Consider the following 225070-nt stretch of genomic DNA (forward strand, 5'->3'; position numbering starts at 1 on the left):
CGGCAGGTTCAGCCGGTTCGCTCCGCCCCGTCCGGGGCTTCGCGAACCCGCTGAACCTGCCGCAACCCAAAATCTGTCGACAATCATCCCGGTCCAAAATGTCGACCATCAACCCGGTTGAACAGCACCGCCGCCGCGCCTCGCCGGCGTTGAAGTCAAGCTTCGATGAATTCGAGCAGGTCGGCGTTGAAGCGGTCCTGATAGGTCTGCGTCAGGCCATGATCGGCACCCTCGTAGACCTTCAGCACGGCATGTTTGACGATTTTGACGGTCGAAAGCGCCGAGGCGCCGATCGGCACGATCTGGTCGTCGTCGCCGTGGAGGACCAGGGTCGGCTTGTCGAACTTCGCCAGGTCGGCATTGAAGTCGCTTTCCGAGAAGGCGCGGATGCTGTCAAGCTGGCCCTTGAGGCCGCCCATCATGCCCTGCAGCCAGAAGCTCTCGCGGATTCCCTCCGAGATGGCGGCACCCTCGCGGTTGTAGCCGTAAAAGGGGATCGTCAGATCCCTGAAGAATTGCGAGCGGTCGTCGTAGGTGCCCCTGCGAATGCCATCGAAGACGTCGATCGGCAGGCCGCCGGGGTTGGCCTCGGTTTTCAGCATGAGCGGCGGCACCGCGCCGATCAGCGCCACCTTCGCCACGCGCCCGGTGCCGTGCCGGCCGACGTAGCGGGTAACCTCGCCACCGCCTGTCGAATGCCCGACAAGGATCACGTTCCGCAAGTCCAGCGCCTCGATCAGTTCGGCAAGGTCGTCGGCGTACTGGTCCATTGTGTTGTTGTCCCACACCTGGTCCGAACGGCCGTGGCTGCGGCGGTCGTGGGCGATGACGCGATAGCCCTTGTTTGCAAAGAAGACCATCTGCGCATCCCATACGTCGGCCGTGAGCGGCCAGCCATGGGAGAAGAGGACGGGTTGAGCATTGCGCGAGCCCCAGTCCTTGTAGAAGATGCGGGTGCCGTCCCTGGTGGTGATCGTAGCCATTTTCTTCATCCTTTCAGCGGGTTGGAAGACTGCCGGGTGGGGTGCCGTACTTGCCGCGCCCCGTGCTTGAAGATTTAGGCCGATTGCGAAATGATCGGGATTGGCGGATCGGACATTAGGCGGGCCGAAACCGACAAAGAGGGGCGACATGGCGAAGGGACGAGCACTGCCAGCGAGAGCCGAGATCGGCCTCATGCTTTATCCGGGTTGCCAGATGGCGATGGTCCACGGCATGACGGATCTCATCGGCATAGCCGGTCAATTCTCCGCCGAGCGCGGCGGACCGGTGGCGCGAGTCAGTCACTGGCGGCTTCAGGACGACGGCTGTCTTGCACGATGTTTCGACACCCATCCCGAACTCGGGTCCCGGCAGGCGCCGGAGATCCTGCTTGTCCCCGGCCGGCTGACGGGACCGATGGAAGCAGAGGAGGCAGCGCCCTATGCGCGCTGGCTGCTCGACCGGCATGCCCAGGGGGCGACGCTGGCATCGACTTGCGGCGGGACTTTCGTGCTTGCGGCGACGGGCCTGCTCAAGGGTCGCCCGGCGACGACGCACTGGCTGTTCGCCAATGCCTTCCGCGATCGTTTCCCCGACGTCCGGCTCGATCCGGACAAGATCGTCATCGAGGACGGGGACCTCATCACAGCCGGCGGCCTCATGGCGTGGACGGACCTCGGCATGCGCCTCGTGGACCGCCTGTTCGGTCCGACGGTGACGGTCGAGACCGGGCGCTTCCTGCTCATCGATCCGGCCGGACGCGAGCAGCGGCACTATTCCAGCTTTTCGCCGCGTCTCAATCACGGTGACGAGGCGATCCTCAAGGTGCAGCATTGGCTGCAGGCGCGCGAGGCCCGCGCCGTCAGCGTCGCGGAGATGGCCAAAGTGGTGGCGATGGAGGAGCGCACGTTCCTGCGCCGTTTCAAGGCGGCGACCGGTATGAAGCCGATCGAATATGCGCAGCATCTGCGCGTCGGCAAGGCGCGTGAGCTCCTGGAGTTCACCAAACGCTCGGTCGAACAGATCGCCTGGACCGTCGGCTATGAGGATGCTGCGGCTTTCCGCAAGCTGTTCCATCGCATCGTCGGGCTGTCGCCGGGCGACTACCGGCACCGTTTCGCCGTAGCGGCTGCCGGATAAACGGCGCGGAGAACGGCGTCGCTTCTTTCGCGCCCGCGGCTGCGGAACAAATTTTCGTCTGAAGAATTAACAGGTGTCGCTTCTGTCCCCCAGCGACATTCAGGACCCCAACCTGTTGCAGTGCCCGCGTCATCCCCTGCGCGGGCACTCGCATGTCTGCGATACGATTCCCGCCCGCCCTCGGTTGACGACGCAAGCGGGACCCCGCAAAGCGGCGAGGCCCCGCCTCAAGTGTCGCTGAAAAGATCTAGGTCCTTGTATAGGTGGGAAGCCAGGAAGCTAGAGTGCCATCCGCGCCCATCTATAGGACCTTGGTCCGACCCCCTAAGGGCAAAGGTCCTAGGCCCGTTGCCAGCTGAGTCTCAGGGTACATATTGCAGCATTCGCGCCGCGGGAGCCCGGAGCGGAACAGTTCGCGGTCTGCCGCCGGCATTTCTGCTCTGGCTCCTTGCACGATCACGTTCCATGATTTTGGGTCGACGGGGCCTAAAGTCATCGTGATCTCGGCAGGGGAACAACTCAACGATGGATCTCTCCCATGGCATTGTCGAACTACGGACGGAACAACACTGTCTCTGAAACCTGTTTCAGGACGCTCACCCACCCGTTGACGAACCTGATCTGCATTATCGTGGCCGTGTCGATCGCCGTTTTCGCGAGCGTACCGACAGGCATTCCCCCATACGTGCTCGCGCCGATCGGCTTCATGCTGGTGATCCTGATCGACCCTGCAGAAATTGCATCTAGATTGAAGGCGCGCTCCGCAAGACGGGACGCCACGGTTGGCCGCTCGGAATCGGCCGCCGGAGGCTGGCAGGCCAAGGGAGACGGTTGGAGCCTGACATTCCAACGCAAACACGGCCTGACGAGAGGAGCGGCTCGGTCGAATATCGCCGCCGCTGCAAGGGGACGCGCGGCCGACAGCTGCCGCCGCTGAAATCCTACCTAACGCCAAGCGCCGCGCGTCGCCGGACGCGCGGCGCTTGCGCAGGAATTTTGTCCGGAGCCAGCGGAAGGCGGATTGTCGCGGATTGCTGCGGGGCACCGGGCAAGATCCGCCCGCATCGGCGAAGTTGTCGATTGCGCTTCCACAAAATCAATCATTTAGAGTTAGCCGATCTCTTGCTAGTGTAACGCCGCGGCCCCTTTCCAGAGGAACGGTCTTCCGCGCCAGATTTGAATGATTGGGAGGAATCTCTGTGAATCGAACATTGAAACGCGCCGCCATCGCGGCGATCGCAAGTGCGTCCATCGCCGTTTCCGCGGCTTCGACAGGCGCAGCCGAGTTCATCAACGTCCTGACTGGCGGCACTTCCGGGGTGTACTACCCGCTCGGCGTCGCGCTTTCGAAGATCTATGGCGATAAGATCGAGGGCGTACGCACGCAGGTGCAGGCGACCAAGGCTTCGGTCGAGAACCTCAACCTCTTGCAGCAGGGGCGCGGCGAGATCGCCTTTTCGCTCGGCGATTCGGTCAAGCTTGCCTGGGAAGGCAATACGGATGCCGGTTTCAAGGCACCGCTCGACAAGCTGCGCGGTATCGCCGCCATCTATCCGAACTATATCCAGATCATGGCGTCGAAGGAGTCGGGCATCAAGACCGTCGCCGATCTCAAGGGCAAGAGCCTTTCCGTCGGCGCACCGAAGTCGGGCACGGAATTGAATGCCCGGGCGTCCTCGGCGCCGCAGGGATGAGTTATGACGACCTCGGCAAGACCGAATACCTGCCCTTCGCCGAATCGGTGGAGCTGATGAAGAACCGGCAGCTCGATGCGACGCTGCAGTCGGCCGGCCTCGGCGTCTCTTCGTTCAAGGATCTGGCGACGTCGCTCGATGTACAGATGGTCGCAGTCCCCGAAGAGATCGCCACCAAGCTCGGCGCGCCCTACATCGCCGCGACCGTCCCCGCTGGCACCTACCAGGGGCAGGACAGCGATGTGCAGACGGTCGCCGTCGTCAACTTTCTCGTCACCCATTCGGAGGTTTCCGACGAAACCGCCTATCAGATGACGAAGCAGCTCTTCGAGAACATCCCCGCCCTGACGGCGGCTCACAAGGCGGCGGAGAATATCCGCATCGAGGATGCGCTCAAGGGAATGCCTATTCCTCTGCATCCGGGGGCGGAGCGCTACTATAAGGAAAAGGGTCTGCTCTGACCCATGTCGCCCGAAACCGTAAAGCGGTTTTAAAGCGACAGGCAGACACCCTGAAGCGCGTCGCGGAATTCGGTTGAATGCGACGGGCTTCAGGAATTCAGGGGAGGAATCATGATCCACAATACCAATGAACAAAGCGCAACTGCGTCGGCCGAACTGCACCGGCACGACGCGTTGACCCGGGCGTTTCCGGCGACATGGGACGGCCGGATCCTGTTTGCCATCGCGCTTGCCTTTTCAGTGTTCCAGATCGCCACCGCGGCGCATCTCGTCGATTTCGCGAGCCAGATCGTGCGCGTGGTGCATGTCGGCTTTGTCACGGTTCTCGTCTTTCCCCTGCTGGCGACGCTCGCAGGCCGCGGCACGGTTGCAAAAATCATCGCCTGGAGTCTTGCTTTCCTTGGCGCGGCGGTCGCCTTCTACCAGTGTTACGAATATGCGGAACTCTTGGTGCGTGCCGGCGATCCACTGCCGCGCGACATCGTCTTCGGGGTCGTCGCGCTCGCCGTCGTCTTTGCCGCAGCCTGGGCGCTGATGGGGCCGGCTCTGCCGATCATTTCCGGCGTGTTCCTGGCCTATTGCCTTTTGGGTGAGTATCTGCCGCCGCCGTTCGATCACCGCGGCTACGACTTTTCGCAGGTGATCGATCATATGGCCTATGGCACGGAAGGCATCTACGGCATCCCGACCTTCGTCTCCTCGACCTATATTTTCCTTTTCATCCTGTTTGGCGCCTTCCTCGAAAAAGCCGGCATGATCCGGCTCTTCAACGATGTCTCGTTGAGTTTCGTCGGCGACAGGCGCGGCGGACCCGCGAAGGTGGCGATCATTTCTTCGGGCCTGATGGGCACCATTTCGGGTTCCGGCGTCGCGAATGTGGTCACGACCGGGCAGTTCACCATCCCGCTGATGAAAAAGTTCGGCTATCGGGCGGCCTTTGCAGGCGGCGTCGAGGCAACGGCCTCGATGGGCGGGCAGATCATGCCGCCTGTCATGGGCGCGGTCGCCTTCATCATGGCCGAGACGCTCGGCGTCGAATATTACGAGATCGTCAAGGCGGCGGTCATACCGGCGATCCTCTATTTCGCGTCCGCCTTCTGGATGGTCCATCTCGAAGCCGGCAAGTACGGGCTGCTCGGCCTGCCCAGGGACCAGCTGCCTTCGGCCAAGGCGGCAATCCTCGAACAATGGCATCTGATCCTGCCGCTCGCCGCGCTCGTCTGGCTGCTGTTCTCCGGCTATACGCCGCTTTTCGCCGGTACGGTCGGCCTGGCCTTCACCGGCCTTCTGATCCTGGGCAGTTCGCTCGCGCTCGGCCTTCCCGCCGGTGTCATACGCATCATCTTCTGGGTCGGCCTCGGCCTCGTGGCGGCCGCCTTCTTCCAGTTCGGCATCGGCGTGATCGTCGCAGCGCTGGCGCTGCTGATTGCCGGCAACGCCTTCCTGAAGGGCGGCCGGGAGACCTTGGTGATATGTCGCGACGCCCTTGCCGAAGGGGCCAAGACGGCCCTTCCGGTGGCGATCGCCTGCGCGCTCGTCGGCGTGATCATCGGTACGATGACGCTGACCGGAGCGGCCAATACCTTCGGCCAGTTCATCGTCTCGGTCGGAGGCAAAAGCCTGTTTCTGTCGCTGCTTCTGACCATGGTCACCTGCCTCGTGCTCGGCATGGGCATACCGACGATCCCGAACTACATCATCACCTCGTCGATCGCCGGGCCCGCGCTTCTGGAACTCGGGGTACCGCTTATCGTCAGCCACATGTTCGTCTTCTATTTCGGGATTCTTGCCGATCTGACGCCACCGGTGGCGCTTGCCGCTTCGCGGCAGCACCGATCGCGCGGGAAAGCGGGCTGAAGATCTCGATCCAGGCGATCAAGGTGGCGGCGGCCGGTTTCGTCATCCCGTTCATGGCCGTTTATTCGCCGGCGCTGATGCTGCAGGATGGCGGCGCGATGGCCGCATCGGTGGGCTATCCGGCTGCCGTCGCCTATATCGTCGTCAAGACCGGTCTGGCGATCGCGCTCTGGGGTGCCGCCGTGGTGGGCTTCGCCGCAGTCCGGCTCGGGGTTTTCGAGCGGGTGCTCGCGGCCGCGGCCGCCTTCACGTTGCTGGCGGCGCTGCCGATCACCGATGAAGTCGGCTTTGCACTCTCCGCGCTCTTCGCCTTCGTGATCTGGCGGCGCGCCCGCCAGGCTGGCCGGCAGACGGCGAAACCGGCATGAGCGCGCTTGCCTGCATCATCGGCGGCAAGGCTGTCGCCGTTGCTGCGGGTGTCTTCACCCTCGGCTGGACCCATTCGGTCGAGAAGACCGAATGGCAGGAGCGTTGGGCCGTCACGGCCGATGGTCTCGTTCTCGAGGAGGCGCGCGTGCAGGGTTCGGGTGCGGGAATGGAGCCGGGAGACAATGCCCGTCGCCAGGGCCGCTGGTGGGTCTGGACGCCCGACCTGCCGCCGCTTCCCGAGCTGGTCCTGGCCGCCTCCGGAGCGACCGTCTCCGGCTGGACGCTTTGCGACGCCGGCGGCTGCCGCGAGCTCGCGGCGCAAAGCCGGGAACCAATCGTCCTGCGGCCATGCGATGGCCCAAAGCCATAATGGCCGATGCCGATCTGGCGGCACCGGTTGAAGGAACAGTACGGGGCCCTTGTGAAATGTTATTACGTAACTTTCTGTTGACGAGTGTAATAACATAACATATTGAACCCCTACGCCGCGGCGTCGCGTTTCACCTTGACCGGCGGCTGCATTCTAAATTAACTGAGCCTGACGGTTCCCCTACCCGTGAGGTGGAGGGGATTAATAGGGAACACGGTGCGGACGACCCAAGAGGGACCAAAACCGTGGCTGCCCCCGCAACTGTAAGCGGATCGTCGTTCATCGTGGCGCCCAGGCGCCAGCCACTGCGCGCGTTGCGCGGGAAGGCAGATGAGCGATTTCTGTCCGCGAGCCAGGAGACCTGCCGTCAAATCAGATCCAACGTCACGGGCGGGGATGCCCGGAACAGGAGCAAGCCATGACCATCTTTCGCGCCTTGCGGCGCACGCTTTCATCAGTTTCCCCGAGGTCGAGCCGTCACTCGTCCGATCAAACCCGATCGGCAGGCTGACGATCACGGCCGTATAGCGGCCTCACATTCGGGGACTATTCATGAACAGCTTTTGGAAACGACCGCTCATTGCGGGTCTCATCACCTTTTCCGCAGGCGTAGCGGCTCTTGACCGTCCCGCCTTCGCTGCCGAGACGACCTATCCGCTGACACTCGAAAACTGCGGTCGGCAGATCACCTTCGACAAGACGCCGACGCGCACCGTCTCGATCGGCCAGAGCAGCACCGAAATCCTCTATCTGCTCGGCCTTGCGGACAAGGTCGCCGGCACCGCCCTCTGGGTCGGCCCCGTCCTTGAAGGTTACGAGGAGGTCAACGCCAAGGTCGAGCGCCTGGCAGACAACGATCCGAGCTTCGAAAGCGTGGTTGCCAAGAAACCGGACATGGTGGCGGTGCAATTTCAATGGCAGGTCGGCCCGGAAGGCGTGGTCGCGCGGCCGGAGCAGTTCGAGGAGCTCGGCATTCCGGTCTACACATCGCCTTCGGATTGCACCGGCAAGGAGAATTCGGCGGCGAGCGACGGCGTGCGCCGGCAGGTCTTCACCATGGATCTCGTCTATCGGGAAATTCGCGAGCTGGCGCAGATTTACGATGTTCAGGACAAGGGCGAGAAGGTCGTAGCCGAGCTGAAAAGCCGAGAAGAGGCGGCGCGCGCCAAGGTCGCCTCGGCCGGGGGCAAACTCTCGGCGGTCTTCTGGTTCTCCAGCGCTGCCGATGCCGACCCCTATGTCGCCGGCAGGAACGGCGCACCCGGCTACATAATGGCGGCGCTCGGAATCGAAAACATCATCGACACTGAAGACGAATGGCCGACGGTCGGCTGGGAAACCATCGCCAAGGCCGAGCCGACCATGATCGTTGCCGGCTCCATGGAGCGTCGACGCTACCCGCTGGACAGCCTCGACGCCAAACTCGAATTCCTGAAGACCGATCCCGTGGCGAGCCTCATGCCGGCAGTCGCCAAAGGCTATGTGTTCGACATGGATGCGCAGGCGATGAACCCGACGATCCGCACGATCGAAGGAATCGAAGCGCTGGCGGATGCCATCGCCGAGGCCGGACTTGCGCCCAAGGCTGGGCCGGCTTCCAAGGGTGGGTTGGGCAAGTGAGCCGCGTGCTGACCCTGGCCGGGCGAACGGGGACGGGGCGCGTCGGCGCGGCTATCGCCGCGCTCGTGATCCTGTTCGCGGCACTCTGGATGGGCGCTGCGATCGGCGAAACGGCGATCCCGTTCAAGACCGTTGCGCAGACGGTCGCGAATCGGCTGTGGAACGCCGGCTATCCGCTGGCCCCGATCGACGAGGGCATCATCTGGAGCTACCGACTGAGCCGGGCGGTCGTGGCCGCTTCCTGCGGGGCGGCGCTCGCGCTCTCCGGCGCCGTGCTGCAATCGCTGCTGCGCAATCCGCTCGCCGATCCCTATATACTCGGCATCTCCGCCGGCGCCTCGACAGGGGCGGTCAGCGTCGCCATCCTCGGTGTGGGTGCCGGGATGCTGACGCTGCCGCTCGGCGCCTTCATCGGCGCGCTGGTCGCTTTCGTCCTGGTGAGCCTGCTGGCGGTGAAGGCCGGCCGCGGCACCGCGGCGATCATCCTGGCAGGCGTGGCGGGGTCACAGCTCTTCAACGCACTGACCTCCTTCATCGTCACCAAGGCGGCCACGGCCGAGCAGGCGCGCGGCATCATGTTCTGGCTGCTCGGCAACCTTTCGGGCGTGCGCTGGCCGGATGCCTGGCTCGCCGTGCCGGCGACGCTTCTTGGTCTCGTCGTCTGTCTCTGGCATGCCCGTCCCCTCGACGCGTTTACCTTCGGGTCGGAATCGGCTGCCTCGCTCGGCATCTCGGTCAGGCGAACCTATTTCGCGCTCGTCGGCGTCTCGGCGATGATGACGGCGGTGATGGTATCCATCGTCGGGTCGATCGGTTTCGTCGGCCTCGTCATCCCCCATGCGGCCCGCATGCTCGTCGGCGTCCGCCACGGTGTCCTGCTGCCGGCAGCAGCGCTCATCGGCGCCGTGTTCATGATCCTCGCCGACATACTGTCGCGCGTTCTCATTCCCGGCCAGGTCCTGCCGATCGGCGTGATCACGGCGCTCGTCGGCGCTCCGGCCTTCGCGTTGATACTCGGACAAAGGAGGGACCGCGCATGACGCTTTCGGCGCGCGGGGTTTCATGGTCGGCCGGCGGGGTGGACATCCTGAAGGAGGTCTCCCTCACGGTCGAGACGGGAGAGTTCCTCGGCATCATCGGCCCGAACGGTTCCGGCAAGACGAGCCTGATGTCGCTCATATCGGGCATCCGCAAGCCGAAGAAGGGGGAGGTGCTTCTGGACGGTTCTCCGATCGGGACGCTCGGCCGCCGCACGGTCGCGCAAAGGCTCGCTCTAGTTGAGCAGCAGGCCGAGACCGGCGAGAGGATCACCGCGCGCCAGGCGGTAGAGCTCGGCCGCACGCCCTATCTCGGGCCGCTTTCGCCCTGGTCGCCGGAGGACGATGCGATCGTCGAGGCGGCGCTCGAAAACGTGGATATGGCGCATCTTGCCGACCGCCTGTGGCACACGCTCTCCGGCGGCGAGCGGCAAAGGCTGCATATTGCCCGGGCGCTGGCGCAGCAATCGAAGATCCTGCTTCTCGACGAGCCGACCAACCATCTCGACATCGGCCATCAGATCAGCCTGCTCGACCTCGTTCGCCGCCAGGACCTGACGGTGGTCGCAGCGCTCCACGACCTCAACCACGCCGCTATGTTCTGCGACCGGATCGCGGTGATGCAGGCCGGCCGGCTGGTGGCGCTCGGGCCCCCGCGGGAGGTACTGACGGTCGAGCGCATCCGCGCGGTGTTCGGGATCGAGGTCGAGGTCGAGCACGACTTCGACGGAAGCTGCTCCATCCGCTATCGCGCCAGACGCCCGCGTCCGCTTGCCGCAATCTCCGCCGTCGGAACCTGACCCATGGACATGCGCAACCACCACCTGAAGGAAGATATCCGCGAATACTGGTCGAAGCGGTCGGAAACGTTCGACCTCGCCTTCGGCCACCGCATCCCGCCGGGACCGGAGCTCGACGCCTGGGCGGCATCGATGCGCAGCGCACTCGGGGCGAGGCCGCTGAAGGTTCTCGAACTCGCCTGCGGGACGGGGGAGGTGACCAACGTGCTCCTTTCGCTCGGCCACGAAGTGACGGCGCTCGATTTCTCCGAGGCCATGCTCGCGGTGGCGCGGCGCAAGCACGCAGGGAACGAAAGGGTTCGATTCATTCTGGCCGATGCCGAGCACACGATGGAGCCGGACGAGACCTATGATGCCGTGGTCTGCCGGCATCTCGTCTGGACGCTGACGGAGCCGGAGCAGGCTTTCGCCGAATGGTTCCGCCTGCTGAAGCCGGGCGGAAGGCTGCTCGTCTTCGACGGAGACTGGTCGAAGCCGACGCCGCTCGGCCGTCTGGCGTCTTTCGCGGTGGCTGCCCTCGAGCGGATCATCGGCCATGACCCGCATTACGACGGCGCCATGAGCGAACGCCACGCAAAGATCATGGAGCGTCTGCCCTTTGGCGATGGCCTCACCGTCGAAAGACTTCTTCCCTTGATCGAAGAGGCGGGATTCCAGAACATAGAGTTGCCGTCCCGCCGCCCGATCGCGGCGGCCCAGCGCAGGAATGCCGATCTCAGAAACAGGCTGAGGACATTCTTCTACCGCAGGTTCCTCCTCGTCTGCTCGCGGCCTTCGGGAGATTCACTTTGAGTTTATGACGGCTGCCGCGGGATGGACAATGGCGTTGAAGCTCTGGCCGGTTTTGTCGGCACGCATGGCGATGGGTTTGAGTTCCATGAGTAAGTGCTACAGCGACCCTTGCGCGTCTCATAAGACGCGCGGCGCTGTAGGAGGCCTATCGGAGGACTGCAATCTCTCCTTTTTCCTCATGCCTGTGCTCGTCACAGGGATGAGATCAGCGCCGCGTCCGCGGCGCGGGAAGCGTTCTTTCAGCCCAAGGACTTGGTCTGGCTGAATTCCTGTGACATGCACGGGAATGAGGGGGCCGGGGATATGCGGCCAATTTCACCCTCAAAAGGAACTCCCGGCCCCCGGCCGCCGTTTCCGGGTTGCTGTCTCTGACAAGTTGGGACCCAGACACGGAGGATGAGCATATGGCACAGGAAAAGCGACTCGGATCCACCATACCGCGCGGCGTGGTCGATACGAAGAACGGATCGGTAGGCGTTCCGGACCAGGCAAGCATGGAAGAGGAAGTCAGATCGTTGCGCGAGCAGGTCAATGCGCTGACCGAAAAGCTCTCCGATCTCGGCATCTATTCCGGCAGGGCCATCGCGGATACGGGACGCAGGGCCGGCGAGATGGCAAGGGAACATCCCGCCTGGACGGCGCTCGCCGTAGTCGGTCTTCTGGGGCTGCTCATTGCAGGAACCAGCCGGCCCTATTGGCATTCGCGAAGCTCCTCGCGCATCGAGGACCTGATCGCCGATATCGAGGATCGGCTGAGCGATCTGAAGGGCCGTTATTGGTCAAGCGGCTGGCGGCCCTGGTGAAAATTGGACCCGTCCTGCCGGAGACAATGTGCGGTCCATGGAAGGGCGCGCTGCCGCCATCGGGAGATCGGCGGCATGCTTTGCGAGGAACCGGTCGGTTTCTCGCTCCTTCGGTCGCCGTGAGGTCGCCGGCGCGTGCCGGCCAGAAACAAGCGCAACCCGAGTTCGAGCGCGAAAAGCTGAACCTCATTCGGCGTCGAGGTCGATGAGCGCTATCCCGAGTTCCGGTCGCTTGCGCCGGCGCAATCCAGTCGGGCTTTCGCGAATGATGACCTCCAGGGTCGGACGGACGCGACCCTCCAGAAGGTGCCCGCCACGGGTCGACCCGTCTTCCAACCCCAGAACCGCATGCAAATGCAGGCTCGGGCGGCCGGCTTCGTCGCGGGCAATGTCGCCGATCGCGCTCAGAACTTCCGATTGCTCGGCTACGGGGATCTTCCTGTAATTTCTGCTTTCGACACGGAAGAAGCCCACCGTCGCGCTGCTGAAGGCGCCGATCGCCGTCACCGATGCGCCGGCGATGCCCGCCTGCGCTGCGAAGGCCGAAATGGCCGAGAATGCTTCGTCGCCCTCCTCGAGTACGAGAATGAAGGTGCGTTCGCTCGCGTCTTGCGCCAAAAGTTTCTGCTTCATCAATTCGTCCTCGTCTCAGCCCGAACCTGTACGACGGCGATCTGTTCCGGATTCAGCGAAGCGCCGGATCGTTCATCCCGTGCCGGTCACCTCCGCGAGCGCGTCAGGCTACAAAATCGAAACGCCCGAACTTGCCGTCCTCCGTGTCGCGAATGTCAAGCTGCAGCGACGGCGTATAAAGGTGATCACGGTCGTTCTGAGGTTCGTTCGGGAAGAAGAGCTGCGTTGTCAGGACCGCGGCGCCGGGAGGGCGCACCCGAAAATGATAGTGGCGGGTGCGGCCGGGATAGAGTGCCGGGACGATGGTGCTGAACCACCATCGCCCGCGTTCGTCGGTCATGTGGTAACCCCGCAGCCTGTAGCCGCGTGTATCGTAGGCGCCGGTTTCGTCCGCATGCCAGATTTCGACGAGACTGCCGGCAATCGGCCGGCAATTGCCGTCGAGCACGTAGCCGGCAATGGTGATGCGTTCGCCGTTCGGGGCGTCGCCGGAAAGTTCGTGCCTGAGCGGCGCATCGGGCTTGTAGAAAGGGCCCGCCGTCAGCGCGGGCGTCAGGTCGTCATCGTCGTCGCAGGCGGGTGTGAGCGGCAATGCGGGTCGCTGCGCCGCGGCGCGATCGGCGACGGGCAGGGCGGGTAAGGCCAGAAACGCCCTCAGCAAGGAACGTCGGGTCGGCAGCATGGTCGCCTCCTTCGTGGAGCGTTCGCGCGGCCTTGGCGGGGCGTCGCGTTCGGACATGGCCAGTGGCACGAGCATAGAGCATTTTTAATCCCCAGGGCAGCCGGCCGCCTGGCGCGGCACAGGCCGATTTTCCCCGAACGCTGGCGGTTCGCGCCGAACCGGGGCATGATTGTCCCTGGCGGCGATCGCGCTGCCGTCCCTTGCCGCTCCCACAAGGAGACCCGGCGAGCCTGGAATCAACCTAGAAGCTTCAGGAGGAAACCGTGAGCGAGCACGTCTACAAGAAGATCGAGCTGATCGGCAGTTCGCCGAACTCGATAGACGAGGCCATCGAAGGCGCGATTTCGCGTGCTTCGAAAACCACCCGGAATCTCGACTGGTTCGAGGTGGACCAGATTCGCGGCCAGATCGTGAATGGCAAGGTCGCCCATTACCAGGTGGTGATGAAGGTGGGCTTCCGCATCGACGATTGAAGCGCGCGCGGCGCCGAGAGCGGGATTCGACATTCCGCCCTGACTTGTTCTGCGGGTTTCAACTGCCCGCGATTGGAGAAGAGACGCCGGCACCGATGAGGAAGCCGGCGATGCCGGGTGGTGGCCCGTTGCGAAGGCCGGATGGGCATGGATGTTTGCGCGCCGAGTCCTGACAACTTCGAGCCGGCCGCGCGGCTTTCCCATGCCGATCTGCCGGCCATCATCAATTTCATAAATAGAAGCATTCGAACTATGAAATTCACCAACCTCGACTTCTATGTATGATCGCGGCTCCCGAGGGGGCCCGCATGTACCTATCGCGCCTGACGAACCGCCTCCACGGGTACCGCCTGCTTGTTCGCAGACGGGGGACACCCAGGCGTCCTCGATCGAAATGAATCAAGGTGCCTGTGGCCCATGAACAAGACGGGCTTGCAATATTCGCCGGTGAAGTTAGTCAGGCCGCAGGCGTGCGCAGGCTCGCGGAAAGACAGGCACCAGGGAGGAGAGCAGTCTCGTGGAAGCACTCAACCAATTCTTTAACTGGCTCAACGGCATCGTTTGGGGCGTGCCCATGATCGTGCTGATCATTGGCACCGGTCTGTATCTTCAGCTTCGTCTGGGCTTCATGCCGATCCGCAAAGTGGGCTACGGCTTCCGCATGATCTTGAAAAGCCGCAGGCCGGGGAGGGCCGCCGAAGGCGAGATTACGCCGTACGCCGCGCTGATGACGGCGCTCTCGGCCACCATCGGCACGGGCAACATCGCCGGCGTCGCTACCGCTATCGCGGTGGGTGGACCCGGTGCGCTGTTCTGGATGTGGATTACCGCCTTCGTCGGAATGGCGACGAAATACGCCGAGGTCGTCGTAGCGGTGAAATACCGCGAGGTCGACGACAAAGGCGAACACGCCGGCGGACCGATGTTCGCCATCAAGAATGGGCTCGGGAAGCACTGGCAGTGGCTGGGCACCGCCTTTGCCATCTTCGGCGGACTGGCGGGTTTCGGTATCGGAAACATGGTTCAGGCCAACGGTATCGCCAGTGCGGTCGAGAACGCCTTCGGCATCGAGACCTGGATCAGCGGCATCGTGATGACCGTCTTGACGGGTGCGGTGATTCTCGGCGGCATCAAGCGAATCGGCGCCGTGGCCGAGAAGGTCGTGCCCTTTATGGCGATCTTCTATCTCACCTGTGTGGTCGTCGTCCTGATCGTCTTTGCCGGCAACATCCCCGAGGCGATCGCCACCATCTTCACCCAGGCATTCAGTCCGACGGCAGCCACCGGCGGCTTCCTCGGCTCCACTGTACTGATGGCGATCCGCATGGGTGTGGCGCGCGGGATCTTCTCGAACGAGGCGGGCCTCGGTACCGCCGGTATCGCACAGGCTGCCGGCTCGACCGCCAATCCCGTTTTCTCCGGCGTCATCGGCATGATGGGGACGTTCATCGACACGATCATCGTCTGCACCCTGACCGGTCTGGCGATCATGGTGTCGGGCGTCTGGGCCTCGGGCGAAACCGGAGCGGTTCTGAGTTCTGCGGCCTTCGAAGCGGCGCTGCCCGGCTATGGGAATTATCTCGTGACCATCTCGCTGGCATTGTTCGCCTTCACGACGATCCTCGGCTGGGCCTATTATGCCGAGAAGTGCTGGGAATACCTGATCGGAACCGTGAGCGCGATACCGTTTCGCATCGTGTGGACCGTCGCGGTGTTCTTCGGCGCCACCCTCAGCCTCGACTTTGCCTGGCTGGTGGCCGACACGCTGAACGCACTGATGGCTATCCCCAACCTTATCTCGTTGCTGCTCCTGTCCCCGGTCATCGCCCAACTGACGCGCGACTACTTTGCCGAAGAACGCGCCGTCACCGGAGTGCCGTCGCGCAGCCGGAGCTAGCTGGCCAAGCGTGCGTGCGGGAAGGTTCGCAGAGCGTTCCTGCACGCGCGCTGGTTTGCGATCTTAGGCGCTGAATCGCTCTAAAGCTCCATCACCTCCGCATCGCCGAAGGCCGCGGTCACCATGATTTCTACCCGCATGTCCGGGTCGCCGAGCTCGACGGCGCAGCAGCATCGAGTTGGCGGGTTCTGCGGTGCCACCCATTCCTTCCAGACCGCATCCATCGCGGCAAAATCGGCCATGCTGGTAATCCAGACTTCGGCGGTCAGCAGGCGTGACTTGTCCGTGCCTGCGCGTGCAAGCAACTCGTCGATTTTCGCCAGCGTTTCCCGCGTCTGGGTGGCGACGTCACCGGCATTGTCGGAAAACTGGCCGGAGAGGTAACAGACGCCGTTGTATTTCACGAGGCGGCTTCTGCGTGCGTTCACGTCAAAGCGTTCCACTTTCATGATCGGTTCTTCCCTTAGAGTACTTCCAGGAAAAGTGCGTATCGGCTTTCCGTCCGGAAGTGCGTCGTTCAAACTCTCTAGGCTTCCAGGCCCGCTTTGCGGCTCTCGATTGCCGAGACGATCTGGAAGCCGATACTGCGGAAGGGTTCGGGGGCGATCAGGCTGGCCGTTCCCATCGCGCCGCTGACCCTTGCCGGATCGCCGGTGCCGAGCATCAGCTCGGCGAGGTGCCGGCCGAGCATCGTGCCCTTTGCTATCCCGCTGCCATTACAGCCGCCGGACGCGAAAAGGCCGTCATCGAGCTTGCCCCACCACGGCGCGCCATTCATGGTGAACGCCGTCGCGCCGCCCCAGACATATTCCAGGTCCACATGGCCCAAACCCGGCCACCGCCGAACAAAGCGGTCGCGCAACTTCGCGGACGCCTCCTCCACGGGCACTTCGTGCTCGTGGGCATAAAGGGAGCGCACCATGAGACGGTCGCGCCCGATGCGCCGCAAAGTCGTCCCAAGCCGATGAGAGGGCAGGAGACCCCATGCCGGCGACTGGCCGAGATGGCCGAGGTCTGCCTCGGGGACCGGGCACGTCACCGCGGCATAGGTAAAGATCGTGGTCATGCGGAGCTTGAGATAGCCGAAACGCCGGATGAACCCGTTGTTTGCGAGAGCGACGCTTCGCGCGCGCACGACGCCGCCGTCGGTCAGGAGCTCCCAGCTCCCGCCGTTCCGCTTCAATCGTTGGACCGCCGTATTTTCGTAAAGGTCGATGTCGTCCGGCAGGGAGTCGGCAAGGCCGCGAATGAGGGCTGCCGGTTGCAGCAAATAGGTGTCGTTCAGATAAATGCCGAAGCGGTAATAATCCGATCCGATGCGCTCGGCTATTTCGTTCCGCCCCAGCACCGTGTGGCTTATTGCGTTGGCCTTCGCGACTTCGACGACCTGCCTCAGCGAGGCCTCCCCGGCTTCCGTCGCCGCAGCACGGATGGATCCGACTTTCTGCAGCTCGCATTCGATGCCGGCATCTGCAATCATGCCTTTGAGCCAGTCGAAGGATTCCCTCATCAGAGCCGTTTGACGCCGCGCTTTCTCGGCGCCGGCAAGGGTGGCGGTGCGAGGCAGCACTTCGGACCCGGTGAAACCGGAATTGCGGGCCGAAGATCCTTCTCCGACGGATGATGCCTCGAACACGGCGATGCTTGCCTGCGGATCGAGTTCACGGAGCCGGCGCGCGATCGCCAGGCCGGTGTAGCCGGCACCCACGATGGCATAATCGACGGTAAGGTCGCTCTGCAACGGCGAGCGGGGTGTACGCTTCGGGAGCATTGCGTTCCAGCCGCATGGGCTGGAATAGATCGGAAAAATCTCTTTGGACATAATGGGTTCATCACACAATGAATTGGGCTGCGGTTTCCCGCAGCCCGTGGATTGTTATTCCGTGAAATGAGTGAGTTCGGTCACCTGCGGCCCGAGCGACATCGAGCCCTTGAAATCGAAGCCCCAGTCGAGGTTCTTGCGCCGCGCCCACACACCTGCTGTCTCGGTTATCGGAACCCCGCAGACCGCCTCGATGATCAGCCGCTGTGCTTCGTGCCACAGCTCCAGCTGCTTTTCCGGATCGGTTTCGACACGGGCTGCCTCGATCTGCTTGTCCGCCACGTCGCAATGGCTGAAGTTCGTCACCGCAGCGGGCGATCCGATGGCGCTGTTCGAATGGAAGAACTGGCTGAGATAGACATCCGCTACCGGGAAGCGGGCTGCACCGTAGGTCACGAGCGGGCTCAGGTCCTGGCGGATCATCTGGTGCCAGGTGGCGTGCTCGACCGGCTGCAGCTCGAGATTGAAGCCTGCCTCTCGAAGCTGAGCCTGAAGGATCTGGTTCGAGGATTCATAGCTCGGCAGCTGGCTCGAGACCATCTTGACCGTGATGCCGTCCGGATGGCCTGCCTCGGCAAGCAGTGCCTTGGCCTTTTCCGCATCGAAGGCCACCAGGCCGTTGTCCTCGGTGTAGCCGAGATTGTTCGAGGGAATGACCGACTTTCCCACGCGGGTGAATTCGGTTCCGCGATAGGCGGCGACACGGCTCGGATCCACGGCGTAGGCCAAGGCACGACGGACCCGGATGTCGTCGAACGGCGCTTTCTTGGTGTTGATGTGCAGCACGGTCAATTCGGCTGGATCGAAGATGTCCACGGTGGTGCCGTCGACCGCCAGGGTGCGTTTCAGCCAATTCGGGTCGGCAAGCCCTGTGGCCGCGTCGACCTCACCGGCGAGGAACGCCAGATCGCGTGCAGCCGCAGCATTGAGGAAGCGATATGTCACCTTCGTCAATTTCGGCGCGCCGCGGAAATAATCCTTGTGGGCACTGAAATGCACGGCCACGCCGGGCTCGATCGAGTCGAGCTGGAACGGACCGAAACCGACCGGACGGCGCGAGAAGTTCTCCGCCCGTTCTTCGTAGGCCTTCTTGCTGACGATGAAGCCGCCGGCATAGTTCGCCAACGGACCCAGCACGCTCGGAATGGCGTTCTTCAGGGTGATGCGCACGGTATAGGGATCGACTGCCTCGATCTTGTCGAAGGAGGCGTAGTCGGTGGCGAAGGCCGAACGCTCGGGATCCGCTGCCTTCTGCAGGCTGAAGACGACGTCCTCGGCGGTCACTTCACCATAGTTGTGGTGGAACTGGACACCCTTGCGCAGTTTGAAGGTCCAGACCAGCTTGTCGGGGCTGGATTCCCAGCTTTCGGCAAGGTCCGGTTCGATCGAGGCGGGGTCGGTCGTGCCGGGAGCGAAGCGGACCAGGCCGCCGAATATCCAGGCGACCAGGGTGCGGTCAGTGGTGCTCGCCGAATAATGAGGATCGAGATTGCCGATGTCGGCTGCTGCCGCGCCGAGAGTGAGCTCCGTCTTTGCGGCCATTGCCGGCAAGGGAGCGAGCGCGCTGCCAGCCATAATCGCCGCCAGGACCAGAGCCCTCGGGAACTTGAATTGCATCATTGCGCTACCTCCTTGATTAGCATGATGTTGCGTTTGTTCAGATTGTATTGGCGAGGGTTCAGCACGGAGAAAAGCGGCCCAAAGCCATGGTCCAGAACCCCGTCGAGTGCCGGGAGAATGTCGTTCAGCCAGCCGGATTCGACGCTTGCCGCGCCGATCCTGCGGAATTTCTCCTTCACCTGTTCGCGCGACATCGGATTGGCGACGTCGCCGAGCGGGTGGAGGACGGTGGCGGTCTGCGGACCTTCGCCTTGATCGATGATCACGCGGCAGGGCGTGCCCCCGGGGAACGAGCCGGCAAAGTCCTCATGCGCGACCAGCTCGATGCGGCCGGCGAGATCGAGCACGTCCGGATCCTGCAACCGGTCCGGATCGACGGGTTGCAGGGCCGATGGTCCGTACAAGGCTGCCAGAGCGCAGCTGAAGTAGAAGCTGTATTGCCCCGCCTCGAGCGATTTCGGCGTGCGGGCGTTCGAAAGCCTCAGTCCCTGCGGGAACGTCTCGATCCGAAGGCTGCGGATCGCCTTGCCGGGCTGGCGCAATTGGAGAACCGCGTCGATTGCAGCGTGCATGTACCGGCAGCAGGCATAGGGTTTGAGATAACACTGCTGCAGCCACCAGCTTTGCCCGAGGCCGCCGGTGAGGATTTCGCGGTTGAAATGCGAGGGCCTGTCCAGAAGGTCGAGGGGGCCGGTCGCTCCGGCGCGTGCGCGATAGGCGCCGGTCAGCCCCGCCGTCACCGCCGGCGGGATCGCCTCCTTCACGGTAGTTCCCTGATATTTCGAGCTGCCGGTCGGAAAGCTTATGGGCCCCTCGGCGCCGGCAATGGCCATTGCATTTGCAAGCTGTCCGGCGGTCAAGCCGAGCAGTCGTCCGGCAGCAGCGGCAGCTCCGTAGCCAACCCAGCGGCCACTGCTGTAGGTGTCGATGGTCGAGGTGGGACGAGACGACGCCACGCGCAGCGCGACGTCGTAACCGAGTACGATCGCGCTCATGATCTGCTCGTCGCTCGAGCCCGACGCCTGCCCCACGGCCAAGGCCGCGGGGATGACGCCTGCTCCGGCGTGACCGGCGGCACCGCGGTGGCCGTCGTCGATGTCGAGGGCGCTGGCGGCCGCGGCATTGGCCATGGCCGCACCGGCAGGCGAAAGGTTGATGTCGGTCAGCCAGACTGCCGCCGGTCCGGCTCCGTACAGATCGACGGCGGCTTCGCGGGCGGCCGTCGCAAGAGGCGAGTGCAGGCCGGCGGCCGTCGCAGCCATCAGGTCGGCCAAGAGAAGCGACGCGGCTTCACGCGCCTGTCCGCCTATGTCTGCCGCCGGGCAACCGGCGACAAAGGCTGCAAGCTCTTCGATCGTGTGCAAGTCGGTAGTCCTTCTGCGTTGGAGGTCAGGTCGCACTGCGGATGAAGTGCCCTTCGGAGGCCATGGACCAGCGGGGGGCCGGGGCCTGGTATGCGAGAGGCTTGATGGGACTGCGCGGCTGGGTGACGGCCACGCCCTGGGGCGGGCGCCGGCCGCGCTGGTCGGGATGGGTGATCGGGATGGCCGAAAGCAGGCGCCTGGTATATTCGTGGCCCGGCCGGCCGATAACGTCCTCGGTCTTGCCGATCTCGACGATCTCGCCGAAATACATGACCGCCACGCGATCGCAGATCCGTTCTACCGCGGCCATATCGTGGCTGATGAACAGATAGGAGACGCCGAATTCCTTCTGCAGATCGATCATCAGGTCGATGATCTGGCCTTTGATCGCCACATCGAGCGCGGAGACCGCTTCGTCGGCGATGATGAGCTTCGGCGACATCGCCAGTGCGCGCGCGATGCAGATGCGCTGCCGTTGGCCGCCCGAGAATTCGTGCGGCAGGCTCGAGGCGCGCGCAGGGTCGAGGCCGACCCGCTCCATCAGCCATTGCATCTTCTCGAAGGCTTCGGCGCCCCTGGCGAGCCCATGGACCTGCATGGGCTCCATGATCGCAGAGCCGATCGTCTGCCGGGCATCGAGCGACCCGTAGGGATCCTGGAATATCATCTGCACGTCGCGCCGCATACGGGCGAGGCTCTGCGGGTCGTCATAGTCCACGCGCTGCCCGCACACCCGCACATCGCCGGAACCGATCGGTGCGAGGTTTATGACGGCCTTGCCGATCGTCGACTTGCCGGAGCCGGACTCCCCCACCAGACCGAGCGTTTCGCCTTTCGTTATGGCAAGCGATGCACGTTCGACCGCGTGAACCATTCCCGTCAGGCGACCGAAGAATCCACTGCGTACGGGAAAGCGCATGGTGAGGTCGGTAACGTCGAGTACAGGCGTTTCGCCGGTGATCGAGGCCGGCACGCCTTGCACCGGCTGAGCAGGAACGCTGATCTCGCTGAGTTTTCCCACGAGGCTGGGAGCGGCTTCTATCAGGCTGCGGGTATAGGCGTCCTTCGGATTGGAGAAGACCTCATGGACGGTGCCGCTCTCGATTTCGCGTCCCCGGCGCATGACCAGCACATTGTCGGCCAGCTCGGCGACGACGCCCATGTCGTGCGTGATGAACAGAACCGCAGCGCCGGTCTCACGCTGAAGGTCTTTCAGCAGGGCCAGCGTCTGAGCCTGAACCGTCACGTCGAGTGCGGTCGTCGGTTCGTCGGCGATGATCAGCGCGGGATCGCAGGCGAGAGCCATGGCGATCATCACGCGCTGCCGCATTCCGCCGGAGAAGGTGTGCGGGTACTGGTGCATGCGCGCTTCCGGGTCGGGGATACGCACCTTCCGCAGCATCTCCAGTACGGCTTCCCTCAGCGCCGCACCTTTGAGCCCCCTATGGATGCGGATCACCTCGGCGAGCTGGTCGCCCACGCGCTGGACTGGGTTCAGCGACGTCATCGGCTCCTGGAAGATCATGCTGATCCGTCCGCCGCGCACCTGCCGCATTTCCGGTTCGGCCAGTGTCAGGAGGTCACGATCATCAAGCGTGATCGAGCCTCCGGCTCGTGCGACGCGCTCGGGCAGGAGCCGCATGATGGCAAGCGAGGTAACCGATTTTCCGGAGCCGGATTCTCCGACCAGCGCGAGAGTGCTCCCCGCAGCGATGTCGAAGCTGAGATCATGAACAACCGTGGTGCGACCGAAGGAGACGCTGAGATTGCGGACCGAGATGACAGGCTTCTTCTCCATCACGAGGCATCCTTAAGGCGGGGGTCGATGGCATCGCGCAGGCCATCGCCGATCAGGTTGAAGGCAAGGACCAGAAGCAGGATCGCCAAGCTGGGGACGAGTGCGAGATGGAAAGAGCTCAGTATGTTGTCGAACCCGTCGCGCACCATGCCGCCCCAGGTCGGCGTCGGCGGCGCCAGCCCCAGACCGATGAACGCCAAAGACGCTTCGGTGCGCACGGCAGTGGCCATCCACAGCGAGGCCATGACCATCACCTCGGGAAGGATCGCCGGCATGATGTGCCTGAAGAGAATTCTCGGGCCCGAGAACCCCATTGCCTGGCACGCCTGCACATATTCGCGGTCGCGCTGTGTGATGACGCCGGCACGGGCGATGCGTGCGAAAGCGGGCGTTGCCGTGAATGCGATCGCGATGATGATGTTGGTCAGCGTGGCGCCCATCAACGCCACGAGCGCGAGGCCGAGAATGAGCGAGGGAAAAGCCAGCACCACATCCATGATCTGCATGAAGACGATGTCTATGCGGCCGCCGACATAGCCGGCGATCATGCCGATCAACGTGCCGACGATCAGCGCCGTCAGGATGGCGAAGAACCCGATGGTCAGCGAGTATCGTGCTCCGTAGAGGATCCGCGACCAGATGTCTCGACCGAACTGGTCAGCGCCCAGCCAGAAGTTTGCGCCGGGCTCGGCCAGCTGGTCCATGATGTTCTGACTTGCAGGATCGTGCGTCGCCAGCTGCGGCGCGAAGATCGCGGCCAGGACCAGCGCCAGAACGATGAGCATGCCGATCCAGGTCGATGCGTTCAATTGTGCGGCAAAATCACGAAAGGCGCTTCTGCGGCTGATCGGCCGTGAGGGTGTGATGCTGGCGTCGGTCATTTGTACTGCACCCTCGGATCGAGAAAGCCATAGGTCAGGTCGGTCAGCAGGTTCACGACGACGACCATCAGCGTGTAGATGACGATCATGCCTTGAAGCAGTGTGTAGTCCCGCTGCGTGAGTGCCGTGAGGATCAGCTTGCCCAGGCCGGGGCGCGAAAACACGATCTCAGTCAGAACCGAATTGCCGATCAGAATGCCAAGGTAGAGCCCGACGACCGTGGTGATCGGGATCATGCAGTTTCCGAGAGCATGCCTCCAGATCACGGCGGCGGGGGTGGCACCCTTTGCGCGTGCCGTGCGCACGAAATCCTGATTGAGCACCTCCAGCATCGCCGAGCGGGTCACGCGGGTGATGTAGGCCATCATGATCAGTGCAAGCGCCAGTGTAGGCAGCGCCATTTGCCGAAGCCGGTCGGCTATCGTTTCACCGCTGCCTGCGCTGATGACGGGAAACCAGCGGAACTGGATCGCAAAAACCATCAGCAGTACGATTGCCGCGACAAAGGCCGGAAGCGAAAGGCCGAGCAGTGAAATGAACCGCAGAAGGTAGTCCGGGAGGCGATTGCGCCTTACGGCAGCCCAGACGCCGGCGGGAACGCCCAGCACCACGCCTAAGGCGAGTGCCGCGATAGTCAGCTCCATCGTATAGGGCAGAACTGCGAGGATTTCTTCCGAAACCGGCCGGCCGGTCACCATCGACTTGCCGAGGTCGCCCTGCACCGCTTGCAGGAGAAACTGGCCGTATTGCACGAGGACGGGCTGGTCGAGGCCGAGCCGGGCATGCAGGGCAGCGATGCTGGCCGGACTCGCCTGGTCTCCGAGAATGACGAGAGCCGGGTCCCCCGGCAGAACCCTGACGATCAGAAAAACCAGGGTAAGCACGCTGAACAGGGTCAGGATCGCGAACCCCAGGCGCTTGATCAGAAATGGCAGCATACACTCGCCCTTTGTCAGACCCCGGGCAGGATGGAGGCGCCTGACAAAGCATACCCGGCCGACGCCTGCGCCGACGATCGGGCGCAGGAAACCGGTGAGCGACAGCCTCCTCTCCTGTCCGGAAAACTCCGTTTCCTTGGTGGTCACGATGCTGGCAATCGTCCATCATGTCAAACAAATTCCTTTAATCGAGACGAAAACGCCTGTATCGTTCCGATTATAGGAATATAATGAAAGTAACATCATGTCTGGAAGCGTCGCCTCCTCCCTCAACGCCGAGAGGGCACTGGAGATACTGATCGTCCTCGGGGATGCAGGGCCGGACGGCTTGAGTCTGGCCGAAATTGCCCGAAGGACGGGGAGCGCGAAGTCGGCCGCCCACCGCAGTGTCGCCGCGCTGCTGCAGAAAGGCTTTGCCGAGGCGGCGGGGCGCTACGGGCACTACCGGCTGGGCCCGGCCATCCATATGCTCGCCAAACGGCAGGAGCGGTTGGAGTCCCAGATCCAACTGATCCGGCCCGGCATGACCGAATTCGCGCGGCGCACCGGGTTCACTGTCTACCTGATGGTGCAGGCAGGCGTGGATGCCGTTTGCGCCGAAATGGTCAGCCGATCCACGCGCAGGCAGTTCACGATGGGCGTGGGCGCGCGCGTGCCCATGGGCGTTGCCGCGGGAAGCGTGGCCTTGCTTTCGATGCTGCCCGAGGACAATGCGGCACAGATCATCGAAGCGAATTCCGAGCGCTATGCAACGCACCCGGCGCTGCGACACGTCGATGCCGGTGTCGTGACGAAACTGGTAAGCGAGGCGCGCGGTCGCGGCTATGCGGTCAATATGGGCTATTATTTGCCCGGCGAGGGCGGCATCGGCCTACCGGTCCCGCGACGTGGCCAATACGAAGTGAATGTTGCGGTTTCATTCAATGCGCCGCTGGAGCTGATGAACGATGTCTGGATCGCGGAGATAGTAGAGAACCTGCGGGAGTGTCTCGGCGGTACGCTGCTGTAGTCGTGAGCCGCAGGGTACTTTTTCGGTATAGTTCCATCTTACTTTAAATGAAAAGCCGCAGGCGGCCGTGCTCGCCGGAAGGGCAACCCGTGTCCTTGTGGACGAGCCCCCGGGCTGATCCTGTCCGACCCGGGGTCTCGTGAATTCAATGTGTTGCGGTGAGCGCCGCGCCTTCGCTCTTGTCGTGGACGGCGAAGCGGTCGAGCATATGAGCGCTGGCCTCGTTGAGGCCGATCACCTCGACGGTTACGCCGTGGCGGCGATATTTAAGCACCACCTTGTCCAGTGCGCCGACTGCGGTGATGTCCCACAGATGCGCCTCGCCGACGTCGATGACGACCTTTTCCAACGGCTCGGCGAAGTCGAAGGCGCCGATGAAACCCTCGGTCGAGGCGAAGAAGATCTGGCCGTCGACATGGTAGGTGCGTACCGTGCCGCTCTCGTCGAGCATCGAGCGGACATGGAAGAGGCGGGCGACCTTTCCGGCGAAGAACACCCCCGACAGAAGCACCCCGACCAGAACGCCCTTTGCGAGATCATGGGTGCCGACCGTGGTGACGACGGTTGCCAGCATCACGACGGAGGAGGGCAGGGGATTGCGGCGCAGGTCGAGGATGGAGCGCCACGAGAAGGTGCCGACCGAGACCATGATCATGACAGCCACGAGTGCGGCCATCGGAATGATGCGGACGAGGTCGTCGAGGACGAGGATAAGGAAGAGAAGGAAGGCGCCGGCGACAAAGGTCGAGAGCCGCCCGCGCCCGCCGGAGGTGACGTTGATCACCGACTGGCCGATCATGGCGCAGCCGCCCATCCCGCCTATGAGACCGGAGGCGATGTTGCTGGCGCCCTGGCCGATGCATTCCTGGCTCTTGTTGCTCGTCGTGTCCGTCATGTCGTCGACGATCTGAGCGGTCAGAAGGGATTCGAGCAGCCCGACGGCGGCAAGCGCCACGGAATAGGGGAAGATGATCTGCAGCGTTTCGAAGGTGAGCGGCACCTGCGGCAGCGCGAAGATCGGCAGGGTCGACGGCAGTTCGCCGAGATCGCCGACCGTGCGGATGTCCATGCCGGTCCATAGGGCCACCGCGGTCAGAACGGCAATGGCGACGAGCGGCGAGGGAACCGCCCTGGTGACGTAAGGAAACAGGTAAATGATCGCGAGCCCCGCCGCGATCATCGCATAGGTCACGTGCGGCACGCCGATGAGTTCCGGAAGCTGCGCCATGAAGATCAGAATCGCAAGCGCATTGACGAAGCCGGTGATAACCGAACGGGAGACGAAGCGCATCACCCGGCCGAGCTTCAGGAAGCCGGCTGCGATCTGGATGAGCCCCATCAGCAGGGTGGCGGCAAAGAGATATTGGAGGCCGTGATCCCTGACGAGCGTCACCATCAGGACGGCGGTGGCGGCCGTTGCCGCCGAGATCATCCCCGGCCGGCCGCCGGTAAAGGCGGAGACGCAGGCGATGGCGAAGGAGGCGAAGAGGCCGACCTTCGGATCGACGCCGGCGATGACCGAGAAGCCGATGGCCTCCGGGATCAGTGCAAGCGCCACGACGATGCCCGATAGGACGTCGGCGCGGATATTGGAGAACCATTCGCGTTTATAGCTGGCAAGTGTCAGTTTCATGATTTTCTTCGCAAGAGTAGCACACCAGGCCGGCGGGAGGCCGGCTCGTCATGGTTTGATGCTGTTGCGTTGTCTGGCGGATCGGCGGCCAGAAGAGCCACCCGGGGTTTCACCGGGTCCGGGGTGAGTACCGGCTTTATACGGACCGGCTGCTGCCGATGCAATGATGAATTGTGCGCTGCCGCAATTCCGGCGGCAGCGCGATGTTTCGCAATCTCAGCCGCTGACGGTGGCGGGCTCGCCGCACACCGTTTCGCGGCGGTCGAGAACGCCGCTCCAAAGCGTGAGCAGGAGCGCGCCCGAAACGAGAATGGCACCGACCCATGGCGTGGCAGCGAGGCCGAGCGGAGAGGCGACCACCAAGCCGCCGAGCCACGCGCCGAGCGCGATACCCAGATTGAAGGCGGCGATGTTCAGCGCCGAGGCGACGTCGACGGCACCGGGCCGGTGCTCCTTGGCAAGCTGAACCACGTAGAGCTGCAGACCCGGTACGTTTGCGAAGGACAGGAAGCCGAGCGCGGCGAGCGTCACGAGCGTCAGCACCGGCGAGATGGCGGTGAACGAGAAGATCACCAGCACCAGCGCCTGGAGCAGGAAGAGCCCGACGAGCGCCTTGACCGGATTGGTGTTGGCGATCCGCCCGCCGGCGATGTTGCCGATGGCAATGGCGACGCCGTAGAGCACGAGGATCAGGCTGACGCTCTGTTCGGAAAAGCCGGTGACCTCTTGCAGGATCGGCGCCAGGAAGGTGAAGGCGACGAAGGTGCCGCCATAGCCGAGCGCCGTCATGGCGAAGACGATGAGCAGACGGCCGGAACCGAGCACCCGCACTTGATCGAGAAGGCTCGCCGGCGCGGCTTTGGTGAGCGTGCCCGGAAGGAGGGCGGCGATGCCGGCAAAGGCGACGACACCGAGCGCCGCAACGCCCCAGAACGTCGCCCGCCACCCGAAGATTTGGCCGATATAGGTGCCGATAGGAACGCCGGTGACGATCGCGACCGTCAATCCCATGAACATCATGGCTATCGCGGAAGCGCGGCGGTTCTCCGGTACGAGATCGGCGGCGATCGTCGAGCCGACCGAGAAGAAGACGCCGTGGGCGAAGGCCGAAAGCACCCGTGCGACGAGCAGCACTTCATAGTTCGGTGCGAGCGCCGCGGCCGTGTTCCCGGCAATGAAGAGCGCCATCAGCCCGAGAAGCAGCGGCTTGCGTTCGATCCGCCCGGTCAGCGCCGTCAGGACCGGCGCGCCGAAGGTGACGCCAAGCGCGTAGACGCTGACGATGAGGCCGGCAAGCGGCAGCGTAATTGCGAGGTCGGTCGCGACCGTCGGCAGCAGACCGACGATCACGAATTCGGTGGTTCCAATCGCATAGGCCGCGATCGTCAATGCAAAGATGGCCAAAGGCATGGCAAATCCTTTCCGCCCGCCATTCGCGGTCGCGAAGCGGGACTCGAAGACGTTGGCGATGGTTGACGTTTCGCAGTGCAATATGCTGCAGCCGCCCGGCCGCGAGAAGCACCTCGCCAGTCGCAATGCCTGTGAATGAAATTCACGAATGGTTGCCGGTTTTCCCCGAAGTGACTCTCGTCGCTGTCAAACGGTGCGACGAGGCCGGGCGAAACAGTCGTCCGACCTGCCGGCCGCTTTCCCTGCAGGCGGTGCGAGGGGAAAAGCGGCCGGCGGACGAGAACTGGATGAGGTCCCGGGAACCAGGGCCTACTGGTTGGCCGTGGCGTAGTCCTGCATGTTCTGCGGCGTCACCAGTTCGAAGGGAACCCAGATCTGCCGTTCGGTCTTCTGGCCGCGCGAAAGGGCGACGGCGGCGTCCATGGCGGCAGCCCCTTGGGCGATCGCATTCTGAAAGACGGTGACGTCCAGATCGCCGGCAGCCATGGCGGCCAGGCCGTCCGGCGTTGCGTCAATGCCCCCTACGACGACCTTGGACATGTCGACGCCCGCCGCCTTCATGGCCTGGATAGCGCCGATGGCCATCTCGTCGTTATTGGCGATCACGGCGTCGAACTCCCGTCCGGTCGAAAGCCAGTTGGTCATGATGTTGGCGGCTTCGAGACGATCCCAATTGGCGCTCTGCTCCTCGATGACGCTCATGCCCTTGCACTCGTCCGTGGCGATCACGTCATGGATGTCCTTCGTTCGGACGAGCGAGGAGTGATTGTTGAGCGGTCCCATGAGGACATAGGCCGCGCCCTTGCCACCGAGCAGCCGGCACACTTCCTTCGTTTCCAGCGTGCCGGAATCGACCTCGTTGGAGCCGACGAAAGCAGCCGTTTCGGGTAGCTTGTCGACAGCGGCCGGCGGGTGGTTCGCGTAGACGATCGGGATGCCCGCGTCGCTCGCCATCTTGGTCAGCGCAGGTGTGCTGTCCCCATCGACGGCGATGACGATGATCGCGTCGACGCCGGAGGAGACGAAGTTCTGCACCTGATCGAGCTGCCGGCTCGGATCGTTCTGCGCATCCTCGACCTGGACGGTGATGCCGTCGAGCTTGGCGGCCTGGTCCTGCATGCCGTCGCGCAGGATGGTCAGGAATGCGCTGTCGGAGCGGGCGATGGTGATGCCGATGTTTTCGGCGTTGGCCGCGCTGGCGAAGAGAGCCAGTGCGGCAGCGGACAATATGCGTTTCATGAAAAGTACCTCCCTCGGGCGACTGCGAAGCCGGGAGGAAATGGAATACGAATTCTGAAGAAAATCAAGATGAAATGTACATTTCATTCGGGTGCAATCGACGAGCCGTTCGCCGACCGCCGGCCGCTCTAGAGGAACGGCTTGCCGCCGGTCACGGCGATCGTCGCACCGGACACGTAGCTCGACATGGGGTCTGCGAGCATGACATAGGCCGAGGCGAGCTCCACGGGCTGCCCCGGACGCTTCATCGGCACCTGCTTGCCGAAATTCGTGACCGTATCCTCGGGCATGGTGGAGGGAATAAGCGGCGTCCAGATCGGTCCCGGAGCCACGACGTTCACCCTTATTCCCCGCTCGGCCAGCATCTGAGCGAGACCGGCACTGAAATTGTGAATCGCGCCCTTGGTGGTCGCATAGGCAAGCAGGATCGGATTGGGAGCATCGGCATTGATGGAGGCGGTGTTGATGATGGCGCTGCCCTTCTTCATGTGCGGCACCGCTGCCTTGGTCAGGTAGAACATCGCGTGCATGTTGACTCGGAACGTCAGCTCCCATTCCTCGTCGCTGATGTCTTCGATGTTCTTGAAGGTCGCCTGTTGGGCCGCATTGTTGACGAGGATGTCGATGCCGCCGAGCTCCCGAACGGCCGTTTCGACAATCCTGCGGCACTGGTCGGACGACTGGATGTCGCCGGCGGCAAGCACGGCCTTGCGGCCTGCTTCCTCCACCAAAGCCTTGGTGGCCATCGCGTCGTCATGCTCGTTCAGATAGCTGATGAGAACGTCCGCTCCCTCGCGCGCATAAGCGACCGCCACGGCCCTGCCGATGCCGCTGTCCCCGCCGGTGATGATGGCTCTCTTGTCCTTCAGGCGTCCGGAACCCTGGTAGGAGTTTTCCCCGTGATCGGGCAGCGGCTGCATCCGATCGGTGGTGCCGGGCATTTCCTGGGTTTGGCGGGGAAAGGGAGGGTGCGGAAATTTTTCCATGGTCACGAACTCCTTCGCAAGGCTCCTTCTGGATTGGCGATCGGCATCGCTGCGCTGCCTCCGGCGAGTACGCGACCCTAACTCGGGCAGATTGGCTTTGTTCCGGGCCATGGCGGCCTTGAGAGGACCGCCGATGGAACTTCGCCTACGGCTTCACGTTGCCCTCCTGACCCAATGAAACAGCAGGAGAGTAAGATGGAGAGAGCCAAGCGCCCATCCGCGGCCCCCCTTGATGTGAAGACCGTGCAACCGCCTGTCGAGAATGACAGCGACCTGCGCCCGGAGGCCGACAAACCCCCGATCGAACCGGACGAGATCCCGAACGCCAAGGCCGCGCGGGAGGCGGCGCGTTTGAAGAGGGATGAATACATCGTCAAGTCCGACCTGGAGGATGCCGACCAGCGCAATCCCCTGCCCGACATGAAAGACCAGGAATGAGTGCGATCCGGATGCATAGTGGTCGGTTCGCCTTGCAGCTTGATGGAGAATGACGATGAAAACGCCAAAGGAAGGTGCGCCCGGCACCACCGAGCAGTCGCCGCGGTGGGAAGGACCGAAGGAGACGCGCCCGAGAGGATATCTCCCCGCCAAGGATGATCCGGAACGCGATCGGGACGCCGTCGGCGAGAACCTGAAGGATCCGCATCGCGGCAAGGTTTCGGACGCCGGCAAGACGAAGCGTTAAAGGGCCGGCGCTGCCGGAACATCTTCGCTCCCTCGCGGTTCCACAGGCGGCGGGGGCATGCTTGTAATGTGGTTGCGGCCGGCGTGCGGACGGCAGATGGAGGAGCGATATGTTGAATTCTCTCGAAGATGCAGTGGTCGTCATCACCGGGGCGTCGTCGGGGGTTGGACAGGCCACCGCCGAGGCCTTTGCCCGGCGCGGGTCGAAGCTGGTGCTTGCGGCGCGCGATGCGGCCGCGCTTCACGAGGTCGCCAGAACCTGCCGTAAACTCGGAGCGGAGGTTCTCGTGGCCCCCACCGACGTGACGGACGCCGATGCGGTCAAGGACCTGGCCAGGAAGGCGATCAGCTTCGGCAAGATAGACGTCTGGTTCAGCAATGTCGGCGTCGGCGCCGTCGGCCGCTTCGAGGAAACGCCGATCGAAGCGCATGAACAGGTCATCCGCACCAACCTGATCGGCCATCTCAACGACGCGCACGCGGCGATCCCGATCTTCCGCAAACAGGGGCATGGTATTTTCATCAATATGATCTCGCTCGGCGGCTTCGCCTCTGCACCCTTTGCCGCGGCCTACAGCGCCAGCAAATTCGGCCTGAGGGGCTTTTCGGAAGCTCTGCGGGCGGAGCTTGCGGACGAGCGCGACATTCACATCTGCGACGTCTATCCGACCTTCATGGACACACCCGGGGTCAAGCACGGCGCCAATTACACCGGTCGCAGGCTGAGCGTTCCTCCGCCGGTCTACAATGCGCGCCGCGCTGCCCGGGCGATCGTGCGCCTGGCGGAGCGCCCCCGCAATTCGCTGACCGTCGGCCTCGTCGCCGACCTGACGCGGTTCGCGCATTTCGTCGCGCCGAACATGACCCCGCGGCTCATGGCGAAGCTGACATCGCGTTATCTGAGCCGCGCGCCGCGCGTGGCGAGGAGCCATGGCAATCTGTTCAGGGCACCGGCCGAGCCAGGGGGCATCGACGGCGGGCTGCGCTCCTCCCGCCGCGTCCCGGTCGCAACGACGGCGGCTGTCTGCGTGCTGGGCATTGCCGTCGCCGCGCTTGTCCTCGGCAAGCCGCGCGCGACGGTCGGCCGAAGCCGCTCCGGCGTCGCGCGTCTCTTCAGGCGCGCTTAGGCGGCACAGGATCGTTGACTTTCGCGCCATTCGCAGTGAAGATCGCGACATACTAATATAAATTTTCACTTCCGCGATCGCGCGAAGGCAGAGTTGCGCATGGCGATCACGCAGCCGACCCGGAATGACGCGCCTGTGCGCGCTCACCGCCCCGCTAAGGAATTTGCGGGGGGCGCGCGCGAGTGGCTGTTGCGCACCGATCCGGAACGCCTGATCTGCCTCGGTCGCGTGATCACGGCCGCTTTCGCAATTCTGGCGATCTATCTCGATCCCACTCGGCCGAACTCGCTTCTATACGAGTCTCGCGTCGTTCTTTGCCTCTACCTTCTCCTCGCAACTGCGCTGGTGATCTTTCCGCTGCGGTACTCGTTCGTCAGTCCGGTGCACCTCTTGATCCATGGTATCGACGCGGCGGTCGTCGGCTGGCTGACGTTCCTGACGAACGAACTGGTGAGCCCGTTCTTTTCGATTCTTCCGTTCGTCATCCTGGCGATGACGATGCGCTGGGGTTTGAAGGGTGCAGCGCTCGGAGCACTGATCGCCCTTCTCGTCCAGCTCGTGGTCGGCCTTCCCGACCTTCTCGACGGCGACGCGGAACTCAACGTCTTCATCATGCGGTCCACCTATTTCGTGCTCATCGCGGCGACGCTCGGCTATTTCGGAGCCTATCGCGAACGAAGCCGGCAGCGCCTGGCGCAACTCGCGCAGTGGCCGCCGGGCGCAATCGGCGAGGACCGGGTGTCCTGGCTGAGTATCCTGTTGGAACATGCTTCCGGCGTTCTCGGCGATGCGCATCTGCTCGTCATCTGGCGTGAGCAGGAATTCGAATCGGGATGCGTCGCATACTGGGCTAACGGCACGCTCCAATTGGCCGATCTCAGGGACACCGACTTCTGGCGTCGTCACGATCCCGATCACTACGACGGACGCGATCGCAAGAGCGGCGAGGCGCTGAATGGCCTGTTCGCCGATCTGCCCCAGATCCGCGCAAACACCGACCAATCGGACCGCAAGGTATTTTCCGCCGCCTTCTCCAGTGTTCGATATCGCGGCTGCGTTTTCGTGGTCAGCTTCGCCAACGCCGCCGACGACACGAAAGATCTGTCCCAGATCATCGCCACCCGCGTCGGGACGGAGCTCGAGCGTGTCGCTCTTATCCAGGCCGCCCGTTCCGAGGGGCGCATGCGCCTTGCCCGCGATCTGCATGACAGCGTGCTTCAGAACCTCACTGCGGCGCGTCTCAAACTGAAACTGATCGGAGAAGGAATTCCGGATGGTGCAAAGACGCAGCTGACGGAGGTGGGCTCGCTCATCCTCGAACAGCAGCAATGCGTCCGCAAATTCGTGGATGAGAACCGACCGGGAGAGGAAGGTAATCTCGCCAGGCTCGAGCAGGCACTTCCGGAATTTCTCGACCTGTTGAGAACGCAGTGGAATTGCGCAATCGACGTGTCACACGGCCCCGCGCCGCTCGTGGTGCCCAAATGGATGCTTTACGAGATAATGCAGTTGATCTCCGAAGCCGCGAGCAATGCGGTGCGCCACGGACGAGCGACGCTGTTGCGGATAGCTTTCGTCAGGAGCGCGGAGCTCCTGAACCTGGAGATCATCGATAACGGCACGGGAATATCGGGTGAACTCGAGATGAAGCCCCTCTCGCTGTCGCAGCGGGTGGCGGAGCTTGGCGGAAAGCTCGCGGTCTGCCGGAATTCTCCTGGCCTAGGGCTCAAGATCGCGCTGCCGCTGAAGCTGGAGGTCAGGTGATGCATTCGGTGCTGCTCGTCGACGATCACCCGTTGCTCCTGCGGGGATTGCAGGACATCATCGCCGCAGCGCCGGACTTCGACGTCGTCGGCGCAACGGCAAGCGGCGTCGAAGCGATTTCGCTCATATCCCGCCTCCAGCCGGACATTGCCGTCCTCGACGTGGCCATGCCCGGCATGGGCGGATTGGAAATTCTGAGGGCGATCCGCGGCACGCGGCGTCTGACGAGGGTGATCTTCCTGACTGCGACAATCAGCGGCCCGCAGGTCGCGGAAGCGCTGAAGATGGGGCTTTCCGGCCTTCTCCTGAAGGAATATGCCCCCGAAGCGCTGCTCGACTGCATGCGGCAGGTCGCCATGGGCGGGAAGTGGCTGCCGGCCGATCTGCTGGCAAATGCGTCTCAGGTCGGTAACGACGCGACGCTGGAGAGGTTCAGTCTGCTTACGCCACGCGAACGCGAGATCGCAGCGCTGATCTGCGGTGGTCTCTCCAACCGCATGATCGCGGCGAGACTCGGAACCTCCGAAGGTACGGTGGGGATCCACCTGCACAACATCTTCCGCAAATTGGACATCAGCAATCGCGCCACGCTTGCTGCGCTTCATGTGCAGTATACCAATCCCTTGAGATCTTGAGCCGCTCGACGTCGAAAAAAAACGGAGGCATTTGAGCCTCCGAGCTGGCATGGAGCTTGTTACGCGTCGGTGTAGGTCAACCGCCGCTATCCTGTTTTCCTTTGTCGCCCTTCTTGTGGCCGATATCGCGGCTGTCTGCAAAGGCCTTGTCGGAAGATCCGTCAAATACAGTGATCGAGACAAGCGGGAGCACCAGCAGGATGGATACTCCCAGCGCGCATACGGAAACAATTCTCCTACGTGTAAGCATAGGTAGCCCCTGCCTCTAAAAGGTAAAGATTTCTTGTTGCGATGCTCTTGGCGTGTAGTCGACACGACTCCACCGAACGCATGATCGCATCAGATCATCGGAGATGAAATATAGGGAACGCTATAGCGCCGGTTCGCGCGCCGTGCGCCCCGCTTCTACTATAGGGTTTCCTATATATTCAGCTCCGATCGGTGGTGGCAGTATTCCTGAGGACAAGCGCGCGAGCGGACGAAGGAAAATTGAACGATGAATTTCAAGGAACCGAGCAACCCCGCCGCAACCAGCGAAGGGGATCGCCGCGAATTTCTAAAAAGCTGCGGCCGCTTCGCGGTTTCGACGCCGCCGCTGGTAACGATGCTTCTGTCTACGAGCCTCACCTCCAACGCCATCGCCAAGTCGGGAGCGGGCGGCGGCAGGATCAGAGACCGCAACCGGGCCGCACCCCGGGAGGACGGGATGAAGCCGCGACGAGTGCGTGACGGGCACAAGCTATAGTGGCCCGCTTCGTTCGGCACCGCGGTGAGAGAGATCCGAACGTCTTGTAACCACGAGGGGTCCCCTGGCCGCCCGGCCGGGGGGTATTTCACACGCGCGCGTTGACCTTAGCTGGGTCTCGTCGGGAGCCTTCAGGGGGAATTTCCATGGCAGTCATCAACGGCACATCCGGAAACAATATTCTCATAGGCACGGACTTGGACGACACGATCAGCGGCCTTGCCGGTGACGATGTCATTCAGGGGCTGGGAGGCGCGGACATCATCAACGGAGGCGGGGGGATCGACACGGCCGACTATCGTGAGAAGACCGCAGGGATCACCGTCACGCTCAACGGAACCAACAATGCCGTCGTGACGGTCGGCGGCACTGCCGAGGACATCCTGCGGGCGATCGAAAACGTCTATGGCGGTTCGGGTGACGACGTCATCACCGGCGACGGGCAGAACAACCTGTTCCGAGGCGGCGGCGGCAACGACGTCCTCGACGGAGGCGCCGGGAACGATACGGCCGACTATACCGACAAGACCCAGTCCGTTGTCGTCACCTTGATGGGGGCGACACCCGCCACCGTCTTCGTGAACGGTATCGCCGAGGACACGATCAGCAACTTCGAAAACGTCTATGGCGGCTCGGGCAACGACATCCTCACCGGCGACGACCGAAGCAATATCCTGCGCGGCGAAGCAGGCGACGACATTCTCAACGGCGGTGCCGACGACGACTCGCTGTCCGGCGGTGCCGGCAACGACACGGCCGACGGTGGCACCGGGATCGATACCTTCGATCTCCGCGAAAAGACCTCTTCAGTCGTCGTACAGCTCAGCGGCGCGAGCGCGGCTACAGTCTTCGTCGGCGGCGTCGCCGAGGACACGATCCGCAATGTCGAGAACATCGTCGGAGGGACGGCGGACGACACGCTCACCGGCGATGCGGCGGCAAACAAGCTCTCGGGTGCGCGCGGCAACGACTGGCTCAAGGGAGGAGGCGGCGCAGACACCCTTGACGGCGGCGAAGACAGCGACACCGCCGACTACAGCGACAAGGCGGCGGCGATCGCCGTGTCGCTGAACGGCGGCAACCCTGTTACCGTAACGGTTGGAGGTGTTGCCGAGGATCTGATCGCGAAGATCGAGAACATCGTCGGCGGCTCGGGTGGCGACACGATCATCGGCGATGCAGCCGCCAATACGTTTCGCGGAGGCCTCGGTGCCGACGTGCTGGACGGCGGAGCCGGCAGCGACACCGCAGACTTCAGCGATAAGGCGCAATCGGTCGTGCTGGCCCTCAACGGGGCGGCCGATGCCGTTGCAACCGTCGGCGGGACGGCCGAGGATACGGTTCGCAACATCGAGAACATCAACGGCGGATCCGGCAACGACCAGCTCACCGGTGACGCCGCCGCGAATACGTTCCGCGGCGGCATTGGCGCCGATCTTCTGGACGGAGGTGCCGGCAGCGACACGGCCGACTACAGTGACAAGACGGCATCGCTGGTCGTAGCACTGGCCGGGTCGAACCCGGCGACGGTCTTCGTCGGCGGCGTCGCGGAGGACACTCTGCGCGACATCGAGAACGTCATCGGCGGCTCGGGCAATGACGTGTTCGCAGGCGACGGGCTCCAGAACTTCTTCGACGGCGGGGCGGGCAACGACACGGTCGACTACTCGGCTTCAGCCAAGGGGATCGCGGTGACGCTCAACGGCGCCAACGATGCGAAGGTGATCGTTGGCAGCGCTTCCGAAGATACGCTGCGTAACATCGAAAATGTCACCGGCAGCGCCTTTGCGGATGTGATCACCGGCGACGCACAGGCGAACACTCTCCTGGGCGGCAGCGGCGGCGACCTTCTCAAGGGCGCGGGCGGGCAGGACGTCATCGACGGGGGTGCCGGATCCGATACCGCCGACTTCAGCGACAAGACGGCAGGTGTCGTTCTGGCGCTGGCGGGCGCGTCGAACGCGATTGCGACGGTCGGCGGGCTGGCCGAGGATACGGTCCGCAACATCGAAAGCATCTTCGGCGGCGCCGGCGCTGACGTGCTGACCGGCGACGGCAACAGCAATACGATCCGCGGCGGTGCGGGCGCCGACCGTCTGGACGGTGGCACCGGTGTGGACACGGTCGATTATCGCGACAAAACCAAGTCGGTTGCCGTTACTCTCGATGGGGCCAACCCCGTGACCGTCAAGGTGGGCGGCGTGATCGAGGATACGATCAGCAATTTCGAGAACATCTCCGGCGGTTCCGCCGGCGACACGCTCACCGGAGACAGCCTGGCCAACGTGCTGGTCGGCAATGACGGCGCCGACACGCTGAGAGGGGGTCTCGGCAAAGACGTGCTGGACGGCGGCAATGGCGTCGACACCGCGGATTACCTGGAGAAAACCGATGCGATTTCCGTCACGCTGAACGGTGCGGCGAGTGCGGCCGTTCTCGTCGGCGGCACAGCCGAAGACACCATCCGCGGTGTGGAGAACATTCTCTCGGGTTCCGGTGACGACACGCTTGTCGGCGACGCCGCGAGCAATATGTTCCGGGGAGCTCTCGGCGCCGATCTCATAGACGGCGGCGCGGGCGTGGATACTGCCGATTACCGTGAGAAGACGGCGTCTGTCGAGGTGGCGCTTTTGGGAGCCGGCGACAGCTTCGTCTTCGTCGGCGGCGTCGCCGAAGACACGATCCGCAATATCGAGAATGTGTTCGGGGGCAGGGGCAACGATACGCTCACGGGCGATGGCTTCGCCAACACCCTCAACGGCAATGACGGCAAGGACGTCCTTACGGGCGGAGGCGGAGCGGACATTCTCGACGGCGGGGCGGCTTCCGATACGGCGAGCTACCGCGACAAGAGCGCATCCGTCTCCGTCGCACTCGACGGCGCCAGCTATACGACCGTCACGGTCGGGGGCGTGGCCGAGGACACGATCCGCAACATCGATAACATCTGGGGCGGGACCGGCAATGACAGCCTGAGCGGCGACGCGAACGCGAACCTTCTTTCGGGCGGCGGCGGAAGCGACACCCTCTTCGGTGGTGCGGGCGCGGACATTTTCCAGTTCGACTTCGCTCTCGGGGCCGGGAATGTCGACACGGTCGTGGATTTCACCGCCGGAGACAGGCTCTTCCTCTCGAAGAGTGTCTTCACCACGCTGAGTGGCGGGACGCTGGCGGCGACGCAGTTTTACGCTGCGGCCGGTGCAACCGATGCCCAGAACGTGAACCAGAAAATCATCTACGACACGACGAGCGGTGCGCTCTACTACGACGCCGATGGCAGCCTTTCCGGCCATGCGGCCGTGCAGTTCGCCGTGCTTTCGACGCAACCGGGTCTGAAGGCGGGCGATTTCGTGCTCGTCGTGTGATCTGCCGGCTCCAGGGAACACCCGCCTAGGCTCCGTGTTTGGAAGAATGTGAAAGGACGATCAGCGCCCGTCCTTTTCTTTTTCTACCAGCGAAAAGGAGCTCCGACGTGAAAGCCCTGACATGGCACGGCAAAGGCGATATCCGGTGCGAGAGCGTGCCCGATCCGAAGATCGAGGATGACCGCGACGCCGTCATCAAGGTCACCGCCTGTGCGATTTGCGGATCGGACGTTCATATTTTTCACGGCCTCATTCCATCCATGGAGAATGGCGACATCCTCGGCCATGAAACCATGGGCGAGGTCGTGGAGCTCGGCAAGGGCGCGGCCGGCCTGCAGGTCGGCGACCGGGTGGTCGTTCCGTTCACCATCGCCTGCGGCGAGTGCTTCTTCTGCCGGAAGGGCTTCTATTCCGCCTGCGAGCGAACCAATCCCGACCGGGAAAAGGCGGCGAAGCTCTGGGGCAATTCGCCCGCGGGCCTCTTTGGTTACTCCCATCTTCTCGGTGGCTATAGCGGCGGACAAGCGGAGTATCTGCGCGTGCCGCACGCCGATGTCGGGCCGATCAAGGTTCCCGACGAACTCACGGACGAGCAGGCGCTCTTCCTCTCCGATATTTTCCCCACCGGGTACATGGCGGCGGAGTTCTGCAACATCGAGCCCGGGCAGACGATTGCGATCTGGGGCTGCGGCCCAGTCGGGCAGATGGCGATCCGGTCGGCCTTTCTGCTCGGCGCCGAACGGGTCATCGCCATCGATACGATCGCGGAGCGCCTGAGGCTTGCGGAGTCCGCCGGCGCCATGACCCTCGACTACATGGCGGAGGATATCTATGACCGAATCATGGAGATCACCCACGGCCGGGGCGCCGATGCCTGCATCGACGCCGTGGGAACGGAGGCGGACAGCCGCGCAAGCCTGGATTCGCTCGTCGACCGCGTGAAGGTGGCGACCTTCATGGGAACGGACCGGCCGCATGTATTGCGGCAGGCGATCCATTGCTGCAGGAATTTCGGCACGGTCTCCGTCGTCGGCGTTTATGGCGGCTATCTCGACAAGGTACCGCTCGGTTCGGCGATCAACCGCGGCCTGACGCTTCGGATGGCCCAGACCCCCGTTCAGCGTTATCTGCCTTTGCTCCTGGACCGCATCCGGAAGGGCGAGATCGATCCGTCCTTCGTGGTGACCCACCGCGGCGCGCTCGACGACGGCCCCGAACTCTACAAGACCTTCGCCGAAAGAAAGGATGGCTGCATCAAAGTCGTCCTGAGGCCGTGACAGGACTCCTTGAAGCTGCGCGCTTCCGGACGAAAACCGCTACACGTTTATCCTGAAAATGTCCGAAAGGCCTCAGAGTTCGAGCATGGCGTAAGGCCTGCCCGTCGGTTTCTCCACATGGGCGGCGACGTTGAAGACGGGGGCGCCGCCTGGCGTCTGCCCCTGATAGGCGCCCTTGTGCGCATGGCCGTGAACGACGGCGCTCACCTTGAAGCGGTCGATCGTCTCCGCGAGCCGCGACGACCCGAGAAACGGATAGATTTCCTTTGGTTCTCCGGCAACGGTTTCAGGGATCGGCGCGTAATGCAGAACGACGAGCGCGCGCTCCGCCCTGGTAGCCCTCAAGGCGTTCTCCAGCCGAATGGCTTCGTCGACGCTGGTTCCGACCATGGTCTTTATCGCCGCTTCGCCAAACGCGCCCAGCATATACCGGCCGAAGCCGCCGATGAAACCCTTGGTTCCGCAGAAGCCGACGCCTGAAATTTCGACGCTCTGACCGTCGAGAAGATGCACACCCGCCCTGACGAGGATCGACGAAACCTCCTCCACGGCATCGCATTGATGATCATGGTTTCCGAGCACGGCGACGACCGGGATCGTGCAGGACTTCAGATCGGCGGCGAGAAGCTCCGCCTCCGCAGGCTTGCCGAGATCCGTCAGATCGCCGGCAATCACGAGCACGTCCGCCGCGCGCGAGATTTCCGCAAAGAGGTCGGTATAGGAGACCGATCGGTCCTCCTTCACATGCAGGTCCGCCACGGCGGCCACCTTCAACTTGCTCATGACTCCGTATCCTCAGTTTCTGCGCTGACGTCGGCGTCGCCTCCGACATCGGCGAAACCCCATTCCTTCACATCGATTTCGTAGTCGGGGCGCGAGTACATCCGGCCGCGACAGATCTTCGTCAGGGGCAGTGGGAGGTCTCTTTGCGTCGCCAGCCTGCTCAACAACTCGTCCATCAGCCAGAGCGGGACCTTGTCGCGTTCGGAGGGATAGATCCACCGGAAGTTCAGGAGGTGGATGAGCAGGACCTCCCAGTGCGCTTCCATGTATCCGAGCAATCTTGCCCAATCGATTCGATCATGTGCCTTCAGGATCAGGTGCGCGACGTCGGCGCCGTCGTAGCGGTGGCGAAGCTGGATGAAGGCCTTTGACCAGACGAGTTCCGTCGGCGCGACGATCGCACAGGTGGAGGCACCGATCTCTGTCAACAGAGCATTGGCGAACCAGGCGTCGGTGACCATCATGGTTCCGTTCGGCGAGGAGAAGATGACGTCGAAGAAGGATTTCCCCTTGAAGACCTTGCCTAGCCATCGATCGTCCTCGATTTCGACGGCGTATCCGAGCGACTTGAAATGATTGAGGATGCGGGTGTAATCGCCGGGCTTGCAGAAGACGTCGAGATCCTTGGTCGGCCTCGAAATCCCGGTATGGGCGCTGACGGCGAAGGTGCCCGCGATCAGGAACGGAATTTGCGACCGGCCCAGCTCGGCAATCGCCTCGGCAACGAATGCTTCGGCCTCCTCGTCGACGAGACGCGGCAGCGCGAGCGGCTCGGACGGGTGTTCCGATGGGGAGCGCGGGGGCATTGACGTCATGCTGGTCATCCAAGTGAACGAGACTTCCCTGACAACACGCCAGTCTTTCGGAAGTTCCGCTTGCCCTAAGGTGTGGGATTGCGTCCCCTGGCGCCCCCGCGCTTTGGGTCCGCCATTTAGCCGGGGAGCACCAAGGCGCGAACGTGATGGAACCGCCGGCCACGTCATGGCGTTTGTCTGGCAGCTACCGCATGAGCGCCCGGAGCCGAAGCAAAGGGCGGAAACATTAGGTAAAACAAAGCGCTACAGCGACTGCGCGCGTCTATTGACGCGCCGCTGAGGGAGGAGCATATGCCTGTGATCAGCCCCAACATCCATACCCAGCAAAACAGCCGGGAGCTTGAGTGTCAGCGCGCAATGGAGGACGAGTTCCTGGTCTTTACCGCGCTGGCCGAGGAAGCGGGCTGGTCATGGCAGGAAATCGCGCTCGCCATGTTGGAGTTGACCGAACAATATGTTGCAGCCATGCGGCCGAGTTCGGCGATGGAGGCAAGATCAATGTTGCGCAGTCACTCCAAGAGCTTGCACTGACCGCAGCAGTATTGTGTTCGCCGAGGCGTTTCGCTGTTTCATCGAAGCAGTGAAACGCCTTTTAATTGAGACTGCGCATTCCGGACGGCTGTGAGACGGAGTGCTACAGCGACCTCCGAAGACGCGCGGCGCTGCAGGAACTTTCCGGAGGACTGCAGCCTCCTCATGTGCTTGTCACGGAGATGAAAGCAGCGCCGCGTCTGCGGCGCGGGAAGAGCTCTTTCAGCCCAAGGACTTGGTCTGGCTGGATTCCTGTGACAAGCACAGGAATGAGGAAATCAAACAAGCCGCCGCGGGTGGCCCGAATTTCAACAGGGCCTCAGGAAGGTATCGGAGGACTGCAATCTCTCCTCCGTCCTCATCCCTTGTGCTCGTCACAGGGATCCAGCAGCGCCGCGTCTGCGGCGCGGAAGAGTCTTTCCAGCCCAAGGACTTGGTCTGGCTGCACCCCTGTGACGAGCACACGGACGCGGCGATCAAATAAGCCGCCGCCGCGAACGCCCCGAATCCCAACGGGACTTAGGTCACGGCACCTCCGACGGCCAGTGCCAGTACGAGGAATACGAGGAAGATTATAACCGCAATGTAGAAGAGTATCTTCGCGATCCCCGCCGTCGCGGCCGAGACGCCGGAAAATCCGAGGAACCCGGCTATCAGTGAAATGACGAAGAAAATCAGTGCCCACTTCAGCATAATCGCTCCTTCCGTTCAGTTCCTGCCTCTCGGTCGTCGTCGCCCAGCCGTTCAACGGCTGTCCCGGTTCGGATCCTTGCCGGCCGCCTGGCTGCTTTTCTTGACGTCGGCCTTCTTCGCCTGATCGCCTGCACGATTCCCGCCATGCGTCCCTTTCGAGTTCTTGGCGGTCTTGCCGTCCTTTGCGTTCGTAGCCATTTCGCATCCTCCAGCGCTATACCGAAACCGGCAGCAGAGCGGATGCAACCGGGGAAGGGCGATAAAGTTCCTTCCGGGCCTTCAAAGCCGGGGCGCCGACCCGCTTTCCTTCCCATCGTGCCGGCGACTGCCGGCGGAACCAAATCCGGCCCGGACGGTTTGGTTGGCCGATTGAGGATCGAGAGAGGAAAGGCCATGAAGAACATCGTCTTCGGCATTGCGGTACTGTTGAGCGCTGCCGCAGGAACGGCCTTCGCGCAGACGGCCGGCAACACCCCGGCCATTGCCACTCCCGACACGCAGAACCCGACGGCACCTGTCCCCGGCAAGAACAGCTTCACCGAAGCCCAGGCACGGGAACGGATGCAGGAGGCGGGGTACACCGACGTCAAGGAGCTGAAGCTCGACGACAAGGGTATCTGGCGGGCAACCGCGATGAAGGACGGCAAATCCGTTTCCATCGCTCTCGATTTTCAGGGCAACGTAGTCGCGCTTTAGAGATCAAGGAAGAAGACGATGAGAACCGTGGCAGGGCTGTTTGACGATTACGGGGAAGCCCGAGGGGCCGTGAGCGATCTGGAGGCGGCAGGGTTTCCTTCCGAAGATATAAGCATCGTCGCCAACAATGCGGGAGACCGCTATTCGGGCGACGGTTCCGGTGCGGCGAGCGGTGCCGGAGCAGGTGCCGGTCTGGGCGCCGTGGGCGGCGGCACGCTGGGGCTTTTGACCGGCCTGGGCCTGATGGCCATACCTGGGGTCGGACCCGTGGTCGCGGCTGGGTGGCTGGCGTCGACCGCCGCAGGCGCGGCGGCCGGCGCTCTCGCCGGAGGTGCGGCCGGCGGCATCATCGGCTCGCTCACCGATTCCGGGATCGAGGAGGAGGATGCGCATCTTTACGCCGAGGGAGTGCGCCGAGGCGGTGCGTTGGTGGTGGTCAGGACCGAGGAGCCTCTGGTCGCACAGGCGGACGGGATTTTAAGAAATCGCGATGCCGTCGACATATCGGTCCGGCGCCGCGCCTATACGGAGGATGGCTGGACCCGGTTCGACACCGCCTCCGGTCCCTATAGCCTCGACGAGATCGAGCGCGAACGTGAACGCCTCAGCCGCCCGGCGCTGTAGCGACAGGCAGGTACCGCTGCCGCGGCATGGCTGACACCGCCGTCAGGGTCCGCAAAAGCAACCCGGCCGCCCGAAAGGAGCCAGGTCACCACGCCCCTTGGCGAAACAATGACACGATCTGGCGCGGCGGGTTGCGATGAAACGCAAGGAAGGCTTCCGCCATGATTGATTTTTCGCGCGCCCGCGAACGGATGATCACGTCGCATCTCTCGCGACGGGGGATAAGGGACAGATATGTCGTGGAGGCGATGGGCGTCGTCCCGCGGGAGGCATTCGTCGATCCAGGCTTCGAGGAATTCGCCTATGAGGATTCGGCCCTCTCGATCAGCCATGGCCAGACCATCTCGCAGCCCTATATCGTGGCGCTGATGATCGAACGCGCCGAAGTCCAGCCGGGCGATACGGTGCTCGAAATCGGGACCGGATCCGGTTATGCGGCGGCGGTGCTGAGCCGGATCGCGGCACATGTCTATACGATCGAGCGCCATGCCGGCCTCGCCGAGGTCGCCCGGAGACGATTTGCCGAGCTCGGTTACGGCAATATCGATGTGCGTGTCGGCGACGGCACGGCCGGCTGGCCCGAGGCTGGACCGTTCACCGCCATACTGGTCGCTGCCGGAGGTCCCGAGATACCGCATGCGCTCAAGGAGCAGCTCGACCTCGGCGGCCATCTCGTCATACCCGTCGGCCCCCCGGAGGAGCAGCGCCTGCTGAAGGTCACGCGCGCCAGCGCCACGACATTCGAGGAGCAGGACCTCGGCGGGGTCAGATTCGTGCCTCTCGTCGGCGAATACGGCTGGCATGAGGAGCGGGTTCAATCCCGGGCCGGGCTCAGACCGGCGCCCACGCTGCCCGAGATGGTTGCAGAGTCGGCCGAGCCGCTGCCCGATTTCGACGATCCTGCCTTCGGGCGGCTTTTCGATCGCTTTGCCGGGCGGCGGGTCGTGCTGCTCGGAGAGGCGAGCCACGGCACGTCGGAATTCTACCGCGCCCGCGCAGCCATCACGCGTCGCCTGATCGAGGAACATGGGTTCACGATCGTGGCGGTCGAAGCGGATTGGCCGGATGCGGCGGCGGTCGACCGCTATGTCCGACATCGAACACAAGGCATGCGTCTCGATGCGCCTTTCCAGCGGTTCCCGACCTGGATGTGGCGCAACCGCGAAGTCATGGATTTCGTCGAATGGATGCGCGAACATAACGGCCGCAGGGGCTTGTCCGGCCGGGCCGGCTTCTACGGCCTGGACATCTACAATATGCGCGGCTCCATTGCCGCGGTTCTCCGGTATCTCGATGAGACCGATCCCGAGGCCGCTAAGGTTGCCCGCGAGCGCTACGGGTGCCTGACCCCCTGGCAGAACGAGCCGGCGACCTATGGCCGTGCGGCCATGACCGCGGGCTTCCGCAAATGCGAAGAGGCCGTCGTCAAGCAATGCCGCGAACTCCTGGAGAGGCAGCTCGAAGCCGGGCGCGACAGCGGCGACGAGCTTCTCGACGCGGTGCAGAACGCGCGCCTCGTCGCCTCGGCCGAGCGGTATTACCGCATCATGTATTATGCCGGGGCCGACTCCTGGAACATGCGCGACACCCATATGTTCGCGACGCTCGAGCATCTGTTGAATGCACGCGGCGCCCGCTCGAAGGCGGTGGTGTGGGCGCACAATTCCCATATCGGCGATGCTCGCCATACCGACATGGGCACGGCCCGCGAGGAGTTGAACATCGGTCAGCTCTGCCGCGAGCGGTTTGGCGATCAGGCAGCGCTGATCGGCTTCGGCACGCATGGCGGTCATGTGGCTGCCGCAAGCGATTGGGACGGCGAAATGGAGGTGAAGCCGATCCGGCCGTCGCTCGAAGGAAGCTACGAGCGCGTGATGCACGACTCAGGGGTCGAGTGCTTCCTCATCGACTTCGCACGCCACGCGCGTCTGCGCGACGGTCTCCTCAAGCCGATGCTCGAGCGCTTTATCGGCGTGATCTACCGGCCGGACACGGAACGCTTCAGCCACTATGCCCACGCCTCGCTGCCCCGGCAGTTCGACGCCTTCGTCTGGTTCGATCAGACGACGCCGGTCGAACCGCTCGGCGCGGAACACATAAAAGCGGGCGTGCCGGATACGTTCCCGTTCGGCCTGTGAGGCTCGTGAATCGGTGCGTTAAAGCTGCGTCGAGATGATGTTGTCGACGCTCACCTCCCCGCGGAGCACGCCGCGTTGCGCGCCGTCGGGGGCCGGCCCCTCCTCGACCACGGTGTAGAGCTTCTCGCTGCGAAACGCGCTGGCCATGTCGGTCGTCACCCCTTCCGCCGGCTTGGCGTCGATTTCGAGGAAATCGAGCTCCGCCTCGCTTGCGACGATGCGGGCATCGCCGCTCGATCTTGCCGCCACCACCACCTCGCCCTGGTAGCTGGCATTCTGCCAGTTCGGATCGTCGGGCTCGGCGAGCGGCGACAGACGGTATATTTTGAGCTCTTCGTTCATGTGCTACTCCGACTGGTCGATCGCATGCGGCGGCGGTTGCCCCGATTCGGCCGACTGGTCGAGAGGGAACATCATCCAGAGCGCCGCAATCACCACCAGGACGACGATCACTGCTGCAGCCAGGATCTTGGACATGTGAACCTTCCGACGATTGTCGAGACCGAACCGCGAAACCTGCGGTCTTCCGGCCTCCAATCACCAAGGCGTCGAATTGTTCCGAAGCCGCAGGGTGACGCGATCACGCGCCGTTCTGCAGGAACATTTCGGGAAACCGCCGGTTGGAGGGCGCGCGAAAAGAAGGGGATATCCGATGGCTACTGCGAACGAACACCTTGTGGCTTGGCTCAGGGATGCACATGCGATGGAAGAGCAGGCGATCACGATGCTCACCAGCCAATCGAGCCGGCTGGAAAACTATCCAGAACTCAAGACCAGGATCGACCGCCACCTGCAGGAGACGAAAGACCAGGCGGCCATGCTCGAGCGCTGCCTCGAACGGCTCGACGGCGGAACCTCGAGCATCAAGGATATCAGCGGCAAGATCGTTGCCTTCGGGCAAGGCCTGAGCGGCCTCTTCGTCAGTGACGAAGTCGTCAAGGGCACGCTGGCCAGCTATACATTCGAGCATATGGAAATCGCCAGCTACAGGATTCTCATCGCCGCAGCCGAACAGGCGGGCGATCAGGAGACGAAGCGTGTCTGCGAGAGCATCCTGCAGCAGGAAATCGCGATGGCCGAGTGGCTGGCTGAGAACGCCGGTGAGATCACGCGCAGATTCCTGGAGCGAGACCAGCGGGACGTGACGGCCAAACACTGAAACCGCTTCAGACCAGAATCCTGCGGGACCTGCGGGCAGCGCCGCGCCTCCGACATGATGCGCGGCGCTGTCGTTTTCAGGCCTCCTGCTTTTCGTCTCGCTTGACGACATCCAGTTCGGCAAGCAGCGGAAGATGATCCGAAGCGCTTCGCGCCAGCGTGCTGCCGTGCACTCTGCAGGAAGCCACTTCTATGCCTTTGCCGACCAGCACGTGATCGATGCGCAGCAGCGGCAATCGCGATGGAAAGGTCGGCCGCGGCTTGGCGCTGGTCAGCAGCTGCGCGTCGCTGAGCTGTCGGGCCAGGAGCCTGTAGGCGGTCGAGCGCCCCGTGGCGTTGAGATCGCCTGCCAGGACCACGTGAGCGTCCCCCTTGGCCATTCCTCCGAGCCAGCCGGGACCTAGAAGGGCGGTCGCCTGGCGCAGGCGCTCGGCGCCGCGCAATCCGAGATGCGTCACGATCACCTGAAGCTTGACTTCGGCGACGTCGATCTCCACCCAGAGCGCGCCTCGCGGCTCGCCGGACGAGGGGAGGGGTGCTGCCTTGATCAGCCGCATAGGCAAGGCCGTCAGAACGGCGTCTCCGTATTTCTCGTCCTCCAGGTGGAGAGCCGGATGGAACTCGGCTTCCATGTTGAGATGCGTGGCGATCATATGGGCCTGGTCTATTCCGCCGGTACGGGCGCGGCCGACGTCGACCTCCTGCAATGCGATGACGTCGGGCTGGCACTCGGCGATGACGGCGGCGATGCGCGCGGGATCGAGCCTGCGGTCGGTGCCGAAGCAGCTGTGAACGTTGTAGGTGAGGAAACGTATCCGCTGTCGCATCGCCTTCGGAACACGCAGCACCTGCTTTTCGTTCCGGTGGGTGCGCAAGGGAGGGCCGATGTCCAGAAAAATTCTAGCGAGGTTGTTCATCGCTGCCGGTATCTGCGTGGCGGGCTGGTTGATCTATCGGACCCTCAGCCAACACAGCTTTCATGAAATCGTCGATTCGATCATGCGGATTCCGGCCAGGAATCTCTTGCTGGGCATCGGTTTCGTCTTTCTTTCCTATTTCTGCCTGACTCTCTTCGACACCCTCGCCATCCGCTATGTCGGGCGGAAGCTCGCCTATCCGCAAATCGCCATCGCCTCCTTCACCAGCCTTTCGATCGGCCACAATGTCGGCGGTGCGGCCTTGAGCAGCGGTGCCGTCCGCTACCGCTTCTACTCGCGCTGGGGGCTGAGCGCCGAAGAGGTGGCGAAGGTCATTCTCTTCTGCGGTGTCACCGTCGGCCTCGGCCTTGTCACATTGGCCGGGCTTTGTTTTCTGATCGTGCCGGCGGGTGCCGCGCGCCTTACCGGATTTTCCCCGACCGGCGCTTTTCTGTTAGGCACTGCCTGCATTGCGGCCGCGGCCGGTTACGTGCTGCTCGCTTATTTTCTGCGGGGCTCGGTTCGCATCTTTCGCTGGACTTTCGAAATGCCCTCGGTGGGGATTGCGGCCTTGCAGGTCGTCGTCGGAGTCGCCAACTTCCTCTGCGTCAGCGCAGCGTTGCATCAGTTGCTGAGCGCCTTCCAGGAGGTGAGTTTCATCGATACGGCCATGGCCTATGTCGGGGCCGGCGTGACCGCGATCGTCAGCCATGTCCCCGGCGGCATCGGCGTACTCGAGGCGACGATCGCATTTCTGCTTGGCAGTTCGGCGAGCCTGGGCGCTCTGATCGCCTTTCGGGCGATCTATTTCTTCCTGCCGCTGCCGCTCGGCTTGATCTTGCTTTCGGTCACGGAGTTCGTCGCCCGTCGAGATGAGGAAAAAAGCCTGGCGAGCAAGGCGAAAAGCTGACCGATCCAGCGCCTCACGAGCTTGTGCGTGCGGTAAAAGGGTCGGATCGGCCTCTGCGGATCGACGATCTCCGTGCCCCAGATGAGACTGGTCGCGCCGTCGTCATCGATTCCGTCGAAGGCGCGTATGCCGCGCCGGCGCGTGTTCAACATGTCCAGGGTGGCGACGAGAGAGTTCGTTTCCCTCAGTGCCTTCTCAACGGCGTCCGCTTCAACGTCGAGATGTTCTGCGATCAGGCCGTTGCGCACTTTGGCAATGGCGGCGCGCTGCCCTTCGTTGGCGGCTTCCACGGCGACGTCGCATTCGGTGTCGAGGCTTGCCGAGCGGTGGTTGAAGTTCGACGAGCCGACGCGGAAAAAACGATCGTCGATCGCGACCACTTTGGAATGGATAATCACCTCCTGCTCGGATCCGTCGGCGGCGGGAACGACCGGATAGGCGACCCTGAGCCTGCCGTAGCGGTCGGCCCGCTTGAGCCGCCGAACGAGGCGGTCGCGGTTTCCTCCCATGACGATGCGTTCCAAAAGCCCATGCGAGCTGCGGGTGGTGATGACCACCACTTCCGGGCCATCAGGCTCCTGCAGCCGGTCGCAGAGCAACTGTCCGATTCTTCCCGATGCGAAATACTGGTTTTCGATGTAAATGTGACTTCGCGCACTGCGCAAAGCATCGAGCGTCAGCCGCAGCGCCTCCTGACGGCCGCGTCGTTTGCCGGAGCCCGGTTCCGTGCGGGCGATTGCGACCGGGCAATCCTCGAGCACCGGCACCGTGCCGTTCGGCCATGCAAGCGCCCGCGCGGGCGGCGCCTCGATTTCGTCGCCCGTAGAGGCTTTCCAGCGAGATCTGCAGAGATCGCCGATTGCACGGCTCGCCCCGCCTTCGAGCACCACCTGTATGTCATGCACCGGATCATAGGGTTTTCCGTCCGGATCGCGCCGCAACTCGTTCTCGGCCGCGTGCTCCGGCGTGTCCCAGCGGCGCGCCGTCAGGTCGATGCCCCCGGCAAAAGCGATGCTGTCGTCTATGCAGACGAGCTTCTGATGATGCGATCCGCGCAGTGCCCGATGGCTCGCGAAACGAAGTTCGATCTGCGGATGGGCCGCCCATTGCTGCTTGCGAAACAGCCTGAGCGACTTTCCCGAATAGATCGGTCCCATCGCCCAGACGAGAATGCGAACCTTCAGTTTCGGCTTTTGTGCAGCGAGGCGCTCGAGCCTGCTGCCGAGCGATTCCGCTTGGGGGTCGTCCGGTCTGAGCTTGATTCGCGGATCGAAGTCCCATCCGGTGATCCAGATCTGCTCTTCCGCCTGATCGAACGTGCTGTCGAGACAAGCATAGTAGGCGGCTGCGTCCACCAGGAAGGACAAATGCCGTGCGGGCGCGCTGCGCCAGACATTCTCCGCCTCCTTTATTATCGGCCGGCTTGTCCGACGCCGTCGGCCGGCCGGATTTCCGGTGAACGCGTTTTTCCAGTCCAAGCTTCCTATCCCGTGCGTGGCGACTGGAAATGAATCCCTTTCAACCGTGATTTGTTCCAGGAGCAGCATTGTTGTGGCGTGCGCCTCTGTCGGGGCGGTTCGTGATCGTATGGCTCCCACCTGGCTCCAGGCACCGTGCTTCCCCGATGCCTGCAAGAACGCTATGCATGGCAAAGGACGCATAACATGTACGAGCCGGGAAGGTTGCGAGTTTGTACGACTATTGCATCATCGGGGGCGGCATCGTCGGCCTTGCTGCGGCCATGGCGCTGCAGGAACGGGTGCCGGGCGCCAGCATCGTGCTTCTGGAAAAGGAGCGGGAGCTTGCGCGCCACCAGACGGGCCACAACAGCGGCGTGATCCACGCCGGAATTTACTATGCACCGGGATCCCTGAAAGCGAAGCTGTGCCGCGAGGGAGCGGAGGCGACCAAGGAATTCTGCACCGGGAACGGCATCCCCTTCGAGACCTGCGGCAAATTGCTGGTGGCGACCACCGAGGCCGAGGTCGAGCGCATGGAGAGCCTGGAGGAAAGAGCGCAGCAGAATGGGATCGAATACTCTCGCCTGTCGACGTCGCAACTTCGATCGGAGGAGCCTAACATCGCCGGCCTAGGTGCGCTTCTCGTCCATACGACGGGGATTGTCGATTATTCGGCAGTTTGCCGGGCGATGGCCGAGCGCATCGGAGCCCGAGGCGGCGAAATCCGCTGCGGGGTCGAGGCCACTGCCATTGCCGAAGAGGATGGCGGCGTGCGGATCGCAAGTGCATCCGGCCGCATCGAGGCGCGCAAGCTGATCGCCTGCGCCGGCCTGCAGTCCGACCGCATCGCCTTGATGGCCGGGCTTAATGTTGACCACCGCATCGTGCCGTTCCGGGGCGAATATTACGTGTTGCCGCCGTCGAAGGTCGGCGTGACCCGGCGCCTCATCTACCCCATTCCCGACCCGGACCTGCCTTTCCTCGGAATTCACCTGACCCGAACGATTGACGGAGGCATGACCGTCGGCCCTAATGCGGTGCTGGGCTTTGCCCGCGAGGGCTACCCGAAGGGCAGCTTCAAAGCGGCCGATGTGGCGAACATGGCGGCGTTTCCCGGCTTCTGGAAAATGGCGGCGAAGAACTGGCGGTCGGCGATCACGGAATTCGCCAATTCGGCATCGCGGTTCCGCTATCTGCGGGAGTGCCGGAAATACTGCCCGTCGCTCACGATAGACGACCTCGCGGTCCCGCAGACGGGCATCCGGGCGCAGGCGGTCATGGCCGATGGCAGCCTCGTCCACGACTTCCTCTTCAAACAGACCGAAAGGATGCTTCACGTCTGCAACGCGCCGTCGCCGGCTGCGACCTCTGCCATTCCGATCGGCCGCATGATCGTGGACCGCCTGCTCGAGGGGGCTCCTCCCAAGACGGAACGGTGACAATCGCTTCATGGGGCTCATCCGCAACTTTATCGGTAGTGCATCGAGCCGCCGCTTCCTTTACTTTCGCCCCTGCCATGCGCAAACTCTGCCGAAGGAGCAAGCGCGGTCGTTGGGAGGCGGCGATGGTTTCACATTCCGAGCATATCCGCGAAATCGAACGCGTCAGCCGTGGTCTTCCCGTGCGCCGCGACGAGACCGTCGTGAAATCGTGGCTGCGCTGCCTGGAGCATCACCGGCTCGATCCGGCGCAGAGTTGTGAAGCCTATATCGTCCCGGAAACGCGACTTAGGGAACACCGCCAGCAGTCGGAGGATCTGATCGCCATCGCCCGTTCGGGGCTCGAAAACCTGTTCCGCCAGGTGGCGGGGCAGAACTACGTGCTGCTGCTTTCCGACCGCGAAGGCGTGACGGTCGAGTTCCTCGGCGATCCCCTCTTCGGCAACAGCCTGCGCAAGGCGGGGCTCTATTTGGGTTCGGAGTGGTCCGAATGGCGCGCCGGGACCTGTGCGGTGGGCGCGTGCCTGGAAACGGGAGAGGCGCTGACGATTCACCAGACCGACCATTTCGACAACACCCACACGCCGCTCTCCTGCACGGCCGCGCCGATCTACGACATCCAGGGCGAACTCTCCGCCGTCCTCGACATCTCGCTTCTGAGTTCGCCGATCCTAAAGGCGAGCCAGAATCTTGCACTGCATCTGGTGACGGCGACCGTAAGGCGCATCGAGCTTGCCAATCTCATGGCGCAAGCGCGCAACCAATGGGTCCTGCGATTCTCGCGCTCTCCCGAATTCCTCGACGTCGATCCGGAGGCGGCGATCTCGATCGACAGTCTTGGCCGGATCGCCGGCATGACCCATGCTGGGGCGAAAATCCTAGCGCGCTCGACGGGCCTCGACTGGCGCGATCCACGGCAACTGATCGGCGAGCCGGTGTCGCGCTTCTTGGACATCGAGATCGATGATCTGTCCGACCTTACCCGCCGGCGTCCGACCCAGGAGCGGCTCGTCTTTGCCCGGGACGGAAATGCGCTCTTCGCCCATGCGATCGAGCCGCACTCGAAGGTCCGCGCACCGCTCGCTTCGCACGAACAGATTCCACCGGCCTTGCGGCGGCTCGGCGGCGAAGCGCCCGTGATCGCGGCGCTCCAGGCAAAGGCGGCAAAGCTTGCACGGACGCGATTGCCGATCCTCATTCAGGGCGAGACCGGGACGGGCAAGGAACATCTCGCGCGCGCCATCCACGAGGGCAGCAGTCTCAAGGGCCAGTTCGTCGCCATCAATTGTGCCGCGATTCCGGAGCAGCTGATCGAAAGCGAGCTTTTCGGCTACTTGCCGGGAGCTTTCACCGGTGCTTCGGCCAAGGGCCGCAAGGGCCTGATCGAGCAGGCGGACGGCGGAACGCTCTTCCTCGACGAAATCGGCGATATGCCGCTTTCCCTGCAAAGCCGGCTGTTGCGCGTGCTTGCCGAAGGCGAGGTGCTGCCGGTGGGCGGGACGGCGCCGCGGAAGGTGCGTATCCGGGTCGTCTCGGCGTCGCATCGGCCGCTGCAGACGCTGGTCTCGCAAGGAGCATTCCGCGAGGATCTGTATTACCGGCTCAATGCCGCTACCCTCTCGCTCCCGGCCCTCAGGGACAGGCCGGACTTCGACTGGGTGCTGGAGCGGCTCCTGAAGCGGCACAGTGACGGCGAATTGATATTATCCGCGGCGGCCCTGGCTGCGCTCAAGGCTCATGATTGGCCGGGAAACATCCGCGAACTCGACAACGTCATCGCCGTCGCCGCGGCACTTGCCGAGAACGGCGTCGTGGAGCCCGGCGACCTGCCGGACCACCTCCTGGCGAATGCGGGCACTGTCGGCGGAAGCGAGGCGAGCGCTGCCTTGAGCCTGACGCTCGCCGCTTGCGACTGGAACATTTCCGAGGCTGCCCGCCGGCTGGGGCTCGATCGCTCGACGGTGCACCGGCAGATCAAGCGCTACCGCCTCAAGCCGCACCGCCATTGAGGCGCGGCGCCCCCTGCAGCCGGGATACCCCCTGGCCTGCCGGCCAGAGGCGGTTACACCTCACCGCAGTCCTCGACGCGTATATCCGTTGGGACGCGTAATCCCGGTGGCTGCCGTGCAACAGGCGCGGCGCCACACATGTTGCAGCCGCGTCGCTTCATGCGACACCTCCACGCTCTCTGCTCCTTGAAAATACGTGGTTTTCTGCCCTGGCACGGTCATTGCAGAAGGTGGTTCGACGATTGGCGTCTGCGGGCGGTTGAGGAGCCGCCCGTGTGCTATCCAAGCGAAGAGGAGGATACCCATGCTTGAAGAAAGTCCCGGCACCCGCATCGATACCGCGCTTGCCAAACTCGGAAAAGCCCTTGAGCAGGGCGACATCGATACGGCCGTCAATCTGTTTCAAGCCGACTGCTATTGGCGCGACCTCGTTGCCTTCACCTGGAATCTCAAAACGATGGAGGGGCAGGACCAGATCCGCGACATGCTGACGACGCAGCTCGCGGCGATCAAGCCGGCGCGCCTGCGCCAGGACGAGAACGAACCGGCAAGCGCCGGCGACGGCGTCACCGAAGGGTGGTTCGAGTTCGAGACCGAGGTGGCGCGCGGCCACGGCCACATCCGCCTGAAGAACGGACTGATCTGGACGCTCCTGACGACGATGACGGAGCTCAAGGGGCACGAGGAGCCGAAGGGGCTCAGGCGGCGCTCGGCGCCGAACACGGTCATGACCCGAACCGCAGGACCTGGAAGGAAAAGCGCGAAGCGGAAGCAGCCGAACTCGGCTACACGACGCAGCCCTATGCCGTCATCATCGGCGGCGGCCAGGGCGGGATCGCGCTCGGCGCGCGCTTGCGGCAGCTCGGCGTGCCGACTATCATCATCGAGAAGAACGAACGACCGGGCGACAGCTGGCGCAAGCGCTACAAGTCGCTCTGCCTGCACGATCCGGTCTGGTACGACCATCTGCCCTATATCCCCTTCCCCGAAAACTGGCCGGTCTTTGCGCCGAAGGACAAGATCGGCGACTGGCTGGAGATGTATACCAGGGTGATGGAACTCAATTATTGGAGTTCCACAACCTGCAAGTCGGCCCGATACGACGAAGCGACCAGGGAATGGACGGTGGTCGTCGAGCGCAATGGCGAGGAGGTCGTCCTCAGGCCGAAGCAGCTCGTTCTCGCAACCGGCATGTCCGGCAAGCCAAACGTGCCGAAGCTCGAAGGCCAGGACATATTCAAGGGCGAGCAGCAACATTCGTCGCAGCATCCCGGTCCGGACGCCTATCGCGGCAAGAAGGTGGTGGTCATCGGCTCCAACAATTCCGCGCATGATATCTGCGCCGCACTTTGGGAGGGCGGCGCCGATGTGACTATGGTGCAGCGATCGTCGACCCACATCGTCAGATCGGACACGCTGATGGAGATCGGGCTCGGCGATCTTTATTCCGAGCGGGCGCTTGCCGCGGGCGTGACGACGCGCAAGGCCGACCTGATCTTCGCCTCGCTGCCCTACCGAATCATGCACGAGTTCCAGATTCCGCTTTACGAGAAAATGCGCGAGCGGGACGCCAGGTTCTATGCCGATCTCGAAAAGGCCGGCTTCATGCTCGACTGGGGCGCTGACGGCTCCGGTCTGTTCATGAAATATCTGCGCCGAGGCTCCGGCTATTATATCGACGTCGGCGCCTGCGACCTCGTCATCGACGGCAGCATCAAACTGAAGTCCGGTTCCGACGTCAGCCACCTGACCGAGGATGCCGTGGTGCTGAAGGACGGCACCGTGCTTCCGGCCGAACTCGTCGTCTACGCCACAGGCTACGGTTCGATGAACGGCTGGGCAGCGGACCTCATCTCGAAGGAGGTCGCCGACAAGGTCGGCAAGGTCTGGGGCCTGGGCTCCGATACGCCGAAAGACCCGGGTCCATGGGAGGGCGAGCAGCGCAACATGTGGAAGCCGACGCAGCAGGAGGCGCTCTGGTTCCACGGCGGCAACCTGCATCAGTCGCGGCATTATTCGCAATATCTTTCGCTGCAGTTGAAAGCGCGCTGCGAAGGCATATCGACGCCGGTCTATGGCCTTCAGGAACGCCACCATCTATCCTGATCGGCAGTGCCAGCCGGAGAAGTCCGGCTGGCACCCGGCGGCCCGGTAGGCGGGCCGGATCCTGAGTGGAACCCGAGCGCACTCGATCGGCGGATCAAGTGCTCCCCGGCAAAATCCGCAGGAGCGTCTCTCTTTGCTCCCAGATCATCAACGCTCCGCTCAGCGCCATGAAGCCGATCACGATTGCGCGGAAATTCAGCTCGCTCATGTTCGTCAGCACGCGCTTGGCGAGCCAGTTGGAGACAAGCGCACCCAGCCCGGCTGCGATGCCGAACAGCAGCAGCTTGCCTGTCAATGCTCCGAACGCCGTATAGGTGCCGATCTTGGCGAGATGCATGGGTAGGGAGATTGCTGTCTTGGTCCCCACCATCTTTTCCTTGGTGATGCCGGCATTGAGATAGAGCGTGTTGAGGATCGGCCCCATGGCTCCGATGAGGCCGGAAAGAAAGCCGACGATGAATTGTGCCGGGAAAAACCACCAGGTTGCAACCGCGAAGGTCCTTTCCCGCCGGCCGAAGCCGTACTGGAATATTGTCGAGATCAGGAACAGACCGACGACGATCTGAAGCCATTCCGCCGAGGTGTTGGAGAAGGCGGCGGCGCCGAGGACGCCGCCGAGGGCCGCGCCGGGGAGACCCCAGGCGACGACGCGCCATTCGATATCCCGGAAAAACACCAGGATGCGCCCGCCTCCCGCAATGACGGTGGCGACCGCGGCCACGGGAGCGACGGCCTGGGCACCGGCGATGAAGCCGATGAGCGGCACGAGAAGCATGGCTCCGCCTCCGCCGCCGATCGTCGAAACGATCCAGGCGATGAAACCCGAGGCGGCGAGGAGCAGATAATCCATCATGTCGAACTTGCCCTCAGGCGAGCCGGATCAGACAAGGAGATCCGCGGGACCACCGTCCGCGAACCTATCGATGAGGTGGCCGCGCGTGGCTCCCGGCATGTTAGCCGAGTTCTATGTAGTCCGGATAACGCGCCGCGATGTCGTCGATCATCGACAACGTGCCGGAGAGGTGGGTCTTCATCGCCTGCGCTGCCTCGACCGGCGCACCCTTTTCAATGCTTTCGATGATCATGTCGTGGGTGTCCACCACACGTTTGGTGCCGACATTAACGAGATTGAGACGCCGCAGACGATCGATATGGCCGCTGTGGCGGCGGATGATCGGCCAGATATGCTCCAGCCCCGCTTCCTCGAAGATGATGAAGTGGAACGCACGGTCGGCCGCCAGAAACTCCGCATGTTCCTTGGAGGCGAGGGCTTTCAGCCTGGTGTTCGCCGCTCGCAGCCGGTCTGCGATCTGCCGCCTGCCGGGCTTTTCCGCCAGATTGAAGACGGCTTCCTGCTCGACGGCGCGGCGCATGAGGTGGGTCTGGCGTGCCAGATTGATATCGATTTTCGACACCAGCGTCGCATATTGCGGATAGACGGTGACGAGGCCTTCCTCCTCCAGGCGCATCAGCGCGTCACGCACCGGCGTCTGGCTGAGACCGAACTGTTTCTGCAACTCGACGCGCGAGAGCGCCGTACCGGGGGCAAGGTCGAGTGCGAGGATCCTCTCGCGCAGATATTCCACGATTTGCGGCGCGATCTGCCGGGTGCGGTCAAGGCCGCTGCGGTGTTTGGCAGCCGGAGCTTCCGATATCAAAAATCCAATCCTCCAGGACGGTTCCAGATCCTGTAATAATGCATTAATGTGTTAGTGTGAAGTGGATGTCGCCGGCCGGCCCGGCAGGACAGGAAGGATCGCCGTGCCCGCGAAGTCGCCCATCCTCGAAAGCCTAGCCGAAACCCGCCCGTCGAGCTATGCCGATCAGGTCTACGGGCGCATCCTGCACGACATATTGAACGGCATCTTTCAACCGGGCGCGCGGCTGCCGACGGAGAACGAACTTGCCGAACGCTTCGGCGTCTCGCGCCCGGTCGTCCGCGAGGCGCTTGCGCGCCTGCGGGTCGACGGCCTCGTGGAAGCGCGGCGCGGCAGCGGCACCTATGTCTTGAGCAGGCCCTCGCAAGATCTGCCGAACCTGGCCGACCTGGAGGACATTTCGCGCTTCCTGCGCTATCAGGAGCTTCGCTTCTACGTGGAAGGCCAGGCGGCAGCACTGGCAGCGGAGCGGCGTACGGAAAAGCAGCTTGCCGCCATCCTCGAAGCCCATGAGGCCTTCGCCCATGAGGTGGGCCGCGGGGCTTTCCTTCCCGAAAGCGACCGGCGTTTCCATCTTGCGATCTGCGAGGGAACAGGAAACGAGTTTTTCGCCAAGGCGCTGGAAGGGTCGGAGGTTTCGCTGACCAGCTTCATGAATATCTCGCTTGCTCTCACCCGGTCCGGATCGCAGGCACGCGCCCGTCGGGTCATTGCCGAACATGCCGAGATCGTCGAAGCAATCCGCACGAAAGATGCCGTATGGGCGCGGGTGGCGATGGAAACGCACATCATCAAGGCGCGCCGAAGGATGACGGACGGAACGATCGACTCCTGATAGGTAAATATATTTTACAAATCCTCGGGTATGTTGTAATGAAAACCGACTTATGGAGGAGGTTCTCATGCAAACTCGACTTGATGCCCGTGATTACGCAGCTTCCGTGGTGGCGGTCCCGCCCATCGCGTTGAATGCGGACCTGACGGTGAACGCCGACGCCAACGTGGCGATCATTCGCCATATCGAAGCAGGCGGGGTGCGTATTCTCCTCTATGGCGGAAATGCCAACCTTTATCATTTCGGCCTGGACGACTATCGCGCGGGGATGGAGGCGGTGATTGCGGGCGCTGCACCGCAGACCGCTCTCGTCACGTCGATCGGTCCGGACTTCGGCAAGGCCCTGGCGCAGGTGCCGATCGCCCGCGATCTGGGTTTCAAGAACGTGATGCTCCTCCCGACGCAGTTTCCAGCAGATTCCGCCGGTGTCGCCAATGGCGTGCGCCGACTCGCGGGGGTCCTCGGCCATGGCCTGGTGCTCTATCTGAAGCGGGAGAATTATGTCGATCCGGACGAGCTTACCCGCCTCGTCTCCGAAGGCGCGGTCGATTTCGTCAAATATGCGGTGGAGCGGGCCGATCCGGCCCAGGACGCCTATCTCGACGCCGTCATGGCGGCGATCGGGAAAGACCGGATGGCGAGCGGCATGGGCGAAACGCCGATCCACGACCATCTCGGCCGCCGCGCAATGACGACCTATACTTCGGGCGCGGTCTGCATTGCCCCTTCGGCCGCGATGGAACTCCTTACGCTCTACAAGGCCGGGCGCGGAGCCGAGGCATTGGAGCTCAGCCGGCCGTTTCTGGAGTTCGAGAGAGTTCGCACAGAACTTGGCGGTTTGCAGGTGCTTCATGACGGCATGCGGCTGGCAGGGATCGCCGACACGGGCCCGCTGATGCCGATGATCTCCAATCTGAGCGCTGCGAAGCTTGGCCCCGTCGGCGTAGCGGTGGAGAGCTTGAAGCAGGCTGAAGCCGCCTGCCTGAGGCGCTCCGGAAAGGCAGCCGCGACCGCTTCAGCCTGAGTTGACACTTTCGTGTGGACACACTAATACATTAGTGCGCTAGTGCGGATGCGGTGCCGGAGGACTACGAGGCCGAAAACGGCCCGCCGCAACGTCCTGGTCTTTATCGAGGAGGAGAAAGAAATGACCATCCGCTATTGTACCCGCGCCGCGGCGCTTTTGACCGCGACGCTCTTTTCGGGCGTCGCGATGGCGGCCGAAGGCGAGGTGAAGATCGTATTGCCGGAGCAGCCGGCCAATCTCGATCCCTGTCGCTCCATCAGGTCGGATATCGGCCGCATCATCAATTCAAACATTACCGAGACTCTGACTGTCATCGACACGGAGAAGGGCACCGTCGGCCCCTGGCTAGCGGAAAAATGGGAGCAGGTGGACGATCTGACCTGGCGTGTGCACCTCAAGAGCGGCGTCAAGTTTCAGGACGGCGCGGCATTCGACGCCGAAGCGGTGGTCAAGTCCATCAATCGCCTGATGAACCCCGACCTCACCTGCGACAGCCGCTCGAAATTCGGCGACGTCAAACTGACGCCGAAGGCGATCGATGCGCAGACGGTGGAGATCTCCTCCGACAGCCCGGTGCCGATCATGCCGACGCTGCTCGGCACTGTGCAGATCGTCTCCCCCAACATGCCGTTCGACAAGGAAAGCAACGATCCCGTGGGCACGGGACCCTATGTCGTCGAAAGCAAGTCCAACGAGCAGATCGTCCTGAAGCGTCACGACGCCTACTGGGGCGCCAAGCCGGACGTCACGCGCGCGACCTATGTCTGGCGCAGCGAGTCGGCCATCCGGGCGGCCATGGTCGAATCCGGCGAAGCGGACATGACCCCATCCATCGCCGTGCAGGACGCGACCAATGCCGAGTCGGACTTTGCCTATCTGAACTCAGAGACGACGCGCATGCGCATCGATGCGCAGATTCCGCCGCTCGACGATGTCCGCATCCGCAAGGCGCTCAACATGGCCATCGACTGGGACGGCATGGGCGAAGCGCTGTTCGGCAAGGACGTTCTGCGGGCTTCGCAAATGGTCGTCCCGGGCGTTCGCGGTCATAACCCCGATATCAAGCCATGGACCTACAATCCCGAAGAGGCGATGAAGCTGGTCGAGCAAGCCAAGGCCGAGGGTGCTCCGGTCGACAAGGAGATCGTGCTGATCGGGCGCAACGGTTTCTTCCCGAACTCGGCCGAAAGCCTCGAAGCGATGCGGTCCATGTGGCAGGAAATCGGGCTCAACGTCTCCATACGCCAGCTCGAAGCGGCCGACTGGGTGCGCTATCTCGACAAGCCCTTCCCGGAGGGACGGGGACCGACGCTCTTCCAGCAGCAGCACGACAACAATACGGGCGACGCCGGGTTTACCGCTCCAGTCATGTATCTGAGCGAGGGACAATATTCGACGATCGCCGATCCCGACCTCGACGTCGTGCTGAAAAAGGCGATGGCCGCGACCGGCGACGAGCGTGAAAAGCTGTTTCAAGAGGTCTTCGCGAAGGTACACGACGAGATCGTCGCAGACGTGCCGATGTACCACATGATCGGCTATGTCCGCGTCGGCTCGCGCCTCGACTGGAAGCCGGACCTCAAGACGAACAGCGAAATCGCGCTCTCCGAGATCCATTTCAAGGACTGACCAACCCGACCTGCCGCCGCGGCGTGTCTCACGTCGCGGCGCCCTCCTTGATTACGGTGGAAAGGAAACGCCGTGTTCGCTTTCATTCTCAGACGCGCCGGCCAGAGCCTGATCGCGGTGATCGGACTTCTGGTGCTCGTCTTCTTCCTCTCGAGGCTTACCGGCGATCCGGCCTATCTCTATCTGCCGCTCGATTCTTCCGAAGCGCAGCGTCAGGCCTTCTCGGAAGCGCACGGCTTCAACGATCCCCTGGTCGTGCAATTCGGCCGTTACCTGGTCGATCTCGCGCGCTTCGATTTCGGGGACGCGCTGAGCCGCAACCGGCCAGCCATGGAAGTAGCGCTCGAGGCCTTTCCGCAAACGCTGAAGCTCGCCGTGATCGCGATCGTTCTTTCTCTCTGTCTCGCCGTCATCGTCGGGTCGCTTGCCGCGGCACGCCCGAACAGCCTGTTCGACAAGATCGCGAGCACCGCCTCGCTGGCGGGCGCCAGCGCCCCGGATTTCTGGGTTGCGATCGTGGCGATCCTTGTCTTCTCCGTCGGACTGGGCCTGCTTCCGACCTCCGGGACGGGAACAGCGCTGCATTGGATCATGCCGATCTTCGTGCTGACCCTCAGACCCTTCGGCCTGCTGGTCCAGGTCGTTCGCGGCACGATGATGGGTGCGCTTGCCTCGCCCTATGTGAAGACCGCGCGGGCCAAGGGCGTGAACCGGTCCCGGATCGTCTTCCGGCACGCCCTGCGCAACTCGCTCCTCCCGGTCATCACCGTCGCCGGCGACCTCGCCGCAAGCCTCGTCAACGGCGCCGTCGTCGTGGAAACCATCTTCGGCTGGCCGGGGATCGGCAAGCTCATGATCGACGCGATCGTACGGCGCGACTTCGCGCTCATCCAGGCGACGGTGCTGGTGACGGCGATTGCCATCTTCGTCCTGAACATCGCGATAGACCTCGTCTATGCGCGGCTCGATCCACGCATAAGGTTTGAAACGAGATGAGTGCGACGACCATGACGACTTCCGCCGATACCCCCGAGACGAAAGTCTCGCGTTTTCAGATACTGCGTCTCGTCAGCCGGGACTGGCTTGCGCTCGCCGCCGTGATCTTCCTGCTGGTCGTGGTCGCATGCGCCGTTTTCGGTCCGTGGCTGATGGGCGACCTCATCGACAAACCGAATTTCCGCGCACGAAACATGGCGCCGTTCAGCCTGTCTCAGGGTTGGACCTATGTGCTCGGCGCCGACACGCTCGGCCGCAGCCTGCTCGCGCGCCTCGTGGTGGGTGCGCAGAACACGATCGGCATTGCGTTTTTTGCGGTGCTCTGCTCGGTCGTCATCGGCGGGATGCTCGGCTTGATTGCCGGCTATTCGCGAGGCGCCGCCGGCACGATGATCATGCGCGGTGCTGACATCGTGATGAGCTTTCCTTCGCTGCTGCTGGCGCTGATCGTCCTCTTCAGCCTGGGCCCTTCCGTCACCAACCTCATTCTGGTGCTGGCGATCACCCGCGTGCCGATCTATCTGCGCACCACGCGTGCGGAAGTGCTCGAGGTGAGAGAGCGGATGTTCGTCAGCGCCGCCGTCGCGCTCGGCGCCAACCACACACGCATCCTTTTCCGTCACATCGCCCCGATCGTGCTGCCGACGCTGGTCACGATCGGAGCCATCGACTTCGCGACCGTCGTTCTCGCCGAGTCGTCGCTGAGCTTCCTCGGCCTCGGCATCCAAGCGCCTGAATTCACCTGGGGAGCCATGGTCGCGACCGGCCGCGGCTATCTCTCGACCGCCTGGTGGATCGCCTTCTGGCCGGGCCTGGCGATCCTTTTGACGACGCTTTCGCTCAATATCCTGTCGAGCTGGTGGCGCACCTATGCCGATCCGCAGCAGCGGTGGCGGATCGAACTCGCCCGCTCGAAGAAGGGCATTCCGGAGAAACGCAAATGACCGGCCCACACCTCCTCGAGGTCAAGGATCTGACCGTGGATTTCCTGTCGCTCGGAGGTGCCTTCCGTGCGACGAGCGGGGTCAGCTTTCATGTCGACGCCGGCGAGACGCTCGTGATCCTGGGCGAGTCCGGCTCCGGCAAGTCGGTCAGCGCGAGTGCGATCATGGGGCTCATCGACACGCCTCCGGGCGATATCTGCGCGGGTTCGGTCGCCTATCGCGGGCGCGATCTCTCCTCGTTTTCGGAGGGTGAGCGGCGGGACCTCAACGGCCGGAGGATCGCGATGATCTTCCAGGACCCGCTCTCCCATCTGAACCCCGTCTATACGATCGGCTGGCAGCTGGAGGAGGTGTTCAGTGTCCACGGCGTTGCGACCGGTGCCGAGGCTCGGCAAAGGGCGGTCGACATATTGAGGCGCGTGGGCATCCCGGAGCCGGAGAAGCGCATCGACCAGTATCCGCACCAGTTTTCCGGCGGCCAGCGCCAGCGCATCATGATCGGCATGGCGATCGCGCTCAAGCCGGAAATCCTGATTGCCGACGAGCCGACGACGGCACTCGACGTGAGCGTGCAGGCGCAGATCCTCGAGCTTCTGAAGAAGCTGCAGGCCGAAGAGGGCCTTGCCATCATCATGATCACCCATGACCTCGAGGTCGCCGCCAATATGGCCGACCGGGTGATCGTCATGAAGGCCGGCCGCATCGTGGAGGAGGGCGAAGCCCGCGCGGTCTTCGAAAATCCCGCCCACAGCTACACGCGGACGCTGATCAATGCCCTCCCGCATGCCGACGATGGAGCGCCGGCGAGGCCGCCGCGGCCGGCCGGGAAACCGATCCTGGAAGTGAAGAACATCGACAAGTTCTACACGCTCTCGTCCGGGTTTTTTGCGAAGCCGGCGCGCTTGCATGCAGTCAAGAACCTGAGCTTCGACGTCGCAGCCGGCGAGACGATCGGGATCGTCGGCGAGAGCGGCTCCGGCAAATCGACCGTCGCGCGCGTGCTTCTGGGCCTGAACGAGGCTTCCGGCGGCCAGGCGCTGTTTCACGGACGCGACGTGCTGAAGATGGACCGCAAGCAACTGCTGGCCTTCCGCCGGAAGGTGCAGATGGTGTTCCAGGACCCCTACAGTTCGATGAACCCGCGCATGACGGTGTTCGACATCGTCTCGGAGCCGTGGCGCATCCACAAGGACATTCTGGAGAAGGCGCGCTGGCGCGACCGGGTCACCGAATTGCTGGGGCTCGTCGGCTTAAATCCAGAGCACGCCAAACGCTATCCGCACCAGTTCTCAGGGGGCCAGCGGCAGCGCATCGCCATTGCCCGAGCGCTTGCCTGCGATCCGGAGCTCGTCGTCTGCGACGAAGCCGTCTCGGCGCTCGACGTCTCGGTGCAGGTGCAGGTCATCGACCTTCTGGCGGAATTGCGTGACCGGCTGGGCCTTGCCTACATCTTCATAACCCATGATCTGCCGATCGTTCGTCACTTTGCCGATCGCATCATCGTCATGAAGAGCGGCGAGATCGTCGAGCACGCGACGACGGAAGAGATCTTCCGCAACCCGCAACATGCCTATACGCGCCAGCTCATCAATGCGACTCCGAAGCCGAAGTGGCAGACAGCCGTCGACGCGGCATGAAGAAGAGCGCCCTGCCTGCGGCCGTCGCCGGAGCCCTGCTGATGGGGGCAAATTCCCTGGTCGCGGCGATGGACGGCGTCATCGTGCGCTTCGTGGCCGGGGAGGTCCACCCGATCGGCATCGTCTTCTTCCGTAACCTTGCCAGCCTGATCGCGCTCTATCTGATGCTGTGCCGCCGCGGATTTCCGCTCGGCATCGCGCAATCCAGCGGCCGGGCCATCCATTTCTCCGTCCATGCGATCAGGGCCGTCATCAAGCTTCTGGCGCTCGTCGCGGCCTTCATTGCCGTCACCGAGATACCTTTGGCCTCCGCGACCGCGATCGCCTTCACCATGCCTCTCTTCGTCGCGCTCGGGTCGGTACTTTTCCTCGGGGAGCGGTTTGCCTTCGCCCGGGTCCTCAGCCTCATTGCCGGCTTCGCCGGCATTCTGATCGTCGTCAGGCCGGGCGCCGCAACCTTCCAGTCAGGCGCGGCCTGGGCGCTGGCGTCAGCGGTCGGTCTCGCCATCGTCGCGCTGTTGATGAAGGTTTCGGCCGAGCGCGAGGACCCGCTCAGCATCGCCTGGCTGAACCTGCTCGTGACGGTGCCCGTGGCTTTCGTCATGGCTCTGCCCTACTGGCAGACGCCTTCGCTGTTCAGCCTCGCCCTCATGGCGCTGCAGGGTATCGGCGGCCTTTTCGCCCAGCTCTCCTTCGCGAGGGCAATGAAGCTCGCCGACGCTTCGCTGCTGGTTATCGTGGACTTCATCCGGCTGCCGATCGCCCTCGTTCTTGGCCTGGTGCTTTTCGGCGAGCCGATCCGGCTGGAGGTCGTGATCGGCGGAGCGATCATCCTTGGGGCGATCGCGTTGCTCTTTCACCGCGAGGGGAGGAGGCGAGGATAGAGACGGGGCCGCGAGCGTGCAATGCAAGGAACGAACCCCTCCCCAACCCCATTCACAGGTGGGGCGTGGGTGGGGAGGGGTTCTTGCGAACGATCACGCGTGGCGGCTCTCGAAATGCTCCACCAATGCGGCAACCATGCTGTCGCCCATCTGCTGCCGCGTCTCGCGCGTACCGCTGCCCATGTGCGGCGAGAGGACGACGCGCGGATCGGCGCGGAGCGCTTCCGGGACGAAGGGCTCCTTTTCGAAGACGTCGAGTGCCGCTCCGGCGATCCCGTTTCCGGCGAGCGCCGTGATGAGCGCCTGCTCATCGACGATCGTGCCGCGCGAGACGTTTACCAGATAGCCTTCCGGGCCGAGGCTCGCGAGCACGGCGCCGTTGACGAGGCCGATCGTCTCGGGAGTGGCGGGACAGGTGACGATCAGAAGATCGGCCCAGGCCGCGAGAGCCTCGATGCCGTCGAAATAGGGAAGGTCGACAGGCTTTCGTCTCGGGCCGTAATAGGCGGTCGGCGCTCCCATCACGCTCAGCCGGGCGGCGACCGCCGAGCCGATATGTCCAAGCCCGACGATCCCCGTCTTCATCGATCTCAGCGAGCGGCCGAGCGGGAAGGCGCTCTCGCCCCACTTGCCCTCGCGCACGAAATCGTGGCCGCGCATGAGGCCGCGCGTGGCCGAAATGCTTATTGCAAGCGCAAGATCGGCGACATCCTCGGCAAGGATCTTCGAGGTATTGCGGACGACGACGCCACGGGCATGCGCGGTCTCGACATCAATGCCGTCGAGACCGGCACTGTAGCTGGAGATGATCTCCAGCGCCGGCAGGCGGTCGAGCATGGCCGCATCGATATGGGCGTGCCTGACGGCGATGCCGCGAACCCGCGCTCCGTATTCGGAAAGAAACGGCCCTATCGCCGAGGCATCCTTCGGCAGCCGGACGGTATTGAAGGTTTCCTTCAGTTCCAGATCGGTCTTTTCCGGCAGTTCGGCGGCCTGAAGGATGGTGATGTCCCGGAGCATCGTCATGCCTAGCGTCCCTTGGCCCGGCGCCAGGCGGCAAATTCCGTCTTCGTCTCATCCTTGGTTGCGGGATAGAGGCCGATGATGGAGCGGCCCTTCAGGACCTCCTCGGTGACGAAGTCTTCGAAGGCCGTCATCTCGACGGCTTCGGCGGCGATCTCATCGGCGAGATGGGCGGGGACGATGACCACGCCTTCGCGATCCCCGACGACGACGTCTCCCGGCCAGACGGCGACGTCGCCGCAGCCGATCGGAACGTTGATGTCGAGCGCCTGGTGCAGCGTCAGGTTCGTCGGCGCGGAAGGACGGCTGTGATAGGCGGGGATGTCGAGTTCGCCGATTTCCGGGCTGTCCCGGAAGCCGCCGTCGGTGACGACACCCGCGACGCCGCGCACCATCAGCCGCGAAACCAGGATCGAGCCCGCGGAAGCCGCCCGCGGATCCTTCCGGCTATCCATCACCATGACGAAACCGGGTGGGCACTTCTCCACGGCCGCGCGTTGCGGGTGTTCGGGATTTTGAAAGACGGAAAGCTGGTTCAGGTCCTCGCGGGCCGGGATGTATCGAAGGGTAAAGGCCTGGCCGACCATGTTCTTCGCCTTCGGCGAGACCGGACGAACGTCCTGGATGAACTGGTTGCGCAGGCAGCGCTTGAAGAGGGCGGTGCATAAGGTGGCGCAGCTTACGCCTTCGAATTTCCTGCGTGTCTCGTCGGACAGAACATAGGTGGTCATGTTTCCTCCCTGGAATTTCGTGAAATCAGAAAATGTCGGGCTCGCCCACGGGGGCGCCGAAGGCGGTTTCGAGAAAGTCGAAATCGCAGCCCTCATTGGCCTGCTTGATGTGCTTCGAAAACATCCAGCCATAGCCGCGCTCGTATCTGTCGGCGGGCCGCGTCCACTCGGCGCGGCGTTTCGCCAAGGTCACTTCGTCGACCAGCATGTCGATCGTCCGGTTGGGGACGTCGACGCGGATGATGTCTCCGGTCCTGACGAGCGAAAGGGGGCCGCCGACATGGGACTCCGGCGCCACGTGCAGGATGCAGGCGCCGTAGCTCGTCCCGCTCATGCGGGCGTCGGAGATGCGCAGCATATCGCGGTAGCCCTGCTTCAGGATTTTTTTCGGGATCGGCAGCATGCCCCATTCGGGCATGCCGGGCCCGCCCTTGGGCCCCGCATTTCTGAGGATGAGCACGTGGTCGGGCGTGACGTCGAGATCCTCGTCGTCGATGGCGGCCTTCATCTCCGGATAGCTGTCGAAGACGAGCGCCGGCCCCTCATGGACCCGCAGCCGCTCCTCGCAGGCGGACGGCTTCACGACGCAGCCATCCGGCGCCAGATTGCCCTTCAGGACGGCGAGCGAGCCTTCATGGTAGATCGGGTTCGAAAGTGGCCGGATGACGTCGGAATTGTACACCTCCGCCCCTTCCAGCGTCGCCCCCAGGGGAAATCCGCTCACCGTCATCGCGTCGAGATGCAGGAGCTCCTTCATTTCGGCCATCAGTGCACGAAGCCCGCCGGCATAGTAGAAGTCCTCCATCAGGTACTGCTTGCCGGAGGGCCTGATATTGGCGATCACCGGCGTCGTACGGCTGACCCGGTCTAGATCTTCGAGCGTCAGCGGCACCCCGGCGCGTCGCGCCATGGCGATGAGATGCACCACGGCATTGGTCGAACAGCCCGTCGCCATCGCCACTGCACTCGCATTTGCGACCGATTTTTCAGTGATGATCTGCTCAGGTCCCAGCTTCTCGTGCACCATCTCGACGATCCGCCTGCCGCATCGCGTGCTCATGCGGATGTGGTTGGTGTCGGCGGCGGGGATGGAGCTTGCGCCGGGAAGCGTCAAACCGAGCGACTCGGCGATCGCCGTCATCGTGCTTGCCGTTCCGAAGGTCATGCAGTGGCCGTAGGAGCGGGCGATCCCCTCCTCCACGCCGACCCATTGCTCATCCGTTATCGTTCCCGCACGGCGCTCGTCCCAGTACTTCCACGCATCCGAGCCGGAGCCGAGATGCTCGCCCTTGTAGTGCCCGCGCAGCATCGGGCCGGCCGGCAGGAAGATCATCGGGAGGCCGGCACTGATGGCCCCCATGACGAGGGCAGGCGTGGTCTTGTCGCACCCGCCCATCAGCACGGCGCCGTCGATCGGATGGCCGCGCAGCAATTCCTCGGCCTCCATGGCGAGGAAATTCCGATAGAGCATCGTCGTTGGCTTGAGCGAGCTTTCCGAGAGCGACTGCACCGGCAGTTCGACGGGAAAGCCGCCGGCCTGCAGCACGCCGCGTTTCACGTCCTCGATCCGGTGCTTGAAATGAGCGTGGCACGGATTGAGATCCGACCATGTGTTCAGGATGGCTATGATCGGCTTCTCGCCCCAGTCCTTGGCGTCATAGCCCATCTGCATCAGGCGGGAGCGGTGACCGGAAGAGCGCAGATCATCGGGGGCAAACCACCGTGCGCTTCGAAGTGTGTATGTCATTGGCTTGGATATTCCCGACAGGTGGATCTTCCACGCCGATGTAGCATGCCGGGAAACATGGCGCAATACACTAATGCATTAGTGTAGATCGGGCGAGCCGGGAGCAGCCTGCGGTGCTCCCGCAACGTTCCAACTCAATGCGTCGTCAGCACCTTCACTCCGCCTCTCCGGTCCAGGACGTCGACCACGACCTGGGATCTCGACCGCCTCAGGGCTATGTCAACCATCCCCGAACCGACCCGCAGCCGTTTCAGCACGACCTCGTCCAGGAAGGGCGGGAGCGTCGGTTCGTGCAAGGTCACATGCATCCTCCCGGCATCGAAGCCGAGGCCGATCATCGACTGGAGCAGATAGAGGGGCGCCGCCGCCGCCCAGGCCTGCGGCACGCAGGAAACCGGATAGAAGGTGGGCCCGCGGGCGCGCTGGCGCGCGAAGCCGCAAAATAGCTCCGGCAGACGTCTGAGGTCGGTGTAGGTGGAGGCCGCGAACAGCCCTTCGAAGATGCTCGCCGCCTCTGCTTGAAAGCCGTAGCGCACGAAGCCTGCCGCGATCAGCGCATTGTCGTGTGGCCAGACGGAGCCGTTGTGGTAGCTCATCGGATTGTAGCGCGCTTCCGAGGCGGCGATCGTGCGCACGCCCCAGCCGCAGAAGGAGGATTGCGCCATCAGCGTCGACACCACCCTGCCGGCGCGCTCCGGCAGGGCGATGCCGGTGAAGAGGGCATGGCCCGCATTGGAAGAGCGGACGCGGCAGGGATTCTTGTCCCCGTCGAGGGCCAGCGAATAGGTTCCGAGCTCATCGTCGTAGAAGGCCGTGTCGAACCGGATGCGCAGGTCTTCGGCCCGTCGTTCGAGCCTCAGCGCATCCTCGGCATGGCCGAGCTTGCGCGACAATCGGGCGGCCGCCTGCCAGGCGCCGAAGACATAGGCCTGTACTTCGGCGGCCGCGATCGGCCCCGAGGCCAGATTGCCCCCGGCATGGAAGATCGAATCGTGGCTGTCCTTCCAGCACTGGTTCACCAGGCCCTTTGCGGTGCGGCTTCCATATTCGACGAAGCCGTCGCCGTCGCGGTCGCCGAAACGGTCGATCCAGTCAAGTGCCGCCACCACGTTCGGCCAGAGGCTCCGCACGGTATCGAGATCGCCGGTGCGATCGAGATAGGCGCCGGCAAGCATGATGAAGAGAGGGGTCGAGTCGATGCTGCCGTAATAGCGCCGGAAGGGCACCTCGCCGAGTTCCGCCATTTCGCCGTAGCGCATCTCATGCAGGATCTTGCCCGGCTCCGCATCGGCGGCGGGGTCGAAATCGGTCGCCTGGTTGGCGGCCAGATGCCTGAGCACGCCTTTCGCGATTGCCGGGTCGAGCCACAGTGTTTCGAGCGCGGTGATGAGCGCGTCGCGGCCGAAGACGGTGCTGAACCAGGGAATTCCGGCGTAAGGGTAGGGACCTTCGGGGGTTTCCGTGAGCAGCATGTAGAGATCGGCGACGCTGCGCCTGACGGCTTCGTTGAAGACGGCGTTGGAGGTGACCACCGCAGCGGCGCGCGAGGCCGAGTAGCGCAGCGCCCTCCTGGCATCCCGCAACGCCAGAAAGAAGTTGAAGGACGGCGGGTGCGGGTTGTCCCGGACACTGTTGCAGACGATCTCGATGAAGATCGATTGCGCCTGGTGCGGCGCGAGCTCGACGACAAAGCTCGCCTCCTGTCCGGTGAGCCTCTCCGGTTCCGGATCGAAGCGGAGCGTCGTGCTGCGGGTCTGGCCGTCGAGGCCGTCATAGGCCAGAACGACCCGGGCGTTGCCGACCAGCGCGCTGTGATGGGTGCCGCGGCGCCGCCTGGGGGTGCCCCGCACCTCGAAAAGGTCGGCGAAGTCGGCGGCGAAGGACAATTCGACCTGCAGCCTTCTCGGCACTTCATCGAAGTTTCGGAAGACCAGGCGCTCGTAGCAGGCCTCCTGCCAGAGGAACCGGGTACGGCGCACGTGAATGAGGTCATGCTTCAACACCTCGCCACCGGGATCGAGCACGAGAGCCGGATTGGTGAGATCGCAGTCGAGCGTGGCATTGTCGTCCCTGAGCGTGGAACTCAGCAACAGCGACCGGGCGCCGTTCAACGTCAGCACGAACTGCGACAGATGGCGGGTGTCGCGGTGGAAGATCCCCTCCGGATTGGAAGGAGAGGAAAATGCGTCGCCGTTGTGATCGAACACGGCGAAGGTATCGCCGTGCTTCAGGGATCTGGAGCTTCGCTCGTAACGCGAAACCGCTGCAGGCCCCAGGTCGTCCGCAGATGTCACGTCGGGAGCGGCTTGGGCCGGCCCCCCGGAGAGATTGCTTCCCATCGGATCGGTCTCCGTTGCGTGCGAGCAGAATGAGGGAGGTGCGTGCCGTTTTCCACGCGCATCCCGCTTCGCTCCTCGAGTAGATCACGATGCGTTCAGGTCGATCAGAACTCATCCGTGATCCGGTATCAGGCGACCCTGGTAGAGCCGGGGCCCGCCCCGCTTTCGTTCGCCGCATGGATCGGCAGGACCCTTTGAGCGCCGCCTGCCAGGGCGCGATAGAGATCCAGATAGTCATCTGCCATGCGTCGGGCGGTGAAGCGTCTGTCGAAGGTCGCCCGGACCGTGTGGCGATCGAGCCAGTCGAGATCGTGGACCGCCTTCACGGCCTCCTCCATGCTGTCGACGATGAAGCCCGACACGCCGTGGTCGATGACCTCCGGCACCGAGCCGCAGCGGAAGGCGACCACCGGCGTGCCGCAGGCCATCGCCTCGATCATCACCAGCCCGAACGGTTCGGGCCAGTCGATCGGGAAGAGAAGGGCACGTGCATTGCCAAGGAATTCGCCCTTCTGACCTTCGTCTATTTCGCCGATGAATTCGACGTTCGGATAGCGCCGGACAAGCGGCTCGATCTCGTTCAGCCAATAGGCCGCGTCCGCTTTGTCGACCTTGGCGGCGATCTTCAGCGGCATGCCGACCCGGGCAGCGATTTCGATCGCGCGGTCGGGCCGCTTTTCGGGCGAGATGCGGCCAAGGAAGGCGAGATAGTCGCCCCTCGGCTGGCCGGTGAAGGGAAGGACGTCCGGAGCCAGACCGTGATGGACCGTGGCGACCCAATTGACCGGCGGCATCGGCTTTCGCTGGTCGTCGGAGATCGAAATCAGGGGAACATCCGGGAATGCGGCATAGAAGGGCTGGAGGTCGGGCAGATCGAGGCGGCCGTGCAGCGTCGTCACCGTCTTTCCGGCGAGGCTGCGAACGAGGGGAAAATGCAGGAGATCGATGTGGAAGTGCAGGACGTCGAAGCCATTCGCCTGCCGGCGCACTTCCTCCAGCATCAGCATGTGATAGGGAATCGGGTCCAGAACCGCAGGGTTCAGTCTCAGCGCCATATCCGAGCAGGGAACGAGCTTTGCCGAGGTCATCGAGTCGCCGCTCGCAAAGAGGGTGACCTCATGGCCCTGCCGGACGAGCTCTTCCGTCAGGTGGTGAACGACGCGCTCGGTCCCGCCGTAGAGCTTCGGCGGTACACGTTCGAACAGCGGTGCGATCTGGGCTATCTTCATGAGCGACGCTCCTTGGATCGGGAAGTCATGAAGCGTTGTGAGCCTCCGTTGGGAACCTCCGGGGCGGACAACATCTATGATCTAGTCGATGCGCCGGGCGCTTCAAGAGCAACGGCGAACCGACGCGGCCGGATGACGCCGATCTGTTCTTTATGGACGTGGGGCTCAGGCCGGCGCCCGGCCGGGCTCGTCATGCCGACCTTCGACGAGGTCTTCGCCCCGCACCGGTCGGCAGTTGACCTCACACACGCACGTCCGGTCGGAAGGTCGCTCAGCACTTTTCCTGGAAGTGGCCTGCATCACGAGAGTTTGCGGCTCGCTCCCATGAGAAATTCCTTCATTTTCGCCGCCGCCGGCGAGAGCATCGGTTGGCGGTATTGCAGAATGGAGATGTTGCGGCTGATGACCGGATCCACCAGCTCGACGATCCGGACGTCGACATTGGTCGTGAGCTGGCGGGAGTTTTCCGGAAGGATCGCTATACCCAGGCCTTCCGCCACCATGCTGATCGCCGTCGTCGAGAACCGCACCTCGTATCTCGTCTTGACCTCGACACCGGAGGCGATCAGCGCGCGATCGACGAGCCCGCGCAGGGGGTTGTCCTTTGCCAGTCCGATCAGGCCTTCGCCTGCGAGGCTTGCCCAGCTCACCTGCCGCGCCTTCGCGAACCTGTGGTCGGAGCGGCAGATCAAGGTGAGCTGGTCACGCATCAGCACGCTGGCCTGAATCTCCGGATCGTCGGCGGAAACGGTGCCGATGCCGAGATCCGCCTCGTTCCGCTTCAATGCGGAGCGGATCTCCTCCTCCGGCATGTCCCGCACCTGTACCGATATGTCGGGATAACGCTTGACGAAGCGCGCGATGACCGGCGGCAGCAAGGTCGCGGCCAGCACGATTGCCGCCGCGATCGTGACCCGGCCGCGCTGCAGGCTTGCCAGTTCGTGCACATTCGCAACCGCGATCTCGAGATCCGACATGACCTTGCGGGCCTGGGGTAAAAATTCCGCTCCGGCCGTCGTAAGGCTGACCATGCGTGTGTGCCGGTCGAACAGCCGGTGCTTGAGGGCAACCTCCAGATCCTTGATCAGGATGCTGATCGCCGACTGCGTCAGTCCCAGGTGGTCGGCCGCCAGATGGAAACGCCCGAGTTCGGCCACGGCAATGAACGCCTGCAACTGGCGAAGTGTCACATTCATCGGTACTTCTCTGTCTCGCGCCAGGCAGCAGCGCTGCCTGTTCCCGTTCCGCTTGAGCCAAGTTCCCCTTTTTCTGGCGCAAAAACAATGGATGTACCCGCGATCGCCTTGGACCGGGTCGTCAAGCTGCCGACAGCGGAGATTTGCCGGCCATCAGCAACCCGATCTCTTCCAGACGGCTGCGGTCGGGCGGAATTTCGCCGACGAGGCGGCCTTCATACATGACGAGGATGCGGTCTGAGAGCGTGAACAGTTCCTCGAGCTCCGTGGATATCAGCAGAATGGCCTTGCCGGCGCTGCGCTGCTCGAGAATCTTGTGCATCACCAGCTCGGTCGCGCCGATGTCGATGCCGCGCGTAAGCTGATTGATCAGCAGGAAATCGAACCGGCGGTCCAGCTCCCGCCCGACGACGAGCTTCTGCTGATTGCCGCCCGACAAATTCCGGATGCGGTCCCCCGGTCCAGACGCCTTGACCTTGAAGCGCCGCATGAGATCACGGGTCTGCTTCGTGATCTCGTTCAGGTCGAGCAATCCACGAGAGGAGAAGGGCGGCTTGTCGAACCGCTGGAGAATCAGGTTCTCCGTCAGTGGCAGCGGCAACACGATGCCCATCCTGTGGCGGTCCTCGGGGATATGCGCCATGGGCAATTGATTGATCTCCTGGGACGACCGGCCCGCCAGTTGAGTCCCGTCGAGCGTGACGCTGCCGGACGCCACCGGAAGGAGCCCCGTCAGGGCCAGCGCCAGCTCGCTCTGGCCATTGCCGGAGACGCCTGCGATCCCGACGATTTCATTGGCTCTGACCTCGAAAGATACGTCTCGCAGTGTCGGAAGCCCGGCTTCGCCGTCGCAGCTGAGATGCTCGACCGACAGCACGACACGACCGGGCTCGAGAGGTGCGCGCGGCAAATCCATCAGGACGTCTCTGCCGACCATCATGCGCGCCAGTTCGCGCGCGCTCGTCTCGGACGTTTTCACGGTACGTACCACCTTGGCATCGCGCATGACGCTGACGCGATCGCTGACGCGCATCACCTCGTCCAGCTTGTGCGAAATGAAGATGACCGTCTTACCGTCCGCGACGAGTTGGCGAAGCAGATGCAGCAGACGGTCCGTTTCCTGAGGCGTCAGGACCGCGGTCGGCTCGTCCAGGATCAACAGTTCGATGCCGTGGTAGAGCACCTTGAGGATCTCGACCCGCTGCTGTTCGCCAACCGACAGGCTGGAGACGAGCGCGTCGGGCGCGACGTCGAGACCGTAGCGGTCGCTGAGCTCCAGAATACGCGCATGGACCGCCTTCATGTCGCGGATCACCCTGAAAGGCGAGCCCTGGCCCAGCACGTAGTTTTCCGCGACCGTAAGGTTGGGGACCAGCATGAAGTGCTGGTGCACCATGCCGATACGATGTTTGATCGCTTCGCGGGGAGAGCCCAGCTTGAGCGGCCGGCCCTTGAAGACGATCCGCCCTTCATTCGGTGAGAGAACGCCGCAAAGAATGCTCATCAGAACGGTCTTGCCGGCGCCGTTTTCGCCGAGCAGCGCGTGAATCTCGTTCTCTTCGACGTCGAGGGTCACGCCGGCGCTGACGATGAGCGGTCCGAACCGTTTATGGATGCCATCCATCAAAAGCAGTTGCTTGCCCGTCATTTCTCCCCCTCAGCTTTTCTTGTAGGCGACGCCGAGCATGCTCGGTGTGTCGACCCGGTTTCGGACGAATATCAGCGCCGCGATCGTCATGACGTAGGGCAGCGCCTGGAAGAGCTGATAGGGGAGGAAGAGCACCGGCTGCGCCTGCAATTGCAGCTGCAACGCATAGAACACCCCGAAGAGCAGCGAGACGATGAAGGCGCCGATCGGCGACCATCTCGCAAAGACCACCACCGCAAGGGCGATGAAGCCGCGGCCCGAGGAAATGCCTTCGACGAACTGGTTGGAGTGAGCGAGCGTCAGAAAGGCGCCGCCGAGCGCCGCGAGCGCCGAGCAGATGAGCACCGCGCCATAGCGGTAGAGCGCTACGCTGCGGCCCGAAACGTCGACAGCCCTGGGATGCTCGCCGACGGCGCGAAGCGTCAGGCCGAACGAAGTCCTGTAGAGCACGAAGACGGCAAGCGCGGCCACCGGAAGCGTGCTGTAGACAAAGGCGTTCTGCCGGAAGAAGGCTTCGCCGAAGAACGGCAGATCGCTCAGCCACGGCAGATTGATTGGCTTGGCGATCTCGATGCCCTTGCCGGCCGAGGAAAAATAGGCGCGGAACAGAAAAGCCGTCAGGCCGAGGCCGAGCAGGTTGATGGCAGCGCCCACCACGATCTGGTCCGCCTTGATCGTGATGGTGAAGAACGCAAACAACAGGCCGACGAGAACACCCGCGGCGATCGCCGCGGCGACTCCGAGCAGGATGCTTCCGCTGGTGAAGGCGGCGGCGAAACCGGCAAAGGCACCCGCCAGCATCACGCCTTCGAGGCCGATATTGAGGACGCCGGCGCGCTCGGAAAACACTTCGCCGATTGATGCGAACATCAGCGGCGCTGCCAGCCGCCATGAGGCTGCGATGGTCGCGGCGAGAAAGCTCAGGCTTGCTACATCTTCCATGGGTCCACCTATTCGGAAGGGCGCATCGACGGGATCCGCAACACGGCAAATCCCACGACCGAGAGAATGACGATGCCCTGAATCACGAGCACGAGAACCTGAGGCACCTGCGCCGTGATCTGCATGAGCTCGGAGCCGCTTCGCAGGATTGCAAACAAGAGGCCCGAGAAGACCGCTCCAATCGGATTGTTGTTTGCGAGAAGAGCGACGGCGATCCCTTCGAAGCCGTAGCCCGGAGAGATCGACTGAAAGAGCCGCCGGGTGACGCCGGCGATCTCGAAGGCACCTGCGAGCCCGGCCATGCTGCCGCTCAGGCAGATCGACAGCATGATGTTCCTGGGAACGCTGATCCCGGCATAGCGCGCGGCGTCCGGGCTGATGCCGACCACCCTCAGCGCATAGCCCCGGGTGCTGCGAAACAGGAAAACATACATCACGACGGCAAGCGCCAGGGCGACGAGGATGCCGATGTGGAGGCGGGTCGGCGGCAGGATGCGCGGCATCCACGCCTCCTGGACCAGCCGGGCGGATTGCGGATAGGCCGCAGCCGCATCCCGCAATGGGCCGGTCACGAGATAGCTCGTCATGATGATGGCGATGTAATTCAGCATGATCGTCGTCACGATCTCGCTCGCCCGGAAATAGACCTTCAGAAGTCCGGCGATCGCCGCCCATGCCGCACCGGCAAGAGCGCCTGCGAGCATGACGAGCGGCACATAGACCCATGCGCTCAATCCGTCGAAGGAAACGCCCACGGCGGTTGCGGCGATGGCGCCGGCATAGAATTGCCCCTCGGCGCCAATGTTCCAGATGCTGCAGCGGAAGGCGACGCAAAGGCCGACGCCTATCAGGATCAGCGGCGTCGCCTTCAGGAGAATTTCGGCGATCGAGCGGGTGTCCTGGAAGACGCCAAGTACCATCACGTCGATCACGGCGCGTGCTTCGTAGCCGTTGAAGGCAAGAAGCGCCGCCCCGCATGCGAGAGCCACAACGACAGCGGCGACCGGCTGGATGATCGTGCGTAAAGGACCGAGCAGGCCTCGCCAGAGGGCGCCATAGGCCTGGGGGACAACCGCCAGCGGCTGTCCGCTTTCACTGTTTGCCATGAGTTTGCTGCCTTCGGATTAGGAAAAGCCTGAAGCTTTCCATCGAACAATCGATCGAAGCGGTTATCGTGGCCGGATGGGGCGCATGCGAATGGCCGGGCCGGCCCGATCCTTCGGGCAGTGCCCCATCCTTCTTGTACCTGCGGGCGTTATTTCTGCCGGGTCTTGATTTCACCGGCTGCGATCTTGCCCTTCACCTCATCGACGTATTTGCGTACGTCCTCCGTCACCGGATTTGCAGCCTGCTCATTATAGGTGAACCTCATGACGTCGGCATCTTTCAGGCCGAATTCGACATTGGTCGTCGGCTTTTTGCCGTTCTTGATGTCCCCGACGATGCGGATGACGCCCCGGGCATAGTCGGCGACGTAAAGCCCGAGGATGTTCTTGGGAGCGACCGAGGTGTAGTCGCTGAAGATGCTGAACGTCTTGACGTCGGCACCGGATTCCGCGGCTGCCTGGAATCCCCCCACCGTCGCCCCTGAAGCATTCGGCAGCACGAAGTCGGCCCCTTGCGAAATCAGGCTGAGGCTTGCCTCCTTGGTCGCGGTCGCGTCGGTGAAGTTGCCGATATAGACTTCACTGACGGGGAAGTCCGGCGCGACGCTTCGCACGCCGTTGGTGAAACCCTCGAAGGCCTCCTTTATCGGTGGGATCTCCATCCCTCCGACGAGACCCGCCTTCTTCCCCGTCTTGGCCGCGATCACGCCCATCAGGTAGAAAGGTTGGCTCGTATCCGTGTTGAGGCCGATGACATTTCCCTCGGATATGTAGCTCGAGGAAATAAGAAAGACCGTATCGGGATATTCCGGCGCGACCTCGAGAGCGGCATCCTGAAACTCGAAGCCGTGCCCGAGAATGACGTTGTAGCCCTGGCTGGCGAAGTCGCGGAAGGCTTTCTCGAAGGATGCAGGGTTCTGCTGCAGCTCGACATAGCTGACCTCGGCACCAAGTTCCTTCTCCACGCCCTTGAGCGCGTTGAAGCCTATCCTGTTCCATCCTTCTTCCGAAATGCTGCCGGGAACCAGCAGTCCCATCTTGAACGATGCGCCCCCGGCGAAAGCCGGCCCGGCGGCAATGAGCGCGGCCATTGCGATCGCAGACGCCAAACAGCCTCTTCTGGTAATCATCATGATGCTCCTCCCTTCCTCTCCTCATCATGCCCGTCCGACGGCTTGTTGCCGTTCAGGGGACATCTTCCAATGCGCGTATGGCCTCCATGGCAGGCGATGCGGGTGCTGCAACCGGCCGGCCTTTCGCGAGGACCTGCATGCAGTCGGGACCTCCGCTGACGAGCGCGCTGACATCCTCGCAATCGGTGACGACGAGGTCCGCCCAGGCGCCCTCGCGGATGCCGTAATCGGTGCCGAGATTCATCATGCGTGCCGGTATTGCGGTGATCATGTCATAGGCGGTGGCAAGCTCGTCGCCCCGCAGATGCCCGGCAAGCAGCGTCCAGCGCGCGATCTCGAGCATGTCGCCCGAGCCGGTCGGCACGAACGGATCCTGGATATTGTCGGATGCGGTCGCGATGGCGACCCCCGAACGGATCAGTTCGGCGACGCGCGTCAGACCGCGGGGCGGCAACATGTCGTGGCTGCGGCCCTGCAGGTAGAGATTGGCCGCAGGCAGTGTCACGACGGCGATGTCGAGATCGACCATCTGGTCGCGTATGCGCTCGAATTCCTTCCTCGGCAGCGCGCTCAGGACGGATGCGTGCCCGAGGAGAGTGCGACCCTGCAGGCCAAATCTCCGGACCCGCTCGAACACGGCGTCGAAAAGCGGCCGTTCGGGGTTCAGGTGTTCGTCAAGGTGTAGATCGATGGGCCGGCCATGCCGCTCGGCCGCGGCGAAGAGGATGTCGAGATACCGCATCGGGTCCTCGGCGACCGCCGGGGTGCCCCCGACCGCGTCGGCCTGTTCGACTGCGGCATCGATGTTCTTCTCCAGCCATTCGATATCCTGGTTGGGATGCGGCGTCATGAACGCGACGAGTTGCAGCGTCAGCCGGTCCGCCCATTCCGATCTCAGCCGTGCCAAGGCATTGATGCCGTTGAAGCCGGCATCCTTGTCGACATTGATGTGGCTGCGGATCGCCGTGGTGCCGCGGGCAAGGCAGCGTTCCATGGTCCGTGCCGCACGTCGCGTCACGTCTTCTTCCGGCGCCTGGCGGGCATATCTGGCGAATGCCTCCCGCGCTCCCTGCAAGGTTCCCGAGGGATTGGGCGTGAATTTGAGGACGCCAGTCTTGTCCAGATGCTGGTGGACGTCGACGAAGCCCGGCGAGACGAGCGCGCCGCGGAGATCGACGCCGATCACATCCGGGCCTGCTTCCAGGCGATGGCCGATGCTGGCGATGCGCCCGTCTTCCCCTATGAGAATGTCGCGTTCAGCGCCTGCCGCGGCTTCACCGGCGATGCGGCAGCCACGCAGGAGAAGTGCACGGCCGGCGCCGCCATAACGGGTTCCGAGAACCGTATGCATCGAGTGACTCCATTCCATTCCGTCTGGCCCATTCCGTCTGGCCCATTCGATCTGTATGGAGACTAAGAAGCGGCGATTATTGAGGCAATTTCATAGTAGATATATATTGTTTCGATTTGCTTATGAATTATCCGGCAGCGCCGCATCGCTCAGTGCAGCGTGCGGCTTCGCAAGAAGTAAAATAAGATAACGGCGTGTAATTCTCCATTACATCCCCCGAAAATCAGTTACAAGCGGATAAAAACAGGTTTTTCTCCGGAGAGGGAACCGGTAAAATTCCGAGATTTATTTCATTAGTCCAAGTTTATGCATGATAAGCCGATGGAAATAGCGATCAACCTGCAAGATGCACGCCATCAATACACTGAGTAGTGAATATAAGCATCGATATTTCCGAATAACACATAACGTTGACATCCGATCACCTAAGTATAGATTGTTGACAATCTAATCTGGAGTGTTTCGAATGGCAGCGTCGCCCTTTCTCAGGAGTGCAAGGTACCGTCCCCCGGCTGGGGCCGCGATGAGCGGGCCGGAGGCTGAGCAGCGTGTCGTCCAGGTCATCGTCGAGGCGATCATGCATCATCGGGTGGCCCCCGGCGCCAGGCTGATCGAGCGCGAGCTGGCCATCGCCTCGGGCGCCAACAGGTCGGCCATACGCAACGGGCTCATGCGCCTGGCGCATGCCGGGCTGGTGGAACTCAGTCCCAACAAGGGAGCGTCCATCGCCATGTGCTCGCCCGACGAAGCGCGGCAGATATTCGATGCGCGCATCGTGATCGAGACAGCGACGGTCGAGAAGCTCGCCGGCACGATCGGCGAGGCGGAGCGTGCGCGCCTGCGGTCGTTCGTGGAGGACGAACGCAACGCCTATGAAGAGGGCCGCATGGAAGAAGCCCGGCATCTGTCCCGGCGGTTCCATCTGCTTCTGGCGGAAATGGCCGGCAACGACGTGCTGACCGGGGTGATACGTGACCTCATCAACCGCCAGCCGCTGCTCTCCTGGTCAAGGCCGGACACCGAGCCGCGCTTCTGCGGCAATCACGCGCATTCCGAGATCGTCGAAGCGATAGCAAGCGGAGATGGCGAAAGGGCCGCCCGCCTCAACACGGAGCACCTGCGGGCCCTGGAACGTGAACTGGTGGCCGATCGAGCAGTGGCCATGCAGGCGTTTCGCTCCGTTCAGGCTAACGCGGGGTCCGGCGAAACCGAACGAGGGGAGGATGGCGACCCCGGTTTCGATTGAATCAGTGCGGCACGCGGCGGCGACCGCTGTTTTTTGGGAGGAGGAATGCATGAAACCGTTCGAATATTACGAGCCGGCAAGCCTGGCGGAGGCCAGCGATCTGCTGAGGCGGCTGGGCAAGGATGCCAGCATCATCGCGGGCGGCACCGATCTGCTGGTCGAGATGAAGGAGGAGCTTCGCAGCGTCCTTCACGTCGTCAACATCAAGAAGATCCAGAACCTGAGGGATTTTACCTATGATCCGGCCGCCGGGCTTCGCTTTGGCGCGCTGGTGACGGTCCGGGAGATAGAGACCTCGCCGCATGTCATCGGCAACTATCCGAACCTCGCCAAGGCGGTAAGCCTCCTCGGCTCGGTGCAGGTGCGCAACCGGGCGACCGTGGTCGGCAACATCTGTCGCGCCTCGCCCTCGGCGGATACGATCCCGCCCCTGATCGCCGACGGCGCCAGCCTGACCGTCTATAATGGAGGCACCGAGCGGACCGTTCTGCTGGAGGACTTCTTCACCGGTCCCGGCCGGACTGTTCTTTCGCCCGGAGATATCGTCACCGGCATATCCCTGCCGGCGCCCCGCCCGACGAGCGGCCGCGCCTACATCAAGCACGGCCGCCGCAAGGCGATGGAACTCGCGACCGTCGGCGTTGCCGTCAGTATCGAACACGCGGCCGGGCACTGCTCGGACATCCGCATCGCGCTCGGCGCCGTGGCGCCGACCGTGATCCGCGCCCGCAGGACCGAGGACCTTCTCAGGGGACGGACGATCGACGCGGCGCTGCTGGCCGAGGCTGCGGAAAGCGCAATGCAGGAAGCCACTCCCATCGGCAATGTGCGCGCAAGCGCGGCCTACCGCCGCGACATGGTCGGCGTGCTTACGCGCCGGGCGATCGGCTACGCCATGGGAGGTGCACAATGAACCGGCTCGTTTCGATGAAGGTCAACGGCGAGGCCCGTGAACTCGCGGTTGCTCCCAACCGTACGCTGCTCGATGCGCTGCGCAACGAGGGCAGTCTCACCGGAACCAAGAAAGGCTGCGACGTCGGAGACTGCGGCGCCTGCACGGTCATCATGGACGGAAGGCCGGTCAATGCCTGTCTGGTGCTCGCCGTCGAGGCCGAAGGCGCGACGATCGAGACCATCGAAGGCCTGCAGCCGGCTTACGACCGGCCGCACCTGCTGCAGCAGAAATTCATGGAGCACGGCGGTGCCCAGTGCGGCTTCTGCACACCGGGCATCATCATGATGGCCAAGGCGCTGCTCGACGAAAACCCGGACCCGATCGAGGACGAAATCCGCTTCGCTCTAGCCGGCAATATCTGCCGATGCACCGGCTACACCAAGATCATCGACGCTGTTCGGGCCACGGCCGAGGAACTGAGAAAGGCGGAGACACTATGAACACCTATGAAAGGATCGACAGAGACCTGTCCGACCGGGACTTCACCGTCGTGGGCAAGAGCGTCAAGCGGTCCGATACGCTGGAGAAGGTCACGGGTACGGCCAGATATGCAGGCGACGTCGCCTTGCCCGGCATGCTCCATGCCAAGATGAAGCGCAGCAATGTCGCGCATGCGCGCATCAGGAGCATCGACACGAGCAAGGCGCTGGCGCTCGAGGGGGTCAAGGCGGTGCTGACGCACCGGGACGTCCCACGCGTCCTGCATGCGGGCTCGCCGCATCCGCGCTCGGCATCCGTTACCAAGGACCAGTACATTCTCGATGACAGGGTGCGATACTGGGGCGAGGGCGTCGCCGCCGTCGCTGCCGTCAGCGAGGAAATCGCCGAGCGCGCGGTCGCGCTCATCGACGTCGAATACGAGCCCTTGCCCGGTCTTTTCACCATCGAAGCCGCATCGGAGCCCGGCGCCGCGCCGATCCATGAGAACGGTCTCGACCGGAACCATGTGCTGCCGCCGGTCTTCGTCACCCGCGGCGACGTCGACAAGGGTTTCGCCGAGGCGGATCTGATCCTCGAGCGCGAATACGATCTCGGCCGCCCGACACCGGCCTATATGGAGCCCAATGTCTGTGTGAGCCAGTGGGACGGCAACGGCAAACTCACCATGTGGACCTCGACCCAGAGCGCATTCATGGTCCGCGGCACGCTTGCCGAAGTGCTCGGCGTACCGCTGAACAAGGTACGCGTTATCGTCGATCACATGGGCGGCGGCTTCGGCGCGAAGCAGGATCTTTTTCAGAACGAATTCCTCTGCGCCCTGCTTGCGCGGCAGACGGGGCGTCCGGTCAAGATGGAGTTCAGCCGCAAGGAAACCTTCCTCGGCGGCCGCTCGCGCCACCCCGGCAAGATATGGCTGAAGCAGGGCTTCACCAAAGACGGCCGGATCGTCGCACGCGAAGCCAGGATCACCTTCAACTCCGGCGCCTACGGCTCGCACGGTCCAGGCGTCACCAATGTCGGCACTGCAGCGCTGACCTCGCTCTACCGCTGCGAGAATGTGCGGCTGGAAGGCCGCTGCATCTATACCAATTCGCCGATTGCCGGCGCCTTTCGCGGCTACGGCGTCGTTCAGACATATTATGCGCTCGACCTCATGATGGACGAGGCGGCCGAGAAGCTCGGCTTCGATCCGGCCGAGTTCAAGCTGATGAACGCCGTACGCGAGGGCGACATGGCACCCTCCGGGCACCCGATCGTCGGACATGGCCTCGGGGATTGCATCCGCCGCGTCATGCAGGAGACGAACTGGCACGACTTGCGCATGCGAGAGAAGCCGGAAAGCGTCAGGCGCCGCGGGATCGGGATCGGCTGCGAAATGCATGGATCCAGTGCCTATCCGGGTATCAAGGAACAGGGCAACGCAATCGTGAAGATGAACGAGGACGGAACGGTGACGCTGATCACCGGCACCGCCGGCCTCGGCACCGGCGCGCACACGGCGTTGTCGCAGATCGTCGCCGAGGAACTCGGCGTGCCCTTCGAAGCCGTCTCGGTCGTTCAAGGGGATACCGATATCGTCCCCTGGGATATCGGCGCCTTCGCCAGCCACACGACCTATCTCGGCGGACGGGCGGCTCAGCTCGCGGCCGCCGACGTGCGCAGACAAGTGCTCGAACACGCCGCGCCCCTGCTCAAGGCCGAGCCCGAGGATCTCGCGATCCGGGACGGTTTCGTGGTCGTCACCAACGGCTCGAACCGCAGCATCCGGCTTTGCGAGGCCGTCGGGCCGCAACGGGGAATGCCGGCGGTGCAACTGGTCGGCGTAGGCACCTACATGCCGACCAAGTCCTACTCCTTCGCCGCCCATTTCGCCGAAGTCGAGGTGGATACCGAAACCGGCGAGGTCGCCGTTATCGAGGTCGTGCCGGTACACGAGATCGGCAGGGTCATCCATCCGATCGCCGCGGCCGGACAGATCGAGGGCGGCATTCAGCAGGGCATCGGCCACACCCTCAGCGAGGATTATGTCATCGACCTTACCGATGGCCGTTCCCTCAATCCCAGCTTCGTCGATTACAAGATGCCCTTGTCGATGGACATGCCGTCGATCCGCACCATCATCCTCGAAACGGCGCCGGATCCCGGCGGTCCCTACGGTGCCAAGGGCGTCGGGGAGGATCCGATCATCGCGATCGGACCGGCTATCGCCAACGCCATCCACGACGCCATCGGCGTCCGCTTCCACCACTACCCGATAACGCCGGAGCAAGTGTTGAACGCCCTCAAGTCCAAAGCCAACGAAACGAGGCAGTGATGCAGACCAACCATCTTCAGGACAGCAAAATTCCCGTCACGATCCTGACCGGCTTCCTCGGTGCCGGAAAGACAACGCTTTTGAACCACATATTGACGGAACGACACGGTCACCGCATCGCGGTGATCGAAAACGAATTCGGCGAGGTGGATGTGGACTCGGATCTCGTGCTCGCCTCCGAGGAAGAGATCTACCAGATGAAGAACGGCTGCATTTGCTGCTTCGTCGATGTGCGCAACGATTTGATAGAGGTGCTGCAGAAGCTGCTTGCCCGAAAGGACAAGTTCGACCACATCCTGGTCGAGACCAGCGGGCTTGCCGATCCGACCCCCGTCGCGACGGCTTTCTTCATCGATGATGAAATCGGCAAGCACGTAACGCTGGACGGCATCGTGACGCTGGTCGATGCCAAGCACATAGGGCAGCATATCGACGATCCCGTCCTGGACGGACGCGACAACCAGGCCGTCGACCAGATCGTCGCCGCCGACCGCATCATCATCAACAAGATCGACCTCGTATCGGAAGGAGAGATCGCTCCGCTCGAGCGCGGCATGCGCAAGCTCAACCAGACCGCCGAAATCGTACGCTCGAGCTACGGCAAGGTGGAGCTGTCGAGCATTCTCGGCATTTCAGGCTTCGCGCCGTCCTACGTCGCCGAACGTGCCAAGCTGCTCGACCTCGATCACCATCACCACCACGATCATCACCACCATAACCATCATCTGCATGACGCGACGGTCAGCTCGGAATCCTTCGTCTTCGACCGGCCTTTCGACCAGCGCCGCCTGACGGACTATCTCTCGGGCCTGCTTCGGGAGGAAGGCGACGACATCTTCCGGACCAAAGGCATCATAGCGATTGCCGACGATCCTCGCTTCTTCGTGCTGCAGGCGGTGCACAAGCTGATGGACTTCCGTCCGGACCATGTCTGGGGGAAGGACATGCCTTACACGAAGCTGGTCTTCATCGGCCGCAACCTCGACCGGGCGGCGCTGGAAAAAGGACTGGAGCTTTGCCTTGCCTCGGCGGGCAGTACGGATAATTGATCCGGGGGAATGACGCCAATCCGCCGAGGCCGGGAGGCTTCGGCGGATTTGTCATGTTTGAGCGGGAACAGCGGATCCCACTTGCCGCAGCCCGGCCGGAAAAGGCGAGGGCGGAAGGGGGCATCCTCACCCGCCGTTGATTGCATAAAACCGCACCGCCCCCGGAGATGGCCGGGGGCGGTGCATGCCGTGCATTCGCTTGCGGGTGCGCCTAGCCGGGATGCCGCATGGCGCCCTCACCGAGCAAATCCGGCTGCACCTCCTCGCGCGGAGGAACGCCGTTAAAGAGCAGGTTGAGCAGCACCGCCGAGAAGGTTCCGACGAGAACGCCGCTGTGGAAGAACCGGTCGATGAACTCCGGCAGCTGGGCGAAGATCTTGTCGGCGACCACCGGGATCATCGCGAGGCCGACGCTGACGGCGACGATGTAGAGGTTGCGGCGGTTGTCCACGAAGTTGACCCGGGCGAGAATCTTGACGCCCGTCGCCGAGACCATGCCGAACATCACGATCGCGGCGCCCCCGACGACATAGCTCGGTATCGACGCGGTGATGAATGCGATCTTCGGCAGGCAGCCGAGAAGGATCAGGACCACGCCGCCCGCTGCAACCGCCCAGCGGCTCATCACACCGGTGATCTGGAGCAGGCCCACATTCTGGGCATATGTGGTGTATGTGAAGGTGTTGAATATCCCACCGATAATGTTGCCGAGACCATCCGTGCGCAGCCCGCGCGCCAGGTCGGCTTCGCTGATCGTGCGGCCTGCCATGTCGCCGACGGCCAGGATCTGGCCGGTCGCTTCGATCATCATGACGATCATGACCGTGCAGAGCGCAACCGTCGCCCACAGGTCGAATATCGGCATGCCGAAGGCGAACGGCGTCACGACCGTGATCCAGCTCGCATCGGCGACCCCTTGGAAGTCCACCTTTCCGAAAGCGACAGCGATGGCAAATCCGATCCCTATGCCGAACAGGACGGCCAGGTTCGCGAGAAATCCCTTGAGAAAGCGGGTCATCAGGAGAATGGAAACCAGCACGATGGCAGCGACCGCAAGAGCGAAGGGCTGACCGTAGGCCGGATTGGGAATGAGCCCGTCCGGGCCTTTTATCATGGGTTGTCCACCCGCCGCCCAGTTTACTCCGACCCGCATCAGGGACAGGCCGATGACCAGCATCACCGTGCCGGTGACCACCGCCGGGAAGAAGCGAACCCAGCGGCTGAAATAGGGGGCGGCCAGAAGCGTGAACACGCCGGATGCGATGACCGCACCGAGAACGCCGGGCATTCCGAGGTCCGGATCCGTGCCCGTGGCGATGATCGGGGGAACCGCGGTAAAGCCGATGCCCATCATGATCGGCAGACGCGCGCCGACGTTCCAGATGCCGAGACACTGGATGAGGGTGACGATGCCGCAGCAGAAAAGATCCGCGCTGATCAGCATGGCGATCTGATCCTTGGAGAGATTCAGCGCGCTGCCGATGATTAGGGGAACCGCGATGGCACCGGCATACATCACCAGGACATGCTGCAGGCCGAGCGCCGCCAGTTTCGGCGCGGGAAACATTTCTTCGATAGCATCGCACTTCGAGTCCGTATTCATTTCGCTCCTCCCATAATTTTTCCAAGAGCCTGACGCCGAACCCCGACCCTCCTCCGGCCGGCGAACGGGCGGTATTCCTCACCTCATCTTCACCTCGATATCTTCACGTGGGCGGGAAGGGACGGCAGCGCGCCGCCCGCTCCAGCGATGTGCGAGCCCGGTATCGATATCGAACAGATCAAGGACGCGTGCCACGGTATGATTGACCATCTCGTCCAGCGTCTGCGGACGGGCATAGAAGGCCGGGACGGGGGGACAGATGATCGCCCCCGCCTCCGTCGCCTGGGCCATCGAACGAATATGGCCGATGTGCAATGGCGTTTCACGCAGCATGAGAACCAGCCGGCGGCGTTCCTTCAGCGTTACATCGGCCGCCCGGGACAGTAAGCCGGAAGTTACGCCGGTTGCGATTTCCGACAGGGTCTTGATCGAGCAGGGTGCAACGATCATCCCGAGCGTGCGGAAAGAACCGCTGGAGCACGAGGCGCCGATGTCCTTGTTGGAATGGACGCAGCAGGCGAGGGCTTCGACGTCGGCGACCTTGAAGTCCGTTTCCATCGCCAGCGTGATCTGGGCGGCTCGGCTCATCACGAGGTGCGTCTCGATGTCCAGATCCCGCAGGATCTCCAGGAGGCGGATGCCGTATATCACGCCGGAGGCGCCGCTGATGCCGACGATGATCCGCTTTCTCTGTTCCCGGTCCGCCTTCATCGCTTTCACCTCCAAGCGTCGCCATTGTCTCTAAGGACGGCCGAATTTCGCGAGAATCGCCGAAGCGCGGTCGAAGGCAGCCTCGTCGATCCTGGCGAGCACGCCGTGAAAATCAGGCCCGCGGGTCGCGTCGAGGCCCATGCGGGACGTCGTACCGATACCGGATGCCGAAGGGTCGAGCGCGTTGCCGGGCAGCCCTTCGATGATGACGACATCCTTGTGCGGCTGGAAATGGGCGGACATGGCCCAAAGCACGTCGGAATCCCGCGTTATGTCCACGTCGGCATCGACGGCGATCACGGTCTTCAGATAAGCGTCCCAGCCGAGCAGTCCGAGCATGATCTGTCGGGCCTCGCCGGGTCTCGTCTGGTTGAGGGCGACATAGGCGTGAAAATGCGTGCCGGATGCCGGATAGTGGACTGCCGTCACGCTCGGGAAGCGCTGCTTCAGCTTTTCCACCATCTCCGCCTCGCGCGGAACACGGCCGAGGTTGAGATGTTCGGACGAGTTGCCGCCGGCGACGCTGACAAGGATGGCGTCCTTGCGGCGCAGCAACGTCTCGACGCGAAACAGATTGTTCGTCGATCGGTCGGACGAGTAGCCCGTGAACTCTCCGAAGGGCCCTTCGGCAACCTGCGTTTCGGGCTCGATCACCCCTTCCAGTACGATTTCGGCATAGGCCGGAACCCGGATGCCGTATTTCGGCGTCCGAACCACCTCGAGCGGCTCGCCGATGAGGCCGCCGGCGACGTCGCGCTCGTCCTCACCGAACGCCAGGCGCGCCGAGGCTGCGATCATGAAGAGAGGATGCGCGCCGATGACCATGGCGACCTTCAGGTTCTCGCCGCGGTCCTTGGCCATGTTGAGCAGCCGCCACAGATGTCCGCGCGAATGCAGGCTCGTCGCCAGCTCGTTCTTCGAATGGATCATGGCGCGGTGATAGCTGAGATTGCCGGCGCCGGTGTCGGGATGCTCGGCGATGATTATGCCGCTGGTGATGTATTTCGCCCTGTCAGTCGCGAAGTGCTTCAGCATCGGCAGCGTGCCTAGATCGATGTCGTGCTCTTCCACGCATTCGGTCACCGGTCCGCTGTCGACCAGCCGCGGCGGCAGGGCTTGCCGCGAGCGTGCCTGATAGGCTTCGTGCAGCCGGTCCTGGGAGGTCCCGAACATCCGGGCGATCCGCTCGCGCGATCCGAAGGTGTTGGCGATCACTTCGCCGCCGACGCCCTCGACGTTGCGGAAATGCAGGAGCGGCGCCCGGCCTTGCTGGTTGAGCTTCCAGATGAACGCCGATGCGTCCTGGTCGTCCGTGATACGGTCTTCGATGGTGAGTACGTCTTCGGGATACGCCTTCTGGTATTCCCGGAGAAAGTAGCGGACGTCCTGGCTGCCGAACTCCATAATACTGCCCTTCGCGGTGTCGTTACTTCACATGAGCGGGCAGCGGCCTTGGAGGGAGCCGCTGCCCTGGAGCGGGATGAGGAAAATGCGAGCGATGTTCCGCCCGAATCCCGCTCTGACTGGGGATCGACCGGGGCCGATCAGGCAGGAGTAGGCTGGCGCTCCTCTCGCCTCAGACCCGCATATGTATCGGTCAGGCGCGCCTGAGCTTCCTCGAGATTGCGTGGCGGAGGGGTCGGGTCGATGCCGACGAGCTTGGCGATGTTGTTGCCGAGATAGCCCTCGAGATCGTCTTCGGAAAGCCCGAGGCCGTGGGGCGGTTCGTGGCAGAGAACCTCGAGCTCGCGCAGCCACATGCCGGGTTCGTTTGGCGGCGAGTCCGTACCGAAGACGATCTTGTGTTTCGGCAGCTCTTTCGCGAATTCGACGATGCGGGATTGGAAGCACCAACCGGACTCGCAGTAGACGTTGGGTGTATCCATCGCCATCCAGAAAGACTCGAACGAGTAGTTGCCCCCGGTCTGGATCCCGAAATGCCCGATGATGAAATTGACCATCGGGAACTCGCGAATGATCGGATAGAACATCGTCGGAATGGTGTAGGGCCCGTCACCGGTGTGGATGAGCACGGCCACTCCGAGTTCCGCGCACTTCTTCATCGCCGGGCGAAGCCAGTCGAGGGCCCGGTCGGGCCGGTAACCATGCATGTTGGCATGCAGCTTCAGCATCTTGAAGCCGTATTCCTTGACATGGAATTCGAGCTCGGCCGCGCCGTTCTCTGGCCCCCAGCGGGGATTGTAGTTGAAGTTGCCGATGAAGCGGTCCGGGTATTTTTGGCAAAGTTCGGCGATATACGCCATGTAATCGCGGATGCCTTCGCGGCCCATGCGGTTGCCGTCGCGATAGCCTGTATTGCCGGGCGGCGGCTGGATGAAGCCCATGTCGATCCGGCGAGGCTTGCCGTTGATCATATAGGGTCCGTCCATCAGTTTCAGCATGCGCTCGCCGTTGAAGGGCGTGCCGGTGTGGCGCCATGCCTCGTCGACCAGATTGGTCGGGTGGAGGTGGGTATCGATGATCATGCTATTTCTCCGATTTCATGAAACGCGCGTGCGGAAGGCTCATGCCGGCTGAAGGCTGGCATGGGTGCCCTTGAGGCGGGCCTGTGCCTCCTCCAGGCTGCGCGGCGGCGGTGTCGGATCGAGACCGATCATCCGGGCGATGTTGTTGCCGAGGTAGTCCTCGAGCGTATCCTCGTCGAGGTTCAGCCCCTGGGGCGGCTCGTGGCACAGCACCTCGAGAAGGCGCAGCCACATTCCCGGCTCGTTCGGGGGCGTGTCGGTGCCGAACAGGATCTTGTGCTTCGGCAGCTCCTTGGCGAATTCGACGATGCGCGACTGCAGGCACCAGCCGGATTCGACATAGATGTTCGGCGCATCCATCGCCATCTGGAACGGCTCGAAGACATAGACGCCACCCGTCTGCACGCCGAAGTGCCCGAGGACGAAATTGACCGACGGAAACTCTCGAATGATCGGATAGAATTCGGTCGGGATGCTGTAGGGGCCGTCGCCGGTATGCACCTTTACGATGAGGCCGAGATCGGCGCATTTCCGCATCGCGGGTCGCAGCCAGTCGAGCGCCCGGTCGGGGCGGTAGGCGTGCATGTTCGCCTGAAGCTGCACCATCTTGAAGCCGTATTCCTTGGCGTGGTGCTCGATTTCTTCGGCGCCGTTCTGGGTGCCGTAGCGCGGATTGTAGACGAAACAGCCGAGGAAGCGGTCCGGATATTTCTGAACGAGCTCGACGGTGTAGGACATGTAGTCCCGGATCGCCGCCTTGCCGGTCAGATCGCCGTAGCCGTCGGTGTAAATCGTGTTGCCCTGCGGGGGCTGGATGAAAGCTTTGTCGATGCGGCGCGGCTTCCCGTTCACATAATAAGGGCCGTCCATCATCTTGAGGAGGCGCTCACCTGTAAAAGGCTCGCCATCGTGCCGCCAGGCCAGATCCACAATCTTGGTCGGGTAGCAGCTAATGTCGATAATCATCAGTCTCTCCAAAGTTGCCGTCAATCCAATTCACGGATTGTCCGTGAGCGAAGCGCCCCGGAGTTCGACGTCAACTTTGCTGAAGGCGAGGTCAGAAAGATCCGGCGGGCTGCGGTCTGCGCGATCGCATGCCAGCAATTCCCGACCGGATGTTGTATCGTGAGATACTAACGCGGCTGACCGCTTCTACTGACGTGGAGAATACTAAGACAGCTTAGGTGGAATGAAAAGTACATTTCATCAAACTGATCAATTAATAAATATTTCGAAAGAATGCATTCTGTGAGTGGTTGCTGAGCGGAGTACAAATATTGGACGACACCGCAAAAGAAAACGGAGAATTTCCCGCTGCGGCCGGGATCCTCCTCGGCCTGGGGCTCGGGGGCTTCTTCGACGGCATCGTTCTGCATCAGGTGCTGCAGTGGCATCACATGCTGAGCAGCGCAGGCTTTCCCCCCGACAGCCTCGAAAATCTGAGATTGAATACGTTCTTCGACGGCCTCTTCCATGTGGCCACATACGTCTTCGTCGTGCTGGGCCTGATCGTTCTGTGGCGCCGGGGGCGGCGGACGCCCCTGCTTTGGTCGGCAAGGCTTATTGCCGGTACCTTCCTCATCGGCTTCGGTGCCTTCAACCTGATCGAAGGCACCGTCAACCACCAGATCCTCGGCCTGCATCACGTCAACGAGACCGTGCCGCACGACCAGTGGGTCTACTGGGACACAGGCTTTCTGCTCTGGGGAGCCTCGATGCTGATTGCCGGATGGGTCCTGTACCGGTCCGGTAAACGAGAGCGTTCGAGATGACGGCTAGGGGGAACCGCCTCACAGCAGCCGGTGCCGCACCAGAATCTCCCGAATGCTTGCGTCCTGCTCCTCGCTCGGGAGCAGCGCCGGCTGGCGGGAGGCCCCGACGGAGGGATCCTGCAGGTAAAGTGAGCGCTTGACCAAGGCCGGCGGGAAGCCGAGAGCGTAAAGTTCGGTGCGGAAGGCGGTGTAGAGTGCCTGCTGGCGTTCCGCCTCGGCAATGTTCCCGTTGTTGAACGCGCTGAGAATGCCGGCGAGGACCTCCGGCATTGCATTGCCGAGGCCGGAAATGCAGCCGGCCGCACCGTTCTGCAGCGACCAGAGAACCAGATGGTCGGGCCCGGAATAGACTTCGAAGCCCGGCACGTCGCGCGCCACCTGCAGATAGGCCTCGAGCGTATCCTGCGCACCGCCGGAATCCTTGATCCCGGCGATATTGCCGTGCGAGGCAAGCTTCAGAGCCGTCTCCGGCTCGATATGGTTCTGGGTGCGGGAGGGAATGTCATAGAGATAGACGGGGGTCTCTACGGCATTGGCGACCGTCGAGAAGTGCCGGATCAGGCCGTCCTGCGTACAGGCGATGAAGAAGGGCGTGATGACGGCGATGCCGCTGACGCCGATGCGGTCGAAGGCGCGCGCGAGCTGCAGCGTCTCGAAGGTCGCGGGCATGCCGGCATTGACGATGACATCGACGCGGCCGCCGACCTCGTCGACCACTTCCTCGGTGAGCCGGATTTTCTCCTCGTGCGTGAGCGCAGTGAAATCGCCATTGGTGCCGGCGCACATGATATTGTTGCCGGCGGCGACCTGACGGCGCACCTGGGCGCGGGTCGCCTCGTAGTTGATGGTCTCGTCCTCGTTGAAGCAGGTGACGAGGGCGACGAAGGCTTTCTTGGACATCAGTGACTCCGCTTTGGGATGGGAATGTCGGCAGCCCCGGCCGGCACCGATGCGAGGTGGCCGGCCTTTGCATCCGGATCGGGATCGAGGCTGGCCGCGAGAAGGGCGCGGGTATAGGCCTGCCGCGGGGTATCGAAGACCTCGCGGACGGTGCCGAGCTCGACGACCTCTCCCTGCTGCATGACCATGACGTAATCGGCGAAATCGCGAACGACCGGCAGGTCATGGGCGATGAAGATGAAGGCGATCCCCATCTCGCGGCGCAGCCTGTCGAGAAGCTCGATCACCTGCGCCTGGACGGAGACGTCGAGCGCGGAAACGGCCTCGTCGCAGATGATCAGCTGCGGCTCGAGCGCAAGCGCCCGGGCAATGGCGATTCGCTGGCGCTGGCCGCCTGAAAACTGGTGCGGATAGCGGCTCATGTGTTCGGCCGAAAGGCCGACCTGCACCAGGAGCTCCGCCACGCGTTCACGCCATTTCGCCTTGGGCAGGATGTCCGGATGGATGACCCAGGCCTCGGAGATCAGCTGGTAGACCGTCATGCGCGGGTTGAGCGATTGGGTCGGGTCCTGGAACACCATCTGGAGGTCGCGCCTGAGCTTGTAGAGCTCAGCCGGCGAAAGCGCGAACAGGTCGCGGCCCTTCCAGAGCGCCGTGCCGCCATCCGGCTCGTCGAGACGCAAAAGGGCCCGGGCAAGCGTCGATTTGCCGGAGCCGCTTTCTCCGACGACAGCCATTGTCTCGCCGGGCATGAGATCGAAGGAGATGCCCTTCAGCGCTTCGAAGGAGCCGTAGGTCTTGCGCACGTCGCGCACGCTGAGCAGGGGTTCGGCGCGCGCGCCGGGTTCGTGCATCGCGCCCTTGCCGGGGGCGGCGGCGATGAGCTTCTGCGTGTAGGGATGCTGCGGGTTCTTGTAGATCTCGCGCACGGTTCCCGCTTCGACGATGGCGCCCTTTTCCATCACGACGACCCGGTCGGCGATCTCGGAGACGACGCCGAGATCGTGGGTGATGATGAGCACCGCCATGCCCGTTTCGCGCTGAAGCTCCTTCAGAAGCTTCAGCACTTCCGCCTGCACGGTCACGTCGAGCGCGGTGGTCGGTTCGTCGGCGATCAGGAGGTCCGGCCGGAGCGCCAGCGCCATGGCGATCATGACGCGCTGGCGCTGACCGCCGGAGAATTCGTGCGGATATTTGCGCATTGCCCGCTCGGGCTCGGGAATCCCGACGCGGCGAAGGAGCCGCAGCGCCTCTTCGCGCGCCTTGCTGCCGGCGAGCCCGTGCGTGGTCATGGCTTCCGAGATCTGCCAGCCGACGCTGTAGACCGGATTGAGATGGCTGAGCGGATCCTGAAAGATCATGGCGACCCGGCGGCCGTTGACCTCGCGCCGTTCCTCGGCAGGCATTGTCAGCAGGTCCCTGCCGTCGAGCAGGATTTCGCCGGCGCTGATGCGGCCAGGCGGCATGTCGATGAGGTTCATGATCGCCGAGGAGGAGACGGACTTGCCGGAACCGCTTTCACCGAGGATCGCGAGGGTCTCTCCCTTGTCGAGGTGATAGGAGATCGACTTCACCGCATGGACCACGCCGGTCGCGGTGTGGAACTCGACGGAGAGATTACGGACCTCGAGCAGATGTTCAGCCATTTTTGCCGCCCTTCATTTCGAGACGCCAGCGCTGTACCGGATCGAGCGCGATCCGCATCCAGTTGGACAGCAGGTTGAGCGACATGGTGGTGAGAATGATGGCAAGGCCGGGCCAGAAGGAGAGCCACCAGGCATTGGTGAGATATTGCCGGCCCTGCGATATCATCAGGCCCCAGGTGATTTCCGGCGGCTGAATGCCGATGCCGAGGAAGGACAGCGCGCTTTCCGCCAGCATGACATAGGCGAAATCGAGGGTGGCGAGCGTCGTCAGCGTCGGCAGCACGACCGGCAGGATGTGGCGGAAGAGGATGCGCTTGCTGGAGGCGCCCATGACCCGGGCCGCCTGCACGAACATGCGTTCGCGGATCTCCAGCACTTCGGCCCGCGTGGTGCGCAGATAGACCGGAATGCGGGTGATGGCGAGCACCAGCATGAGGTTGAGGATCGAGGAGCCGAGCACATAGAGCACGATCACCGCGATCAGCAGAGACGGGAAGGACATGATCACGTCGGCGAGACGCATGATGATCTGGCTCATGCGCGGCGAGGAAAAGCCGGCGATGAGGCCGAGAACGGTGCCGATCACCGAGGACAGGATCACGGCGCCGGCGGCGACCATCAGGGTGTTCTGGGCCGCAACGATGATGCGGGCGAAGAGCGGACGGCCGAGCGCGTCGGCGCCCATCCACCAGACCCAGGCGCGTGTCCAGTCGAATGGCGGCAGATTGCGGCCGCGCAGGTTCTGCTTCGTCGCCAGGTCGCCCACCCAGGCCGGGCCGATGACGGCTATGACGAGGATGACGAGAAGGAAGATCGCGGCGCAAAGCGCGAACTTGTCCGCCAGCAGCATGCGCAACATGCGTATCGGAAAGGACGGCTCTGCGGCGATGACATTGTCGGTGGTTGCCAGGGTCATGGTCCGTCGCCTCCTCAGTGCCGGATGCGAGGATCGAGCAACGCATAGGCGAGATCGATCAGCACGTTCATGAGGAAGATCGCAATGGCCGTGACGAGGATCGCCGCCAGCACCACGTTGAAATCGCGCTGCAGGATGGAATCGATCATGAGCTTGCCGACGCCGGGAAAGCCGAAGATCGTCTCGACCACGACCGCGCCGTTAAGCAAGCTTGCCGCCTGGTCTCCGACTACGGTGATGACGGGCAGCATCGCATTGCGCAGAGCGTGGATGAAGATGATCGGCCCGGACTTCACGCCCTTTGCCCGTGCGGTCTTCACGTAGGCCGAGGACAGTGCGCTGACCATGGAGCCGCGCACCACCTGGACGATGATGCCGAAGGGGCGGACGAAGAGAACCGCGATCGGCAGGATCCAGTGCACGACCGATCCGGTGCCGGATGTCGGCAGGATCGCGAAGTTGATCGAGAAGATGACGATGGCGACGATCGCCAGCCAGAAATCCGGAACCGACGCGCCGATGAGCGAGACCATCGACGACAGCCGGTCGAAGAAACCGCCGGAGCGGAAGGCACCCAGCGAGCCGACGACGATCGCCGCTCCCGTGACGAGCGTCATCGTGATGACGGCAAGCCAGAGGGTCCAGGTGAAGGCTTCGAGGACGACATCGAGCGCAGGGCGGGCCTTGCGCAGGGATTCGCCGAGATCGCCGGTGACGACATCTCCCACATAGCGGGCGAACTGGACGAGGATCGGATCGTTCAGTCCGTGCAGCTCGCGGAACTGCTCCTTCATCTCGGCGGAGGCTTCGACGGGCAGAAACAGCGCCGCCGGGTCGCCGGTCATCCGGGACAGGAAGAATACCATGACGATCAGGCCGATGAGCGAGATCAGGCTTGCGAGCGCACGTTGGCGGATGAATCTGAGCATGGCAGCCCTCGATTTTGCATGAGGCGGCGGGGGTCCCGCCGCCGGAAGTTTCATTTCGAATGGCCGCTCGTCCGCGGTTCAGATCATTTGATCTTGATCTCGGAGAGCTGCAGCATGGAATTCGTCGCCATCGTGGGCTTGAAGTCCAGTCGCTCGGACACCCGCGAGAAACCGACCATGTGGAACAACAGCACATCTGCCACCACGTCGTCATGGACATAGGCGATGAGCTCGGACCAGAGCTTGGCGCGTTCGTCTCCGACGGCAGCCGAGGCACGGGCGATCAGGTCGTCGACCTTCGGATCGGAAAAGCCCGACTGCGTGCCTTCGGAGTCGTATTTGAAGAACATCGAGAAGGAGGGGTCGCCCTTCGAGTTGTCGTGCATCGCGGCAACCAGCTGCGGACCGCGTCCTTCCTTGAAGGGCTTCGAATAATAGACTTCGTGCTCGGCGACTTCTACGAATTTGAGCTCGACCTTGAGCCCGACCTCCTGCAGCTGCGCCTGGATGGCCTCCATGATCTCGGTCACGTTCGGGAAGTTCGCGGTACGCGCGATAATGGTGATCGGCGTGTCTACCTTGACGCCATCGGCCTTGGCCTCTTCGATGAGCTTCTTGGCCTGCTCCGGATCGTAGGGGAAGACCTTCACGTCGGGGTTCCAGCCGAGCGTCGGCGGCGGAACGATCGCGGTGGCGAGGACGGCGCTGTCGGGCACCAGCGTACCGAGGAAGGCTTCGCGGTCGATTGCAAGGTTCAGAGCGCGACGGATGCGGACGTCGTTCAACGGCTCGATATTATGGTCGATGCGCAGATAGACGGTTTCGCTGTCGAGATAGGAGAAGTCGGTGGCCGGGTTGGTCGCCTCGGTCTGCGAGATGGACGGCGACAGATCGGCCTCACCGGTCTGGACCATGGCGGCGCGGACCGCAGGATCGGCGCGGAACAGATAGGTCGCCTCGGTGACCTCGGGCTTTTCGCCCCAGTAGTCGTCGCGGGCGGAAAGCACGATCTGCTGTCCGGGCGTCCAGTCGGTCAGCTTGTAGGGGCCGGTGCCGACGGGTTCGCGCACGAATTCCATCGGCGTCTCTTCCGGCACGATCGTCAGCAGCGACAGGAGCAGCGGCAGGATCGGCTGAACCGGATCGACCGTGAAATCGACGGTCGTGTCGTCGACGACGTCGATCTTGATGTTCATGCCGCCGAAATAGCGGCGCGACTCACAGGCATTCTTGTCGCTCATCACGCGGTCGAAGCTGTACTTGACGTCCTTGGCGTTGAAGTCGGTGCCGTCGGAGAACTTCACGCCCTTGCGCAAGTGAAAGCGCCAGCTGCCATCCTCCTTCTGCTCCCAGCTCTCGGCAAGGCGTGGCATCAGGCCCTTGCCCTCGCGAAGGTCGAGCTCGGTCAGGGTCTCGCTGACGTTTTGCATGATGATGCGGCCGATATTGGAGCGCGTGGCCATGCAGGGTTCGAGCAGGTCCGCCTCTTCCGGCAGAACGATCTTGACCGGCCCGGATGCCGCGAAGGCCGGGGCGAGCGCGGAGCCCAGCATCAGGGCTCCCATAATCAGTGTTCTTTTCATTTGCATTCTCCTCCCTCTAGGATCTCGTGTGTGGCGCGGCGACTTCGTTCGCCTCTCTCCATGCGGGCTGCGGCAATCAGCCTCCTCGCCGCTAAGCGCCCTTCTGCCGCCGAATTGCCCAGACCATCCGATTTCTTATCAAGTTTGTCAAATTGTTTTCGCCGCCATCCTGGAATGAAAAATTTTGAAACAGAAAAAATAGCGTAAAAACAGCAACATGTAGACAGTCAAACGCCAGCAAGAATGCGCCGTCTAAAAATAGAAAACTTGACAACTTTCGAAATTCCGCGATTGTCCGATCTATGAGGAGGCTTTCATGACGCCTGACGAAATCGCAAACGCAATGACCGGCAAGCTCCGGGAGACCGGGGGAGGGCGATTGGAATCGCTCCTGCCCTCGCCCATGGTGCAGAACCACGCAGCCTTTCTGCACAGGCTCGAGGACGGAAGTCTCGTCTGTGCCTGGTTCGGTGGGACGCTCGAGGGAAAATCCGACATTTCGATCTTCGCGTCGGTGCTCGCCCCCGGCGCCGCGCAATGGGGCGAGCCGCAGCGGCTGAGTTTCGATGCCGAGCACTCCGAGCAGAACCCGGTGCTGTTCACGGCGCCCGACGGGCGGCTCTGGCTTTTCCACACGTCGCAGCCCTCGGGCAACCAGGACGAATGCCGCATTCGCATGGCCGCAATCGAGAGGGATGCCGCTGATCCGACCAGGCTTGCCGCTTCCGAGGGGCGCTATCTCGACCTGCCGCGCGGCTGCTTCATCCGCGCGCCGCTCGTCATCAGAGATGACGGGGCATGGCTGCTGCCGATCTTTCGCTGCATCCAGCGCCCCGGTCAGAAGTGGAACGGCAGTCACGACAATGCGGCCGTCGGCATTTCGACCGATGGCGGCCGAAGCTGGCAGCTCGCCGACCTCGCCGGTTCGATCGGTTGCGTGCACATGAGCCCGGTGGCTGTCGGCGACACCCGCTACGCGGCTTTCTTCCGCCGCCGCCAGGCGGACCAGGTCTACCGCGTCGAGAGCGTCGACGGCGGGCGGACGTGGAGCCTCCCGGCGCCGACCGACGTGCCCAACAACAATTCCTCGATTGCCGTCGGCAGGCTCGGGGACGGCCGGTTGGCGATGATCTGCAATCCGGTGAATGCGGCCCTTTCGGCCGACCGGCGCGCATCGCTTTACGACGAGCTCGGAGACGACGACGGCCGGCCCGACGCCGATCCTTCAGGCGGATGTGTGCCGATCTGGGGCGTGCCGCGGGCGCCGGTGAGCGTCTGCCTGTCGGCCGACGGCGGGCGCACCTTCCCCGACCGTATCGTGATCGAGGACGGTCCGGGGACCTGCCTTTCCAACAATTCGACCGACGGACACAACAAGGAAATGTCCTATCCGTGGCTCCTGGAAGGGGACGACGGCAGTCTGCACGTCGCCTACACCTACCATCGGCGCGCAATCAAATATGTCCGTCTGCCGCCCGGGTGGGCCGACGAGGGGAGAAACAGATGAGCAAGATTATCGGCATCACCATGGGCGATCCCTGTGGCGTCGGACCGGAGATCACGGTCCGGTCGCTTGCTGAGATGTCGGCTGCGGACCGGGAGGCGACCCGCATCTACGGCAACCTTGCGACGCTTGAGGCTGCAAGGGAGGCACTTGGCCTCTCGGTCGAGCTTCAGCCCTATGTCGTCGACCTTCCGGTCGAGGGCGCGCCGCTCGCCTGGGGCAGCCTTTCGGCAGTGGCAGGCGACGCAGCCTTCCGGTTCATCGAGCGCGCGGTCCGCGATGCCCAGGCAGGCAACATCGGCTGCATCGTCACGGCGCCGATCAACAAGGAAGCACTCAACAGGGCGGGCCATCATTACGACGGCCATACCGGCATGCTGCGCAGCCTGACCGGATCGAGCGCCGCCTATATGCTGCTTGCCTCCGAGCGACTCAAGGTCATTCACGTCTCCACCCATGTGTCGCTCAAGGAGGCGATCGGCCGCGCCACCACCGAGCGGGTTCTTGCCACGATCCGCGCCGGCAACGCGCATCTGAAGCGCATCGGCTACGAGCACCCGCGCATCGCGGTCGCCGGCATCAATCCCCATTGCGGCGAGAACGGCTTGTTCGGCACGGAAGACGATGATCAGATCGGGCCTGCGGTGGCGGCCGCGCGTGAAGAAGGCATCGATGTGCAGGGCCCGATCTCCGCCGATACCGTGTTCCATCGCGCCTATTCGGGAGGCTTCGATCTGGTCGTCGCGCAATATCACGACCAGGGTCATATCCCGATCAAACTGGTCGCCTTCGATACGGCGGTCAATGTTTCCGTAGATCTTCCGATCGACCGCACCTCCGTCGATCACGGTACTGCCTTCGATATTGCCGGAAAGGGTATCGCCAATCACGGCAACCTGAATTCCGCGATCGCCTATGCGCGCAAACTCGTGGCCGGCAAGGCAAGCAGAAAGGCAGCGTCATGATCACGATCCATCAGCCGCGCCGACTCGTCGTCGGCGCCGGAAGCATCGGGGAAGTCGGCGCCTGGGCCGGTCAGGTCGGCTCCACCCTGGTCATCGCGACGCCGGTCACGTCCGGATTTGCCGACAGCCTGAAGCTCTCGGGAAAGGTCGATTTATTCGACGCGATCCCCGGCGAACCGGATATCGCGACACTCGAGGCGGCGCTGGATGCCGCGCGGAAAGCTCGCCCGGACCTGATCGTGGGTCTTGGCGGCGGCTCGGTGATGGATGTCGCCAAGCTGGTCGCGTCGCTCTGGGACTCCGGGCAATCGCTCGCCGATGTCGCCGGGCCCAATCGCGTGGCCGGCCGCAACACGCGTCTTGCGCAGGTCGCGACGACCGCCGGCACGGGTTCTGAGGCCGGAATCCGTTCGCTGATCACCGACCCGGGCAAGGGCAGCAAGATCGCGGTCGAAAGTCCGCACATGATCGCCGATCTCGCCGTGCTCGATCCGCAACTCACCTACAGCGTGCCGCCTGCCGTCACCGCGGCGACCGGCGTGGATGCCATGGCCCACTGCGTCGAGGCCTTCACCAACCGCAAGGCCCATACGATGATCGACGGCTTCGCCCGCATGGGGTTCAACCTCGTCGGCAAATATCTCGCCCGTGCCGTGCGCGACGGCGAAGATACCGAAGCGCGCGAGGGGATGATGCTGGCATCCTATTACGGCGGCATATGCCTCGGTCCCGTCAACACGGCGGCCGGGCACGCCATATCCTATCCGCTCGGCACGCTGCTGCATCTGCCGCACGGCCTCGCCAATGCGATCATCTTTCCGCATGTGCTCGCCTTCAACCAGCCGGCCGTCGCGGCAAAGACGGCGGAAGTCGCGGATGCCCTGGGGCTTGGCAAAGATCTCTCGCAACGTGATCTGCTGTCGGCCGCGAAAGGTTTCTGCGCCAGCCTCGGAATAGAGATGTCTCTGGCCGCCAATGGCGCGAAGGAGTCCGACCTGCCGCGCTTTGCCGCCGATGCGCATGCGATCCGGCGGCTGATGGACAACAATCCGGTCGACATGAGGGAGGCGGATGTGCTGGAGATCTATCGGGCGGCGTTCTAAGGCCTGTTGCGATTGGGGAGATGCTTCCTTCCCTTCGCCTTCCCCGGCCGGTTCTGCCTCTACTGTGAGGCCAGGAACAGGCGGTCGCGCGATCCGGTCAGATGCTTCAGCATCAGCATGCGGGCCTCCTCCGCACTGCCGGCGGCGATGGCATCGGCAATCGCCTCGTGCTCGGCGAAAACCCTGGAGAGGCCGCTGGCCTCTCGCTTCACCGAGATGCCATGGAACTTCATGCCCACGGCGATGTGCTCTTTCAGCGCCTCCATGGCCGTCGAGAAGTAGCTGTTCTGGGCAGCACGGGCGATCGCAAGATGGAACTGGAAGTCGGCATCCTCCCGGTGGGACTGCCGGTTGGTGGCGTCGCGCAGCAGTTCGAGTGCCCGGCGGATCGATGCGAGGCTCGTCTCGTCGTGCCGGAGCGCTGCCGCGGCCGCAGCCGCAGGCTCCAGCGTCAGCCGGAATTCATAGCAGTTCAGGAGATCGGCGACGTTTTCGAGCTGGCCGAAACCGAGCGGCTCGCGAAGGCCCACGGCTCTCACGAAACTGCCCGCGCCACGCCGGGAATAGATGAGCCCCTGGTCCCTGAGGCGCTTCAGCGCCTCCCGGACGATCGGCCGGGATACCTCGAACTCCGTCGCCAGCTCGTGCTCCGTCGGCAGACGCTCGTCCGGCTTATAGGCGCCGGACTTGATCGCGCGGTGCATTCTTTCGAACACGATGTCGGGCAGGCCCTTGCGGGGGGTCCCTTCCTGCAGTCCCATCGTCTATCTCGCCTCCCCCGTGATTTGCCTTGCGATGTGGCTCAGCGTTTCCGGTCCGCCGAAGCCGCCGGACTTGGTGATGATATAGCGGCCGTCGGCGAAGGCCAGCGCCATTCCGGGCATGCATTCGCCGAGGAGGCGGAAACGGGAAACGCCCATTCTTGCCAGCACGGCCTCGGCCGTTGCGCCACCGGTAAGAAGCAGAGTCGTGGCCGCGCCGGTGAAGGCCGGAACGACGCTGTCGGCCAGGTTGGCGGAGACCTCGGCCGGGCTGAGCGGCGTCTCGCCTTCGACCGCCTGAATGATCGTCACCGGCCCGGTTGCCGGGGTGCCAGGCTTCAGCACCCTGCCTCCGACCGCCGGGATATACTCGGCGGGGCGGTTATCGCGCAGCACGTCGACCTGCTCGACGGTGATCGGGTCGCGCGATCCGACGACGATCAATATCGGCTTGCGGGGCAGCGGGATCAGCGGCAGCGTTTCGCTATCCGTCATCCGGTGGGCAAGTGCATCGGCAAGACCTCTCGCACCGATCATGAGATCGCAGCCGGCCGTCTCGGCGGTTGCCAATGCGGCGAGCATGTCCTTGCGCGACATGGTATCGGGGACCAATGCCCGAGCCGCATGCCGGCCGAGCCTTTGGGCGACCGGGATAGGCGCCTCCACACCGAACCCGCGGACCTGGCCGTCGACCACGATACGGCCGAAATCCGGGATGGCCGGCGCGACAAGGGCGCGCGAAAAAGGAGTAGCGTCGAGTTCGGCCTCGATATTGCCCTTCAGTCGCGAGTCGACCTTCTTGAAAATCCGCGCATCTTCGGGGACGTGCTTCAGGACGTCGGATGTTGCCTTGCGCGCCTCATCCGGGGAAATCTCGCGCGACATCACGTTGACGACGAGGACGTCCGGTCCGTCCGCCAGTACAGCATCCACGGAGCCCAGGGCGAGAGCGACTTCCGTATGAAGGCCGCGGCCCGCAAACGGGGCAGCTGAATCAAGGGCACCCGTCAGATCATCGGCGAGAATGACAAGCATGGGGAGACGCTGAAAATCCGATTGTTGTTATCTTACGTGCCGTATTTTCTACATGTATTGCAAGGATTTGCAAATTTAAATTTACAAATATGCCGCTGCGTGAGCTGCTGATTGCCTTCGGGGATGAAGGCTATGTGGCCCCGTACGGCCACGAGCCGGCCGACGATGCAGCGCATGTTCGCCTTCCGATACCAGAAAGAGGCGGCCTATCGATCGTGACAGTGGCCAATCTGTCGCGGGTTCAGGAGTTCTGCCGGGCTTCTGACGCAGCCCGTCTCATGTGACCTTAAGTTCAGGAGAACCGACGGACGGCACGGCGCGTCGCTCTCACCGTTGTGAAATTACGCACGTCCGCCCGGAAAGGTTGATCTGCGCCTTCACACTGCAAGGCGGCCGTACCGTCCGAGCAGGTCGACCAGCGCGTCATGAGGAATCGCGTCGATCTTCAGACGGTCATGTGGCGTGCCGCCGCAGTCCTCCGCCGCCAGCATTGCATTGACGACGGCTTCTTCGACGCTGTCCACCGTCGCCGCGTAGATCGGGTCGAGTTGTTCGTCGTTGACAATCTGCAGGGACAGCAAAGGTGGCGCGCGATGGAGCATCGGCTGCTTATTGGCGGTCGAGAAGGCGAGAAAGATATCTCCCGAATTGTTGCCGCCAGGCGTTCCATTACGGCCGATGCCGATAGCGGCGCGGCGTGCGACCCGCTTGAGCTGGTGAGGCGCCATGGGCAGGTCTGTGGCGATCACGACGATGATGGATCCGCGCTCCTGCAACTGGCTTTGAGGCGTGTTGTCCCGGAGGTGCTTGCCGACCGGCACGCCGCAAATCGTCAACCAGTCCCGCTGGCCATGGTTTGCCTGCACGAGCGTGCCGATCGTGTAGTCCCGGCCGCCGAAGGAGAGAATGCGCGATGCCGTGCCCGTGCCGCCCTTGAAGCCGTAAGCGATCATGCCGGTCCCGCCGCCGCAATTCCCTTCGGCCACGGGCCCGCGCGCAAGCGCCGCGAGGGCGGCACGCACATCCGCTTCAGAGACCGGCATGCCGTTGATGTCGTTCAGCACCCCGTCATAGGTCTCCGCGATCACCGGCATGAGCCAGAGGAAGTCACCGGTCTCGTAAGTCGAGGCGTAGCGCTCCAGCATCCACCGGACGGTCGTATGATGCGTGATACCGACCGCGTGGGTGTTGGTGATCATCACCGGCCCCAGGAACGTGCCGCCGTCTTCGATCCAGTGCGTTCCGGTCATCTCGCCATTGCCGTTGAAGCGATGCACGCCGGCATAGACCGGGACCGGTGTATCGCTTTGCGCATGCGGGAGGATCGCGGTCACACCCGTGCGCACCGGCAGGTTGCGGCCGGGCCGCGGCGTCTCCTCGCGGATCGTGCGGAAGCCTACGGCGACGCCTTCCACGTCGGTAATGGCATTGTTGGGTCCCGTAGGTCCGAAGAAAGGCAGGCCGAGATCCCGAGCGCGGACTTTGGTCTTGGGCGTCTGATTCATGTTACTTCTGCCGGGAACGGAGGTAGAGGCCGAGCGAGGCGACGACGAAGGAGAAGGTCAGCATCATCACGGCGATTGCGTTTATCTCCGGCTTGATGCCGCGCCGGAGCATGGCGAAGATGAACATCGGCAGCGTCGTCACGTCGACGCCGGCGATGAAATAGGTGATGACCAGGTCGTCCATCGAGATGATGAAGGCGAGGAGAGCGCCGCCGACAATGCCGGGCAGGAGCTGCGGGAATGTCACCTTCCGGAAGGTCGTCCATTCCTTCGCGCCGAGATCGGCCGAAGCATGCTCCAGCGTGCGGTCCATGCCGGCGAGGCGGGCAGAGACGACGATGAAGACATAGGAGATCAGGAAGGTGCACTGACCGATGATGATCGTCTTCAGGCCGAGGTTCACGCCGGCATTCACGAAAAAGATCAGAAGCGCAATGCCGAGCACGATATCCGGCATCAGCATCGGCATGAACATGACGGCCCTGTAGAGGCGCCGGCCGAAAAAATCGAAGCGGTAGAGCCCGATCGCGATCGCGGTTCCGAGGATCGTGGCGATGGCCGTCGTCGAAGCGGCGATGACCAGGCTGTTCCAGACGGCTTGAATCAGCTGGTCGGTCGATTCGATATAGAGCGCGTTCTCCGAGACCGTCGTCTTGAAGCCGAGAACCTGTGCGTACCACTCGGTGGTGAACCCCGTCCACGTCATCATGTTCACGGGGTTGGAATTGAACGAATAGACGGCGATCAAGACCAGCGGGATGTAGATGAAGGCGAAGAACAGCGCGGTATATGCGATCAGGCTGCCGCGTCCGAGGGTAGCGAGGATTTTCATTGCACCTCCTTCAGCGGCCGGTCGCGGCATCGATCCCGCGGCGGCCGGACAGGATCACATGGACGAACAGCAGGGCGAGCATGACGCTCATGACCATCATCGCGAGCGCTGATCCGAAGGGCCAGTTCCGCGCCGAAAGGAACTGTTGCTCGATGAGATTGCCCAGCATCATCACCTTGGCCCCGCCGAGAACCGCGGGAACGACGAAGTTGCCGAGCGCCGGGATGAAGACGATCAGCGCGCCGCCGGCGATCCCGGGCGCCGTCAGCGGCAGGATGATGCGCAGGAAAGTGCGGACCGGCCCGGCACCAAGATCGAGGGAGGCGCGAACGAGCGTCCAGTCGAGCTTTTCCACGCTCGCATAGACCGGCATGAACATGAAGGGAATGAAGATGTAGACCATGCCGAGGATGATCGCGCCGTCGGTATATATCAGGTCCAGCGGCCGGGCGATGAGGCCCGTGCCGAGCAATACGCCGTTGACGAGGCCGGTCTGGCGCAGGATCAGCACCCAGATGAACAGCCGGACGATAAGGCTGGTGAAAAAGGGCAGGGTGATCAGGAAGAGGCAGAAATTCTTCCAGCGTTCCGAAAGCCGGCTGATGCAAAAGGCAGCCGGATAACAGACGAGCAGCGTCGCGACCACCGTCAGCGCGGCGATCTTCAGGGAACGAAGGAAGATGGAAATGTAGACCGGGTCGAAATCTTCGAACATCGGATCGGCGAATCCGAGAATGCGGCCGTAGTTGTGCGGGTACCATGTCCATTCCACGCCGCCGTAAAGACCGGGCGCAAGGAAACTCGTGACGATCATGATCCCAAGCGGCCCAAGGAAGAAGACGGCGAGGAAAATCGAGACCGGACCGATCAGGACGGCGAGCTGAGTGCGGCGGCGCAGCGCGATCGACGACATGTCAGGCCGCCTCGGCGGGGATCAGATGGACGGCTGAGGGGTCGTAGGCGAGGCGTGCGCGGCGCGATTGTTCGATCTCGCCGATGAGACTGCGGCGCGCGGCCGGAATTTCCGCGATGACACGCCGCCCGGTCGGCGTGCGGCCGAAGATTTCGAACACCGAGCCGACGAAGACGATCTGTTCGAGGTCCACGTCAAGACTCGGGAAGCCTTCGCCGGGACCTGCCAGGAAGAACTGTTCCGGCCGTATAAGCGCCGTTGCCGGTCCCGTGGAGCCCGGCAGCGCATGGGAAATGGCGATCCCGTCATCGGTCACGAATTGTACCTCGTCCGCATGTCCCGCGAAAAGGTTGCTCGCACCGACGAAGGTTGCCACGAAGCTGCTCTTCGGTCGGTCGTAGACAGCGCGCGGCGTATCGATCTGCTGGATGCGCCCGCCGGAAAGCACGGCGACGCGGTCGGACATGGTGAGCGCTTCCTGCTGGTCGTGGGTGACGAAGATGAAGGAAATGCCGAGCTCGTGCTGTAATGTCTTGAGTTCGATCTGCATGGCCTGGCGCAGGTTCTTGTCGAGCGCGGAGAGTGGTTCGTCGAGAAGGAGAAGCTTGGGGCGGGCAATGATGGCACGGGCGAGTGCCACACGCTGTTGCTGGCCGCCGGAGAGTTGGCGCGGCATGCGGCGTTCCAGACCCTCCAGGCCAACCAAGTGCAGCGCCTCGGCCACGCGCTTGGCGCGCTCCGCTTTCGCCACCCCCGCCACTTCGAGCGCGTAGCCCGTATTCTCCGCAACGCTCATGTGGGGAAAGAGCGCGTAATTCTGGAAAACGGTGTTGACCGGCCGCCGATAGGGCGGCCGCTCCGTCATATCGTCACCATCGATCAGGATCCGGCCGGAATCGAGTTCCACGAAACCGCTGATCGCCTGCAGAAGGGTTGTCTTTCCGCAACCGGAGGGACCGAGCAGAGTGAGGAATTCGTTCCGGCGGACGCTGAGGTCGATCGCCCCGAGCGCCGTCACGCTGTGGCCTTCAGGCGCGGCGAAGGTCTTCGCCGCCTTCTCCAGGCAGACTATGGATTCTCGCATCATCGTTCCCCAAAATGTTATTAAAATAACGCTTGTGCGATTAGGATATATGGATACCATTTGTGCATCCAAGTCAACGGCCGGAAGAAGTCGTGGCGGGAAAAGCCGGTGCAGGGAACGCACGGGCGCACCGAAACTTCAGAGGAGAATTTCGATGACAGCGAATGATCGCGCCGGCACATCCGGACTCCGCGCATGGATGCGCGGCACTGCGTTTTCCCTTGCCGCATTTCTGGCGACGACCGGCCTGGCATGTGCCGCAGAACTGAACATCTACAATTGGGGTGAGTACATCAATCCGGAGGTGCTCAAGAAATTCGAGGAGGAGACCTCGATCAAGGTCAACCTGTCGACCTATTCCTCCAACGAGGAAATGCTCGCGAAAATCCAGGGCGGCGCGACGGGTTACGACATCGTCTTTCCCTCCGTGCACATGCACGACATCATGGCCAAGCTCGACCTCCTGGAGAAAACGGACATTGGCCGCTACGAGGGCTTCAAGAATATCGATCCTTCCTTCCTGCGGGCCAAGAGCGATCCGGACGGCGAATACTGCCTGCCCTACGCCTGGGGATCGGTCGGCATTTTTTATAACCGCAAAGTGCTCGGCAAGGACATCACCGGCTGGAAGGACCTGATCGCCACGGTCAAGGAGAAGGGGCTGAAGTTCACACTTCTCGACGACATGCGTGAGGTGCTCGCCGTAGGACTCATGCTCAACGGGCACAAGGTCAACTCGGCCGACCCGGCGCAGCTCCAGCAGGCGGCCGACACGATCATGGAAATGAAGCCCTATGTGGCGGCCTTCACCTACGACACGCGGCCCATGGTTCAATCCGGCGACGTCGCAGCCGGCCATTTCTTCGTCGGAGCCATGGTCGACGTCTTCGGCAATCAGAAGGACCTCGGCTACGTAATCCCCGAGGAAGGGGCGACCATGTACCAGGAAGATATCTGTGTCCTGAAAAGCGCGCCAAATAAGGAGAATGCCATCAAGTTCCTCCAGTTCTACACGCGTCCGGAAGTGGCGGCGCTCAACGTGGCGCAGCAGACCAACGGCACCGCCAATGTTCCCGCGCGGCAATTGACCCCCGAGCAGATCAAGAATAGCAAGGAAATCAATCCGCCGGCCGACACGATGGCGCGCCTGCAGATTTTCGAGGATCTCGGGCCGGCGCTCCGTCAGTTCGATCGCGCCTGGACGCGGGTGAAGACGGCGCAGTGATGGCGTACCCGCCCGTCTTTGGACGGGCGGTCCTTTGGAAGAGGGCGACGTGTCGAAACGAATTCTGAAGCTCGTTCAGTCCGACGACCTCAGACGGTCCAAATCCGACAAGCTGATCGCCAACTATATCGAGCGCAACATCGCCGATCTGCCTTTCGAGACGGCGCGTTCGATCGCTCAGAGACTGGAACTCTCGCCCATGACGGTGGGCCGTTACCTGCGCCGCATGGGCTTCGACGGGCTGGATGAGCTCAAGGGCGAGCTGCGCCGCGGCCGGTCGAACCCGGCCTGGCAGGTCAAGGCGCAGGTCGATCGGCTGGAAGAGGACCGGAGAGAGGGCAAACTCCTTGCCCGCCTCATCCAGCAGCAGATCGACAATCTCGGTCAGATATACGAACTCACCAGCGCGCCGGAATGGCAACAGACGATCGAGGCGCTTGTCGGCGCCAGCGAGGTCTATGTCGCCGCCTACCAGAACGTGCGCGGCATTGCACAATATTTCGCGAGCCAGCTCTCGTACACGCGGCCCCGCGTGCAATTCGTCGACGGCCTCAACGGTACCTACGCCGAATTGCTGGACGGCTCGGTCGAGGGGCGTTTGCTGTTCCTCCACGATGTCCGCCGCTTCGCTTCAAAGGCGAAGCCGCTCGCCCTCGAAGCGCGCCGCGCCGGCGTCAAGGTTGTCCTCCTGACCGACGAATTCTGCCCTTGGGGCAAGGACGTTTCCGATGTCTGTCTCGTCGTTCCCGGTTCCCACGGACCGCTTTGGGACGGCGCCGCGACCATGACCGCGGTTATGGACCTCATGTTGAGCAACGTCATCGTCGTGCTCGGAGAGGAGGTGAGCGAGCGGGTCGACACGCTCACCCGCCTGCAGGACATCTTCGGCGATTTCGAAAATTGAACACGCATGGTCAGAGGATTGCGGTTGCTAAACGGGCTTGAACCCTATGAACACGTGTGCAATATTGCGCGCGTGTGCAATGAAGTGGAAGCGCCGGTGAGTCGACAGCCTTATTCCGATGACCTCGATAGTCGTGCAGAACTTTGTCGCGAGATCATTCGCTCAGCCGGCGCATTGACCCTCAAAGGGTTTCATGGCGAGGCCAGGCAGAACGTTTCGATGAAAGGGCCTCAGGACTTCCTGACCGAAGTGGATGCCGCCTCCGAGGCCTATATCCGCCACGCGCTTGCCGCGCATTTTCCGGGCGACAGCTTCTTTGGCGAAGAGGGTGGGGGAGCGATAAGCGACCGGGTCTGGGTGGTCGATCCCATCGACGGCACGGCGAATTTCGCGCGGGGCATCCCGCATTTCTGCATCTCGATCGCCTTTGTCCAAAACGGGGCGACCGAGATCGCCGCGATCTACAATCCGGCGCTGGACGAGCTCTACTTCGCGCGCCGAGGGGCGGGCGCGACGCGGAACGGCGTTCCCATCCGGGTCGCCCAAACCGCCCGCTTCGACGCTGCGTCGCTGGAAATGGGTTGGTCGATGCGCGTGCCGAACACGGCCTATCTCGGCGTCATGGAAGCGCTGCTCGGGATGGGCGCCAATGTTCGCCGCGCCGGTTCCGGCGCATTGGCGCTCGCTTACGTCGCTGATGGCCGCTCGGACGGCTATATTGAACTGCACATGAATTCCTGGGATTGCCTTGCCGGCCTTCTGCTCGTGAGCGAGGCGGGCGGAGTCGTCTGCCCATACCTCGAGATCGGCAGCCTGGATGCCGGTGGCCCGGCTCTTGCCGTGGCGCCCGGCCTCGCATCGGACACGAGCCGCGCCTCGAACATACCCCTGGCCGCATATGCGATGCCGACGGACCGGCAGACGGCTCCGGCCTGAGCAGCGCGCGGACCGGCCGATTGGCGTATTGGAGGCTGACGCGGCGTGGCCGCGAAGAGGAGACTGCATGGATGCACCTGTCCATACCCGACCGGCTATCAGCCTGATTGCCGAGGGACTGGGGCCGCACGGCTCCGCTCTCTACATCGGCGGCAGCGAAGGCGCGCGCGATCTGGGGCTTCTGCGACAAAACGGCATCACGGCCGTCGTCAATTGTGCCATCAACCTCGACATCAACTATGTCGAGGGGCCTTCCGACGAGGCAGATGGCGAGCGCAGGGCGTCCGGCTTCGCGGCAATACGCTACTACAAGATCGGCATGATCGATGACGAGGGCAGCCCCGAAACCATGATGCTGGGAGCCTATTACATCCTCGACGGTGCGCTTCGCCAGTCGATGCCGAAGCGGCCCACCTATCCGTTCCGGGACGGCGGAAACATTCTCGTCAACTGCCGCGGCGGACGAAGCCGTTCCGTCTCGCTCGTCGCGCTTTTCCTCCACAAGCAGCAACCGAACCTTTACCCGACGCTTGAAGATGCCGTGGCGGCGATCCGCACGCGCAGGCAATTGATGCCGGATGAATGGTTCGAGACGCCGAAGCCGATGCTCTACGAGGCAGCAAGGAGGGCCTCCGCCTGGATCGACATGATCGAGCGCGAACGGCAGAAGGAGAGGCCATGCTGAAGCGTACCCTGCCGGCCGTCGCCGTAATAGCCGATGCCCATTTCCACGATGTCGAAACGGATTTCGGCTTTGCGAGAGTGGCCGTCGAGGGTCGGGAAATCACCATGCGCAGCTGGGCGGACACCCGGCAATCCACACGCGTCTTCAATGAAAGTGCGGAGGCGTTTCTGGCGGCCCTTGCCGAGGTACGCCGGCGCGGCATCCGTCACGTCGTGCTGCTCGGGGACTATACGGACGACGGCCAACGCGCGACCACGAGCGCTCTGCGGGACATTCTCCATGAGCACGCCGATGCGTTCGACATCTCGTTCTATGCGCTTCCCGGCAATCACGACATCTTCGGGCTGCGGGGCAGGCATCACACAAAACAATTCCTCGGCCGCGACGGCCGGGGCATTCTCGTCACCAGCGATGCGAACGGCGCGGGCAGCGGCGTCACCGTCAGTGACCGGATGTATTGCGAAGGCTATCCGGCGGGCCTCGATCCGATGGCGGCCTTCGGCTATTTCCGCAGGCCCGAATATCTCCATTGGGAGACCCCGTTCGGCACCTCCGATGCGGTCGAAGACCGCCGATACGGGGTGGCCTCACCGGACGGCAGCAATCGCTACGAGTTGATGGACGCGTCCTATCTGGTCGAACCCGAGCCCGGCCTCTGGCTGCTGATGATCGATGCCAATGTCTTCGAACCCGTGAACGGGACGTTTGAATGGGGTGAGGAAGCGGCTTTCATAGACAGCACCTCGGGCGGCTGGAATGCGATGATCCGCTGCAAGCCTTTTGTCGTCTCTTGGATCGCCGACGTCTGCGCACGGGCACGGAGGCTCGGGAAGACTCTGCTTGCATTTTCGCACTATCCGGTGCTCGACCCTTTCGATGGCGCGACCGGCGCCGAGGCAGCGCTGTTCGGCGAGACCAACATCGCCAGGCGCACACCCCGAAAGGATGTCGAGCGGGCGCTGCTTGCGGCCGGACTGTCGCTCCATTTCAGCGGGCACCTTCATGTGGAGGGCGTCACGCGCCGCGGCAACGGCGACCGGTCGCTCACCAATATTGCGGTCCCGTCGCTCGTAGCCTTTCCGCCGGCCTTCAAGATCGCGCATCCGGGAGAGGGGAGCGTCGTCATGGAGACGGTTGAGCTGTCCGGACTGCCTGCCGACCAGCGGCTCCGCAGCGCCTATGAACGAGAAGTCGCGCTGCTCGGCGAAGAGCCGGAGGCCGCCTTTTCAAGCTCCACTTACGGAGCCTTTCTCAGGGCACACAAGCGGGCACTGGTCAGCCACCGCTATTTTCCCGAGGAATGGCCGCCGGCAGTCGTCGAGCGCGTGGCAGACGTCACGCTCGAGGAGATCGCGTGTCTCTTCACCGAAGAGAGCGCCGGCGGCGCTCCGATTCTGTCCGCTTTGGTGCACGCTTCGGCGATCGACATCGCCGAGCTGAGAAGCCTGCCGATGATCGAGCTCGTCGCCGATTGGTACTGCCTTCGGCAGGGGGCATCGCTCGCTTTGCCGCATATCGAAAAATCGCGGCTGCCCGTCTATCGCTTTCTCGCCGAAAGGTCGGATGCGAGGCGAGGAGCCGACACGACAGTTCGGTGAAAGGCTTTCTGGCCATATTCCTTGGAGCGTTGAGTCTGTTTCTGGACCGCGCGGAAAATGGCGAGACGCAGATCGTCGTTGCGTCGGATCCCGTGCAGCAAGACGCTCCGGCGTGAGTGGTCGGATGGCCTATGCGGCGCTGGAAGAGAGGCGCACCGTCGCGTCAACCCGTTGGCAGGCAGGTTAGGGTGGGCTCATGGAATCGGCCATTGTCGGCATCAATCTCTTCGGCGCGGTCGCGCTGCTGCTCTACGGACTGGCACAGGTCAAGGACGGCATGTCGCGGGCCTGGGGCGCGCGGCTGAGGACCGGCCTCGCCGCCGGCACGCGCGGCGGGCTGCGTTCGTTCGCTGCAGGATTCGTCGCCACAGTGGCCCTTCAGAGTTCGACTGCGACCGCACTCATGGTCGCCTCTTTCGTGGAAAAGGACCTGATTGCGCCGGCGATGGCACAGCTCGTGTTGCTGGGCGCCAATGTCGGGACGGCCGCCACGGCGTGGATCGTGGCGCTCGGTCTCGGCTGGCTGTCGCCGCTGCTCATTCTCGCCGGGGTTGCCCTCGCCCGAGCGCGGTCCGGCGCGCGCAACGGCGCCGGCAGCGCCGTCGTCGGCATCGGTCTCATGCTGTTGTCATTGCATCTGCTCTCAGCGGCGACCGATCCGCTTCTGCAGTCGCCGGCACTCCGCGCCTTCCTGGCGATGCTCGACAATGCCCGGCCGGTGGCTTTGATCTTCGCCGCCGCACTCGCCATTCTCGCCTCCTCCAGTCTCGCCATCGTGGTGCTCATCCTGTCGCTGGCCTCCGCGGGCGGCATCTCGACCGCGCTCGTCGTCGTTCTTGTCCTCGGTGCCAACCTCGGCGGGGCCGTGCCGCCGGTGCTTGCGACGCTCGGCGCTTCCGCAGGCGCGCGGCGCGTAACGATCGGCAACCTCATCGTCAGGGCAACCGGCTGCGCCATCGCCCTGCCGCTGGCCGGCTATTGTGCGGAATTCATGGAGTTGGCAGGGCTTTCGCCGCAAAAGCTCGCCGTCGATGCCCATCTTCTGTTCAACCTGGCCGTGGCGCTGATCGCCTTTCCAGTGTCGCCTCTCCTTTATCGGCTGACGGCCGGCCTCATCCCGCAGGAGGCGGAGAGCGACAACGGACCACGCTACCTGGACATGAAGGCCCTCGCGAGACCCGTCGCCGCACTTGCCGGTGCCGGTCGCGAGGTCATGGCGGTGGGCGACCTGATCGAGAGCATGCTGGTGCGGGCCCTGGACGCGCTCAAGACGAACGACCTCTCGATGCTTGCGGATATCAGCATGCTCGAAGGGCGGGTGGACCGGATCCAGCATGAGATCAAGCTCTACGTGTCGAGGGTGGGCAAGGACGATATGACGGAAGACGATCACCGCCGGGCCCGGCATATCGTCGACTATGCCATCAACCTCGAACATATCGGCGATATCATCGAGAAGGGGCTGCATCCCGAGATCGCAAAGAAGATCAGCCTCGGCCTGCGCTTTTCCGAGGACGGCCAGGGGGAACTCGCAAGGCTCTTCGCGATCACGCTCGACAACCTGCGCATGGCCCAGGCTGTCTTCGCGACCGGCGACGCTGAGCTGGCACGCCGTCTCGTGGAGGTGAAGGAGGAGGTGCGCCGGCTCGAGAAGCAATCGGCGGAATGCCACCTGCAGCGCCTGCGCGAAGGGAGGCTGGACAGCATGCAGACGAGTTCGCTGCATCTGGACATGCTGCGCGACCTGAAGCGGATCAACGCCCACGTCGCTTCGGTTGCCCACCCGATCCTCGACGGCAGCGGCCTCCTGATCGAGAGCCGCATCCGCCAGGCCGTCTGAAGCTGAAGCACTTCCAGCAAGAGTGCGCAGCGTCTTCCATCCGGACGTGCCCGAATCAACAGGCCTTAGCGCGCCGTCTGCCGCTCCACTAGGGCTACCGGCACGACCTGCATCCGCGTTTCCGGTTCGTCGCTGTCCAGGGCTGAAAGCACCTTTTCCGTCAGGGCCTGGAAGGATTGGGCAACCGTCGTGAGCCCGTAGCTTTTCCAACCGGCTTGCGGAATGTCGTCGAAGCCGACGATAGAGACGTCCTGCGGTACCCGCCGGTTCATTTCCAGCCGCGCCGCGTCGAGGAAGCCGAGCGCCAGAAGATCGGTCACGCAGAAGGCACCGTCGATCGCCTTGTCGACCAGAAGCTCACGCCCCGCCTGCAGCCCGGACTCGTAACTCGTCGGACCGCCCGACCAGGCGACGACGTCCACGCCCTCGGCCTGCATTCGTTGCGTGAAGGCCTTCGCGCGCCGCAGCTGGGCGGGGGTCTGGCTGCCGCTCGTGACGACGGCGACTTTTTTGCACTTCGCCTCAATCAGCCGCAGTGCCGCGAGGTCGGCGCCGTGGGAGTCGTCGCTCAGCACCATGTTCGTGTCCGTGCGGTCGAGACGCTGGTTGATAAGGATGAGACGCACGCCATTGGCGATGCATTCATCGACGATCGAGGCGGGCGGCTCGCCGGAGAGAACGACGATCGCCTGGGCGCGAAACTCGAACAGAAGCTCGATCAAAGGGGCTATGTCCTGGCGGGCGTCGGCGGCATTCAGAAGGAGGCATTGCTTACCCTGGCGCAAGAGCCCGATGCTCAGCAGGTCCAGCTGCTTGGAAATGAAGGGCGAGGAGAGATTGGCGCCGACGACGCCGATCAGGTTGGAGCGGTCATTGTTCAAGACCTGGGCGAGCCGATTGACGCGATAGCCGAGCTCGCGGGCAGCCTTCAGGACCTTGCGCCGGACGGTCTTCGAGACGCTGGCACCGGGAGTGAAGGTACGCGATACTGCCGAGCGCGAGACGCCCGCACGTTTTGCGACCTCCTCGGCCGTCACAAAAGTCCTCGCCATCCGTCCTCCTTTCGGCATCGATCAGCCCTCTATCAGAGGCCATGAACCGCGAAAAGTTCCAAGCGGAAAATTGCTCGGGCCGCGGCCAGCCCGCTTTCAATCCCTGCTGCCTTTCCCGGGCCCGACAGGCACATGGAGCCCGTTCCGGAGCGGGAATGCAAATGAACACGTGTGCTTATCAAAAATATACAGCAAATACAACACGATAGATGACTGATCACGTGTGCATTTTTCTGTTGACAAACGGGCGGGCTGAATCGATCATACGTTCCATAAAGACACGGAATTTGGAATTTTCATTCCGTCAGCGGGCCGGGCGACGGCGCGTTCGTCTCAGGGGGAGGAGACGTCGCGAAGCTGTCGGCGGCGACGGCGCAGCAACGGCATGGCCCGGGAGGAACGGAGGCGGGCTGCCGATGTGGTACAGCCGGCCCGAGCTTTCTGCAAACGACTTCAGCGCGCGGTGACGGACATGGATGCCGGCAAGCATAAGCGGCCATGGGAGGAACAATGGCTCTTCTAAGTGAACCGGCAAAGGCGGCAGCCGAAAACCGGTCTGCCACGCCTTCGGCCTGGCAGGCATGGCGCTATCGGTTGAAGGTTGCCCTGCGTGAACCCACGACCCTGATCGGTGTTCTGACGGCGTTGCTGTTCACATACCTGATCGTCGTTCCGATCATTTCCATCGTGCTCGACGCCGTTCGCGTGCAGTTCGGGCACGAGCGGCGTCTGAGCAAGGATGTCGGCGATCTCACGCTCTACTATCTCGACAGAGCGCTGTTCTCGCCGGTGTCGGCGGACCTGTTCTGGCGACCGCTCTTCAATACGCTCTCGGTAGCCGTGGGCGCCATATCGCTGTCGCTGCTGATCGGCACTGTGCTTGCCTGGCTCATCAGCCGGACGGACATGTTCGGGCGCCGCTGGTTCGCGACCGCGCTGATCGTGCCCTACATGCTGCCGGCCTGGACCTTCGCGCTCGCCTGGACGACGCTCTTCAAGAACCGTACGGTCGGCGGCCAGCCCGGATGGCTGGAAGCGATGGGGCTGACGCCGCCCGACTGGCTTGCCTATGGCCGGATTCCGATCACCATCATCCTCGCGCTGCACTATACGCCCTTCGTCATTCTCCTGTTCGGCTCGGCGCTCAGGCGCTTCGATTCCCAGCTCGAAGATTCGGCACGCATTCTCGGCGCCAAGCGCCACCAGGTGGCGCTGCAGATCATCCTGCCCCTGATGCGGCCGGCATTGCTCTCCTCGATGGTGCTCATCTTCGCCAAGTGCCTGGGCGAATTCGGCGTGCCCTATGTGCTTGGTCTGCCGGTCAAGTTCGAAGTTCTCTCGACGTCGCTCTTCCGCAGCATCGCCTCGCGCCAGACGGGCGTCGCCGGGGTGATCGCCGGCTCGATCATGCTGATGGGCATCATCACTCTGTGGATCGATGCACGGCTGGTGCGCGAGGCACGGCGGTTCGTCACGATCGGTTCGAAGGGGTCGATGAACCGGCAGAGTCGCCTTGGCCGCATGCGTCTGCCGGCGGCGGGATTCGCCGCCACGGTCTTTCTGTTGAGCGTAGGCTTGCCGCTCCTCACCTTGTTGCTGTCGACGATCATGAAGATGCCTGCGAGGTTCACGCTCGACAACTTCACGCTGGACTACTGGATCGGTCGGGATCTCGACACGATTGCCCTGAAGACCGGCATCCTCTTGAGCCCCGATCTCTGGGACGCTGCAAAGAACACGCTGACGATCGTCGGCCTCGCCTCGGTAACCTCCGGCATTCTCGGCCTGCTGGTCGGCTACGTGGTCATCCGCACGCCGGTGCGCCTCCTGTCGGTCTATCTTCGGCAGGTGACCTTCCTGCCCTATCTGGTACCCGGCATCGCCTTTGCCGCTGCCTATCTGTCGCTTTTCGCGGTTCCCCGCGGCCCATTGCCGGCGCTCTATGGCACGGTCATCATCCTCATTCTCGCGCTCATCGCCGACCAGATGCCCTACGCCTCGCGCGCCGGCATCTCGGCCATGACGCAGCTCGGCAAGGACCCGGAGGAGGCGGCCCAGGTCGCCGGAGCCGGCTGGCTCAGGCGGATGATCTCGATCGTCATTCCGATCCAGAAAGGCTCGCTCGTGACGGGGGTGCTGCTGCCGTTCATCTCCGGGATCAAGGGCCTCAGCCTTTTCGTCATCCTGGCGGTGCCGAGCACGGATGTGCTGACCACCTATTCGTTGCGGCTGGTCGACTACCACTACACGCAGGCCGCGAATGCCGTGGTGCTCATCATCGCCGCCATCGCCTATGGCGGCACGCTCATCGCCCAGAAGCTGACCCGCACAAATCTTGCAGAAGGACTTGGAAGCTGATGCCAACGATCAACCTGCGCGGTGCGCAGAAGAACTACGGCGTGAATTCCGCAAACGCCGTGTCCAACCTCGATCTCGAGATCCGCGATGGCGAATTCATGTGCCTCCTCGGGCCATCGGGTTGCGGGAAAACCACGACGCTCCGGATGATTGCCGGCCTCGAGAACCTGTCGGGCGGCGAAATCAAGGTCGGCGATCGTGTGGTCGACTGCGTGGCCGGCGGGGTCTTCGTACCGCCGGAGAAGCGGGAGATGGGCCTCGTCTTCCAAAGCTATGCCTTGTGGCCGCATCTGACGATCGAGCGCAACACGGATTTCGGCCTCAGACTGCGGAAGCTCCCCAAAGCGGAAAGGGAGGAGCGCGTCGAGCGCGTCATGCAGGCGCTCGATATCGCCAAATACCGGGACCGCTATCCGTCGCAATTGTCGGGCGGCCAGCAGCAGCGAGTGGCCCTTGCCCGCATGCTGGCCATCAACCCCGGCGTGCTGCTCCTCGACGAGCCGCTCTCCAATCTGGATGCGCGGTTGCGCCTGGAAATGCGGGCGGAGCTCAAGCGGCTGCATAAGGAATTCAAGACCACCATCGTCTTCGTTACCCATGATCAATGGGAGGCGATGACGCTCGCGACGACGATCGCCGTCATGAACGAAGGCACTCTGCAGCAGATGGGCACGCCGAACGACATCTACGATCGCCCGGCGAACCGTTTCGTCGCAGAGTTCGTCGGCAGTCCCCCGATCAACATATTGACCTTCGGCGAGCCCGGCACGTGTGACGTGGCCGACAAGGCGGAGGCCTATCTTGCCACGCGTTATCCGCACCTCACGGGGGTAGGCTCCGTCGGCATCCGCCCGGAGGCGATCGGCTATGCAACGCGGATCGAGGATGTGCCGAAGGGCAGCTTCTCCGGCGAGACAACCGTGACCGGCGTTCTGCCGACCGGAGGCAACTGGATCCTGGAGCTCAGGAGCGAGAGCCACACCCTGTTCCTGACGACCCATGTTCTGCCGCGGATCGAGCAGGGCGCCAGGGTGTTTTTCTTCGCGCCGCCGGAGGCCCTGCATGTCTTCGATACGGACGGCCGCCGGATCGCGGAGGCGGACGCGCGACTGAGAAGCCTCGCCTACAACTGATATCCGACAAACCGGAAAAACCTGCGGAGGGAGAAAAAATATGAAGCGGAATGTGAGAAGCGGCAGATTTTTGCTTTGCGCGACGGCGATGCTGACCGTGCTTGGCACGGGAGCACGGGCGGAGGAACCTTTCGATATCGACGCCCTTGTCGAGGCGGCCCGCAAGGAAAAGCCGATTACGGTCTATGACAGCACCGGCAAAATCGTCGAGATGGCGAAGAATTTCGCCGACAAATACGACGTCGGCGCGGAGGGCTCGAAGGTCAAGGCATCGGCCCAGCTCGAGATGATCATCCGTGAGGCCCGGGCCAACAACATCCAGGGCGACGTCTCCATCATCAGCGACGCTCCGGCCGCCATGGCGCAGCTCATCCCGCAGGGATTTGCCGAGAGCTGGCTGCCCCCGGATCTCGCAGCGAACATTCCGGCGGAGTACCAGGACCCGTTGACGGTGGTCACCAGCGCCAATGTCTGGGCCTACAATACCGAGCTCTTCGACAAATGCCCGGTCACGAATATCTGGCAGCTGACCGAGCCCGAATGGAAGGGCAAGGTCGCCATGCAGGATCCGCTCGGGAAGGCATCCTATGTCGACTGGTTCAACCAGATGGCGAAGCACGGCGACGAAGAGGTCGCTGCCGCCTATAAGGCGCTCTACGGCAAGGATATCCAGACCGAGGAGGCAAGCGCGACTGCGGCCTGGGTCAAGGCGCTTGCAGCCAACGCGCCGCTCCTGACCGATGCGGACGCCGCGGCGGCCGATGCGGTCGGGGCGCCCGGGCAATCCGAACCCTTCATGGGACTGATGAGCTCCGCGAAGTTCCGCGACAATGCGGAAAAGGGCATGAAGCTCGGCCTCTGCAAGGACCTGAAGCCATGGGTCGGCTGGCTCTATCCGGGCGTCGGGCTGATCACCAAGGGCACGGACAGCCCAAATGCTGCGCGACTCTTCATCCACTACGTCATGACGGCCGAAGGGATCGCTCCGCAGGCCGTGGACGGCAAGATGTCGACCAACAGGGAAGTGGCTCCGCCGGCGGACGAACCGTCGGGGATAGCGACCGTTCTCGACCAGCTTCTGCCCTACAGCATGGCGACCAGCCTCGACGACTGGGACGCGCGTGAGACGTGGCAGGATTTCTGGCGCGTGCACTATCAAAAATAGAAGCCGGAAGCGGGAGGAGATGATGAAGGCGCATATTCACAGGATAGGGCGGACCGCGGTGGCCGCACTCGGACTCGCAGCCGGAGTGATTTCGGCCACGGCTGTTGCGGCAGACGGGTTCGACCTCGATCGCGTGATCGCGGCGGCAAGGAACGAAAAACCGATCACCATCTATGACAGCACCGGCAAGATCGTCGAGATGGCGGAAAATTTCAGCGCCAAATACGGGCTGAAGGCGACCGGCATGAAGGTGTCGGCGAACAGCCAGCTCGAAATGATCATCCGCGAGGCGCAGGCGGACAATGTGCAGGGCGACGTTGTCCTGATCACCGACGCGCCGGCAGCCTTGGCGCAGCTCCTGCCGGAGGAATTCGTGCAGAGTTATCTGCCGGAGGACATGACTGCCAAGATACCGGCGGAGTTTCGAAATCCGCTGGCGATTTCGACCAATGCCAATGTTTGGGCCTACAACACCGAAGCCTATGACAAATGCCCGGTCTCCAACATATGGGAACTGACGGAGCCGAAGTGGAAGGGCAAGGTCGCGCTCGTCGACCCGTTGACGAAGAGCACCTATACCGACTGGTTCAACCAGATGGAGGCGCATGGCGACGACAAGGTCGCCGCCGCCTACAAGGCGCATTTCGGCAAGGATTTGCAGACGGAGGAGAAAAGCGCATCCGCCGCCTGGATCAAGGCGCTGGCGGAGAATGCGCCGCTAGCGACGGACGGCGACGATCCCGTGGCCGAGGCCGTGGGCGCGCCGGGGCAGAAGGCGCCGTTCTTCGGCCTCCTGAGCTCGGCCAAGTTCCGCGACAACGAAGCCAAGGGATACAAGCTCGGCATCTGCAAGGACCTCGACCCCTGGATCGGCTGGACCTACGTCAAGCTCGGGCTGATCGCCTCCAAGACAGCGAGCCCGAACGCCGCCAGGCTCTTCGTCCACTATATCCTTACGGAAGAAGGCATCGGCCCGCAGATGAAGGACGGCAAGCTGCCGACCAACATCGACATCAAGATGCCCGCCGACGAGCCGTCCGGATTGATGGCCGTGTCCGATCGGCTCTTCGGCTACGATTCATCCACCGGCCTCAGCGACTTCGACCGGCGCGAGGAGTGGCAGGACTTCTGGCGCAGCAATTACAGCAAGTGACCGCGTTCCGGCGCGGGCGTCGCGCCGGGCTTTCCTCCAACAGACTGGGATATCCAATGCAGCAAAGTCCGCCTTCCGGGCCGATGATCGCCGATCGCCATGCCGTTGCTCTCTCGCAGCGCCTTGCGGAGACCGCGCGGGGAGCAGCCCTTGCGGTCCGAGCGCCCCTTCTCGAGGCGTTCCGTTTCGAAATGGCGGTGGACTACAAGGCCGATCTGCACGACATCGTGACTGTCCACGACCGGCGGGCGGAGGCGATCATTCGAGCATATATATTCGAGCATGAGCCGAACTCGGCGGTCATGGGCGAGGAGGGCGGCCAGACGGGCGACGGCGAGTTCCAGTGGTATGTCGACCCGATCGACGGGACGGCGAATTTCGCGCGCGGAATTGCCTTCTGGTGCGTATCGGTCGCCGTGGTCAAGGATGGGGCCGTGCTCGCCGGCGCCGTCTACGACCCTGTGGCGGACCTCATGTTCTCGGCCGATCTCGAAAAGGCGGAGCTGAACGGCAAGGCACTCGCTTCGCGTGCCGCCGGTGACGAAAAGCGCGCCACTCTGATCACGGGCTACCCGGTTGCACGTGATTTCCGGCTCGACGGCCGCGAGGCGGCGCTTGCCAATTTCGGAGCATTGACGGAAACCTTCTCGACACTGCGCCGGCCCGGAAGCGCGGCGCTCAGCATCGCCCATGTGGCGGCCGGATGGGCGGACGCCGCAGCCGGCTTCGGCGTCAACGCCTGGGACGTCGCCGCCGCAACGCTCATCCTCAGGAATGCCGGCGGGCGATACGAGCCGCTAACCCTCGGCAAGGTGGCGGTCGATGCCGCGGATTTCATGTGCCCGGGCTATATCGCCACCGGGAGAGGGGCGGATTATCCGACCCTCGAGCGGGTCGCCCGATCGATCTCGGCGTCGCGGATCGCAAAGGCCGGACAGTAGCAGGCGCATCGACGCAGTCAGACACAGCGCGACGACCTCATGTCGGCGCCGGAGAAAAAGCATGCAGCAGTTGGAAACAGACCCGCAATCGATCGACGCCGAACTTCCGAAGCTCAGCCTGGTCTACGAGAAGCACCCGCTCTACGGCGTCGATCTCTTCATCAGCGGCAAGGAAGGCGCGAGCGATCTCGATCTGCTGCGCCGGAACGGCGTCACCACCGTGGTCAATTGTGCGGTCAACCTGGATTTCAACTATGTGCGGCAGGCTGACTTGGTATCGGATCACCAAGGCAGCGCCTACGGACCTGGGGAGATCCGCTATTACAAGATCGGCTTGATCGACGGTTCCGGCAACCCGGACACGCAGATGGTCGCGGCCTATTACATTCTGCGCGCCGCCCTGGAGCAGATCTTGCCGGAGAAGCCGTCCTATCCGAGGCGGGAACGTGGCAACGTGCTTGTCAATTGCCGGGGAGGACGATCGCGTTCGGTGATCGTCATGGCGCTGTTTCTGCACCTGACGCTTCCTTCGGAATTCTCGACGCTTGCCGGCGCGATCGCGCACATTCGCGAGCGCCGCCAACTCGCGCGCGCAGAGTGGTACAAGGCCCCGAAACCCGTTCTCATCGAGGCAGCAGCCCGTGCGGCGGAGTGGGTGCGGCTGATCGAGGATGTCCGTTGATGGCTTTGCTGTCCGCAACGGCCGAGGAGAAAGAAACCGATCGCAAGGCAATGAGCTGCCGACGCGGAAGAATGCCTCCCTCCAACCTTCGCGAACTCAAGGCCATGATCGCGAAGAAGGAGGTGATCTTTGCCGGCGAACGCAAGCGCGTCATGCGCGCCATACTCGACCATCCCGACATCATCGCCTTCGGCACGGCGACTTCGATAGCGGATGAGTGCGGCGTGTCCACGGCCACGGTCGTGCGTCTGGCGGGTCACCTCGGTTTCAGGAAGTTCCGCGATTTCAAGAATCTGTTTTGCGATCATCTGAAAGAAACGCGCGCCTCGCCGCAACGGATGCTCCGCTCGCCTCCCCGATCACGATGATCCCCGGCCGCGCATGCCCACCGCTTTCGGCCGGTGGCTGGCGCATTCCCGCGCGGGCGGTTATATTAGTCCGTGCGTAAGCTTCATCCGAAACGGGAGAAGTCATGGACCCGGTGACGCTCGTACTGACCGTATGCCTTGCAATGGCACCCGAAAAATGCCGGGAGGAAACGCTGCAGTTTCAGGACCTGAGGTCGTTGAATCAATGCATGTTCCAGTCCGCGGTGTACATCGCCGAATGGTCCGAGCAGCATCCGGCGCTTCGCGTCAAGAAGTGGCGATGCAGGGTTGCGGATGCGAGCCGCCCTGTCTGAATACCTGGGCCCCTGAACGAGGCGCTTGAATCTCGCAAGCGTATCGCCGACAGTGTAGCGTCGCATGGCAAATCTCGGAATTGCCCGGGGTGGAAAACTGTGCGACAACGATTCGCGTCGTGCTGGGGAGAGTACGACGGCCTGGGAGAGAGATATTCTCGGTGAATTCGGAGTGGCCTTGAGTCGCTCTGTTGGCTTGGAAGTATCTCGGGAGGAGAGCCATGCCGCGGACAGCCTTGCCCGTTCATTCGCTTTCGATAAAGTCGGCCCTGGTGATCGATGATCATCCGCTCTATTGCGATGCTCTGGCCGCGACGATGGAAAGCACCTTCAATACGCGCCGCATCAGAACGGCGACGTCGCTGAGCGAAGCGTTGCAGCAGCTCAGGATGCGCTTCTCGCCCGATCTGATCATGCTGGATCTGAACCTGCCCGATGCATCCGGCTTGAGCGGTTTTCTGAAAATCAAGGAGAAGATGCCCGATATTCCGGTCATCGTGATCTCCGCCTTCACGTCGAAGGACGTGGTTCAATCGGTCATCGCCGCCGGTGCCGCGGGGTTCATCCCCAAGGACATCGACCGTCATAATTTCCAGGAAGCGATGCAGGATATCTGGAACGGCAAGACCTATGTGCCGCCGGGCTATGCGGTGCCGGCGCGCGCGACGGCGACGGACCAGTCTGTGGAGACGATCTCGCGCAAGATCGCGCATCTGTCGCAGCAGCAGACCCGCATTCTGAGCCTGATCTGCGAAGGCATGCCGAACAAGCTGATCGCCTACGAGATGCAACTGGCCGAGGCGACCGTCAAGGCGCATATCACGGCGCTTCTGCGCCGGCTGGGCGTCCACAATCGCACCCAGGCGGCGATGCTGGTACGCGAAGTATCGATCCGCCACAGCCTGCAGTGAGGTGTGCCCGGCCTGCCGGGATGGAGTTGGAGGGTGACGGTGCATGACGGCTGTCGACGATCTTGACCGCAAACCCGCCGAGGCGGTGCGGCTCGCGACATCACGCGCCGATGATGCGTTCACCGCCCTCGCCGAAATCAGACGGCAGCTCGCCACGGCGAGGCCGAGCTTTATCTTTCTGTTCGTGCCGGACCGGCTGCAGCCGGAAGACCTTGCCGCTGCGCTCAGAAAGTCGCTGCCGAATACGGTCGTCTTCGGCTGCACGACAGCCGGCCAGATCACGCCGCGCGGCTATGAAAACGATACTCTGCTGGCGGTCGCCTTCCAGCGGCATCATTTTCGGGTGGCGTCGATCCTGTTCCAACCGATTTCGCCGGTCTCGATTGCCGATGTCGTTTCGCAGACCGAGCGGCTCGCCACACAGTTCCGCGTGACGCCGGGCCGCAAGCGGCTGGCGCTGATTTTCGCCGACGGACTGTCCAAGCAGGAGGATATTCTGGTGGCGGCCCTGGAGGCAGGGCTGAAGGACATTCCCGTCTTTGGCGGTTCGGCCGGCGACGGGCTGCGGTTCCAGCGCACCCAGGTGCTTCGCAACGGTGAATTCCACAGCAATGCCGCGCTCCTCCTGCTGCTCGAAACCGATCTGGAGTTCAGCGGTCTCGGCTTCGATCATTTTCAGCCCACCGACAAACGCATGGTGGTTACCCGCGCGGTCCCCGAGGAACGGCTGGTCCTGGAAATCAATGGTTCGCCGGCGGCGGAGGAATATGCCCGGCTGGTCAAGGTGCCGGTCGGCGAATTGTCGCCGATGGTCTTCGCCGAGAATCCGGTACTGGTGCGCAACGGCAATCTCTATCACGTGCGGGCGATCCAGCAGATTCAAGGCGAGCACGGGCTCACCTTCCTGTCGGCGATCGACGATGGTCTGCTGTTGCGCCTCGGCCGCGGCAAGGAAATCATCCGAACGCTCGAGACGGGGCTGGCGGTCAGCGGCCATGACGGTGAGGCCCCGGATTTCATCCTCGGTTTCGATTGTTATCTGCGCAAGCTCGAGATCGAGCGCAAGGGTCTGGACAGCGAGGTTTCCGAGCAGTTGCGGCAGCGCCGGGTCGTCGGCTTCAACACCTATGGAGAACAGCATCTCGGCGTGCACGTGAACCAGACCTTTGTCGGCGTCGCCTTTTTCCGGCCGAAGGCGGGAGCGCCGCTATGATCGATCCGAACGAGCCCTACGAACTTCAGATCGCCAAGCAGGCAAGGATCATCGAGGCGCTGGTCAACCGGGCCGAGCGCGGCCACGAAGTCGGGGGCTCCGCCTATTCGCTGTTCGAATCCGCCATCGCCCTTCAGGCGGAGGTCTGGGAAAAGACCAAGGATCTCGAAAAGGCTCTCGATACGCTCGACCGGGCGTCGAGCGAGCTCGAGGTCGCCTACCAGGCGCAGGAGCGGATTCAGAGAAATCTCGCCGATGCCATGGTGGCGATGGAGGACGGCTTCGCACTTTTTTCCGAGGAACGACTGCAGGCCTGCAACGCCCAGTTCCGCAATTTGCTGCCCGACGTGGAGCCGCTGATCAAGCCCGGCCTCGGTTTCGACGACTATCTCGCAGCGGTCAACGCAAGCAAGTATCTGAACCGGGAGGAGAATGGCCTGGCGGGCCGGCCTCAGCCGGTGGCGAAGGGGCAGGGATCCGGCCAGCGCTTTTCGTCCTTCGTGATGGTGCTGCGGAACGATCGCTGGTTCCAGATTTCCTATCGGCAGACCAGTTCCGGCAATATCACGGTCCTGCAGACCGAAATCACCGACATCGTGCGGGAGAACCGGCGCGAGAAGAACCGCCTGATCGACCAGCAGTCCCATCTGCTGCAGGCGGCCTTCGATCACATGTCGCTCGGCGTCTGCACGTTTTCGTCAGGCGGCGAATTGCTGGTACGCAACGAGCGCTTCGGTGAGCTTCTCGGCGTGCCGCTTGCGCTTCTGAAAAAGGGAAGTCCCTTTCAGCGCATTGTCGAACATGTCGAGCGCCACGAGATTCTCGAGCGGGAAGGGCGCCGGTCCAGGGTCGCCGGCTGGTTCAAGGCGGTGCGCCGCGGCGAGGCGGTGCAGGAGCGCTTCCGCCGGCGCGACGGCATGAGCCTCGACATCCGCATCCATTCCCTGCCCGATGACGGTTTCATCGTGTCGATCATGGACGTGACGGCAGAGACGCAGGCCTCGGCGCTTCTGGAGCAACGGGTGCAGGAGCGCACGGCCGAATTGACCGAGGCCAATCGCCTGCTGCAGATACACGCCGACGAGCAGACCAAGATCGAGGCGGCGCTTCGGCACGCCAAGGAGGCTGCCGAGGCGGCCCACACATCCAAGACCCGCTTTCTGGCGGCTGCCAGTCATGATCTCCTTCAGCCGATCAACGCCGCCAAACTCTATCTGTCGATGCTGACGGACAAGGTGGGGCAGCCGGGCACGGAGGAGGTGGTCAGGCGCCTGAAGCGATCCTTCACCTCGATCGAATCGCTCCTGCAGGCGCTTCTCGACATTTCGCGCCTCGACAGCTCGGGAGCCGAATTCAACGTCACCTCGTTCAATCTCGGCAATCTGCTGCAGGGCGTGGCCGAGGATCTGGCGCCCCTGGCAACGGAAAGGGGGATCGACCTTCGGATCGTGCCTTCCTCACGCTGGATCAGCAGCGATCAGCGCTACCTGATGCGCTGCGTCCAGAACCTTGTCGTGAACGCCATTCAATATACGGAGCGCGGCCGTGTCCTGGTCGGTTGCCGGCTGGCGGGCGGTGCCGTGCGAATAGAAGTGTGGGATACCGGCGTCGGAATATCCGAGGAAGATCGGACACGGATATTCAAGGAGTTCACCCGGGCAAGCGGCGCGGCAAAGGGTCCGGGCATGGGACTTGGACTGTCGATCGTCGAGCGGGCATGCCGGCATCTCGATCACCCCATCCGGCTGGCATCGCGGCCGGGCCAGGGCTCCGTCTTCTCGATCGAAGTGCCGCTGGCCGCGCCCGGCCATGCCAGCGTCAGCGAGGATCCGAGGATGGAGCCGATGCTCGACGGCAGCCTCGATCTGATCGTGATGATCGTCGAGAACGATGCCGACGAGCTGCACGCGATGACGCAGGTTCTGGAAAGCTGGGGAGCCAGCGTTCTGGCAGCGGACTCGACTGCAGATGCGGCGGCGCTGATGCAGGAAATCGGCACGGCTCCCGACATCTTGCTGGTCGATTATCAGCTGGACGAAGAGGACAACGGCATAGAAACCATTCATACGCTGCGCGCGCTCGCAGGAGCCGAAATACCGGCGATCATCATTTCCGCCAACCGGCAACGGCAATTCCTGCAGCTCTGTAACGAAATGTCCTTCGCCGTGCTCACCAAGCCGGTGCAGCTGGTGCGGCTCAGGGCGCTGATCGACTGGAAGACCCGGGCCCGCGTGGCGTGAGACAAACACAGACAAAGGTCTCCGATGACATTGCCGGGGCCGCTGCTAGGCTCGAAACCGGTAAACGGAGCCTCGGAACGGGCCACAATCGGACGGTGGATCTGCGATGCGTATTTTTCTCCTGATCGCTCTATTCCTGCTGGGGCAGGGGCACGGACCCGTGGCTGCTGCGGAGACCTACGAGCTCCTCTTCCATTCGGCGGCGTTGAAAGGGCTCGCCGTGGCGAAGGACGGTTCCGTAGACGAGCAGAGCTCGCTCGTCTACGACAAGGTGGTGTCGGGGCCTGATGCAGGGCAGAGGGCCGGCAGCTTCACGATCGGCCTCAAGGTTGGCGACAATGTCGCGATGACGCTCCATCAGGGCAGCCAGTCCCGGGGGCTCGGCAACTATCCAGCCTCGGTCGGCAATCCGCTGATCATGTATTTTCTCGAAAGCGTGCTTTCCGATCTTGCGGCACAATCCGGCGGCAGTCCCTTCTACATGCGCAACCGCATCAAGGAAGCCCTGCTGCGGGATGCGCAGATCGAGCCGATATCGCTGCGCTATCACGACCGTGAAATCGCCGCGCGCGAGGTGACGATCCGGCCCTTCGAACACGACAAGGCGCGCGCGCAAATGGGGCGGATCTCGCAGTTGTCGCTCGCCGTCACCGTGTCGGAAGAGATTCCCGGCTGGTATTATGCGCTGGTGGCCACCGTTCCTTCGGCGGCGGGCGGGGCCGAGGCCGGCTATTCCCACGCGATCACCTTGAAAGAAGCTGCGGAGGGCGGCCGCCCATGATGCGCGCCGCCCTGACCGCGCTCGCAATCGCGACGGCGGCAATCCCCGCAAGCGGACAGAGCATGTCTGAGCGCCTCAACGATTACCCCACCGAGGTCCGGGCCGACTATGTGTTCGGATGCATGGCCGCCAACGGCCAGAGCCGGGAAGTATTGAGTAAATGCGCCTGCTCGATCGATGTGATCGCATCGATCCTGCCCTATGACAAATATGTCCAGGCCGAAACGGTGCTGTCTCTCCAGCAGGGGAGCGGCGAACAGCTGGCCATGTTCAAGTCGGCGGTCGTGCCACGCACCATGGTCGCGGATCTGAGACGCGCCCAGGCGGAGGCGGAGATGCTGTGCTTCTAGAGCACTTCCAGGAAAAGTGTGTAACGGTTTTCCGTCCGGAAGTGCGTGACCCCAGGCTAATTCAGCTCGCATTCAGGCGGGCGGCGTCTTCGGCAGGACCCGGTCGAAGACATTGCCGTCCGTATCGACCGCATGGACCGTGAAGTCCGGGGCACCATTGTCGGTATAGCTGAAACGGAAAACGGGATTTTCACTGATCGATATCCCGCCGTCGAGCGAGAACAGAAGCTCGTCTCCCTGCTTCACGACCAATTCGGTGATGAATTTCGCACCGACGAAGAGCTGGGTGATCTGGTCGCGCTGGAGACCGGAATAGTTCGGATGGCGGATCATGATCTGCGCCTCGCGGCGGGCTTTCTGTCCGTCCCCCTTGCCGTCGAAGAGCTTCAGCCGCATCTCTCCCATATCCTTCAGCGCCGCGACCGGGTCCTTTGTGGCAGGCGCCGAGCAGCCGCCGGATGCCTTGACGAAGCGGCCATTCATGAAAATGCCCCGCGGCGTTTCGGCGATCGCCCGGACGTTCGAATATTGGTTGACGCGCACGCGGGTTTCGAATTTCAGCGGTGCCATCGCGGGGCCGAAGCGGATTTCGGCGGCCACCGGCGCCGGGTTCTCGTCGATCACCAGCTTGAGGAATTCGATCGGATCCGCCGCGGCGTCCGTCTGCTCGATCGTGACCGGCACCGTCGCGGCGTCGTTGGCGCGGTAGGGCGCGGTGACGGAGAACAGGGTGGTGCCGTCGAGAATGGCCGCTTCGCCGACGACGTCGCCCTTCAAATCGCGCCAGGTCGCGCCGTCTGCTAGCGGGTTGTTCGGCTTCTCCGGCTCGGCAAGTGCGAGGCTTGCCGTCAGCATGGCGGGAATAAGCGCGAGAATGAGCTTCATGGTTCAAAGCCCCCTTTTTGGACAGGCTGCGAGTATCTTATAGCATAGAACGAGATGCCCGGGAGCAGAAGCGAGCCTTTCGGATATGTTGTCTGACGCGACCGGCGGCCGCAATCTTGTAGATCGCCGGGTTTGTGTATCGCCCACTTTTTCGAAAATGCCGGGGGCTCGAGGTGTTCGAAGCATTCGTGACGATGTGCATCCTTGCTGCAGCAGCACCTGACGCGCCGCCGAGCGAGATCTGCCGGGTGGCACTGCTGCCCGGCTTTGCGGCGGAGACGAAAGCGGGGTGCGAGCATGCGCTGCATTCCGTCACGCGCAAGCCGGGCGACTGGACCGAGAAGCCGCCATTTTGTGCCCCGAGGCCCAACTCGGCTCTCTCCTTCAGCGAGGCGGCCCCAGGGGTCTTCCTGCATCGCGGCCGGGTGGCGGAGCCGGATGCGGAAAACGGCGGCGACATGTCCAACTTCGGCTTCGTCGTGGGGTCGCGCAGCGTCGCCGTGATCGATTCCGGCGGCGCGCGCAAGCTCGGAGAAGAGATCTATCTGGCGATCCGCGAACGAAGTCGCCTGCCGATCAGTCATCTGATCCTGACGCACATGCATCCGGACCACGTCTTCGGCGCCGAGCCGCTCCGCGAGGCGGGAGCGGCAGTGGTCGGCCAGGCCAATTTGCCGCGTGCGCTCGCCGACCGCGCCGAAAACTATCGCGCAAGCTACGCCCGGCGGATCGGCGAGGCGGCCTTCCTGGGCAGCCGCATAGTCGCACCGGATCGGGCGATAGCGCAGCAGGAGGCGATCGACCTCGGCGGCAGGGTGCTGGAGCTGCGCGCCTGGCCAACGGCGCACACCTCTACCGACCTCACCGTCTTCGACCGGACGTCCGGTATCCTTTTCGCCGGCGATCTGCTGTTCGACAGGCACACGCCGGCCCTCGACGGATCGCTGCGCGGCTGGCTCGCCGCTCTTTCCGAGATGAAGGGGCTGGGCGCGCGGAAGGTCGTACCGGGCCATGGAGGGCCGCTGCTCGACTGGCCTGAGGCCGCCGCGCCGCTCGAACGCTACCTCCATGTTCTGGAGTCCGATACGAAGAAAGCGCTCGATGACGGCCTGGCGCTCGGGGAAGCAAGCGAGGTCATCGGTCGAAGCGAATCGGACCGATGGCGCCTGTTCGACCTCTTGAACCCGCAAAACGCCACGTCCGCCTATACGGAGATGGAATGGGATCCTTAGAGCACTCTCAGGAAAAGTGCGTAGGGCCTTCCGTGGGGAAGTGACCAGATTCAAAGCGTGGGGTGAGAAAAGCGGAATCGCTGCTCGGAAGGCACGATGCGCGGATCCGATGCGTTCAGGCGTCAGTCCGGCATATGCTTCAGCAGCATCTGTGCGATGGCATAGGCGCGTTTTTCCAGAAGCACCGGTGTTTCGCAGACATAGGTGAGCGCCTGCGAGCGATCGCGATAAATGCGCTCGTCCCAGTCGATCTGTTCCTCCAGCTTGTCGATACGGTCGAAGTCGGGGCTTTTCTCCCGCGAAAGCTTTGCCATCTCGACGCGCGCGCCCTCGATGCGGGACGAGAGCGCGATCTGGCTGCGGGAATAGCGGGCTATCCCCGTGATCAGCCGCTGGCGGGTCGCGGCGATATTGTCGAACACGCCGTAGAAGATGTTGCCGAGCAGTTGACCGTCGACCTGCTTGTTCCGCTCCACGAAAGCCCTGATATGCGCGTCGGCCTCTTCCAGGCTGACCCGGCGAAGCGATAATGCTTCCACGAGATCGTTTGCTTCGGGCGAAAGAGGCGTGCGGGTCACCGGCGCGGGCCACATCAGGCTCGCCGACAGGTTCTCGACTTTGCGCTGGATACAGGGCCAGTCGGGATCGGAAAAATCCATTGCTGCTGCGACGCCGGGGGCTTGGGTCAGGCAAAGCGCCAGACCGATCGCCAGGTTGAGCGGCAAACCGCGCATCCGGCGAAGCGCGTGACAGGCGACTCTCATTCTTGATGTCTCCGTGTTCTCACGGGCGTCAGTATAGGGTGACCGGGGACGAAGCCAAAGGTCGCGTTTTACACACTAAGGTCGCAATTGTCTTTGTGCTTTGGCCCGTCTGTAATCTGTGTACAAGCCCTCATAAGGGGCCCTTACATAACGTAGTACCGGAGGAATCCATGCGCACTCGCGCTGCTCTGGCCGTTCAGGCCGGAAAACCCCTTGTCGTGACCGAAGTCGAGCTCGAAGGCCCCCGGGCCGGCGAGGTGCTGGTCGAGGTGAAGGCGACCGGCATCTGCCATACCGACGATTTCACGCTGTCGGGGGCCGATCCGGAGGGGCTGTTCCCGGCGATCCTCGGTCATGAGGGCGCCGGCATCGTCGTCGATGTCGGCCCCGGCGTCACCTCGGTGAAGAAGGGCGACCACGTCATCCCGCTCTATACGCCGGAATGCCGCTCCTGCCCCTCCTGCCTCAGCCGCAAGACCAATCTCTGCACCGCCATCCGCGCCACCCAGGGGCAAGGGCTGATGCCGGACGGCAGCTCGCGGTTCTCGATCAACGGCGACAAGGTCCACCACTATATGGGCTGCTCGACCTTTTCGAACTTCACCGTGCTGCCGGAGATCGCGCTCGCCAAGGTCAATCCGGACGCCCCCTTCGACAAGATCTGCTATATCGGCTGCGGCGTCACCACCGGCATCGGCGCGGTGATCAACACCGCCAAGGTCGAGATCGGCGCCACCGCCATCGTCTTCGGTCTCGGCGGCATCGGACTCAACGTCATCCAGGGGCTTCGCCTTGCCGGCGCCGACATGATCATCGGCGTCGACCTCAACAACGACAAGAAGCCCTGGGGCGAAAAGTTCGGCATGACCCACTTCGTCAATCCGAAGGAGGTCGGCGACGACATCGTGCCCTATCTCGTCAACCTGACGAAGCGCGGTGCCGACCAGATCGGCGGCGCCGACTACACCTTCGACTGCACCGGCAACACCAAGGTCATGCGCCAGGCGCTCGAAGCCTCGCATCGCGGCTGGGGCAAGTCGGTGATCATCGGCGTCGCCGGCGCCGGCCAGGAGATTGCCACCAGGCCGTTCCAGCTCGTCACCGGCCGCACCTGGATGGGCACCGCCTTCGGCGGCGCGCGCGGGCGCACCGACGTGCCGAAGATCGTCGACTGGTACATGGAGGGCAAGATCGAGATCGATCCGATGATCACCCACACCATGCCGCTCGAGGACATCAACAAGGGGTTCGAGCTCATGCATTCCGGCGAGAGCATTCGGAGCGTGGTCCTCTATTGAGCGCGAAGATGGAACTCGTAACGCAAAGCCAATGTTTCGGCGGAACCCAGTCCGTGTACCGCCACGCCTCCGAGGTTTGCGGTGTCGAGATGGCATTCGGCCTCTACATGCCGCCGCAGGCGCGGACGCGTTCGGTGCCGTTGTTGTGGTATCTCTCGGGCCTGACATGCACGCATGAGAATGCCATGATCAAGGCGGGTCTGCAGCGGCACGCGGCCGAGCAGGGGCTGGCGCTGGTTTTCCCCGACACCTCGCCGCGCGGCGAGGGCGTGGCCGACGACGAGGCCTACGATCTCGGTCAGGGTGCGGGCTTCTATGTCAATGCGACGCAGAAGCCCTGGTCGCCGCACTATCGCATGTATGATTACATCGTCACCGAATTGCCCGCTCTTCTGCAGGATCAGTTGCCGCTGAACGGGGTCAACGGGATCACCGGGCATTCGATGGGCGGCCACGGCGCGCTGACGATCGCCTTCCGCAACCCGGAACTGTTCCGCTCCGTTTCGGCCTTCGCGCCGATCGTCAATCCGACCCGGTCGGACTGGGGCCGCAAGCAGTTCTCCGCGTATCTCGGCGACGACGAGGCCGACTGGGGCAGCTATGACGCCTGCCTGCTTCTCGGCGAGCTCGGCTGGCATGGCGATATCCTGATCGATCAGGGCGCGGCGGATCAGTTTCTGGACGAGCTGCAGCCCGAGGCGATGGCCCGCTTGCTGGCGGAGCGGCGGCAGGCCGGCGTCGTCCGGCTGCAGGCGGGTTACGATCACAGCTATTATTTCGTGGCGAGCTTCGGCGAGGACCACGTGCGCTGGCATGCAGAGCGGCTGAACGCCGCGTAAGGGAGAGGAAAGAATGGCTTTTAGACTTGGTACCCGACTGACCGCTTTCGTCCTGTTCGGTGGAATTCTTGGCGCTGCCGCGCCGGCTCTTGCTCTGGATCCTTCGGTCGGAGATCCCGGTGCAGGCGAGAAAGTCTTCCGCAAGTGTCAGGCCTGTCATGCCGTCGGTCCGGATGCCAAGTCGAAGACCGGACCCTTGCTGAACGGGATAATCGGCCGGTCGGCCGGCAAAGCCGAAGGCTACGCCTACTCGCCGGCAATGAGCAAGGCGGCCGAGGCAGGGCTTACCTGGACGCCGGAGAAGATCGCTGAGTTTCTGACCAGTCCGAAGGGCTTCCTACCCGGCACCAAGATGACCTTTGCGGGTCTGCGCAAGGATCAGGAGCGCGCCGATATAATCGCATATCTGGCAACCTTTCCCTGACCGAAGAGGAGGAAGCGAAAACAAGGACAGAAGCAAGTTACCCCTGAAGCAGACGGAGCTTTCTCCAGCAGCAGGGGCAGAGTCGCAAGCCGATACCGGGAGATGAGGAGACCGCGAGGTTTTCCCGGAGCGAGCGGGTTCAACGGCCCTATCGGCAGCACCCAAGAGGAGGATGAAATGAAACGACTTCTTACAATGCTTGCCATTTTGTCGATAGGCGGCGGTGCACAGGTCGCTTTCGCCAACGATGATTTGCAGAAGCTCATCGATGACCCCAATCAATGGGCTATCCAGACCGGCGACTATGCCAACCTGCGCTACTCCAAGCTCGACCAGATCAACAAGGACAACGTAGGCAAACTTCAGGTTGCCTGGACCTTCTCGACCGGCGTTCTGCGTGGTCACGAAGGTTCGCCGCTCGTCATCGGCGACCTGATGTACGTCCATACGCCGTTCCCGAACACGGTCTACGCGTTGGATCTCAGCAAGGACGGCCAGATCGTCTGGAAATACGAGCCGAAGCAGGATCCGAACGTGATCCCGGTGATGTGTTGCGACACCGTCAATCGCGGCGTGGCCTATGCGGATAACAAGATCTTCCTGCATCAGGCCGATACGACGGTCGTGGCACTCGACGCCAAGACCGGCAAGGTCATCTGGAGCGTCAAGAACGGCGATGCCACCAAGGGCGAGACGAATACCGCCACCGTCATGCCGGTGAAGGACAAGATTCTCGTCGGCATATCCGGCGGCGAGTTCGGCGTCCGCGGTCACGTGACGGCCTATTCGATGGCAGACGGGAAACTCCTGTGGCGCGGTTACTCCATGGGGCCCGACAGCGATACGCTGATCGATCCTGAAAAGACCACCCATCTGGGCAAGCCGGTCGGCAAGGATTCCGGCCTCACCACCTGGGAAGGCGATCAGTGGAAGATCGGCGGCGGCACGACCTGGGGCTGGTACTCCTACGATCCGGAAGAAAATCTGGTATATTACGGATCCGGTAACCCTTCGACCTGGAACCCGACCCAGCGGCCGGGCGACAATCGGTGGTCGATGACCATCTTTGCGCGTGATGTCGATACCGGCATGGCGAAATGGCTCTATCAGATGACGCCCCATGACGAATGGGACTATGATGGCGTCAACGAGATGATCCTGACCGAACAGCAGATCGACGGCAAGGACCGCAAGCTGCTGACCCACTTCGACCGGAACGGCTTCGGCTATACGATGGACCGCGTCACCGGCGAGCTGCTCGTGGCCGAGAAGTACGATCCCACGGTCAACTGGGCGACTGAAGTGGTCATGGATCCGAAGTCCGACAAATACGGTCGGCCTCAGGTCGTGGCACAGTATTCGACGGAGCAAAACGGCGAAGACACCAACACCACCGGCGTATGCCCGGCGGCACTCGGCACCAAGGACCAGCAGCCTGCGGCCTATTCGCCGAAGACCGAGCTGTTCTACGTGCCGACCAACCACGTCTGCATGGACTACGAGCCGTTCCGGGTAAGCTACACCGCCGGCCAGCCCTATGTCGGGGCCACGCTGTCGATGTACCCGCCGAAGGACAGCCACGGCGGCATGGGCAATTTCATTGCCTGGGACAACAAGGAAGGCAAGATCAAGTGGTCTCTGCCGGAGCCGTTCTCGGTCTGGTCCGGCGCTCTGGCAACAGCCGGCGACGTGGTCTTCTACGGAACGCTCGAGGGTTATCTGAAGGCGATCGACGCGGCAACCGGCAAGGAGCTCTATCGCTTCAAGACACCTTCCGGGGTGATCGGCAACGTGATGACCTATGCCCGTGACGGCAAGCAGTACGTGGCCGTGCTTTCGGGTGTCGGCGGCTGGGCCGGTATCGGTCTGGCAGCGGGCCTGACCAACCCGACTGAAGGTCTCGGAGCCGTCGGCGGCTACTCGGCCCTCAGCAACTACACCGCACTCGGCGGCACGCTTACCGTGTTCAAGCTGCCGGAATAAGAGGCAATCTTCGCCCGGGAGTTGGGGGGGGCTCACACGCCCGCGCCAACTCATATCAGCCCCCAAAAGGACGCAAGATGACCAGATCAAGACCAGCCGTACCGATGATCCTCGCCTTTTTGACGTTTATGGCGAGCGCCGCAGGCGCAGAAGATGCGCCAAAGGACAACATCACCGCTGTGCGCGACGAAAACGGGCGCTACTACACCGCCGATGACGTTCCCACTTTCAAGATCGCCGAGGACGGCACGGTCGACTGGCTCACCTATTCGGGCTTTCGCCGCTATCACTCGGAATGTCACGTCTGTCATGGCCCGGAGGGCGAGGGGTCGAGCTATGCGCCGGCCTTGAAGACCTCCGCGATAAACATGGACTACTACGATTTCGTCGATGTCGTCACGAACGGGCGCAAGAAGGTGAACGCTGCCGAGAACTCGGTGATGCCTGCCTTCGGCGAGAACGTCAACGTGATGTGTTATCTCGACGACATCTACGTCTATCTGAAAGCGCGCGGAGCCGATGCGCTGCCGCGCGGACGTCCGGCCAAGAAGGAAGCGAAATCCGATGCGATCAAGGAAGCTGAAACGGCTTGTCTCGGTCACGAGTAGCCTTCTGGCAGGCGCCGGCGCTCTGTTGCTGGCGGCCGCCGGCTCTCAGCCGGCGGTAGCGCAGACATCGGACCTGGTGTCGAAGACGGCTTTTCGGGTCTGTGCCGATCCGGCCAATCTGCCGATGTCCGATCGGTCGGGTAAGGGATACGAGAACAGGATCGCCGAACTGATGGCATCCAAGCTCGGGCTGCCGGTGGAATACACCTGGTTTCCGATGGCGACCGGCTTCGTGCGCAAGACCCTGCAGGCCAATGCCTGCGATGTGGTCATCGGTTTCGCCCAGGGCGACGAGCTGGTCCTGAACACCAACCATTATTATACCTCGTCCTATGTGCTGATCGTTGCCTCGGAAGGTCCGCTGGGCGGCGTCACGACGCTTGCCGACCCTCTTCTCAAGGACAAGCGGATCGGCATCGTCGCGGGAACGCCGCCGGCGACCCATATGGCGAGAAACGGACTGCTGCCCAAGGCGAAGGGATATCATCTGATGGTCGACCGGCGCTATGAGGATCCGGCCGACGACATGCTCGCCGACCTGGAATCCGGCGCCCTCGACGCAGCCATCCTCTGGGGGCCGATCGGCGGGCCGCTCGTCAAGGCAAGCCACCCGAAGCTGAAGGCGACCCCGCTCCTGTCGGAGACCACCCCGCCAAGGCTCTTCTACCGCATCACCATGGGCGTGCGGCAAGGCGAGAAGGTCTGGGAGCGCAAGCTCAATTCCCTCATTCGTCGCAATCAGTCCGAGATCAACGCGATTCTCGCCGAGGCCGGCGTGCCGCTCCTGAACGACATGGGAACCGGCCCGCTCGAGGCGCAGCAATGACCCGCCAGTGGCTCCATTCGCTGGTCCTGCTCCTGTTTGCCGCCTTCCCGGCGGCGGCGGCCGAGGAGCCTGCGGGCTACCGGGAGAGCGAATACCGCGCCGAGGTGCCGGCGACGCTTTCCGGCGCGACCGTCGTGTCGACCGAAGCCGCCCATGCATTGTGGAAAACCGGTCAGGTGGCCTTCATCGACGTCCTGCCGCAGCCGCCGAAGCCCGCCAACCTGCCCGAGGGAACGGTCTGGAACGAGAAGCCGCGGCTGTCCATTCCATCTGCCTTATGGCTGCCGAATGTCGGCTATGGCCGGCTGGCCGACGTCATGCACGCCTATTTTCGCGCCGGCCTGGAAAAGGCGACCGGTGGCGACAAGAGCCGGCCGGTGCTGTTCTTTTGCCTCGACGGCTGCTGGATGTCCTGGAATGCCGGAAAGCGCGCCCTCGAATACGGCTACACCCACGTCTTCTGGTATCCGCAGGGCACCGATGGCTGGACGGCGGCCGGCTACCCCACGGAGCGCATCGAGCCGGAGCCCGGCGGCCGGTGAAACGAGGGAACGTATCGGAGGACTGCAATCTCTCCTCTTCGCGTCATCCCTGTGACGAGCGCTCAAACAGGCGGCGGGTATCCCGAATCTCAAAAGGCCTTAATCGGGCATCCTTCAGGATTTGAAGAAGTGGTTTTTCAGGATGTAGCGGATGCCGCGCAGCCAGCTGTCATCGGTGTTCGAGCGGATGTCGACGGCAAGGCCGCGCAGCATCTCGCCGGAGTCCACGTCGCGCAGTACGAGCTCCACCGATAGGATAAGGTTGGAGATCTTACGCACTTCGCCGACCAGCACATAGTCGGCGCCGAGCCGCTTGCCCATACTCAGGTCGCAGCCGTTGCAGTCGGCCGGATTGACCGTGCTGGCGAGTTCGGCTGCCACTGGCTCGTTCGTGAGAATGACGAAGCCTTCCTGAACGAAGCGGTCGCGCGCCGCGTTTTCCATGAGCTCGAGCCGCGCGGTCTCGTCGGCGCGCACCCCGTTATAGGCCCCCTCCGTCGACAGATCGATGAATGTCATGCCGAGGAATGCGACCTTGGCGCCCGGCGCCAGCGGCTTGTCCAGCGCAGCACGAGCGAGCGCCGGCGACAGGGCCAGAACAAGGATCGAGACAACGACTGTCAGGATGTGCCGCATGACATCCAGCCTAGCACACGCATGTCGCTAAACTACGCTCCTTAAGTATCGGTTTTGCCACACCTACTGCGCTGTTAGTCTCCATCTCCGAGGGAGTGTCAGGGAGATTGGGAGGTCGTTCCGGCAATGCCTAACCCATCGCTTTTGCATGTCGTTTTCTGGGTGACGGTGTTTGTTACGTCTCCCGTGCAGGCGGCGGAGGTGAAGACGGCTGTGCTGCGGATCGATCGTGTCGTCGGTCCGCCGATCTCGCGGCTCGATGCGCCGCCCGCCGATCTGGGCTTTGCCGGCGCCATGCTTGGCAACGAGGACAACCGGACCACCGGCGCCTTCACCGGCATGGACTACACCGTGAAAACGCAGGCGGTTGCGCCGGAAGAGGCGGAGGCGGCGCTCGATGGGCTGAAGGCGGAAGGCATCGGCCTCATCGCGGTGATCGCAGAAGGCGACGTACTGAAGGCGCTCTCCGACAAATCCGGGCCGGACGTGCTGCTTTTCAATGCGGGCGCTCGCGACGACGGGCTGCGCGATGCCGATTGCCGGGCCAATGTGCTGCACGTCTCGCCGAGCCGTTCGATGCTCAGCGACAGCATCGTTCAGTTTCTCATGTGGAAGAAATGGCCGCGTATCCTGCTGATCCACGGCTCGCATCCCGAAGACAAGCTGCTTGCCGACAGCTACCGCAAATCGGCCGCCAAGTTCGGTGCTGAGATCGTCGAGGAGCGGGAGTTCGTCGACACCGGCGGCAGCCGGCGCACGGATACCGGTCATGTCTTGGTGCAAAAGCAGATTCCCGTCTTCACCCAGGAGGCCGAGGAATATGACGTGATCGTCGCGGCCGACGAGGCTGGCGTTTTCGCGCCCTATCTGCCCTATCACAGCTGGGATCCGAGGCCGGTCGCGGGCTCTGCGGGCCTGCGTCCGGTCTCCTGGCATCCCGCCCACGAGGCCTGGGGTGCGACCCAGTTCCAGCGCCGCTTCGAAAAACTCACCGGCCGCTACATGCGCGAGGAAGATTACCAGGCATGGCTTGCAATGCGCGTGATCGGAGAGGCGGTGACGCGGTCCGGCAAGGCCGACCCGGGGAGCGTGCGGGCCTACGCCCTTTCCAAGGATTTCGAACTGGCTGCGTTCAAGGGCCAGAAATTGACCTTCCGCACCTGGAACGGGCAGTTGCGGCAGCCGGTCCTTTTGACCGAGGGCCGGGTGACCGTTTCCGTATCGCCGCAGGACGGCTACCTGCACCAGCATTCGCCGCTCGACACGCTGGGCATCGATGCGCCCGAGACAGCCTGTCACGCATTTGGAGGATAAGATGCTCAGACCCGCACTGGCGATTGTGTCCGCCGTTCTGCTGTCTGCCGGTTCGGCCGAGGCCAACAAGGTCTTCGTGAGCAACGAGCGCGGTAACAACATAACCGTGCTCGACAGTGAAAGCTGGGAAGTGATCGCCACGTTCCCGGCCGGAAACAGGCCGCGCGGCATCACCATCAGTCCGGACGGCAAGGAACTTTACGTCTGCGCGTCGGATGACGACACCGTCAGGGTCTTCGATCCCGAGACCTATAGGGAACTGCACACGCTGCCGTCGGGTCCGGATCCGGAACTTTTCGCCCTCGATCCTTCCGGCAATCCGCTCTACATCGCCAATGAGGACGACAATCTCGTGACCGTCGTGGATGTCAAGACGCACCAGGTACTGGCTGAGGTGCCGGTCGGGGTCGAGCCGGAAGGCGTCGCGGTCAGCCCGGATGCCAAGACGATCATCAATACGTCCGAAACCACCAATATGGCGCATTTCATCGACGCCTCGACCTACAAGATCGTGCACAACGTGCTGGTGGATCAGAGGCCGCGTTATGCGGAGTTCACGGCAGACGGCAAGAAGCTCTACGTCAGCGCCGAGATCGGGGGTACCGTTTCGGTGATCGACGTGTCGGCGGCCGAGCCGAAAATCACCAAGAAGATCACGTTCGAAGTCCCGGGCGTCCTGCCGGAATGGCTGCAGCCGGTCGGCGTCAAGGCCACCAAGGACGGCTCGCGCATCTTTGTGGCGCTTGGACCCGCAAACCGGGTTGCAGTGATCGACGGAGCGACGGACGAAGTGCTCGACTATCTGCTCGTCGGGCAGCGGGTCTGGCAGATGGCATTCACGCCGGGCGAGGAATTCCTGATCACCACCAATGGCAATTCCAATGACATCAGCATAATCGACGTGAAGGCGGAAAAGGTGATCCGCTCGGTTCAGGTGGGCGAGCAGCCCTGGGGCGTCGTAGTCGCGCCGGATTGAAGCGGAGCAATGGGCAAATACCAATGGGGAGGATTCATCGTGCATAAATCGGTTCTTGCGGCGCTCGCCGCGCTCTTTCTGGCGAGTCCGGCCGTTGCCGCGCCGCTTTGCAGCGACCTCGGCTTTGCCGGGCTGCTGGCCAAATGCAATCGGGGAGAGCCGATCGAGATCACGCTTGCGTCCGGAAAGCCGCTCGGCAAGGGTGCCATTACGCTCCAGTCAGGCGCATACTACGAAATGCAGATCACGGCGGACGGATCGGCGGAGCTGGCGATCACCGGTGCGCCGTTCTTCCGTGCGATCTGGATGAACGAGATCGTCGTCAACGGCATCGAGGTGCGCCCAATGGCGATCGACAGCCTGGAATTCGACGAGGCCGGGACTGCAACGCTGTCTTTCATCGCCGTCAAGCCGGGCAGCTACGAAGTGAAGATTCCGGAATCCTCCGGCGACAGCCAGAAAGTATCGATTTCCATACAGTGAAACGGTGCCCGAGAAAGTCCGCGGGACAGGGTGCCCGAAGGCGGCGGTTCCGGGGAGGAAGAGATGAAAGTTATTCGACTGTTCATGGCCGCTTGCCTGTTCGCATTCGGACCGGCTGCGGCCTCGGCCGACGAGTTGCCGCAATTGCGGGCGGCCATGCTGGCATCGGGAACCGTCAACTGGGAAATCTCGACAATCAAGACCCACGAATTCGACCGCAAGAACGGCTTCGAACTGGCCGTGCAGGACTATGCGGACAACGGCGCGACGCGCGTCGCCTTCGAGGGCGGCGAGGCCGACACGATGGTGGCCGACTGGATCTGGGTGGCCAACCAGCGTGCCTCCGGCAAGGATTATGTCTTCATCCCCTATTCGCGCGCGGTCGGCGGCCTGATGGTCAAGGATGAAAGCGGCATCAAGGCGCTGCCGGACCTTGCCGGCGAGAAGATCGGCATTGCCGGAGGTCCGCTCGACAAGAGCTGGCTGATCCTGCGCGCCTATGCCAAGCAGCAGCATGGCATGGATCTCGCAGCCGAAACCGAGCAGGTGTTCGGCGCTCCGCCATTGATCTTCAAGTCGGCGCTTGCCGGCGAGACGGCGGGTACCATCAATTTCTGGCATTTCCTCGCGAAGATGCGGGCCAAGGGCATGCATGAACTGGTCTCCGTCTCGGATGCGGCGGCGGCGCTCAAGCTCGATCCCGATACGCCGCTCCTCGGCTACGTGTTGAAGGGCGAATATGCCGCGACCCATCCGGAAATCGTGAAGGGGCTTTACAAGGCCTCGCGCGCAGCCAAGGATCTGCTGCGCGAGAACGATGAGGTGTGGGAGGAATTGCGGGACAAGATGAATGCGGCCGACGACGCAGAATTCATTGCGCTACGCGACGGCTATCGCGCCGGCATTCCAAGCGGCAAGCCGATCGACGAGGCGGCCGCCGACCGTTTTCTGCGGCTGATGGCGGAACTTGGTGGAGAAGAGCTCGTCGGCAAGGCGACAAGCCTGCCCAGTGGATTGTTCCTGCACCTTGAATAGAACGCTGCAACATCCTGCCTTGGTGCGCGCATTGTCGCTGGGGCTGCTGTTGCTCTTGTGGATAGCGGCCGCCGGCTTCACGGATGACGCGTCGGTCCTGCCCCAGCCCTGGACGCTCTGGGCACCCTTCGTGCAAGCGGTCAGTTCCGGCGCCTTGCCCTATCACCTGGGCATGACGCTCTGGCGCGTGATCTGCGCATTCGTGCCGGCCATGGTGATCGGCGTGGCGATCGGCTTTCTGATGGGGCGCGTTGCCGCGGTCGATCGATGGCTCGACCCATGGCTCGTCGTGTTTCTCAATCTGCCGGCACTGGTGCTCATCGTGTTGTGCTACATCTGGATCGGTCTCAACGAGACGGCCGCCATCACCGCCGTCGTGCTCAACAAGATCCCGAATGTCGCAACGCTTCTGCGCGAGGGCGCGCGGGCGCTTGACCCGGATCTCGACTCCATGGCGGCGGTTTACCGCATGCGTCCGCTGGCGCGGCTGCGACACGTGATCATGCCGCAGCTTGCGCCTTTCATTGCCGCTGCCGCCCGATCCGGCATTGCGGTGATATGGAAGATCGTGCTGGTGGTCGAGTTTCTCGGCCGCTCCAGCGGGATAGGGTTCCAGATCCATTTCTATTTCCAGCTTTTCAACGTTGCCATGGTGCTGGTCTATGCGCTTTCCTTCATCGGCGTGATGCTGCTGGTGGAGGCTTTCTTCCTGCAGCCGGCCGAACGCCGGGTGCGGCGCTGGAGGACGGCGTGATCAGGATCGATGTCAGACGAAAGGCATTCGGCGAAGAGGAGGTCCTGCGCGACATCCGCTTCGAGATGGAGATCGGCGAGACGGTCGCCATCCTCGGTCCGTCGGGCATCGGCAAATCGACGCTGCTTCGGCTCGTCGCCGGCATCGACACCGCTTTCGACGGCGAGATCACCCGGCCGGAAAACATTGCCATGGTTTTTCAGGAGCCTGTTCTTCTGCCGTGGAGAAGCGTCATCGAGAACCTGACATTGGTGCATCCGCAACTCGGGATGCAAGCTGCACTCTCAGCGCTGGAGCGGACCGGCATCGCCGACAGGGCCGCGCTCTATCCCGGCCAGCTGTCGCTCGGCCAGCAGCGGCGGCTGGCGCTGGCGCGGGCCTTTGCCGGTCGGCCGGAGCTTCTCGTCCTGGACGAGCCCTATGTGTCGCTCGATCCTGCGATGGCCGAGGACATGCTGGCCCTGACCGAGGCGCTGATCGCGGAAACCGCACCTGCCGTCATTCTCGTGACCCATTCGGAAGCCGAGGCGCGGCGGCTTGCCCGGCGCTGCCTCCGCCTTGCCGGGAAACCGGCGACGATTATAGAAGAGTTTGCGGCGGCGCCGGGAAGGGCATCATGATCGGGCTCGACATCAGCCATGTCAGCTACAGCTACGGAAAATCACGGGCGCTGGACGATGTCAGCTTCTCCGTCACGACCGGTCGGTTCTGCGCGCTGCTCGGGCCGAACGGCGCCGGCAAATCGACGCTGTTCGCTCTTCTGACGCGGCTGCTCGCGACAAGGGCCGGCACGATCGGCGTGGCCGGCTTCGACATTGCGCGCGAGCCGCGTGCGGCGCTCGCGCGCATCGGAGTGGTGTTCCAGCAACCTACGCTCGATCTCGACATGTCGGTGCGCCGAAACCTGCGCTATTTCGCCGGGCTTCATGGTTTGTCGGGGCGGCAGGCCGCTGTGGCGATCGAAGCGGCGCTGACACAGCTCGGCATGGCCGAGCGGGCCGACGAGCAGGTGCGTGCGCTCAACGGCGGTCACCGGCGGCGCATGGAGATCGCGCGGGCCTTGATCCACAAGCCGCAGATATTGCTGCTCGACGAGCCGACCGTCGGACTGGACGCTGCCTCCCGGCAGGCGATCACCGATCATGTGCATCTGCTTGCCGCGAGCGGCCTTGCGGTTCTCTGGGCGACGCATCTGGTCGACGAGATCCGGCCGGAGGATCAGGTCGTCGTTCTGCATCGCGGCAAGGTGCTGAGCGACGGCACCGCCGCGGAACTTGCGGGCGGGCAGGGGCTCGCCAAGGCGTTCCTGTCGATGACGGCCGAGAACCGGGAGGTTTCGGCATGAAGGCATGGCTGGTCGCGCTTTGCGCAATCGTCACCCGCGAAAACCTGCGCTTCGTCCGCCAGCGCGGGCGGTTTCTGGCGGCACTCGTCCGCCCGCTCGTCTGGCTGATCGTCTTTGCCGCCGGCTTCCGCGCGGCGCTCGGCGTGTCGATCATCCCGCCCTACCAGACCTATATCACCTATGAGGTCTATATCCTTCCGGGGCTCTGCGGCATGATCCAGCTCTTCAACGGCATGCAATCGTCGCTGGCGCTGGTCTATGACCAGGAGATGGGATCCATGCGCCTCCTGCTGACCTCGCCCCTGCCGCGCTGGTGGCTGCTGTTCTCGAAGCTTCTCGCCGGTGTGATCGTCTCCATCCTGCAGGTGGCGGTGTTCCTGGCCATCGCTGCGCTGACCGGCATCACCGTGCCGCCCGTCGGCTATGTCGCGGTGCTGCCCGCCCTCCTCATCAGCGGATTGATGCTCGGTGCCTTCGGCCTGCTGATATCCTCGACCGTCCGGCAACTCGAGAACTTTGCCGGCGTCATGAACTTCGTGATCTTTCCGATGTTCTTCCTTTCCTCGGCACTTTATCCGCTCTGGAAGATGGCCGAAAGTTCGCCGCTGCTGCGCGACATCTGCGCCCTCAATCCGTTCACCTACGCGGTCGAACTGATACGCTTCGCGCTTTACGGCGAACTCAACCTGACGGCGCTCGTCTGGGTCGGCGCGTGCTTCGTCCTGTTCATGCTCGCCGCCCTTTGGGGCTATAATCCGGCCCGCGCCATGCTCCGGTCGAAAGGCTGAGCCCTGCCCTTGCTGGGGTGTTCGGCGCCGAAAACCGACACTTTCCGCTATATTGCCGCGAGCCGCATTTCAACTGATCCTGCTTGTGAACGAAGGACGTTCAAAGCCGAGGAGGAACCAATGCTCAAGCTACATCCGTCCATCGACAACGGCTTTCCGCCTGCCAGTCCGGGCTTTGCCGGCGGTACGCTGAAATGCAAATGCGCCACAAATCCGGTAACCGTGCGGATCGGCTCGCAGACGGCGCACAATCATGCTTGCGGCTGCACCAAATGCTGGAAGCCCGAGGGTGCGATCTTCGCCCAGATCGCCGTCGTCGGCCGCGACAACGTGAACGTCACCTCAGGTGCGGAGAAACTGCAGGTCGTCGATCCGAGCGCGACGATCCAGCGTTACGCCTGCCGCGATTGCGGCACGCACATGTATGGCCGGATCGAAAACACCAAGCATCCCTTCTACGGCCTCGATTTCGTCCATACCGAACTCAGCGACGAAACGGGCTGGTCGCCGCCCGAATTCGCGGCCTTCGTTTCTTCGATCATCGAAAGCGGTGTGAACCCGGAGAGCATGCCGGAGATACGCGCAAGGCTGACCGAACTCGGCCTGCAGCCCTATGATTGTCTGTCTCCGCCGCTGATGGACGCGATCGCCACGCATATCGCCAAACAAAGCGGCGCCCTGCCGGCCTGACCTGTTGAACATTGGGGACTCCGCTCCACCAGCCGACCGTCTCCTCCCTCGGACCCCGCCCGTCGCCTCTTATTGCAGAGGCATTTCGACGGGCGGGGGCTGAGGCGTTTTCGCGTCCGCATTGGAGGAGCCGCACATCCCCGGCCTTCATTCCTGTGCTTGTCACAGGAATCCAGCCAGCCAAGTCCTTGGGCTGAATGAACTCTTCCCGCGCGCCGCAGACGCGGCGTTGCTGGATCTCCGTGACAAGCACAGAAGATGAGGTGAAAGGAGGGACCGATGCAGTTCCTCGCCAGAGTTCGTGCGGTCAGAGAAGACGAAACGGCAAGCCTTTGGTCGGCTGTCTGCATCGGGGCAGGTCAGAAGGCGCGTGGCGCGATGGTGGGCGGTTCCATCAAACCTGAAAAGCCGAAATCTTCCATTTGATGGTACACCCTATGGAAGGCTGCTGCTCGGCCGGGCCCTTGCCGAACAGCGCGACCATGACCATGGCCTCGTAGAGATCGCGTCGCAGATCGGCGGGGCCGATCTCCTTGCGCGATGCGTCCAGCCGCCCGCGATATTGCAGCTTCATGTCCTTGTTGAAGCCGAAGAAGTCGGGCGTGCAGACGGCGCGGTAGGCTTTGGCGACGGATTGGTCCTCGTCGTGGAGGTAGGGAAAGGGCAGGGCGTTTTGCGAAGCGAAGCGCTTCATGTTTTCGAACGAGTCCTGCGGGTAATTGCCGGCGTCGTTGGAGTTAACAGCCACGAAGCCGATCCCGTGAGCCCTGAGGTCGATGGCGTCCCGGACGATCCGGCCGATGACCGCTTTCACATAGGGGCAGTGATTGCATATGAAGGCAACGACCAGCCCTTTCGGGCCGGCCTGGCCGAATATGGTGCGGGTGAAGCCATCGACGCCGGGAAGCGTGGCGTCGATCGCTGGCCAGCCGAAATCACAAAGGGGTGGTGTAGCGGCCATGGCTCACGCTGCCTTCCTGATGGCGCCATCGGAGGCGGCGCGGATGGCCGCGATGTTCCTGGCGTAGTGCTCCTCGCTGCCGCCTTTGAATACCGCCGAGCCGGCAACCAGCACATCGGCGCCTGCGGCGGCAACCAGCGATGCGGTCTCCGGCGTCACGCCGCCGTCGATCTCTATGTGGATCGGACGGCCGCCGATCATCGCCTTCACCCGCCGCACCTTGTCGGCCACGGCCGGAATGAAATCCTGGCCGCCGAAGCCCGGATTGACCGTCATCAGGAGGACGAGGTCCAGCCGGTCCAGCACATATTCGATGACGCTCTCCGGCGTGGAGGGATTGAGCGACACGCCCGCCTTGCAGCCGACGTCGCGGATGGCCTGCAGCGAGCGATCTAGATGCGTCGTCGCCTCCGCATGCACGGTGATGATGTCGCAGCCGGCACAGGCGAAGGCGCCGAGATAGGGCGTGGGCGGTGCGATCATCAGATGGCAGTCGAACACCTTGTCCGTGCGGTCCCGCAGCGCCTTGATGACCGGGGGACCGAAGGTGATGTTGGGCACGAAATGGCCGTCCATCACGTCGAGATGGATCCAGTCCGCACCGGCCCGGCACACGGCCTCGACCTCTTCGCCGAGCCGTGAGAAATCGGCCGACAGAACCGAAGGCGCTATGATGGTCTTCTCATTCATGGCGATGTCTCCGTATGACTGGGTTCGACTGTGGTGAACACCCGGCTCGCGGCGATGTCACGAGCCGTGATGGTCGACAGCTGTTCGGCATCGACCGGTCCGGCGCTTTCCTCGAAAAGGCGGTTCGCCTGCCGCAGCCGGGCCCGGTCGAGCGCGTTTCGGATGGAGCGCGCATTGGCGAAATGCGGTTGTCGCCGGCGGCGCGCGATGTAGTCGCTCATCACCGCAGACGCCTTGCTGTCGAAGCGGTACCCCTGCCGGCTGAGCATGCTCTCGGCGATCGATAGAAGCTCCCCGTTATCATAGTCGGGGAAGTCTATGTGATGGGCGATCCGGGATCGAAAGCCGGGGTTGCTCTCGAAAAACCGGTCCATGCGGTCGGCGTAGCCGGCGAGGATCACGACCAGGTCGTCACGATTGTTCTCCATCACCTGCAGCAGGATCTCGATTGCCTCCTGGCCGTAATCGCGTTCGTTGTCGGGACGGTAGAGGTAATAGGCCTCGTCGATGAAAAGCACGCCCCCCATTGCTTTCTTCAGGATCTCCTTGGTCTTGGGTGCGGTGTGGCCGATATATTGCCCGACCAGGTCGTCGCGCGTCACCGAGACCAGATGGCCCTTGCGGATATAGCCGAGCCTGTGCAGCAGGTTGGCCATGCGCAGCGCCACCGTGGTCTTGCCGGTGCCGGGATTGCCGGTGAAGCTCATATGCAGCGACGGCGGCTCATGGCTGAGGCCCATTGCACGGCGCGCCCGCTCGACGAGAAGCAGCGCCGCCGTCTCGCGGATACGCTGCTTCACGGGTTTCAAGCCCACGAGTTCCCGGTCCAGTTCGTCAAGGATCTCGGCGACGCCGGAGGCTTGGTATTCCTCAGCGAGGTCGACCGAAGTCGGCAGGCTTTCGGTGTTCGATGGAGCATCCGGCATCAGCATTGTCGCTCCTCCTATCGCTGCGTTTCCCACATATAATGCTGGCTGCGGCCGTTGCTCTCCGTCCGGGTCATTCTGAGGCTAGGCTCGTTTTCGGGGCGGTTGACGATGAACGACATTGTCACCGTCTCCAGGCCGCGGCTGGAATCGAAAGCGTTGAGGCGGATATAGTCCTGCGGGTGGGCCTTGCGGCAATCCTCGAGCTCCATCATCACGCCTTTGGCGTCCTTGAGGTCGAACATCGGATTGCCCCACATTTCCCAATAGGTGTTTCTGGGGTGCGGGTCGTCGGTATATTCGACGCCGATAGCCCAAGCCTTTCCGAGGCAATATTCCACCTGTGCCGTGATCTGCTCATCGGTCAGGTCCGGCAGGAACGAGAAGCATCCCTGGGTGATACGCATGTCGTCTCTCCTTCTCTTCTTGTCCGTCAGTTCGGGTCTGTCAGGCCCTCGTGTCTGTCAGGCAGCGGTTACGCTCGGCACGAAATCCGACGTATCGGTCGGGGTGTAGTTGAAGCTGATATTGCCCCAGATATCGAGGGCCGCTTCCAGCGGCTTGCACCACTTCGCCGCCGCCCGCAGGATCTCGGGACCTTCGTGGGCGATGTCGCGCCCCTCGTTGCGGGCAAGCACCATGGCTTCCAGGGCGACGCGATTGGCGGTGGCCCCTGCCTGGATGCCCATCGGATGACCGATCGTGCCGCCGCCGAATTGCAGTACGACATCGTCGCCGAAAAGATCGAGCAGCTGGTGCATCTGGCCGGCATGGATGCCGCCCGAGGCGACCGGCATGACCTTCTTGAGGTCCGCCCAGTCCTGCTCGAAGAACAGACCGCGCGGAAGGTCGACCTCGTTCTTCATTTCGCGGCAGACATTGTAGTAGCCCTGCACCGTCGGCGGGTCGCCCTCGAGCTTGCCGACGGCCGTGCCCGCATGCAGGTGGTCGACACCGGCGAGCCGCAGCCATTTGGCGATCACGCGGAAGGAGATGCCGTGGTTCTTCTGCCGCGTATAGGTGCCGTGACCGGCCCGGTGCATGTGCAGGATCATGTCGTTCTGCCGGCACCATTCCGATATGGACTGGATCGCAGTCCAGCCGACGATGAGATCGACCATGACGATGACCGAGCCGAGCTCCTTGGCGAATTCGGCTCGGCGGTACATTTCCTCCATCGTGCCGGCAGTGATGTTGAGATAGTGCCCCTTTACCTCCCCGGTGACGGCGGAAGCGTGGTTGACGGCCTCCATGCAGTAGAGATACCGGTCGCGCCAATGCATGAAGGGCTGCGAATTGATGTTCTCGTCGTCCTTCATGAAGTCGAGCCCGCCCTTCAGCCCCTCATAGACGACGCGGCCATAGTTCTTGCCCGACAGGCCGAGCTTCGGTTTGGTCGTGGCACCCAGCAGCGGCTTGCCGAACTTGTCGAGCCGTTCGCGCTCCACGACGATGCCGGTCGGCGGGCCCCTGAAGGTCTTCACATAGGCGACGGGCAGGCGCATGTCCTCGAGCCTTGCCGCCTTCAGCGGTTTGAACGAGAAGACGTTGCCGATGATCGATGCGGTCAGGTTCGCGATAGACCCCTCCTCGAAGAGGATGAGGTCGTAGGCGACATAGCAGAAATACTGCCCCGGCGTTCCCGGCACCGGATCGACCCGGTAGGCCTTGGCGCGGTATTGATCGCAGGCCGTCAGGCGATCGGTCCAGACGACTGTCCATGTGGCCGTCGAGCTTTCGCCGGCGACGGCGGCGGCCGCTTCGATCGGATCGACGCCGTCCTGCGGCGTGATGCGGAAGAGCGCGATCAGATCGGTGTCCTTCGGCTCGTAGTCTCCGTTCCAATAGCCCATCTGGGCGTATTTCAGCACGCCGGCCTTGTAACGTTCGCGGCCCTTGATCTCTGTCTTTGCGTCGGCGTTCATGGTTGGGGTCCTTTCCTCTGAATGGGTGCGATCAGGCGGCTTCCGACCGCGCAGGCTGGGGTTTCAGGGAGCCGCTTGCGTAGCGGCGGGCCATCTCCGACATCGGCACGACCTTGATGCGGGATGCGTTTCCGGCGGTGCCGAAGGCCTCGAAACGTGCCTTGCAGACCGACGACATGGCTTCCATGGCGGCTTTCAGGAATTTGCGGGGATCGAATTCGGTGCGGCTCGTGTCGGCGACGCGGCGAAAGGCGGCGGCTGCGGCAAGGCGCAGGTCGGTGTCGATATTGACTTTGCGCACGCCGAAGCGGATGCCACGGACGATCTCCTCGACGGGGACGCCGTAGGTCTCGCGCATCTGGCCGCCATGGGCGTTGAAAACGTCCTGCCATTCCTGCGGTACGGAGGAGGAGCCGTGCATGACGATATGGGTGTTCGGCAGCCGCTCATGGATCTTCTCGATCACGTCCATAGCGAGGACTTCGCCGGTCGGCTTGCGGGTAAACTTATAGGCCCCGTGCGAGGTGCCGATGGCGACGGCCAGCGCATCGACGCCGGTCTCGGCGACGAAGCGGGCGGCTTCGTCCGGATCGGTAAGCAGTTGCGAACGGTCGAGCGCGCCTTCGAAGCCGTGGCCGTCCTCGGCCTCGCCATGGCCGGTCTCGAGCGAACCGAGACAGCCGAGTTCGCCTTCGACCGAGGCGCCGACCATGTGCGCGAGGCGGCTCACCTCTGCCGTGATCGAGACGTTATAGTCGTAATCGGCAGGGGTCTTGGCATCCTCCTTCAGCGAGCCGTCCATCATCACCGAGGTGAAGCCGTGCTGGATCGCCGTGAGGCAGGTCGCGACATTGTTGCCGTGATCCTGGTGAATGCAGAGCGGAATGTCCGGATACATCTCTTCCAAAGCTTCCATCATCTTGGCGAGCATGACGTCGTTCGCGTAGGAGCGGGCACCACGGGAGACCTGGAGGATCACGGGAGCGTCGCAGGCGCGCGCCGCCTCCATGATCGCAAGCCCCTGCTCCATGTTGTTGATGTTGAATGCCGGCACGCCATAGCTGCGTTCGGCGGCGTGATCGAGCAATTGGCGAAGCGTGATGCGGGCCATTGTCATGCCTCCTCGGATGATCTGACGATGTGGGCGACCGGATTGCCGGTCCGGGCACCTGCTGGCGGCGTTTCCGGGTAAGCCCGGCGGAGAAGCTCCAGGGCTTCTGCGACGACATGGTCGGCGGTGATGCCGAAATGGCGGTAGAGGTCTCCGGCCGGTGCCGAGGCACCAAAGCCCGTCATGCCGACGAAGGCACTGTCGGGGCCCATCCAACGGTCCCAGCCGAGGCGGCCCGCCGCCTCGATGGCGATGCGCGGTGCATCTCCGAGGACCTGCCTGTGATAGGCCGCGTCCTGAGCCTCGAACTTCTCCCAGCACGGCATGGAGACCACCGCCGCTGCTATGCCTTCTTCGGCCTGCAGGCGCTCCGCCGCGGCTACGGCGATCTCGACTTCGGATCCCGTGGCAAGAAGCGTGACGTCCCGGTCGCCGCGCGCTTCCCTCAGGACATAGGCCCCGAGCGCCGACAGGTTCTCGTTCCCGTTTGTCCGGCGCAGCATCGGCAGGGCCTGCCGCGAAAGGGCGAGGACGCTCGGCGTGTTCTTCTCGCCAAGCGCGATCTCCCAGCATTCTGCCGTCTCGATGATGTCGGCCGGCCGGAAGACATTGAGGTTGGGCGTGGCGCGCAGCATGGCCAGATGCTCGACCGGCTGGTGCGTCGGTCCGTCTTCGCCGAGCCCGATGGAATCATGCGTCAGCACATAGATGACGGGCAGGCCCATCAGGGCCGAAAGGCGCATCGCACCGCGAGCATAGTCGGAAAAGACCAGGAAAGTGCCCCCATAGGGGATGAAGCCGCCATGGAGCGCGATGCCGTTCATGGCGGCCGCCATGCCGTGCTCGCGGATGCCGTAATGCAGGTAGCGGCCCTTGAAATTGCCCGACGAAATGGGCTGGGTCTGCGAGGTCAGCGTCAGGTTGGAGCCGGTCAGGTCCGCCGAGCCGCCGATCGTCAACGCGGTGGCGCCGTTGATGACTTCCAGAGCCATCTGCGAGGCCTGACGCGTCGCGACCTTCGTAGCCCTTGTACGATGCGCGTCCCGGAATCTTGCAAGCAGATCGCCGACCTCGCCGTCGAGCTGCCGCCCTATGGTCTGCTCGTAGCGCTTTTTCGAGCGCGAAGAGTCGAGGCGGATTTCCCAGGCCTCGCGGGCCGAGCGGCCCCGCGCCGCCACCTTTTCCCAGGCAGCCTTGATCTCAGATGGAACGAAGAAGGGCGGATGCGGCCAGGCGAGGTTTTCGCGTGTGGCAGCGATCTCCTTTTCGCCGAGCGCCGCGCCGTGGGTCTTGTGCGAGCCCTCCATGCTGGCGGCACCCTTGCCGATGCGGGTGCGGCAGGCGATCAGCGACGGCTTTCGGGTCCGGCGCGCCCGCTCGATCGCTTTTGCCACCGCGCCGGGGTCGTGGCCGTCGACGGCTTGCGCATCCCAGCCGGCGGCGCGGAAACGCGCAAGCTGGTTCATCGAGGTGGAGAGATCGGTGGAGCCGTCGATCGATATCCGGTTGTCGTCCCACAGCACGATGAGCTTGCGCAATTTCAAATGTCCGGCAAGGTCGATCGCCTCGTGGCTGATCCCCTCCTGCAGACAGCCGTCTCCGGCGACCACGTAGGTGAAGTGGTTGCAGAGCGCACTGCCGAAGCGGGCGGCCATCATCTGTTCGGCAATCGCCATGCCGACAGCGGTCGAGATCCCCTGGCCCAGCGGTCCGGTGGTGGTCTCGATACCGAGGGCATGGCCGTATTCGGGGTGGCCGGCCGTTTTCGAGCCGAGCTGGCGGAAGGATGAAAGCTCGGCCATCGGCATATCGGCGAAGCCGATGAGGTGATGGAGCGAATAGAGCAGCATCGAGCCATGGCCGGCCGAAAGCACGAAACGGTCGCGGTCCGGCCAGTTGGGGCGTGACGGATCGATCCTGATGAAGCGGTTGAAGAGGACCGTCACCGCGTCGGCCATTCCCATCGGCATGCCGGGGTGGCCGGAGTTGGCCTTCTCGACGGCGTCCATGGAAAGAAACCGGATGGCATCGGCCATGCTGCGCTCCGAGGCGGCGCGGGGTCCGATCTGCTGCGAAACATTCATGATGTCCTCCTCACGACATGCGGTGCTTGCGCTCGAGCAGCTTGTGGATGAGCGGGGTGAAGATCAGCTGCATGGCGAGATCGAGCTTGTCGCCCGGCACCACGATGGAATTGGCGCGCGACATGTAGCTGTTGTGCAGCATCGACAGCAGGTAGGGGAAATCGATGCTTTGCGGCTTGGCGAAGCGGATGACCAGGATGGATTCGGCCGGCGTCGGTATCCAGCGGGCGATGAAGGGATTGGACGTGTCGACGATCGGCACGCGCTGGAAATTGATGTCCGTCAGGGAGAACTGCGGGCAGATATAGTTCACATAGTCGGGCATGCGCCGCAGGATGGTGTCGGTCACGGCCTCGGTGGAGTAGCCGCGGGTCGCCTTGTCGCGATGGATCTTCTGGATCCATTCGAGATTGATGACGGGCACGACACCGATCTTCAGGTCGCAATGCTGGGCGAGATTGACCGTGTCGGTGACGGCGCAGCCATGCAGCCCCTCGTAGAAGAGAAGATCGCTGTCGCGGAATTCTTCCCAGTCGGTGAATGTGCCTGGGTCCGAGCCGAATTTCGCGGCCTCGGCCTCGTCGTGCACGTAGTGACGGGTGCGCCCGACCCCGCGCCGGCCATATTCGGCAAAGACGCTTTCGAGGATCTCCAGTTCGTTCGCCTCTGCGGAGAAATGCGTGAAGTCGACGCCTCGGGCTTTCTCCTCCGCGATCTTGCTGCGCATGGTTTCCCGGTCGAAGCGATGAAAGGCATCGCCTTCGATGAAGGACGCCGAGATGTTCTCGCGCTTGAATATCTTCTCGAAAGTGTCCTTGACGGTCGTGGTGCCGGCGCCGGACGAACCTGTGATGGAGATGATGGGGTATTTGGCCGACATATTTTTCTCCTCAGGCCCGGAACAGACCGCGCTTGCCGAAGAGCGGAGCGCGTTCGCCAATCATGTTCGGGTCGACGTGATAGCGGGTGATGCGCGCCACCTCGCGGCGCGAGCCGAAAACCAGAGGCACGCGCTGGTGCAGATTTTCCGGAACGAGATCGAGAATGCGGTCGATGGACGTGGTGGCCGCGCCGCCGGCATTCTCGATGATGAAGGCGATGGGGTTCGCCTCGTAGACCAGCCGCAGCCGGCCCTGGCTATATCCCTTCCGGCCGTCGGCGGGATAGAGAAAGATCCCGCCACGGATGAGGATGCGATAGGTTTCCGCGACGAGCGAGGCGATCCAGCGCATATTGAAATCCCGCTCGCGGGGCCCCTCGGAGCCTGCCAGGCAGTCGTCGACATAGAGCCGGATGGCTTCTTCCCAGTGCCGGTAGTTCGACATGTTGATGGCAAATTCGTGCGCGCGCTCCGGGATGCTGGCCGACTTGCAGGCCTCGACGAAACATCCGAGCCTGCTGGAGAAGACGAAGATCTCCGTCCCCTTGCCGAGCGACAGCACCAGAGCGGTCTGCGGCCCGTAGATGAAGAAGCCCGCCGCCAGTTGCCGGTTTCCAGGTTGCAGGAAGGACTGGGAGGGGTCCACGTCCGGCCCCTTGGCGGCGGGAAGCACCGAGAAGATCGTGCCGATGGAAACGTTGTTATCGATGTTCGAAGAGCCGTCGAGCGGGTCGATGGCAACCGCGAGGCGCGCAGCCGGGTCGAGCAGAACGGGATTTTCCAGTTCTTCCGAGGCGTAGCATGCGACGGGGGCGCCTTGCAGCGACGACAGGAACTGGTCGTCGCAGAGGATGTCGAGGTCCTTCTGCAGATCGCCATCCGTGTTGCTGCTGCCGTGGGTGCCGTTGAAAGCGGTGCCGAGCGCTCCCTGGCCGACGAGCTTGCGGATGTCGAGAGCGGCCTTCGCCAGCCTCTGGATCACGGCGGCCACGTCCCGCGTAAGGTCGTCGCCGCGGGCCGTGCATGAAGCGAGGTATGCTTCGAGAGTTGCGCCTGACATGATGTCTCCTCCGCACGCTGTCGAGGGAAGGATGGCGTAAAAGGGGAGTTTGTAAAATTTATTCATTTGACTTCATAAGTTAAATTTACTTACTTTGATCCATGCGCAACGTGACCTTTCGCCAGCTCCGCACCGTCGAAGCCGTTTGCCGGTTGGGCAAGATCAACCTCGCCGCCGAAGCCTTGGGACTGACCGGGCCGGCGCTCACCCTGCAGATCCAGCATCTGGAACGGGATGCGGGCATTGCGCTCTTCGACCGCACGCGCGGCGGCATGGTGCCGACGGCTTACGGCCTTGCCTTTCTCGAAGCGGCGCGGGCGATCGAGGACAGCCTCATTGCCCTCGAGGACTCGATAGATGCCATCAAGGGGCTCAGAACCGGACGGTTGCGCCTCGGAGTCGTGTCGACCGGGAAATATTTCGCGCCGCAGCTCATTGCCGCCTTTCGCGATCAGGTTCCTGCCGTGGAGATAAATCTCTTCATCGGCAACCGCGCCGAGATCATCGCCAAGCTGCGGGACCACGAGATCGACATCGCTCTGATGGGGCGGCCGCCGCGCGATTTCGAGGTGCGGGCGCAGGTGTTCGGCGATCATCCACTGGTCTTCATCGCCCCCGCCGGTCACCCGCTCGCGGGCGTGCTGGAGATTTCACGGGAGCGGATCGCCCAGGAACAGTTCCTGGTGCGCGAAAAAGGATCGGGAACGCGTATCTCCCTCGAGATCTTCCTGAGCGACACGCCGCACGAGCTCGAGGAGCTCGGCACCGAGATCGCCTCGAACGAGACGATCAAGCAGGCCGTAATCGCCGGTCTCGGAATCGCCTTCATCTCGGCCCATACGATAGAACAGGAGGTAAAGCTCGGCAGGCTCGTGATCCTCGACGTGGTCGACACGCCGATCCGCCGGCAGTGGTTTACCGTGTCGCGCCTGGACCGTGCCGCCACCCCGGCCATGCAGGCTTTCGAGCGGTTCGTGCTGGCGTCCGGAGCGCGCTATCTGCCTGTGGTCGGCAAGCCTTATCCAGCCAACGCATTCGGCTAGAGGTGAGCTTCATGTGGGCGGAAGTCGGCGGCGACCGACACCTAGGTCGTAATTGTGGGGCACCACATCGCTTGCTACCATGCGCCCCAAGAGGAGACTTTACGATGCCTAAAAGCCCGGCTACGGCGCCGCCGGGCTCTGCCGGAGCAGCGACTGCCGTTCCGGCCCTTGACCCGGGCAGCGACTGCTATAGGTCCTGCCTGGTTTCATGCCCGCCCCGACCGCAAGGGCGCCTGCCGGAACGGGAGCGAGCACAACGACCCCACGGGCGAATGGAGGAAGTATGGCCTGGCATAAACCGAAATTCATCGAAGTCAGCTGCGCTATGGAAATCACCCGCTATGCTCCTGCGGACGGGGATGAACCGATCCTCTTCTGAAGGCCAGCTTGACGAGGATCGGTAAGGCATCAGGTATCCCGGTGAACAAAACGTCCGATCTTCGCATCATCGTCTTGGGGGCCGCCGCCGGCGGCGGTCTCCCGCAATGGAATTGCGGCTGTCGCAACTGCGCGATGGCGCGCGATCCGGCCTCCGGCCTCAGACCGCAAACGCAGTCGTCGCTCGCGGTGAGTCTCGACGGTGAGAGCTGGGCCGTCTTCAACGCCTCCCCCGACATCCGCCAGCAGGTTCAAATCAATCGGCCGCTTCAGCCGCGCCGCCTTCGTCACAGCCCCATCGAGAGCGTGGTGCTGACGAATGGCGACATCGACCATCTGGCAGGACTTCTCGTCTTGCGGGAGAAGCAGGCATTCACCCTGTTTTCGACCGGCGCGGTCGGCCGGATCGTCGCCGACAACCCGGTCTTCCAGGTCCTCGATCCGGAACTGGTTTCAAGAGAAACCATTGAAATCGATGAGGCGTTCTCTCCGCTGTCGGGCCTCGATGCACGGCTCTTCGCCGTTCCGGGCAAGGTGCCGCTCTTTCTGGAGGACGGCGAGCCCGATCTGGGTATCGAGGGCGAGCACACGGTCGGTGTCGAACTGAAGGCCGGCGACAGGCGGGTCTATTATGTTCCGGGCTGCGCCGTGATGACGGATAGTCTCGCCGCGCGCCTGCGCGATGCCGATGCCGTCTTCTTCGACGGCACGCTCTTTTCCGATGACGAGATGATCCTGACCGGGACCGGCCGCAAGACAGGCCGTCGCATGGGCCACATGCCGATCGACGGGGAGGGCGGCAGTCTCGAGGCGCTCGATCTCTTGAACATCCGCAGAAAGATCTATGTCCATATCAACAACACCAACCCGATCTGGCGGGCCGGCACCGAGCGCGAGCGCGTCGAGGCCCGCGGTTTCGAGATCGGCTATGACGGCATGGAGGTCCGGCTGTGACGACGGCAACTGACAGACAAGCTTTCCATGCCCGCCTGCTGGAGATCGGCAAGGAGCGCTATCATGACAAGCATCCGTTTCATGCCATGCTCCATGGCGGCGGCTGCACGACGACGCAGGTCCGCGCCTGGGTGATCAACCGCTATTATTACCAGAGCCGCATCCCCATGAAGGATGCGGCCTTTCTGTCGCGTTGCGACGACCCGGATATGCGCCGGGCCTGGCGCTCCCGCATCGAAGATCACGACGGCGGCCTCGAAGAGGGCGGCGGCATCCGGCGCTGGCTGCGTCTGGCCGAGGCCGTCGGACTCGATCCAGCCTATGTCGGCTCGGCAAGGGGCGTTCTGCCGTCGACCCGGTTTGCCGTGGACGCCTATGTTTCCTTCGTGCGTGAGAAGCCGCTCCTCGAGGCGGTGGCCTCCTCGTTGACGGAGCTTTTTGCGCCGAAGATCCACTCGGAGCGCATTGCCGGGCTGCTGGAGCACTACGCCTTCGCCGATGACGCGGCGCTCGCCTACTTCCGCCAGAGGCTGGCGGAGGCGCCCCGGGATGTCGAGTTCGGCCTTGCTTATGTCCTCGACCATGCCGACACGCGGGAAAAGCAGGACGCTGCCGCTCAGGCTCTCACCTTCAAGACGGATGTTCTTTGGGCCCAGCTCGATGCACTTTATTCGGCCTATGTCACGCCGGGGCGCATTCCGCCGGGTGCCTGGGACGGCCGGGAGGGGGTGATCCGCGAGCCGAGAGCACGGGAGGCGGCGGAATGACGGCCGACGCGCCCGAGATTTCAGGGTCGAGCGTCGTCAAGCTGGCACGAGGGGTCCGGCTGCATGAGGATCCGGTCCGCGGCCAGACTGTGCTTCTGGCTCCGGAGCGTGCCATGGCCGTGGACGACATCGCCGTCGCCATCGTACAGGCTCTCGATGGCGAACGGAACCTTGACCGGATCGCCGCCGACTTTGCCGAGAAGTTCGACGCCCCGGTCGAAGAGATCGCGGAGGATGTCAGGACTTTCGTCCAGGAGCTCTCGGTCCGCCGCATGCTGGAGATCGTCCAATGAGCGACACCATCGCCCGACCAGCCGACATTGTGCGCGCCATCCCGCGTGTTCCTCCACCGATGGCCATGCTGGCCGAACTGACGCATCGCTGCCCGCTCGCCTGTCCCTATTGCTCCAACCCTATCGCCCTGACGCAAGCCAAGGAAGAACTGTCGACCGAGGAATGGACAGGCGTCTTCGCGCAAGCCGCCGATCTCGGCGTTCTGCATCTGCACCTGTCCGGCGGGGAGCCTGCCGCGCGCCGGGACCTCGTCGAATTGACGCAGGCGGCGAGTTCGCTGGGCCTTTACACCAACCTGATCACCTCGGGCGTGGGACTGACGGAGGCGAGGATGAACAGTCTCGCCGAGGTGGGGCTCGACCATATCCAGCTTTCCATCCAGGGCGTTTCTCCCGAAAGCGCCGATCGGATCGGCGGGTACAAAGGCGGCTATGAACGGAAAATGGCGGTTGCAGGCTGGGCGGCCGATGCCGCTATACCGCTGACGCTGAACGCCGTCTGCCACAGGCAGAACATGGGCGAGATCGATGAGATGATCGAGCTGGCGATCCGGCTGAAGGCGCGACGCATCGAAGTCGCCACGGTGCAGTTCCACGGCTGGGCCGAGCGCAACAAAGAGGTTCTCATGCCAACCCGCGAGCAGGTCGAGCGCGCTACGCGAACCGTCGCCGAAGCACGCGAGAAGTATCAAGGCATATTGGTGATCGACTATGTGCCCGCCGATTATTATTCGAAGTATCCAAAGGCCTGCATGGGCGGCTGGGGCCGGGTCGGCTTGAACGTCACGCCGTCGGGGCGGGTGCTTCCATGCCATGCCGCGGAAACCATTCCGAGCCTCTCCTTCGAGAACGTGCGCGAAAAATCACTTTCCAGCATCTGGTACGAGAGCAATGCGTTCAATGCCTATCGCGGCGAGGACTGGATGCCGGAGCTCTGTCGGAGCTGCGAGCGCAAGAAGGTGGATTTCGGTGGGTGCCGCTGCCAGGCGATGGCGCTTGCCGGCGACGCGAGCGCAACGGACCCGGTTTGCACCCGGTCTCCGCTTCGCGATCGCCTGACGCTTGAAGTCGAACAGCTTTCGGCGCCGCCGGTCGTCGCCATGAATTATCGCGGCCGGGCATGACCGTTAAATGTGTCGGCACGCTTCTAAAGTGAAGCGTGCCACGAGCGGCGGGGCAGATGAGCCGGTTTCAGAATTGTGCCGCCTCCGCGCGCTGCCGGCGGTATTGCACCGTCGGGAGGCCACCCCAGCCCCAGTTATCGAGATCGACTTCCTCGATAACCACATAGGTGGATTCAAGCGGTTTGTTCAGGACATCGAGCAGCACTTCGCTGACGCCCCTGATGATCGCGGCCTTTTCCTCGGCGGTGACCGAGTTGCGGCCGGGTGCGCTTCCCTCGCGGGTAACCTGTACGGTGACGATAGGCATTGCAGTCTCCTTTGCGGATCTGGTTCGTGTGTCGTCGCAGGGCGATATGCCGTTTACCAGCGTCCCGCGTTCTGACCGCCGTCGACATGAAGGATCTCGCCGGTGATGAATCCCGCATTTTCGAGATAGAGGACGGCATCCACGACGTCGCGAATTTCGCCCATCCGGCCGACCGGGTGCAGGCCGGCGAGCGTCGAATGCGTCTCAGCCGGATGCATCGAGGTCTTGATTACTCCTGGGGAGACCGCGTTGACGCGGACGCCGCTCCTGGAAAACTCCATCGCCAGCGATCGGGTCACCGCGTTCAGGCCACCTTTGGTGAGCGACGCGAGTGCGGAGGGCATGCCGACCATCGGCTGATCGACCAGGCTGGTGGTGATGCTGACAATATGGCCCGAACTCTGCTTCAGCATTTCCGCTGCGGCACGCTGGGTGATGTGGAAGAAGCCGGCGACATTCACCCCGAGATTGTGGTCGTAATCCTCCTGGGTCATTTCGACGAACGGCTTGGCGAGGAAAACGCCGGCATTGTTCACCAGAGAGTCGATGCGGCCGAAGCGCTCGATCCCCTCGCGCACGATCCGGTCGGCGGTCTCCGGCTTGCTGATGTCGCCGCCGACGGTATGGATCTCCGGATCGGCGCTCGGCTTGATGGACCGGGAGGTCGCGACGACGCGGTAGTTCCGGTCACGATAGGCGCGAACCAGTCCGGCGCCGATGCCTTGCGAGGCGCCGGTGATGACGACGACTTTCTGTTCGTTACGCATTGATGTGATCCTTTCTCGATCGCAGCGGCCGCTTCCTGCGTCCGCCCTCCGCCCTCGGCGTTGGTGCGATCGAAATTAGATCGGTGCGATCTTTGGGAGAATTGCCGGCACTTGACAGACACTCGACCGGATTCCGGCATAATCAGGTAAGCGTGCCCGCCTCCGCTGCCATGCGCGCAAATTCGGAGCGCAGACGCGGCGCCGCAAAGTCGACAAAGGCGCGGACCTTGGGTACCGACATTCGGCCCTGCGGTGCGAGCAAATGCGCCGGCAGGGGCGGATGCTCGGCATCGGAGAGCACGATCTCCAGGCGCCCGTCCTTCACATATTCCGCGACGTGATAGGAATAAAGCCTCGTCAGGCCGCGCCCGGCAGCCGCCGAAGCGGCGGCAGCGCGCACGCTGTTGACGATGCACCTGGGCTTAAACTGGATCGTCCTGGGGAGGGATGAGCCCTTCGCCGGTGTGAAGCTCCAGGATTCCAGACCGAAGTTGGTGAAGGCCAGTATCTGGTGCTTGGCGAGATCGGCCGGTTCTTCGATGCGGGGGTGATTGGCGAGGTACCGAGGCGAAGCGACCACGACGCGCCGCACATCGCCGCCGAGCCGGGTGGAGATGAGCGACGAGTCTGCCAGTTGGCCGATGCGCAGCGCAATGTCGACGCCTTCGTCCACCAGGTTGACGAAGCGATCGAGGAGAAGAAGCCGGACAGAAACGGTCGGGTAGAGATCGAGAAAATCATCCAGGATGGGGCGAAGTATTTCCTCCCCGAGGATTGGCGGCGACGAAATCGTCAACACCCCACGGGGTGCGGAGCGCTCGCCTCCTGCGAGCATGTCGGCTTCCTCCAGGTCGGTTAGTACCCTTCGGCAGGCAGCCGCATAGCGTTGGCCTGCTTCACTCAGTTTGAGGGTGCGGGTGGTTCGATGCAGAAGCTCGACGCCGACATGCGCTTCGAGGAAGCTCAAGGCGCGACTCACCGCTGTGGGCGAGCGCTTCAGCCGGCGGGCCGCCCCGGCGAGGCTGCCTTCGTCGATCGCGGCGACGAAAACTTTCATTGCATCGATGCGGTCCATTATTCTGCCGTTCCCCGGTACAGTGACTGCCACATAGCGAGTATTCACCCGAAGACGGCAATACGCAAATGATGGTGGCAGGGCTGTACTGGCCGGCGGTCCGCGAGAGCCTCGCCAACATACGGTCACGGCTCGAGAATAGGCTGCGTATCCGCGCGATCCTGCGCTTGGAAGCGCTTCAACGAAGGAGAATGACCATGAAGATCCTGATGGTTCTGACTTCGCATGACCGGCTCGGCAATACAGGCAAGCCGACCGGCTTCTGGCTTGAGGAGTTTGCTGCGCCCTATTACGTGTTCAAGGACGCCGGGGCGGAGGTCACGATCGCGTCGCCCAAGGGCGGTCAGCCGCCGATCGATCCCAAGAGCGATGAGCCAGCCAGCCGGACTGCAGCGATGGAGCGCTTCAAGGACGATCCCGCAGCCACGGAAGCATTGGCAAATACTCGGAAGCTCGGTGAAGTCAACCAGGAGGACTACGACGCGGTGTTCTATCCGGGCGGACACGGTCCGATGTGGGACCTCGTCAATGACAGGAATTCCATCGCTCTTATCGAAGGCTTCTACGACGCGGGCAAGCCGGTCGCCGCCGTCTGCCACGGCCCGGCCGTCCTGACGCAGGTCACGCATCGCGGCGAGCCCATCGTCAAGGGAAGGCGCGTCACGGGCTTCACCAATTCCGAAGAGGAGGCCGTTCAACTGACCGATGTCGTGCCCTTCCTGGTCGAAGACGAATTGAAGCGCCTCGGCGGGCGCTACGAAAAGGCCGAGGATTGGGCCGACTTCACGGTTGTGGACGGCAGGCTGGTCACCGGCCAGAACCCGTCGTCGTCCACATCCGCCGCCAGAGAACTGCTGAAGCTTCTACAGTAGTCATCCTTGCCGGCTGGCATGATGCTGCAGAAGGCCCGTGAGGCTTTCTGCACTTTGATACAGATCCCCTCGTTACGAGACACAATCGGGATACCTCGCTCTGGTCCCATGCTCCGCGTGTCAAGCGCGACCGCCGCCGCGAGAGGCGCAGGTCCAATGCAGAGGGACGAAAATGATCCTTTTCACGATAGCTTATCTTGCAGGTGTGCTGACCATCCTCAGCCCCTGCATCCTCCCGGTCTTGCCCTTCGTGTTTTCGCGGGCCGGCCAGCCCTTCGCCAGGAGCGTTCTACCGATGCTCGTCGGCATGGTTCTCACATTCTCGGGCGTGGCAACACTCGCCGCGCTCGGCGGGGACTGGGCGGTGAACGCGAATGTGGCCGGGCGGTATGCGGCGATCGCAGTGCTCGCCGGTTTCGGCGTGACCCTGCTTTCGGCGCGGGCCGCGGCCCTGTTCACTCGTCCGGCTGTCGCACTCGGCAGCCGGCTCTCACAAAGGGTGGCCGGTCAGCAGCCGAGCGTCGGAGCGTCTCTCCTTCTCGGTGTTGCAACCGGACTTCTTTGGGCGCCCTGCGCAGGCCCAGTTCTGGGCCTGGTGCTGACCGGCGCCGCCCTCCATGGTGCGAATGTCGAGACCACGCTTCTGCTGGCGGCCTATGCTGCCGGCGCGGCGACTTCGCTCGCCTTGGCCGTTCTTGCCGGGGGGAGAGTGTTTGCGGCGATGAAGCGCTCACTCGGCCTTGGCGAGCGGCTCCGGCAGGGCCTCGGCATTGCCGTCCTTGCCGGCGTTGCCGCAATCGCGCTGGGGCTCGATACGGGGCAGCTTGCGCGCCTCTCCTATGCAAGCACCGCAGCCCTGGAGCAGTCGCTCCTCGACCGTGTACGGGACGAACCCGTCGAGGAGAGGGCGAGCGCGTCAACGGCCGCCGACGGCGAGCGACCGGCCTACCGAAGCGACTTGCCGGTGGAAGGCATGTTCCCGCCGCTGGACGGAGCCGTCGAGTGGGTCAACTCGAAGCCTTTGAGCGTGGAACAGCTGCGCGGCAAGGTCGTGCTCGTCGATTTCTGGACCTACTCCTGCATCAATTGCATCCGTACGATCCCTTATGTCCGCGCCTGGGCCGAGAAGTACCGGGACCAGGGGCTGGTGGTGATCGGCGTGCATGCGCCCGAATTCGCCTTCGAAAAGCGCATCGACAACGTCAAGCGTGCAGTGACGGACTTCGATATCCGCTATCCCGTTGCGATCGACAACGATTTCGCGATCTGGCGCGCCTTCGGCAACAGCTACTGGCCGGCGCACTATTTCATCGATGCAGAAGGGCGGATCAGACACCATCACTTCGGTGAGGGCGATTATGCGCGGTCGGAGCGCGTCATACAGGAGCTGCTCGCGGAAGCGGCAGGGAGTAGCCGGAGCGACAGTGGTTTCGTGCGGCCGGATGCGACGGGTGCAGAAGCCGCGCCCGATCTCGCCCACCTCCAGTCGGGCGAGGATTATGTCGGCTACATGCGCGCTTCGAACTTCGTGTCGCCGGAGCGTGTCGCAGCCGATGCGGCGCGCGACTATACCGCCGGCAAGCCTCGGCTCAATCAATGGAGTCTCGCCGGCAACTGGACGGTTGGTGCAGAGCAGGCGACACTCAATCGGGCCGGGGGCGCAATCACCTACAAGTTCAGCGCGCGCGATCTGCACCTTGTCCTCGGCCCTGGGAAAAACGGCGGCAAGGTGCGCTTTCAGGTGAAAGTCGACGGTGTAGCACCGGGCCCGGATCACGGTTCGGACATCAATTCCGACGGCAATGGAACGGTGGGCGAGACGCGCCTCTATCAGCTCGTAAGGCAGTCGGGAGAAGTGCGCGAACGGACGTTCGAGATACGCTTTCTCGATCCCGGCGTTGAAGCCTTCGTTTTTACATTCGGATGAAAGAAGAGAGGAGAGCGCGCGTCGGTGCCGTGAGGTCTGGCGCGCGTGAATTGTAGCCTACTGTATCGGCGGCCGTGAAACGGTACACGGGCTTTCAATTGCGGTCGGGCGGGCTCACATTCGAGATACATCACCATCGCATTTCACGGCTGTGGTTCACACTATCCGGAGAAGTTCGATGACAGGGGAATTCAATCTGCGGCGGCGGCGGTTCATGGGAATGGCGGCATTGACCGTCGCTGCGGCGCATTTCGGCGTTGGACGCGGCGCCCTCGCAAAGTCAACGAGCGAGGCTCGCATTCCGGCGACAACGCCGGGGACCAATACATCTTTCGCTAAGATCAGGCAGATCGACGCGGGTGTCCTCAACATCGGGTATGCCGAGGCGGGCGCGAGCGATGGCCCCGTGGTCATCCTGCTGCATGGCTGGCCCTACGACATCCACACCTATGTCGATGTGGCGCCCCTGCTCGCCAATGCGGGCTACCGGGTGGTCGTTCCTTATCTGCGTGGCTACGGCACGACGCGATTTTTATCCCCCGACACACCGCGCAACGGTCAGCAGGCGGCGATCGCCGCCGACATCGTCGCCCTGATGGATGCGCTCGGCATCGAGAAGGCCGTCATCGCCGGCTGCGATTGGGGCGCACGCACCGCCAATATCGTCGCCGCACTCTGGCCGGAGCGCTGCAAGGCATTGGTTTCGGTGAGCGGCTATCTGATCGGCAGCCGTGAAACCAATAAGAAGCCTTTGCCCCCGAAGGCGGAGCTTGCCTGGTGGTACCAGTTCTACTTCGCCACGGAGCGCGGGCGCGCGGGCTACGAACAGTACCGGAAGGACTTCGCGAAGCTCATCTGGCAGCTCGCATCGCCGAAATGGGATTTTGACGACGCCACCTTCAATCGAAGCGCTGAGGCCTTGGACAACCCGGATCATGTGGACATCACCATCAATAATTACCGCTGGCGGATCGGCCTTGCCGACGGCGAGCGCAAATATGATGGGCTGGAAGCCCGGCTTGCCGAACTGCCGGTGATCGGTGTTCCGACGATCACCTTGGAGGGCGATGCCAATGGCGCTCCGCATCCGGAGCCCGCAGCCTATGCCAAGAAGTTCTCCGGCAAGTACGAGCACCGGCTGATCTCGGGCGGTGTCGGTCACAACCTGCCGCAGGAAGCCCCACAGGCTTTTGCCCAGGCGGTCGTCGACGTCGATCGTTTCTGATCGCGTTCGCCTGCGGAGTAATGTCCTCGTATCGAACTGTATCCGCCGGCGGTCCCGTGCGGATTGGCTTACAAATTCCGCCCCTTGCGAAACATCCCATACACGTGCGGGGCGGCATATGTGTCTCGACAGTCGGACGAGGCCTGCAGCTTCCGTCCCGCATCGTCAACCAAGAAGGCACATGGCGCCTTGCGCCTCCCAGACAAGAGGAGAATGACATGACCACCGCAATCAATAGCGAAAGAGCCCGGCCGGTCGATATGAAGCTCGAAGTTATCGTCGTACCCGTGTCGGATGTCGATCGCGCAAAGGAATTCTACGCGAGCCTCGGCTGGAGGCTCGACGCCGACTTTGCCGGTGCCGACGACTACCGCGTGATACAGTTTACCCCGCCCGGATCGGGTGCCTCGGTCATCTTCGGAAGGCATGTGACCGATGCGGAACCGGGTTCTGCGCAGGGATTGTACCTCATCGTTTCCGACATCGAGGCCGCCCGCGAGGAGTTGCGCGGCCGCGGCGTCGATATCAGCGAGGTGTTCCATGCGGGCGACGTGAATGCCGGGAGCGACGAACCGTATCTGTTCGGAACGCATCGTGTCGACGGCCCTGATCCCGAGCGCCGCAGCTATCGCTCCTACGCTTCGTTCCGCGATCCGGACGGCAATGGCTGGCTTTTCCAGGAGGTCACCGCTCGATTGCCCGGGCGCGTCGACGCGGACGCGACGGCGTTCGGTTCGGCCGCCGATCTCGCAGCCGCGTTCCGCCGCGCCGAAGCAGCCCACGGCGAGTACGAAAAGCAGCTCGGACACCGGGACGAGGACTGGCCCATCTGGTACGCCGATTACATTGTCCGGGAGCAGTCCGGCGAGCCGCAGCCAGCCTGAGACACTGCAGCCTGAAACGATCATGCATAGCGGGGCGGTCGAGACCGCCCCGTTCGTTTGGTAAGCTGCCCGTCTCGCGGATCAGACGGGGTCGATAGCTCCTCAGGCAGCCCTTGGAGCACTTCCGGGAAGTGCGTCGTTTCAAAGGTGAGCGTTTCACTGTTTTGATGAAACAGGGAAACGCTCCAGGGAAAGCTCCGCGGCAAGGCCGCCGCCATCGCGGTTGCGCAAGGTCAGGGAGCCGCCGATGACCGTCGCGAGCTGTTGGGCGATTGCGAGGCCGAGCCCGGTCCCGCCCGTATCCCGGCTGCGTGATTGCTCCAGGCGGAAGAAGGGCTGCAGAACCGCTTCGAGCTGGTCTTCCGGAATGCCGGGACCGCGATCGAGGACGTTTATGGTCACTGTGCCCTCGGGACGGCGCTGAACCTCGATCTCGGCGCTGCCCCCGAACTTCAGCGCATTGTCGATCAGGTTGGTGAGAATCCGTCTCAAGGCATGCGGCCGGGTCAAGATTGCGCCGTCCGCCAATTTGCCGAAAGTGACGGCCTTGCCGGTATCCTGATAATCATAGGCCAAACTCTCGATGAACGAGGCGAGATCGATGCGGGTAGCCTTTTCGTCCTTGCCGTGGGCGCTGCGTGCATAGGCGACACCTTCCCTGACGAGACGTTCGACCTCGTCCAGATCCCTCATCAGCTTGTCTCTCTCGATGGACGCTTCGGCCATTTCCGCTCGGAGTTTCATCCGTGTGATCGGTGTTTGCAGGTCATGCGAGATCGCGGCCAATATCTGCACGCGCTCCTCCAGATACTGCGCGATGCGATCCCGCATCGCATTGAATGCCGTCGCCGCATAGGCGACTTCCCTCGGTCCGGTCTCGCTGAGGCGCGGCGTCTTGCTGTTCGGATCGAGCGTGTCGGCGGCCTTCGCCAGATCCGCGAGCGGGCGGGTGGCCTGCCGCACTGCCAACCAGCTGCACAGGACTAGAAGGGAGAGCTGAGCGACGAGAACGTAAGGCAGCCAGTCGGCAACCGGCATGACGCCCCTTGGCGTGACGTCGATCGTCAGCGGCTCACCGTCCCTCAAGCGAAGATGTGCCTGAAGACGGCGGACGCCACCGGGGATGGATTCGACCTCGATCGGATATTTCGCACCGATGGCAGCCCGGACCTTGTCGGCGACCTCGGCGTCGGCCTCATTGAGCACGGGACTGCCGGGCATGCCCGGCCCCAGGACGAAGCGGTAGGATCCGCGAGCGAGCCGGCCCAGCCAGGCGGCGCGTTCGCTCGCGGGGAGCCGGTCGAGAATGGCGATCGACGTCGCGACGTCGGTTTCGAGCGTATTGAACATCACCGACCTGGCGGCGATGTAGCGTTCCGAGAACAGAACCGCAAAGGACATGGCGTGGGCGACCGCCAAACCGGTGAGAAGGATAACGAAAAGCCGCGCCCTGAGTGTGCGCGGCCACAGGTGAATACCATGGAGAATCGACCGCGCTGCCATCAGCGGGGCTCCACGATCTCGACCGGCACCGAAAAGACATAGCCTTCGCTGCGGACGGTCTTGATGTAGGTCGGCTCCCGGGCATCGTCGCCGAGCCGCTGGCGAACCCGGCTGACCAGGAGATCAATCGATCGGTCGAAGAGTTCGGCCTCGCGCCCCTGTGTGAGGTTGAGGAGCTGATCGCGGTTGAGGACGCGCTGGGGGTGATCGACGAAGACGCGCAGCAGCCGGTATTCGGCGCCGCTGAGCGCGATCGCAGTACCGTCCGCATCGATGAGATGCCTTGCCGTCGTGTCGAGCCTCCATTGGCCGAAACGCAACAGCTGACCCGCCTCCGAGACCTGCAGGTTCGCCGGCAGCATTCGCGCGCGCCGCAGGACCGCCTTGATGCGGGCGAGCAGTTCGCGCGCCGAGAACGGTTTGGCGATATAGTCGTCGGCGCCCATTTCCAGCCCAATGATACGGTCCATCTCGTCCGAGCGGGCGGTCAGCATGACGATGGGCGTCGCCTTGTGTCTGCCGACACGCAGTTCGCGGCTCAAGACGAGGCCGTCGTCGCCCGGCATCATCAGATCGAGAATGATCAGATCGACCGTATTCGCCTCCAGGAAGGTCCGCATCTGCCGCCCGTCGGCGACGGCGGTCACCCGCAAACCGTTCTTCTTCAGGTAAGCCGACACAAGCTCGCGGATTTCCCGATCGTCATCGACGATCAGGATGTGATCGATATGCTCCATGGCAAGACACCCCTTTGACCGCCATTTCTTATCAGAACGAGAATACCGTGACAGCAGTATTCACCGGCTCATGCCTGTGCCGTAATGCGGGGGTCAACGCAAGGATCGGAAAGCGGCACGCAGCTCGGCGCTGAAGAGATCCGGCCCTTCCCACGCGGCGAAATGTCCGCCTCTGTCCACGCGGTTGAGACCGGGGGAGGAGTACGGAGCCGCCGGTTTGTTGTCGCGCCGAGGTTCTCGGCATCCATGACGGACGCTCACTTGACCGGAACGACGAGCGGGGAGCCTTTTTCGACGATGTATGTCGCGAGCTCCGATGCCTTGCCGCTGCCGACATTCTTCGCGAGATGAGCCACCCCGGCCGGAATGAACAGGGCATCGCCGGTATGAAGCGTGACCGGCGCTCTCCCCTCGAGCTGATATTCCAACGAGCCTTCGAGCACATAGGCCACCTCTTCGCCCGGATGGGAGTGCTTGATGGAGACGGCACCGGGATCGAAATCGACGCGCACCTGGATCGTTTCGCGCCCCGGCTGGCCGAGATCGTGCTGCAAGAGATCGGTGCGGTGAAGTCCCGCCTGTTGTGCTTTGGCCGCTTGCAATGCCAATCCGCTTCCAACGACCAGCAGCGCGGCCGCCAAGATCCGAGACGTCTTCTTCATAGAGGTCATCCTTTCCGCTTTGGCAGAGGCTCGTCCTCGATGCCAGTGCGGTTATTTGAACGACCGCGTGTATTGACGATGTGTCGGCCGGGCGGGACTTTTGTAACGGCATGTGTCTGCGGCGAAGGCGTCGGCCTTCGCCGCACGACGCCGACGATGGCCACGCTTATTCGCCGGCCCGCCTGCATCAAATCCGATCGAGGCTCCGCCAGGGCGCCTGGTGGTCGAGGATGGTGGATCCGGGGCACCAGGTGGACGAGCGGTTCCATGGGCTCGCTTGCTGGCGCCACAGAGGACCGAACCACAGAAGCACGAGCGCCGCTCCCAGCGGGAGGGCGGGGATCGCGATGAACAATGCCGTTTGCATAAGCTTTGTCGGTCACGCGGGGGTAACCGCTCCTATCGGCCGTTGTGCGGCCTCTCGATTCTTACAACCGGATGGTCCTAAGAAAGTTCCTTGCAGTGCACATGCTCGCCGGGGCGGCTGCGAAGTCTTCGATGCGAGCAGATGGGGAACTTTTCACGCCATGAACTGTCGGGCGCGCCTTGTTCGTTGATCCCACCTCCGGTCGCTGCCGCTTTAGCCATTGATCCAGCGCCCTCCTGGACGGAAGACCGATGCACACTTTCCCGGAAGAGCCGTTCCCCTGGATGCCTGCCTCTCAAGCGATGTTGCGGTCGGTGTTGCCGGCATTCCAGCCGGGTGATCCTCCCGACGGGCGGATGCGAAGGCTGTTCTGGACTTGCTTCACGCCGGAGACGGCCTCGGCGCAGTCCTCGGCGCGGCGTTTGGCCCATTTGGAATCGACCAAACCGCTCAGTTGGACTTCGCCATTGGTGACCGAGACCGCGATATCGGAGGCGTCGAGCATTCCGTCGTCGCTCAGGCGATCGCTCACATCTTCCTGGATGCGGGTGTCCGAACGGATGTAGCCCTTAGGACCTTTGCCGCGATGCTGGTCCATCTCGCGTCTACGCTCGGCGCCCTTGTCGCCCAACCACGACGCGACTTCGTCGCTGGCGCGTTCGAGAAAGCCGCGCTCCCCGTAGCCCCTGCCGAGGCGGGGATAGTCCTCGCCATAGTCGTCGTCGCGGTAAAAGCCTCCACCGCCGAAGTGACCTGGACCGTATGCGCGTTCCCGTTCCCAGCTGTCATCGCGGCCGCGATATGTGCCGGAGCGGCCCGGCTCGTTACCGGCAAAATACTCCGAGCTCTCGTAGTCCGTAAGCCGCGGACCGGCAGTCAAGGCGCGGCGCCTCTCGTCCTCGTAGGTTTGGCCGCGCCGGCGCCGGTCCGATTCGGGATAGCTCTCGTAGACGTCGCGGCTCCAGCTCCTGTTCCTGGCCATGATCTCCTCCTTGGCTTGGTTCGTCGACGTCGGTCAAACCCGCGAGCAGACACTCGGTTCCGGCGCAATGAGCGCTGCGGCACGGGCCCGGGCATGCCGCGGAAACAGGACCGCCCGGAACCTTCGGCGGCCGACACGGTTGGCTGCATTGAGGAGATACGACGATGTTGACGAACTATTTCTGGCTTTTTGTCACCGGCGGTGGCGCCTTCATACTCGGCGCTGCGATCGCCTATGCCATCTTGAAGCAGAGGCCGCTCTCGCGCGCCGAAAAGCAGGCGCAGAAGCGCAAGGTCGAGGAACTTTACGAACAGTCGCCGGAGAACCGGCCCCGCTGATCGCCGGGCGGCGAGATGGCTGCAACGGGAGGCTTCCTGAACGAGCGAAGCACGCCAGGGGAAGGCCTGCGGCGCTTTGCAGGGAACAAGGCTCCAAATGGCTCGTTTGATTGCGTAGACGATAACGATCCCCGTTATGCATGGGAGGAATTGACAATGACCAATGACACAAGCGGCCGCGGGTCCGGCGATCCCTTGGGCAGGCCTTTGACGTCCGCGCAAGGCATCGAGCGCGTGAGCGGCGTGCAAGCCGGTGACACCCGCGGACAGGGGGGGGCGGGTGACCGCAGCCTCGAGAACGCCGTGCGTGAAGACATGAACGAGTTCAAAGAGTTCGCCAGTGAACAGACGGAACAGGCAAAGGCGGCGGTCGGCCGCGCCGTGGAGGATGAGAAAAACGTGGCAGCACGCCAGTTGAGCGGTGTTGCTGACGCACTCGAGAAGGTCGGAAACGAACTCGAACAATCGGATCAACGGGCCATCGGCCGCTATGCAAAGCAGATCGGCACGTCGCTCCAGGGCTTCGCACGCAAGGCAGAGGGCCGCAATCTCGGCGAGATCGCCGGAATGGTCGAAGATTTCGGCCGAAAGCAGCCACTCGCCTTCCTCGGCATGGCCGCGATCGCAGGACTGGCCGCAAGTCGGTTCCTCACCGCTTCGCCTCCACGCCGCGACGGACGGGATGCTTCGGGACGGACCCGTCAATCAAGCGAGAAGGAACGCTATAATGGCTAATCATCGGGACGAGCGCCCCCTGACGGAACTGATGACCGGACTGGTGGCGGATATATCCGGTCTTTTCCGGAAGGAAATCGACCTCGCGAAAGCCGAGGCATCCGAGAACCTCAATCGAGCGGTCGGCAGCCTCGAGACGCTCCTCGTCGGGCTGATCTTTGCCATAGGCGCAGTCGGCGTGCTGCTGAGTGCCGTCGTCCAGGGTCTGGGCGCCTTCCTCGTGGCTCAGGGCATGACCGAAGCGAATGCCGATGCGTTGTCGGCGGCCATCGTCGGCGTGGTTGTCGCCTTGCTTGCCTGGGTGATGATTTCGCGCGGCCTCTCGGCGCTCAAGGGCAGCAGCATCCAGTTCGATCGGACGGCCGCCTCCCTGCAGCGCGACGCGAACGTGGTGAAGGAGAGACTGCAATGAACGATTCCGCACACACCCACTCCGCTGCCGAACTGCAGCGCGAAATAGAGGCCGATCGCCAGCGAATCGAGGAAAAGCTCCACGAAATTCAGGAGCGCATGTCGCCGGGAGAACTAATGGACGAACTGCTCGAATATGCAAAAACGAGCGGCGGATCCGAATATCTGAGCAATCTCGGCGTGGCGCTCAAGTCAAACCCGATCCCGGTTGCCCTGATGGGGGTAAGCCTCGCCTGGCTGATCGCCAACCCCGCCTCGCGCGCGCCGCGACACGGGGAGGGGAATGACGATGCGGATGATTACCCGCTTGCACCCGTAAGGGGCTCCGTCCGGAGAGTGGGGCCGGTGGAGGCGAGCTTCGGCGAGCGCTACAGTCACTTCACGGATGAAAGCGGCAGCCGCTTCCGCGCCCTGACGGACGATGCCGGCCGGCGGGCCGGCCACTTCGTCGACCCGGCCGGGAAGATCTATCGCGGCTTTACCGACGCGGCAGGCAAGCAGATCGAAGATATCAGGGACGAGACCGGCGCCCTGTTCGACGAAGCGTCCGGCTGGGCGTCCCGGACGTGGAGACAGGTGAGCGCCGCAGCGGGCCGTATGTCCGATTCGGTGACGGGAGCCGGCAGGTCTCTCGCCGGCAGCATGCAGGGTGCCGGCCGGTCACTCGAAGAACAGGGCGCGCAGCTCAACGCCGCTATCTTGAGGCATTTCCGCGACCAGCCGCTTGTCGGCGGAGCGCTCGCCTTTGCCGTCGGTGCGGCAATCGGGGCGGCGCTGCCCCACAGCGAGGCCGAGGACGAGGCACTAGGCGAAATGGCGGAAGATGTGCGGTCCAATCTCGCGGCCAGGGCGAATGCCGGCGTGGCGCAAGCCATGGAGGCCGGGCAGGAAATCCTCGACAAGGCCGGTGATGCGGCGCTGGAAGTGCATGACGCGGTCAAGGATCGCCTGCAGCAGTCGGTCCGGGAGTAACCTCCCGGGGGAGTTCCGCGCTTCGTTGAAAGCGGAACTTCCCCAGCCAAGCGTCGAAAGGATTACGCCGGCGCTTCAGCGACCGAGGCGCGTTCGACGATTTCCGTTTGCAGAACGACCCGGCGGGCTTCCATGTCGTTCCCGCTGAGGCGTTCAACAAGCAATTGGGCGGCCCTTTCGCCCAATCGGTAAACCGGTTGCCTAACCACCGTGACAGGCGGCGATGTCACGGACGTCCAGTCAGCGTCATGAAACGAGACGAGCGACAGGTCGCTGGGAATAGCAAGGCCGATCGCGCGGCTTGCCTTGAAGACCTCGAGTCCGATCAAGCTATCGGAGGCTATGATCGCAGTCGGACGCATGCTCGCCCGCAAAATGTCGGTGGCGATACGGTGCGTATGCGCCGGCGAGGACGCGCCGACATGCACCCACCTTTCCATCTCGGCCAGGCTCGCCTCTCGGCAAACAGCCAGAAATCCTTCGATACGTCGGCGTACCGAGCCCGTATTGATATCGGCCGGCGTGCGGAATAGATGATCGGGCGTGTCGCAGGCGGTGAGATAGGCGATGCGTCGGTGGCCGAGCGCAAGAAGCCTACGCGTGACGCCCTCGGCAGCGTCTCTGTCGTCGGCGATAACGGTATCGACGTCGAGTGCCTCGCTGCCGCGGTCGAGTAGCGCCAGCGGCCGCCCCGAGCGGGCCACTTCCTGCAGGTGGTCAAGTTCACTTTCCTTGGCGGGTGAGACGATCAGGCCGTCCACCCGTTTGGCAAGCAGCGTACGGATCGCCGCCTTCTCCGCGGCGACGTCCTCGCCCGAATTTATTAGGATGACGGTAAAGCCCGCTTGCCGGGCGACGTCGGTGATGCCCCGCACGGCCAGGCTGAAGAACGGGTTTTCGATGTCGCCGACCACGACGCCGATCGTGCCCGATCGGCCCGTCGTCATGCTTCGGGCAAGCTCGTTTGGCCGGTAATCGAGCGAACGGGCGGCGGCGGTCACGGCTTCGCGCACCCGATCGCTAACCGTTCCGTAGCCGCCCAGAACGCGTGCTGCCGTCGCCTTCGAGACGCCGGCCCGACGCGCGACGTCGGCAACGGTGACGGAGGTGGGTCGGGACGGATTCTGGTCCATAATTCCTAGCCTTACAAGACATATTGACGACTGGCAAACACGAAGATAACAATTGCAACAAGAAATGAGACCGGTCTCAACGGGGGGGTGAGACCGGTCAAGAACGAAAGCTTCTAATAGGGGCATGCGATGGCATGCTACCGGACGCGCGGGTGATCCGGCCGACCGGGGAGGGCCTTGTCCTTTCAACATTGCAAAAACACCACCAGAGGAGAAAAACCGATGAACTCATTCCAAGTCTTGCATGTGCCGCTCGCCAGATTGGGCGCGGCCATCGCTGCAATAGTCTTTGGCCTTGCGGCAGGTGCCCTGGCACCGGCCGCCGCTCAGGACAATCCCTTTGGTCTGATCGACCCCACAACCATCAGCGTCGGTACGATGGGTGATGCCAAGCCATACGCGTTCTCAACTGCTGACGGCAATTTCACCGGCTTCGACATCGAACTCCTGCTCGACGTGGCCAAGCGGATCGGCTTCGAGAGGGAACAGGTGATCTTCACCGGGCAGGATTTCTCGGCCCTCATGCCCTCGGTCGCCAACGGCCGATTCGACGTGGCGGCGGCCGCGATCGGAACGACAGAGAAGCGCAAGGAAACAGTCGACTTTTCCGACGGCTATCTGGCAGGCTACCTTTCCGTGCTCACCGCGGACGCAGATATCACCGGCGCCGAAGGCTTAAAGGGCAAGCGGCTTGGGGTCGTGCAAGGCACGCTCCAGGAAATTTATGCACAGAAGAACTTCACGGGCACCGATCTCGTCAAATTCCCGGACAATAACTCTGCCGTATCCGGACTGAACAACGGCACGATCGATGCGCATTTCCTCGATTACGAGGCGGCAAAAGACTATGCCGGCCGGTATGAGGACCTGAAAGTGGCGGTGAACATTCCGAGCTTCGACGCGCCGGCCGGTTTCGTCATCCGCAAGGGCAACGATGCCCTGCGGGAGGCCCTGAACAAGGCTTTGCAGGCCGCCATGCAGGATGGAACCTGGAAGACCCTGCACGAAAAATGGTTCCCCGGCACGCCGATGCCAGCCGATTATCTCCCGAAGCCCTAAATCCCGCTTTCCGGTCCGATCGTCGTCGGTCGGACCGGCCTTTCCTTCAGGGGGCCGCCTGATGAACTGGCTTGAAAACCTTCGCCGCAGCTTCCTCGATTGGGGCGCGATGGCCGAAGTCCTGCCGACCATGATCACGGTCGGTCTGAAAAACACGTTGATCCTGGCGGCCGCCTCGACAGTACTCGGCATCGTCATCGGCATGGTGCTCGCCATCATGGGCATTTCGCGGTCGCCCTGGCTGCGTATCCCGGCCCGCATCTATACGGACATCTTCCGCGGTCTGCCGGCCATCGTCACCATCCTGCTGATCGGTCAGGGCTTTGCGCGCATCGGCCGCGAACTGTTCGGCCCGTCGCCCTATCCTCTCGGCGTTCTCGCGCTCAGCCTCATAGCGGGCGCCTATATCGGCGAGATCTTCCGTTCAGGCATCCAGAGCGTCGAACGCGGCCAGATGGAGGCGTGCCGGGCGCTCAGTATGAGCTACGGCCAGGGCATGCGCCTTATCGTCGTGCCGCAGGGCGTGCGTAGGGTCCTCCCGGCACTGGTAAACCAGTTCATCGGCAATGTGAAAGATTCGAGCCTCGTCTATTTCCTCGGCCTGCTGGCTTCCGAACGCGAGATTTTCCGCGTTGGCCAGGATCAGGCCGTGGTGACCGGCAATCTCTCGCCGCTCCTTCTCGCGGGCGTCTTCTATCTCTTCGTCACGGTGCCGCTCACGCATTTCGTCAACGCCATCGACAGCCGTCTCAGGCTTGGCAAGCAGCAATCGGCGGCCATTACGAGCGGGCTGGAGGAGGTTAGCGAACTCGATCGCGCCGATCACGCCTCGCAGATCGCCTTCAAGGGCGGCAGTTTGGAAGTCCGCGATCTCGGCATGGCCTATGGCGAGCTCGACGTGCTGAAGGGCGTCGACCTCTCGGTGAGGCCCGGCAGCGTCACCTGCATTATCGGCCCTTCCGGTTCGGGTAAGTCGACACTTCTGCGCTGCCTCAACCGTCTGGTGGAGCCAAAGTGCGGCGACATCCTGCTCGACGGCGATAGCATTCTCACAATGAAGCCGGAGCGGCTCCGCCGCCGGGTGGGTATGGTCTTCCAGCACTTCAACCTCTTTCCGGATCACACGGCTCTCGAAAACGTCATGCTGTCGCTGACGAAGATAAAGGGTCTGCCGAGGGCCGAAGCGGAACGCATCGCAAAGGTGCGGCTTGCCGATGTCGGTCTCGCCAGCCGCCAGCATCATCGCCCCGGTGGTCTCTCCGGCGGGCAGCAGCAGCGCGTCGCGATAGCCCGCGCGCTGGCCATGGAACCCGAAGTCATCCTATTCGACGAGGTGACGAGCGCGCTGGACCCCGAGCTCGTTAAGGGTGTGCTCAACCTCATGGCCGATCTCGGTAAAGGCGGCATGACCATGGTCGTCGTCACGCACGAGATGGGCTTTGCCCGACGTGTCGCCGACCAGGTCGTTTTCATGGACGAGGGGCGCATCGTCGAGGCAGGCACGCCCGAGGCGATCTTCGACTATCCGCAGAGCCCACGCCTTCAGCGTTTCCTCGCCGAAGTGCTCTGAAGGCAAGGGGAGAAGACGACGATGAGGGCCCATCCTCGCATCACCTGACCTGTCCAACCGATCGAAAGACAATTGACCATGACGGATAACATCATCACTTCGGCGGTCATCATCGGCGCCGGCATTTTCGGCGTCTCAACGGGCGTGCAGCTTGCCCGGCGGGGCATTCGCGTGACCATCCTGAACGATGGTCCGCCGGCCGGCGGCGCTTCCGGCCGCTCGCTCTCCTGGTTGAACTCGTCGCGTATTCGCTCCGAACCCTATCACCGGCTGCGCATGGCGGGCATCGATCGCTACCGCACGCTCTCGGCGCGCTTCCCCGATGCGGACTGGCTTCGCTTCGACGGTGGCCTGACCTGGGATGCCGATGACTCGAGCAACGGCATCGACGCAGCCTATCGCCATGAAGTCTCGCTCGGCTATGATGCAAAGCGCCTCGCGCCGGGCGAAGTCGCGGCAGTGACGCCGGGTCTCGACGCGCGCGCGATCACGCCTCAGGGCGCGATCTTCAATCCGGGTGAAGGGTGGGTCGATCTGCCGATCCTGATCAACCTGCTTATCGAAGAGTTTGCCAAGCTCGGCGGCACGCTCGTGACCGATGAGGGTGCGGCAAGGGTCGTTGTCGAAGGCGGTAGGGCGGTCGGCACCGAAACGGCCGCGGGCAATCGCTTCCTGGGGGATGCCGTCCTGCTGGCCACCGGCTCAGCCGTGCCGAAGATGGTGGAGCAAGCCGGCGAGACCATCGACGATGCAACGCCGGTCGCGCTTCTGGTGCGAACGAAGCCGCTTGCCCATCCTTTGCGCGCCGTCTTGAACACGCCGCGTGTCGCCGTCCGCCCCGCGCCGGGCGGCACCTTCTCGCTGGATGCCGATTGGGCGGCGGATGAAGGCGTGAAGATGCATGAGGACGGTTGTCGCGATATCGATGCGGCCGTCGTAGATGCGCTCCTGACCGAGGCGTCAAAGGTAATGGAGGGCAATCCGAAGCTCGAGATCGCCTCCATCGGCGTCGGCGGCAAACCCATTCCAGGAGACGGCGAACCGGTGCTGGGAGCGCTCAAGGCCATTCCCGGCTACTACGTCGCCTTCAGCCACAGCGGTGCGACGCTTGGCCTTATCGTTGGTGAGCTTCTGGCTTATGAGATCGCAACGGGTGTTGAGCATCCGATGCTCGCCACATTTCGTCCGGAACGCTTCACATCGCCGTAGCGGAAGGCGACGATCACGTCAGCCCCGACGCCGCGGAGGAGCAGGGAACAAATATCCTGAAAGCCGGTTGAGTCGCGAAGCGGAAAGGAGCGACCATGTCCAAGCCGGCAAGCAATTCTGCGCAGGTGCGCGGCGACATCCAGCATGGAAGGACGGGCGACAAGAGGCGCGGCTTCGACCCCGCGGCGGCGCCGCTCGAGACCGATGACGAAGCAGGCGGTATGCCGCCCGGCAGTGAAGCGGTCCGAAACGCCAGGGCCGGGCAGGCCGCGGGGAGGCTGGCCGATACCTCTACCGAGTACAACGACGCGATGCGGCCGCTTGCAGCGGCGGAGACCGCCGCACCGAACAGGCAACGGCTGGGGCTGAGCCTGGCCATCATAGCCATGGCCGTCGTGATAGGCGCCTTGATCTACGCCGGCGGGCTTCTCTCGCCGTAAAAGCGGTTCTTCAAACAAGCGAAGGAGTCTCCAAATGCCTGACCGTCGACGCCCCTCGAAAGATCCTCTATCGGAACTGGCCGCTCGCGAGGAAGCCTTGTATTTGCGGCGCTCGTCGACGCGCTTTCTCGAATGTGCGATTCATCTCTGCGTGACGCACATGACGCTTCAGGAAGTCGCCGACCTGCTCGAGAAGGAAGCGGCGCAGCTTCGCCGCTTCGGATGAGGTCCGTGAGCGACGGACCGTCAACGCCAAGGCGACGGTGAATTGCCCCTCTGGCCTGCAGGCCGGAGGTTCGCCGCAGCCACTAGTTCCCGATATCTGCTGAATTTCCGAGGATCCTCAAGGTGGGCTCGTCCAGATACGGGCGCTCGCCGCGCCGCAGGAGATAGACCTCCCGCTCGGGATTGGCTTCGATGACGAAGCCGGCGCTTCGCAGCATCGCTTCGACGCCGGCGCGGTTGGGGATGAACCAGTTGGTGGGGTCATCCGCGAAGCGGTGTTCGACGAAGAACAGCTTCGGATAGTCGGGCCGGTCGAAGATCTCCCACTCCCGGAAATCGTAATCACCCTTGAGAGTTGCCACGGATTCCGACCCGCGCTGCATGCACTGGAAGAGCATCTGGTCGCCGACGACATGCTCGTAGAGGAGGTCGAGTGCCAGCAGCGGATGGCGCAGGTGATAGAGAACGCCCATGAAGATGACCAGATCGAACCTCTCGCGCAGCCGTGCCGCGTCGTAGACCGACATAAGCCTGTACTCGATGTCGACCCCCGCCTGCTCCGCGGCAAACTTCGCCTGCCGCAGATAGTGCGGGTCCGAGTCGATGCCGAGTACGCGTCCGGCATTGCGGCGTTTCATCTCCTGCGCGTAGAACCCTGCATTGCAGCCGATGTCGAGGACGCTCCTTCCTTCGAGGTCTTCCGGCACCACATGCCTGAAGGCCTTCCATTTCACCGCGGGATAGTCGCCGAGGAAGTGACCGGGCGCCGTCTCGATGCCTCCGATCCGCATGTTGTGGAACCAGGGACCGAGCGCCGCAATCTCTTGCGCGATGACCGTTCGGTCTTTCGTCTGCTGAACCATGATCACAGATCCTGAGTGACGACGGAAAGTTGCGGCTGGCGCCGGGTGCGGCCGGACCGGCGTTCAGCGCGGCTTTCGGCAAGTGCGCTCTGGAACCAGGCGATCGTATAGGTCAACCCGTCCTCCAGAGGAACTTTCGGCTCCCAGCCGAGAAGCTTCCTGGCGCGCGCGATATCGGGACGGCGACGCTGCGGATCGTCCGCCGGCAGCGGCTCATGGACGATCGTCGAGGCCGTCTCGATCCTGGAGAGGACCAGTTCCGCCAGTTCGATGACGGTGAATTCTCCGGGATTGCCGAGGTTCACCGGCACGGCAGGATTCTCCTCGCGGTTCATCAGCCGGATCAGTCCGTCCACGAGATCGGACACGTAGCAGAAGGAGCGCGTCTGCTCGCCACTGCCGTAAACGGTGAGCGGCTCGTTCCTCAGCGCCTGGACGATGAAGTTCGATACGATCCGGCCGTCATTGGGGCGCATATGCGGACCGTAGGTGTTGAAGATGCGGGCGACCCGCGTGTCGACGCTTCCCGCCCTCAGACTGTCGAAGCACAGGGCTTCCGCCGCGCGTTTGCCTTCGTCGTAGCAGGCCCGCGGCCCGGTGCAATTGACGTGGCCCCAGTAGTTCTCCTGCTGCGGATGCTCCTCGGGATCGCCGTAGATCTCGCTCGTGGAGGCCTGCAGCAGCGTGGCCCCGTGCCTTTCGGCAAGCCGGAGGAGGTTTCCCGTCCCGGTCACGCTTGTCATCATCGTGTGGATGGGATCGGCCTGGTAGGAGGGCGGCGAGGCGGGGCAGGCCAGATTGTAGATCTGGTCGAGCGGTTCATCGATGTCGATCTCGTCGCAGACGTCCTGTTCCACCATTGCGAAATAGGGGTCGTCCTGCAGACCGACGAGATTGGCAGGGGAGCCGGTGAGATAGCTGTCGAGGCAGATCACCCGGTTGCCGGAGCCTAGAAGTGCTGTACAAAGGTGCGACCCGACAAAGCCGGCGCCGCCGGCAACCAGGATGATCTTTCCTCGGCTTGCTTTGTTTCTTTTAGCCATCGGCCGTTCTCCTTTCGGGTTAAACCGGAAGCCGCCGCTCGGAACGCCTTGTGGCGAGACCGGTCCTGGCGGCGACGCTTTCGATTGCCTCGACAAAGGTCCGTGCGCGCGCCGCGGAACTGTGCGCGGCGGCGACGCGTCGATAGGCGCAATCGGCAAGTGCTTTGCGTTGTTCTTCGTCGAGCCGCGTCAATGCCGTGACGACATCGCTGCTGTTTCGCGCGATGATCACGGCCTCGCCGGCCGGGAAGAAGCTTTCGATTCCCTCCCACCAGTCGCTGATGAGCGGCGTGCGGCACGCGGCGGCCTCGAAGAGGCGAACGCTCGGGGACCAGCCGGCGGCCACCATGTCGGCTCGCGTTACGTTCAGGGTGAATCGCTGGCGGCTGTAGAATTCGGCATGTTGGCCGGGCGGCAGATGTTCGATGCGCGCGACGTTTTCCGGCCAGTCGATGTCCTCAGGATAGCTCGGTCCGGCCACGACGAAGCGCATGTGCGGCAAGCGCCGCGCCGACTCGATCAACAGGCGTTCGAGCGCGGGTTGCCTGTCGGGGCTGAAGGTGCCGAGATAGCCGAGGTCCCACTCGGTGGCCGCACCGGTATCGCGATAGGCGTCGAGGTCGACGGCGCAATAGAGGGGCACCGGCCGCCGCGCCGCGAACTCGTCCCGCAGCCGGTCGAGCGTTCTGCCGCCGGAGAAGGAAAAATAAATGTCGAAGTCCGCAACCTGTCTTCGCGCGAGAAACTCCTCGTCGCCGCGCTTGAGCTTGGCGAGCGTCACAGGCGTGTCGATGTCGTAGAAGCACAGACGTTTCGGTGCGAGATCCGCGACCGCGTCGATGACCTCCACGCCATCAGGCACGTAGGAGCCGATGACGACGGCATCCGCGCCGGCAAGCCTGTGCGCATGCCTGGAGACGAGTTCGTCCGGGTTCGCGTAGAACAGGAGGTCGCAGAAATCCGGCGCGGCCAGATCGCGGTTGCTCGCATACCAGGGCACGTCCCGTTCCAGGAACGTCGCCTTGTGCCCGGCAGCGTCGAGCGCGCGAAGCAAAGCGCGATAGGTGGTCGCATGACCGTTGCCCCACGAGGAGGACAGCGAGAGACCGAGAATGACGATGTCGAGCGGTCGCTTCATTCGGCAGCCTCCATGCGGCGCGCCTGCCGCAGGACGCGGTCCACCTCCTCGGCACGGTGCGCATAGGTATGCTCGGCGAGAACGCGGCGGAGCGCCCGTTCGCCGATCTCCCGGGCGCCGGCCGCCGTCAGTTGCTGCATCAGTTCGGCGACGTCGCGGCCGTCTCTGGCGACCAGCACTTCTTCTCCGGGTTTCAGGAAGAGCTCGATGCCCTCCCAGTAGTCGGTGATCAGGCAGGCGCCGGCGCCCGCGGCCTCGAAGACGCGGGTTGCCGGCGAGAAGCCGTTTTCGGCCATGCTGGCGCGTGAAATATTCAGGACGGCATTCGGCGTCGTGTTGAAGGCATTGTGGTCGGCGGTCGGGACGTGCCCGATATAGGCGACATTCGGGGACAGAGACTTGTCGTGCCATCCGGATCCGCCGAGCAGGAAACGCCGTTGCCAGAGCTTTTGCGCCGGCTCGAGGAAGAAGGCCTCTACGCGCTCCTCCCGGTCCGGCAGGCGGTTGCCGAGGAAGGCGAGATCGGCGGCAAAGTGCGGATCCGGCGGCACCGGATGGTGCGTCTCCGGATCGACGGCATTGTAGATCGGAACGCAATCGCGGGCGCCAAGCGCGCGATAGGCTTCGACTACGGGATCGCCGCCGCCATAGGTCAGCACGAGATCCAGGGAGGAAAGCGCGTGGCGAAGCGGGTGGTCGGGCGCGGCCCTGAGTTCGGCCAGAGTGGCGGGTGCATCGACATCCCAGAAGATTTTCAGCGCCGCCGGGCCTGCCGCGGCCATCACCTCGGCGAGCAGCAGTTCGTCCTCGAAGCCGACGCCGCTCGCCTTGACGACGATGTCCGCTTTGGCTGCTTCCCGCGCCACTCGCTTCAACGCCTCGACGGTCCCGTCATAGACGACGACCCTGCACCAGGAGGGCGGATCGATATCGCGGTGCTTTTGCCGATCGTAGACATCGGGCTCGTAGAACGTGATTTGATATCCCCGTTCGGCAAGTGCCCGGAGCAGGCCGCGATAGTAGGTGGCCGCGCCGTTCCAGTAGGCCGAAACGAGACTCGATCCGTAAAATGCCAGCCTCATACCTCGACCTCCTCCGAAATGATCTGTCGCGCGCCGGAGCGTGGCCTGTAGGAGGCCACGATGGCGAGAAGCTCGTCGACGCGATGGCTGCATGTGTGGCGCGCCCGGATCGTCTCCAACCCGGAGGCGGTCATCTCCGCGGCGAAGTCCGGTTCGGCGAGCAACTGGCGCAGAAGGCGCGTCATTTCCTTGCCGTCCTTGACCAGGCAAAAATCCCTGCCCGGCCGGAAAAGCCCTTCGGCATCGGTCCAAGGCGCCGAAATCAGCGGAATGCCGCAGGCAAGCGCCTCGAAGACGCGGATCGTCGGTATTCCCGGAAGGGCCTCGACATAAGGCCGGCGCGGAATGTGCACGGTGACCCGATGCTCGGCGAAAGCCCGCGGAACGGCGGCATTGGCGAGCCAGCCGCCATAGTCGATTTTCGCGGACCGTAAAGCCCTGAGCGCGGTCTCGGGATATCGCACGCCGCGGACGGTGGTCCTGAGCTTCAGCTTTTTCGCCGGTTCGACCAGGAAGGACATGATCTCGCTGCTGCGCTCGTCGTCGCCCCAATTGCCGATCCAGATGAGCTCGCCCCGCTTTTCCACGTCCGGCATCGGGTGGAACAGCGAGGTATCCGCAGCCTCGTGCCAGGTATGGACATGCCTTCCCCAGCCCGCCTGCAGATAACGCTCCCGCAGCGCCTCACCGAAGGCCAGAACGAAGTCGTATCCGGAAAGGTCGAGCCGGGCGATGTCCCGCTCGGCGCTGACGGCGCGGTGATGGGTATCGTGGAAAGCGAGCGTGAAGCGGCCGCCCTTCAGGCGAATGCGGCCGAGCTCGGCGACGAGAGCGGGATCGGTCCACTCATGCACGATGACCATGTCGGCCTCGCGGGCCGCCGCTTCATGCTCGAAATCGGCCCCGTAGATCCCGACCCTCAAATCGGGGAAGGTCTTGCGGAAGGCAGCGATCGCTCCGTTACCCTGATCTGCGACGAGATTGCGCCGGCTCCAGGAATCGCCGGGCTCGAGCGCTACGGCCTCGTGGCCTCGCCGGATGAGTTCGCGCATGACACCGCGCAGAAAATGCGCATTGCCGTGGTTCCAGTCGGACACCAATGAGTGGGTGTAGAAGAGAAATCGCATCCGCTCACTCCGCTGCCGTCAATCGATCGGACCCGCTCATCACCCGCCGGTAGGCGGCGAGCACCGCGTCGCGCTGAGCCTCGACCGTGAAATCGGCTGAGCGCAGCTGCGCCCGCCGGCCAAGGTCGGCCCTGAGCTTTGCATCCTCCGTCAGCCGGTTGACGGCTTCGGCAAAGGCGGCGGGATCACCGGGGTCGGCGAAAAGGGCGACGCCCTCCCAGAGCTCGCGATAGGTTTCGATGTCGGCGAGGACCAGTGCGGCGCCTGCACGCGCGGCTTCCAGCGCCACCAGGCCGAAGGGTTCATAGACCGATGGAGAGACGACGATCCCGGCCTTCGACATCAGCCTCATCGTCCGGTCGTGGCTGAGTTCACCTTCGTGATCGGCATGCATGATCGCCAGGTGCTGCCCGTTAGGGCCTTCGCAGGCGCCGGCCATCACGACCGGCCAGCCTATGTCGGCGGCGGCCCTGTCGAGCACGGCGCCGTTCTTGCCTTCGTCCCACCAGCGACCGGCGGCAAAGACGAAGTTTTCCTTGGTGCTGACGGAGCATGCATTCCGGCTCGCATTGTAGACGACTGCGAGATCGGGGATTGCGCCGTAAGTGCGCGTCAGGGTCGCGGCATGGCTTCGGCTCGGCGCGAGCACCAGGTCGGCGCGGTCGAATCCCAGCCGGTTCAATCGCTTCTGCCAGGCCCAGGCTTCCGGCAAACCGGACCCGCGCACCGCAGCGAACCAGGAGGCGACGCAGGAATGCGACATGGTGACGAGCGGTATTTCCGCCGTTAATCGAGCCGCCTGGGACGGCAGGTTGAGATGGAGGAGATCGACGGAATGCCTGAGCGCAAGTTCGGACAGGAGGTGCGGGACGCGGTCGAGTTCGCTCTCGTCTTCGACCATCCAGTCGAGCGGCTGAGCCGGCCATTCGAGCCGGCCTATGCTGTTCGCCTCGCGCCGTTGCTCCGGGGAAGGTTGCGGGCCGAGGCCGACGATCAGCGGCTCCACGCCGCAATCGCGCATGGCCGCAGCGAGATCCATCGCATAGCGCCAGACGCCGCCCACGGCATCGACGGTCATCAACACCCGCCGCGGCAGTGGGCCCGGGGCCCTGCGGCGGCCGTCAAATCGAGCGGTGGAAACGGCGGGAAGGCTCATGCGGTGACCCTCCGCGGTTGGCGCCGGATCCTGCTGACCGCACCCCGATCGTCGTGAAGCCAGGCGTAGAGGTCGCGCAAGCCTTCGCGCCAGGGCATTGCGGCCTTCCAGCCAAGCGCATCGGCGATCGCGCGCGTATCGGCGACGAAGTACAATTGGTCGCCTGCGCGCCAATCGCTTTTTGCCTTCGCGAGCACGCGGCCGGTCAAAAGCTCGATCTCGCGCAGCACGTCCATAATGCTGACGGCATTGGCGGGTCCGCCTCCCAGATTGAAAGCGCGCCCCTTCAGGCGGTCGATCGATTTCAGGAGCGCCCTATAGGCCGCGACCGCATCGGTGACATGAAGAATGTCGCGGACCTGCTTGCCGTCGCCATAGATCGAAACAGGCTCGCCGGCGAGGGCGCGAATGAGGAAATGGGCGACCCAGCCCTGGTCCTCGGTGCCGAACTGCCTCGGCCCATAGACGCAGCTCATCCGGAGCACGGCCGTCGGCAAGCCAAAGGAGCGGGCATAATCCAGCACATACTGGTCGGCGACACCCTTCGAGCAGCCGTAGGGCGTACAGAAATCCAGCGGTTGGGCCTCACCGACGCCATGCTCCCGTGTCGCCTCGTCGGCCGGCATGTAACGGCCCCGCATGTCCTGGATCGCCATGTGCCCGAGGGCGCCATAGACCTTGTTTGTGCTGGCGAAGATGACGGGCGCACGGCGCCCAGCCAAGCGTGCGGCTTCGAGCACGTTGAGCGTGCCGCGGGCATTCGTCTCGAAATCGTCCGTCGGCTGCTCGAGGCTGGTGGTTACCGCCGTCTGGGCCGCAAAGTGAAACACAGCCCTGGCTTCTCTGAAGGCAGGTTCGATCGCGCCGAGGTCGCGGATATCCGCGATCAATGCCTCGACGGCACGGCCGTGGCCGTCCACCAGCCATTCGAGGTTTCGCTCGACCCCGGGACGGCTGAGATTGTCGAGAACGATCACGTGCTCGCCGTCGCGCAGAAAGCTGTCGGCCAGATTGCTGCCGAGAAAGCCGCTGCCGCCAACCACCAGGATCGGCGCCGTCTTGCCGGAAAGAGCGGGCGCCGCCAGATGCCGGTCCGTACCGACCGTCCGGCCGCTCATAGGACCAGCCCCCGTGCTTCCAGATGGCGTTTCATCTCGGCGCCGCGGTCGATCGCGCCGGCGCTGCGGACCCACTGGGCAAATTCCGCAAGCGAATCCTCGAGCCGGTGGGCCGGTTCGAAGCCGAGAAGGTCGCGTGCCTTGGCGATATCGGCAAAGCAATTGCGGATATCGCCTGAGCGGGCCTTGTTCATGATCTCCGGCTCGATCTCGGGTACACCCATTGCTTCGGCAAGCAGCGAGGCGATGTCCGCAATGGCGTAGGCGTTGCCGCTGCCTATATTGATGACGTGGCCGGCGGCGTGCGGCTGTTCGAGTGCCAGCCGGAAGGCACGCGCCACGTCGCGGACATGCACGAAGTCGCGTTTCTGCCGGCCGTCCTCGAAAACCATCGGCGATTGCCCGTTGGCAAGGCGGGAGGCGAAGTTGGCAAGCACGCCCGTATAAGGGTTGGAAAGCGCCTGGCCGGCGCCGTAGACGTTGAAGAGCCGCAGCGCCACCGCGTCCGTCCCATAGGCTTCCCCGAATATAAGGACCTGACGTTCCTGCGCATATTTGGTGAGCGCGTAGATGGAAGCGAGGTCGACCGGCTTGTTCTCGTCGGTGGCGATCGGCCTCAGGCGTTCGCCGTCAGGACCGGACGGGTTCCAGGCGCCGGCTTTGATTTCGGCGGGGGATCGCCGGATATGCGCACGACGATCGCCGGTCGTCGTCTCGTACAAGCCTTCGCCGTAAACGCTCATGGAAGAGGCGACGACGATCCGCCGGATCGGCATGCCGATCATCGCCTCGAGCAGGACGGCGGTGCCCAGGTCGTTGACGCCGACATAGCGGGAAATCTCGTACATCGATTGGCCGACGCCGACTTCCGCGGCGAGATGAATGACGTGATCGACGTCCTTCAGCGCGCTTTTCACCGCGTCTGCGTCGCATATGTCGGCGCGCCGCATGTCTACTTCCGGTGGCAGCGTGACCTGCGCATCCGCATGGACCTGATCGTTCAACGCATCGAGGACACGCAGGTCGTAGTTCCTTGAAAGAAGCTCTTCGACAACATGCCGCCCTATGAAGCCGCAGCCGCCGGTAACAAGTACTTTTGTCATAATGCACCTGATGATGACCAATCAGAGATAGAGACAAACCTCCAACAAACGTGCGTCGCAAATGTTCCTTCTTCTTTGACTTCTTCTTCTTTGATGTTCTTCTTTGATCCCCCGGGGGGCGTCGCCCCGTGCCAAGGTACAAACCTCTCTTTCGCGGGAGTGTTCCACGCGAACTGCGGGCATCAGGAACAAAAGCTGCAACATCAAGTTAAGGGCGGGAGGCTCTTGAACATTGCTCGGAGCTTTCTTTGGCCGGGGCAGGGGCGGGTCCGGCGGACCTCGCGACACCCTTTTCGTGCTGCCGGACAGGTCGCCACGAGGGAAGGAGCTGACATGAACATCAGCATATCTCAGCGGACGGACACGATGTCCGCCGCTATCGTCACCGGGCCGGGCGCGGTGCGCATACAGACGTTGCCGTTGCCGCAACCGGGTCGCGGCCAGGTGCGGATAAGGCTCGAAGGCTGCGGCGTCTGCGCCTCAAATCTCGTTCCCTGGGCGGGTCCGGAATGGATGCAGTTTCCGACGGAACCCGGCGCGCTCGGACACGAGGGCTGGGGCATTGTCGACGCGGTCGGCGAGGGCGTGCAGGGTTTCGCGCCGGGCGATCGCGTGGCAGCACTTTCCTACCATGCCTATGCCACGCACGACATCGCCGATCAGAGCGCGATCGCCCCCTTGCCGGCGTCTCTTGCAGATCAGCCCTTTCCCGGCGAACCGCTCGGCTGTGCCTTCAACATCTTCAGGCGCAGCGCGATCAGTCCGGGAGAGACTGTGGCGATCGTCGGTATCGGCTTTCTCGGGATTCTTCTGACCGAGCTCGCAAGCGCTGCCGGCGCGCGGGTGATAGCGATATCGCGCAGGCCGTCTTCGCTCGCCGCGGCCAAGCAGGCCGGTGCGAGCGAAGTGATTCCCATGGACGATCACTGGCGGATCATCGAAGAGGTAAAGCAACTGACCGACGGGCGTTTCTGCGATTGCGTCATCGAGGCGGTCGGCAAGCAATGGCCGCTCGATCTTGCCGGCGAACTGACGAAGGAGCGCGGCAGGCTCGTCGTCGCAGGCTACCACCAGGACGGCCCCCGACAGGTGAACATGCAGCTCTGGAACTGGCGCGGCCTGGACGTGATCAATGCGCATGAACGCGATCCCGCCGTTTATATGCGCGGCATGAACGAGGCGATCGAAGCGACGGCAGCGGGTAGTTTTTCTCCCTCGCGGCTCTACACCCATCGGTTTCCGCTCGAAGAACTCGGCGCCGCGCTCGACATGACGCGCGACCGGCCGGAAGGTTTCATCAAAGCGCTGGTGATCTGCCATGAGTGACGCAATGCAGCTTTCAACGAGCCCGAAGGCCGTCATCCGCCCCCGCGTCGGCTTCCTCGGCGTCGGAAGAATCGGCTTCCACCGGATGAAGGCGGTGGTCGAAACCGGATCCGTCGAAACCGTCGCGATCTTCGATCCTTCGCCGGAAATGGCGGCGGCGGCCCGCGAGCTGACCCCCGAGGCCTCCGTCGTGAACTCGCTCGAGGCACTGCTCGACCAGGAGCTCGACGGCATCGTGATCGCCTCGCCGAGCGCGCTCCACGCCGCCCAATCGATCGTGGCACTGGAGCAGGGCGTGGCGGTTTTCTGCCAGAAACCGCTCGGCCGCACGCGCGACGAGACCGCGGCGGTGGTCGAAACCGCCCGGCATGTCGACAGGCTTTTGAGCGTCGATCTCTCCTATCGCTACACCGACGGCATGCGGCAGATTCGCGACCTGATCGCGTCGGGCGAACTCGGCACCGTGTTCGCCGTGGACCTCACCTTTCACAATGCCTACGGGCCGAGCAAGCCGTGGTTCTACGACAAGGCGCTTTCCGGCGGCGGCTGCGTCATAGATCTCGGCGTGCACCTGGTCGACCTCCTTCTCTGGGTCCTCGGGTTCCCGGACGTCGCCCGCGTGGAAAGCAGGCTCTTCGCCAAAGGTCTGCCCATCCGCCGCGACGGCGACGAGGTCGAGGATTACGCCGTCGCTACGGTCGAACTGGCGAACGGCGCTCTCGCCAGGATCGCATGCTCATGGCATTTGCAGGCCGGATGCGATGCGGTGATCAGCGCCGACTTCTATGGCACCGAAGGCGGCGCCAGCCTGAGAAACGTCAACGGATCGTATCTGGACTTCACGGCCGAACGGTATCGCGGCACGCAGCGCGAGGTGCTTGCGGTCCCCCCCGACGCCTGGGGCGGACGCGCCGCGGCCGGCTGGGCCGAGCGGCTCGCCGCAGGCGCGCGCTTCGATCCCGACAACGAGTATCTGGTCACAGTGGCGGATGTGCTGGACAGGATTTACGGGCGGTAGGGCGGCGTGCCGTCCGCTGCGGCTCCTATCCTAATCTTCGATCCGGCGCCGAAGGAACCTCGCATAGCGCGCGGCTGCGGACTCCAACCGGGGGACTTCATCGGGGGCGGCCACGGCCTTTGCCGACATCCACAGGCCCAGCTGGAAGGCGAGATAGGAGAGTTCGAAGAGCTCCAGCAGCCCGGCATCCGGAATGCGCGAGCAGCCTTCGGATACGGCCGCGCGCAGCGCCGCCCGCTCCTCGCCCGTGAGGTCGAATTCTATGCTCGCTCCCGCAATGTCCCAGCCGATGTCCTGACAGCCGACGAGGTCATGGGCGCTGCTGTGGTCGAACGCATCGGTCTTGAGAATGTGTCGCTCTCCTTCGACCAGCCATTCCCACCGGTGAAGCCGGTTGTCCGTATCGACCGGCACGATCGTCGAATTGTATCGTTCCGGATCGCCGAGGCGGCTCTTCAGCCGCGACGCTGCCGCTCTGCCCAATGCCTCTTCGGTGTTGATCACTGCCATCTCGCAAAGTTTGGCCATGGATGCCCCTTGCGCCGCGGGCGGCGGCAGGCTGTGCGCCCGGAAGGACAGATAGCGGCCGAGATGGGCGATGAAGGCCGGCTGGCGGAATTCCAGCGGCGCCATCGGCTTCGCCGAAACCCATTTCTGAACCAGAAAGCCATGGCATAATCCGGCGACCGGTGGCGTGAAGCCTGCCTCGGCAAGAAGACGCGCCTTGACGAGCTTGCGCTGCCCGGCTTCGCCGAGTCCCGCAAACTTGACGAGCCACGGACCGTCGGCGGTTTGCGCCAGGAATTTCCGGCGTTCGAACCTGCCGTCTGCGGGAGGCCAGCGATCGCCGGGAAGCATCTTGCGCCATAGGCCGGCTGAGACATCTTCGAGCGGCTTCTCGAGCGGGCCGACGAGATGGGCGACCCAATCGGCGAGGTGGCGCGCAGAATGCGACGGCTTGATCAGGAGATCGTCGACGTCGATGACATGGCGCGGCCTTTCCGCCCAGCGCTCGCGATGACGGCCGCAGGAATGCGGCCCAAGTCCTCCCTTGTGGCCGGGGAAGAAGTGAATGCGGTTGGCGCTGACGCCGTGATCCTCCAGCCAATCCGCGACGCATCCGAACGAGCTGCCGGAAAGGCCGGGTCCTTCGTCCACGATCGCGAAATCCGCCGCCCGGTCGCGCAGCAGCCGTTCCGCAAGTTGCGGCGCGACTGCAAGCCGCCTTCGGAACGGATCGCCGATCGGCCGCAGTGTGACCGGAGGCGCGGCACCGATGGAAGCCGCGACAAGTGCCGAGAGCGTGGTGCCGATGCTGCGCAGGCCGATCACCACCGTGTCGGCAGGAAGCCCGGAACCTGCCGCGGCCTCGAGATAGCTCTCCGGGTAAAGAGCATAGAAGGCATAGCCTTCCGGCTCGCGAATGCTGAGGGAGAGCGGTGCCTGGCTTTCCGCCAGCGACCTTGCGACACGGGCCGGCACGACCACCGGGCCGGCGAAGCCCTGGCGCCAGGACCGGGCGACGAGCCCGGCAAGGTCGAGGAGGAGGCACTCGCCGGTCTGGCGCGATGCGGAGATGTCGTCGGCTCCCATCCGCACCAGTTCCAGGTCGGCAAGCCCCTGCACCAGTTCCCCGGCCCTGAGCAGGATGGCGACGAGCTCGGTGTGGCGGGCGATGCCCGGCGGCTGGTGTTGGGCCCTATGCAGGCGCGAGGCGATCTCGGCGCATAGCGTGTCGGCGCGCTCCAGGCGCTTTGCGTCACCGTATACGAGCATGAAGTCTCGCTCACTTTCCTGTCCGCCCCTTCAACGCGCTGCGGCTGAATTCGATCCGCGATGCGCGAGAAACGGGAGAAAGAAGAAGGAACCAATCGGTTGCGCGCGGGTTTGGCAAGCATTGTAGATACTGCGCAGGAGTAGTGGTGAGATGCGATCGAACTCCATTCGGGTCGGGCTGGTCGGTGTCGGCAATTGCGCGTCCTCCCTCGTCCAAGGGCTGACATTCTATCGCGACGCGAAGGAGGACGAGCCGGTTCCGGGGCTGATGCATACCAGTCTCGGCGGATACCACGTCGGTGATATCGAGCTCTCAGCGGCTTTCGACGTCGCCGCTTCGAAGGTCGGGCGCGATGTCGCGGAGGCCATCTACGCCGCTCCCAACAACACGTTCCGCTTTGCGGAGGTTCCCGCCACCGGCGTGCTCGTCGAGCGCGGCAGAACGCTCGACGGCATCGGCCGCTATCTGCGCGAGGAGATCGAGGAATCCGATGCGCCCGCCGCCGACGTCGCGGAGGTCCTGCGGCGGACCGAGACGGACGTGCTCGTCTCCTATCTTCCGGTCGGTTCCGAAGTCGCCACGCGGTGGTATGCGGAGCAGGCGCTTGCCGCCGGCTGCGGTTTCGTCAACTGCATTCCCGTTTTCATCGCCTCGGACAAGTCGTGGCAGCGCAAGTTCGCCGAGCGCGGCCTGCCGCTCATCGGCGACGACATAAAGAGCCAGGTCGGCGCGACCATCGTGCACCGGTTGCTTGCCAACCTCTTTCGCGACCGGGGGGTGCGCATAGATCGGACCTACCAGCTCAATTTCGGCGGCAATACCGACTTTCTCAACATGCTCGAGCGGGAACGGCTCGAATCGAAGAAGATTTCCAAGACCCAATCGGTCGTCAGCCAGATGGATATTCCGCTCGCGGCCGGCGACATCCACGTGGGCCCGAGCGATCACGTCCCTTGGCTTGCCGACCGCAAGTTCGCCTATATTCGCGTCGAGGGCACGACATTCGGCAACGTTCCCCTCAACGTGGAACTGAAGCTCGAAGTCTGGGACTCGCCGAATTCCGCAGGAGTCGTCATCGATGCGGTTCGCTGCGCCAAACTCGCAATCGACCGCGGCATCGCCGGTCCGCTGATTGCCCCTTCGAGCTACTTCATGAAGTCGCCGCCGCAGCAGTTCACCGATGCCGAAGCGCGCAGACGCCTCGAGGAATTCATCGCCGGCGATACCGACGCACTCCTGGGGGCGGCCGAGTGACGACCACTTTCCTTCTGGTACGGCATGCCGCCCATGACAGGGTCGGCTGCTTTCTTGCCGGGCGGACCGGCGACGTGCCGCTCGGCACCGCGGGCCGCGAGCAGGCCCAGCGGCTCGCGGCGCGTCTGGGCGGCGAAGGCATAGGCTCGATCTATGCGAGCCCGCGCAAACGCACGCAGGAAACGGCCGCGGCGATCGCCGCGGCGTCGGAAGTTGCGGAAGTCGTGACCACGGAAGCGCTCGACGAGGTGGATTTCGGCGACTGGTCGGGCAAGACTTTCGACGTCCTCGATACGGACCCGCTCTGGCGGCGATGGAACGCGATGCGAAGCCTCGTGCGTGCCCCCGGCGGGGAGACGATGCTGGACGTGCAATGCCGGGCGGTGGGACTTGTGGCGGCACTTGCGCAGCGCCACGGCCAGGAGAAGATCGCTCTGGTCAGCCACGCGGACGTCATCAAAACCCTGGTCTGTCATGTCCTAGGCCTTTCCGCCGACGCCTGGCCGCGCTTCGAAATCGCGCCTGCCTCCGTCTCGGTGCTGGTGATGGGCGATTGGGGCGCGAAAGTCCTGACATTGAACGAAAACGTGTCGTAGCCGGCCGGCTGCGCCCGCCGGTGCCGCAAGTGCGGGGGGCCGGCCGGCGTTTCCGGCAATTCGGAGGTACTCATGATCGAAGCCGCCATGATCTGGAACGAGCCGAACAACAAGTCGCATTGGGATCCGGAGATCGATCCGGACTGGAGCCGCTTTGCCCATATGGCGAAGCTGGCCGCGGCTGCGATCCGGGAGGTCAATCCCGGGCTCACACGCGTGCTCGGCGGAATTTCGCCGATCGATCCGAACTTCCTCGCTCTGATGAAATCGGAGGGCGTGCTCGACCATGTCGACGCCGTCGCGGCGCATGGTTTCCCGCTCGACTGGAACCTTTGGCAGATCCATGAATGGCCGCAGAAGCTCGATGAACTGAAGAGCGTCACCGAACTGCCGGTCTGGGTAAGCGAGGTCGGCGTCTCCACCTTCGGCGCCGAGGAAGTGCAGCTTTGGGGACTGAAGCGAACCGCCGAACTCCTGAAGGGCCGGGCGGATCGGATTCAATGGTACAGCCTTTACGACCTGCCGCGGGCCTGGCCGGCGACGACGCGGCATCGGGAGGCCGAGGGTTCGTCCTACTACCGGCATTTCTACATGGGTCTTCTGCGCGAGGACGGAACGCCGAAACTGGCGTTCGAGGAGTTTGCCCGCCACACGCCGGAGATCGGGCTCGTACAATGGTTCCATTTCGAGGACCCGCGCCTCGACGATGCCGTCGCGTGGATGAAGCGCCTAGGCGTCACATATCTGCGCACCGGCCTCTCCTGGGCCGACCGCTTCCGGCCGAATGCGCTCGACTGGTTCGATCGCCAGATGGAGGCGCTCGAGGATTTCGACGTCACCGTCACCTACTGCTTCACGCCCGAGCACCGGGGGCTTGCTCCGCACCACACGAGCGCGCCCCTCGTACCGGAGGAGTTTGCCGAATTCTGTGCCGAAATGACGGCGCGCTATGCGCCCGCCCCGTCGTCCTTCGAGCCCTTGCGCCAAGGCGTCGCGATGGCATCGGCGAGCTTGCCGATCCAGCCGCGTGAATAGGTCACGCCCTGGTAGAGAGCGAGCATCGCCGCCGCCCAGCGGAGATAGGCGGCCGGCATGTTCAGGGTTCTGGCAAGCCAGAAGACACGGTGGCTGTTTGCGCTGATCGCGCTGCGCAGCCAGTAAATCAGCATCCGCCGTGCAGGCAAGCCCCTCCACTTCGGCGCAACGCGTTTCCTCGGTCGAATGCCGGAACGCGGCCAGGCCAGCCGGAAGGCCAGCCCCTCCCGTCTTTGCCTGAAACCGGCAGCCTGCGTCTCCACGACGAAGGCACTGTCGACCGCGCTCAGGTCGAGCCTTCCCGCGTCGATCGCCTCGGCCACGAGCGTCTGCAGCAGGGGCGAGCGAACGACGACCACATTCGTTCCGCGGCCGTCGGACGAATAGGGTTCGACCCAGGCGTCGCCGAAGGAGATGTCGGCCGTTTCTGCAACCACGTCATCGCAGAAATTGCAGGCGGAATTCTGGAAGAACCCGGCTCCCCAGTCGCCGTCGACCAGATGCCACCAATCCTTGCTTCTCGTGCTTCCGTCCCTGAGCCGCAGATGGGCCGTGTACCAGTTTGCCGGTCTTGCGGAATCCTTCAGGCGGTAGTCCACGCCCGCTACGGCGTTCATTTCCGTGGCCATCTGCCAGGCGAAACTTTCCACGAAGCGGGTGCTCTTCATGTGTCCGCAGAACAGGCCGAGGGTGAAGGCAAGGCGCTCCTCAAGCACCGGGTCGTTGAGGCAGAGGAGATGGATCGCCTTGATGAAACAGGGTATCCCGACGACTGCGTAGCGGCCGGGATGCCGCTTCATTTCGGCGATGACGCCGGAGAGCTCCACCGGATAATAGCGCGACTTGGCGCCCTTGCGCAGGTCATCCGCGGACCGCGAGACCTGATACCGGAACAGACGTTCGCCGGCGCCCGAACAGGGAACCACATGCGCAACCGCGTCGACCAGGTTCCTCTTGAGAAGCTCCGCGGCGGTCCAACTGGCCATGCCGCCGGAGCTGCCATCCGCTCGAAAGCTGCCCTCGCTGACATGGCCGACATAGGCTGCCTCGAAGCGGCCGATCCGCGGGTCGTAAAATCGCGCCGATCCGAAGCGTGCCTCGGCGATCTGGTCTTCGCTTCGGGCGTGGGGCGAAAAGGGGCACAGCTCGGCGAACCCGTCGGGGCGATGTGTAGCGGCCGGTTTGAGCTGGCCATAGCGGTCGAGACGCATCGCGGCGCTGCCGCCCGATTGCGCCATGCACGTGCCGCAACCGATGCAGAGCCCGGATTTCGCCATCTGCCCCGGCGAGAGCGAGGCGCTGGCCAAGGCGGGTGCGGGTCGCTCAGGCGAGGACATCTGTCAGATAGGTCCGTGATTGCCGGCGGAGTTCGGCGAGCCTTCTCGCGATAGCCCGGCTCGGGGATTGCGCGAGAAGTGTTTCGTAGTCGGCTTGCGGCGTCTCCTGCGATACCACGTGCCGTTCCGCGCCGGCGGTGCGCGCGAGATCGGCGATCTTGTTGGAACGATAGTCGGAAAGGACCGTGACGAATGGCTTGGCGTTGAGGAGGGAGAAGATGCAGCCGTGAAAGAAATTCGTCGCGACGGCCTCGGCACCCTCCATGCAGGCGGCGAACTCGTAGGGCCCGGCATCGAGCCACTGCTCGTCCGCCCATTCGTTGCGATAGCCTATGCTGACGAGAGGCAGCGAGCGCGTCGTCGCCCAATGGCGGATCGTGTGCTGAAACCACGACGGGAACGAATGTCCGTAGACGGCTATGTAGGGGCGTGAAGCCAGAGCGTTCGGGCCGAAGGAAATCGTCTCGGGGAACTGCAGGCACGGGTCGAGAACGAGCGTCGCCTCGCGTCCCACATCTTTTTCGATGATCGCCCTCGAATTGTCGTCGCGGACGGAAATTCCATCGAATTTGCGCAGCCTTTCAGCCCAGTATGGTTCGAGGCCATCGGCCGCGGGGTGGTTTCCGAACGTCGCCGCGTAGGAAACGGTTCTCTTGGCGGAGAGACCCTCCCCGTAGAAAAGCGAGCAACCGCCGTACCAGGGGTGCCGCAAGTTCCAAACCTCGTCGCTGCCCACGACGACGATGTCGCATTCTTCGGCGCCGGCCGGGTCGTCCAGTGCGAAGGGGGCACTCATCGGCACCGAAGCCAGGGCGCTCTGAAATTTTCTGATCTTGGAAGCGTAGAGCGGAATGTCGGCGCGCGGGGTCCTCTCCGGCAGAAGCGGCTGCATCGCGCAGCGCCACTCGGCCCGGGTGACGCGGGCGGAATGATGGTCGAGGACAATGGGGTCGGTGCCGAGCGAACGAAGGCCGTGGACAAGAGATCGCGCCTGCCAGAACGATCCATAATTGATGCAGCGGTGGAAGGTTAAAACGCCGAGTTTCGCCAACGGCCTCTATCTCCTGATCGTGGAAGCAGATCGCCGGGTTCAACCGGTTTCAATCGAAGATGGTTCCTTTCGCGCCCTCATATTCGCGCGCAAGCTCCTCGATCGCCGCCGATGCCTCCTCGAACGTCCAACCGGCCGCCTCGGCCCGATGGGCGAGCGCCAGCAGATCGTCGGTCAACTCCCCGCCCATCGCCGCCACGATGCTTTCCTGGGATGTCGCCGCCAGGTCCGAAACGGCCGGCCGCAGAGCGGCGATGCAGTCCATCCGGCGACCGGAATAGTCGGAAGCGCGTTGCGGACGGGAAATGGCTTGTGACTCCTCCATCTTGGACTCCTTTTGTTATCAGTCGTCAAATGACGGGCCCGGCCGATTGTTCCTGCGGCAAATGGGCGTGGTTCTAATCGCCCGACCGGACCTTCTGGTCCTCGAGCCGATTGAGGACCTCTTCCGGCGTGATCTCCTCGGTGAGTTCACGGATGTCCTCTTCACCGTCCACCTTCACGCCCAGCCGGCCGGCTATCTCACGAAGAAGCGCGAGCAGTTGCGTCGCCTCCTGCTCGGCAAGGAGCGAAATCTGCAGATTGAGGTCGGAGCGCTCGTCGTCCTTCTCGGCCATTCGGTTCTGGCTGATCAGAACGAAAGTGGAAATGAAGATCGCCTCCACCGAAGCAACCATGGCGAGAACGGCGAAGGTCGGGTCGAACACCGGTATGCCGGGGACCAGACCGAGGTTTAGAGCGATCCAGGCGCCGAACGCCAGGACGTGCAAGCCGACGAAAGTCATGGAGCCTGCGAAGTTCGTGATCGCCTGGGCGACCCTGTCGTGCGCCCTCCGCCCGCGTTCGTCTTCCTCGCGCCGCTTCAGAATGGCGTTTATGTTGCGCTCGAGCCTCGGCATGGTTCGAGCGGCGGACGATCTTTCCTCGGTACTGTTCCTTCTCGATCCCATTCGAACACTCGCGACACCTTGTGGGCCGCCTTGTTGCCGGCGGCTACGGCAAACACGTCAGGCACCGCAAAGTTCCGCGCGAGAAGGACGAGGCGGAAGCTCCCAGGTCAGCGGCCGGGGCCGAGGCTCACCCGGTACGGCCGTGCCACGGGTCAGGCCCCGGGTCGCGTCCCGCGGCAACTTCCGAAAGCCGATCGAGATAGTGGGCCCAACCTTCGGCATGACCGGCACATTGCTCGGCATTGGGCAGGCCCGAATGGGTCAGTCGCACCAGCGTTCCATCCGGCTGCTCGATCAGGTCGATCTCGACCAGGCTCGAGCCCGGCGGCACGACATCGCTGTCGTCCCAGCCGAAGCTGTAAGCCAGGCGGTGCACCGGCACCACCTCGCGGAAGGAGCCGCGGGCGAAGCGGGCCCCGGTAACATTGACGAGATAAAGCCCCTCGGGCTTCGGCTCGACATCAGCCTCCGTTCCCATCCAGCGCAGGATCTTCTCCGGGTCGGTGAGTAGGGCGAACACTGCCGCTGGCGGTGCCGAGACATGCGTTTCGCGGCGGACGACAAGAGCTTCTTGCATCGCACTCCCCTTCGGTTGCCGTCGAGCGCCGGCGAGAAAGAAGGCCGCGCGCCGGATCCGGACGGGAACGATCATATCCCGAGGGGAGCGCCCGCGCCACTGCCTGCGGAGCCGGGGCGATTTTCGGATCGGTGCCGCGAGGTCAGATCGGTTCACACATTTCCTGCAACTGCTCTATGATCAACGCATGGACCTGCCCGCACCCCTCGCATGGCTTCTGGATGAGGCCGGTACCTCGTCCGGCCCCGATCCCTTCCTGGCAGAGCTCGGAACCCGGCTCCGCGCAGACGGCCTTCCGCTGGCCGGGGGTGCCCTGACGCTGGCGGTGCCGCATCCGATCATCGCGCGGCGCACCTGGCTTTGGCGGGCGGAGGACGGCTCGGTCATCGAGGCGCTCGGCTTTGCCGAAGGGCCGGTCGACCACGCCGGTCGCGACTGGCTGGCGGGGTTCGGTCCGGTGCAGGAGGACGTGGTCGGCCAGACGGAAGAGAAGGTGGTGCTGGGCTGGGCCGGGACGAGGCAGTTCGATCCGGCCGAGGTCGCGCGGTTGCGCCAGGCCGCCCGCTTCGCGGCGGCGCCCTTGGCCGTCCTGGCGGAGCGGGCGACGCGCGCGGCGCTGCTCGAGGCCTATCTGGGCCGCCGCAGTGCTGCCCGTGTGCAGGCCGGGGCGCTGAGCCGCGGCACGGGAGAGAGCATCCGTGCGGCGCTGCTTTATGCCGACTTGCGCAACTTCACCGGCCTTTCCGAGGAACATGAGCCGGCCCGCGTGATCGCGGCGCTCAACGACTGGTTCGACCGGCTTGCCGGAGCGATACACGCCTTCGGCGGCGAGGTGCTCAAGTTCATCGGCGACGGGGTGCTGGCGATCTTCCCGGTCAACGCTTTTCCGGCGGAAGCCTGCGACCGGGCCCTGCGCGCGGTCGTTGCCGCCCGCGCGGGCATGGCGCATCTCGAGGCTCTGCGCCACGAGCAGGAACTGCCGCCGTTGCGCTTCGGCGCGGCGCTGCATCTTGGCGAGATACTGTGGGGCAATGTCGGATCGATCGACCGGCTGGACTTCACCGCCATCGGTCCGGCCGTCAATCTGGTGAGCCGGCTGGAGGGCCTGTGCCGGCCGCTCGGGCGATCCGTGCTGATTTCCGGCGCACTTGCCGCCGAGACGCGAACCCCGCTGGTGCCGCTGGGCGAACACGCGCTGCGCGGCATCGCGGCGCCCTGCGCCGTCTTTACCCTGCCGGAGACCTGAAAGATTATCGGTAAAACGGCCTGAAATCCGCGAAACCTGCGGGCAAGCCCGTTGATCCAATCGTCGCGGAGAAGTATTTCTTTTGTCGACAAGAAGGAGACCGCATGACCAACAAGGATACGGAAACCAATTCAGCTCCCGAACGCAAGCGCGGTTCCGGCGTGAAGATGGTCTATGACCTCTTGCGGGACGAAATCCTCGATCTGGTTCTGCCGCCGGGCTGTCCGATCGACGAGGTGCAGCTTGCCGAACGGTTCAAGATGTCGCGCACGCCGATCCGCGAAGCGCTGGTGCGGCTGGCGGGAGAGGGGCTGATCGCTACGCTGCCCAACAGATCGACGATGGTGTCGAATATCGATTTCCTGAACCTGCACACTTTCTTCGACGCGCTGGTGCTGATGTATCGCGTCACGACGCGCCTGGCGGCCGAACATCACCGCCCGGAGGATCTCGAGGTGATCCGCGCCCGTCAGGCGGAATTCGCCGCAGCGGTCCAGGCGCAGGATGCGCTGGCGATGATCGCCACCAATGCCGCCTTCCATTCGGCCATCGCCGAGGCAGGCCGCAATCCCTATTTCATCGGCCTGTTCAACCGGCTTCTCGACGAAGGCCGGCGGATCCTCCGGCTCTATTATCAGTCCTATGACGACCGGCTGCCGCAGCGCTTCGTCGACGAGCACGAGGACATGATCGCCGTTATCGCCGCACGTGATGTCGAGGCGGCCGATCGGCTGGCCCGCACACATGCCGAGCAGATCGTCCAGCAAATTCAAAAGCTTTTCGCCCGCAACGACCGACTTGAAATTGCCCTGTGAGCCGAGCACGATTTCTGTCGACAAATAAAATACAAATGGTATTTTCATATCGAAGCACAGGCAATCGCCGCGATGGCGTCCTGTCTCTGCCATCCGTCAGGCCAATAGGAGTTTGAAATGAAGGCCAAGATTTTTTCGGGCGTGATCCCCGCCCTGATGACCCCTTGCAGGGAAGACCGCTCGCCCGACTTCGATGCCCTCGTCCGCAAGGGCAAGGCGTTGATTGCCGACGGCATGTCGGCGGTCGTCTATTGCGGTTCGATGGGCGACTGGCCGCTTCTGACCGATGCGCAGCGCATGGAAGGCGTGGAGCGCCTGGTCAAGGCGGGCGTCCCCGTGATCGTCGGCACCGGTGCCGTCAACACCGCCTCCGCCGTCGCGCATGCGGCGCATGCCCAGAAGGTGGGAGCGCAGGGCCTGATGGTAATCCCGCGGGTGCTGTCGCGCGGTCCCTCGATCGTGGCGCAGAAGGCGCATTTCAAGGCGATCCTGGCTGCCGCCCCGGACCTGCCGTCCGTGATCTACAACAGCCCCTATTACGGGTTCGCCACTCGCGCCGACCTCTTCTTCGCGCTGCGCGCGGAGCATCCGAACCTCGTCGGCTTCAAGGAATTCGGCGGCAATGCCGATATGCGCTACGCGGCCGAGCACATCACCAGCCGTGACGACGGCGTCTCGCTGATGATCGGCGTCGATACGGCCGTCTTCCACGGCTTCGTGAACTGCGGCGCGACCGGTGCCATCACCGGTATCGGCAACGTGCTGCCGAAGGAAGTGATCCACCTCTGCAACCTGTCCCAGGCCGCTGCTGCCGGCGATGTCGATGCACGCCAGCGTGCACAGGAACTGGAGCAGGCGCTTGCCGTGCTTTCCTCCTTCGATGAAGGGCCGGACCTCGTCCTCTATTTCAAGCACATGATGGTGCTGAAGGGAGACAAGGAATACACGCTCCACTTCAACGAGACCGACGCGTTGACTGAAAGTCAGCGCGGCTATGTCGAGGCGCAGTTCAAGCTCTTCAACACCTGGTATGCCGAGTGGAGCAAGCTCCCGGGCGCCGTCGAAAAGTACAAGGCCTGATCGGGTCGGAGACGGAGGAGGCTCTCCATCGGGAGGGCCTCTTTCTTTTACCGCACGGCGGCAGGGGGGGCCGAGCGCCGCCCAAAAGAGCAGAACTGCCAGCAGAACCCATGTTGAAACGACTGCCACCAGCCCGGCCCGGCTCACCGGCTGCCCGGTGTGTTTCATTGCTGCGGCGCGCAGATCCGCAAGGACATCGACCGGGATGAGCTTCAGCACGACGATGATGCCGAGGGGAACGATGATCAGGTCGTCGAGATAGCCGAGGACCGGGATGAAATCGGGTATCAGGTCGATCGGCGACAATGCATAGGCCGCGACTGCGCCTGCCGCCAGCTTCGCGTACCAGGGCACGCGGCGGTCACGCGCCGCGAGCCACAGGACGACGACGTCTCGCTTGATGCCCCTTGCCCATCGGCGTACCCGTTCCAGCCACGTCATGTCTGAATTCCCCGAAATCCCTCCGGTGCCCGCATTCCTCCTGTGCCCGAATCCCTCCTATGCTTGCCACAGGAGGGTGGAAGAGTGCCCGCCGGGGATCACGCCACGGCGTCGAGTCCGAGCGCAAGCAGCCGGTCGAGCTGCTCGATCTCGGCCGCGCTCAGCGTGATGCCCTCGGCCTCAGACTTCGCTCGGGCGGCAAAGCGGCGCTGCGAAGGCAGGCGGGCGCCCTGGCCGACGATCGCTTCGAACAGCAGCTCGGCCCGGGCGAAGGGGTCGCCTGGACGGCCGGCGGCGAAAGCCTCCGGGGAGAAGGCGACGATGAGTTCGCCATGGAAGGGTGCGAGCGTCGTGGTGCCGAGATAGTCGAGCACTTCGGGGCTGGTCAGGTCGCCGATCATGATGCCCGCCAGCAGTTCGATCATCGTGCCGATGGCCGAGCCCTTGTGTCCGCCGAAGGGCAGCATGGCGCCCGCGAGCGCAGCCTCCGGGTCGGTCGTCGGATTGCCTTGCGCATCGATGGCCCAGCCTTCGGGCAGCGCTTTACCCGCCCTGCGGTGCAACTCGATCTCGCCCCGGGCCGCGACCGATGTCGCGAAGTCGAAGACGTAGGGCGGCTTGCCCGCGCGCGGCCAGCCGAAGGCGAAGGGGTTGGTGCCGAGCAACGGCTTGTTGCCGCCGGTCGGCGCGACCGTGGCATAGCTCGGGCACATGACGAGCCCGGCAAGCCCTTCTCCCGTGAGCGCCTCCGCTTCCGGCCACAGCGCCGAAAAATGCGTGCAGTCGTTGATGGCGAGTGCGGCGATGCCGTGCTTGCGGGCACGCTCGGCAAGCACCGGCAGACCGAGTTCGAAGGCGGGATTGGCGAAACCGCCCCTGGCATTCACCTTGACGATCGCCGAGGCTTCCTGCGCGACGATTTCCGGTTCGGCATCCGGCTTGACCTTGTCGGCCTTGACCGTGCGCAGCGCGCCCTCGATCCGGTAGATGCCGTGCGACTTGCAGGCATCGCGTTCGCCGGCGACGATCACCCGGGCGAGAGCGCCCGCCTGGACCACGTTAAGGCCGCCCTTGCGGAAGATCGCCTCGACGCGCTCCTGAAGCGCGGTGGTCGTCAGGGTGGTTGTCTCGCTCATGTCGTCTCTCTCATGCTAGGCCTGATTCAGGGGCAGGCGGTTGATGTTCTGCATACATAGAGTATACAAACCCCCGGCAAGTGCAATTCGTCTGTTCGCCGGAAGGTAACGGTTCCGCAACGGGCGAGGAGAGTGTATGCGAATTTCCGCCGGCAATCCCGTTTCGTTGCGGGAATCGACGCGTTTTATGATCTTGTGCCGAATCGACCAGGGTCATTGTGATCCAGAGAAAGGAAAGTCAGATGATTTTCACCCCCAAAGGAAAACACCTCGTCGCGGGCGAATGGCTCGATGGGGCAGGCACCTTCGCCTCGGCTCCGGCGCATGGCCCGGCGCATGATTTTGCCGTCGGCACCGTAGAGCTGGTGAACCGGGCCTGCGAGGCGGCCGAGGAAGCCTTCTGGACCTATGGCTATTCCTCGCGCAAGGAGCGCGCCGCCTTCCTGCGCGCCATCGCCGACGAGATCGAGGCCCGGGCGGAGGCGATTACCGAGATCGGCAGCCAGGAAACCGGCCTGCCCGAGGCGCGGCTCAACGGCGAACGCGGCCGCACGACCGGCCAACTCAGGCTCTTTGCCGATCATATCGAAAAGGGTGATTATCTCGACCGGCGCGTCGATGCGGCGCTGCCCGATCGTCAGCCGGCGCCCCGTCAGGAGATACGACTGGTCCAGCGCCCCGTCGGTCCGGTCGCCGTCTTCGGCGCCTCGAATTTCCCGCTCGCCTTTTCGACCGCCGGCGGCGATACGGCCGCGGCGCTCGCGGCGGGCTGCCCCGTAGTGGTAAAGGGCCATTCGGCGCATCCCGGCACCGGCGAGATCGTCGCCGAGGCCGTCGACGCAGCGATCCGCAAGACGGGTGTTCATCCCGGCGTATTCTCGCTGATCCAGGGCGGTAGCCGCGACGTTGGTCATGCGCTGGTGCAGCATCCCAACATCAAAGCCGTCGGCTTCACCGGTTCGCTTGCCGGCGGACGTGCCCTGTTCGATCTTTGCGCAGCACGCCCCGAACCGATCCCGTTCTTCGGCGAGCTCGGCTCGGTCAACCCGATGTTCCTGCTGCCGGAAGCGTTGAAGGCACGGGCGGAAACGCTGGGGCAGGGATGGGCCGGTTCGCTCACCATGGGCGCCGGGCAGTTCTGCACCAATCCCGGCATCGCCGTCGTCACCGAAGGTGCGGATGCCGACCGCTTCACCACCGCCGCCGTCGAGGCGCTTGCCAAGGTGGCACCGCAAACCATGCTGACGGACGGTATCGCCAAGGCCTATCGCGACGGTCAGGCGCGCTTTGCGACGCGCAACGCCGTGAAACCGCTGCTTGCGACCGAATCATCCGGCCGTGACGCATCGCCCAATCTCTTCGAAACGACGGGCGCGCAATTCCTGGCCGACCATGCGCTCGGCGAAGAGGTATTCGGCCCGCTTGGTCTCGTGGTTCGGGTGGGATCGGCGGCCGAAATGGAAGAGCTCGCGCGCGGCTTCCAGGGCCAGCTGACCGCAACCATCCATATGGATGCGGGCGACCTGGAGACGGCGCGCCGTCTGCGTCCGGTGCTCGAGCGCAAGGCGGGCCGGGTGCTGGTCAACGGCTTCCCGACCGGGGTTGAAGTCGTCGATTCGATGGTGCATGGCGGCCCCTATCCGGCCTCGACCAATTTCGGCGCAACCAGCGTCGGGACCATGTCGATTCGACGTTTCCTGCGTCCCGTGGCTTACCAGAACATGCCGGAAGACCTGCTGCCCGAGGACTTCCTCGGCTGATCCAGCCCGTCGACCGCGCAATGAAAGGGGCTTTTCCACAAGGGAAAGCCCCTTTTCATTGCGAAAAGGCGTCCTGTTATATACTTTTTGTATACTAATTGTATTTTTAAATTGATTTGTGCTCTCCGACGCGGAATAGTGCGCGCGCCGTCACACCGATCGGCCAACTCAAGGGAGAGAACAAGAATGAAGACCTCGGTCCTCGCCTTCGGCCTCGTTGCCGCCACCGCTCTGACGAGCCCCGCCCATGCCGACAAGCTGGACGACATCATCGCTTCGGGAACGCTGCGCTGCGCCGTGGTGCTCGACTTCCCGCCGATGGGCTCGCGCGACGAGAACAACGAACCGATCGGCTTCGACGTGGATTACTGCAACGATCTGGCCAAGGCGCTCGGCGTCACCGCCGAGATCGTGGAGACGCCGTTTCCCGAGCGCATCCCGGCGCTGATGTCCGGCCGTGTCGATGTGGGTGTCGCCTCCACCTCCGATACGCTCGAGCGCGCCAAGACCGTCGGGATGACGGTGCCCTACTTTGCCTTCGAAATGGCGGTAACCGCCAACGAGAAGTCCGGCATCAAGTCCTTCGAAGACATGAAGGGCAAGGTGGTCGGCGCCACCGCCGGCACCTATGAGGCAATCGCACTCGAAAACCAGGTCAAGGCCTGGGGCGAGGGCGAGTTCCGCCCCTACCAGACGCAGGCCGACGTGTTCCTGGCGCTGAGCCAGGGCCAGCTCGACGCCACCGTCTCTACCTCGACGGTCGCGCAGTCCAACGTCAAGGGCGGCAAGTTCCCCGGCATCTCCGTGGTCGACAAGGCGCCCTTCGACATCGACTACGTGGCCCTCTTCACCAACCGCGAGGAATACGGCTTCCTCAACTACCTCAACCTGTTCGTCAATCAGCAGGTCCGCACCGGCCGCTATGCCGAACTCTACGAGAAGTGGGTCGGAGGCGAGGCTCCGTCCCTGTCGGTGAACGGCGTTTACCGCTGATCCGAGGATCGTCTGACGGTGCGGGGCAACCCGCGCCGTCGCTGCATTCCGAGGGGTGAGACGGGAATGTTCAACTACACCTTCCACTGGAATCAGGCGCTGAGGGCGCTGCCGCAGATGCTGGATGGCGCGGTGGTCACGCTGCAGGTCGCGGTGCTGTCGATGGTCATCGGCGTCGCCTGCGCGATCGCGCTCACCGTGTTCCGTCTGTCCGGCAGCCGTATCCTTGGCGGCATCGCCACGACCTGGGTCGAGGTCGCGCGAAACACGCCGGCGCTGTTCCAGATCTACATGGCCCATTTCGGCCTCGGCAATTTCGGGATCCACCTGAGCCCCTATACGGCGCTTCTGGTCGGGATCGCCTTCAACAATGCGGGCTATCTTGCCGAGAACTTCCGCGGCGCGCTCAAGGCCATTCCGGATACGCAGGCCCGGGCGGGCCGGTCGCTCGGCATGACCTCGCTGCAGGCGTTCCGGCTGATCGTTCTGCCGCAGATGCTGCGCGTGGCCTTCCTGCCCGCGACCAACCAGATGGTCTGGGCCATCCTGATGACGTCGCTGGGCGTCACCGTCGGCATGAACACCGACCTGGCCGGCATCACGCAGGAGCTGAATGCCCGCTCCTTCCGCACATTCGAATTCTTCGCGCTCGCTGCGGTGATCTACTACCTGATTGCCAAGGCGGTCACGCTTGCAGCCCGGGCCTTCGCCTGGCGCATGTTCCGCTACTGAGAGGGGTGAGAGATGTTTGATACTGCCCTCACCTGGAACGATCTCGCCTTTCTTGCGCAAGGCGCCGGAATGACGCTGGCGGTCACCGCCGTCGCCGTCACCGCCGGCACCGTTCTCGGCATCCTCTTCGGAGTGATCCGGTTCCAGATCGGACCCTATTGGTCGGCACCGCTCACCTTGCTGCTCGACGTGTTCCGCTCGGTACCGCTCCTGATCCAGCTCGTGCTCGGCAACGCCTTCCAGTCGATCGCCAAGCTCGGATGGGGCGCCTTCACCACCTCCGGTGTGGTGCTTTCGCTCTACACGGCGGCGTTCTGCGCGGAGATCGTGCGCGGCGGAATTTCGTCGGTACCGGTGACGACCCGTCGTGCGGCGCGCTCCCTCGGCATGACCTGGTGGCAGGACATGCGCTACATCGTGGCGCCGCTTGCCACCCGGGTCTCGCTTCCGTCGTGGATAGGCCTGACGCTCGGCGTGATGAAGGACTCCGCACTGGTGCTCTGGCTCGGCCTGGTCGAGCTCTTGCGTGCCTCGCAGATACTGGTCACGCGTCTGCAGGAGCCGCTCTTCATTCTGCTGATCTGCGGCGCCATCTACTTCCTCCTCAGCTTCCCCGTCGCCCGGCTTGGCGGGTATCTCGAAAAACGGTGGTCCCCCAATGATTGAGATCGAAAACGTCCGCAAATCCTTCAGCTCTCTGGAGGTTCTCAAGGGCATCGACCTGACCGTCGAAAAGGGCGAGGTGGTCACCATCATCGGCGGCTCCGGCTCCGGCAAGTCGACGCTGCTCACCTGCATCAACGGGCTCGAGCCGATCGACTCCGGCCGGATCGTGATCGACGGGACCGATGTCCATGCCAAGGGCACCGATCTCAACAGGCTGCGCCGCAAGGTGGGGATCGTGTTCCAGCAATGGAATGCCTTCCCGCATCTGACCGTGCTGGAAAACGTCATGCTCGCCCCGCGCAAGGTGCTCGGCCTCTCGAAGGACAAGGCCGAGGAGATTGCGGTGAAGCAGTTGACCCACGTCGGTCTCGGCGAGAAGCTCAAGGTCTATCCGAACCGTATGTCGGGCGGCCAGCAGCAGCGCATGGCGATCGCCCGGGCGCTTGCCATGTCGCCGGAATATATGCTGTTCGACGAGGTGACTTCGGCGCTCGATCCGATGCTGGTCGGCGAGGTGCTCGACACGCTGAAGATGCTGGCGGAAGAGGGAATGACGATGATCTGCGTTACCCACGAAATGACCTTTGCCCGCGACGTGTCGGATCGCGTGGCATTCTTCCATCAGGGGATCATGGCGGAGATCGGTTCGCCCGATCAGATTTTCGCCTCGCCGCAGAACCCCGAGACGCAGAAGTTCCTGGCGAGCGTACGATAAATGGCCGAACCGGACGTCATCGTGATCGGCGCGGGGGTCGTCGGCCTATCGGCTGCGATTGCCGCCGTGGCCAGCGGCCTGTCTGTCACCGTTCTGGACCGCGAGGGGCCGGCGGCCGGCGCTTCCGCCGGCAATGCCGGGGCATTCGCCTTCACCGATATCCTTCCGCTTGCCTCGCCCGGCATCCTGAAAAAGGCGCCGAAATGGCTCCTGGATCCGCTCGGACCGCTTACCGTGCCGCCCGCCTATGCGCTGAAGATCGCGCCATGGATGTTCCGCTTCTGGCGCGCTTGTCAGCCGGCCCGCGTGGCGCATTCGACCGCGGCCCAGACCGCGCTGATGGACCTGTCGAAAGCGGAGCTCGAGCCGTTCCTCGGAGCAACCGGCACGGCGCCCATGCTGCGCAAGGAAGGCAACCTCCAGGTCTATGAGGGAGAGGCGGAATTCAAGGCGTCGCTTGCCGGCTGGAAGGCGCGCGCGGATCACGGGATCGAGTTCCGCCATCTCGATGCCGCAGGCATTGCCGAGATCCAGCCGGGCCTGGCGGCGCGCTTCACCCACGCCACCTTCACGCCCGGCTGGTACTCGATCGCCGATCCGAAGCTCTATACGCTTGCCCTTGCCGACCATTTCCGCACGATCGGCGGGGTGATCGAGCGCGCGGAGGTCATTGCGCTGAAGCCCGTCGACGGGGCGGTTGAAGTCCTGAGCGCCGACGGCAGGGCCCGGCGGGCGGCACAGGTGGTTCTCTCGGCAGGCGCTTTCTCGCACCGGGTTGCGCGCACGCTCGGCGAAAGCATTCCGCTCGAAACCGAGCGCGGCTACAATACGACGCTTCCCGCCGACGCGTTCGATCTGCGCACGCAGATCACCTTCGGCGGCCATGGCTTCGTCGTGACACGGCTGTCGACCGGTATCCGGGTCGGCGGCGCGGTCGAACTCGGCGGGCTCGATCTGCCGCCGAACTTCCGCCGCTCGGAAGCGATGCTGAAGAAGGCGCAGGCCTTCCTGCCCGGCTTGAAACCGGAAGGCGGGGTGCGGTGGATGGGCTTCCGGCCGTCGCTGCCCGACAGCCTGCCGGCCATCGGCCGCGCCCGCGCGACGCCGCGGGTGATCTTCGCCTTCGGTCACGGCCATCTCGGGCTCACCCAATCGGCGGGGACGGCCAGGATCGTCGCCGATCTCTTGACGGGCCGGACTCCGGCCATCGACATTGCACCCTTTTCGCCGCAAAGATTCTGACAGAGGTTTCGACCATGGCCACCCACACCTTCTCCTGCATCGACGGCCACACCTGCGGAAATCCCGTCCGCCTCGTTTCGGGCGGGGGCCCGCGTCTCGAAGGCGCGAACATGCTGGAAAAGCGCGCGCATTTCCTGAGGGAGTTCGACTGGATCCGAACGGGCCTCATGTTCGAGCCGCGCGGCCACGACATGATGTCGGGTTCGATCCTCTACCCGCCGACCCGGCCCGACTGCGACGTGGCGGTGCTCTTCATCGAGACCTCCGGCTGTCTGCCGATGTGCGGTCACGGCACCATCGGCACCATCACCATGGGCATCGAGAACGGCCTGATCACCCCGCGCGAGCCCGGAAAGCTGTCGATTGATGCCCCCGCGGGCAAGGTCGACATCACCTACCGCCAGGAGGGCCGCTTCGTCGAGGAGGTGCGCCTTACCAACGTGCCGAGCTTCCTTTATGCGGAAGGCCTCACGGCGGAGGTCGAGGGGCTGGGCGAGATCGTGGTCGACGTCGCCTATGGCGGCAATTTCTACGCCATCGTCGAGCCGCAGAAGAACTTCCGCGACATGGCCGACCATACGGCGGGAGAACTGGTCGGCTGGAGCCCCAAGCTCAGGGCCGCACTGAATGCCAAATATGAGTTCGTCCATCCCGAACACCCGGAGATCCGGGGCTTGAGCCACATCCAGTGGACGGGCAGGCCGACGCAGCCGGAGGCCCATGCCCGCAACGCGGTGTTCTACGGCGAGAAGGCCATCGACCGCTCGCCCTGCGGCACCGGCACGTCGGCCCGGATCGCGCAGCTTGCCGCCAAGGGCAAGCTGAATGTCGGCGACGAATTCGTCCACGAGTCGATCATCGGGTCGCTTTTCAAGGGTCGCGTCGAAGCGGCCGCGAAGGTCGCCGACCGCGATGCGATCATCCCGTCGATCGCCGGCTGGGCGCGGATGACCGGCATCAACACCATCTTCATCGATGACCGCGATCCCTTCGCCCACGGCTTCGTCGTAAAATGAGCGGCCTCGAACCCGCCCGCAGCATCCTTCAGGGGTGGGCCGAAGGCCCGGTCATCGCGACCGGGGAGGCGCTGAGTTTCTGGGGCGGGGTCGATCCCGCGACGGGCTGCGTGATCGACGTGCACCACCCGCTGCATGGCGTCCCGCTCACCGGCTGCATCCTGATGATGCCGTCGAGCCGCGGCTCCTGTACGGGCTCGGGTGTGCTGCTCGACCTCGTGCTGACCGGTCGGGGCCCGGCTGCACTCATATTTTCCGAACCGGAAGATGTTCTGACCCTCGGCGCGCTGATCGCTTCCGAGATGTTCGCCAGCCCGCTGCCGGTGCTGCGTCTTGCGCCGGAAGCCTTTGCGGCGCTCGCTCGTGCGAAGACGGCGCGGATCGGTGACAGGACGATTGAAGCCGAGGGGCTGACGATCCCCGTCGTTCCGCCGGCGACGGCCGCGCTCGACCTGACCGATGGCGACCGTGCCATGCTCGACGGAGAGGAAGGCGTCGCGGTTGCGCAGGCCATGCGCATCATTACGGCCATGGCGGCGCAGCAGGGGGCACAGGGCCTCGTGGATGTGACGCAGGGGCATATCGACGGCTGCATCTATGCCAGCCCCGCGAACCTGACCTTTGCCGAGAAGATGGCGGAGATGGGCGCGAAGGTGCGGATCCCGGCGACGATGAACGCCATCTCCGTGGACCATGCCAACTGGCAGAGGCAAGGCGTGCCGCCGTCCTTCGGCGACCCTGCGGCGCGGCTCGCCGACGCCTATGTCCGCATGGGCTGCCGTCCGACCTTCACCTGTTCGCCCTATCTGCTCGACAGCGCGCCTGGGACGGGCGAAGCCGTCGCCTGGGCGGAGTCCAATGCCGTAATCTTCGCCAACAGCGTGCTCGGTGCGCGGACGGCGAAGCACCCGGATTTCCTCGACCTTTGCATCGCGCTTACCGGACGGGCGCCGCTCTCCGGCGTCTATCTCGACGAACACCGCAAGGCACGGCGGATCATAGACGTCGAACTGCCCGCGGGCGCCGACGACGCTTTCTGGCCGCTGATCGGCTATCTCGCCGGGCGGGCGGCGCCAGATCGCATTCCGCTCATCCGCGGGCTTGCTCCGGCGGAGCCTTCGCGCGACGACTTGAAGGCGCTTTGTGCCGCCTTCGGCACCACCTCGGCCGCGCCGATGCTGCATGTGGAGGGCGTGACGCCGGAGGCCGGCGGTGCTGCGGCTGAGGACGCGGATCATGCGACCATCACCCGCGATGAAATGACGGCCGCGTGGTCCGCCCTGAACGAGGGTCCGGATGAAATCGAACTCGTGGCGATCGGCAGCCCGCACGCGTCCCTTGCCGAGTGCCGGGCGCTGGCCGAGGCGCTCGACGGCCGCAAGCGGCATCCGGACGTGGCGGTGATCGTCACGGCCGGCCATGAGGTCATTGCGGCGGCGCGCCGCGAGGGAATTCTCGCGCGGCTTCAGGAGAGCGGCGTACAGGTGCTGCCGGACCTCTGTTGGTGCTCAATCTCCGAGCCCGTGTTCCCGACGCGTACCCGGGCGGTCATGACCAACTCCGGCAAATACGCCCATTACGGTCCCGGTCTTTCCGGGCGCGCAGTGCGCTTCGGCAGCCTTGCCGATTGCGTCGCCGCGGCCTTGACGGGGCGCGTCCCGGCCCGGATGCCGGACTGGCTTCCCTGAAGCGCGGCGGACGTTCGTAACCGCGCTGGCTTTTAAAACGAGGAGTTCTCGATGCGCAGCACCAAGACCATTCATGTCATTTCCGCCCATGCCGAGGGTGAAGTGGGCGACGTGATCGTCGGCGGGGTCGCGCCTCCGCCGGGCGACACGATCTGGGAACAGAGCCGCTGGATCGCCCGCGATCAGACCCTGCGCAACTTCGTCCTGAACGAGCCGCGCGGCGGCGTCTTCCGCCATGTCAATCTCCTGGTGCCGCCGAAGCATCCGGACGCGGATGCCGCTTTCGTCATCATGGAGCCGGAAGATACGCCGCCCATGTCGGGCTCCAACTCGATCTGCGTCTCCACCGTGCTGCTCGACAGCGGCATCCTGCCGATGAAGGAGCCGGTGACGGAGATCACGCTCGAGGCGCCCGGCGGTCTCGTTCGCGTGCGCGCGGAGTGCCGTGACGGCAAGGCCGAACGCATCTTCGTCGAGAACCTGCCGAGCTTTGCCGAGCGGCTGGACGCGAAGCTGGAGGTCGAGGGGCTCGGGACCCTCACAGTCGACACCGCCTATGGCGGCGACAGCTTCGTAATCGTGGATGCTGCCGCAATGGGCTTCGCCCTGAAGCCGGACGAGGCGCACGACATCGCCCGGCTCGGCGTCAGGATCACCAATGCGGCAAATGCCCAGTTCGGTTTCCATCATCCGGAAAACCCCGACTGGCGGCATTTCTCCTTCTGCCTCTTTGCCGGCCCCGTGGAACGCACGGCGGAAGGCCTGCGGGCGGGCGCTGCGGTTGCGATCCAGCCGGGCAAGGTCGACCGCTCTCCGACCGGCACGGCGCTCTCGGCACGCATGGCCGTGCTGCATGCCCGAGGCCAGATGGGGCTCTCGGACCGGCTGACGGCCGTTTCGCTGATCGGCTCCACCTTCTCCGGCCGCATCCTTGGCACCACCGAAGTCGGCGGCCGGCCGGCCGTGCTGCCGGAAATCTCGGGCCGCGCCTGGATTACCGGCACCCATCAGCACATGCTCGACCCGTCGGACCCGTGGCCCGAGGGCTACCGGCTGACCGACACCTGGGGTGCGCGCTGAGCGGATTGGCGCGCGGGTGGAAATCGGCAGCGTTTTGCGTCATTGGAACGAAGATGAACGCATCGCGACAGGAAGGAGAATCGGATGAAAGCACGCATCAAATGGGTCGAAGGCAGGACCTTCGTCGGAGAATCCGGAAGCGGCCACAAGGTCGTGCTCGGCACGGCCGCCGGCCCGGATAGCCCGACACCGGGGCCGAGCCCCATGGAAATGGTGCTTATCGGCACCGGCGGCTGCTCGGCTTTCGATGTCGTCCACATCCTCGAGAAGGGCCGCGAGGCCGTCGAAGATTGCGTGGTCGAGATGGATGCCGATCGGGCGGATCAGGACCCGCGCGTATTCACCCGCATCCACATGCATTTCATCGTCATAGGCCGTGGTCTGGCCGCCAAGAAGGTCGAGCGCGCGGTGGCCCTCTCCATCGAAAAATATTGCTCCGCATCCGCGATGCTCGCAAAGACGGCGACCATCACGCATGATTTCGAGGTCGTCGACACGTCGAACACGGTGGCCTGATCGGGCGCCTCCGCCCCTCATCCGCCGGGAGACGGAACAAGCGGGCCGCTCCTCGCATCCTCTTCGGTCTTGAACCTTGCCGCGAGTCCCTTCGCCCCGCCTGCGGGGAGAGGGGGCTTCGGGAATTCCGCTGAGCGCCACACGGTTCAACCGCATCCAGCGCAATGCAGCCTGAAAATTTTCCACCCCCATGTCGGCGCCTTTGGGCGCCGTTCGTCCTATCGTATGCGCGGCACAGCCGCGAACGGGAGAATGCCCTTGATTTGATCGGCAATCCGGGCGTGGACTGACAATGAATGCCGCGCCGGATTGCCCTGAGCGGAGACACGAGAATGATCGATGCGCATTATCGATGGGTGATCGTTGCTGCCGGCGGCCTGCTCGGCTGCATTGCAATCGGTGCCATGTTTTCATTGCCGGTTTTCCTTGTGCCCATCTCGCGGGATACCGGATGGTCCGTGACCGGCATATCGAGTGCCATGACGGTGGGTTTCATCGCGATGGCCCTGGCAAGTATGGTCTGGGGGAGCGCTTCGGACCGCTGGGGCCCGCGCCCGGTCGTGCTGGTCGGTTCCGCGCTCCTTGCGGCGAGCCTTGCGCTTTCCAGCCTTGCGCCAACGCTGATCGCATTCCAACTCCTCTTCGGGGTGATCGTCGGAGGTGCCTGCGCGGCGATATTCGCGCCGATGATGGCTTGCGTGACAGGCTGGTTCGATACGCATCGCAGCCTTGCCGTATCTCTTGTATCGGCCGGCATGGGAATGGCGCCCATGACCATGTCGCCGTTGGCCGGGTGGCTGGTTACGATCTACGACTGGCGGACATCGCTGCAGATCATAGCCGCCCTTGCCGCCGTCACGATGATTCCGGCTGCGTTGCTCCTGCGCCGCCCGCCTGTCCTCGAAGGTCCGGATGCCGTCTCTGCAAGTGAGGGGCAGCCGGACATGTCCCTTGGACAGGCGCTGAGGTCGCCGCAATTCGTCATATTGCTGCTGACGAACTTCTTTTGCTGCGCCACTCATTCCGGGCCGATATTTCACACCGTGAGCTACGCCGTGAGCTGCGGAATCCCGATGATGGCCGCTGTTTCCATCTACAGCCTCGAGGGTCTGGCGGGAATGGGCGGCCGTGTCGCCTTCGGCATCCTCGGAGACCGCTACGGCGCCAAGCGCATTCTGGTATCGGGACTGCTGCTGCAGGCCTTCGGTGCGCTCGCCTATTTCTTCGTGCGCGACCTCGGCGCCTTCTACGCGGTGGCTGCCGTGTTCGGCTTCATCTATGCGGGCGTCATGCCGCTTTACGCCGTGATCGCCCGCGAGAATTTCCCGTTGCGCATGATGGGCACCGTCATCGGCGGCACGGCAATGGCCGGCAGTCTCGGCATGGCGATCGGCCCGGTTGCCGGGGGGCTGATCTACGACGTTTTTGCCAGCTACGGCTGGCTCTATATCGGCGCCTGGGGTCTCGGCATCGGTGCTTTCCTGATCGCACTGACCTTCAAGCCCTTCCCCAGGGAACGGCCGGAACTGGCTGCCGCCTGAGGCGATCGCGAGGAAAATCGTGCCACGGTTTTCCTCGTCGCCCTGTCGGAATGAGCCGATCGGCTTCAGGCCTCACTGCGTACCGGAACGGTCAAGCTGCAGCGAAAGCTGCACGCCGCGCTTGAGGGGCGGGAGCGGTATACCGACCTGAATCCGTCCGAAGGTTTTTCTGCGCCACTCCTGTTCGCGTTCCCGCCGGCGTCTTGCCTGGGCGACGGCGGCCATAGCGCGCTCGATCACTTCCTCTGCATGGGTCATGAGGGACTCTCCAGAATGTTCATGTTATGTTCTCATCGCCAATTCTGAAAGTCAAGCCTCACCGGGGAAGCACGTCGGTCCGAGGCGGTTCCTTTTCGTCGGGCGGATTCTGCGTGTCGTCCTCGGGCCCCTTATCGGGCTGGGGCTCGTTCGGCGGCGGATCGGGAATGCCGAGTGGCGGAACCGGGTTCGGCGGAATTATTCCCGGCCCGGGGCCGGGACCGACAGGATCGGGCGTCATTGAAGGTCTCCCACTCATCGAGGTGCCGGCGCGTCGGCGATCGGCGGTGTGTAGACGACCGTTCCGGTTTCACCTTCCAGCATGGCGCCGCCGATCGCCAGATAGGCGAAGATGGCGCATATCGCGAGCAGTATGAGACCTATCGGAAATGCCGCTGTGGCGCGCCTTTCGGGCATGTTGCGATCTTCATGGGTCAACATGGTGCACTCCCATACGGCTGCCTGCTTCCGTAAATCCGGCGATCAGGATCAAAGCAAGCAGCACTCCAAGTGTTACAGGCGCCCTTGCGCGCCGGATAAGGCGCGAGGCGCTGTCATCATGGGAGAACGAAACCGGCGTTCACCGGTTCCAAAAGGCCGGCGACGGAAAAATGGGGGCGCGTCAGCCTTTCGGCATACCCGCAGAACCGATGCGGGTAAGCATCTGTGCGAGCGCCGGCCCCTGGAGCAACGGGACCGACAGCGGCAGAAGCGCAGCCGCAACCGTGCGGACGAGGTCGGCGTTGGAGCCGGCGGCGGTTCCTTCCGGAAGCCAGAGATTGTTTTCGAAGCCGACGCGGACATGGCCGCCGAGGAGCGCTGCGGCTGTGACGCAGGCCGCTTCGTGGCGTCCGAAGGCACAGACGCTCCAATGGGTGTAGGCGGGCATGTCCGGCGCCAGAAAGGACAGCAGATCACCGGGGACGGACCTTTGCCCCGGCGTATAACGACCGAGTACGTAAAGCACGGGAATATCGTCGCGGGAAAGCAGACCTCGTCGCCGCATGCCGTCCAATCGCACCGCCTCCTCCGGATCGTAGAGGATGATCTGCGGCGAAACCTTCTCCCGGGCGGCCCACGACAGAAGATCCGCAAAGGCAGCCTCGTGCGTTTCGTCCGGGACCAGTTCTCTGAGCGCCAGAGACACGGCCTCGGGCCGGACCGCCTTGACGACTGCGATCTGCTCGGCCGGCGAGTAGATGCCCAGCGCCTCGCTGGTGATCTGAATCACCATGCGATCGCCCACGGCAGCCCTGATCGCTGCGATCGCGGCGCGGTAGGCGTCGGCATCGAGAAGATGGCTTCCGTCCTCCTTGCGCACGTGAACGTGGATCATCGCCGCGCCGGCATCGAGGCAGTCGCGTGCGGTAAGCGCGAGTTCTTCCGGGGCCAGGGGTATGGCGGGATGGTCGGCCTTCGTCCGGCGCCCGCCATTCGGCGCGACCGCGATCGAAATCCCCTGCAAAGCATCGCCAGCGTTCATGTGGGCACCATCGAGCTATGATTTTCGGAAATCATAAAATTGCACATTGAAACATTCGTTGCAATGGTCGCGGGATCGTTGTTAAATGAAGCATGGACAAGGGGCCGCTCAGCGACGCGATCATCACTGCATTCGACGGGCTTTCGTCGCAATTGCGGACGGCGGCCCGCTATATCGTCGACCATCCCCGCGACGTCGCTCTTCTCTCCATGCGCGAGCAGGCGCGCCAGGCGGGGGTGCAGCCCGCGACGATGACCCGCCTTGCCAAGCAGCTCGGTTTCGATGGTTACGATGCCATCCGCGAACGCTACGCCGAGGCGCTGCGGGAGGGTGATGCAGGATTTGCCGGAAAGGCCGGCGAGCAGGCCCGAAGCCAGAAGCTCAGGGGCGACCATGCGCTCGCAGCCGATATGCTGAGCGCCATCGGCACGCAGATTTCGCGGCTGGCAGAACCGGCGGTGCTCGATCGCATCGTTGCAGCGGCAACGCGGATTGCCGATGCCCGGCGGGTCTATTGCCTCGGGCTGCGCTCGAGCCACGCGGTCGCCTGGCAGTTCCACTATATCCTCTCGCTGGTCGGCGAAAAATCCGTGATGCTGGAGGGCATCGGCGGCACCGGCGCGGATGCCGTCGCCCGTGCCACGAGTGCAGACGTGCTGCTCGTGGCCAGCGTTCTTCCCTATACACGGGCGACGATCGAACTTGCCGAATATGCTCGGAACAACGGCGTACCGGTCGTCGCGGTGACCGACAGCGAAGTGGCGCCGCTTGCGCAGATCGCCGAGACGATCATCGTGGTGCCGACCGAAAGTCCTTCCTTCCTGCACGCCATGTCGCCGGCCTTCGCCGTCGCCGAAGTGCTCGGCGCGCTCATCGCAGGCCGGGGCGGCGAAGCCACGCTCGCGGCTCTGAAACGCTTCGACGGACAGCTCGCGGCGCTGAACACCCATCTCCAATCCCGCAACTCCAAGAGAACGCCATGACCCATCTTCTCCACCGCGCCATCCATGCGAAACTGCCGGTCGCCGTCCGCGGCGAAGGCATCCGGCTCTTCGATGCCGAGGGCAAGGCCTATATCGACGCCTCCGGGGGGGCCGCCGTCTCCTGCCTCGGTCACGCTCATCCCGATGTGCTCGCCGCCCTCCATGCGCAGCTCGACCGTATGGCCTATGCCCATACCGGCTTCTTCACCACCGAGGCCGCGGAACGGCTTGCCGACCGGCTTGTTGCCGATGCACCTGACGGGCTCGATCACGTCTACCTGGTGAGCGGCGGATCGGAAGCCGTCGAGGCGGCGCTGAAGATGGCTCGGCAATACTTCGTGGAGAAGGGCGAGCCGCAACGCCGCCACATCATCGCCCGGCGTCAAAGCTATCACGGCAATACGCTTGGCGCATTGGCGGCCGGGGGCAACGAGTGGCGGCGCGCTCAATTCCGGCCGCTGCTCGTCGAAACCCACCACATCGATCCATGCTTCGCCTATCGCCTGCAGCAAGCCGGCGAGAGCGATACGGACTATGCCGCGCGTGCCGCGGCCCAACTCGAGGCCAAGATCCTCGACCTGGGCTCCGATCAGGTGATCGCCTTCGTCGCCGAGACGGTGGTGGGCGCCACGGCCGGTGCGGTGCCGCCCGTCGCGGACTATTTGAAGCGCGTTCGGGCGATCTGCGACAAATACGGAGTGTTGCTGATCCTCGACGAAGTGATGTGCGGCATGGGCCGGACCGGGACTCTGCATGCCTGCGAACAGGACGGCGTCATCCCGGATCTCATGACCATCGCCAAGGGGCTCGGCGGCGGCTATCAGCCGGTCGGCGCGGTTCTGCTGTCCTCCGCAATCTTCCGGGCATTTGCCGAGGGGTCGGGCTTCTTCCAGCACGGCCATACCTATATGGGCCATCCGATGGCCGCGGCGGCCGGCCTTGCCGTGCAGGACGTCATCCGCCGCGACGGGCTGCTCGAGAACGTCGTATCGATGGGCGACTATCTCGAAAGATGCCTGGTCGAGCGGCTCGGCAATCACCATCACGTCGGCGACATTCGCGGCCGCGGCCTCTTCCGTGCCGTCGAGCTTGTCGCAGACAGGACGACGAAGTCCCCTTTCGATCCCGGCCTGAAGCTCAATGCCCGGATCAAGAAGGAAGCCATGGCACGGGGTCTGATGGTCTATCCGATGGGCGGCACGATCGACGGGCAACGCGGCGATCATGTCCTCCTGGCGCCCCCCTTCATCCTTGGACGGGAGGACGTCGATCAGATCGTGGAGCGCCTGGGCGATGCCGTGGATGCGGCCATTGCCTCGCTCACTGATGCTGCCGGTTAGGGCAAGCGGACCAAAGCTATAATGCGCCCTCTGGTCGGCAGGCCAGAGGGGCACTGCTTTCGCAGACCTCGCAACAGGCCACTGTTCGCTGCATTTTTTCAGCGTGACGCTAAACAGATCCGGATGGTGCAAATTTTCATGGCGACAAAGCATAAAAAGCATTCTATATTTGCACACTGGCGCCGGCGGCAAAACGCTGATGCCCGAATGCAAAACAGGGGAACGCCACCATGAGAAACAGACTTCGCCATTTCTTCGCGGGCTTTTTCGCCGCGGCACTCTCGCTCTCCGGCCCGGCAGCTGCCGAAGACCTGGTCGTAGCCACCGACACGGCCTTCGTGCCTTTCGAGTTCAAGCAGGGCGACAAATATGTCGGTTTCGACATCGATCTCTGGACGCGATCGCGAGCGAGATCGGGGTTACCTACACGCTGCAGCCGATGGATTTCAACGGCATCATCCCGGCGCTGCAGACGAAGCAGGTCGATGCCGCCCTCGCCGGCATCACCATCAAGGACGAACGCAAGAAGGTGATCGACTTCTCTGATGGCTATTATGACAGCGGATTCATGCTGATGGTGCCCGCCGACAGCGCCATTGCCGGTTCGTCGGACCTCAAGGGTAAGACGCTGGCCGTGAAGACCGGCACGTCGGCCACCGACTATGCGAAGGAGAACTTCACGGAGACCGAGCTTCGCCAGTTCCCGAACATCGACAACGCCTATCTGGAACTGCAGACGGGCCGCGTCGACGCCGCGATGCACGACACGCCGAACGTCCTCTATTACGTGGCGACTGCCGGCGGCGGCAAGGTCAAGGCGGTGGGCGAACAGATGATGGCGCACCAATACGGCATCGGCTTCCCGAAAGGCAGCGAACTCGTCGCCAAGGTCAATGAGGCGCTCGCCAAGTTGAAGGCCGATGGCCGTTACGCCGAAATCTACAAGAAATGGTTCGGCGTCGAGCCGAAAAGCTGAGTTTCCTGCATCGAGGCGTGCCGGATCGATCCAGCACGCCCGCCGGAATGGCGAGAGCACTTCCACAAAGCCGCGGCGGCTGCCACTGCAGCCGCCCATAACCTCTATCGGTAGTGTCGCCATCGCCGCAGGGGCAGATCGCGATGCAGCGGAGCAATTCAATGGAATTCGATTGGTCTGTGGTCGTGGAGGCCATGCCCGCTCTCCTGGGCGGTGCACGGCTGACCATTCTGATAGCACTGGCGGGCCTCGTCGGCGGCCTGGTCGTCGGTGTCGTCGCCGGCTTCATGCGTGCCTATGGCAACGCTATCCTGAACGCCGTCGCCTTTACCTATGTCGAGGTGATCAGGGGCACGCCGATCGTCGTGCAGGTGATGTTCATCTACTTCGCCCTGCCGCTGCTCGCGGATTTTCGCGTCAATCCGATGACCGCGGCGGTGACGGCGATCGTTGTCAATGCGGGCGCCTATATTGCCGAGATCGTTCGCGGCTCGCTGCTCTCGGTGAACAAGGGACTGAAGGAAGCGGGGCTGGCGCTCGGCTTACCGGTCTGGAAGGTGCTCGCCTACATTGTCGGCCCGATCGCCTTCCGGCGAATGATCCCGCCGCTTGGCAACCAGTTCATCGTCAGCCTCAAGGACACATCGCTATTCATCGTCATCGGTGTCGGCGAGCTGACCCGCCAGGGCCAGGAAATCATGGCGGCGAATTTCCGCGCAGTCGAGATTTGGTCCGCCGTCGCCGTTCTCTACCTCATCATGACGAGCACGCTGACCCTGATCCTGCGCGTGACGGAAAAGAGGATGCGCATCCTATGAGCATTGTGGAATTCAGGAACGTCACCAAAGCATTCGGCAACGTAACCGTGCTCAAGGAAGTCGACCTCAACATCGAGGCCGGTGAGGTCGTGGTGCTCATCGGCCCTTCGGGCTCAGGCAAGTCGACCCTCCTGCGCTGCATCAACGCACTCGAGGAGATCGATGGGGGCGACCTCGTGGTCGACGGCATCAGCGTGCGCGAAGGGCGCTCCAAGGTGAGACTCATCCGGCAGGAAGCCGGCATGGTGTTTCAGCAATTCAACCTTTTCCCACAGATGACGGCGCTCGCGAACGTCGCTTTCAGGCCGCGGCGCGTGCGTGGCGTCGGCAAGGCCGAGGCGATCGGGCAAGCCCGCGAGCTGCTTGCCAAAGTAGGTTTGGCCGACCGCGGCCATCACTATCCTTCCGAGCTCTCCGGGGGCCAGCAGCAGCGCGTCGCCATCGCCCGCGCGCTGGCCGTCAAGCCGAAACTCATGCTCTTCGACGAGCCGACCTCAGCGCTCGACCCCGAACTCCGCCATGAGGTTCTGCGGGTGATGCAATCGCTTGCGGAGGAGGGCATGACGATGATCGTCGTCACGCATGAGATCGCCTTTGCACGCCAGGTAGGCTCCCGGCTGATCTTCATGGAGGGCGGCAAGATTTCCGTCGACGGCGATCCGACCGAACTTCTCGATAATCCCGAAAATCCGCGTCTTCGTGAGTTTCTCCAGCATGTCCATTGAGGTTTCAAGCAGCCTGCCCCTGGTCGAGATCGACGGGTCGCCCTTCGAGGTCGGCGTTGCGCTTGGCCGCCATGGCCGCGACATCGTCCACCGCCATCTGATCAGGACACACGGCTGGGCGAGTGTGATCGCCTTCGCCGGCCATGAACGCATTGTCGCGGCGAGGGCACTGGTTGAAGCACACTTTCCCCGCTATTTCGAGGAACTGCACGGTCTCGCAAAAGGCCTCGAACTGCCCTTTGACGAGGTCTTTGCCTGGAACTGCCGCGGCGATATCCGGGCGATCGCCCCCGACGGATGCACCACCGTCATGCTGCCCGGCCAGAGGCTCACGCTGGCGCATAACGAAGACGGAGATCCGGGCCTTCGTCCGGGCTGCGCCATTGTCCGTATCGCTTCCGCAGGCCGCGCCTTCTTCGGCTTCGTCTATCCCGGTTCGCTTCCGGGGCATACATTCGCGCTCAACGATGCCGGGCTCGCCATGGCCGTCAACAATATCCGCTCGCGTCAGACAGGACCAGGAATGCCGCGCATGGTCCTCTGCCGCGCCGTGCTCGATTGCGGCACGGTCCGCGAGGCACTCGACATGCTGCGCAGTTCGCAGCGCGCCGCCGCCTTCCATATTTCCCTGGCGCAGCCCGGAAATCGGGGCATAGCCAGCGTCGAGTTTACCCATTCGGCCTGTTCGGTCCGGCAGGTCGATGCGCCCGAAGTGCACGCCAACCATCTGATTCACGACGGCACGCGCGAAGAGCGCCAGCGCGTCACCGCCTCCTCCCGTTCCAGACAGGAACGTGGAGAGGAAATTCTGGCCGGCGGCATGACCGGCGTCGAACCTCTTGCGGTCCTTTGGGACCGGCAGCGCACGGCCCTGCCGATCTATCGCGAGCAGCCTGACGATCCGGACGG

Annotated in this window: 214 protein-coding genes, 6 pseudogenes, 1 riboswitch and 1 other annotated feature (1 of these 222 cut by a window edge); of the genes and pseudogenes, 127 read left to right on the forward strand and 93 right to left on the reverse strand. The window is 63.5% G+C overall.

Annotated features, from left to right (window positions below):
* Positions 1 to 155: 155 nt before the first annotated feature.
* Positions 156 to 983, reverse strand: coding sequence for an alpha/beta fold hydrolase (locus tag ACFHWW_RS19625; protein ID WP_379940270.1), 828 nt, complete (start codon positions 981 to 983; stop codon positions 156 to 158).
* 148 nt (positions 984 to 1131) lie between these two features.
* Here ACFHWW_RS19625 and ACFHWW_RS19630 point away from each other — a divergent pair, with 148 nt between their 5' ends.
* The 10 genes and pseudogenes from ACFHWW_RS19630 (at position 1132) to ACFHWW_RS19675 (ending at position 11924) form a co-directional block, all read left to right on the forward strand.
* Positions 1132 to 2121: a GlxA family transcriptional regulator gene (locus ACFHWW_RS19630; RefSeq protein ID WP_379940272.1), complete on the forward strand. Its 990-nt coding sequence runs from the start codon at positions 1132 to 1134 to the stop codon at positions 2119 to 2121.
* A gap of 538 nt (positions 2122 to 2659) precedes the next feature.
* Complete coding sequence (locus tag ACFHWW_RS19635; RefSeq protein WP_379940274.1) at positions 2660 to 3058, forward strand: hypothetical protein; 399 nt, start codon at positions 2660 to 2662, stop codon at positions 3056 to 3058.
* 274 nt (positions 3059 to 3332) lie between these two features.
* Positions 3333 to 4276: pseudogene (locus ACFHWW_RS19640) on the forward strand (TAXI family TRAP transporter solute-binding subunit).
* Positions 4277 to 4387: 111 nt separating this feature from the next.
* Positions 4388 to 6501 (forward strand): annotated as a pseudogene (locus tag ACFHWW_RS19645) (TRAP transporter permease).
* Complete coding sequence (locus tag ACFHWW_RS19650; protein ID WP_379940276.1) at positions 6498 to 6872, forward strand: DUF1850 domain-containing protein; 375 nt, start codon at positions 6498 to 6500, stop codon at positions 6870 to 6872. Before ACFHWW_RS19645 ends, ACFHWW_RS19650 begins: the two are co-directional and overlap by 4 nt.
* Positions 6873 to 7027: 155 nt before the next feature.
* Positions 7028 to 7256, forward strand: a riboswitch (cobalamin riboswitch).
* Between the two features lie 168 nt (positions 7257 to 7424).
* A complete protein-coding gene (locus ACFHWW_RS19655; RefSeq protein ID WP_379940278.1) occupies positions 7425 to 8492 on the forward strand; it encodes an ABC transporter substrate-binding protein in 1068 nt (355 codons plus the stop codon).
* Positions 8489 to 9532 carry an iron ABC transporter permease gene (locus ACFHWW_RS19660; protein WP_018095987.1) on the forward strand — a complete coding sequence of 348 codons (1044 nt, stop codon included), beginning with the start codon at positions 8489 to 8491 and terminating at the stop codon, positions 9530 to 9532. The genes ACFHWW_RS19655 and ACFHWW_RS19660 overlap by 4 nt, the downstream gene beginning before the upstream one ends.
* Positions 9529 to 10329 carry an ABC transporter ATP-binding protein gene (locus ACFHWW_RS19665; protein ID WP_324764401.1) on the forward strand — a complete coding sequence of 267 codons (801 nt, stop codon included), beginning with the start codon at positions 9529 to 9531 and terminating at the stop codon, positions 10327 to 10329. The genes ACFHWW_RS19660 and ACFHWW_RS19665 overlap by 4 nt, the downstream gene beginning before the upstream one ends.
* Positions 10330 to 10332: 3 nt before the next feature.
* Complete coding sequence (locus ACFHWW_RS19670) at positions 10333 to 11121, forward strand: class I SAM-dependent methyltransferase (protein ID WP_379940280.1); 789 nt, start codon at positions 10333 to 10335, stop codon at positions 11119 to 11121.
* Positions 11122 to 11525: 404 nt separating this feature from the next.
* Entirely contained in the window at positions 11526 to 11924 is a 399-nt protein-coding gene (locus ACFHWW_RS19675) for a hypothetical protein (RefSeq protein WP_010974988.1), read from the forward strand.
* A gap of 186 nt (positions 11925 to 12110) precedes the next feature.
* On the opposite strand, the gene ACFHWW_RS19680 is transcribed toward ACFHWW_RS19675, so the two are convergent.
* Both ACFHWW_RS19680 and ACFHWW_RS19685 read right to left on the reverse strand, forming a co-directional pair.
* On the reverse strand, positions 12111 to 12557 hold the full coding sequence (locus tag ACFHWW_RS19680; protein WP_338282244.1) for a PPC domain-containing DNA-binding protein: 447 nt from the start codon (positions 12555 to 12557) through the stop codon (positions 12111 to 12113).
* A gap of 103 nt (positions 12558 to 12660) precedes the next feature.
* A complete protein-coding gene (locus ACFHWW_RS19685) occupies positions 12661 to 13239 on the reverse strand; it encodes an intradiol ring-cleavage dioxygenase (protein ID WP_379940284.1) in 579 nt (192 codons plus the stop codon).
* Between the two features lie 263 nt (positions 13240 to 13502).
* Here ACFHWW_RS19685 and ACFHWW_RS19690 point away from each other — a divergent pair, with 263 nt between their 5' ends.
* Together ACFHWW_RS19690 and ACFHWW_RS19695 are read left to right on the forward strand one after the other, a co-directional pair.
* A complete protein-coding gene (locus ACFHWW_RS19690; protein WP_003527838.1) occupies positions 13503 to 13712 on the forward strand; it encodes a dodecin in 210 nt (69 codons plus the stop codon).
* Positions 13713 to 14229: 517 nt separating this feature from the next.
* The gene (locus tag ACFHWW_RS19695; protein WP_275600100.1) at positions 14230 to 15609 is read left to right on the forward strand and encodes a sodium:alanine symporter family protein; all 1380 of its coding nucleotides are present in this window, start codon (positions 14230 to 14232) and stop codon (positions 15607 to 15609) included.
* A gap of 80 nt (positions 15610 to 15689) precedes the next feature.
* Here ACFHWW_RS19695 and ACFHWW_RS19700 read toward each other — a convergent pair whose 3' ends face one another.
* The 7 genes from ACFHWW_RS19700 to ACFHWW_RS19730 all read right to left on the reverse strand — a co-directional run bounded on the left by ACFHWW_RS19700 (position 15690) and on the right by ACFHWW_RS19730 (position 24032).
* Positions 15690 to 16058, reverse strand: a complete 369-nt coding sequence (locus ACFHWW_RS19700; RefSeq protein ID WP_100670960.1) for a RidA family protein — start codon at positions 16056 to 16058, stop codon at positions 15690 to 15692.
* A 77-nt stretch (positions 16059 to 16135) separates the two neighbouring features.
* Complete coding sequence (locus ACFHWW_RS19705) at positions 16136 to 17431, reverse strand: NAD(P)/FAD-dependent oxidoreductase (RefSeq protein WP_379940288.1); 1296 nt, start codon at positions 17429 to 17431, stop codon at positions 16136 to 16138.
* A gap of 54 nt (positions 17432 to 17485) precedes the next feature.
* Entirely contained in the window at positions 17486 to 19051 is a 1566-nt protein-coding gene (locus ACFHWW_RS19710; RefSeq protein WP_379940290.1) for an ABC transporter substrate-binding protein, read from the reverse strand.
* Complete coding sequence (locus ACFHWW_RS19715; protein WP_379940292.1) at positions 19048 to 20415, reverse strand: MmgE/PrpD family protein; 1368 nt, start codon at positions 20413 to 20415, stop codon at positions 19048 to 19050. Before ACFHWW_RS19715 ends, ACFHWW_RS19710 begins: the two co-directional genes overlap by 4 nt.
* Positions 20416 to 20440: 25 nt before the next feature.
* Positions 20441 to 22213 carry a dipeptide ABC transporter ATP-binding protein gene (locus tag ACFHWW_RS19720; protein ID WP_379940294.1) on the reverse strand — a complete coding sequence of 591 codons (1773 nt, stop codon included), beginning with the start codon at positions 22211 to 22213 and terminating at the stop codon, positions 20441 to 20443.
* Entirely contained in the window at positions 22213 to 23094 is an 882-nt protein-coding gene (locus ACFHWW_RS19725) for an ABC transporter permease (RefSeq protein ID WP_100670950.1), read from the reverse strand. The genes ACFHWW_RS19720 and ACFHWW_RS19725 overlap by 1 nt, the downstream gene beginning before the upstream one ends.
* A complete protein-coding gene (locus ACFHWW_RS19730) occupies positions 23091 to 24032 on the reverse strand; it encodes an ABC transporter permease (protein WP_026168699.1) in 942 nt (313 codons plus the stop codon). Before ACFHWW_RS19730 ends, ACFHWW_RS19725 begins: the two co-directional genes overlap by 4 nt.
* Positions 24033 to 24276: 244 nt before the next feature.
* Here ACFHWW_RS19730 and ACFHWW_RS19735 point away from each other — a divergent pair, with 244 nt between their 5' ends.
* A complete protein-coding gene (locus ACFHWW_RS19735; protein ID WP_338282262.1) occupies positions 24277 to 25041 on the forward strand; it encodes a helix-turn-helix domain-containing protein in 765 nt (254 codons plus the stop codon).
* A 145-nt stretch (positions 25042 to 25186) separates the two neighbouring features.
* On the opposite strand, the gene ACFHWW_RS19740 is transcribed toward ACFHWW_RS19735, so the two are convergent.
* From ACFHWW_RS19740 to ACFHWW_RS19755, 4 genes are all read right to left on the reverse strand, one after another.
* Positions 25187 to 26674, reverse strand: coding sequence for a SulP family inorganic anion transporter (locus ACFHWW_RS19740; RefSeq protein ID WP_100670946.1), 1488 nt, complete (start codon positions 26672 to 26674; stop codon positions 25187 to 25189).
* A gap of 67 nt (positions 26675 to 26741) precedes the next feature.
* Positions 26742 to 26797 (reverse strand) — a sequence feature (sul1 is cis-regulatory element that is thought to sense ions involved in sulfur or methionine metabolism; They are found in Alphaproteobacteria).
* A gap of 93 nt (positions 26798 to 26890) precedes the next feature.
* Positions 26891 to 28084, reverse strand: coding sequence for an MFS transporter (locus ACFHWW_RS19745; RefSeq protein WP_379940297.1), 1194 nt, complete (start codon positions 28082 to 28084; stop codon positions 26891 to 26893).
* Between the two features lie 309 nt (positions 28085 to 28393).
* Positions 28394 to 29323: a substrate-binding domain-containing protein gene (locus ACFHWW_RS19750; RefSeq protein WP_379940299.1), complete on the reverse strand. Its 930-nt coding sequence runs from the start codon at positions 29321 to 29323 to the stop codon at positions 28394 to 28396.
* A gap of 128 nt (positions 29324 to 29451) precedes the next feature.
* A complete protein-coding gene (locus tag ACFHWW_RS19755) occupies positions 29452 to 30309 on the reverse strand; it encodes an SDR family oxidoreductase (RefSeq protein ID WP_379940301.1) in 858 nt (285 codons plus the stop codon).
* A 195-nt stretch (positions 30310 to 30504) separates the two neighbouring features.
* Here ACFHWW_RS19755 and ACFHWW_RS19760 point away from each other — a divergent pair, with 195 nt between their 5' ends.
* The 8 genes from ACFHWW_RS19760 (at position 30505) to ACFHWW_RS19795 (ending at position 39906) form a co-directional block, all read left to right on the forward strand.
* Positions 30505 to 30747: a hypothetical protein gene (locus ACFHWW_RS19760; RefSeq protein ID WP_102761472.1), complete on the forward strand. Its 243-nt coding sequence runs from the start codon at positions 30505 to 30507 to the stop codon at positions 30745 to 30747.
* Between the two features lie 55 nt (positions 30748 to 30802).
* Positions 30803 to 30994, forward strand: a complete 192-nt coding sequence (locus ACFHWW_RS19765) for a hypothetical protein (RefSeq protein WP_003532118.1) — start codon at positions 30803 to 30805, stop codon at positions 30992 to 30994.
* A gap of 109 nt (positions 30995 to 31103) precedes the next feature.
* Positions 31104 to 32120 carry an SDR family oxidoreductase gene (locus ACFHWW_RS19770; RefSeq protein ID WP_379940306.1) on the forward strand — a complete coding sequence of 339 codons (1017 nt, stop codon included), beginning with the start codon at positions 31104 to 31106 and terminating at the stop codon, positions 32118 to 32120.
* 99 nt (positions 32121 to 32219) lie between these two features.
* Complete coding sequence (locus ACFHWW_RS19775; RefSeq protein WP_379940308.1) at positions 32220 to 33884, forward strand: sensor histidine kinase; 1665 nt, start codon at positions 32220 to 32222, stop codon at positions 33882 to 33884.
* Positions 33884 to 34519, forward strand: coding sequence for a response regulator (locus tag ACFHWW_RS19780; protein WP_379940310.1), 636 nt, complete (start codon positions 33884 to 33886; stop codon positions 34517 to 34519). Before ACFHWW_RS19775 ends, ACFHWW_RS19780 begins: the two co-directional genes overlap by 1 nt.
* A 496-nt stretch (positions 34520 to 35015) precedes the next feature.
* Positions 35016 to 35264 (forward strand): hypothetical protein, encoded by a 249-nt coding sequence (locus ACFHWW_RS19785; protein WP_379940313.1) that lies wholly within the window; start codon positions 35016 to 35018, stop codon positions 35262 to 35264.
* A gap of 146 nt (positions 35265 to 35410) precedes the next feature.
* A complete protein-coding gene (locus tag ACFHWW_RS19790; RefSeq protein ID WP_379940315.1) occupies positions 35411 to 38629 on the forward strand; it encodes a beta strand repeat-containing protein in 3219 nt (1072 codons plus the stop codon).
* A gap of 107 nt (positions 38630 to 38736) precedes the next feature.
* Complete coding sequence (locus ACFHWW_RS19795) at positions 38737 to 39906, forward strand: zinc-dependent alcohol dehydrogenase (protein WP_379940317.1); 1170 nt, start codon at positions 38737 to 38739, stop codon at positions 39904 to 39906.
* 72 nt (positions 39907 to 39978) lie between these two features.
* Here the strand turns inward: ACFHWW_RS19795 and ACFHWW_RS19800 are convergent, their stop codons facing one another.
* Together ACFHWW_RS19800 and ACFHWW_RS19805 are read right to left on the reverse strand one after the other, a co-directional pair.
* Positions 39979 to 40689: a metallophosphoesterase gene (locus tag ACFHWW_RS19800; protein WP_018095956.1), complete on the reverse strand. Its 711-nt coding sequence runs from the start codon at positions 40687 to 40689 to the stop codon at positions 39979 to 39981.
* Positions 40686 to 41504, reverse strand: a complete 819-nt coding sequence (locus ACFHWW_RS19805; RefSeq protein WP_100671596.1) for a hypothetical protein — start codon at positions 41502 to 41504, stop codon at positions 40686 to 40688. Before ACFHWW_RS19805 ends, ACFHWW_RS19800 begins: the two co-directional genes overlap by 4 nt.
* Before the next feature lie 291 nt (positions 41505 to 41795).
* Between ACFHWW_RS19805 and ACFHWW_RS19810 the strand changes: the two genes are divergently transcribed.
* The gene (locus tag ACFHWW_RS19810; RefSeq protein ID WP_100670924.1) at positions 41796 to 42035 is read left to right on the forward strand and encodes a hypothetical protein; all 240 of its coding nucleotides are present in this window, start codon (positions 41796 to 41798) and stop codon (positions 42033 to 42035) included.
* A gap of 519 nt (positions 42036 to 42554) precedes the next feature.
* Here ACFHWW_RS19810 and ACFHWW_RS19815 read toward each other — a convergent pair.
* Together ACFHWW_RS19815 and ACFHWW_RS19820 are read right to left on the reverse strand one after the other, a co-directional pair.
* Positions 42555 to 42728 (reverse strand): DUF1328 domain-containing protein, encoded by a 174-nt coding sequence (locus tag ACFHWW_RS19815; protein ID WP_010975005.1) that lies wholly within the window; start codon positions 42726 to 42728, stop codon positions 42555 to 42557.
* Positions 42729 to 42779: 51 nt separating this feature from the next.
* Positions 42780 to 42926 carry a hypothetical protein gene (locus ACFHWW_RS19820; RefSeq protein ID WP_338284198.1) on the reverse strand — a complete coding sequence of 49 codons (147 nt, stop codon included), beginning with the start codon at positions 42924 to 42926 and terminating at the stop codon, positions 42780 to 42782.
* Between the two features lie 195 nt (positions 42927 to 43121).
* Between ACFHWW_RS19820 and ACFHWW_RS19825 the strand changes: the two genes are divergently transcribed.
* The 3 genes from ACFHWW_RS19825 (at position 43122) to ACFHWW_RS19835 (ending at position 46186) form a co-directional block, all read left to right on the forward strand.
* The gene (locus ACFHWW_RS19825; RefSeq protein WP_379940320.1) at positions 43122 to 43424 is read left to right on the forward strand and encodes a PepSY domain-containing protein; all 303 of its coding nucleotides are present in this window, start codon (positions 43122 to 43124) and stop codon (positions 43422 to 43424) included.
* A gap of 18 nt (positions 43425 to 43442) precedes the next feature.
* Positions 43443 to 44048 (forward strand): general stress protein, encoded by a 606-nt coding sequence (locus tag ACFHWW_RS19830; protein WP_338284197.1) that lies wholly within the window; start codon positions 43443 to 43445, stop codon positions 44046 to 44048.
* Positions 44049 to 44209: 161 nt separating this feature from the next.
* Entirely contained in the window at positions 44210 to 46186 is a 1977-nt protein-coding gene (locus tag ACFHWW_RS19835) for a protein-L-isoaspartate(D-aspartate) O-methyltransferase (protein ID WP_379940322.1), read from the forward strand.
* A gap of 18 nt (positions 46187 to 46204) precedes the next feature.
* Here the strand turns inward: ACFHWW_RS19835 and ACFHWW_RS19840 are convergent, their stop codons facing one another.
* Together ACFHWW_RS19840 and ACFHWW_RS19845 are read right to left on the reverse strand one after the other, a co-directional pair.
* Positions 46205 to 46528 carry a hypothetical protein gene (locus ACFHWW_RS19840; RefSeq protein ID WP_379940324.1) on the reverse strand — a complete coding sequence of 108 codons (324 nt, stop codon included), beginning with the start codon at positions 46526 to 46528 and terminating at the stop codon, positions 46205 to 46207.
* A gap of 3 nt (positions 46529 to 46531) precedes the next feature.
* Positions 46532 to 46663, reverse strand: a complete 132-nt coding sequence (locus tag ACFHWW_RS19845; RefSeq protein ID WP_018095947.1) for a hypothetical protein — start codon at positions 46661 to 46663, stop codon at positions 46532 to 46534.
* A gap of 175 nt (positions 46664 to 46838) precedes the next feature.
* Here ACFHWW_RS19845 and ACFHWW_RS19850 point away from each other — a divergent pair, with 175 nt between their 5' ends.
* Positions 46839 to 47345 carry a ferritin-like domain-containing protein gene (locus tag ACFHWW_RS19850; protein WP_100670916.1) on the forward strand — a complete coding sequence of 169 codons (507 nt, stop codon included), beginning with the start codon at positions 46839 to 46841 and terminating at the stop codon, positions 47343 to 47345.
* 76 nt (positions 47346 to 47421) lie between these two features.
* On the opposite strand, the gene ACFHWW_RS19855 is transcribed toward ACFHWW_RS19850, so the two are convergent.
* Complete coding sequence (locus ACFHWW_RS19855; protein WP_379940557.1) at positions 47422 to 48219, reverse strand: endonuclease/exonuclease/phosphatase family protein; 798 nt, start codon at positions 48217 to 48219, stop codon at positions 47422 to 47424.
* A 10-nt stretch (positions 48220 to 48229) separates the two neighbouring features.
* Between ACFHWW_RS19855 and ACFHWW_RS19860 the strand changes: the two genes are divergently transcribed.
* A complete protein-coding gene (locus ACFHWW_RS19860) occupies positions 48230 to 49171 on the forward strand; it encodes a UPF0104 family protein (protein ID WP_379940327.1) in 942 nt (313 codons plus the stop codon).
* Here ACFHWW_RS19860 and ACFHWW_RS19865 read toward each other — a convergent pair.
* Positions 49066 to 50718: a phospholipase D-like domain-containing protein gene (locus ACFHWW_RS19865; protein WP_379940329.1), complete on the reverse strand. Its 1653-nt coding sequence runs from the start codon at positions 50716 to 50718 to the stop codon at positions 49066 to 49068. The two genes, ACFHWW_RS19860 and ACFHWW_RS19865, sit on opposite strands and share 106 nt — an antisense overlap.
* Before the next feature lie 143 nt (positions 50719 to 50861).
* Here ACFHWW_RS19865 and lhgO point away from each other — a divergent pair, with 143 nt between their 5' ends.
* The 3 genes and pseudogenes from lhgO to ACFHWW_RS19880 all read left to right on the forward strand — a co-directional run bounded on the left by lhgO (position 50862) and on the right by ACFHWW_RS19880 (position 56185).
* Positions 50862 to 52070 carry an L-2-hydroxyglutarate oxidase gene (gene lhgO, locus ACFHWW_RS19870; RefSeq protein WP_379940331.1) on the forward strand — a complete coding sequence of 403 codons (1209 nt, stop codon included), beginning with the start codon at positions 50862 to 50864 and terminating at the stop codon, positions 52068 to 52070.
* Positions 52071 to 52195: 125 nt separating this feature from the next.
* On the forward strand, positions 52196 to 54079 hold the full coding sequence (locus ACFHWW_RS19875) for a sigma-54-dependent Fis family transcriptional regulator (protein WP_379940333.1): 1884 nt from the start codon (positions 52196 to 52198) through the stop codon (positions 54077 to 54079).
* Between the two features lie 304 nt (positions 54080 to 54383).
* A pseudogene (locus tag ACFHWW_RS19880) lies at positions 54384 to 56185 on the forward strand (NAD(P)/FAD-dependent oxidoreductase).
* A 94-nt stretch (positions 56186 to 56279) separates the two neighbouring features.
* On the opposite strand, the gene ACFHWW_RS19885 reads toward ACFHWW_RS19880, so the two are convergent.
* Positions 56280 to 57038 (reverse strand): sulfite exporter TauE/SafE family protein, encoded by a 759-nt coding sequence (locus ACFHWW_RS19885; RefSeq protein ID WP_338284190.1) that lies wholly within the window; start codon positions 57036 to 57038, stop codon positions 56280 to 56282.
* Positions 57039 to 57138: 100 nt separating this feature from the next.
* Positions 57139 to 57843, reverse strand: coding sequence for a GntR family transcriptional regulator (locus ACFHWW_RS19890; protein WP_275599597.1), 705 nt, complete (start codon positions 57841 to 57843; stop codon positions 57139 to 57141).
* A 103-nt stretch (positions 57844 to 57946) separates the two neighbouring features.
* On the opposite strand from ACFHWW_RS19890, the gene ACFHWW_RS19895 reads away from it, so the two are divergent.
* From ACFHWW_RS19895 to ACFHWW_RS19925, 7 genes are all read left to right on the forward strand, one after another.
* Entirely contained in the window at positions 57947 to 58678 is a 732-nt protein-coding gene (locus tag ACFHWW_RS19895) for a FadR/GntR family transcriptional regulator (protein WP_379940336.1), read from the forward strand.
* Positions 58679 to 58730: 52 nt separating this feature from the next.
* Complete coding sequence (locus tag ACFHWW_RS19900; protein ID WP_379940338.1) at positions 58731 to 59702, forward strand: dihydrodipicolinate synthase family protein; 972 nt, start codon at positions 58731 to 58733, stop codon at positions 59700 to 59702.
* 123 nt (positions 59703 to 59825) lie between these two features.
* Entirely contained in the window at positions 59826 to 61334 is a 1509-nt protein-coding gene (locus ACFHWW_RS19905; RefSeq protein ID WP_379940340.1) for an ABC transporter substrate-binding protein, read from the forward strand.
* A 72-nt stretch (positions 61335 to 61406) separates the two neighbouring features.
* A complete protein-coding gene (locus ACFHWW_RS19910; protein ID WP_379940342.1) occupies positions 61407 to 62330 on the forward strand; it encodes an ABC transporter permease in 924 nt (307 codons plus the stop codon).
* Positions 62327 to 63274 (forward strand): ABC transporter permease, encoded by a 948-nt coding sequence (locus ACFHWW_RS19915; RefSeq protein WP_379940344.1) that lies wholly within the window; start codon positions 62327 to 62329, stop codon positions 63272 to 63274. Before ACFHWW_RS19910 ends, ACFHWW_RS19915 begins: the two co-directional genes overlap by 4 nt.
* The gene (locus tag ACFHWW_RS19920; RefSeq protein ID WP_379940346.1) at positions 63271 to 64911 is read left to right on the forward strand and encodes an ABC transporter ATP-binding protein; all 1641 of its coding nucleotides are present in this window, start codon (positions 63271 to 63273) and stop codon (positions 64909 to 64911) included. The genes ACFHWW_RS19915 and ACFHWW_RS19920 overlap by 4 nt, the downstream gene beginning before the upstream one ends.
* Entirely contained in the window at positions 64908 to 65795 is an 888-nt protein-coding gene (locus ACFHWW_RS19925) for a DMT family transporter (RefSeq protein WP_379940348.1), read from the forward strand. Before ACFHWW_RS19920 ends, ACFHWW_RS19925 begins: the two co-directional genes overlap by 4 nt.
* Positions 65796 to 65888: 93 nt before the next feature.
* On the opposite strand, the gene ACFHWW_RS19930 is transcribed toward ACFHWW_RS19925, so the two are convergent.
* The 11 genes from ACFHWW_RS19930 to ACFHWW_RS19980 form a co-directional block, all read right to left on the reverse strand.
* The gene (locus tag ACFHWW_RS19930; RefSeq protein WP_379940350.1) at positions 65889 to 66821 is read right to left on the reverse strand and encodes a 2-hydroxyacid dehydrogenase; all 933 of its coding nucleotides are present in this window, start codon (positions 66819 to 66821) and stop codon (positions 65889 to 65891) included.
* Positions 66822 to 66823: 2 nt separating this feature from the next.
* Positions 66824 to 67549 carry a ribonuclease activity regulator RraA gene (locus ACFHWW_RS19935; RefSeq protein ID WP_379940352.1) on the reverse strand — a complete coding sequence of 242 codons (726 nt, stop codon included), beginning with the start codon at positions 67547 to 67549 and terminating at the stop codon, positions 66824 to 66826.
* Positions 67550 to 67574: 25 nt separating this feature from the next.
* Positions 67575 to 69296 (reverse strand): L-arabinonate dehydratase, encoded by a 1722-nt coding sequence (araD, locus tag ACFHWW_RS19940; RefSeq protein ID WP_379940354.1) that lies wholly within the window; start codon positions 69294 to 69296, stop codon positions 67575 to 67577.
* A gap of 134 nt (positions 69297 to 69430) precedes the next feature.
* Positions 69431 to 71635, reverse strand: coding sequence for an amylo-alpha-1,6-glucosidase (locus ACFHWW_RS19945; protein WP_275599604.1), 2205 nt, complete (start codon positions 71633 to 71635; stop codon positions 69431 to 69433).
* A gap of 128 nt (positions 71636 to 71763) precedes the next feature.
* Positions 71764 to 72864: a glycosyltransferase family 4 protein gene (locus ACFHWW_RS19950; RefSeq protein WP_338284182.1), complete on the reverse strand. Its 1101-nt coding sequence runs from the start codon at positions 72862 to 72864 to the stop codon at positions 71764 to 71766.
* A gap of 299 nt (positions 72865 to 73163) precedes the next feature.
* On the reverse strand, positions 73164 to 74060 hold the full coding sequence (locus ACFHWW_RS19955; RefSeq protein WP_013850166.1) for a LysR family transcriptional regulator: 897 nt from the start codon (positions 74058 to 74060) through the stop codon (positions 73164 to 73166).
* Between the two features lie 121 nt (positions 74061 to 74181).
* Complete coding sequence (locus ACFHWW_RS19960; protein WP_379940357.1) at positions 74182 to 75708, reverse strand: ABC transporter ATP-binding protein; 1527 nt, start codon at positions 75706 to 75708, stop codon at positions 74182 to 74184.
* A gap of 9 nt (positions 75709 to 75717) precedes the next feature.
* Positions 75718 to 76650 (reverse strand): ABC transporter permease, encoded by a 933-nt coding sequence (locus ACFHWW_RS19965; protein WP_100670876.1) that lies wholly within the window; start codon positions 76648 to 76650, stop codon positions 75718 to 75720.
* 8 nt (positions 76651 to 76658) lie between these two features.
* Positions 76659 to 77756, reverse strand: a complete 1098-nt coding sequence (locus ACFHWW_RS19970; protein WP_275600092.1) for an ABC transporter permease — start codon at positions 77754 to 77756, stop codon at positions 76659 to 76661.
* Between the two features lie 149 nt (positions 77757 to 77905).
* Positions 77906 to 78889 (reverse strand): BMP family protein, encoded by a 984-nt coding sequence (locus ACFHWW_RS19975; RefSeq protein WP_338284179.1) that lies wholly within the window; start codon positions 78887 to 78889, stop codon positions 77906 to 77908.
* Positions 78890 to 78941: 52 nt separating this feature from the next.
* Positions 78942 to 80240, reverse strand: coding sequence for an amidohydrolase family protein (locus ACFHWW_RS19980; RefSeq protein ID WP_379940360.1), 1299 nt, complete (start codon positions 80238 to 80240; stop codon positions 78942 to 78944).
* Between the two features lie 466 nt (positions 80241 to 80706).
* Here ACFHWW_RS19980 and ACFHWW_RS19985 point away from each other — a divergent pair, with 466 nt between their 5' ends.
* From ACFHWW_RS19985 to ACFHWW_RS20005, 5 genes are read left to right on the forward strand one after another with little or no spacing between them, the layout of a single operon-like run.
* Positions 80707 to 81486, forward strand: a complete 780-nt coding sequence (locus ACFHWW_RS19985; protein ID WP_379940362.1) for a GntR family transcriptional regulator — start codon at positions 80707 to 80709, stop codon at positions 81484 to 81486.
* A gap of 49 nt (positions 81487 to 81535) precedes the next feature.
* Positions 81536 to 82399, forward strand: coding sequence for a xanthine dehydrogenase family protein subunit M (locus ACFHWW_RS19990; RefSeq protein ID WP_324764357.1), 864 nt, complete (start codon positions 81536 to 81538; stop codon positions 82397 to 82399).
* The gene (locus ACFHWW_RS19995) at positions 82396 to 82881 is read left to right on the forward strand and encodes a (2Fe-2S)-binding protein (protein WP_379940364.1); all 486 of its coding nucleotides are present in this window, start codon (positions 82396 to 82398) and stop codon (positions 82879 to 82881) included. The genes ACFHWW_RS19990 and ACFHWW_RS19995 overlap by 4 nt, the downstream gene beginning before the upstream one ends.
* Positions 82878 to 85196: a xanthine dehydrogenase family protein molybdopterin-binding subunit gene (locus tag ACFHWW_RS20000; RefSeq protein WP_379940366.1), complete on the forward strand. Its 2319-nt coding sequence runs from the start codon at positions 82878 to 82880 to the stop codon at positions 85194 to 85196. Before ACFHWW_RS19995 ends, ACFHWW_RS20000 begins: the two co-directional genes overlap by 4 nt.
* Positions 85196 to 86245, forward strand: coding sequence for a GTP-binding protein (locus ACFHWW_RS20005; protein ID WP_338284174.1), 1050 nt, complete (start codon positions 85196 to 85198; stop codon positions 86243 to 86245). The genes ACFHWW_RS20000 and ACFHWW_RS20005 overlap by 1 nt, the downstream gene beginning before the upstream one ends.
* A gap of 211 nt (positions 86246 to 86456) precedes the next feature.
* Here the strand turns inward: ACFHWW_RS20005 and ACFHWW_RS20010 are convergent, their stop codons facing one another.
* The 5 genes from ACFHWW_RS20010 to ACFHWW_RS20030 all read right to left on the reverse strand — a co-directional run bounded on the left by ACFHWW_RS20010 (position 86457) and on the right by ACFHWW_RS20030 (position 92011).
* Positions 86457 to 87848 carry a nucleobase:cation symporter-2 family protein gene (locus tag ACFHWW_RS20010; RefSeq protein WP_379940368.1) on the reverse strand — a complete coding sequence of 464 codons (1392 nt, stop codon included), beginning with the start codon at positions 87846 to 87848 and terminating at the stop codon, positions 86457 to 86459.
* A 78-nt stretch (positions 87849 to 87926) separates the two neighbouring features.
* A complete protein-coding gene (locus ACFHWW_RS20015) occupies positions 87927 to 88559 on the reverse strand; it encodes a UbiX family flavin prenyltransferase (protein WP_324764353.1) in 633 nt (210 codons plus the stop codon).
* Between the two features lie 30 nt (positions 88560 to 88589).
* Positions 88590 to 89963, reverse strand: a complete 1374-nt coding sequence (locus tag ACFHWW_RS20020) for a UbiD family decarboxylase (protein WP_379940370.1) — start codon at positions 89961 to 89963, stop codon at positions 88590 to 88592.
* Positions 89964 to 90103: 140 nt separating this feature from the next.
* The gene (locus tag ACFHWW_RS20025; RefSeq protein WP_379940372.1) at positions 90104 to 91045 is read right to left on the reverse strand and encodes an amidohydrolase family protein; all 942 of its coding nucleotides are present in this window, start codon (positions 91043 to 91045) and stop codon (positions 90104 to 90106) included.
* Positions 91046 to 91084: 39 nt separating this feature from the next.
* Positions 91085 to 92011: an amidohydrolase family protein gene (locus ACFHWW_RS20030; protein WP_018095905.1), complete on the reverse strand. Its 927-nt coding sequence runs from the start codon at positions 92009 to 92011 to the stop codon at positions 91085 to 91087.
* 311 nt (positions 92012 to 92322) lie between these two features.
* Between ACFHWW_RS20030 and ACFHWW_RS20035 the strand changes: the two genes are divergently transcribed.
* Positions 92323 to 92817 (forward strand): DUF2243 domain-containing protein, encoded by a 495-nt coding sequence (locus tag ACFHWW_RS20035; RefSeq protein ID WP_338284171.1) that lies wholly within the window; start codon positions 92323 to 92325, stop codon positions 92815 to 92817.
* 18 nt (positions 92818 to 92835) lie between these two features.
* Here ACFHWW_RS20035 and ACFHWW_RS20040 read toward each other — a convergent pair whose 3' ends face one another.
* The 5 genes from ACFHWW_RS20040 to ACFHWW_RS20060 form a co-directional block, all read right to left on the reverse strand.
* Complete coding sequence (locus ACFHWW_RS20040; RefSeq protein WP_338284170.1) at positions 92836 to 93717, reverse strand: dihydrodipicolinate synthase family protein; 882 nt, start codon at positions 93715 to 93717, stop codon at positions 92836 to 92838.
* Positions 93717 to 95363 (reverse strand): ABC transporter ATP-binding protein, encoded by a 1647-nt coding sequence (locus ACFHWW_RS20045; RefSeq protein ID WP_379940375.1) that lies wholly within the window; start codon positions 95361 to 95363, stop codon positions 93717 to 93719. Before ACFHWW_RS20045 ends, ACFHWW_RS20040 begins: the two co-directional genes overlap by 1 nt.
* Entirely contained in the window at positions 95356 to 96279 is a 924-nt protein-coding gene (locus ACFHWW_RS20050) for an ABC transporter permease (protein WP_379940377.1), read from the reverse strand. Before ACFHWW_RS20050 ends, ACFHWW_RS20045 begins: the two co-directional genes overlap by 8 nt.
* Positions 96280 to 96293: 14 nt before the next feature.
* A complete protein-coding gene (locus ACFHWW_RS20055; protein WP_003532054.1) occupies positions 96294 to 97208 on the reverse strand; it encodes an ABC transporter permease in 915 nt (304 codons plus the stop codon).
* Between the two features lie 83 nt (positions 97209 to 97291).
* Positions 97292 to 98791, reverse strand: a complete 1500-nt coding sequence (locus tag ACFHWW_RS20060; RefSeq protein ID WP_018095900.1) for an ABC transporter substrate-binding protein — start codon at positions 98789 to 98791, stop codon at positions 97292 to 97294.
* Between the two features lie 316 nt (positions 98792 to 99107).
* Here ACFHWW_RS20060 and ACFHWW_RS20065 point away from each other — a divergent pair, with 316 nt between their 5' ends.
* The 3 genes from ACFHWW_RS20065 to ACFHWW_RS20075 are packed head-to-tail and all read left to right on the forward strand — an operon-like array spanning position 99108 to position 102363.
* Complete coding sequence (locus ACFHWW_RS20065) at positions 99108 to 100298, forward strand: exo-alpha-sialidase (RefSeq protein ID WP_324764345.1); 1191 nt, start codon at positions 99108 to 99110, stop codon at positions 100296 to 100298.
* Entirely contained in the window at positions 100295 to 101260 is a 966-nt protein-coding gene (gene pdxA / locus ACFHWW_RS20070) for a 4-hydroxythreonine-4-phosphate dehydrogenase PdxA (protein WP_338284166.1), read from the forward strand. The genes ACFHWW_RS20065 and pdxA overlap by 4 nt, the downstream gene beginning before the upstream one ends.
* Positions 101257 to 102363: an iron-containing alcohol dehydrogenase gene (locus ACFHWW_RS20075; RefSeq protein WP_324764343.1), complete on the forward strand. Its 1107-nt coding sequence runs from the start codon at positions 101257 to 101259 to the stop codon at positions 102361 to 102363. Before pdxA ends, ACFHWW_RS20075 begins: the two co-directional genes overlap by 4 nt.
* A 59-nt stretch (positions 102364 to 102422) precedes the next feature.
* Here the strand turns inward: ACFHWW_RS20075 and ACFHWW_RS20080 are convergent, their stop codons facing one another.
* The 6 genes from ACFHWW_RS20080 to ACFHWW_RS20105 all read right to left on the reverse strand — a co-directional run bounded on the left by ACFHWW_RS20080 (position 102423) and on the right by ACFHWW_RS20105 (position 108493).
* Complete coding sequence (locus ACFHWW_RS20080) at positions 102423 to 103124, reverse strand: FadR/GntR family transcriptional regulator (RefSeq protein WP_003532059.1); 702 nt, start codon at positions 103122 to 103124, stop codon at positions 102423 to 102425.
* 3 nt (positions 103125 to 103127) lie between these two features.
* On the reverse strand, positions 103128 to 104159 hold the full coding sequence (locus tag ACFHWW_RS20085; RefSeq protein WP_379940381.1) for a four-carbon acid sugar kinase family protein: 1032 nt from the start codon (positions 104157 to 104159) through the stop codon (positions 103128 to 103130).
* A gap of 377 nt (positions 104160 to 104536) precedes the next feature.
* The gene (locus ACFHWW_RS20090) at positions 104537 to 105664 is read right to left on the reverse strand and encodes a P1 family peptidase (protein WP_338284164.1); all 1128 of its coding nucleotides are present in this window, start codon (positions 105662 to 105664) and stop codon (positions 104537 to 104539) included.
* A 1-nt stretch (position 105665) separates the two neighbouring features.
* A complete protein-coding gene (locus ACFHWW_RS20095) occupies positions 105666 to 106496 on the reverse strand; it encodes an ABC transporter permease (RefSeq protein WP_338284163.1) in 831 nt (276 codons plus the stop codon).
* Between the two features lie 10 nt (positions 106497 to 106506).
* Positions 106507 to 107409, reverse strand: coding sequence for an ABC transporter permease (locus ACFHWW_RS20100; RefSeq protein WP_275599627.1), 903 nt, complete (start codon positions 107407 to 107409; stop codon positions 106507 to 106509).
* Between the two features lies 1 nt (position 107410).
* Positions 107411 to 108493, reverse strand: coding sequence for an ABC transporter ATP-binding protein (locus ACFHWW_RS20105; RefSeq protein WP_338284161.1), 1083 nt, complete (start codon positions 108491 to 108493; stop codon positions 107411 to 107413).
* Positions 108494 to 108692: 199 nt separating this feature from the next.
* Between ACFHWW_RS20105 and ACFHWW_RS20110 the strand changes: the two genes are divergently transcribed.
* The 6 genes and pseudogenes from ACFHWW_RS20110 to ACFHWW_RS20135 all read left to right on the forward strand — a co-directional run bounded on the left by ACFHWW_RS20110 (position 108693) and on the right by ACFHWW_RS20135 (position 115681).
* Positions 108693 to 109718, forward strand: coding sequence for a spermidine/putrescine ABC transporter substrate-binding protein (locus ACFHWW_RS20110; RefSeq protein WP_379940559.1), 1026 nt, complete (start codon positions 108693 to 108695; stop codon positions 109716 to 109718).
* A gap of 49 nt (positions 109719 to 109767) precedes the next feature.
* The gene (locus ACFHWW_RS20115) at positions 109768 to 110622 is read left to right on the forward strand and encodes a MurR/RpiR family transcriptional regulator (protein ID WP_100670828.1); all 855 of its coding nucleotides are present in this window, start codon (positions 109768 to 109770) and stop codon (positions 110620 to 110622) included.
* 96 nt (positions 110623 to 110718) lie between these two features.
* The gene (locus ACFHWW_RS20120) at positions 110719 to 111558 is read left to right on the forward strand and encodes an inositol monophosphatase (protein WP_275599629.1); all 840 of its coding nucleotides are present in this window, start codon (positions 110719 to 110721) and stop codon (positions 111556 to 111558) included.
* Between the two features lie 67 nt (positions 111559 to 111625).
* Positions 111626 to 112243: a dual specificity protein phosphatase gene (locus ACFHWW_RS20125; protein ID WP_100670826.1), complete on the forward strand. Its 618-nt coding sequence runs from the start codon at positions 111626 to 111628 to the stop codon at positions 112241 to 112243.
* Positions 112237 to 113957: pseudogene (locus ACFHWW_RS20130) on the forward strand (metallophosphoesterase). Before ACFHWW_RS20125 ends, ACFHWW_RS20130 begins: the two are co-directional and overlap by 7 nt.
* A gap of 80 nt (positions 113958 to 114037) precedes the next feature.
* Entirely contained in the window at positions 114038 to 115681 is a 1644-nt protein-coding gene (locus ACFHWW_RS20135) for a Na/Pi cotransporter family protein (protein WP_379940387.1), read from the forward strand.
* A gap of 65 nt (positions 115682 to 115746) precedes the next feature.
* Here the strand turns inward: ACFHWW_RS20135 and ACFHWW_RS20140 are convergent, their stop codons facing one another.
* Positions 115747 to 116733: a LacI family DNA-binding transcriptional regulator gene (locus tag ACFHWW_RS20140; RefSeq protein WP_324764339.1), complete on the reverse strand. Its 987-nt coding sequence runs from the start codon at positions 116731 to 116733 to the stop codon at positions 115747 to 115749.
* A gap of 510 nt (positions 116734 to 117243) precedes the next feature.
* Between ACFHWW_RS20140 and ACFHWW_RS20145 the strand changes: the two genes are divergently transcribed.
* The 13 genes from ACFHWW_RS20145 (at position 117244) to ACFHWW_RS20205 (ending at position 130342) form a co-directional block, all read left to right on the forward strand.
* Complete coding sequence (locus ACFHWW_RS20145; RefSeq protein WP_379940389.1) at positions 117244 to 119091, forward strand: ABC transporter permease; 1848 nt, start codon at positions 117244 to 117246, stop codon at positions 119089 to 119091.
* On the forward strand, positions 119091 to 120224 hold the full coding sequence (locus tag ACFHWW_RS20150; RefSeq protein ID WP_379940391.1) for an ABC transporter ATP-binding protein: 1134 nt from the start codon (positions 119091 to 119093) through the stop codon (positions 120222 to 120224). Before ACFHWW_RS20145 ends, ACFHWW_RS20150 begins: the two co-directional genes overlap by 1 nt.
* A 40-nt stretch (positions 120225 to 120264) precedes the next feature.
* Positions 120265 to 121389: an ABC transporter substrate-binding protein gene (locus ACFHWW_RS20155; protein WP_018095888.1), complete on the forward strand. Its 1125-nt coding sequence runs from the start codon at positions 120265 to 120267 to the stop codon at positions 121387 to 121389.
* Positions 121390 to 121411: 22 nt separating this feature from the next.
* Positions 121412 to 122542, forward strand: a complete 1131-nt coding sequence (locus tag ACFHWW_RS20160) for an ABC transporter substrate-binding protein (protein ID WP_379940394.1) — start codon at positions 121412 to 121414, stop codon at positions 122540 to 122542.
* A gap of 56 nt (positions 122543 to 122598) precedes the next feature.
* Positions 122599 to 123483 (forward strand): inositol monophosphatase family protein, encoded by an 885-nt coding sequence (locus ACFHWW_RS20165; protein WP_379940396.1) that lies wholly within the window; start codon positions 122599 to 122601, stop codon positions 123481 to 123483.
* A 61-nt stretch (positions 123484 to 123544) separates the two neighbouring features.
* On the forward strand, positions 123545 to 124165 hold the full coding sequence (locus ACFHWW_RS20170) for a dual specificity protein phosphatase family protein (RefSeq protein ID WP_379940398.1): 621 nt from the start codon (positions 123545 to 123547) through the stop codon (positions 124163 to 124165).
* Positions 124165 to 124533, forward strand: a complete 369-nt coding sequence (locus tag ACFHWW_RS20175; RefSeq protein ID WP_275599638.1) for a MurR/RpiR family transcriptional regulator — start codon at positions 124165 to 124167, stop codon at positions 124531 to 124533. Before ACFHWW_RS20170 ends, ACFHWW_RS20175 begins: the two co-directional genes overlap by 1 nt.
* A 104-nt stretch (positions 124534 to 124637) precedes the next feature.
* Positions 124638 to 124847, forward strand: a complete 210-nt coding sequence (locus ACFHWW_RS20180; protein WP_100670804.1) for a hypothetical protein — start codon at positions 124638 to 124640, stop codon at positions 124845 to 124847.
* Positions 124848 to 125068: 221 nt separating this feature from the next.
* Positions 125069 to 125758 carry a response regulator transcription factor gene (locus ACFHWW_RS20185; protein ID WP_003532082.1) on the forward strand — a complete coding sequence of 230 codons (690 nt, stop codon included), beginning with the start codon at positions 125069 to 125071 and terminating at the stop codon, positions 125756 to 125758.
* 43 nt (positions 125759 to 125801) lie between these two features.
* Complete coding sequence (locus tag ACFHWW_RS20190; RefSeq protein WP_018095882.1) at positions 125802 to 126971, forward strand: FIST signal transduction protein; 1170 nt, start codon at positions 125802 to 125804, stop codon at positions 126969 to 126971.
* Entirely contained in the window at positions 126968 to 129211 is a 2244-nt protein-coding gene (locus ACFHWW_RS20195; RefSeq protein ID WP_379940402.1) for a PAS-domain containing protein, read from the forward strand. The genes ACFHWW_RS20190 and ACFHWW_RS20195 overlap by 4 nt, the downstream gene beginning before the upstream one ends.
* 106 nt (positions 129212 to 129317) lie before the next feature.
* On the forward strand, positions 129318 to 129992 hold the full coding sequence (locus ACFHWW_RS20200) for a hypothetical protein (protein WP_379940404.1): 675 nt from the start codon (positions 129318 to 129320) through the stop codon (positions 129990 to 129992).
* Positions 129989 to 130342 (forward strand): hypothetical protein, encoded by a 354-nt coding sequence (locus tag ACFHWW_RS20205; RefSeq protein WP_100670798.1) that lies wholly within the window; start codon positions 129989 to 129991, stop codon positions 130340 to 130342. The genes ACFHWW_RS20200 and ACFHWW_RS20205 overlap by 4 nt, the downstream gene beginning before the upstream one ends.
* Positions 130343 to 130414: 72 nt before the next feature.
* Here the strand turns inward: ACFHWW_RS20205 and ACFHWW_RS20210 are convergent, their stop codons facing one another.
* Complete coding sequence (locus ACFHWW_RS20210) at positions 130415 to 131227, reverse strand: quinoprotein dehydrogenase-associated SoxYZ-like carrier (protein ID WP_379940406.1); 813 nt, start codon at positions 131225 to 131227, stop codon at positions 130415 to 130417.
* 173 nt (positions 131228 to 131400) lie between these two features.
* Here ACFHWW_RS20210 and ACFHWW_RS20215 point away from each other — a divergent pair, with 173 nt between their 5' ends.
* On the forward strand, positions 131401 to 132459 hold the full coding sequence (locus ACFHWW_RS20215) for a quinoprotein relay system zinc metallohydrolase 2 (protein ID WP_379940408.1): 1059 nt from the start codon (positions 131401 to 131403) through the stop codon (positions 132457 to 132459).
* A gap of 122 nt (positions 132460 to 132581) precedes the next feature.
* Here the strand turns inward: ACFHWW_RS20215 and ACFHWW_RS20220 are convergent, their stop codons facing one another.
* Positions 132582 to 133223: a hypothetical protein gene (locus ACFHWW_RS20220; protein WP_379940410.1), complete on the reverse strand. Its 642-nt coding sequence runs from the start codon at positions 133221 to 133223 to the stop codon at positions 132582 to 132584.
* A 170-nt stretch (positions 133224 to 133393) separates the two neighbouring features.
* On the opposite strand from ACFHWW_RS20220, the gene ACFHWW_RS20225 reads away from it, so the two are divergent.
* The 7 genes from ACFHWW_RS20225 (at position 133394) to ACFHWW_RS20255 (ending at position 139743) form a co-directional block, all read left to right on the forward strand.
* Positions 133394 to 134521: an S-(hydroxymethyl)glutathione dehydrogenase/class III alcohol dehydrogenase gene (locus ACFHWW_RS20225; protein WP_127708498.1), complete on the forward strand. Its 1128-nt coding sequence runs from the start codon at positions 133394 to 133396 to the stop codon at positions 134519 to 134521.
* 8 nt (positions 134522 to 134529) lie between these two features.
* Positions 134530 to 135360 carry an S-formylglutathione hydrolase gene (fghA, locus tag ACFHWW_RS20230; RefSeq protein WP_379940412.1) on the forward strand — a complete coding sequence of 277 codons (831 nt, stop codon included), beginning with the start codon at positions 134530 to 134532 and terminating at the stop codon, positions 135358 to 135360.
* A gap of 13 nt (positions 135361 to 135373) precedes the next feature.
* Complete coding sequence (locus ACFHWW_RS20235; protein ID WP_100672565.1) at positions 135374 to 135784, forward strand: cytochrome c family protein; 411 nt, start codon at positions 135374 to 135376, stop codon at positions 135782 to 135784.
* Between the two features lie 177 nt (positions 135785 to 135961).
* Positions 135962 to 137767 carry a lanthanide-dependent methanol dehydrogenase XoxF5 gene (gene xoxF5 / locus ACFHWW_RS20240; RefSeq protein ID WP_100672564.1) on the forward strand — a complete coding sequence of 602 codons (1806 nt, stop codon included), beginning with the start codon at positions 135962 to 135964 and terminating at the stop codon, positions 137765 to 137767.
* A 77-nt stretch (positions 137768 to 137844) separates the two neighbouring features.
* Positions 137845 to 138375 carry a c-type cytochrome, methanol metabolism-related gene (locus ACFHWW_RS20245; RefSeq protein ID WP_010975085.1) on the forward strand — a complete coding sequence of 177 codons (531 nt, stop codon included), beginning with the start codon at positions 137845 to 137847 and terminating at the stop codon, positions 138373 to 138375.
* Complete coding sequence (locus ACFHWW_RS20250; protein WP_100672562.1) at positions 138332 to 139201, forward strand: substrate-binding domain-containing protein; 870 nt, start codon at positions 138332 to 138334, stop codon at positions 139199 to 139201. Before ACFHWW_RS20245 ends, ACFHWW_RS20250 begins: the two co-directional genes overlap by 44 nt.
* Complete coding sequence (locus ACFHWW_RS20255; protein ID WP_100672561.1) at positions 139198 to 139743, forward strand: PQQ-dependent catabolism-associated CXXCW motif protein; 546 nt, start codon at positions 139198 to 139200, stop codon at positions 139741 to 139743. The genes ACFHWW_RS20250 and ACFHWW_RS20255 overlap by 4 nt, the downstream gene beginning before the upstream one ends.
* A 114-nt stretch (positions 139744 to 139857) precedes the next feature.
* Here ACFHWW_RS20255 and ACFHWW_RS20260 read toward each other — a convergent pair whose 3' ends face one another.
* A complete protein-coding gene (locus tag ACFHWW_RS20260) occupies positions 139858 to 140379 on the reverse strand; it encodes a DUF3280 domain-containing protein (RefSeq protein WP_379940417.1) in 522 nt (173 codons plus the stop codon).
* 126 nt (positions 140380 to 140505) lie between these two features.
* Here ACFHWW_RS20260 and ACFHWW_RS20265 point away from each other — a divergent pair, with 126 nt between their 5' ends.
* The 10 genes from ACFHWW_RS20265 to ACFHWW_RS20310 all read left to right on the forward strand — a co-directional run bounded on the left by ACFHWW_RS20265 (position 140506) and on the right by ACFHWW_RS20310 (position 148190).
* Positions 140506 to 141693 (forward strand): ABC transporter substrate-binding protein, encoded by a 1188-nt coding sequence (locus tag ACFHWW_RS20265; protein ID WP_379940419.1) that lies wholly within the window; start codon positions 140506 to 140508, stop codon positions 141691 to 141693.
* Between the two features lies 1 nt (position 141694).
* On the forward strand, positions 141695 to 142669 hold the full coding sequence (locus ACFHWW_RS20270; RefSeq protein WP_338284121.1) for a YVTN family beta-propeller repeat protein: 975 nt from the start codon (positions 141695 to 141697) through the stop codon (positions 142667 to 142669).
* A 39-nt stretch (positions 142670 to 142708) separates the two neighbouring features.
* The gene (locus ACFHWW_RS20275) at positions 142709 to 143152 is read left to right on the forward strand and encodes a hypothetical protein (RefSeq protein ID WP_033047678.1); all 444 of its coding nucleotides are present in this window, start codon (positions 142709 to 142711) and stop codon (positions 143150 to 143152) included.
* Between the two features lie 63 nt (positions 143153 to 143215).
* Complete coding sequence (locus ACFHWW_RS20280) at positions 143216 to 144187, forward strand: ABC transporter substrate-binding protein (RefSeq protein WP_018098060.1); 972 nt, start codon at positions 143216 to 143218, stop codon at positions 144185 to 144187.
* The gene (locus ACFHWW_RS20285; protein WP_164866750.1) at positions 144180 to 144941 is read left to right on the forward strand and encodes an ABC transporter permease; all 762 of its coding nucleotides are present in this window, start codon (positions 144180 to 144182) and stop codon (positions 144939 to 144941) included. The genes ACFHWW_RS20280 and ACFHWW_RS20285 overlap by 8 nt, the downstream gene beginning before the upstream one ends.
* Positions 144938 to 145561, forward strand: coding sequence for an ATP-binding cassette domain-containing protein (locus ACFHWW_RS20290; RefSeq protein ID WP_379940422.1), 624 nt, complete (start codon positions 144938 to 144940; stop codon positions 145559 to 145561). Before ACFHWW_RS20285 ends, ACFHWW_RS20290 begins: the two co-directional genes overlap by 4 nt.
* Positions 145558 to 146286, forward strand: a complete 729-nt coding sequence (locus tag ACFHWW_RS20295; RefSeq protein ID WP_100672555.1) for an ABC transporter ATP-binding protein — start codon at positions 145558 to 145560, stop codon at positions 146284 to 146286. Before ACFHWW_RS20290 ends, ACFHWW_RS20295 begins: the two co-directional genes overlap by 4 nt.
* Positions 146283 to 147074 carry an ABC transporter permease gene (locus ACFHWW_RS20300; RefSeq protein WP_100672554.1) on the forward strand — a complete coding sequence of 264 codons (792 nt, stop codon included), beginning with the start codon at positions 146283 to 146285 and terminating at the stop codon, positions 147072 to 147074. The genes ACFHWW_RS20295 and ACFHWW_RS20300 overlap by 4 nt, the downstream gene beginning before the upstream one ends.
* A gap of 120 nt (positions 147075 to 147194) precedes the next feature.
* Positions 147195 to 147764 (forward strand): S-(hydroxymethyl)glutathione synthase, encoded by a 570-nt coding sequence (gfa, locus tag ACFHWW_RS20305; protein ID WP_379940424.1) that lies wholly within the window; start codon positions 147195 to 147197, stop codon positions 147762 to 147764.
* 279 nt (positions 147765 to 148043) lie between these two features.
* Entirely contained in the window at positions 148044 to 148190 is a 147-nt protein-coding gene (locus ACFHWW_RS20310) for a hypothetical protein (protein ID WP_275599651.1), read from the forward strand.
* Here the strand turns inward: ACFHWW_RS20310 and ACFHWW_RS20315 are convergent.
* The 9 genes from ACFHWW_RS20315 to ACFHWW_RS20355 are packed head-to-tail and all read right to left on the reverse strand — an operon-like array spanning position 148159 to position 157401.
* Entirely contained in the window at positions 148159 to 148725 is a 567-nt protein-coding gene (locus tag ACFHWW_RS20315) for a thioredoxin family protein (RefSeq protein ID WP_018098055.1), read from the reverse strand. The two genes, ACFHWW_RS20310 and ACFHWW_RS20315, sit on opposite strands and share 32 nt — an antisense overlap.
* A 3-nt stretch (positions 148726 to 148728) precedes the next feature.
* Entirely contained in the window at positions 148729 to 149415 is a 687-nt protein-coding gene (rpe, locus tag ACFHWW_RS20320; RefSeq protein WP_379940427.1) for a ribulose-phosphate 3-epimerase, read from the reverse strand.
* Positions 149412 to 150347, reverse strand: a complete 936-nt coding sequence (cbbX, locus tag ACFHWW_RS20325) for a CbbX protein (RefSeq protein ID WP_275599653.1) — start codon at positions 150345 to 150347, stop codon at positions 149412 to 149414. The genes rpe and cbbX overlap by 4 nt, the downstream gene beginning before the upstream one ends.
* 11 nt (positions 150348 to 150358) lie before the next feature.
* Positions 150359 to 150748, reverse strand: coding sequence for a ribulose bisphosphate carboxylase small subunit (locus ACFHWW_RS20330; RefSeq protein WP_018098053.1), 390 nt, complete (start codon positions 150746 to 150748; stop codon positions 150359 to 150361).
* A gap of 57 nt (positions 150749 to 150805) precedes the next feature.
* Positions 150806 to 152266: a form I ribulose bisphosphate carboxylase large subunit gene (locus ACFHWW_RS20335; protein WP_010975100.1), complete on the reverse strand. Its 1461-nt coding sequence runs from the start codon at positions 152264 to 152266 to the stop codon at positions 150806 to 150808.
* A gap of 31 nt (positions 152267 to 152297) precedes the next feature.
* Positions 152298 to 153377: a class II fructose-bisphosphate aldolase gene (fba, locus tag ACFHWW_RS20340; RefSeq protein WP_026168919.1), complete on the reverse strand. Its 1080-nt coding sequence runs from the start codon at positions 153375 to 153377 to the stop codon at positions 152298 to 152300.
* A gap of 2 nt (positions 153378 to 153379) precedes the next feature.
* Positions 153380 to 155461, reverse strand: coding sequence for a transketolase (tkt, locus tag ACFHWW_RS20345; protein WP_379940430.1), 2082 nt, complete (start codon positions 155459 to 155461; stop codon positions 153380 to 153382).
* A 10-nt stretch (positions 155462 to 155471) separates the two neighbouring features.
* Positions 155472 to 156341, reverse strand: a complete 870-nt coding sequence (locus tag ACFHWW_RS20350) for a phosphoribulokinase (RefSeq protein ID WP_100672548.1) — start codon at positions 156339 to 156341, stop codon at positions 155472 to 155474.
* 10 nt (positions 156342 to 156351) lie between these two features.
* Entirely contained in the window at positions 156352 to 157401 is a 1050-nt protein-coding gene (locus tag ACFHWW_RS20355; RefSeq protein WP_100672547.1) for a class 1 fructose-bisphosphatase, read from the reverse strand.
* A 101-nt stretch (positions 157402 to 157502) separates the two neighbouring features.
* On the opposite strand from ACFHWW_RS20355, the gene ACFHWW_RS20360 reads away from it, so the two are divergent.
* The 6 genes from ACFHWW_RS20360 (at position 157503) to pqqE (ending at position 161960) form a co-directional block, all read left to right on the forward strand.
* Complete coding sequence (locus tag ACFHWW_RS20360; RefSeq protein ID WP_379940433.1) at positions 157503 to 158444, forward strand: LysR substrate-binding domain-containing protein; 942 nt, start codon at positions 157503 to 157505, stop codon at positions 158442 to 158444.
* A 283-nt stretch (positions 158445 to 158727) separates the two neighbouring features.
* Positions 158728 to 158823 (forward strand): pyrroloquinoline quinone precursor peptide PqqA, encoded by a 96-nt coding sequence (gene pqqA, locus ACFHWW_RS20365; protein ID WP_003528714.1) that lies wholly within the window; start codon positions 158728 to 158730, stop codon positions 158821 to 158823.
* 41 nt (positions 158824 to 158864) lie between these two features.
* Complete coding sequence (gene pqqB / locus ACFHWW_RS20370; protein ID WP_379940436.1) at positions 158865 to 159776, forward strand: pyrroloquinoline quinone biosynthesis protein PqqB; 912 nt, start codon at positions 158865 to 158867, stop codon at positions 159774 to 159776.
* Positions 159773 to 160543 carry a pyrroloquinoline-quinone synthase PqqC gene (gene pqqC / locus ACFHWW_RS20375; protein WP_379940438.1) on the forward strand — a complete coding sequence of 257 codons (771 nt, stop codon included), beginning with the start codon at positions 159773 to 159775 and terminating at the stop codon, positions 160541 to 160543. Before pqqB ends, pqqC begins: the two co-directional genes overlap by 4 nt.
* Positions 160540 to 160836, forward strand: a complete 297-nt coding sequence (gene pqqD, locus ACFHWW_RS20380; RefSeq protein ID WP_018098044.1) for a pyrroloquinoline quinone biosynthesis peptide chaperone PqqD — start codon at positions 160540 to 160542, stop codon at positions 160834 to 160836. The genes pqqC and pqqD overlap by 4 nt, the downstream gene beginning before the upstream one ends.
* Positions 160833 to 161960: a pyrroloquinoline quinone biosynthesis protein PqqE gene (gene pqqE, locus ACFHWW_RS20385; RefSeq protein ID WP_379940440.1), complete on the forward strand. Its 1128-nt coding sequence runs from the start codon at positions 160833 to 160835 to the stop codon at positions 161958 to 161960. Before pqqD ends, pqqE begins: the two co-directional genes overlap by 4 nt.
* A gap of 67 nt (positions 161961 to 162027) precedes the next feature.
* Here the strand turns inward: pqqE and ACFHWW_RS20390 are convergent, their stop codons facing one another.
* The 3 genes from ACFHWW_RS20390 to ACFHWW_RS20400 all read right to left on the reverse strand — a co-directional run bounded on the left by ACFHWW_RS20390 (position 162028) and on the right by ACFHWW_RS20400 (position 164109).
* Positions 162028 to 162267 (reverse strand): 4-oxalocrotonate tautomerase family protein, encoded by a 240-nt coding sequence (locus ACFHWW_RS20390; protein WP_018098042.1) that lies wholly within the window; start codon positions 162265 to 162267, stop codon positions 162028 to 162030.
* Between the two features lie 53 nt (positions 162268 to 162320).
* Entirely contained in the window at positions 162321 to 163034 is a 714-nt protein-coding gene (locus tag ACFHWW_RS20395; protein WP_379940442.1) for an SDR family NAD(P)-dependent oxidoreductase, read from the reverse strand.
* Between the two features lie 142 nt (positions 163035 to 163176).
* On the reverse strand, positions 163177 to 164109 hold the full coding sequence (locus tag ACFHWW_RS20400; RefSeq protein ID WP_379940444.1) for a LysR family transcriptional regulator: 933 nt from the start codon (positions 164107 to 164109) through the stop codon (positions 163177 to 163179).
* 197 nt (positions 164110 to 164306) lie between these two features.
* On the opposite strand from ACFHWW_RS20400, the gene ACFHWW_RS20405 reads away from it, so the two are divergent.
* From ACFHWW_RS20405 to ACFHWW_RS20420, 4 genes are all read left to right on the forward strand, one after another.
* Complete coding sequence (locus ACFHWW_RS20405; protein WP_379940446.1) at positions 164307 to 164981, forward strand: type 1 glutamine amidotransferase domain-containing protein; 675 nt, start codon at positions 164307 to 164309, stop codon at positions 164979 to 164981.
* A gap of 172 nt (positions 164982 to 165153) precedes the next feature.
* On the forward strand, positions 165154 to 166908 hold the full coding sequence (locus tag ACFHWW_RS20410; RefSeq protein WP_379940448.1) for a cytochrome c biogenesis protein DipZ: 1755 nt from the start codon (positions 165154 to 165156) through the stop codon (positions 166906 to 166908).
* A 178-nt stretch (positions 166909 to 167086) separates the two neighbouring features.
* Complete coding sequence (locus ACFHWW_RS20415; protein ID WP_379940450.1) at positions 167087 to 168133, forward strand: alpha/beta fold hydrolase; 1047 nt, start codon at positions 167087 to 167089, stop codon at positions 168131 to 168133.
* Positions 168134 to 168276: 143 nt separating this feature from the next.
* Positions 168277 to 169017 carry a VOC family protein gene (locus tag ACFHWW_RS20420; protein ID WP_379940561.1) on the forward strand — a complete coding sequence of 247 codons (741 nt, stop codon included), beginning with the start codon at positions 168277 to 168279 and terminating at the stop codon, positions 169015 to 169017.
* A gap of 156 nt (positions 169018 to 169173) precedes the next feature.
* Here the strand turns inward: ACFHWW_RS20420 and ACFHWW_RS20425 are convergent, their stop codons facing one another.
* The 5 genes from ACFHWW_RS20425 to ACFHWW_RS20445 form a co-directional block, all read right to left on the reverse strand.
* On the reverse strand, positions 169174 to 170520 hold the full coding sequence (locus ACFHWW_RS20425) for an ATP-binding protein (RefSeq protein ID WP_379940452.1): 1347 nt from the start codon (positions 170518 to 170520) through the stop codon (positions 169174 to 169176).
* The gene (locus ACFHWW_RS20430; protein WP_275599666.1) at positions 170520 to 171257 is read right to left on the reverse strand and encodes a response regulator; all 738 of its coding nucleotides are present in this window, start codon (positions 171255 to 171257) and stop codon (positions 170520 to 170522) included. Before ACFHWW_RS20430 ends, ACFHWW_RS20425 begins: the two co-directional genes overlap by 1 nt.
* Positions 171258 to 171514: 257 nt before the next feature.
* On the reverse strand, positions 171515 to 171919 hold the full coding sequence (locus ACFHWW_RS20435) for a cupin domain-containing protein (RefSeq protein WP_379940455.1): 405 nt from the start codon (positions 171917 to 171919) through the stop codon (positions 171515 to 171517).
* A 187-nt stretch (positions 171920 to 172106) separates the two neighbouring features.
* Entirely contained in the window at positions 172107 to 172286 is a 180-nt protein-coding gene (locus ACFHWW_RS20440) for a hypothetical protein (RefSeq protein WP_379940457.1), read from the reverse strand.
* Positions 172287 to 172581: 295 nt separating this feature from the next.
* Positions 172582 to 173268, reverse strand: coding sequence for a BON domain-containing protein (locus tag ACFHWW_RS20445; RefSeq protein WP_324764303.1), 687 nt, complete (start codon positions 173266 to 173268; stop codon positions 172582 to 172584).
* 164 nt (positions 173269 to 173432) lie between these two features.
* Here ACFHWW_RS20445 and ACFHWW_RS20450 point away from each other — a divergent pair, with 164 nt between their 5' ends.
* From ACFHWW_RS20450 to ACFHWW_RS20465, 4 genes are all read left to right on the forward strand, one after another.
* Entirely contained in the window at positions 173433 to 173606 is a 174-nt protein-coding gene (locus ACFHWW_RS20450) for a hypothetical protein (protein WP_324764302.1), read from the forward strand.
* Between the two features lie 156 nt (positions 173607 to 173762).
* Positions 173763 to 174341: a nutrient deprivation-induced protein gene (locus ACFHWW_RS20455; RefSeq protein ID WP_324764301.1), complete on the forward strand. Its 579-nt coding sequence runs from the start codon at positions 173763 to 173765 to the stop codon at positions 174339 to 174341.
* The gene (locus ACFHWW_RS20460; protein ID WP_018098028.1) at positions 174334 to 174753 is read left to right on the forward strand and encodes a phage holin family protein; all 420 of its coding nucleotides are present in this window, start codon (positions 174334 to 174336) and stop codon (positions 174751 to 174753) included. Before ACFHWW_RS20455 ends, ACFHWW_RS20460 begins: the two co-directional genes overlap by 8 nt.
* Entirely contained in the window at positions 174750 to 175724 is a 975-nt protein-coding gene (locus tag ACFHWW_RS20465; protein ID WP_379940462.1) for a DUF3618 domain-containing protein, read from the forward strand. Before ACFHWW_RS20460 ends, ACFHWW_RS20465 begins: the two co-directional genes overlap by 4 nt.
* Before the next feature lie 62 nt (positions 175725 to 175786).
* Here the strand turns inward: ACFHWW_RS20465 and ACFHWW_RS20470 are convergent, their stop codons facing one another.
* The gene (locus tag ACFHWW_RS20470; protein ID WP_379940464.1) at positions 175787 to 176857 is read right to left on the reverse strand and encodes a LacI family DNA-binding transcriptional regulator; all 1071 of its coding nucleotides are present in this window, start codon (positions 176855 to 176857) and stop codon (positions 175787 to 175789) included.
* A gap of 222 nt (positions 176858 to 177079) precedes the next feature.
* Between ACFHWW_RS20470 and ACFHWW_RS20475 the strand changes: the two genes are divergently transcribed.
* The 5 genes from ACFHWW_RS20475 (at position 177080) to ACFHWW_RS20495 (ending at position 181361) form a co-directional block, all read left to right on the forward strand.
* Positions 177080 to 177916, forward strand: a complete 837-nt coding sequence (locus tag ACFHWW_RS20475; protein ID WP_324764298.1) for an ABC transporter substrate-binding protein — start codon at positions 177080 to 177082, stop codon at positions 177914 to 177916.
* Between the two features lie 61 nt (positions 177917 to 177977).
* Complete coding sequence (locus ACFHWW_RS20480; protein ID WP_100672526.1) at positions 177978 to 179486, forward strand: amino acid ABC transporter permease/ATP-binding protein; 1509 nt, start codon at positions 177978 to 177980, stop codon at positions 179484 to 179486.
* A 78-nt stretch (positions 179487 to 179564) separates the two neighbouring features.
* Positions 179565 to 180695 (forward strand): NAD(P)/FAD-dependent oxidoreductase, encoded by a 1131-nt coding sequence (locus ACFHWW_RS20485; protein ID WP_379940466.1) that lies wholly within the window; start codon positions 179565 to 179567, stop codon positions 180693 to 180695.
* Between the two features lie 95 nt (positions 180696 to 180790).
* A complete protein-coding gene (locus tag ACFHWW_RS20490) occupies positions 180791 to 181135 on the forward strand; it encodes a hypothetical protein (RefSeq protein WP_379940468.1) in 345 nt (114 codons plus the stop codon).
* A 34-nt stretch (positions 181136 to 181169) separates the two neighbouring features.
* Positions 181170 to 181361, forward strand: a complete 192-nt coding sequence (locus tag ACFHWW_RS20495; protein ID WP_379940470.1) for a hypothetical protein — start codon at positions 181170 to 181172, stop codon at positions 181359 to 181361.
* Between the two features lie 82 nt (positions 181362 to 181443).
* Here the strand turns inward: ACFHWW_RS20495 and ACFHWW_RS20500 are convergent, their stop codons facing one another.
* The 8 genes from ACFHWW_RS20500 to ACFHWW_RS20535 are packed head-to-tail and all read right to left on the reverse strand — an operon-like array spanning position 181444 to position 189990.
* Positions 181444 to 182223 (reverse strand): TIGR04290 family methyltransferase, encoded by a 780-nt coding sequence (locus ACFHWW_RS20500; protein ID WP_026168915.1) that lies wholly within the window; start codon positions 182221 to 182223, stop codon positions 181444 to 181446.
* Positions 182224 to 182225: 2 nt separating this feature from the next.
* On the reverse strand, positions 182226 to 183266 hold the full coding sequence (locus ACFHWW_RS20505) for a UDP-glucuronic acid decarboxylase family protein (RefSeq protein ID WP_379940472.1): 1041 nt from the start codon (positions 183264 to 183266) through the stop codon (positions 182226 to 182228).
* Between the two features lie 19 nt (positions 183267 to 183285).
* A complete protein-coding gene (locus ACFHWW_RS20510) occupies positions 183286 to 184404 on the reverse strand; it encodes a glycosyltransferase (RefSeq protein ID WP_379940474.1) in 1119 nt (372 codons plus the stop codon).
* Positions 184401 to 185486 (reverse strand): glycosyltransferase, encoded by a 1086-nt coding sequence (locus tag ACFHWW_RS20515; RefSeq protein ID WP_379940476.1) that lies wholly within the window; start codon positions 185484 to 185486, stop codon positions 184401 to 184403. Before ACFHWW_RS20515 ends, ACFHWW_RS20510 begins: the two co-directional genes overlap by 4 nt.
* Positions 185483 to 186613, reverse strand: coding sequence for a glycosyltransferase (locus tag ACFHWW_RS20520; RefSeq protein WP_379940478.1), 1131 nt, complete (start codon positions 186611 to 186613; stop codon positions 185483 to 185485). Before ACFHWW_RS20520 ends, ACFHWW_RS20515 begins: the two co-directional genes overlap by 4 nt.
* Positions 186614 to 186617: 4 nt before the next feature.
* Complete coding sequence (locus ACFHWW_RS20525; protein ID WP_379940480.1) at positions 186618 to 187769, reverse strand: glycosyltransferase family 4 protein; 1152 nt, start codon at positions 187767 to 187769, stop codon at positions 186618 to 186620.
* Complete coding sequence (locus tag ACFHWW_RS20530; protein ID WP_379940483.1) at positions 187766 to 188887, reverse strand: NAD-dependent epimerase/dehydratase family protein; 1122 nt, start codon at positions 188885 to 188887, stop codon at positions 187766 to 187768. Before ACFHWW_RS20530 ends, ACFHWW_RS20525 begins: the two co-directional genes overlap by 4 nt.
* Positions 188884 to 189990, reverse strand: coding sequence for an NAD-dependent epimerase/dehydratase family protein (locus tag ACFHWW_RS20535; RefSeq protein WP_379940485.1), 1107 nt, complete (start codon positions 189988 to 189990; stop codon positions 188884 to 188886). The genes ACFHWW_RS20530 and ACFHWW_RS20535 overlap by 4 nt, the downstream gene beginning before the upstream one ends.
* 333 nt (positions 189991 to 190323) lie before the next feature.
* On the opposite strand from ACFHWW_RS20535, the gene ACFHWW_RS20540 reads away from it, so the two are divergent.
* Both ACFHWW_RS20540 and ACFHWW_RS20545 read left to right on the forward strand, forming a co-directional pair.
* Entirely contained in the window at positions 190324 to 191316 is a 993-nt protein-coding gene (locus ACFHWW_RS20540; protein ID WP_379940487.1) for a zinc-binding dehydrogenase, read from the forward strand.
* Entirely contained in the window at positions 191309 to 192334 is a 1026-nt protein-coding gene (locus tag ACFHWW_RS20545) for a Gfo/Idh/MocA family protein (protein ID WP_127708564.1), read from the forward strand. The genes ACFHWW_RS20540 and ACFHWW_RS20545 overlap by 8 nt, the downstream gene beginning before the upstream one ends.
* A 30-nt stretch (positions 192335 to 192364) precedes the next feature.
* Here the strand turns inward: ACFHWW_RS20545 and ACFHWW_RS20550 are convergent, their stop codons facing one another.
* Complete coding sequence (locus ACFHWW_RS20550) at positions 192365 to 194110, reverse strand: hypothetical protein (protein WP_379940489.1); 1746 nt, start codon at positions 194108 to 194110, stop codon at positions 192365 to 192367.
* Positions 194111 to 194261: 151 nt separating this feature from the next.
* On the opposite strand from ACFHWW_RS20550, the gene ACFHWW_RS20555 reads away from it, so the two are divergent.
* From ACFHWW_RS20555 to ACFHWW_RS20565, 3 genes are all read left to right on the forward strand, one after another.
* The gene (locus tag ACFHWW_RS20555; protein ID WP_275599685.1) at positions 194262 to 195365 is read left to right on the forward strand and encodes an inositol-3-phosphate synthase; all 1104 of its coding nucleotides are present in this window, start codon (positions 194262 to 194264) and stop codon (positions 195363 to 195365) included.
* On the forward strand, positions 195362 to 195961 hold the full coding sequence (locus ACFHWW_RS20560) for a histidine phosphatase family protein (RefSeq protein WP_379940492.1): 600 nt from the start codon (positions 195362 to 195364) through the stop codon (positions 195959 to 195961). The genes ACFHWW_RS20555 and ACFHWW_RS20560 overlap by 4 nt, the downstream gene beginning before the upstream one ends.
* 72 nt (positions 195962 to 196033) lie before the next feature.
* Positions 196034 to 196996, forward strand: a complete 963-nt coding sequence (locus ACFHWW_RS20565) for a beta-xylosidase (protein WP_275599687.1) — start codon at positions 196034 to 196036, stop codon at positions 196994 to 196996.
* Here ACFHWW_RS20565 and ACFHWW_RS20570 read toward each other — a convergent pair.
* From ACFHWW_RS20570 to ACFHWW_RS20590, 5 genes are all read right to left on the reverse strand, one after another.
* On the reverse strand, positions 196909 to 198333 hold the full coding sequence (locus ACFHWW_RS20570; protein ID WP_275599688.1) for a Coenzyme F420 hydrogenase/dehydrogenase, beta subunit C-terminal domain: 1425 nt from the start codon (positions 198331 to 198333) through the stop codon (positions 196909 to 196911). The two genes, ACFHWW_RS20565 and ACFHWW_RS20570, sit on opposite strands and share 88 nt — an antisense overlap.
* Positions 198320 to 199384: a polysaccharide pyruvyl transferase family protein gene (locus ACFHWW_RS20575; protein ID WP_379940494.1), complete on the reverse strand. Its 1065-nt coding sequence runs from the start codon at positions 199382 to 199384 to the stop codon at positions 198320 to 198322. The genes ACFHWW_RS20570 and ACFHWW_RS20575 overlap by 14 nt, the downstream gene beginning before the upstream one ends.
* 49 nt (positions 199385 to 199433) lie before the next feature.
* The gene (locus ACFHWW_RS20580; RefSeq protein WP_018098005.1) at positions 199434 to 199709 is read right to left on the reverse strand and encodes a hypothetical protein; all 276 of its coding nucleotides are present in this window, start codon (positions 199707 to 199709) and stop codon (positions 199434 to 199436) included.
* Positions 199710 to 199782: 73 nt separating this feature from the next.
* Positions 199783 to 200334 carry a DUF1003 domain-containing protein gene (locus ACFHWW_RS20585; RefSeq protein ID WP_338284078.1) on the reverse strand — a complete coding sequence of 184 codons (552 nt, stop codon included), beginning with the start codon at positions 200332 to 200334 and terminating at the stop codon, positions 199783 to 199785.
* Between the two features lie 127 nt (positions 200335 to 200461).
* Positions 200462 to 200911: an SRPBCC family protein gene (locus tag ACFHWW_RS20590; RefSeq protein WP_003528608.1), complete on the reverse strand. Its 450-nt coding sequence runs from the start codon at positions 200909 to 200911 to the stop codon at positions 200462 to 200464.
* A 187-nt stretch (positions 200912 to 201098) separates the two neighbouring features.
* Between ACFHWW_RS20590 and ACFHWW_RS20595 the strand changes: the two genes are divergently transcribed.
* From ACFHWW_RS20595 to ACFHWW_RS20605, 3 genes are all read left to right on the forward strand, one after another.
* Positions 201099 to 202157: an adenylate/guanylate cyclase domain-containing protein gene (locus tag ACFHWW_RS20595; RefSeq protein ID WP_379940497.1), complete on the forward strand. Its 1059-nt coding sequence runs from the start codon at positions 201099 to 201101 to the stop codon at positions 202155 to 202157.
* Positions 202158 to 202261: 104 nt separating this feature from the next.
* Positions 202262 to 202972 carry a GntR family transcriptional regulator gene (locus ACFHWW_RS20600; RefSeq protein ID WP_379940499.1) on the forward strand — a complete coding sequence of 237 codons (711 nt, stop codon included), beginning with the start codon at positions 202262 to 202264 and terminating at the stop codon, positions 202970 to 202972.
* A 117-nt stretch (positions 202973 to 203089) separates the two neighbouring features.
* Complete coding sequence (locus tag ACFHWW_RS20605; protein WP_100672508.1) at positions 203090 to 204052, forward strand: dihydrodipicolinate synthase family protein; 963 nt, start codon at positions 203090 to 203092, stop codon at positions 204050 to 204052.
* Between the two features lie 66 nt (positions 204053 to 204118).
* Here ACFHWW_RS20605 and ACFHWW_RS20610 read toward each other — a convergent pair.
* Positions 204119 to 204493, reverse strand: a pseudogene (locus ACFHWW_RS20610) (YkvA family protein); the annotation flags it as partial.
* A gap of 98 nt (positions 204494 to 204591) precedes the next feature.
* Entirely contained in the window at positions 204592 to 205629 is a 1038-nt protein-coding gene (locus ACFHWW_RS20615; RefSeq protein WP_275599694.1) for an Ldh family oxidoreductase, read from the reverse strand.
* A gap of 242 nt (positions 205630 to 205871) precedes the next feature.
* On the opposite strand from ACFHWW_RS20615, the gene ACFHWW_RS20620 reads away from it, so the two are divergent.
* The 11 genes from ACFHWW_RS20620 to ACFHWW_RS20670 all read left to right on the forward strand — a co-directional run bounded on the left by ACFHWW_RS20620 (position 205872) and on the right by ACFHWW_RS20670 (position 217578).
* The gene (locus ACFHWW_RS20620) at positions 205872 to 207389 is read left to right on the forward strand and encodes an aldehyde dehydrogenase (NADP(+)) (protein WP_379940502.1); all 1518 of its coding nucleotides are present in this window, start codon (positions 205872 to 205874) and stop codon (positions 207387 to 207389) included.
* A 186-nt stretch (positions 207390 to 207575) separates the two neighbouring features.
* On the forward strand, positions 207576 to 208382 hold the full coding sequence (locus tag ACFHWW_RS20625; protein WP_018097996.1) for a transporter substrate-binding domain-containing protein: 807 nt from the start codon (positions 207576 to 207578) through the stop codon (positions 208380 to 208382).
* A gap of 66 nt (positions 208383 to 208448) precedes the next feature.
* Positions 208449 to 209114 carry an amino acid ABC transporter permease gene (locus tag ACFHWW_RS20630; protein WP_010975155.1) on the forward strand — a complete coding sequence of 222 codons (666 nt, stop codon included), beginning with the start codon at positions 208449 to 208451 and terminating at the stop codon, positions 209112 to 209114.
* 12 nt (positions 209115 to 209126) lie between these two features.
* Positions 209127 to 209780: an amino acid ABC transporter permease gene (locus tag ACFHWW_RS20635; protein ID WP_003528591.1), complete on the forward strand. Its 654-nt coding sequence runs from the start codon at positions 209127 to 209129 to the stop codon at positions 209778 to 209780.
* Complete coding sequence (locus ACFHWW_RS20640) at positions 209773 to 210495, forward strand: amino acid ABC transporter ATP-binding protein (RefSeq protein ID WP_018097994.1); 723 nt, start codon at positions 209773 to 209775, stop codon at positions 210493 to 210495. The genes ACFHWW_RS20635 and ACFHWW_RS20640 overlap by 8 nt, the downstream gene beginning before the upstream one ends.
* On the forward strand, positions 210496 to 211737 hold the full coding sequence (locus tag ACFHWW_RS20645) for an FAD-binding oxidoreductase (protein ID WP_100672504.1): 1242 nt from the start codon (positions 210496 to 210498) through the stop codon (positions 211735 to 211737).
* A 14-nt stretch (positions 211738 to 211751) separates the two neighbouring features.
* On the forward strand, positions 211752 to 212753 hold the full coding sequence (locus ACFHWW_RS20650; protein ID WP_100672503.1) for a 4-hydroxyproline epimerase: 1002 nt from the start codon (positions 211752 to 211754) through the stop codon (positions 212751 to 212753).
* Positions 212750 to 214441: an aconitase X gene (locus ACFHWW_RS20655; protein WP_379940506.1), complete on the forward strand. Its 1692-nt coding sequence runs from the start codon at positions 212750 to 212752 to the stop codon at positions 214439 to 214441. The genes ACFHWW_RS20650 and ACFHWW_RS20655 overlap by 4 nt, the downstream gene beginning before the upstream one ends.
* A 51-nt stretch (positions 214442 to 214492) precedes the next feature.
* Positions 214493 to 215521 (forward strand): trans-3-hydroxy-L-proline dehydratase, encoded by a 1029-nt coding sequence (locus ACFHWW_RS20660; RefSeq protein WP_100672501.1) that lies wholly within the window; start codon positions 214493 to 214495, stop codon positions 215519 to 215521.
* A gap of 84 nt (positions 215522 to 215605) precedes the next feature.
* Positions 215606 to 216037, forward strand: a complete 432-nt coding sequence (locus ACFHWW_RS20665) for an OsmC family protein (RefSeq protein ID WP_379940509.1) — start codon at positions 215606 to 215608, stop codon at positions 216035 to 216037.
* Positions 216038 to 216369: 332 nt separating this feature from the next.
* On the forward strand, positions 216370 to 217578 hold the full coding sequence (locus ACFHWW_RS20670) for an MFS transporter (RefSeq protein ID WP_379940511.1): 1209 nt from the start codon (positions 216370 to 216372) through the stop codon (positions 217576 to 217578).
* A gap of 72 nt (positions 217579 to 217650) precedes the next feature.
* Here the strand turns inward: ACFHWW_RS20670 and ACFHWW_RS20675 are convergent, their stop codons facing one another.
* The 4 genes from ACFHWW_RS20675 to ACFHWW_RS20690 form a co-directional block, all read right to left on the reverse strand.
* A complete protein-coding gene (locus tag ACFHWW_RS20675; protein WP_379940513.1) occupies positions 217651 to 217836 on the reverse strand; it encodes a hypothetical protein in 186 nt (61 codons plus the stop codon).
* Positions 217837 to 217894: 58 nt separating this feature from the next.
* On the reverse strand, positions 217895 to 218077 hold the full coding sequence (locus ACFHWW_RS20680) for a hypothetical protein (protein ID WP_100672498.1): 183 nt from the start codon (positions 218075 to 218077) through the stop codon (positions 217895 to 217897).
* A gap of 14 nt (positions 218078 to 218091) precedes the next feature.
* Positions 218092 to 218277 (reverse strand): hypothetical protein, encoded by a 186-nt coding sequence (locus tag ACFHWW_RS20685; RefSeq protein WP_100672497.1) that lies wholly within the window; start codon positions 218275 to 218277, stop codon positions 218092 to 218094.
* A gap of 181 nt (positions 218278 to 218458) precedes the next feature.
* Complete coding sequence (locus ACFHWW_RS20690; RefSeq protein ID WP_379940516.1) at positions 218459 to 219319, reverse strand: 3-keto-5-aminohexanoate cleavage protein; 861 nt, start codon at positions 219317 to 219319, stop codon at positions 218459 to 218461.
* 92 nt (positions 219320 to 219411) lie between these two features.
* Here ACFHWW_RS20690 and ACFHWW_RS20695 point away from each other — a divergent pair, with 92 nt between their 5' ends.
* The 6 genes and pseudogenes from ACFHWW_RS20695 to ACFHWW_RS20720 all read left to right on the forward strand — a co-directional run.
* Positions 219412 to 220302 carry a MurR/RpiR family transcriptional regulator gene (locus tag ACFHWW_RS20695; RefSeq protein ID WP_379940518.1) on the forward strand — a complete coding sequence of 297 codons (891 nt, stop codon included), beginning with the start codon at positions 219412 to 219414 and terminating at the stop codon, positions 220300 to 220302.
* The gene (locus ACFHWW_RS20700) at positions 220299 to 221642 is read left to right on the forward strand and encodes an aspartate aminotransferase family protein (protein ID WP_379940520.1); all 1344 of its coding nucleotides are present in this window, start codon (positions 220299 to 220301) and stop codon (positions 221640 to 221642) included. Before ACFHWW_RS20695 ends, ACFHWW_RS20700 begins: the two co-directional genes overlap by 4 nt.
* Positions 221643 to 221872: 230 nt before the next feature.
* Positions 221873 to 222618, forward strand: a pseudogene (gene glnH / locus ACFHWW_RS20705) (glutamine ABC transporter substrate-binding protein GlnH).
* Positions 222619 to 222779: 161 nt separating this feature from the next.
* The gene (glnP, locus tag ACFHWW_RS20710) at positions 222780 to 223436 is read left to right on the forward strand and encodes a glutamine ABC transporter permease GlnP (RefSeq protein WP_018097981.1); all 657 of its coding nucleotides are present in this window, start codon (positions 222780 to 222782) and stop codon (positions 223434 to 223436) included.
* A 2-nt stretch (positions 223437 to 223438) separates the two neighbouring features.
* Entirely contained in the window at positions 223439 to 224161 is a 723-nt protein-coding gene (glnQ, locus tag ACFHWW_RS20715) for a glutamine ABC transporter ATP-binding protein GlnQ (protein WP_409349352.1), read from the forward strand.
* Positions 224151 to 225070, forward strand: partial view of a C45 family autoproteolytic acyltransferase/hydolase gene (locus tag ACFHWW_RS20720; RefSeq protein ID WP_379940524.1) — the 5' portion only. Its footprint extends 124 nt past the window's final position; 920 of the gene's 1044 nt are visible here — the first part of the coding sequence; the start codon lies at positions 224151 to 224153; its stop codon lies off the right edge, out of view. Before glnQ ends, ACFHWW_RS20720 begins: the two co-directional genes overlap by 11 nt.

The organism is Sinorhizobium sp. P24N7 (assembly GCF_042436655.1).
Lineage (GTDB): Bacteria > Pseudomonadota > Alphaproteobacteria > Rhizobiales > Rhizobiaceae > Sinorhizobium > Sinorhizobium meliloti_A.

Bases quoted from the DNA above. Each gene is read 5' to 3' on its own strand.
- ACFHWW_RS20090 (WP_338284164.1), bottom strand. From the start codon at position 105,664: ATGAATCAGACGCCCAAGACCAAAGTCCGCGCTCGGGATCTCGGCCTG.
- ACFHWW_RS20255 (WP_100672561.1), top strand. From the start codon at position 139,198: ATGACCCGCCAGTGGCTCCATTCGCTGGTCCTGCTCCTGTTTGCCGCC.
- ACFHWW_RS20145 (WP_379940389.1), top strand. From the start codon at position 117,244: ATGGCTCTTCTAAGTGAACCGGCAAAGGCGGCAGCCGAAAACCGGTCT.
- ACFHWW_RS20555 (WP_275599685.1), top strand. From the start codon at position 194,262: ATGCGATCGAACTCCATTCGGGTCGGGCTGGTCGGTGTCGGCAATTGC.
- ACFHWW_RS20545 (WP_127708564.1), top strand. From the start codon at position 191,309: ATGAGTGACGCAATGCAGCTTTCAACGAGCCCGAAGGCCGTCATCCGC.
- ACFHWW_RS20185 (WP_003532082.1), top strand. From the start codon at position 125,069: ATGCCGCGGACAGCCTTGCCCGTTCATTCGCTTTCGATAAAGTCGGCC.
- ACFHWW_RS20210 (WP_379940406.1), bottom strand. From the start codon at position 131,227: ATGAAGCTCATTCTCGCGCTTATTCCCGCCATGCTGACGGCAAGCCTC.
- ACFHWW_RS19865 (WP_379940329.1), bottom strand. From the start codon at position 50,718: ATGCTGCTCCTGGAACAAATCACGGTTGAAAGGGATTCATTTCCAGTC.
- ACFHWW_RS20675 (WP_379940513.1), bottom strand. From the start codon at position 217,836: ATGACCCATGCAGAGGAAGTGATCGAGCGCGCTATGGCCGCCGTCGCC.
- ACFHWW_RS19750 (WP_379940299.1), bottom strand. From the start codon at position 29,323: ATGAAACGCATATTGTCCGCTGCCGCACTGGCTCTCTTCGCCAGCGCG.
- ACFHWW_RS19710 (WP_379940290.1), bottom strand. From the start codon at position 19,051: ATGATGCAATTCAAGTTCCCGAGGGCTCTGGTCCTGGCGGCGATTATG.
- ACFHWW_RS20020 (WP_379940370.1), bottom strand. From the start codon at position 89,963: ATGGAGTTCGGCAGCCAGGACGTCCGCTACTTTCTCCGGGAATACCAG.
- ACFHWW_RS20315 (WP_018098055.1), bottom strand. From the start codon at position 148,725: ATGGCCGCTACACCACCCCTTTGTGATTTCGGCTGGCCAGCGATCGAC.
- ACFHWW_RS20660 (WP_100672501.1), top strand. From the start codon at position 214,493: ATGCGCAGCACCAAGACCATTCATGTCATTTCCGCCCATGCCGAGGGT.
- ACFHWW_RS20490 (WP_379940468.1), top strand. From the start codon at position 180,791: ATGTCCAAGCCGGCAAGCAATTCTGCGCAGGTGCGCGGCGACATCCAG.
- ACFHWW_RS20100 (WP_275599627.1), bottom strand. From the start codon at position 107,409: ATGTCGTCGATCGCGCTGCGCCGCCGCACTCAGCTCGCCGTCCTGATC.
- ACFHWW_RS19775 (WP_379940308.1), top strand. From the start codon at position 32,220: ATGGCGATCACGCAGCCGACCCGGAATGACGCGCCTGTGCGCGCTCAC.
- ACFHWW_RS19670 (WP_379940280.1), top strand. From the start codon at position 10,333: ATGGACATGCGCAACCACCACCTGAAGGAAGATATCCGCGAATACTGG.
- ACFHWW_RS20550 (WP_379940489.1), bottom strand. From the start codon at position 194,110: ATGCTCGTATACGGTGACGCAAAGCGCCTGGAGCGCGCCGACACGCTA.
- ACFHWW_RS19830 (WP_338284197.1), top strand. From the start codon at position 43,443: ATGAGAACCGTGGCAGGGCTGTTTGACGATTACGGGGAAGCCCGAGGG.
- ACFHWW_RS20405 (WP_379940446.1), top strand. From the start codon at position 164,307: ATGAAGATCCTGATGGTTCTGACTTCGCATGACCGGCTCGGCAATACA.
- ACFHWW_RS20030 (WP_018095905.1), bottom strand. From the start codon at position 92,011: ATGATTATCGACATTAGCTGCTACCCGACCAAGATTGTGGATCTGGCC.
- ACFHWW_RS20050 (WP_379940377.1), bottom strand. From the start codon at position 96,279: ATGACCCTGGCAACCACCGACAATGTCATCGCCGCAGAGCCGTCCTTT.
- ACFHWW_RS19700 (WP_100670960.1), bottom strand. From the start codon at position 16,058: ATGAAAGTGGAACGCTTTGACGTGAACGCACGCAGAAGCCGCCTCGTG.
- ACFHWW_RS20415 (WP_379940450.1), top strand. From the start codon at position 167,087: ATGACAGGGGAATTCAATCTGCGGCGGCGGCGGTTCATGGGAATGGCG.
- ACFHWW_RS20655 (WP_379940506.1), top strand. From the start codon at position 212,750: ATGAGCGGCCTCGAACCCGCCCGCAGCATCCTTCAGGGGTGGGCCGAA.
- cbbX (WP_275599653.1), bottom strand. From the start codon at position 150,347: ATGCTGATGCCGGATGCTCCATCGAACACCGAAAGCCTGCCGACTTCG.
- ACFHWW_RS19740 (WP_100670946.1), bottom strand. From the start codon at position 26,674: ATGAAACTGACACTTGCCAGCTATAAACGCGAATGGTTCTCCAATATC.
- ACFHWW_RS20645 (WP_100672504.1), top strand. From the start codon at position 210,496: ATGGCCGAACCGGACGTCATCGTGATCGGCGCGGGGGTCGTCGGCCTA.
- ACFHWW_RS19635 (WP_379940274.1), top strand. From the start codon at position 2,660: ATGGCATTGTCGAACTACGGACGGAACAACACTGTCTCTGAAACCTGT.
- ACFHWW_RS20010 (WP_379940368.1), bottom strand. From the start codon at position 87,848: ATGAATACGGACTCGAAGTGCGATGCTATCGAAGAAATGTTTCCCGCG.
- ACFHWW_RS19935 (WP_379940352.1), bottom strand. From the start codon at position 67,549: ATGACCACCTATGTTCTGTCCGACGAGACACGCAGGAAATTCGAAGGC.
- ACFHWW_RS19730 (WP_026168699.1), bottom strand. From the start codon at position 24,032: ATGCTGCCATTTCTGATCAAGCGCCTGGGGTTCGCGATCCTGACCCTG.
- ACFHWW_RS20055 (WP_003532054.1), bottom strand. From the start codon at position 97,208: ATGCTCAGATTCATCCGCCAACGTGCGCTCGCAAGCCTGATCTCGCTC.
- ACFHWW_RS19925 (WP_379940348.1), top strand. From the start codon at position 64,908: ATGAAGAAGAGCGCCCTGCCTGCGGCCGTCGCCGGAGCCCTGCTGATG.
- ACFHWW_RS20690 (WP_379940516.1), bottom strand. From the start codon at position 219,319: ATGAACGCTGGCGATGCTTTGCAGGGGATTTCGATCGCGGTCGCGCCG.
- ACFHWW_RS20195 (WP_379940402.1), top strand. From the start codon at position 126,968: ATGATCGATCCGAACGAGCCCTACGAACTTCAGATCGCCAAGCAGGCA.
- ACFHWW_RS19800 (WP_018095956.1), bottom strand. From the start codon at position 40,689: ATGAGCAAGTTGAAGGTGGCCGCCGTGGCGGACCTGCATGTGAAGGAG.
- ACFHWW_RS20075 (WP_324764343.1), top strand. From the start codon at position 101,257: ATGATCACGATCCATCAGCCGCGCCGACTCGTCGTCGGCGCCGGAAGC.
- ACFHWW_RS20475 (WP_324764298.1), top strand. From the start codon at position 177,080: ATGAACTCATTCCAAGTCTTGCATGTGCCGCTCGCCAGATTGGGCGCG.
- ACFHWW_RS20095 (WP_338284163.1), bottom strand. From the start codon at position 106,496: ATGAAAATCCTCGCTACCCTCGGACGCGGCAGCCTGATCGCATATACC.
- ACFHWW_RS19825 (WP_379940320.1), top strand. From the start codon at position 43,122: ATGAAGAACATCGTCTTCGGCATTGCGGTACTGTTGAGCGCTGCCGCA.
- ACFHWW_RS20450 (WP_324764302.1), top strand. From the start codon at position 173,433: ATGTTGACGAACTATTTCTGGCTTTTTGTCACCGGCGGTGGCGCCTTC.
- ACFHWW_RS19960 (WP_379940357.1), bottom strand. From the start codon at position 75,708: ATGACGGGCAAGCAACTGCTTTTGATGGATGGCATCCATAAACGGTTC.
- ACFHWW_RS20105 (WP_338284161.1), bottom strand. From the start codon at position 108,493: ATGCGAGAATCCATAGTCTGCCTGGAGAAGGCGGCGAAGACCTTCGCC.
- ACFHWW_RS19650 (WP_379940276.1), top strand. From the start codon at position 6,498: ATGAGCGCGCTTGCCTGCATCATCGGCGGCAAGGCTGTCGCCGTTGCT.
- glnP (WP_018097981.1), top strand. From the start codon at position 222,780: ATGGAATTCGATTGGTCTGTGGTCGTGGAGGCCATGCCCGCTCTCCTG.
- ACFHWW_RS20045 (WP_379940375.1), bottom strand. From the start codon at position 95,363: ATGGCTGAACATCTGCTCGAGGTCCGTAATCTCTCCGTCGAGTTCCAC.
- ACFHWW_RS20040 (WP_338284170.1), bottom strand. From the start codon at position 93,717: ATGTCCAAGAAAGCCTTCGTCGCCCTCGTCACCTGCTTCAACGAGGAC.
- ACFHWW_RS20515 (WP_379940476.1), bottom strand. From the start codon at position 185,486: ATGAGGCTGGCATTTTACGGATCGAGTCTCGTTTCGGCCTACTGGAAC.
- ACFHWW_RS20005 (WP_338284174.1), top strand. From the start codon at position 85,196: ATGCAGACCAACCATCTTCAGGACAGCAAAATTCCCGTCACGATCCTG.
- ACFHWW_RS20200 (WP_379940404.1), top strand. From the start codon at position 129,318: ATGCGTATTTTTCTCCTGATCGCTCTATTCCTGCTGGGGCAGGGGCAC.
- ACFHWW_RS19850 (WP_100670916.1), top strand. From the start codon at position 46,839: ATGGCTACTGCGAACGAACACCTTGTGGCTTGGCTCAGGGATGCACAT.
- ACFHWW_RS20665 (WP_379940509.1), top strand. From the start codon at position 215,606: ATGAAAGCACGCATCAAATGGGTCGAAGGCAGGACCTTCGTCGGAGAA.
- ACFHWW_RS20310 (WP_275599651.1), top strand. From the start codon at position 148,044: ATGCAGTTCCTCGCCAGAGTTCGTGCGGTCAGAGAAGACGAAACGGCA.
- fba (WP_026168919.1), bottom strand. From the start codon at position 153,377: ATGGCCCGCATCACGCTTCGCCAATTGCTCGATCACGCCGCCGAACGC.
- ACFHWW_RS20435 (WP_379940455.1), bottom strand. From the start codon at position 171,919: ATGAAGAAGACGTCTCGGATCTTGGCGGCCGCGCTGCTGGTCGTTGGA.
- ACFHWW_RS20605 (WP_100672508.1), top strand. From the start codon at position 203,090: ATGAAGGCCAAGATTTTTTCGGGCGTGATCCCCGCCCTGATGACCCCT.
- tkt (WP_379940430.1), bottom strand. From the start codon at position 155,461: ATGAATGTTTCGCAGCAGATCGGACCCCGCGCCGCCTCGGAGCGCAGC.
- ACFHWW_RS19990 (WP_324764357.1), top strand. From the start codon at position 81,536: ATGAAACCGTTCGAATATTACGAGCCGGCAAGCCTGGCGGAGGCCAGC.
- ACFHWW_RS20700 (WP_379940520.1), top strand. From the start codon at position 220,299: ATGACCCATCTTCTCCACCGCGCCATCCATGCGAAACTGCCGGTCGCC.
- ACFHWW_RS20460 (WP_018098028.1), top strand. From the start codon at position 174,334: ATGGCTAATCATCGGGACGAGCGCCCCCTGACGGAACTGATGACCGGA.
- ACFHWW_RS20025 (WP_379940372.1), bottom strand. From the start codon at position 91,045: ATGATCATCGATACCCACCTCCACCCGACCAATCTGGTCGACGAGGCA.
- ACFHWW_RS19755 (WP_379940301.1), bottom strand. From the start codon at position 30,309: ATGGAAAAATTTCCGCACCCTCCCTTTCCCCGCCAAACCCAGGAAATG.
- ACFHWW_RS19900 (WP_379940338.1), top strand. From the start codon at position 58,731: ATGGAGGAGGTTCTCATGCAAACTCGACTTGATGCCCGTGATTACGCA.
- ACFHWW_RS20580 (WP_018098005.1), bottom strand. From the start codon at position 199,709: ATGGAGGAGTCACAAGCCATTTCCCGTCCGCAACGCGCTTCCGACTAT.
- pqqA (WP_003528714.1), top strand. From the start codon at position 158,728: ATGGCCTGGCATAAACCGAAATTCATCGAAGTCAGCTGCGCTATGGAA.
- fghA (WP_379940412.1), top strand. From the start codon at position 134,530: ATGGAACTCGTAACGCAAAGCCAATGTTTCGGCGGAACCCAGTCCGTG.
- ACFHWW_RS20250 (WP_100672562.1), top strand. From the start codon at position 138,332: ATGCGATCAAGGAAGCTGAAACGGCTTGTCTCGGTCACGAGTAGCCTT.
- ACFHWW_RS19665 (WP_324764401.1), top strand. From the start codon at position 9,529: ATGACGCTTTCGGCGCGCGGGGTTTCATGGTCGGCCGGCGGGGTGGAC.
- ACFHWW_RS19785 (WP_379940313.1), top strand. From the start codon at position 35,016: ATGAATTTCAAGGAACCGAGCAACCCCGCCGCAACCAGCGAAGGGGAT.
- ACFHWW_RS20440 (WP_379940457.1), bottom strand. From the start codon at position 172,286: ATGCAAACGGCATTGTTCATCGCGATCCCCGCCCTCCCGCTGGGAGCG.
- ACFHWW_RS19975 (WP_338284179.1), bottom strand. From the start codon at position 78,889: ATGATGATTACCAGAAGAGGCTGTTTGGCGTCTGCGATCGCAATGGCC.
- ACFHWW_RS19625 (WP_379940270.1), bottom strand. From the start codon at position 983: ATGGCTACGATCACCACCAGGGACGGCACCCGCATCTTCTACAAGGAC.
- ACFHWW_RS19765 (WP_003532118.1), top strand. From the start codon at position 30,803: ATGAAAACGCCAAAGGAAGGTGCGCCCGGCACCACCGAGCAGTCGCCG.
- ACFHWW_RS19630 (WP_379940272.1), top strand. From the start codon at position 1,132: ATGGCGAAGGGACGAGCACTGCCAGCGAGAGCCGAGATCGGCCTCATG.
- ACFHWW_RS20505 (WP_379940472.1), bottom strand. From the start codon at position 183,266: ATGGCTAAAAGAAACAAAGCAAGCCGAGGAAAGATCATCCTGGTTGCC.
- ACFHWW_RS20570 (WP_275599688.1), bottom strand. From the start codon at position 198,333: ATGTCCTCGCCTGAGCGACCCGCACCCGCCTTGGCCAGCGCCTCGCTC.
- ACFHWW_RS20410 (WP_379940448.1), top strand. From the start codon at position 165,154: ATGATCCTTTTCACGATAGCTTATCTTGCAGGTGTGCTGACCATCCTC.
- ACFHWW_RS19780 (WP_379940310.1), top strand. From the start codon at position 33,884: ATGCATTCGGTGCTGCTCGTCGACGATCACCCGTTGCTCCTGCGGGGA.
- ACFHWW_RS19955 (WP_013850166.1), bottom strand. From the start codon at position 74,060: ATGAATGTGACACTTCGCCAGTTGCAGGCGTTCATTGCCGTGGCCGAA.
- ACFHWW_RS20485 (WP_379940466.1), top strand. From the start codon at position 179,565: ATGACGGATAACATCATCACTTCGGCGGTCATCATCGGCGCCGGCATT.
- ACFHWW_RS19980 (WP_379940360.1), bottom strand. From the start codon at position 80,240: ATGCATACGGTTCTCGGAACCCGTTATGGCGGCGCCGGCCGTGCACTT.
- ACFHWW_RS20600 (WP_379940499.1), top strand. From the start codon at position 202,262: ATGACCAACAAGGATACGGAAACCAATTCAGCTCCCGAACGCAAGCGC.
- ACFHWW_RS19930 (WP_379940350.1), bottom strand. From the start codon at position 66,821: ATGACGATGCTCCGGGACATCACCATCCTTCAGGCCGCCGAACTGCCG.
- ACFHWW_RS19875 (WP_379940333.1), top strand. From the start codon at position 52,196: ATGGTTTCACATTCCGAGCATATCCGCGAAATCGAACGCGTCAGCCGT.
- ACFHWW_RS20335 (WP_010975100.1), bottom strand. From the start codon at position 152,266: ATGAACGCCGACGCAAAGACAGAGATCAAGGGCCGCGAACGTTACAAG.
- ACFHWW_RS20395 (WP_379940442.1), bottom strand. From the start codon at position 163,034: ATGCGTAACGAACAGAAAGTCGTCGTCATCACCGGCGCCTCGCAAGGC.
- ACFHWW_RS20525 (WP_379940480.1), bottom strand. From the start codon at position 187,769: ATGAGCCTTCCCGCCGTTTCCACCGCTCGATTTGACGGCCGCCGCAGG.
- ACFHWW_RS20175 (WP_275599638.1), top strand. From the start codon at position 124,165: ATGGCTTTGCTGTCCGCAACGGCCGAGGAGAAAGAAACCGATCGCAAG.
- ACFHWW_RS20295 (WP_100672555.1), top strand. From the start codon at position 145,558: ATGATCGGGCTCGACATCAGCCATGTCAGCTACAGCTACGGAAAATCA.
- ACFHWW_RS20650 (WP_100672503.1), top strand. From the start codon at position 211,752: ATGGCCACCCACACCTTCTCCTGCATCGACGGCCACACCTGCGGAAAT.
- ACFHWW_RS19820 (WP_338284198.1), bottom strand. From the start codon at position 42,926: ATGGCTACGAACGCAAAGGACGGCAAGACCGCCAAGAACTCGAAAGGG.
- ACFHWW_RS20585 (WP_338284078.1), bottom strand. From the start codon at position 200,334: ATGGGATCGAGAAGGAACAGTACCGAGGAAAGATCGTCCGCCGCTCGA.
- ACFHWW_RS19845 (WP_018095947.1), bottom strand. From the start codon at position 46,663: ATGTCCAAGATCCTGGCTGCAGCAGTGATCGTCGTCCTGGTGGTGATT.
- ACFHWW_RS19725 (WP_100670950.1), bottom strand. From the start codon at position 23,094: ATGACCGACGCCAGCATCACACCCTCACGGCCGATCAGCCGCAGAAGC.
- ACFHWW_RS20205 (WP_100670798.1), top strand. From the start codon at position 129,989: ATGATGCGCGCCGCCCTGACCGCGCTCGCAATCGCGACGGCGGCAATC.
- ACFHWW_RS19790 (WP_379940315.1), top strand. From the start codon at position 35,411: ATGGCAGTCATCAACGGCACATCCGGAAACAATATTCTCATAGGCACG.
- ACFHWW_RS19675 (WP_010974988.1), top strand. From the start codon at position 11,526: ATGGCACAGGAAAAGCGACTCGGATCCACCATACCGCGCGGCGTGGTC.
- ACFHWW_RS19805 (WP_100671596.1), bottom strand. From the start codon at position 41,504: ATGACGTCAATGCCCCCGCGCTCCCCATCGGAACACCCGTCCGAGCCG.
- ACFHWW_RS19705 (WP_379940288.1), bottom strand. From the start codon at position 17,431: ATGTCCAAAGAGATTTTTCCGATCTATTCCAGCCCATGCGGCTGGAAC.
- gfa (WP_379940424.1), top strand. From the start codon at position 147,195: ATGCTCAAGCTACATCCGTCCATCGACAACGGCTTTCCGCCTGCCAGT.
- ACFHWW_RS20155 (WP_018095888.1), top strand. From the start codon at position 120,265: ATGAAGCGGAATGTGAGAAGCGGCAGATTTTTGCTTTGCGCGACGGCG.
- ACFHWW_RS20190 (WP_018095882.1), top strand. From the start codon at position 125,802: ATGACGGCTGTCGACGATCTTGACCGCAAACCCGCCGAGGCGGTGCGG.
- ACFHWW_RS20135 (WP_379940387.1), top strand. From the start codon at position 114,038: ATGGAATCGGCCATTGTCGGCATCAATCTCTTCGGCGCGGTCGCGCTG.
- ACFHWW_RS20280 (WP_018098060.1), top strand. From the start codon at position 143,216: ATGAAAGTTATTCGACTGTTCATGGCCGCTTGCCTGTTCGCATTCGGA.
- ACFHWW_RS20685 (WP_100672497.1), bottom strand. From the start codon at position 218,277: ATGTTGACCCATGAAGATCGCAACATGCCCGAAAGGCGCGCCACAGCG.
- ACFHWW_RS20390 (WP_018098042.1), bottom strand. From the start codon at position 162,267: ATGCCTATCGTCACCGTACAGGTTACCCGCGAGGGAAGCGCACCCGGC.
- ACFHWW_RS20360 (WP_379940433.1), top strand. From the start codon at position 157,503: ATGCGCAACGTGACCTTTCGCCAGCTCCGCACCGTCGAAGCCGTTTGC.
- ACFHWW_RS20535 (WP_379940485.1), bottom strand. From the start codon at position 189,990: ATGACAAAAGTACTTGTTACCGGCGGCTGCGGCTTCATAGGGCGGCAT.
- ACFHWW_RS19835 (WP_379940322.1), top strand. From the start codon at position 44,210: ATGATTGATTTTTCGCGCGCCCGCGAACGGATGATCACGTCGCATCTC.
- ACFHWW_RS19770 (WP_379940306.1), top strand. From the start codon at position 31,104: ATGTTGAATTCTCTCGAAGATGCAGTGGTCGTCATCACCGGGGCGTCG.
- ACFHWW_RS20635 (WP_003528591.1), top strand. From the start codon at position 209,127: ATGTTTGATACTGCCCTCACCTGGAACGATCTCGCCTTTCTTGCGCAA.
- ACFHWW_RS20530 (WP_379940483.1), bottom strand. From the start codon at position 188,887: ATGAGCGGCCGGACGGTCGGTACGGACCGGCATCTGGCGGCGCCCGCT.
- ACFHWW_RS20615 (WP_275599694.1), bottom strand. From the start codon at position 205,629: ATGAGCGAGACAACCACCCTGACGACCACCGCGCTTCAGGAGCGCGTC.
- ACFHWW_RS19885 (WP_338284190.1), bottom strand. From the start codon at position 57,038: ATGATGGATTATCTGCTCCTCGCCGCCTCGGGTTTCATCGCCTGGATC.
- ACFHWW_RS20565 (WP_275599687.1), top strand. From the start codon at position 196,034: ATGATCGAAGCCGCCATGATCTGGAACGAGCCGAACAACAAGTCGCAT.
- ACFHWW_RS19655 (WP_379940278.1), top strand. From the start codon at position 7,425: ATGAACAGCTTTTGGAAACGACCGCTCATTGCGGGTCTCATCACCTTT.
- ACFHWW_RS20465 (WP_379940462.1), top strand. From the start codon at position 174,750: ATGAACGATTCCGCACACACCCACTCCGCTGCCGAACTGCAGCGCGAA.
- ACFHWW_RS19915 (WP_379940344.1), top strand. From the start codon at position 62,327: ATGAGTGCGACGACCATGACGACTTCCGCCGATACCCCCGAGACGAAA.
- ACFHWW_RS20225 (WP_127708498.1), top strand. From the start codon at position 133,394: ATGCGCACTCGCGCTGCTCTGGCCGTTCAGGCCGGAAAACCCCTTGTC.
- ACFHWW_RS19685 (WP_379940284.1), bottom strand. From the start codon at position 13,239: ATGCTGCCGACCCGACGTTCCTTGCTGAGGGCGTTTCTGGCCTTACCC.
- pqqE (WP_379940440.1), top strand. From the start codon at position 160,833: ATGAGCGACACCATCGCCCGACCAGCCGACATTGTGCGCGCCATCCCG.
- ACFHWW_RS20625 (WP_018097996.1), top strand. From the start codon at position 207,576: ATGAAGACCTCGGTCCTCGCCTTCGGCCTCGTTGCCGCCACCGCTCTG.
- ACFHWW_RS20140 (WP_324764339.1), bottom strand. From the start codon at position 116,733: ATGGCGAGGACTTTTGTGACGGCCGAGGAGGTCGCAAAACGTGCGGGC.
- ACFHWW_RS20015 (WP_324764353.1), bottom strand. From the start codon at position 88,559: ATGAAGGCGGACCGGGAACAGAGAAAGCGGATCATCGTCGGCATCAGC.
- ACFHWW_RS20430 (WP_275599666.1), bottom strand. From the start codon at position 171,257: ATGGAGCATATCGATCACATCCTGATCGTCGATGACGATCGGGAAATC.
- ACFHWW_RS20400 (WP_379940444.1), bottom strand. From the start codon at position 164,109: ATGGACCGCATCGATGCAATGAAAGTTTTCGTCGCCGCGATCGACGAA.
- ACFHWW_RS20455 (WP_324764301.1), top strand. From the start codon at position 173,763: ATGACCAATGACACAAGCGGCCGCGGGTCCGGCGATCCCTTGGGCAGG.
- ACFHWW_RS20470 (WP_379940464.1), bottom strand. From the start codon at position 176,857: ATGGACCAGAATCCGTCCCGACCCACCTCCGTCACCGTTGCCGACGTC.
- ACFHWW_RS20165 (WP_379940396.1), top strand. From the start codon at position 122,599: ATGCAGCAAAGTCCGCCTTCCGGGCCGATGATCGCCGATCGCCATGCC.
- ACFHWW_RS19840 (WP_379940324.1), bottom strand. From the start codon at position 46,528: ATGAACGAAGAGCTCAAAATATACCGTCTGTCGCCGCTCGCCGAGCCC.
- ACFHWW_RS20260 (WP_379940417.1), bottom strand. From the start codon at position 140,379: ATGCGGCACATCCTGACAGTCGTTGTCTCGATCCTTGTTCTGGCCCTG.
- ACFHWW_RS20220 (WP_379940410.1), bottom strand. From the start codon at position 133,223: ATGAGAGTCGCCTGTCACGCGCTTCGCCGGATGCGCGGTTTGCCGCTC.
- ACFHWW_RS20080 (WP_003532059.1), bottom strand. From the start codon at position 103,124: ATGGGACTGCAGGAAGGGACCCCCCGCAAGGGCCTGCCCGACATCGTG.
- ACFHWW_RS19920 (WP_379940346.1), top strand. From the start codon at position 63,271: ATGACCGGCCCACACCTCCTCGAGGTCAAGGATCTGACCGTGGATTTC.
- pqqD (WP_018098044.1), top strand. From the start codon at position 160,540: ATGACGGCCGACGCGCCCGAGATTTCAGGGTCGAGCGTCGTCAAGCTG.
- ACFHWW_RS20680 (WP_100672498.1), bottom strand. From the start codon at position 218,077: ATGACGCCCGATCCTGTCGGTCCCGGCCCCGGGCCGGGAATAATTCCG.
- ACFHWW_RS20540 (WP_379940487.1), top strand. From the start codon at position 190,324: ATGAACATCAGCATATCTCAGCGGACGGACACGATGTCCGCCGCTATC.
- ACFHWW_RS20330 (WP_018098053.1), bottom strand. From the start codon at position 150,748: ATGCGTATCACCCAGGGATGCTTCTCGTTCCTGCCGGACCTGACCGAT.
- rpe (WP_379940427.1), bottom strand. From the start codon at position 149,415: ATGAATGAGAAGACCATCATAGCGCCTTCGGTTCTGTCGGCCGATTTC.
- ACFHWW_RS19720 (WP_379940294.1), bottom strand. From the start codon at position 22,213: ATGGAGAAGAAGCCTGTCATCTCGGTCCGCAATCTCAGCGTCTCCTTC.
- ACFHWW_RS20500 (WP_026168915.1), bottom strand. From the start codon at position 182,223: ATGGTTCAGCAGACGAAAGACCGAACGGTCATCGCGCAAGAGATTGCG.
- xoxF5 (WP_100672564.1), top strand. From the start codon at position 135,962: ATGAAACGACTTCTTACAATGCTTGCCATTTTGTCGATAGGCGGCGGT.
- ACFHWW_RS20445 (WP_324764303.1), bottom strand. From the start codon at position 173,268: ATGGCCAGGAACAGGAGCTGGAGCCGCGACGTCTACGAGAGCTATCCC.
- ACFHWW_RS20235 (WP_100672565.1), top strand. From the start codon at position 135,374: ATGGCTTTTAGACTTGGTACCCGACTGACCGCTTTCGTCCTGTTCGGT.
- ACFHWW_RS19985 (WP_379940362.1), top strand. From the start codon at position 80,707: ATGGCAGCGTCGCCCTTTCTCAGGAGTGCAAGGTACCGTCCCCCGGCT.
- ACFHWW_RS20350 (WP_100672548.1), bottom strand. From the start codon at position 156,341: ATGTCGGCCAAATACCCCATCATCTCCATCACAGGTTCGTCCGGCGCC.
- ACFHWW_RS19970 (WP_275600092.1), bottom strand. From the start codon at position 77,756: ATGGCAAACAGTGAAAGCGGACAGCCGCTGGCGGTTGTCCCCCAGGCC.
- ACFHWW_RS20495 (WP_379940470.1), top strand. From the start codon at position 181,170: ATGCCTGACCGTCGACGCCCCTCGAAAGATCCTCTATCGGAACTGGCC.
- ACFHWW_RS20180 (WP_100670804.1), top strand. From the start codon at position 124,638: ATGGACCCGGTGACGCTCGTACTGACCGTATGCCTTGCAATGGCACCC.
- ACFHWW_RS20480 (WP_100672526.1), top strand. From the start codon at position 177,978: ATGAACTGGCTTGAAAACCTTCGCCGCAGCTTCCTCGATTGGGGCGCG.
- ACFHWW_RS20000 (WP_379940366.1), top strand. From the start codon at position 82,878: ATGAACACCTATGAAAGGATCGACAGAGACCTGTCCGACCGGGACTTC.
- ACFHWW_RS20265 (WP_379940419.1), top strand. From the start codon at position 140,506: ATGCCTAACCCATCGCTTTTGCATGTCGTTTTCTGGGTGACGGTGTTT.
- ACFHWW_RS20085 (WP_379940381.1), bottom strand. From the start codon at position 104,159: ATGCTTGTCATTCTCGCCGATGATCTGACGGGTGCCCTTGATTCAGCT.
- ACFHWW_RS20300 (WP_100672554.1), top strand. From the start codon at position 146,283: ATGAAGGCATGGCTGGTCGCGCTTTGCGCAATCGTCACCCGCGAAAAC.
- ACFHWW_RS20150 (WP_379940391.1), top strand. From the start codon at position 119,091: ATGCCAACGATCAACCTGCGCGGTGCGCAGAAGAACTACGGCGTGAAT.
- ACFHWW_RS20590 (WP_003528608.1), bottom strand. From the start codon at position 200,911: ATGCAAGAAGCTCTTGTCGTCCGCCGCGAAACGCATGTCTCGGCACCG.
- ACFHWW_RS19995 (WP_379940364.1), top strand. From the start codon at position 82,396: ATGAACCGGCTCGTTTCGATGAAGGTCAACGGCGAGGCCCGTGAACTC.
- pdxA (WP_338284166.1), top strand. From the start codon at position 100,295: ATGAGCAAGATTATCGGCATCACCATGGGCGATCCCTGTGGCGTCGGA.
- ACFHWW_RS20630 (WP_010975155.1), top strand. From the start codon at position 208,449: ATGTTCAACTACACCTTCCACTGGAATCAGGCGCTGAGGGCGCTGCCG.
- ACFHWW_RS20245 (WP_010975085.1), top strand. From the start codon at position 137,845: ATGACCAGATCAAGACCAGCCGTACCGATGATCCTCGCCTTTTTGACG.
- ACFHWW_RS20595 (WP_379940497.1), top strand. From the start codon at position 201,099: ATGGACCTGCCCGCACCCCTCGCATGGCTTCTGGATGAGGCCGGTACC.
- ACFHWW_RS20640 (WP_018097994.1), top strand. From the start codon at position 209,773: ATGATTGAGATCGAAAACGTCCGCAAATCCTTCAGCTCTCTGGAGGTT.
- ACFHWW_RS19735 (WP_338282262.1), top strand. From the start codon at position 24,277: ATGTCTGGAAGCGTCGCCTCCTCCCTCAACGCCGAGAGGGCACTGGAG.
- ACFHWW_RS19905 (WP_379940340.1), top strand. From the start codon at position 59,826: ATGACCATCCGCTATTGTACCCGCGCCGCGGCGCTTTTGACCGCGACG.
- ACFHWW_RS20125 (WP_100670826.1), top strand. From the start codon at position 111,626: ATGGATGCACCTGTCCATACCCGACCGGCTATCAGCCTGATTGCCGAG.
- ACFHWW_RS20520 (WP_379940478.1), bottom strand. From the start codon at position 186,613: ATGCGATTTCTCTTCTACACCCACTCATTGGTGTCCGACTGGAACCAC.
- ACFHWW_RS19860 (WP_379940327.1), top strand. From the start codon at position 48,230: ATGTCCAGAAAAATTCTAGCGAGGTTGTTCATCGCTGCCGGTATCTGC.
- ACFHWW_RS20510 (WP_379940474.1), bottom strand. From the start codon at position 184,404: ATGAAGCGACCGCTCGACATCGTCATTCTCGGTCTCTCGCTGTCCTCC.
- araD (WP_379940354.1), bottom strand. From the start codon at position 69,296: ATGACATACACACTTCGAAGCGCACGGTGGTTTGCCCCCGATGATCTG.
- ACFHWW_RS20110 (WP_379940559.1), top strand. From the start codon at position 108,693: ATGCGCGGCACTGCGTTTTCCCTTGCCGCATTTCTGGCGACGACCGGC.
- ACFHWW_RS20620 (WP_379940502.1), top strand. From the start codon at position 205,872: ATGATTTTCACCCCCAAAGGAAAACACCTCGTCGCGGGCGAATGGCTC.
- ACFHWW_RS20170 (WP_379940398.1), top strand. From the start codon at position 123,545: ATGCAGCAGTTGGAAACAGACCCGCAATCGATCGACGCCGAACTTCCG.
- ACFHWW_RS20355 (WP_100672547.1), bottom strand. From the start codon at position 157,401: ATGTCAGGCGCAACTCTCGAAGCATACCTCGCTTCATGCACGGCCCGC.
- ACFHWW_RS19945 (WP_275599604.1), bottom strand. From the start codon at position 71,635: ATGGGAAGCAATCTCTCCGGGGGGCCGGCCCAAGCCGCTCCCGACGTG.
- ACFHWW_RS19950 (WP_338284182.1), bottom strand. From the start codon at position 72,864: ATGAAGATAGCCCAGATCGCACCGCTGTTCGAACGTGTACCGCCGAAG.
- ACFHWW_RS19810 (WP_100670924.1), top strand. From the start codon at position 41,796: ATGCCTGTGATCAGCCCCAACATCCATACCCAGCAAAACAGCCGGGAG.
- ACFHWW_RS20160 (WP_379940394.1), top strand. From the start codon at position 121,412: ATGAAGGCGCATATTCACAGGATAGGGCGGACCGCGGTGGCCGCACTC.
- ACFHWW_RS20060 (WP_018095900.1), bottom strand. From the start codon at position 98,791: ATGAAAAGAACACTGATTATGGGAGCCCTGATGCTGGGCTCCGCGCTC.
- ACFHWW_RS20065 (WP_324764345.1), top strand. From the start codon at position 99,108: ATGACGCCTGACGAAATCGCAAACGCAATGACCGGCAAGCTCCGGGAG.
- ACFHWW_RS19965 (WP_100670876.1), bottom strand. From the start codon at position 76,650: ATGGAAGATGTAGCAAGCCTGAGCTTTCTCGCCGCGACCATCGCAGCC.
- ACFHWW_RS19745 (WP_379940297.1), bottom strand. From the start codon at position 28,084: ATGCCTTTGGCCATCTTTGCATTGACGATCGCGGCCTATGCGATTGGA.
- ACFHWW_RS20270 (WP_338284121.1), top strand. From the start codon at position 141,695: ATGCTCAGACCCGCACTGGCGATTGTGTCCGCCGTTCTGCTGTCTGCC.
- ACFHWW_RS20695 (WP_379940518.1), top strand. From the start codon at position 219,412: ATGGACAAGGGGCCGCTCAGCGACGCGATCATCACTGCATTCGACGGG.
- ACFHWW_RS20670 (WP_379940511.1), top strand. From the start codon at position 216,370: ATGATCGATGCGCATTATCGATGGGTGATCGTTGCTGCCGGCGGCCTG.
- ACFHWW_RS19760 (WP_102761472.1), top strand. From the start codon at position 30,505: ATGGAGAGAGCCAAGCGCCCATCCGCGGCCCCCCTTGATGTGAAGACC.
- ACFHWW_RS20425 (WP_379940452.1), bottom strand. From the start codon at position 170,520: ATGGCAGCGCGGTCGATTCTCCATGGTATTCACCTGTGGCCGCGCACA.
- ACFHWW_RS19680 (WP_338282244.1), bottom strand. From the start codon at position 12,557: ATGAAGCAGAAACTTTTGGCGCAAGACGCGAGCGAACGCACCTTCATT.
- ACFHWW_RS19815 (WP_010975005.1), bottom strand. From the start codon at position 42,728: ATGCTGAAGTGGGCACTGATTTTCTTCGTCATTTCACTGATAGCCGGG.